A 222,901-nucleotide genomic window follows, 5' to 3' on the forward strand; every position below is an offset into this window, starting at 1 on the left:
CTACGGCGACTGGAAGTTGATCTTTCTGGAGCAGAAGGCCTGGGCCACCCTGCGCGCCTGGATGGAACCCTGGACCGAACTGCGGGTGCCGATCATCGTGAACCTGCGGCGCGATCCCTATGAGCGCGGATACCGGACCTCGAACACCTATTACGACTGGATGATCGACCGGGTGTATCTGCTGGTGCCGGCTCAGCAATATGTGGCGAATTTCCTGGCGACCTTCCGAGAGTTCCCGCCGCGGCAGGAAGCAGCTAGCTTCAGCTTGGACCAGGTGATCGAGACGATGCTGACGCCGACCAACAACTGATAAAGGTCGGTTCTACTCTCGAGGGTCGCCGGCCTGAGCGGCGACCCTCATTATTTTGCAATAAAGGGATATTTCGTGTTTCGACAGCTTGTTTCAGTCGCCCTTCTTGCGCTGCCGGCAGGGCTTGCGGCCGGCCCCTTGCTCAGTTGGACCGATAGCCCCAGCAAAGAGCGGATCATCGCCTTCGTCGATACGGTGACTACGCCGGGCACCAAGTAATACGTCATCCCCGCCGACCGTGTGGCCGTATTAGACAATGACGGTACGCTGTGGGCGGAACAGCCCGTCTATTTCCAGTTAATCTATGTCATGGATAAACTGGCTGAGAAGGCGCACGACGACCCGTCGATTCTGAGCACGCCGACGTTGGAAGCCGCCGCCAGGGGCGACGCCGAGACCGCATTGAGGGGCGGAGAGGACGCCCTGATCGAAGTCGTCACCGCCACGCTTTCGGGCCTTAGCGTCGAGGCGTTCCTGGCAGCCGTCGCCGAATGGTTCCAGACCGGGCGCCATCCCCAAACGGGGCTGGCTTATGACCAGATGACCTATCAGCCCATGGTCGAGCTGCTCGGATACCTGCGCGACGAAGGGTTCACGACCTATATCGTCTCGGGTGGCGGGGTACATTTCATGCGCGTCTTTACCCAGGATGCCTACGGGATACCCCCCAACCAGGTTCTGGGAACTTATGCCTAACGCGTTTACGAACTGGTGGATGGCGCGCCCACGATCATGAAGACGCCCGCGCTGGCGTTCATCGACGACAACGAGGGCAAGCCCATCAACACCGAGCGCACGATTGGCAAACGCCCCATCATGGCTGTCGGAAACTCGTAAGGTGATTTCGCAATGCTCGAATGGACCACCGCCGGCGACGGGCCGCGGATGGGGGTTCTGATCCACCACACCGACGCCGAACGGGAATGGGCATATGACCGCGACAGCCACATCGGGCGCCTTGTCGACGGTCTGGACAAAGGCCCGGAAATGGGCTGAGTTATCGTGGACATGGCCAAGGACTGGTCCCGGGTTTTCACCGGATCGAACTGAAGCGCGGAAGGGTTGCCCCCAATGTGGACATTCATCGCCTCGCTATCGGTCTTTGCCGTCTATTGCGTCGCGGTGTTTTTCTCGGTGCGGGCGGCGCAGACGGCGCGCACGCCGCAAGGGGCCGTCGGGTGGGCGGTGTTTCTGCTTTCGGCGCCCTTTCTGGCGGTTCCGCTGTACCTGTTTCTCGGCCATCACCGGTTTCGCGGTTATCACATCGCACGCAAGGAAAGCGAACGCGTGGTCGAAGGCATTCGCGCCTTTTCCGACGCCGCCAAACCCGACCCCACCGGCCTTTCGATCAACCCCAGGCCGTTCGAGGCCCTAGCCCACCTGCCCGTCTGCCGTGGCAACAGCATGGACCTGCTGGTAGATGGCCAGGCGACGTTTGAGGCGATCTTCGCCGCGATCGATCGGGCGCAAAAATACGTTCTGATCCAGTTCTATATCGTGCGCGACGATGCGCTTGGGATCGAACTTCAGGAAAAGCTGATCGACGCGGCCAGCCGTGGCGTGCATGTACGCTTCATGACCGACGCGGTCGGCAGCTATGGCCTGCCATCGGCCTATCTGGAAGAGCTGCGCCGGGCCGGTGTGGACGTAGCCGACCCACGGGACCAGCGCGGACCGAATTTCAGGTTCCAGCTGAATTACCGCAACCACCGCAAGACCGTGATCGTCGATGGCGAGATCGGATTCATCGGCGGCCACAATGTCGGCATCGAATACCTTGGCCAGGATCCCGAATTCGGCCGCTGGCGCGACACCCACATCCGGATGACTGGCCATATCGTGCGCCAGTTGCAGTTGATCTTCACCGAGGACTGGCACTGGGCCCGCGGCGAAGACCTGATCGATCTGCTGGACTGGGCCGGCAGCGAATCCGACCGGAACATGAACGCGCTGCTGGTGGCGACCGGTCCCGGCGACGACACGGAAACCGGGGCGATGATGTTCTTCGCCGCGATTGCCGCGGCGACCGACCGCGTCTGGATTGCCTCGCCCTATTTCGTGCCTGACATCGACATCATGTCCGCGCTGAAGAATGCCGCCCTGCGGGGCGTGGACGTGCGCATCCTGGTGCCCGACGCGATCGACCATCGTCTGCCCTGGCTGGCGGCCTTCGCCTATTTCGACGAGATACGCGACTGCGGCGTGCGCGTCCTGCGCTATACCGACGGGTTCATGCATCAAAAGGCCTTCGTGGTCGATGACACGCTGGCGGCCGTCGGTACCACAAATCTCGACAACCGCTCGTTCCGGCTGAACTTCGAGGCGATGGCCCTGTTCTTCGACAAACGCGCGGCCGAGGCCGTGGCCGACATGCTGCGCACCGATTTCGAGAACAGCTATGAGTTGACGCGCCGGCTGATCCAACAGCCGCCGCATATCCGCCATGGGGCGCCGCTAGCCCGCCTGTTCGCCCCTATCCTCTAGGGGTTCACGTGTTCTTCGAACATCCGGGTCATCAACGCGACCAGAAAGGCCGTGGACAGGCCAAAGGCCAGCAGCCCGGTCACGGATGCAAAAGCGCCGAAGATACGTAACCCCTCCCCCAGAACGATGTCGCCGTAGCCCAGCGTGGTGAAGGTCACCAACGAAAAATACAGCGCCGAGTTCCAGTCGGGCAACACGTCACCCAGAACCCAGACCACCGCCCAGATCCAGACCTGAACCGTGTGCGCCGCGACGATCACACCCAGGGAAAAGGCGATGGGTCCGGCGGTACGCAGGATGCGGCTGCGGCTCTGCCAGTTCTGGTCCAGCCGGCGCAGTACCAAAACGCACCAGGTCAGCAACCCGATCTCGATCAGGAAACACAGCCCCAGATAGAAGCTGCCCCAAAGGATCTGTTGCAGCAATGTCATGTCTCACTCCGGCAATTGTCCAACCCCGAACTCGAAGAATGACGGCATCAAGCGCCCGGCACAAGGGACGTCCACGTGCGGCGAAATGAACGCGTGGAGTTCGGGCACTGGACACCGGCGCCGCGTGCCGCACATTCTGGGGTGGAGTATGACAGGCCCTGACATGTTGCTGGAGTTTCACGATATCCACAAAACCTATCCCGGCGGGCGCCCGGTTCTGAACGGTGTTTCGCTGTCTCTGGATCAGGGGCAGACCCTCGCCCTGACCGGCGAAAGCGGCAGCGGCAAGAGCACGCTGCTGAACCTCGCGGCCACCCTAGACCGGTTCGACAGCGGAGAGATTCTTCTGGATGGCACCGCTCTGTCGCGGCTCGGCGACGCCGACCGCGCGGCGCTGCGCCGGACGCATGTGGCGCTGGTGTTCCAGCAGTTCAACCTGATCCCGTCACTGACCGTCTCGCAGAACCTGTCGTTCCATGCGCGGCTGGCAGCCCGGCACGATCCCGAGTGGGAGGCGCATCTGATCCGGCGGTTGGGGCTGTCCGATCTGACCGAGCGTTATCCTGAAGGCCTCTCGGGCGGACAGCAGCAACGGGTGGCCATCGGGCGCGCCCTGGCGGTTCGGCCTCGGCTGCTGCTGGCTGATGAGCCCACCGGCAACCTGGACGAAACCGCCAGCGCCGCGGTGCTGGATCTGATGCTGGCGCTGGTTGCGGAAACCGGCGCCGCGTTGCTGCTCGTCACGCATTCCCAGGCCATCGCGGCTCGCTTGGACAGGCAGGCACATCTGACCAATGGCCGGATCGCATGATCGGCACCGCCCTACAGGCGCTGTGGTCGCATTGGCGCTGGCACCGCGTGCAATTGGCCACCCTGCTGACCGGTATCGCCCTGGCGACCGGGTTGTGGTCGGCCGTTCAGGCCATCAATGCCGAGGCGCGCGCCAGCTATGACCGGGCCAATGCGCAACTGGGGCTGGGGCAACTGGACGAGTTGATCCATCCCTCGGGGCGCATCCCGTTGGAAACCTACGTCGCGCTGCGCCGTTCGGGCTGGCAGGTCGCCGCGGTTCTGGACGACCGGATCGACGCAGGCGGACGATCCGTGCGCCTGATGGGGGTCGACATGGTCACCTACCCGGCCCTGCCGGCGCTGACTGATCCGCAGGGGAACCCACCCGCCCCCGAAACCGTATTGACCGCACCCGGTCGGTTGTTTGCCACACCCGATCTGGCTGCGCAGCTTTCTGAGCGGCCGGATCTGCCTCCGATCCTGACCAGCACGGCGCTGCCGCCGGATCTGGTCCTGACGGATATCGGCACCGCCGAAACCCTTCTGGGTCGGTCGGGCATTCTGACGCGCCTGGTGGTGCTGCCCGACCAGCCCCGTGCGCGACCGCCGCTGGATCAGGTTGCGCCCGACCTGCGCCGCCGGGGCCCGGACAGCCGAGTCGACACGGCGCGCCTGACCGACAGTTTTCACCTGAACCTCTCGGCCTTCGGGCTGTTGTCCTTTGCAGTGGGGCTGTTCATCGTTCATGGCACGGTCGGGCTGGCCTTCGCGCAGCGGCGCGGCATGGTTCGGACCCTGCGCGCGCTTGGAGTGCCGCTGGCTACACTGTCGCGGCTGATGTTGGCCGAACTGGTCGTAATTGCCCTGATCGGCGGAACGCTGGGTCTGATTCTGGGGCATCTGCTGGCTGGCGCGTTGTTGCCCGACGTGGCCGCCACCCTGCGCGGTCTTTACGGCGCACCGGTCCAGGGGCAGTTGCACCTGCGGCCGGAATGGGCCGCCGCCGGGCTGGCGATGGCCGTGGGCGGCACGATTCTGGCCAGCGGACAGGCGTTGTGGCGGCTGGCCAAGCTGCCTCTGCTGGCCGCGCCCGGCGTACAGGCGTGGCGCGGCGGAACCGGCCACCGCGCCAGCGCCTTGACCGGGCTGATTGTCTGTGTGGCAGGAATTGCCGCGTATTCCCTGTTCGACGGGCTGGTGGCGGGCTTTGTCCTGTTGGGCGGCATCCTGACCGGCAGCGCGCTGCTGCTGCCGATACTTGTGTCGACCGCCCTGCGCGTCTTTGGCAGGCGCGCAAGAAAGCCGGTGGCGCAATGGGTCTGGGCGGACATGCAGACGCAGTTGCCGGGGCTGTCTCTGGCGTTGATGGCGTTGCTACTGGCGCTGGCGGCGAATATCGGCGTGGGCACGATGGTATCCAGCTTTCGGCTGACCTTTCTTGGCTGGCTCGATCAGCGGTTGGTGTCGGAACTGTACGTGACGGCCGAGGACTCGGATCAAGGCCGGCAGATCCAGGCCTGGCTTGAGCCGCGCGCCGAGGCGGTTCTGCCGATCCGCAACGTCGAGCTGTCCCATGAAACTGGGCCGTTGTTCCTGTATGGCATCGTCGATCACCCGACCTATCGCGAACACTGGCCGCTGGTCGCCGGCGACCCCGATGTCTGGGACACGCTGTTTCAAGGCGGGGGTATTCTGATCAACGAACAACTGGCCCGCCGCGCCGATCTGTGGCCCGGCAACCGCTTGCCCCTTGCGCCCGGCAAGACATTGACGATTACGGGGGTCTATTCCGACTATGGCAATCCGACTGGGCAGGCCATTGTGGCCATGGACCTGTTCGATCAGATCGCGCCCGAGGCCGAGAACCGCCGGTTCGGCGTACGGATCGACCCGACTCAGGCTGCCCCTCTGGCCGATGCCTTGCGCGCGCGGTTCGACCTGGGCCCGGGTGCCGTGGTGCCGCAAGCGACCGTCAAGGCGCAGTCGCGTGCGATCTTCGAAAAGACGTTCGTCGTGACCTCGGCGTTGAACGTGCTGACGCTGGGCGTCGCCGGATTCGCCATATTCACCAGCCTGCTGACACTGTGGACACAGCGTTTGCCGCAGATCGCTCCGGTCTGGGCGCTTGGGCTGACCCGGCCTCGGCTGGCGGCATTGGAACTGTTGCGCAGCGTGCTGCTGGCCGCCCTGACCGCCTGCCTTGCCTTGCCCTTGGGGCTGGTGCTTGCCTGGATCCTGCTGTCGGTCATCAACGTTCAGGCGTTTGGCTGGCGTCTGCCCATGTTCCTGTTTCCCTGGGCCTGGGTGCAGCTTTTCGTACTGACGGCCATCGCCGCCCTGCTGGCCGCCGCCCTACCCGCGTGGCGATTGCGCCGCGTTCCACCCGCCGACCTGCTGAGGGTTTTTGCCAATGAACGTTAAGGCGCTTGTCTTTCTGCTGCTGGCCCCTTTTGCGGCATCTGCCCAAGGCTTTGCCGGTCTGGGCAGCAGCGCCGAAGGCTTTGAAATCCCGCAGCCGGGCTATCGCTTCGACTTCCCGGCCGATCACGGCCCGCACCCGACCTTCCGCATCGAATGGTGGTACCTGACCGCCAACCTGACCGGCGCGGACGGGCAGGAGTATGGCATCCAGTGGACCCTGTTCCGCTCGGCGCTGTGGCCATTCGAGGAGAGCGGCTGGCAGAGTCCACAGCTGTGGATGGGTCATGCCGGCCTGACGACACCGGACACCCACTTCTTTGCCGAACGCCTGGCGCGTGGCGGCATCGGGCAGGCCGGGGTCACAGCCAACCCGTTCGAGGCCTGGATCGACGAATGGCACATGCGCGGCGACACCATCGACGCGCTGACACTGCGCGCCAACGGGGCCGATTTCGGCTATGACCTGACCCTAGCGGCGGAAGGCCCCCTGGTGTTCCATGGCGACGGTGGGTATTCGGTCAAATCCGGTGAGGGGCAAGCCAGCTATTACTATTCGCAACCCAGATACGCGGTTTCAGGGATACTGCACCTGCCCGACCGCGATGTGCAAGTCACCGGCGAAGGCTGGCTGGATCGCGAGTGGTCCTCGCAACCGCTGGCTGCTGATCAGTCCGGGTGGGACTGGTTCTCGCTGACATTCGACACGGGCGACAAGATGATGGCCTTTCGGCTGCGCGGCGGGCGGGGCGATTTCACGGCCGCGACCTGGATCGATGCCGAAGGCACCAGCCAGTCCCTGCCCGATGGTCAGATCCGATTCACGCCCGTGCAGACCAGTTTGGTGGACGGGCGCGACATCCCGACCGAATGGGCGATAGCGCTGCCGGCCAAGGGGGTCGATATTCGCGTCAATGCCCTGAACTCCGGCGCCTGGATGGGCACCCGATTTGCCTATTGGGAGGGGCCGGTCACCGTGTCAGGCAGCCACGTCGGGCGCGGCTACCTTGAAATGACGGGGTATGGATCGCCGCCCTAGCGGACGACGTAGACCGAAACATTCGAATGCCGCACGACCCGCGCGGCGTTCGGCCCCAGCAGGTAGTCCTTGAAATCCGGCTTGTGCGCACCGATCACGATCAGATCGCTGCCGGCGCTTTCGGCGGTTTTCAGAATCTCTTGATAGGCCGTGCCGGTGGCCACCACATGCCGGATCGAGGCATTGCGCTCGGCGCCCAGCACATCCTCGCACAGGGCGACCAACTGGTCATGGGCCTCTTGCGTGGCTTTTTCGTGGAAATCCGGCTTGAAGAATCCTGACACCCAGCTTTCACCGAAATCCGGTAATACGGTCACCACGTCCAGTTGCGCTCCGTCCAGATCGGCAAGTTTGACCGCTTCTTTCAGGACCGGGGCGTCGATCTTGCCGTTGCTGATGTCTACGGCGCACAGAACCGATTTGCTCATGCGGGTACCTCTTGTCTGGCGGCACGGCCGCGTTGCAGGAAGGCGATCAACCCCAGCAGCAACATGGCCGGGATGTAGATCAGCTGTTTCGGCGGCTGGCTGACCGGCAGATCGGCGGATGCGATGCGCACCGGCTCGTCGCCGTAATAGTCGAAATTGGCCAGACTGTCGGCGATGGGCGCGCCGAACATCGGTTCGTCCATCTTAACCAGTCCGTCCTCTTCGATCAGCAGAAAGCCCATGGCCTCGACCCGCGCCGCGCCATCGGCTTCGGACCCGACGGTGACGACGACGGTGGTCTCGGTCATGTTGCCGGTGTCGAAATCCGGCCCGCTGACCACCACCCGCACCTCGGTGCCGGGCTCCGCCTCGCCCACGGCCTGCACGAACCCGGCCGGCTCGACCTCAAGATGCGAGGGCGAGATTCGATCCATGAAGAAATCCGGGCGGAACAGCGCGAAGGCGATCGCGATCAGGGCGACGCTTTCATAAATGCGATTGTGGGTCAGGAAATATCCCATCGTGCCGGCTGTGAACACGAGGATGGCAATCGTGGCGAATACGGCCACTATGATCCCTTCGACCCAGGTGACGTCGATCAGCAGCAGGTCGGTGTTGAAGATGAACACGAAAGGCAGCGCAACGGTGCGCAGGCTGTAAAAGAAGGCGATGAACCCGGTCCTGATCGCGTCGCCCCCCGACACGGCTGCCGCGGCAAAGCTGGCCAAGCCCACGGGCGGCGTTACGTCGGCCATGATACCGAAGTAGAACACGAACAGATGCACGGCGATCAACGGCACGATTAGGCCGCTTTGCGCGCCCAGTTCCACCACAACGCCCGCCATCAGCGAGCTGACGACGATATAGTTCGCGGTGGTCGGCAGCCCCATGCCCAAGATCAGGCTCAGCAGCCCGACCATGACCAACATCAGGATCAGGTTGCCGCCGGACAGGAACTCGACCAGATCGGCCATCACCTGCCCCACGCCAGTCAGGGTCACGGTGCCGACGATCACGCCCGCGGTGGCCGTGGCCAGCGCGATACCGATCATGTTGCGCGCACCGTCGATCAGGCCCTGCCACAGATCGGCGACCCCATCGACAAAGGCATTCGCCAGATCGCTTTGCCCGCGGAAAATCGCCTTTAGCGGTTTCTGTGTCAGCAGGATCACGAACAGCAGCGCCGTCGCCCAGAAGGCCGACAGACCCGGCGATTTCTGTTCGATCATCAGGAAATACACCAGAACGACGATCGGCAGGAGGTAATGCAGGCCGGCCTTGTAGATCTCGGAGATCACCGGCAGCTTCACTTCGGTCGCGTTCGGGTCGTCGGGCTCAAGGTCAGGCACCTGCGCGGCCAGATAGACCAAGGCCACATAGATCGCGCATACGATCAGGCTGAGGATCAGCCCCGCGCTGGACGGCGCCCAAGCGGTGACCGCTTCGACCGGGTATTGCGAGCCATAACACAGCCCCGCAAACACTAGGAAGAACATCAGCATCCCCACGACCGTGCGCGCCAGATGTACGTCGCGGTCGCCCAGGGTGGGCATGTTTCGCTTCACGGCCTCGAGATGCACGATATAGACCAGCGCGATGTAAGAAATCGCCGCCGGCAGGAAGGCGTGAGTGATCACCTCGACATACGAGATGCCCACGTATTCCACCATCAGAAAGGCGGCCGCCCCCATGACGGGCGGCATAATCTGGCCGTTGACCGAACTGGCAACCTCGACCGAGCCGGCCTGTTCGCTGGAAAAGCCCACGCGTTTCATCAGCGGGATGGTAAAAGTGCCGGTGGTGACGACGTTGGCGATGGACGAGCCTGAAATCAGGCCGGTTGCAGCCGAGCCGACGACGGCGGCTTTGGCCGGCCCTCCGCGCAGGTGGCCCAACGCGCCAAACGCCATCTTGATGAAGTAGTTCCCCGCCCCGGCTTTGTCCAGCAGCGCGCCGAACAGAACGAACAGGAACACGAATTTGGTCGAAACACCCAAGGCGATGCCGAACACGCCTTCGGACGTGATCCACATGTGGCTCATGGCTTTTTTCAGGCTGGCACCTTTCCAGCGGATCACTTCGGGAACCCATTCGGACGAGCCGAAGAACACATAGGCCAAGAATATCGTCGCGATGATCGCCATTGCCGGGCCGAGCGCACGTCGCGCGGCCTCGAACAGCAGCAGCAGACCACCCAGGGCGACCCATTTGTCCACGTCGTCAGCCAAGCCGCCGGCATTCACGATCTTGTCGTAGAAGAAATATCCATAAAGCGCCACGCCAGCGCCCAGAACGCCCATAATCCAGTCCTGGATCGGAATGTAGTTGCGCGGGCTGGATTTCAGCGCCGGATAGGCCGCAAAGGCCAGAAACAACGCGAAAGCCAGGTGGAACTGACGCGCGTTATTGACGATGCTGCCGGGCAGGATGACGTTCGACAGTGGCGAGGCCAGAATGACCTGGAAAATCGACCAGATCGCCGCGACGATGGCCAAGAACAGCCCGACGTTGCCCGCTGGATCACGCGCACCCGCATCCGAGGATGCGACCAGTTCCTGCAGTTCTTCTTCGGATAGCGGACGATTGCCCTGAGGGTCAGCGCTCATTAAAAATCTCCCGTCCCGCGGCCGGTTCTTGGCCTGCTTTGTTTTTTGTCCGGCCTCCCGCCGGCGGAAACGAGGCGCCGTTGGGCGCCTCGCGGTCTTGGGTCAAAGCCGGATTACTGGATCCAGCCCTTTTCGCGATAGTATTTCTCGGCACCCGGGTGCAGCGGAGCGGACAGGCCGTCCTTGATCATTTCCTCAGGCTTGAGGTTGGCGAAGGCCGGGTGCAGCTTTTTGAAGTCTTCGAAGTTCTCGAAGACCGAGCTGACAACGGCATAGACCGCATCTTCCGACACATCGGCCGAGGTCACGAAGGTTGCGCCCACACCAAAGGTCTGCACGTCCTCGTCGGTGCCGCGATACATGCCGCCGGGGATGGAGGCCTTGCGGTAGAACGAGTTGTCCTCGACCAGCTTGTCGACCGCCGGGCCGGTCACGTTGACCAGAACGGAGTCACATGCGGTGGTCGCTTCCTGGATCGAACCCGAGGGGTGGCCGACGGTATAGACCATCGCGTCGATCTGGTTGTCGCACAGGGCGGCCGACTGCTCGGCGGCTTTCAGCTCGGTGGCCAGTTCGAAATCATCCGTCGTCCAGCCCACCGCTTCCATCAGCACTTCCATGGTGCCGCGCTGACCGGAACCGGGGTTGCCGATGTTGACGCGCTTACCCTTCAGGTCTTCGAAGTTCTTGATGCCGGAATCGGCGCGGGCCACTACTGTGAACGGTTCAGGGTGCACCGAGAACACGGCGCGCAGGCCCTCGAACGGGCCGGCTTCTTCGAATTTCGAAGTGCCGTTATAGGCATGGTACTGCCAGTCCGACTGGGCCACACCGAACTCCAGCTCGCCTTCGCGGATGGTGTTGATGTTGTAGACCGACCCACCCGTCGATTCGACCGAGCAGCGCACGCCATGTTCCTTGCGGCCCTTGTTCACCAGACGGCAGATCGCGCCACCGGTCGGGTAGTACACGCCGGTCACGCCGCCGGTGCCGATGGTGATGAATTCTTCGGCATAGGCCGCGGGGGCCATCAGCGCGGCAGTGACGACCGCACCCAGGCTCAGCTTGCTTTTCTTGATCATTTGAGGACTCCCAAGATTTTTTGCTTTCTGACGGAAGACGGGTCAAGAACCCGGTCCGGGGATCGAGCGGATAGGGCAATCCGACGCGTCATGCAACGGATGCAACCATCTGTATTCCCAATTTCTCCCAACAGGTTCGAGGTTTGTGTCACCTTGACGCTTTGTCAAGCCTTCTGACCTTGGGGCACCCTACCCGCCGCAGATGTGACGATGGGCCGGAATAATTCCCCCCTGCCACACGACTCGGCACGCCGGCCTTTCGCGGCAAGTGGGCGCAGCAACCGCCCGTTGACCCTGCCGACCCGGCGCACCGCTATGTCACGGCCGTTCGTACCATGCCCGTCGCCACAACTATCGTTGCAAGGAACGGCGGGCCAAACGCCGCTCTGGTCAACGCATTTTCGTGTTTTCGTGAAAATTCAGCGTGGTGCCCAAGGTGAGACTCGAACTCACACGGTATTGCTACCGGGGGATTTTGAATCCCCTGCGTCTACCATTCCGCCACTTGGGCCACGCGAATTGAATTACCGCCCAAGCGTGCGAAGGTCCAGAGGCAAAAATCACCAAAGACAAGGAAGCGCGATAACGCAAGAGGTTGACGCTGGGGCGTGCACATGATTTGCCTCGTCAGACTTGAACAGTGGAATTTGGTGCAAATGCTGCGATCGCTGTATGACTGGACCATCCGTCTGGCCGATCACCCGCATGCCCTGTGGGCGCTGGCCGTCGTGGCATTCATCGAAAGCTCGTTCTTTCCGATCCCGCCCGATGTTCTGATGATCCCGATGATTCTTGCGCGCCCGTCGCGCGCCTGGCTGATCGCCACCGTGGCCCTGGTTGCCTCGGTGCTGGGTGGGATGCTCGGCTATGCCATCGGGGCCTTCTTCTACGAAAGCGTGGGCCAGCCTATCCTCGAGGCCATGGGCAAGGCCCACGCCATGGAAGAATTCAACCAGCGGTTCAACGATTTCGGGTTCTGGGCAGTTCTGACCGCCGGCGTCACGCCCTTCCCCTACAAGGTCATCACGATCATGTCCGGCTGGACGGGCATGCCGCTGGGCACCTTCATCGCGACATCCATTCTGGCGCGTGCGCTGCGGTTCTTCATGGTTGCCGGGCTGCTTTGGGGCTTTGGGGAACCGATCCGCGATTTCATCGAAAAACGTCTGGGTTTAATGTTCACCCTTTTCATCTTTCTGCTGATCGGCGGATTTCTGGTGGTGAAATACGTATGACGCGCAAACGCACACTCATTCTTCTGGCCGCCACCGGATCCCTGGGATTGCTGCTGGGGGCCTGGGCCTTTCAATACATCGGCGGAATGGCACCTTGCAAAATGTGCTTCTGGCAACGCTATCCACATGGCGCGGCGATCGCGATCGGCGCCTTGGCCTTCGCCCTGCCGGGCGTACGCCTCCTGCCGCTTCTCGGCGCGGCAGCCGCCGCTACCACCTCGGGCATCGGCATCTATCACGCCGGGGTCGAGCGCGCGCTATGGGAAGGCCCGTCCAGCTGCACCTCGGGCAGCATCAGCGGCCTGTCGACGGAAGAATTGATGGAACAGATCATGGCCGCCCCACTGGTGCGCTGCGACGAAATCCCGTGGGAGATGTTCGGCCTGTCCATGGCCGGATGGAACGCGCTGCTGTCCGCAGGTCTGGTTCTGGTCTGGCTGGCCGCCTGGCGCGCGCGCTGACCCTACTGGGCGTCCAGTTCCGCATCCCAGTACAGAAAGTCGATCCAGCTTTCGTGCAGGTGGTTGGGCGGAAACTTTCGCCCGATGTTCTGCAGCATCTCGGCGTCTGGCTGGCGCGGCGGCTTGCGCAGGCTCATCCCGGCCTGACGTAGCGATTTCGAGCCCTTGCGCAGATTGCACGGGCTGCACGCGGCGACCACGTTCTGCCAACTTGTGACACCTCCGGCCGCGCGCGGCACGACGTGGTCAAAGGTCAGCTCGCCCCGGCTGCCGCAGTACTGACAGCGGAATTCGTCCCTCAGAAACAAATTAAAGCGCGTGAAGGCCACGCGCTTTCTGGGTTTCACATAGTCTTTCAGGACAACCACCGACGGTATTCGGATCACCGTGCTGGGGCTGCGGACCACCTCGTCATATTCGGCTATGATATCGACCCGATCCAGCCAGGCGGCCTTGATCGCCTCCTGCCAGGGCCACAGCGACAGCGGATAGTAGGACAGCGGGCGATAATCGGCATTCAAAACCAAGGCCGGATGGTGCTTGAGGGCACCTGGCTCCCTGACAAATTCGGTCCTGAAATCTCCGTCCATCGCAGAATCGCTCCTCGCTCTCGGCTGCCTGTATGGGACACCAGAGCGGGGAGCACCCGCCCCGGTCTTGATTCAACTATATATCGTGGCAAAGCTCTGGCAAGCCCTGAGTTTCCACAATATCTCGAGAGCATGATAGGCAGCGGCCGTAACAAGCGCGTGACAGTTATCCACAGCTTGCGCAGGCCAACGACTGAGAGTAAGGCGGAGCCCATGTCTTGGTTCATCCGTTTCAACAAGCCGTTCGACGTGCTGCCGCAATTCACCGATCGGCAAAACGCCGAGTCTCCGCGCAGTACCTTGTCGGATTTCATCGACCTGCCGGGGGTCTATCCGGCCGGGCGACTGGACCGCGACAGCGAGGGGCTGATGCTGCTGACCGACAACGGGCGGCTGCAATCCCATATCTCGGACCCCAAGCACAAGATGCCCAAAACCTATTGGGTCCAGGTCGAGGGCATCCCGGATGCGGCGGCCATCCGGGCCCTGCGCGACGGGGTCGAGTTGAATGACGGCATGACCCGCCCAGCCAAGGCGCGGCTGATCGACGAACCCGAGGGCCTGTGGCCGCGCACCCCACCGATCCGCGAACGCAAGTCGGTGCCGGATTGCTGGCTGGAACTGACGTTGCGCGAGGGGCGCAACCGCCAGGTGCGCCGCATGACGGCCGCCGTCGGCCACCCTACCCTGCGCCTGATCCGCGCCCGGATCGGCGACTGGACCCTGGACGACCTCGCCCCCGGCAGCTGGGACAGCCTGCCGATACCCCTTCTGGAAACCGCCCCCAAACGCAAGCGGGACCGACGCCCGCGGCGGTGACTTTTTCGGCGATGTCCGCTATCATGTCGCCATGAAAGTGGCTGCCGAAATCCCGTCGCCTTCGGGCATTCTCGAGGCCGCGCTGTATGTCGATGATCTGGACGCCGCCGAACGGTTCTATGGCGAAGTTCTGGGCTTGGAACGCATTCAGCGCGTGGAGGGCCGGCACGTGTTCTTCCGGGTCGGCGCCTCGGTGTTGCTGTTGTTCAACCCGGACCAGACAGAACAGCCTGCGACCAATCCCGCCCTGCCGGTGCCGCCGCATGGCGCACGCGGTCCGGGGCATGTGTGTCTGATCCTGACGCGCGACCAGATCGCGTCGATGCGCAAGCATCTGCGGGACTGGAACGTCCCGGTCGAGGCCGAGTTTGACTGGCCCAACGGGGCCCGGTCGCTCTATGTGCGCGACCCGGCCGGAAATTCGGTGGAGTTTGCCGAGGGTCACCTGTGGAAGTGACCCTGCCGCGTTACAGGCTCAGCTTGTCGCGCATGAAGGCCAGCGCGACGCCCAGCCCGTCGGGTGCGATACCGTGGCCGGTGCCCTTCATGATGTGGGCATAGACCTCTTTGAAGCCTGCGCGCTGCAGGGCCTCGGCGGCCTCGGGCAGCGATTGCGGCGGCACCACGTCATCGGCATCGCCATGGACCAGCAGCACGGGCATCCGGCTGACCACCTCGTCGGCCAGCAGGTCAGGCTCCAGCAAGCGGCCCGAAAACGCGATCACGCCGGCCACCGGATCTTCGCGGCGCGGAGCCACGTGCAGGCTCATCATGCTGCCCTGGGAAAAGCCGAACAGCACCACCTGCTCGGGCAGCACGTCCTCGTCCACCATCAGGGCGTCGAGAAAGGCGTTGAAATCCTCGACCGCCATTTCCATGCCGCGCCGGGCCTCCTCCTCGGACGAACCGTCGATCCACGGGATCGGAAACCACTGGAAGCCGTTGGGCATGCCGGGGATCTGCTCGGGTGCGTCGGGGGCCACGAACAGCGTGTCGGGCAGGTGTTCGCCCAGAACATCCGCAAGCCCCAGCAGATCGGCCCCGTTGGCGCCATAGCCATGCACGAACACCACGACCGAGCGCGTGTCGCCCGAAACCGGCTCTTTGCGGAGCGCGTTCAAAACCCTTGTCATCTGATCCCTTCCCTATCCTTGGCCACGCGGTAATAGGCCCACAGAACCCGGGCTGCAACCGACCGCCACGGCGACCACGCCTCGGCCATCTGCCGCAGCGCCTTGTCGGTCGGCCGATCTGGCAGGTCGTACAGCATCCGTGCAGCCTCCTGCAGGGCCAGATCACCCGGCGCGATCACATCCGCCCGCCCCAGCGAGAACATGGCATAAATCTCGGCCGTCCAGACCCCGATGCCCGGCACTTGGGTCAGCGTCGCAATGACCACGTTATCGGGTACCTCGCGCAGGGCTTTGTAGTCGATCCGCGCCTCGGCCAGCGCCCGGGCATAGCGGATCTTCTGACGGCTCAGCCCGACTGCGCGCAGCTCATCGTCGGTGGCCCACTTGATCTTGCGCGGCCCGGTCAGGCCGGCCTGCTGCATCCGCCCCCAAATCGCGTTGGCCGAGGCCACGCTGACCTGCTGGCTGACGATGGCGCTGAGCAGTTGCGCGAAACCGTCGGGCCGGCGGCGCAGGGGCAACGGGCGGGTCAGTTCGATCGCGTGCGCCATGCGCGGACAGGTGTCAGACAGCCACTCGGCCCCTTCCGCAACGCATTCTGGTGTCTCGATAATTCGACCAACGGTCATGGCGGCTCCGGGTGGCGGTTCAGGGCGCAGGTTAGGCTGCTTTGTCGCATATGCAACCCGCTTGTATGTCCGCCGGTTCGCCGATACCCATTTGCGCATGTCGATGACCAGCACAGCCCCCGACGATACCCGCGCCAAGCGCAACGTTGCCGTTCTGGTGGCGGCGCAGGCGATTCTGGGCGCACAGATGCCGATGATCTTCATCGTTGGCGGATTGGCGGGCCAGTCGCTGGCCAGCAACGCCTGCCTGGCCACGCTGCCGATTTCGCTGATCGTTTTGGGCTCGATGCTGGCGGCAACGCCGGTCTCGGCCATCATGCAGCGCTGGGGCCGCCGCGCCGGATTTCTGGTCGGTGCCACCGCCGGAGCGGTGGGCGGCGGCGTAGGAGCCTATGGCCTGTACCTGGGGTCGTTCCCTGTCTTTCTTGTCGGCAGCCTGCTGACCGGCATCTACATGAGCGCACATGGCTTCTATCGCTTTGCCGCCGCTGATACTGCTTCAGACGCATTCCGGCCCAAGGCGATCTCTTATGTCATGGCCGGCGGTCTGGCTGCCGCCATCATCGGGCCGCAGATCGTCAAGCTGACCTCGCAGGCCTATGTCATTCCGTTCCTGGGCACCTATTTCGCAGTGATCGCAGTGAACGTCATAGGGTCGGTCCTATTCCTGTTTCTGGACATTCCGACCCCCGACCGTCCGTCACAGTATGCGCCCAAAGGCCGGTCGCGGCTGGAGTTGCTGAAAACCCCACGTATTGCCGTGGCCATCATCTGTGCCATGGTCTCGTACGCGCTGATGAACCTTGTGATGACCTCAACGCCGCTGGCCGTCGTCGGCTGTGGCTTCTCCGAAGGTGATGCGGCGGATGTGGTCACCAGCCACGTTCTGGCGATGTATGTTCCCAGTTTCTTCACCGGCCACCTGATCGCCCGGTTCGGGGCCGAGAAAATGGTCGCGATCGGTTTGGCGATTTTGGGCGGCGCGGGCGTTGTGGCCCTACAAGGCGTTGAGATCGGGAACTTCTTTCTGGCCCTCGTGCTGCTTGGCATTGGCTGGAACTTCGGTTTCATCGGCGCCACCAGCATGTTGGCGGCCCAGCACGATGTGCATGAACGCGGCCGAGTGCAGGGACTGAATGACCTGCTGGTGTTTGGAGGCGTGACGATTGCGTCGCTGGCCTCGGGCGGATTGATGAACTGTTCGGGCGGCTCCCCGGTCGAGGGATGGACGGCCGTCAACCTGGCGATGGTACCATTGCTGACCTTGGCGGGCGGCGCGCTGCTGTGGCTGGTGCTCAAACCCGATGCCACGGATACGGCCTGATCACCACCGACCTGTGGTCGCGGTCCAGATCAGGGATGCCCGCCGACGGAACTCGCTTTGTTTCAAAGCGCCCGTGCTGACCGCTGTCGGGTCAGCGACCACGCGGCGCAACACCCATTCGGCCTGCCACCCGGCAAAAAGCGCCGGGCGCGCCTGAGCGGAAACATCGGCGCGCCGTGCTCGGGCCGCGGCCATCCGGTCCAGCGCCCGCTCGGCCAATTGACGCACCCCGTCCGGCGTTCCGTCCAACAGGGGAATGCGCCCGCGGGCTTCAAGCTCGGGGATGGCGCGGAACCAGTTCGCCACACCGACCGCATAGCCAAAATCGCGCAGAACCGTTTCGTCAGCGGCACCCAGGGCTTGCGCCGAAGCGACCATCAGCGACGCGGCGCTGTGCGTCAGGTAGGCCTCGAAGTGTTCCTCATCCTCGAACGGATCGCGGTAGATATCCCAACGCCTTACGGCCACAAATTCATCCAGCATCGCCGCCAGATGCGGGGACAGGACACGCGACAGGGGCGTGACCACCTCGTGCCGCCGCACAGAGGGCCCTTCGGCGATCTCCTGCAGCGCGTCGCGCCACCATTGCAGGCGCATTTCCGCGATCATCGGCTCTTGGGTGACCCAAGGCGCGCGGGCGACCTCGATATTCATCGCATAGATCGGAAACAGAACGGCCCGCGCCTGGACCGGCGCCGCCATCGCGGCCATGAACCGATCAGGGTCGGCCCGGTGGACCAGCGCCGCGCAGGCCTTGACGTCGTCGTCGAAGGGCACGCTCACTCGGCCACCACCGATTGCGGGCTGCAATCGCGCACCAGCTTCCACTGGATCGCCTCCAGCAGCGCCTCGAACGAGGCGTCGACGATGTTCGCGCTGACCCCAACCGTGGACCAGCGCCGCCCCTGCCCGTCTTCGCTGTCGATGATGACGCGGGTCACGGCTTCGGTCCCGCCCTGGGTGATGCGCACCTTGAAGTCCACCAGGTGCATATCGTCCAGGATGGGCGAGTACTGCCCCAGATCCTTGGCCAAAGCTTTGGCCAGCGCGTTCACCGGGCCACGGTCGCTGCCGTTTTCGTCCATCGACTCGCTGACCGAAAGCTTCTTCTCACCATCCACCTTCACCACGACGACCGCTTCGGACAGGCTGACCATCTGGTTGTACTTGTTCTTGCGCCGCTCGACCGTGACCTTGTAGCGCTTGACCTCGAAGAACTGCGGCAGCTGGCCCAGTTCATCGCGGGCCAGCAGCTCGAAACTAGCCTGCGCGGTGTCATAGGAATAGCCTTCGGCTTCGCGTGCCTTGATCCGTTCCAGGATGCGCCCCAGCGCCGGGTCGCCCGGCTCGACCTGCAATCCGGCTTCGGTCAGGCGTTTGCGCAGGTTAGACTGGCCCGCCTGGTTCGACATCGGAATGATCCGCGCATTGCCCACGGTGGCCGGGTCGACATGTTCATAGGTCGAAGGGTCCTTGAGAATCGCGCTGGCATGCAGCCCTGCCTTGTGCGCAAAGGCCGAGGCGCCAACATAGGCCGCCTGTTTGCTGGGCACCCGGTTCAGGATGTCGTCCAGCATGCGGCTGATGCGGGTCAGACCGGTCAGCGCGTCGCGACTGACGCCGATCTCGAAGGCCGAGGCATAGGGCTCCTTCAACAGCAGCGTCGGGATCAGGGCGGTCAGGTTGGCGTTGCCGCAGCGCTCGCCCAGCCCGTTCAACGTTCCCTGGATCTGGCGCGCGCCGGCATCCACAGCGGCCAAGGAACAGGCCACGGCATTTTCGGTGTCGTTGTGGGTGTGAATGCCCAGCCGGTCGCCGGGGAAGCCCGCGGCGACCAGGGCGGACACGATCCGCCCCACTTCAGCCGGCAGCGCGCCGCCATTGGTGTCGCACAACACCACCCAGCGGGCACCGGCCTCCAGCGCCGCTTGGCAGACCTGCATGGCATAGGCGGGGTTGTCCTTGTAGCCGTCAAAGAAATGCTCGGCATCGAACAGCGCCTCGCGCCCCTGCGCCACGATATGCGCGACCGAGGCGCGGACGTTCTCGACATTTTCCTCCAGCGAGATCCCCAGCGCGTCGGTCACGTGATAGTCATGCGACTTGCCCACCAGACAGACCGCCCGCGTGCCGGCGTTCATGACGGCGGCCAACACGTCGTCATTCTCGGCCGAGCGCCCGGCCCGTTTGGTCATGCCAAAGGCGGTCAGGCAGGCGCGCGTCTTGGGCGCGGCGTCGAAAAATGCGCTGTCGGTGGGGTTCGCACCGGGCCAGCCGCCTTCGATATAGTCCACCCCCAAAGCATCCAGCGCCTGCGCGATCTGGACCTTTTCGGCGGTCGAGAACTGAACGCCCTGCGTCTGCTGGCCGTCGCGCAACGTGGTGTCATAGAGGTACAGGCGCTCTTTGCTCATTCCACGCCCTCCAGCCTGCTGGAATCAAAGCCCGCGCCTGGCACCAGTTCGACCCCGTCCTTACTCATCCGCACTTCCAGACCAGCCGCCAGATAGGCGGCCTTCAACCGATCCACTTCCGAGAAATCCTTGGTCTGCATCGCCTCGGCCCGAACACGGGCCAGCCGGTCGGCATGGGCCGACAGATCCACGCCGTCGGTCTCGGCCCAGCCCCCCATCTCGGGTTCCAACAGGCCCAGTACCTGCGCACTGGCCAGCAAAGTGGCGGCATCGCCGTCCGAGGCCAGACGATGCAGCTCGGCAAGGGCACCCGCCGTGTTGAGGTCATCGGAAAGCGCCTCGATCACCGCGGGCGCCGCGCTGGCTGCGGGTTCGATGCCCGCAGTCAGCGCCCGCCACTTCCGCAACGTGGCCTCGGCCTCGCGAGCCTTCTTTTCTGTCCAGTCCATCGGCTTGCGATAGTGGGTCTGCAGGAAGACGAACCGGATCACCTCACCCGGCACGCCCTGATCCAGCAGGTCATGCACGGTGAAGAAATTGCCCAGCGATTTGGACATCTTCTTGCCCTCGACCTGCAGCATCTCGTTATGCAGCCAATAGCGCGCGAATTCGCCGTGCGGATGGGCGCATTTGCTCTGGGCGATCTCGTTTTCGTGGTGCGGAAACATCAGGTCATTGCCGCCGCCATGGATGTCGAAACTTTCGCCCAGCAACTCATAGCTCATGGCCGAGCACTCGATATGCCAGCCCGGACGCCCCCGGCCCCAGGGCGACTCCCAACCGGGCAGTTCATCGTCCGAGGGCTTCCACAGCACGAAATCCATCGGGTTCTTTTTATAGGGCGCCACCTCGACCCGCGCGCCCGCGATCATGTCATCGACTGACCGACCCGAAAGCTTGCCATACTCGTCGCGCCAGCTGTCCACCGCAAACAGAACATGCCCCTCGGCCTCATAGGCGTGGCCCTTGGCGATCAAGTCCTCGATCATCGCGATCATCTGGTCGATATACCGCGTGGCCCGCGGCATCTGGTCGGGCTCCAGCGCCCCCAGCGCGCCCATGTCGTGCAGGTACCAGCCGATCGTCTCGTCCGACCGCTCCTGCACCAACTGCTCAAGCGTTCCTTCGGCCCCGGCCTGCTTGCGCGCCAGGGCCGTCGCGTTGATCTTGTCATCGACGTCGGTGAAGTTGCGCACATAGGTCACATGCTCGGGCCCGTAGACATGACGCAGCAGGCGGTACAGCACGTCAAACACCACCACGGGCCGCGCGTTGCCCAGATGCGCCCGGTCATACACGGTGGGTCCGCAGACATACATCCGCACGTTGTCGGGATCGATCGGAACGAACTCTTCCTTCGTCCGGGTCCGCGTGTTGTGCAGTTTGATCGTCGTCATGCGTCTGGCTCCTGGATACAGCAATAGCGTGCGCGTTGACGCGGGCTTAGCAACTTGTCTCAGGGAAGAAAACGAAAGAAACCGGCCCGCGTGAAAGTTCAGCAGGGAATGCAGCAGATAATGATGCAGGTCTTCCGGATCATGGCCCACCGCATAGCACGCCCGGTCCCGCGCGCCAAGACTTCTGTTGCCGGCGGGGGAAGCTGATTGACAAATCACCCCGGCTCTGACCCATTCGGCGGACTTGCCGCAACGGAGGCGCGCCATGAAACTTTCGCACCGCATCACGCATCTGACCGGAGGCGGTTCGGACGGGTGGGACGTGTTCTATCGCGCGCGCCGCATGATCGCCGAAGGCCAGGCCGTGACCGAGCTGACCATCGGCGAACATGACATCCGCACCCACCCCTCGATCCTGGCCGAGATGGACCGGTCGGCGCGCGCGGGCCATACCGGATACGCAATGGTGCCGGGCACGGATCTGCTGCGCGATACCGTGGCCGCGCGGGTGCAGACCCGCACGGGCGTTCCGACCACGCGCCACAACGTGCTGATCACCCCGGGCGGACAGGCCGCGCTGTTCGCCGCGCATATGGCAGCGTGCGACCCGGGCGATGTGGGCCTCTATCTCGATCCCTTCTACGCCACCTATCCCGGCACGATCCGTGGGGCGGGCGCTGTCGCGCGCGCGGTTCAGACCCGGGCCGAGGACGCCTTTCAGCCCGACGCAACCCTGATCGCGGAACAGGCCGAGGGTGCCGCATCATTGCTGATCAACACGCCGAACAACCCGACCGGGGTCGTCTATTCCCGCGAGACCCTGACCGAGATTGCCGATCTGTGCCGCGAGCGCGACATCTGGCTGATCTCGGACGAGGTTTATGACACGCAAGTCTGGGAAGGCGCGCACCTGTCGCCCCGCGCCCTGCCCGGTATGGCCGACCGCACCCTGGTCGTGGGCTCGATGTCGAAGTCCCACGCCATGACCGGGTCGCGCTGCGGTTGGATCGTTGGCCCCGAAGAGGCCATCGAACATCTGATCAACCTTGCCACGCACACCACATACGGGGTTCCGGGTTTCATCCAGGACGCCGCCAGCTATGCGCTGACCGCGGGGGACGAACTTGAAGAAGAGGTTGCGGCCCCTTTCCGCCGCCGCCGCGCCCTGGCGATGCAGGTTCTGGCCCGACAGAACACGGTGGGCCTGATCCCCGCACAAGGCGCAATGTACCTGATGCTGGACATCCGCGCGACAGGGCAAAGCGGCGAAGACTTCGCCAATGCACTGCTGGACACCCACGCCATCGCGGTCATGCCCGGAGAAAGCTTCGGCCAAGCCGCCGCAGGGCATGTGCGCGTGGCCATGACCATCGATGATGACCGGTTCGCCGCTGCCCTTCAGACCCTATGCGAATTCGCAGCCCGGCTTGCGGGTCAGACAGCGGCCGAGTGACCGAGACGGGTTTCGTTCAGAACCGGAACGTCGTGCGCAGGTTAAAGGTGTTGGTATCCAGATCGCCCCGCGACCGTGTGACATCGTTAAAATTCTGCCGCAACGCTTCGCCACTGATGATCAGCCGTTCGCCCAGAGGATAGGCTACGCCGATTCCGTAGACCGCTGCTGTGTCGCTGTCGCCCGAAGTATTCGCCCGCGCGGCACCTACCACGACGTAGCCCAAAGCGGGCCCGAACTCATATCCGCCGCGCAGTTTCACGCGGGACACGCTGTCCAAACTGCCCTCCGAGGCGCCCAGGTCCAGATTCAGCCGGTCATATTCCAGTTCACCCCCGACGACGAAGCTGCCAAGATCCAGATCGTATCCGATATTTGCGCCGATGCTGCCCGAATTGCTTCCACTGCCGCCGGGTCCGTCCGCGTCGTTATAACCGAAGGTGAACCCGGCGTAAGCGCCCGTCCAATCCTCGGCCAACGCCACCTGCGCCGCTGGAATCAGCAGGGCCGACAGCAAGGCGCGGATCAGTTTCATGCAAGCCTCCGGTTTTCGTTCAGCACCCTTTGCAATTGAAACAGATGCGGTGATGTGCACCTCTACTAAACATGTGCTTTGGTGCAGTCAGATCAATTCAAGTCACGCAAATCTTAACAATAAGTAATGGAAGCATAACATATTTCGCCATCTGCGTGAGGATTTCCTGCCGCGTTCATCAACGTTCCGAGTTTTTGAGGCCAAAAGCGACATCGGTCGCAAACGGGACAGATTACTTGCTCGGACCCTGACACCATTCGTCGCAGGAGTTGAGGGCCACATGCCAAACGATATCTGGAAGATTTGCCTGATTAGCCGCACCATTGGTGCCGATCGGGGGCGTGCGGCACGAGGACGGCCGTAACGGGTTGAAGCTGCCCCCCTTTGACCTGACTTTCAATTTGGAGTCCTCACCATGAACGACCAATCCCGCTCAACGTCCCGCAGTGGCGGCCGCGCCGCCCGTCGCGCCGCCCGTGCCGCAGCCCTGCCCGAACATCTTCGCCCCGTTCGTCCGGGGCTTGAGGGCGGCACGTACAAACCGCTCAGCCAGCAGGACATGGAGCGTATTCACGCCGCCGCGCTGGACGCGCTGGAAACCATCGGTTTGGCCGACGCGCCACCCAGCGGCATCGATTACCTTGTCAATGCCGGCTGTACGCTGGGCGATGACGGGCGTATCCGCTTTCCCCGCGCGCTGGTCGAGGATACGATCGCCCGTGCCAACCGCTCGGTGACGCTCTACAGCCGCGACGGCAAGACCGATCTCGAACTTTCGGGCAACCGCGTGCACTACGGCACCGCCGGGGCGGCGGTCAGCATGGTCGATGCCCAGGGCCGCAACTATCGCGATTCGACCGTGCAGGACCTGCACGACGCGGCCCGGATCTGCGAGCAGTTGGACAATATTCATTTCGTGCAGCGCCCCATGGTCTGCCGCGACATCGCCGACAACCGCGAAATGGACCTGAACACGATCTATGCCTGCTGTTCCGGCACCTACAAACATATCGGCACCTCGTTCACCGACCCAAGCTATGTGGCGCCGGCGATGGAGATGCTGCACATGATCGCCGGCGGCGAGGACAAATGGCGCGAGCGGCCCTTCGTGTCGAATTCGAACTGTTTCGTCGTGCCGCCGATGAAATTCGCCACCGAAAGCTGCCAGGTGATGGAGGAATGCATCAAGGCAGGTATGCCGGTGCTGCTGCTGTCAGCGGGCATGGCAGGCGCGACGGCGCCTTCGACCATCGCGGGCGCGATCGTCCAGGCCACCGCCGAATGCCTGGCCGGGTTGGTTTATGTCAATGCCGTAAGCCCGGGTGCTCCGGCGGTTTTTGGCACCTGGCCCTTTGGGCTGGACCTGCGCACGGGCGCGATGTCGGTCGGCTCGGGCGAGCAGGCGCTGCTGAGCGCGGGCTGCGCCCAGATGCACAAGTTCTACGACCTGCCGGGCGGCGCCGCGGCCGGTGCTTCGGATGCGAAACTGCCCGACATGCAGGCCGGGTGGGAGCAGATGTGCTCGAACGTCATGGCCGGGCTTTCGGGATTGAACATGGTCTACGAAGCCGCGGGAATGCACGCCTCGTTGCTGGGCTTCTGCTTCGAGAGCCTGATTCTGGGCGATGACTTGATCGGGCAGGCCCTGCGTTGCGTCCGCGGGATCGAGGTGAATGAAGACACCCTGGCCGTCGACCAGATTGCCGAGGTCTGTCTGGGCGGGCCGGGCCATTATTTGGGCACCGATGCCACGCTCAGCCGGATGCAGGCCGATTATGTATATCCCATCCTGGGGGATCGGACCTCGCCCAAGGAATGGGCCGAGCTGGGCAAGCCCGACCTGATTGCCAAGGCCACCGCTCGGAAGGAAGAGATTCTAGGCCAGCCGTCACCAGCCCGGTTCGATCCGGTGCTGGACGCCGAGATCCGCAGCAAGTTCAACATTCACTTACCCGCATAACCTATTGTAAAGCGGCCCGGGTTTCCCCGGGGCCGCGCTCCGCCGACAGGTGTCAGCCGTTGCTTGGGGGAAGCAACCCTGCCTCCTGCGCGACGGTGATTTCGGCCTGATCCAGCGCGCCGTCACCATTTGCATCCATCGCCGAGAACGTGTCTGCATACATGTCCGGCAGAACGGCCTGCACCTCTTCGATGGTCAGAACGCCGTCGCCGCTGGCATCGGCGCTGCATTGGGCCAGAACAACTGCCGGAACGCCCAGGGCCACGGTGGCCAGAAGAGCGAGATTGCGAGGTTTCATCGTCAAATCTCCAAATAAGGGGTGTGTGGTAGTTTGTCCGGACACCGGCACCAAACACCCCTGAGCGGCCCATCTCACCGCCGCCGAATCGCACAGCCCGATTCGCGCCGATCCCCGCCCCTTTTGCGAACCTGGCGCGCGATCTTTTGCCGTGCAAAATTCCGCCGGGACGTTGCGCCATGACTCCCCTCATGCGGGCGGCCCGATCCGGCAGAACGTCGCCCAAAAAGAAAGGGGGCCGAAGCCCCCTGTCAGTTTTGCCGTCCAGGCTCATTCTCATTGACCGCCCGGTGTTTTTTGCCTGCGGCCTGGACTGCACATGGGACGAGCGCACCCGCCCCGTGAAAGAGTGGGAAGGAGCAAATATTCCGCCCCACCCTGTTCGTGGCCGACACGGGCATGTCGGCCGGGCGGAGAAAGGCCAGATGGTAAGCCTTGCGACCTGTCTCCGTATTCGTCGGGACCGGCACCGTATTGGCAGCGTCCGGCCCCTGCGCCCCGGGTTGCCGGGGCGTTTAGCTCAGCTACACCCGCTGGTTGCGCCGCAGGTGTTGCATTTCATGCAGGTCCCGTTGCGCACCAGCGTGTAGTTCCCGCATTCCCCGCAGGGATCGCCCTCGTAGCCCTGCATCTTGGCCTTGGTTCGGGCATCCATCCCGGTGGCTGTCTCGGCAACGACGGTGGTCTCGCTTTTGGTCTCGAAGGTGACGGACGCCTCGGACATGCCGGTCGCGGCCGCCTGCCCTCCGTTGAACACCACCAGATCCTGCGGAAGACGCTTGCGCAGATAGCCGGTCGAGCTGATCTGTTTCAGCACCTCCAGCGATTTAGACGCCGCGCTGTCGCTGACCTCCGAGACGTTCGACACGCCCTCTTCCTCGCCGCGGCCCAGATCGTCGAAGGTTGCACCTTGCGGCTTCACATGCGCCAGGTCGGTACGATCCAGATACGACACCGCCAGCTCGCGGAAGATGTAGTCGAGGATCGACGTGGCGTTCTTGATCGAGTCGTTGCCCTGCACCATGCCCGCCGGTTCGAACTTGGTGAAGGTAAAGGCATCGACGAACTCTTCCAGCGGCACGCCGTATTGCAGGCCGACTGAGACCGCGATGGCAAAGTTGTTCATCATCGCGCGGAAGCCGGCGCCTTCCTTGTGCATGTCGATGAAGATCTCGCCCAGTTTGCCGTCCTCAAACTCGCCGGTACGCAGGTAGACCTTGTGCCCGCCCACGATCGCCTTCTGGGTATAGCCCTTGCGGCGATGCGGCAGCTTTTCGCGGTGGCTGCGGATGACCTCCTTGACCACGACCTTCTCGATGACCTTTTCGGCCAGTGTCACGGCCTTTTCCCGCGCCGATCCGCTTTCGAGAATTTCCGCCGCCTCATCGTCATCCTCGACCAGCGCCGCCGCCAGCGGCTGGCTGAGCTTGGAACCGTCGCGATACAGCGCGTTTGCCTTGACGCCCAGGCTCCAGGACAGCTCGTAGGCCTTCTGGCAATCCTCGATGGTGGCATCATTGGGCATGTTGATCGTCTTGCTGATCGCGCCCGAAATAAAGCTTTGCGCCGCCGCCATCATCTTGATGTGGCTGTCGACACCCAGGAACCGCTTGCCCTTCTTGCCGCACGGGTTGGCGCAGTCGAAGATCGCGTAATGCTCAGGCTTCAGATGCGGGGCCCCTTCCAGGGTCATGGTGCCGCAGACATGGTCGTTGGCCGCGTCGATATCCGCCTTGCTGAAGCCCAGATGGCGCAGCATGTCAAAGGTCGGATCGTTCAGCTTGCTGGCCGGGATGCCCAGAACACCGGTGCAGAAATCTTCGCCCAGCGTCCACTGGTTGAAGACGAACCGGATGTCGAACGCGCTTTCCAGCGCGGCGTCGATCTTGGCCAGCTCGTTCGGGCCGAACCCGTGACCGGTCAGCGAGGTGTGGTTGATCCCCGGCGCGTTGCCCAAGGTGCCGTGACCCACCGCGTAGGACACAATCTCTTCGATCTGGGCCGAGGAATAGCCCAGCTTCTCGAGCGCCGCGGGGACCGAGCGGTTGATGATCTTGAAGTAGCCGCCTCCGGCCAGCTTCTTGAACTTGACCAGCGCAAAGTCGGGCTCGATCCCGGTGGTGTCGCAGTCCATCACCAGACCGATCGTGCCGGTCGGTGCGATCACGGTGGCCTGCGCGTTGCGGTAGCCGTTCTTCTCACCCAGGCTCAGCGCCTCGTCCCAGGCGCTCATGGCCAGATCGATCAGGCGCTTGTCCGGACAATTGGCGTGATCCAGCGGCACCGGCTTGACCGAGAGTTTCTCGTACCCCTCGGTCACGCCCTGCGCAGCGCGGCGGTGGTTGCGGATGACCCGCAGCATATGCTCGGCGTTGCGCTTATAGCCGGCGAACGGCCCCAGCTCGCCGGCGATCTCGGCCGAGGTGGCATAGGCCACACCGGTCATGATCGCAGTCAGTGCGCCACAGATCGCGCGACCCTCGTCCGAGTCGTAGCCATAGCCCATATTCATCAGCAGGCCGCCGATGTTGGCATAGCCCAGACCCAGCGTACGGAAGTCATAAGACAACTGCGCGATCTCTTTCGACGGGAACTGCGCCATCGTCACCGAGATCTCGAGCGTCAGCGTCCAGAGACGGGCCGCGTGCATATAGTCGGCCGCCTGAAACTCGCCATCCTTCAGGAAGGTCAGCAGGTTCATCGACGCCAGGTTGCAGGCCGTGTCATCCAGGAACATGTACTCTGAGCACGGGTTCGAGCCGCGGATCTCGCCGTCTTCGGGGCAGGTGTGCCATTCGTTGACCGTGTCGTGGAATTGAATGCCCGGATCGGCGCAGGCCCAGGCCGCATGGCCGACCTTTTCCCACAGGTCGCGCGCCTTGACCACCTTGGCCACCTTGCCGTCGGTGCGGTTGATCAGTTCCCAGTCGGCATCCTTTTCAACCGCCTTGAGGAAGGCGTTGGTCACGCGGATCGAGTTGTTGGAGTTCTGACCCGAGACCGAATTGTAGGCTTCCGAATCCCAGTCGGTGTCGTAGGTCGGAAACTCGATGCTGTCGTGGCCCTGCTTGGCGTAATCCAGCACGCGCTTGATGTAAGTCTCGGGGATCGCGACCTTTTTCGCCTCGCGGATCGCTGTTTTCAGCGCGTCGTTCTTCTTGGGATCATAGGCATCATCCTGTGCGCCGTCCCACGTGCGGATGGCCTCGAAAATGCCGTTCAGCATCTTTTCGTGCATTTTCGATCCGGCAACGATCGAGGCCACCTTCTGCTCTTCGATCACCTTCCATTCGATGAATTGCTCGATGTCAGGGTGATCTGCATCGACGATCACCATCTTTGCTGCTCGACGGGTTGTCCCGCCTGATTTGATCGCGCCAGCGGCGCGGTCGCCGATCTTGAGAAAGCCCATCAGGCCCGAGGACTTGCCGCCACCCGACAGCGCTTCGCCTTCTGCGCGCAGATGGCTGAAGTTGGTCCCGGTACCCGAGCCGTATTTGAACAGGCGCGCCTCGCGCACCCAAAGATCCATGATCCCGCCTTCGTTCACCAGGTCGTCGTCGACGGACTGGATGAAGCACGCATGCGGCTGCGGGTGTTCATAGGCCGATTTCGACTTGGTCAGCTTGCCGGTTTTGTAGTCGACATAGTAGTGACCCTGCGCCGGGCCATCGATCCCGTAGGCCCAGTGCAGACCGGTGTTGAACCATTGCGGGCTGTTTGGTGCGGCGCGCTGGGTCGCCAGCATATAGCGCATCTCGTCGAAGTATGCGCGCGCGTCCTCCTCGGTCGAGAAATAGCCGCCCTTCCAGCCCCAATAGGCCCAGGCGCCCGCCAGACGGTCGAACACCTGCTTGGAAGAAGTTTCACCACCAAACTCGGCGTCCTCTGCCGGAACCGAGCGCCAGAGGAATTCGGGCACGTCTTTTTCGCGGACCTTCTTGAGCTTGTTGGGAACGCCAGCCTTGCGGAAATATTTCTGTGCGATCACGTCGCTGGCAACCTGACTCCAGGTCGAGGGCACCTCGATGCCTTCCAGCCGGAACACGATGGTGCCGTCGGGGTTGCGGATTTCCGAGGTGACGGACACGAAGTCCAGATCGGCATAAGCGTCCTGCCCAGGTTTCGTAAACTTTCTTTCAATCTTCATGTCCGCAGCCCCAGATCATCAAACAGTGCTATTCATGTCCTCGGCACCCAATTCACATTCGGCGGGGTGCCGCCCGCCGTGCCTGCAAGAAACCTCTGGACGTACTGGCCCGGCGCCGCCAAAGCGGCGTGAACCCGACTGAGCGGTACACGTCAGTTTGAGTTTGCTTCCGACCCTCGCCCGTTGCCCTCTGACTGGCTTTTTATACCAGATTTAGTGGCTATTGCTCCGGCCCATACAATCTGGCGTATCTACCCATCGTTGGTCAACGGCATTTTTTGCTCGAAACGCAGAACTTTTCAGTTGACCCCACCGTGTCCAGAAGGCGCCCGCGCACCGAAACCGATTCATCCACAGGGCGATCGATTTTTATCTGGCCCGATGCCCATTCGGTTTTTCCGCCTTTTTTCAGACCGGTTGCAGCATAATGGTCAAGCAAGCGCTTCTGCCCCATACTGAATCGGGAATCACGGATCCGGGCCCGATCGGGTTCACGAATCTCGCGCCCATGAGTTGACAGGAATCGTTGTGAAAAAAGCACTCATCGCTTTCGCCCTCGCACCGCCCTTTCTGTGGGGGTGTGCGTCGTCGCCCCCGGAACCGACCTCGCGCAGCGCCCAGTTCAGCGACTATCCTGGGCAATTGCTCGAAACATTCGAGATCAGCTGTGACGGCCCCGGCGAGCAATTCCGCAAAACAAAGTCGACACAGTTCGAATGCCTTTCGGCGCTACCACCCGACACCACCGCCTTTTTGATTCTGAATTATGACGGGTCGACCAAGGACTTGCCCAGGGGAATCCGGCGGATGTCCACCCAACGCAACCCGGCAGGCTATCGCGTAGATGCCGAATTGTTCTTCCTTGTCCCTAAGAAAGACGGCGCACCGGTCAAGGTCCCCATAGAAAGCGCGACCCTGGATCAGGAACTCACGACTCTGTACCGGTATTTCGGTGGAATGCCGCTGTGAGTGAAAAGTGGTCGGGGCGGCGAGATTCGAACTCACGACCCCCTGTACCCAAAACAGGTGCGCTACCAGACTGCGCCACGCCCCGGACCGTGCGTCTTCCTAACCGCGACTTATTGATTTGAAAACCCCTAACAGGGCCAGATCGCAGGGCCGTCCGCAAAAATTTCGTGACGCAGTTGCGTGCCCGGGCCAATCGCGTATCGAGCCGCCAGCCCAGCATTGATTTCAAGAACCGCAAAGACCGCATCACCCCCGTCGATCGGGGTCAGATCACCCGGTATGGCACCGCGATGCACACGGGTGACGACGCCCTTGCGGTCGACAAAGATCATGTCGAGCGGGATCAGGGTGTTCTTCATCCAGAACGCCACCGGCTGCGGGGGGTCGAAAACGAACAGCATCCCGGACTGACGCGGCAGCGACTCTCGGAACATCAACCCACGCGCGCGGTCCTGCGGCGTGACGGCCAGTTCGACATCGAACCGCACCTGCGCCACCGCATTGCGCAGAAAGACATGATCGGGGCGACAGCTGGCCATGGCAGCCTGCGCCCAGAAAAAGGTCAAAGCTGCCAGAACCAGAGCTCGTATCATTCCCTCATCAATTCTTCAGTGCGGATTCCCAGGCCAGGACCTGCACTGCCATCCGGCCGCGCTTGCCGTCAATGACCCGCATGGCCAGCGCCTCGCCGGGTTGCAGATCCGCAAACCCCGACCGGCGCAATACCTCGATGTGCAGGAAGACGTCCTCGTCCCGGCCAAACACATTGGCAAAGCCGAACCCCTTGGCCTTGTCGAACCATTTCACGCGCGCGGCTTCCATCGGCATCTGGGCGATCTGCGCGGGATCCATCTCGGCAAAATCGGCCAGCATCGTCGAGTCGCCCCGCTCGGGCGGGTCGATGCCAAGCACCTCGACCGCCTGAACGCCACGGTCGGTACGGTGGGTCATGATCTCGATCCCGGCCCCGTCCGCGATCGAACTCTGACCGAAATTCCGCAACACGTTCACATGCAGCAAGATATCGGGACCACCCTCGTCGGACACGACGAAGCCGTACCCCTTGGCGGGGTCGAACCATTTTACGTGACCGCGAACGCGGTACATTGTGTTCTGGTCGTCTGACACGGTGCTTCCATCACGAATTATTGCTGCTTGTCCGAGGCTCGTAGATCCCGCAAATCGTTAACTAGTTCAAGGTTAAAAACCGCTGTCTTTTCCGAGTGTTGTATTTCACGTCGCACGAATATCACGGATTCAACCTCTGGATTGTCCAATTCTGACCGGGACTCTCACGCCGCCACTGAAACCTGTCATGCAGCCGGAACGCTCCATCAGCCCAGAATTCGATTTCCACCGGGGTCAGCCGATACCCGCCCCAGAACTCGGGGCGCGGCGGATTGGACCCCAGCCTTGCTGTGACCTTGGCAACTTCGGCCATCAAGGCCGCGCGGCTGCTCAGCGGTTCCGACTGCCGCGAGGCCCAAGCGCCCAAACGGCTTTTCAGTGACCGTGACGCATAATATTCGTCGGCCTTCGCCCCATCTTCCTTGGTGATTGTACCACGAACCCGGATCTGACGCCGCAGTGATTTCCAGTGCATCACAAAGGCGGCTTTGCCTGCCGAGTCCAGCTCTTGGGCCTTGGCGCTGTGATAGTTGGTATAGAAAACGAAGGAGTCGGCCTCGATATCTTTCAGCAACACCATCCGCGCGTTCGGCATACCATTTGGGTCCACGGTCGCCAGGGCAATCGCGTTTGGATCGTTCGGTTCCGTCTTTTCGGCCTCGGCCAACCAACGGGCCGCGATCACGAACGGATCTTCACCGGCAAAGATGCCGTTTCGCTCACTCATGTCCATCCCCTGGAACAAATTGAACATGAGCCTAGGGCGAGAACCCGCCGCGGGCAAGGACAGATAGCCTTGATGCAGCGCAATCAATGGCCTAAACCAACGCAACGCAACGCGACGACAGGCGGAGAACCGAACATGTCAAATCAGTTGATGGCCGGCAAGCGCGGCCTCATCATGGGACTGGCCAATGACAAATCAATCGCATGGGGAATCGCCCGCGCCTTGTCCGAAGCCGGAGCCAAACTGGCTTTCTCTTATCAGGGGGATGCACTGAAAAAACGGGTCGACCCGTTGGCGGCCCAATTGGGTAGCGAGATTGTCCTGCCCTGTGACGTCAGCAACGAGGAATCGATTGACGAGCTGTTCGCGGCGCTGAAAGAGAAATGGGGCAAGCTGGATTTCGTCGTCCACGCCATTGGTTTCTCGGACAAGAACGAACTTCGCGGCCGCTACGTCGACACGTCGCGCGCAAATTTCAAGCTGACGATGGACGTGTCGGTCTACTCCTTTACGGCGGTGATGCAACGCGCCGAAAAGCTGATGACGGACGGCGGCAGCGCCATCACTCTGACTTATTATGGTGCTGAGCAGGTCATGCCGCATTACAATGTCATGGGTGTGGCCAAGGCCGCGCTCGAGGCGTCGGTGAAATACCTGGCCGAGGACCTGGGCAAGGACAACATCCGCATCAACGCGATCTCGGCCGGGCCGATCAAGACCCTGGCCGCCAGCGGCATCGGCGACTTCCGCTACATCATGAAGTGGAATGAGTACAATTCGCCCCTGCGTCGCAACGTGACCATCGACGACGTGGGCAAATCGGCGCTGTATCTGCTGTCGGATCTCAGCAGCGGCGTGACCGGTGAAAACCTGCACGTGGATTCTGGTTATCACATCGTCGGCATGAAAGCCGTCGACGCGCCGGATGTGGAAAAGGGATAAGACCATGAGCGCAAAGGACCGCCTGCCCCACGAGAAAGGCTTTCACATCAGCTGGGACCAGATCCACCGCGACTCGCGCGCGCTGGCCTGGCGGCTGGACGGTCAGGGCCCCGATGACGGTGCCTGGCGCGCCGTCGTCGCGATCACGCGCGGCGGCATGGCACCGGCGATGATCGTCAGCCGCGAGCTGGACATCCGCACCGTCGATACGATCAGCGTCAAATCCTATCACCATCAGGAACGCGGCGAGGCCGAGGTGCTCAAGGCCCCCGATGCCGATTTGATGGGGGATGGTGAAGGCGTGCTGATCATCGACGACTTGGTCGACAGCGGCAAGACGCTGGAACTGGTGCGCAAGATGTACCCCAAGGCCCATTTCGCCACGGTTTATGCCAAGCCCAAGGGTCGCCCGATGGTTGACACGTATATCACCGAGGTCAGCCAGGACACCTGGATCTTCTTCCCCTGGGATATGGCCCTGCAATATGTCGAGCCCTATCGCGGCACCGACTGATCCCACTTTTCCACCACAAATCAGCAAGACCGGACACCCGATGACATTAACCCGCACCGCCGCCACCTTCGCCCCTCCGGTGATGGAGGCGCGGCGCTGGCTCGAGGGGGTCACGTTCTCGGAAGATCGCCCACTGATCAATGTCAGCCAGGCGGCGCCGGTCGATCCACCGCCGCTGGCTCTGCGGCAGGCGATGGCCGATTTTGCGGTCAATCAAGACGCGGCGCATCTCTACGGCCCGGTTCTAGGTAACCCCGATCTGCGCTCAGAACTCGCGCGTGAGATTGGTGACCACTACGGCGCCGAGGTTGGGCCGGAACAGACAGCCATCACCTCGGGCTGCAATCAGGCTTTCGCCTCGGTCATCTCGGCGATCACAGACCAAGGGGATGAGGTCATCCTGCCAACACCGTGGTATTTCAATCACAAAATGTGGCTGGACATGGCCGGTGTTCGGGCGGTTGATCTGCCGACCGGGGCGGACCTGCTACCCGATCCCGAACAGGCGCGCGCGCTGATCACCGACCGCACGCGCGCCATCGCGTTGGTCACGCCCAATAATCCGGGTGGGGTCGAATACCCGACAGATTTGGTCCGTGCATTCTATGACCTTGCACACCAGCATGGCCTGCGCCTGCTGGTCGATGAAACCTATCGTGATTTCGACAGCCGCAGCGGCCCGCCGCACGCTTTGTTCCAGCAGCCCGACTGGGATCGGACGCTGGTGCATCTCTATTCCTTCTCGAAAGCCTACCGCCTGACCGGGCACCGCGTGGGCGCGATCGCCACCGGTGCGCCGCTGCTGGCCGAGGTCGAAAAATTCCTCGATACCGTCGCCATCTGCCCCGGCCAGATGGGTCAGTTCGCGGCGCTGTGGGGGATGCAGAACCTGTCTCAATGGCTGGCCGGGGAACGCGCCGAGATTCTGGATCGCCGCGCTGCAATCACCGAGAACATGCCCCGCCTGACCGACAAAGGCTGGCGGCTGTTGGGTCTGGGCGCCTATTTCGCCTATCTCGAACATCCGTTCGAGATGCCGTCGGACGAACTGGCGCGCAGATTGGTCTCCGAGGCCGGTATTCTGCTGCTGCCGGGTACGATGTTCATGCCCGATCACGACCCCGCCGGGAAACGCCAGGTGCGCATTGCTTTTGCCAATCTGGACCGTGCTGGAATCGGGCAATTGTTCGACCGCCTGCAGGCTCTGTCCTTCTGAGCTTGCCCCCCGGCATCCCGCATCGTATTCAGGGCCGCAACACAGACGGCAGAACCCTGCCGCAAGATCCAAGAGGGCACTATGGCCGCAGGCATGAAGAACCTTTCCAAAACCTTTGTTTGGATCCTGATGGGTCTGTTGATGTTGGGGCTTGCCGGGTTCGGCGCCGTCAACCTCAGTGGCACCGTGCGCACGGTCGCGCAGGTCGGGGACGAGGTCATCACCGTCGACGCCTATGCCCGCGAGCTTCAGCGCGAAATCCGCGCGGTCGAGGCGCAGACGGGCCAGCCGTTGCAGATGTCTCAGGCCCGCGATCTGGGACTGGACCAGCGCGCCCTGTCGCGGCTGGTCGCGCTGGCCGCGCTGGACAACGAGGTGGCGCAGCTGGGCATCTCGGTCGGCGATGAAAACCTGCAAAAGGAGATCCTGCGCATTCAGGCCTTCCAAGGCGCCGACGGATCGTTCGACCGCGAGGCCTATAGGTTCCAGTTGGAACAGATCGGCATGACCGAAGCGGAATTTGAGGAAGACCTGCGCAAGGAAACCGCCCGCACCCTGGTGCAAGGCGCCATCATGAACGGCATCGAAATGCCCGCAGTTCTGACCGACACGCTGGCCGAATATGTGCTGGCGCGCCGCAGCTTTACCGTGGCCACCCTGTCGGAAGACGCGCTGGACGTACCGGCGCCCGAGCCGACCGACGCGGACATCCAGGCCTTCTATGACGCCAACACAGACCGCTTTACCCTGCCCCGCACGAAAAAGATCACCTATGCCGTTCTGTCGCCCGCGATGCTGCAGGACACGGTCGAGGTGGACGAGGACGCCCTGCGCCGCCTCTACGAGCAGCGCAAGGACCAGTATCAGCAGCCTGAGCGGCGTCTGGTCGAACGGCTGGTCTACCCGTCAGAAGCCGAGGCGACCGAAGCCAAGGCGCAGCTTGAAGTTGGCGGGGTGGATTTCGAACAGTTGGTGCGCGCGCGCGAACTGGAGCTCAGCGACGTCGATCTGGGCGATGTCACCCGCGACGATCTGGGCGAAGCGGCGGATGCCGTCTTTGCCGCCGAGGTCGGCGATGTGATCGGCCCGCTGCCGTCGGCCTTCGGCCCGGCGCTGTTCCGCGTGAACGGCACGCTGGCCGAACACAATGTCAGCTTTGACGAGGCCGAACCCGAACTGCGCGAGGAACTGGCCGCCGAACGCGCCCGCCGCGTGATCGAGTCGCAGGCCGAAGAGTTCAACGACATGCTGGCCGGCGGCGCGACGCTCGAGGAACTGGTCGCCGAGACCGAGATGGAACTGGGCCAGATCGACTGGACGACCCAGAGCGACGAGGCCCTTGCCGCCTATGACGCGTTCCGCAGCGCGGCCCAAGCCGTCGGCGAGGGCGACTTCCCCGAGATCGGCTTTCTCGAGGATGGCTCGGTCTTTGCCCTGCGTCTGGACGAGGAATTGCCGCCGCGCCCCGAGCCGCTGGCACAAGCGCGCGAGCGTGTGATCGAGGCATGGAAACAGGAAGAAATCGGCAAGGCTCTGCTGGAAAAGGCCAATACGGTCGTGGCTGGTCTGGCCGTTGACGGGGATTTCACCGCCACGGGCCTGCCGTTCCGGGTGGAAAACGCCCTGACCCGCACCGCTTTCCTGGATGACGTTCCCGCCGATTTCATGAACCAGGTGTTCGAGATGGAGCCCGGCGAATTGCGGGTCATTCCCGGTCAGGGCGCGGTTTTCATCGTGCGTCTCGACGAGATTCTTCCCCCGGCGGAAACCGACGAGCAACGCCAGATGAAAGACGCGGTTGCGGCGCAGCTGAACCAGGCGCTGGCGCAGAACATCTTTGACGCCTATGTGCGCGACGCGCAGACCCGCGCCCGGCCTACGTTGGACCAACGCGCGCTGAACGCCGTTCAGGCCAATTTCTGACCGGATCGACAAATGGCTCTGACCCCCGATTTCGACAGCTTCGCCCGCGCCTATGACGCGGGTGAAAACCAAGTGGTCTATACCCGCCTGGCTGCAGATCTGGATACGCCGGTGTCGCTGATGCTCAAGCTGACCGGCGCGCAGAAAAACGCCTTTGTGCTGGAATCCGTGACCGGTGGCGAGGTGCGCGGGCGTTATTCGATCATCGGCATGAAGCCCGACCTGATCTGGCGCTGCCGGGGCGAGACATCCGAACTGAACCGCTCGGCCAGGTTCGACGAGGATGATTTTTCCGCTCAGGACGGCAACCCTATGGACAATCTGCGCGCGCTGCTGGCCGAGAGTCGCATCGCGCTGCCCGACGACTTGCCGCAGGCGGCGGCGGGGCTGTTCGGCTATCTGGGCTATGACATGGTGCGGCTGGTGGAATACCTGCCCGACGTCAACCCCGACCCGCTGGGCCTGCCTGACGCTATCCTGCTGCGGCCCTCGGTCGTGGCGGTTCTGGACGGTGTCAAGGGCGAGGTCACCATCGTCTCGCCCGCCTGGGTCACCGAGGGGCAATCGGCCAAGGCAGCCTATGCTCAGGCGGCGGAGCGGGTGATGGACGCGGTGCGCGATCTGGAACGCGCCATGCCCGCCGAGACCCGCGATCTGGGCGAGGCGCACGAGGTCGCGCCGCCGGTGTCGAATTTCACCAAGTCGGGCTATATGGAGGCGGTCGAAAAGGCCAAGGAATACATCCGTGCCGGCGACATCTTTCAGGTGGTGCCCGCTCAGCGCTGGACGCAGGATTTTCCGCTGCCGCCTTTTGCCCTGTACCGGTCGCTGCGGCGCACGAATCCGTCGCCATTCATGTTCTATTTCAATTTCGGCGGGTTTCAGGTGGTGGGCGCCAGCCCGGAAATCTTGGTGCGGGTCTTCGGCAACCAGGTGACGATACGCCCGATCGCCGGCACCCGGCCACGCGGCGCCACCCCCGAGGAGGACAAGGCCAACGAGGCGGAGCTGCTGGCCGACCAGAAGGAACTGGCCGAGCATCTTATGCTACTGGATCTGGGCCGCAACGATGCGGGGCGTGTGTCCAAAATTGGAACCGTGCGCCCGACCGAGGAATTCATCATCGAGCGCTACAGCCACGTGATGCACATCGTGTCGAACGTGGTCGGTGAACTGACCGAGGACAAGGACGCGCTTGACGCCTTCTTTGCCGGGATGCCCGCGGGTACGGTTTCAGGCGCGCCCAAGGTGCGTGCAATGGAGATCATCGACGAGTTGGAGCCCGAAAAGCGCGGCATCTATGGCGGCGGGGTCGGCTATTTCAGCGCCGGCGGTGACATGGACATGTGCATCGCGCTGCGCACGGCCATCGTGAAGGACAAGAAACTGTACATCCAGGCCGGCGGCGGCGTCGTCTATGACAGTGACCCCGAGGCCGAGTACATGGAGACGGTTCACAAATCCAACGCGATCAGGCGAGCTGCAGCGGATGCGGCTCGGTTCACCGGCTCGAATAACGGCTGAACGGAAAGCGGGTGGCCCCACGACCACCCATTTTTCATTCCGACAGCGCCAGCCTACTGGATCTGGCTTTTCATGACCGCCGAGATCGGCGCCAGCGCGACCCTGCTGCTGCGATCTTCGAGCCCCCACAACAGCAGGGCCGAGATCGTCTCGGGCCGCAGACGTCCCAGCATCACCACCGCTCCTTCCTGACCGGCGCGGAACGCGGCCTGGTCCAAGAACCTGCGCATCACGTCGGAGTCCTGCCGCGCCCCATCGATGTCGCGAAACACCACGCTAGAAGGAACCCCGTTGCGCGCGGCCAGTTTGAACGCCGTGTTCAACCCGTTGTCCTGCAACACCAGCCCGCGCCCGGTCCCGTCCGCAATCGCGGCCACTTGATCGGCCAGTTTGCGGTTGCCCTGGATGCCGGTCTGAACGCCTTCGAGGATCCCGACCGTTTCGGGCAACGCGTCCAGCCAGACCGACAGCGAAACCTCGGCATCCTGCGCGCTGGCCGCGGTGGGCAGGTCGGCGATGGCCAGAACCTCGAACCCCGCTTCACGATACCGCTTCATCTTGTCAGCGGCCTCGGGGTCGGACGGGCTGACCGCGAATGTCAGCGGGTAGGGAAAATCCTGCAAGGCCTCTGCGCCGAATGCTCCCGCGTCGTCGATCAGGATGATCGACATCAACGGCTTGCCTTCCGGGTTTTCGAACGGCGCGGCATAGGCGTCGATGGGATCGGCGGGTGCCTTTTCAGCGACTTGAACCACGTCTTCCGCCGGGTCGTCGCGTTCGGTCAGGGGGATCACCCGCCGCCCGATGGTCGGAGAAGCCGAGGCAATCTGTTGTCCGCCGATCTGAGGCAAGGTGGCGATCCGCGCGCGCTTGCGCGGCTGGGTGTTCTCTTCGCCCTCGACGGCGATCGGGTTCGGAGCGGCAGCCTCGGGTTCAGTGACCGCGGCCTGCTGTTCCGGCAGGTCTGCGTCCGGCTCGGCGGCATCAGCCTCGGCCTCCGGGGATGCCGCGGCCTGGTCAGAGTCCGCACGCGGCGACGGCTGCGGCTCGGCAAGCGCGGTGGCTTCGGGCGGCTGAGGCGCGGCTGGCGGTGTCGGATCTACCGAAACCGGCTCGGCGCCTTGATCCTGCGTCACCGGAGCGGTCAACGGTGCAGGGGGTGCGGCCGGTGCAACGCGCGCAATCTCTACCGTCGCCGCAGCACCGGTGGTCGGCTTTTCGACCTGTCCGATCTGCCGTTTGACATCGGGGCGCGCATCGGGCTCGGCCGCGATGCCGATTGGGGCCTCCGCCTGACCTGTCGCGTCGTCCAGAGCATTCAACCCCCGCGGCGCCAATTCGACCAGATCGGCATCAGGTCCGGGCTCGGACAGATCCGTTGCCACGGCCTGCGGTGCGACGCCCTTGGCCTCGGGGGCGGTGGTCAGTAGTTCGGGCTTGCTGCCCAAGGGTGTGTTCAGAGAAAACACGGCCCCCAAAACCACGACGACAACCGCGCCGGTCACGACCCCGCCGAAAAATCCGCCCATCTCTCTTGCCTCTCGCCCTGCAATCTGCCTCGGTGAAACCGGCGCCATCTGTGCGGCGCTTGCCCGCGACCCGTCATCGGCAGCTTGTCCCCTTGACGCTGCCCTGCAAGCCTGAGCATGTATGTGCCAACACTATACCGTGGCTCGCGGCTGGATCGCCAGTCCGAATTGCCCAAACACAAGACACGTGCAAAATGCTGCTGCTGATCGACAACTATGACTCGTTTACCTACAACCTCGTTCACTATCTGGGCGAGCTTGGCGCCGAAATGGTGGTGCGCCGCAACGACGCGCTGAACGTGCAGGAGGCCATGGCGATGAACCCCGCCGGCATCCTGCTCAGCCCCGGCCCCTGCGACCCGGACCAAGCCGGCATCTGCCTGGCGCTGACCCAGGCCGCGGCCGAGACCGGAACGCCGCTGATGGGCGTCTGCTTGGGCCACCAGACCATCGGGCAGGCCTTTGGCGGCAAGGTCGTGCGCTGCCACGAGATCGTGCACGGCAAGATGGGCACGATGCACCACACCGGCAAAGGGGTGTTCGCGGGCCTGCCTTCGCCTTTCGAGGCGACGCGCTATCACTCGCTGGTGGTTGACCGGGACAGCCTGCCCGATTGCCTTGAAATCACGGCCGAGCTTGAGGATGGAACGATCATGGGCCTGCAGCACAGGACGCTGCCCATCCACGGTGTGCAATTCCACCCGGAGTCGATCGCATCCGAGCATGGTCATGCCCTGCTCAAGAATTTCCTGAACGAGATGAAAGTCCCCGCATGAGCGACGCACTGAAACCGCTGATTGGGGCCGCGGCCGATCGCGCCCTGACCCGCGACGAGGCCGAACAAGCCTTTGAGATCCTGTTCGAGGGCGAAGCGACACCCAGCCAGATCGGCGGTCTGCTGATGGCCATGCGTACCCGCGGCGAAACGGTCGAGGAATACGCCGCGGCGGCGGCGGTGATGCGCGCAAAATGCAATACGGTCAAGGCCCCGGAAGGCGCCATGGATATCGTCGGCACTGGCGGCGACGGCAAGGGCACACTGAACATTTCCACCGCCACCGCCTTCGTCGTGGCAGGGGCCGGTGTGACCGTGGCCAAGCACGGCAACCGCAATCTGAGTTCAAAATCGGGTGCGGCGGATGCACTGGGGCAAATGGGCATCAACGTGATGGTTGGCCCGCAAGTGGTTGAAAAGGCTTTGCAACAGGTCGGAATTGGGTTCATGATGGCACCCATGCATCACCCAGCCATCGCCCATGTCATGCCCACACGCCAGGAACTGGGCACCCGCACCATCTTCAACATCCTCGGGCCGCTGACCAACCCGGCCGGGGTGAAACGCCAACTGACCGGCGCCTTCAGTCGCGACCTGATCCGCCCGATGGCCGAAACGCTTGGCCTGCTGGGATCGGATCGCGCCTGGCTGGTGCATGGCTCGGACGGCACCGACGAACTGACGATCACCGGCATCAGCTGGGTCGCCGCGCTGGAAGACGGGCGCGTCAAAGAGGTCGAACTGCACCCTGAAGATGCCGGGCTGCCCGTGCATCCGTTCGAAGAGATCGTTGGCGGCACGCCTGAAGACAATGCCGCGGCCTTCCGCGCCCTGCTCGAGGGCGCACCGTCGGCCTATCGCGACGCCGTGTTGCTGAACGCGGCCGCCGCGCTGGTCGTGGCGGACGCTGCGGATGACCTGCGGGACGGCGTCGCCATGGCCGCCGAAAGCATCGACAGCGGCAAGGCCAAGGAAAAAATCGCCGCTCTGGCACGACTGACACAGGAAGCTGCATGACCGAAACCGTTCTCGACAGGATCAAGGCCTACAAGCTAGAGGAAATCGCCGCCGACAAGGCGCGCAAGCCGCTGGAGGCCGTCGAACAAGACGCCCGCGAGGCGCCTGAAATCCGCGGTTTCGCCGAGGCGCTGCAACGGGCCAGCCGCCAAGGATACGGGCTCATCGCAGAAATCAAGAAGGCAAGCCCCTCCAAGGGCCTGATCCGCGCGGACTTCGACCCGCCCGCATTGGCACAAGCCTATGAAGAAGGCGGCGCGGCCTGCCTGTCGGTGCTGACCGACACACCCAGCTTTCAGGGCGCGAAGGAATACCTGACCGCCGCGCGCGCCGCCTGCAGCCTGCCAGCTCTGCGCAAGGATTTCATGTACGACCCCTATCAGGTGGTCGAGGCCAGGGCATTGGGGGCGGACTGCATCCTGATCATCATGGCCTCGGTCGAAGACGCGCAGGCGGCCGAACTGGAACAGACGGCCTTTGACTGGGGCATGGATGTTTTGATCGAGGTGCATGACGAGGCCGAACTGGAACGCGCGACCACGTTGAAAAGCCCGCTGATCGGCATAAACAATCGCAATCTCAAGACCTTCGAGACCTCGCTTGATACGACGCGCCGGCTGTCCAAACTGGTTCCGGCCGACCGTACGATCGTGTGCGAAAGCGGTCTGAACACCCCCGAGGACCTGGCCGATATCGCCCGCTATGGCGCGCGGTGTTTCCTGATCGGCGAAAGCCTGATGCGCCAGCAGGACGTGGCCGCCGCAACCCGCGGCCTGTTGGCGAGCCCGCTGGTGCCGGGGGTGATGTGATGCCACTGACCCATTTCGACAGCGACGGCCAGGCGCATATGGTCGATGTCTCGGACAAGCGCGTGACCAATCGCATCGCGGTGGCAGGCGGATACGTCAAGATGGCCCGCGAAACCTTTGATATCATTTCGGAAGGTCGCGCCAAAAAGGGCGATGTGCTGGGGGTGGCCCGGCTGGCCGGGATCATGGGCGCCAAGAAGACCGCGGAATTGATCCCGTTGTGCCATCCGCTGCCGATCACCAAGGTCTCGGTTGACCTGTCCTTGGACCCAAAGCTGCCCGGTGTTCGGATCGAGGCCACCGTCAAGACGACCGGCCAGACCGGTGTCGAAATGGAGGCGCTGACCGCGGTATCGACCGCGGCGTTGACCGTCTATGACATGGCCAAGGCCGTGGACAAGGCGATGGAGATCGGCGGAATCCGCGTAACCTTGAAAGATGGCGGAAAATCGGGACGTTACGAAGCGTCATGATCACGGTGGACGAGGCGCGTGCTCTGGTTCTGGACCTGGCGCCGGACATGGAGACCGAACAGGTTCCGCTGGCCGAGGCGGCGGGGCGCGTCCTGGCCGCCGATGTCACTGCGAATCGTGACCAACCTCCCTTTGCGGCGTCCTCGATGGATGGCTACGCGGTCAAGGCGACCGAGGTCGAACTGCATGCCATGTTCAAAGTCATCGGCGAAGCGACCGCAGGCCAGCGTTTTGACGGAACCGTCGGCCCCGGACAGGCGGTTCGGATCTTCACTGGCGCCCCGGTACCGGATGGCGCCGATTTCATCGTCATTCAGGAAGATACGAAGCGACGTGACGACCTTCTGACAATCACGAATGATCCGGGACCCAAAAGCAATATCCGCCCGGCGGGCGTGGATTTCCGGGTTGGGTCCGCGCTCAGCGCACCCCGGAGGCTGAACGCCAAGGATCTGGCCCTGCTGGCCGCGATGAACGTTCCTGCGGTCCCGGTGGCCCGCAAGCCCCAGATCGCACTGATCGCCACTGGGAACGAACTGGTGATGCCCGGCGACACCCCGGGGCCGGATCAGATCATCGCGTCGAACTCCTTTGGCCTCAAGGCTTTGCTGGAAGACGCGGGCGCGCATGTGCGGATGCTGCCGATCGCGCGCGACACGATCAAGTCACTCGAGACCGCGCTGAATCTGGCGCAAGGTGCGGACGTCATCGTGACGATCGGCGGCGCCTCGGTCGGCGACTATGATCTGGTCGGCGAAGCCTCGGACAAGTTGGGCCTGCGGCAATCGTTCTACAAGGTCCGCATGCGCCCCGGGAAACCGCTGATGGCCGGGCGGCTGGGAGACGCCGCGATGGTGGGGTTGCCGGGAAACCCGGTCAGCGCCATGGTCTGCGGTTACGTGTTTCTTGTACCGATGGTGCGCCGGATGCTGGGCCTGACCCCGGCCGAACCTGAGATGAAGCAGGCGCGACTGGCCAGACCCCTGCGCGCCAACGGCCCGCGCGAGCACTACATGCGTGCCTGGCTGGGCGATGAGGGGCTGAGCGCCTTCGACGATCAGGACAGTTCTCTGCTCAGCGTTCTGGCGCGATCCAACGCCTTGATCGTGCGCCCGCCCCACGACCCGGAACGCGCCAGCGGAGAATTCGTGCAATATCTGCCCATCTGACGTCAGCCACCGCCACCGTTGACACAAAAGGTGAACATGCGTAGAACAAAAGAAAACGCATGAGCGGCGAGGTTTGAGCGATGCTGACCAAGAAGCAGTTGGATTTGCTGGAATTCATCCACAAGCGGGTGCAGACGGATGGTGTTCCGCCCAGCTTCGACGAAATGAAGACTGCGCTGGACCTGCGATCCAAATCGGGCATTCACCGCCTGATCACCGCGCTCGAGGAACGGGGCTTCATACGTCGCCTTGCCCACCGTGCCCGCGCGATCGAAATCGTCAAACTGCCGGAAAGCCTGGGTGGCGAACCCACCGTCGGCTTCAAGCCCAAGGTGATTGAAGGCGACAAGCCCGACGGCCCCCGCCCCGCCAATTTCGAGCCCGTTTCCGTGGACGCGACCGAGCTTCCCGTCATGGGGCGGATCGCGGCCGGCGTGCCAATCGAAGCCATCAGCCATGTCTCGCATCATGTGGCCGTGCCCGGAACCATGGTGTCCGGTCGCGGCGAGCACTACGCGCTCGAGGTGCGCGGAGATTCGATGATTGATGCCGGGATCAACGACGGGGATGTCGTGGTGATCCGCGAAACCTCGACCGCCGACAATGGCGATATCGTCGTCGCCTTGGTCGAGGATCAGGAAGCCACTCTGAAGCGATTCTTTCGCAAGGGAAACGCCATCGCGCTGGAAGCGGCCAACCCGGCCTATGAAACCCGCGTGCTGCCCGAGGACAAGGTCAAGGTCCAAGGGCGTCTTGTCGGCCTGATCCGCACCTACTGAATTTTATCATCGCGCGGCACAACCGCAGACCACAGCCGGTTTCCGCCGATTTCGGCGCTGCTGACTAGCTGCCCGCCCTTCAGCGCAAGGCTGCCGCTGCGCCGCAGTTCCTTGGGTCCGAAAACCGCGCATCCACCGGTCAGTTGCAGCGGTACCGGGCTGACGACGATTTGGCCCTCGCTACAGCCGGTCAACGTTTTCGCCGCGCGTTTGCCGGTGACATGCACCAATTCGGTTTCTCCGACAACAATCCGACGTACCAGCCCGCCATCGTCGGGCCAACGCAGGGCAGCCTGTGCTTGGGCCGCGCCGTCCCCGTCATTCTCCAGCCAAACCGAGGCGATGAAGCCGCCGCCCTTTTCCTTGCTGAGCGCCCGCCCCTGATCGGTCATCACGCCGACCAGACCTCCGGTATCGGCAATCAGAACTTCGGGTCGGCTGGCCTGGTTCCACAGCAGGAACACCCCCAATGCCGGCACGGCACCCAGCCATCGCGCCGCGCCGCGCCACAACACGACCCACAGCGCCCCCAGGGCAAAGACCGGCAGCACATAGCCCGGAGGGCTGGGCACGAAACCGCGTGCCCCGTCCAGCCCCGCCACCCAATCCGAAACTGTCAGGATCCAACCGAGCCCCAGACCCATCACCTGAATCCCCACGGCCTCGAACCCCAGTGGCGCCAGGATCGCTGCCGCCACCGCAGCCGGCACGACGACCGTGCCCATGACGGGGACCGACAGGACATTCGCCAACAAGCCATAGTGCGAGACGCCGTTGAAATGCGCAGCCCCGATCGGTGCGGTGGCAAGACCCGCCACGGCGGACGACGCCACGAGTCCGCCGACCGCCTTCACCCATCGGGGCGCCTCTGTCAGGCGGAGCTCTCGAAAGGCTCCGAACACGGCGACCAGCGCTGTCGTTGCCGCGAAGGACATCTGAAAACCGGGGCTGAGCAGCGTTTCGGGCCGCAGCACCAATACGATCAGCGCGGCAACCGCAACTGCCCTCAGCGATATGGCGCGGCGGTCGATCAGCACCGCGCAGAACATCACGCCGACCATGACAAAGGCGCGCTCGGTCGCGACGTTGCCGCCGGACATCAACAGATAGAATGTGGCGGCCGCCAGTGCGCACACCGCCGCGACTTTGCGCACCGGAAGCCGCAGCCCAACTGGCGGGATCGCGGACAGTGCGATCCGGCAGGCCAGAAAGACGAACCCCGTCAGCAACCCCATGTGCAACCCGGAAATCGCCAGCAGATGCGCCAGGTTCGACGCCCGCAACCCTTCGAGCGTGGCACGCGACATGCCGCTTCGGTCGCCGGTCGTGACGGCGGCGGCAAAACCTCCGACATCGCCGGGCAGGATCGACTGGACATGCCGCGATATGGCCATACGCCAACCGGCGATGCGCACGCCCTCGGCACGCGGCGGCGCAACCGTCAGAACCGGCACACGCGAATAGCCGACCGCCCCGAGCCGCTGGAACCAGACATGGCGGCGAAAGTCGAACCCGCCAGGTTCGACCGCGCCTTGCGGCGGGCTCAGATGCGCGGTGGTCATGATCCGCTGGCCCGGAACCGGCGGCACATGATCCCCGTGCAGCGAAAGCCGGACGCGCCGCGGTGTCTGGTCCGGCGGTACGTCCCCGATCCGCACCTGGTCCAATGTCACCCGCAGCGCGCCCGACGCAGACCGGTCCAGCGCCACGACCCTCCCCTCGACCGGGCCATAGAAACGCCATTGCAGAACCGGCTCTGCGACCATGTGGGCGCGCGCACCGGCCAGGAGGAACCCGGCGGCGATCAACGCCCCCCCAATTGCCAACGGCGCCCAGGCTTCGCGCATCCGCCATCCCGCCCACATGGCGAGCAGAGCCAGGGCGGACAGACCGAGATACAGGCTCGGACCGGGTTCGAACCGCAGTCCGAAATACAGGCCGATGCCGATTGCCAGACAGACCGGAGACCACGCAAAAAGATGCCCACGCTGGTTCAGCAGCGCGTCTTCGACCCGTGCCAGAACACGCATGGTTGCCCCCGTCCTTGAGGCTCGTTAGACAGGCGCCAGATTACGCCCACCACGGTTACCAAAAGGTTAATCACGCCCATGTCCGAACAGGTCGTCACACGTTTCGCCCCCTCGCCCACCGGTTTCCTGCATATCGGCGGCGCCCGCACCGCGCTGTTCAACTGGCTGTATGCGCGCGGTCGCGGCGGCAAGTTCCTGCTGCGGATCGAGGACACCGACCGTGAACGCTCGACCCCCGAGGCGACCGAGGCCATCCTGAAGGGTATGGCTTGGCTGGGGCTGGACCATGACGGCGAGGTCATCAGCCAGTTCGCCCGCGCCGACCGGCACGCCGAGGTTGCGAACCAGTTGCTGGCCGAGGGCAAGGCGTACAAGTGTTTCTCGACCCAGGAAGAAATCGCGGCATTCCGCGAACAGGCCCGGGCTGAGGGGAAATCGACCCTGTTCCGCAGCCCCTGGCGCGAGGCCGATCCCAGTACCCATCCCGACCGGCCGTTCGTGGTGCGCATCAAGGCGCCGCAAGACGGCGTTGCGGTGATCCGCGACAAGGTGCAGGGGGACGTAACCATCCGCAACGACCAGTTGGACGACATGGTGCTGCTGCGCTCGGACGGGACACCGGTCTACATGCTGGCGGTGGTGGTCGATGACCATGACATGGGCGTCACCCATGTGATCCGCGGCGATGACCACCTGAACAACGCCGCGCGCCAGATGATGATCTATCAGGCTATGGACTGGGACGTTCCTGTCTGGGCCCATATCCCGCTGATTCACGGCCCCGACGGCAAGAAGCTCAGCAAGCGGCACGGCGCGCTGGGAGCGCAGGAATATCAGGCGATGGGATATCCCGCCGCCGGCATGCGCAACTATCTGGCGCGGCTGGGCTGGAGTCACGGGGACGATGAATTTTTCACCGACGAGCAGGCCCGCGAATGGTTCGATCTGGATGGAATCGGCAAAAGCCCGGCGCGTTTCGACCTGAAAAAGCTGGAAAACTTGTGCGGACAACACATTGCGATTTCGGACGATGCTGCGTTGCGGCAAGAAATTCAGGCCTATCTGGAGGCTGCGAATTTGCCGCAGCTGACGGAAGCACAGGTGGCTGACTTGGGGCGCGCGATGTATTGTCTCAAGGACCGTGCGCGCACTTTTCCGGAACTGCTTGAAAAAGCGCGGTTTGTTCTGGCCTCACGCCCGATCGACATGGATGAGAAGGCGCAAAAGGCGCTTGCTTCTGTATCCGATGGTATACTGGAGCAATTGACGCCGCACCTGCAAAGTGCTAGCTGGTCGCGTGATACGCTGGAGGAGGTTCTCAATTCGTTCGCCGAGGCGAACGGGCTGAAGTTCGGAAAGCTGGCCGGTCCGCTGCGTGCGGCCCTGGCCGGACGAGCGGTGACCCCTTCGGTTTTTGACATGATGCTCGTGCTGGGGCGGGAAGAGACCTTGGCGCGGATATCCGACGCAGCGAACCGATCCTGACTTCACGTTCGGGTAACGCTGCTCGGCTAGGACCAACGACGCAAGGGTTGTGCGCACCATCGGTGCGGGCTCCGCCATACCGCATGATTGAGGAAGGGATACCATGACAGAGAGCAACAAAACCGCCACGCTGACCGTCCACGGCGACACTTACGAACTGCCGGTGCTCTCGCCGACCGCCGGGCCGGACGTCATCGACATTCGCAAGCTGTACAGCCAGGCGGGCGTGTTCACCTATGACCCCGGCTTTACCTCGACCGCCAGCTGCGACAGCACCATCACCTATATCGACGGTGAAAAGGGTGAACTGTTGCACCGTGGCTATCCGATCGACCAACTGGCCGAGAAATCGCACTTCCTCGAGGTGTGCTTCCTGCTGCTGTATGGATATCTGCCCAAGGCCGACGAACTGGAACAGTTCGAAACGACCATCACCCACCACACGATGCTGCACGAGCAGATGCAGTATTTCTATCGCGGGTTCCGCCGCGACGCGCACCCGATGGCGATCATGGTGGGTGTCGTGGGCGCGATGTCGGCCTTCTATCATGACTCGACCGACATCTCGGATCCGCGCCAGCGCGAGATCGCGTCGCACCGCCTGATCGCCAAGATGCCCACCATCGCGGCCTGGGCCTTCAAGTACCATATCGGTCAGCCCTTCGTTTATCCGCGGAACGATCTGGACTATGCGTCGAACTTCCTCCGCATGTGCTTTGCTGTTCCGGCCGAGGATTACGAGGTCAACCCGATCCTCAGCCGCGCCATGGACCGCATCTTTACCCTGCACGCAGATCACGAGCAGAACGCCTCGACCTCGACCGTGCGTCTGGCGTCGTCCTCGGGCGCTAACCCGTTCGCCTGCATCGCTGCCGGCATCGCCTGTCTGTGGGGCCCGGCCCATGGCGGCGCCAACCAGGCCTGCCTGGAGATGCTGGAAGAGATCGGCAGCGTCGACCGTATCCCCGAATACATCGCCCGCGCCAAGGACAAGAATGACCCGTTCCGCCTGATGGGCTTTGGCCACCGCGTGTACAAGAACTTCGACCCGCGGGCCAAGGTGATGAAGCAATCGGCCGACGAGGTTCTGGACCTGCTGGGCATTGAGAACAACCCGAAACTGCAGGTTGCCAAGGCGCTTGAGAAACAGGCGCTGGAAGATCCGTATTTCGCCGAGAAGAAGCTGTTCCCGAACGTCGATTTCTACTCGGGCATCATCCTCGAGGCGATGGGCTTCCCGACCTCGATGTTCACCCCGATCTTTGCCCTGTCGCGGACCGTCGGCTGGGTCAGCCAGTGGAAAGAGATGATCGCCGATCCGCAGAACAAGATCGGCCGTCCGCGCCAGCTGTACCTGGGCGAGACCATGCGCGACTATGTCGACATCGAAAACCGCTGAAGAACCCGACCCCGCCACAGAGCGGGGTCTTTTCCTATTGGAACAGTGACAGCTGGTCGCCGGGCTGAGGCGGCCGCGCGAATAGGTCGCAACGCAGATCGGGCGTTCGCACTGCCAGGCCCAACCGGGTCACGGCTGCATTGAACCGCTTGGCGATCAGCTCGGCAAAGACGCCCTCGCCCCGCATCCGATGTCCCCAGCGCGGGTCATAGTCCTTGCCGCCATGCATCTCGCGCAGCCGCGCCATCACCTTTTCCGCGCGGCCCGGTTCGTGATCCGCCAGCCATTCCCGCCACAGGTCTGAAACCTCGCGCGGCAGGCGCAGCATGATCCAGCTGGCCGCATCCGCCCCCGCATCTCGGCCTGCCTCCAGCAGGGCCTCAAGCTCGTGGTCGGTCAGGCCGGGAATGACGGGCGAGGTCATCACCCGCACCGGGATCCCGGCCTCGGTCAGCGCCCGAATAGTCTGCAACCGCCGTTGCGGCGACGGCGCGCGCGGCTCCATCCGCCGCGACAGGCTGCCATCCAGCGTGGTCAGCGAAATGCCGACCCGCACCAGCCCCTTGGCCGCCATGGGGGAAAGCAAGTCCAAGTCCCGTTCGACCATCGTTCCCTTTGTCACGATGGCCACCGGGTGGTTGAAGTCATGCAATACCGCGAGACAACGTCTTGTTATCTCATGCGTCTTTTCGATCGGCTGGTACGGGTCTGTGTTGGTGCCCAATGCGATCGGCGCCACTTTGTAGCGGCGCGCCGAAAGCTCGGCCCGCAGGATCTCGGGCGCGTTCGGCCGGGCGATCAGGCGGGTTTCGAAATCCAGCCCCGGCGACAGGCCCAAATAGGCGTGGGTCGGCCGGGCAAAACAATAGACACACCCATGTTCACACCCCCGATACGGGTTGATCGACCGGTCGAACGGCAGGTCCGGCGACCTGTTGTAGGTGATGAGTGACCGCGCGGTTTCGTACCGGACATCCGTGCGTAAGGGCGGCAGAACCTCGGGGATATCCCAGCCATCATCGAAGTCTTCATACGCAAACTGCTCGTACCGGCCGGCTTGGTTGGACCGGGCGCCCCGCGCACGTTTTTCCTGCTGAACACGCATGTTTGTTCACCTATTGTTCTCATTGCACAGTGATAACGACGGGACGATCTCGGCGCAAGCCGAACCGCGTTCTTGCATACCTCGGTTCAACTCTGAGGATGGAATCCACGTGAAATTTCTACAGAATGATCATGTGAAATTTTCGTTCGTTGGACGCAAGATTTTCGCCTATAGGTCGGTCCCGGAACCGCCGAGGTCGCAATCGTCACAGTCCGACTGCGACGTTTTGGCCAAAACGGAAAAAACAGCCACCACGGGCCCATGGCCCCAACAGCTCAGGGATTTGCCCCATGTCCGATGAAGAAGACATCGTCCTGTCGGAACTGAATGACGACGAACTCGTCGAACAGATGTTTGATGACCTGTATGACGGCCTGAAGGAAGAGATCGAAGAAGGTGTAAACATTCTGCTGGAACGCGGCTGGGCCCCTTACGACATTCTGACAAAGGCTCTGGTCGGCGGCATGACCATCGTGGGGCATGACTTCCGCGACGGCATCCTGTTCGTACCCGAGGTTCTGCTGGCCGCCAACGCGATGAAGGGCGGCATGGCGATTCTCAAGCCTCTGCTGGCCGAAACCGGCGCGCCGCGGGTCGGCAAGATGGTGATTGGAACCGTCAAAGGCGACATCCACGACATCGGCAAGAACCTCGTATCCATGATGATGGAAGGCGCCGGGTTCGAGGTGGTGGACATCGGCATCAACAACCCCGTCGAGAACTATCTGGAAGCACTGGAGACCGAACAGCCGGACATTCTGGGCATGTCGGCCCTGCTGACCACGACCATGCCCTATATGAAGGTCGTCATCGACACGCTGGTCGAACAGGGCAAGCGCGACGACTATATCGTGCTGGTGGGCGGCGCCCCCCTGAACGAAGAATTCGGCAAGGCAATCGGTGCCGATGCCTATTGTCGCGACGCCGCGGTGGCAGTTGAAACGGCCAAGGAATTCGTGTCGCGCAAGCACAATCAGCTGGCCGGCTGAACGCAACGCCCGACCCGATCAACAAACCGCCTCTCTGGGGGCGGTTTTTTTTATTTCTTGACAACAGGTTGAGTGTTTTGATTTCCGGCTTAACCTTCCGGAAATCTTTGGCTAGTAGAGCACCGTTAACGAGCATACGAGGTTCCTGTGCCAACGACGTTCACGGCCATCTATCTCGGCAATCTAGCCGACATCGACACCTTCGAAGGAAACAACCGCGCCGAAAACGCACAAGCCCTTGTTGGGTCTCAATTCGGCGGACCGGGCAATGCTCTTCTCAACAACGCCGTCACCTGGAACCCCGCAGGCAATCCCGGCCAAGTGTACGAGATGAACAACGCCAACGGCGATCAGTTCTCGATCGACGGCGGCCCGCCCCAGACTTTCGATGGCACGTCGATCTACAACGCGACGATCACTTATATCGATGGGACGACGGCCAATATCACCGCAGTTGTCGCGCAGGATATCGACGGCAACACCTATTTTATGCCCGAGTTCTCTCCAAACCCCGATCAGACGGCCCTGTCGGCTGGGCCGATCCAGTCCATCCGTCTGGACAGTCTGGCGGGGCGCGACTTTCGCGGCCTGACTGCGGATCGTCAAACCTGGGACTTGATCACCTGTTTCACGCAGGGCACCCGAATCCGTACCGAAAGCGGTGATCGCCCTGTCGAGACTCTGAAACCCGGCGACATGGTGGCCACGGTCGATCACGGCCTGCAGCCGCTGCGCTGGATCGGGCGTTGCACGGTACCCGCGCATGCCGCTTTCGCTCCGGTCCTGTTTCGGCGCGGGGCAATCGGCAACGATCGTGACCTTTTGGTCTCGCAGCAGCATCGCATGTTGGTGCGCAACTGGCGGGTCGAGTTGAACACCGGTCACCCCGAAGCGCTGGCCCCCGCAAAACATCTGGTGAACGGCCACTCGATCGTGCTGCGCCCCGGCGGCAATGTCACCTATCTGCATTTGCTGTTCGACCGCCACGAACTTGTCTGGTCCGAGGGATGCATCAGCGAAAGCTTCCACCCCGGCGCCCTGGGGTGGACCAGTTTGGACGAGGCCTCCCGCACAGAAGTTCTGAGCCTCTTCCCCGAGCTTGCGCACCGCGGGCTGCAGGCCTTTGGCCCAACGGCACGCCCTGCCCTGCGCGCGTACGAGACCCAGGCGTCGGTCGCCTGACCGACCATGTCGGAACCGAGCTTGCATCGCCGGCCCGGACGGTATCTGCTGGGTATGGCACCAAAGGAAACCCGCACATGCACTGCAACGATCTTCCGGATGACGAAAGCCTGACGATCCGCGGATATACGGACGCGGGCGCGCGGCAGAACGTTCTTCTGATCGCTTGCGGCGCGTTGGCGCGCGAAATCCTCGATCTGAAACGGCGCAACGGATGGGACCATCTGGCCCTGACCTGCCTGCCGGCGATCCTGCATGTTCACCCTGAACGGATCACCCAGGCGGTCGAGGACGCCGTGGCCAGGCGCCGCAACGACTTCGACCGCATCTTCGTGGTCTATGCCGACTGCGGCACCGGTGGCCTCTTGGAGCAGGCCTGCGAACGGCTGGGCGTCGAGATGGTGAAGGGACCACACTGCTATTCGTTTTTCGAGGGCAACGACCGGTTTGCCCAACATGGCGACGAAGAGGCTACGGCCTTCTATCTGACCGATTTCCTGGCGCGTCAGTTCGATGCCTTCGTCTGGAAACCTCTGGGGCTCGACCGTCATCCGCAGCTGCGCGACATGTATTTCGGGAACTACACCAAGCTGGTCTATCAGGCACAGACCGACGACCCTGAGTTGACAAAGCGAGCCAAGGAATGCGCCGACCGTATGGGCTTGGCTTTCGAACGCCGCTTCACCGGGTATGGCGATCTGGAGCGAACTCTGTCGGACTGGGCCAGCCGCGCGCCCAGCAAGTGACGCCCCGGATCAGGCGTGTTCGCTGGCGACGCTTCGAATGCGCTGCACCATCGCCCGCAACCCGTTGGACCGCTGCGAAGACAGATGCTCGTTCAGCCCCAGCCGCGCCAGTTCGGCTGCCGCATCCACCTTGGGCACCTCGGAGACCGGCAGGCCGTTGTACAACGCCCGCAACACCGCAATCAGTCCGCGCACGATCAGGGCGTCGCTGTCTCCGTCGAACCGGAAAACTCCGTTTTCGACAATCGGGTGCAGCCAGACCTGGCTGGCGCAGCCGTCCACCTTAGTGGCCGGAACCTTCAGCGCGTCGTCCAGGGGCGGCATGGCCTTGCCCTGCTCAATCACATAGCGATAGCGATCTTCCCAGTCCTCCAGGAATTCGAAATCCTCTACGATGTCTTCGAACGCGGGGGTTGCCATGGGCACAGATCCTCTGGTTTCCATCTAAGGCCTGACCTAAGCCGCCAAACCGGGCCTGTCCACCCCAAGCGCGCCTTTTCAAACCACTGGAATTAGGCTAATCGGTATCGGGTAACTTTGTGCAAAGCGTTGGGTCCATGCAAAAAACTCTGTCCGTTCTCATGATCGCGTCCTTGACCCTTTCGGCTTGCAGTGGTTGGCGGGATTCGCGGGTGAACCCGTCGAACTGGTTCGGCCGCAGCACCCCCGCCGCCCCGGTCGAAACGCCTGCAGATGACGCCAACGCTTTGGTCCCCGATCAGGGTTCCGGGCGTGGATTCTTCGCCCGGCCCGAAGCCGAGGACATCAGCGTTCTGGTCACCACGATCGACGAGTTGCGGATCGACCGCAAGCCCTCGGGCGCGATCGTTCTGGCCAGCGGTACGGCCTTTCGTCAGGGCGCCTATGACGCCCAACTGCGTCCGGTGGAGTCGGAGGAAAACCGCAAGAACGGCGTGCTTGAACTCGAATTCCGCGTGAACTATCCGCCCTATGCCACTCCGCAGGGACCCGAGCGGACGCGCGAAGTAACCGACGCGATCGACATCAGCCAGGATGACCTGGACGGCATCCGCCTGATCCGCGTCAAGGGCCAACAGAATGCGCTGGAATCGCGGCGGCGCTGAGCTGCCCTACAGCGGCACGACTTTGACGTTCTGCCCCTTGGCGGCCAGTGCGATCTTTCCCTCGCACAGTTTCAGAGCGTCCTCGCCGAACACCTCGTAGCGCCAGCCCGACATGGCCGGCACGTCGCGCTGACCCGCCGCGATCTGGTCCAGCTCCGAGCTGTTGGCGATCAGCTTTGCGGCCACGCCGGCGCTTTCGGTCTTGGATTTGAGCAGCACCCGCAGCAGATCGGCCAGGGCCGGGTTGACCTTCAGCTTGTCACGGCTGTTGTCAACCTTGGGCATGTCCTCGGGCGGGCAGTTGACGCCCCGTTTGACCGCTTCGAGGATACCATCTGCGATCGCACCCTTGCGGGCCTCGCGCAGCAACAGGCGCGACCCGCCCAGATCCGCATGGGTGCGGGGCTTGGTCGAGGCCAGTTCGATCAGCGCGTCATCCTTAAACACCCGGTTTCTGGGAATGTTGTTCTCTTGCGCATAGGTTTCTCGGAACTTGGCCAATTCACGCACCACGGCCAGAAACTTGCCAGAATTGGTGCGGGTCTTGACCCGTCGCCAAGCCTCTTCGGGGCGGATGTCATAGGTGTCGGGATTGGTCAGAACCTGCAGTTCTTCCGCAACCCAGCGGCTGCGGCCGGTCTTTTCAAGTTCGGCCGCGAGGTGTTCGTAGATCTGGCGCAAATGGGTCACATCGGCCAGCGCATAGGTCTTTTGCGCTTCGCTCAGCGGACGGCGCGACCAGTCGGTAAAGCGCGAGGTCTTGTCCAGACCCTGCTTGCAGATCTTGCGCACCAGCGTTTCATAGCCCACCTGCTCGCCAAAGCCGCAGACCATTGCGGCGACCTGGGTATCGAACAGCGGCTTGGGAAAGACCCCGGCTTCGACCCAGAAGATCTCAAGATCCTGCCGCGCGGCGTGGAACACCTTGACGACATTTTCGTCCCGGAAAAGGTCATACAGCGGGTCGAGCGAGATCCCCGCGGACAGAGGATCGACCAGAACCGCACTGTCATCGTCGTCCGACGGCACAGCGAGCTGCACGAGGCAGAGTTTCGAGTAATAGGTCCGTTCGCGCAGAAACTCGGTATCGACGGTCACATAGGGAAACCTGGCCGCAGCCGTGCAGAAGTCGGCCAGGTCTTGCGTGGTCTTCAGGGTCTTCATGCGCGCGCTGTTCTTGCTCTTTCTGTGGTCAATGCCCGTTGGTCTTTCACCGCCACGAGCGCTTCGGCAGACCATAAGCCGATTGCGCGCCGCATGTAAATCTCCGGCGGGATATCAAGGCAACATGACCGGTGCCTTGTCGCCACGGGCAAATCGCTCCAAAACCGCCGGGTACAGTTTGTGTTCCCACGCCAGAACCTTCCGCGCCAAGGTCTCGGGCGTGTCATCCGGCGCGATCTTGACCCGAGCCTGACCCAGGATCGGGCCGTCATCCAACGCCGCTGTGACCTCGTGCACGGTGCAGCCATGTTCGGCATCTCCGGCGGCGATAGCCCGGGCGTGGGTGTTGAGCCCCTTGTATTTAGGCAGCAGCGAAGGGTGAATATTCAACATCCGCCTCTGAAACCGGGACACGAAATCGCCCGTTAGCACGCGCATGAACCCGGCCAGGCAGATGATGTCGGGCTTGGCCTCGAGCAACGGCTTGCATAGCTCGGCCTCAAACGCGGCACGGTCGCCGCCGAACGGCCGGTGATCGACCACGGCGGTGGCGATCCCGCGATCCGCCGCCTTGGCCAGTCCGCCCGCATCTGCATTGTTCGACAGAACCAGACAGGGGCGCGCTGGGTGGTGGCCGGTCATGCTGTCGACCAGCGACACCATGTTCGACCCGCCCCCGGAAATCAGGATGGCGACGCGCTTGTGGCTCACAGCAGCTTGCCTGCGTAGGAAACGCCCGCCCCTTCGGTGACCGATCCGATGCGCGCGACGGTCTCGCCGGCATCCGACAGCAGGGCGGCCAGGTCATCGGCGCGGTCGGCGGCGCAGACGACGATCATGCCGATCCCGCAGTTGAAGGTCTTGAGCATCTCCGCCTCGGCGATGCCTCCGGTTTCCGCCATCCAGCGGAACACCGGCGGCAGATCCCAAGCGTTCAGGTCGATCTGAGCCCCCAGATCGTCGGGCAGCACGCGCGGCAGGTTCTCGGTCAACCCACCGCCAGTGATGTGCGCCAGCGCATGTACACCACCCGCCCGGATCGCGGCGAGGGCGGGTTTGACGTAAAGCCGCGTGGGCGTCAGCAGCGCTTCTCCCAAAGGCCCGTCACAGAACGGCGAATCCGCATCCCAGCCCAGCCCCGAGATCTCGACCAGCTTGCGTACCAGCGAATAGCCGTTGGAATGCACCCCGTCCGAGGCTAGCCCCAGCAGAACATCCCCGGCCTGCACACCGGCGGGCAGATCGCTGCCGCGCTCCATCGCGCCGACGGCAAACCCGGCCAGATCGAAATCGCCATCGGGGTACATCCCCGGCATCTCGGCGGTCTCACCCCCGATCAAGGCACAGCCCGAGCGGACACACCCCTCGGCGATACCCTCGATGATTCGCGCGGCGGTGCTGGTGTCCAGCTTGCCCGTGGCGAAATAGTCCAGGAAGAACAGCGGTTCGGCGCCTTGGCAAATCAGATCGTTCACGCACATTGCCACCAGGTCGATGCCCACGCCGTCGACCACGCCCGTGTCGATCGCGATCCGTAGCTTGGTACCCACGCCGTCGGTTGCGCCCACCAGGATCGGGTCGGAATACCCCGCCCCTTTCAGATCGAACAACGCGCCAAACCCGCCAAGGCCGCTCATGACGCCGGGGCGGTTTGTCCGCTTGGCGGCGGGCTTGATCCGGTCGACCAGCGCGTTGCCCGCATCGATATCCACGCCCGCGTCTGCATAGGTGATGCCGTTCTTGCCCGCTGTCATGGCCGTTCCCTCATGAATGCTTTCAGCGCGGGTTAGTCGATTGTGCGCCGCGTTGCAACGGTCAGGCTTGACGCGGCCGTTCTGCGTGATACCCAAGCGGTCGGGCGGGCCTGTAGCTCAATTGGTTAGAGCAGAGCGCTCATAACGCTTTGGTTGGGGGTTCGAGTCCCTCCGGGCCTACCATTTCCCTGTTCATCGTCCGATGATGATATCGGCACACAATCCGCCCAGGCTTTCGCTTTTGCCCAGGCGCAGCACGCCGCCATGGGCGCGGGCCACATCGGCCACGATCGCCAGCCCGAGCCCGACGCCGCTGCCCCGATTCTGGTTGCGCGCCGGGTCAAGACGGCTGAACGGGCGCACCGCCTCGGTGCGCTGGTCCGGCGGAATGCCCGGCCCATCATCTTCGACCCGAATCCGCAGCGATTTGCCAGTCAGGGTGACGCTGACCACGGCCCGCGTCCCATAGCGGACGGCATTGCCGATCAGGTTCTCGACCGCGCGCCGGATGGCAACCGGGCGCAGCTTGACCGCGCCTTCGCCCTCGATGGTCCCAAGGGCGGCATTCTGGCCGGCCCTCTGGGCATCGTCGACGATCTGCCGCACCAGCGCGGCCGGATCGACATCGACGGGGTCGCCCTCGGACACACCCTGCGAGAACTGAAGGAACGCATCCACTAACGACTGCATCTCGGCCACGTCCTGCAAAAGAGGCGCGGCGTCTTCCTCGGGTAGCAGCGACAGGCCCAGCCTGAGCCGCGTCAGAGGCGTGCGCAGGTCATGGCTGACTCCGGACAGGATCAAGGTCCGCTGTTCGATCTGCCGTTCGATGCGAGCGCGCATGTCCAAAAACGCATTGCCCGCGGCGCGCACTTCGACCGCGCCGCCCGGCGAGAACGGCACGACTCGACCCCGCCCGAAGGCCTGCGCCGCCTCGGCCAGCCGGGTAATCGGCCGCAATTGGTTGCGCATGTACAGAAACGACACCGACGTCATGAGCACTGCGAAGAACACCATCGTCACGATCAACTGATGCGGCGCCACGGTCGAAAGACGCCGCCGGTCGAATCGCAATTCGAGCAACCCCAGATCGGTCTGTAGATACAGGGTGGCGGTCTGGCTGTTGGGCAATGAAACCGCCGATAGCTCAGGCAGTTCAACGCGCAGATCCGATTCGACCTGCGGCGCGATAAAATCATACCAGCGGCGCGCCTCGATCGTCGGAGACTCGCTTGGCCCCAGAAACCGGGCCTGCATAGCCAGCCCCTTCAGAAGCGGACGTACCTTGGCGAGGCCTTCGTTCTGTGTTTCCGAGCCCGCCATCGTTTCGAGGACCAGTTGCACCTCGCGCGACGCGGCATGGGTCATCTGTTGCGTCACGTCCTTGAGATGCTCGCGTACGAAGGCGATGGACACGACCAGCAGGACGACCACCACCGGCACCACCAGAATCAGCGCCGCGCGCGCGTACAAGCTGCGCGGCATATAAGGTTTGAGCCAGCGTGCGTTCATGCGCTAAACCTAGCGGGCCGTTCAGACATGCGAAAGAGGCGACGACGGATGACGGACCACGAATTCGACCCGCAGCCCGGACTTCCCGTCCAGCTGCAACCAGGCTTAAGGCGCATCCTGGCCCCGAATCCGTCGCCCATGACCCATCGCGGCACGAACACCTACCTTCTCGGCACCCGCGACGTCGCCGTGATCGACCCCGGCCCACTCGACGAGTCCCATCTTCTGGCCATTCTGGCCGCTTTGTCCCCGGTTCAGCGCATCAGCCACATCATCGTGACGCACAGCCATCTGGACCACTCCCCGCTTGCCGCGCCTCTGGCCAAGCGGACCGGCGCGCCTATTCTGGCCTTCGGCGGCCCCGAGGCCGGTCGCAGCCCGGTCATGGCCCGACTGGCCGCGCAGGGGATGGCCGGCGGCGGCGAAGGCATCGACGCCACGTTCCGCCCCGACATCGAACTGGCCGACGAAGACCGGGTCGAAGGGGACGGCTGGTCGCTGGAGGTGATCCACACGCCGGGCCATCTGGGCAATCACGTCGCCCTGGGATGGGGTGATGTCTGCTTCACCGCCGATCATGTGATGGGATGGGCCAGTTCGCTGGTGTCTCCACCCGACGGAGACCTGACCGACTTCATGGCCTCCTGCCACAAGTTACGAGCCCGGACCTGGTCGGTGTTCCATGCCGGTCACGGTGCGCCGATCACCGATCCCGCAGGCCGGCTGGATTGGCTGATCGGGCACCGGCAATCGCGCGAGGCACAGATACTTGACGCCCTGTCACAGGCACCGGGAACAGCGCGGGAGCTGGCGCGACGAATTTATTCCGACACGCCCCCTGCCCTGCTGCCCGCGGCCGAGCGCAACGTTTTCGCCCATCTGGTCGACCTGACCGGGAAACGGCGCGTTGCCCCGAACAGCGCGCTTGGCATTCAGGCTGAATTCGCCCGGGTCGCCTGACGTCGAAAAAATTCGCACCGACGGCTTTTCCCCTCTGGACCTCGAAAATTCGGGTTGCTATATCCGCCTCAGTTCCGGCGTAGCTCAGCGGTAGAGCAGTTGACTGTTAATCAATTGGTCGTAGGTTCGATCCCTACCGCCGGAGCCAAAATCTCCCCGAAAACGCTTCTAAAATCCGCGTCGTGGCGCGCTTTTGTCGGCGTTCGCGCAACCTGAAAATCGATCAAAAAAATCTTGCTTCGACCTCTGGACGCCGCCGGACCGGGTTGCTATATGGCGCGCACCGTTCCGGCGTAGCTCAGCGGTAGAGCAGTTGACTGTTAATCAATTGGTCGTAGGTTCGATCCCTACCGCCGGAGCCATTTCTCAAAGACCCGCACAAGTCACCCCTTCAGGGCGTCCTTGAACTCGTCCCGCAGTTTGCGTTTCAAAACCTTGCCAGTCGCATTCAGTGGCAGCGCATCGACGAAGACCACTTTGTCCGGCACCTGCCACTTGGCGATCTTGCCGTCGAAAAACTCCAGCAGCTCGGCCTCGGACGGGTCCTCGCCCTCGGCCTTGACGGCCACCAGCAGCGGGCGTTCGTCCCATTTGGGATGCGGCACGCCAATCACCGCCGCGGTGGCCAGTTTCGGGTGCGCTACGGCGATGTTTTCCAGCTCGACCGAGCTGATCCATTCACCGCCCGACTTGATGATGTCCTTGGAGCGGTCGCGGATGGTCATGTAGCCGTCCGGGTCCAGCGTCGCCACATCGCCCGTAGCGAACCAGCCATCCTGCAGAAGCTCTTGGTCCTGCAGCTGGAAATAGCTGTCCAGCACCCAGTGTCCGCGCACCATCAGGTCGCCCTGCGTGACCCCGTCATGCGGCAGGTCGTTGCCATCGTCATCGACGATCTTCAGCTCGACCCCAAAGGGCGGACGGCCCTGATTCTCGCGCAGTTTGTGCTGTTCCTCGATCGGCAGCTTTCGGTGCTTGGCCAGTGGGATGTTGGCGGTGCCGAGCGGGCTCATCTCGCTCATCCCCCAGGCGTGCACGGTGTCGACGCCGTATTTTTCCCGGAAGGTTTCGATCATCGATGGCGGGCAAGCCGCGCCGCCGATTACCGTACGTTCGAGGCTTTCCAGCTTTGTGCCGCATTTGGCGGCATGCGCCAGCAGGCCCTGCCAGATCGTGGGAACCCCCATCGCCAGCGTCACGCCATAGGTGTCGATCAGGTTTACCAGCGCCTCGCCATGCAGGTCCGGCCCGGGCAGCACCATCTGCGAACCGGACATGGCGCAGCCATAGGGTGAGCCCCAGGCGTTGACATGGAACATCGGCACCACCGGCATCACCACGTCCATCGCCGAATACCCAATCACGTCGCGGGTGTTCGACGCAAAGCTGTGCAGAACGGTCGAACGGTGCGAATACAGAACGCCCTTGGGGTGGCCGGTCGTGCCCGAGGTGTAGCACAGGCTCGAGGCTGTGTTTTCATCGAAGACGGGCCATTCGAAATCGGCGTCGCCGGTCTCGATTAACTCGTCATAGAACTCCAGGCCGGGGATCTGCTGCAGCGCGTCCTCGTTGCGCGGCCCCATCAGGACAAAATGCTTCACCTCGGTCAGTTGATCGCGGATCGCGGCAACCAGCGGGAGAAAGGTGGCGTCGAAGAACAGCACCCTGTCTTGCGCGTGGTTGATGATGTAAACCAGCTGTTCGGGGAACAGGCGCGGGTTGATCGTGTGGCAGACGAATCCTGCGCCCGAGGCCGCATAGTAGATCTCAAGATGCCGGCGGTTGTTCCAGGCCAGGGTGCCGATCCGATCCTGCGACTGCAGGCCCAGCTTGGTCAGCGCCGACCCCAAGCGCCGGGCATTGGCAGCGATCTCACCCCAGCTCGTCCGGGTGACGGTTCCATCGGTTTCGACCGACACGATCTCGGTCTGACCATGATAGCGCGCAGCATGATCGATCAGTGACGAAATCAACAGCGGCTGCGTCATCATCTGTCCCAGCATGGACATCCTCCCATTAATCGCGCCGGCTTGATGCGGCGTCTGTTGCGGCCCGGCGGCACGGCGGCGTGGCCGGCCCCGGGGCTTCTCCTCGGGGCCGATCCTGCCAATCATTCAATTGTCTGACAATAAGGAAATGCGACCTGCCGCTGCGGCAGGTCGTCAGATTTGCTGGGCTTCAGCCCCGGTGCCGCAGCGCATAAGCCACAAGTGCGGCGGTCGAGCCGTCCTTGCCCTCGGTGCCCGCATCGCCATCGACGATCGGCCCCAGCGAGGTGGCCAGTTCCTTGCCCAGCTCTACCCCCCACTGGTCGAACGAGTTGATGCCCAACAGCACGCCTTCGACGAAAACCCGGTGCTCATAGAGCGCAATGATCTGGCCCAGAACGAAGGGCGTCAGCTGCGGATAGATCAGCGTGGTCGAGGGCCGGTTGCCCGGAAACACGCGATGCCGGGCCTGACGCTCCAACTCGTCACCCTGCAGTCCCTTCTCGGCCATGCGCGCCCGCGCTTCCTCCAGCGACCGGCCGCGCATCAACGCCTCGGACTGGGCCAGGCAATTGGCCAGCAGCAGACGGTGATGATGGGCCAGCTCGGGCTCGTGCCCTTCGGCGGCCACCATGAATTCGCAAGGGATCACGTCGGTGCCCTGGTGGATCAACTGATAAAACGCGTGCTGCCCGTTTGTGCCAGGCTCACCCCAGACCACCGGTCCCGAAGGCACGCTCAGCGCCGAGCCGTCCATGGCAACCGATTTGCCATTCGATTCCATCTCGAGCTGCTGGAAATAGGCCGGCAACCGCAGCAACCGTTGGTCATAGGGCAACACCGCGCGGCTGACATGGCCCAGCACCTGACGGTGCCAGATGCCCACCAGCGCCAGCATCACCGGCATGTTCTCGACCCAGTCCGCGGCGCGGAAATGCACGTCCATCGCCTGTCCGCCGCGCAGGAACGCGTCAAAGGCGTTCGAGCCCACCGCGATCATCACCGGCAGCCCAACCGGCCCCCAGACCGAATAGCGCCCGCCGACCCAATCTGCAAAGCCGAACACGCGGTCAGACGGGATGCCGAAATCCGCTGTCTTGTCCACGGCGCTGGACACGGCCGCAAACTGCCGCGCCGGGTCGCCCCCGCCGTCCAGCATCCAGGCCCGCGCCGTCCGCGCGTTGGTCATGGTTTCGATGGTTGTAAAGGTCTTGGACGCCACGATCACCAGCGTCCGCGTCGGGTCCAGTTCTCGCAGAGTGTCGGCGATGTGCGCGCCATCCACGTTCGAGACGTAGAGCAGGCGCGGCCCATCGTGATAGGGCGCCAGCGCCAGCGTCGCCATCACCGGCCCAAGGTCCGAACCACCGATGCCGATATTTACCACGTCGGTAATGGTACCCCCTGCCCCCTGGGCCGTTCCGCCCCGGACCTCTTCGGCGAACACGCGCATGCGCTGCAGGGTGTCCAGAACTTCGGGCATGACGTCCTGGCCATCAACCTCGACCGGGCCGCCATCCAGATTGCGCAGCGCCGTATGCAGCACCGCGCGGCCCTCGGTTTCGTTGATCTTGTCGCCCCGGAACATCTCGTCGCGCCGCTCGGCCAGACCAGCCTGATCGCACAGGTCGATCAGCGCCGCGCGGATATCCGCGTCGATCAGGGTTTTCGAATAATCGAACAGCAAATCGCCGGTCGAGGCAGAGAATCTCTGCGCCCGGTCGGGATCCTGCGCGAACAGATCGAGGATTCGGGTGTCTTCCGCCTGCGCGGCAAGGGTTCTGAGTTTGTCGAGCTGCATGTCCTACTCCGCCCAATGTACCGTAATGCCGTCCAGCACCGCCGCAATCGGAGCTTCTTCGGGCGGCAGAGACATGGCCCGCTCCAACGCGTCGCGCTTTTTCGATCCGAAAATTACAAGATGCTTGGACAACGCCCCGTTCAGCACAGGCGCAGTCAGCGTGATGCGCGCCTCGGGCTGCGATTGCGGCCGGGCGACCGCCAGCGGGGGCGCATCCCCGTCCAACGCCGCGTCCAGCCCGGCCATCCCCGGGAACAGCGAGGCCGTGTGCATGTCGTCGCCCATGCCCAGCACCAGAACCGACAGCGGCAGAACCGGGACAATCAGCGCCTCGATCTCGGGCAGGATGTCTTCGGGTGCCTTGCCGGGAATGAACAGCGGCACGAACTCGGCCGCAGCGGCGCGGTTGGTCAACAGACGCTCGCGGATCAGCCGTTCGTTCGACCGGTCGCTGTCGGCCGGAACGCAGCGTTCGTCGGTGGGCAGAACCCGCACGCGGTCCCAGTCCAGGTCGGCCGCACACAGGTTGTCGAAGATCGGGCCGGGCGTGGTACCGCCGGGCACGGCAAAGGCCACGACGTCATTGTGCAGCAGTGCGGCCTCTAGCTCTCCGGCCAACGCATTGGCCACGTCAATGGCCAGCATGTCGCGGTCAGCGTATTCCTGAATGTTCATGGCTTGATCCCCTGCCATTGGCGACCGTCGCGTTTCATCAGCAGCTCGGCGTCGCCGGGGCCGGTGCTGCCGCTGTCATAAGGTTTGGGAACGTCGCCGCGCGCCTGCCATCCGGCGATGATCGGGTCGGTCCAAGCCCAGGCGGCCTCGACCTCGTCGCCGCGCATGAACAGGGTCTGGTTGCCGCGGATCACGTCCATCACCAAGCGCTCATAGGCGTCGGGGGCCTGATGGTTCTCAGGCCCCAGTGCCTCGGCAAAGCTCATGTCCAATGGGACGTCGATCAGGCGCATGCCACCCTGTCCCGGCTCTTTGATCGTGACCTTCAGCGTGATGCCTTCGTTCGGTTGCAGGCGGATCGACAGCGTGTTGGCATGCCGCCCGGCCGCAGCCCCGAAGATTGAGTGCGGGGCGTCCTTGAAGATCACGTTGATCACCGAGGACCGCGCCACCAGCCGCTTGCCGGTGCGCAAATAGAACGGTGTGCCCGCCCACCGCCAATTGCTGACATGCGCCCGCAGCGCCACATAGCTTTCGGTCGTCGAACGCGGATTGCCCACCGCCTCGCGATAGCCCGGCCCGTCGGGGCCACCGATATACTGCCCGCGAACGATGTGATGCGGCTGCACCGGGTCCAGCGCGCGGATCACCTTGAGCTTTTCGTCCCGCACAGCGTCCGAATCGAACTTGGCGGGCGGCTCCATCGCGATCAGGCACAGAAGCTGCATCAGGTGGTTCTGCACCATGTCGCGCATGGCGCCGGCACGCTCATAGTACTCCTCGCGCCCGTCCACGCCCACGGTTTCGGCGACGGTGATCTGGATGTGGTCGACATACTGGCTGTTCCACAGCGGTTCAAACAGCATGTTTCCGAACCGGACGGCCATCAGGTTCTGGACCGTCTCCTTTCCCAGGTAATGGTCGATCCGATAGATCTGATTCTCGTTGAAATAGGCAGCCAGCGTGGCGTTCAGCGCGCGTGCGCTGTCCAGATCGTGACCGAACGGCTTTTCCACCACGATGCGCGTCTGCGGGGTGGCCAGCCCATGCTGCCGGATCCGCTCGGCCAGCGGTCCGAACAGGCTGGGCCCGACAGAGAAATAAAAAGCCCGGATCCGATCGTCGGTCAGCTTGCGCGCCAGAACGTCCCAACCGGAATCGGCCCCGGCGTCCAGTTGCACATAGTCCAAGCGTTGCAGGAACCCGCTGCGCAGGTCGACCTGCCCTGCGTGTTCTGGCACGAATTCGGCCAGTGACCGCGCGACGATCGCACGAAAAGCGTCGGAATCATAATCCGACCGCGCCGCCGCGATAATGCGGACGCTTTCATGCCATTGCCCGGCACAGTAGCGGCGGAACAAGGCCGGCAGGATCTTGCGCTGTGCAAGGTCGCCGGTGCCGCCGAAGATGACCAGATCGAACGGATCGACAGGTATGACGCGTGAAACCATGAAGCGTCCTTAACCCGCCCACACGCACATGTCCAATGTTAGCGCAATCATTTCCCCGACCGTTCTGAAACGTCCGGATGAAAATCCGTGTTCAATCAAACTTCTGTCGGAATCGCAGTGTTGCAGAGGCGCGTGAAGCCAAAAAACGCTGAAATTGCAGGTTCCGCCAGAATTGAAATCGCCTTTTCCGAGCAGGCCAAGGAAAACAATCAATACCGCTACAAGCCGTCGAAACGTCAGGCAAGTCCCGGTCAGCCCCGTTTTATCTGGGGCCAGCCCCCAAGAGCGCCAAGGCACAGGCTCTTGCAGCTACCGCGCCTAGTTCAGCCGGTATTCACCTACGACATTCTGCCACTCGCCGGGGGCAATCATCTTGCGGTGGGTGAAGCGGACCGAATGCAGCGGCCCCTCGATCTCGCGCTGCCAGAATTCGATGAACTTGAACAGCTTGGGATGATCCGGCGCCAGGTCGTAGTCCTGCCAGATGAACGTGTTCAGGACATGGATATAGTCGGGCATGCGATAGAAGAATTCCGCCGTCGTCAGGCCGTACCCTTTCAGCATCAGTTCGGTTTCGGTTTGCTTCATTCAGACCTCCAATTTCTCAAAAGGTCTCTTCAGCCTAGCATGATTCTCATTCAAATTTCATTAAAACAACATGTTAAGAGATCCGAGCCCGAGATTCGCGCGGCATCTGCGCTGCTTGCTTGCACCTTATGTGCCGGGTCTGATAAGATGCATCCACAAGATATAGACCCAGCACAAAAAACGGGCAGTTTACGTGAGCGATACGCCAGAAATCCCCGAAAACATGGATGAAACCCCGCCCGAGCGCCCGGTTTACGACGGCCCGACGGTATCCATCGAATCCGAGATGCGTACGTCCTATCTGGACTATGCCATGTCGGTCATCGTGTCCCGTGCGATCCCCGATCTGCGCGACGGTTTGAAACCGGTGCATCGGCGCATCCTCTACGCGATGCACGAGACCGGGAACACCCATGACAAACCCTATCGCAAGTCGGCTCGTCCAGTGGGCGATGTGATGGGTAAGTACCACCCCCACGGTGACAGCGCGATCTATGACGCGTTGGTGCGGATGGCGCAGGATTTCTCAATGTCGCTGCCGCTGCTGGACGGCCAAGGCAACTTCGGCTCGATGGACGGCGACAACCCGGCGGCCATGCGCTACACCGAGGTCCGCATGGACAAGCCCGCCGCCGCCCTGCTGGCGGATATCGAGAAAGAGACGGTCGATTTCCAGGACAACTACGACGGCAAGGACAAGGAACCCACCGTCCTGCCCGCGCGGTTCCCGAACATGCTGGTCAACGGCGCCGGCGGTATCGCGGTGGGGATGGCGACGAACATCCCGCCGCACAACCTGGGCGAAGTGGTCGACGCGACGTTGGCGCTGATCGAAGACCCGGACCTGACCAGCGAACAGCTGATCGAATACATCCCCGGCCCTGATTTCCCAACCGGCGGCGTGATGCTGGGCCGGTCCGGCGCGCGCAAGGCGTATCTGGAGGGCCGCGGCAGCGTCATCATCCGCGCCAAGACCCGCGTCGAGGAGTTGCGCAAGGATCGCTATGCCATCATCGTGGACGAGATCCCCTATCAGGTGAACAAGGCCTCGATGATCGAGAAAATCGCCGAAGCCGTGCGCGAAAAGCGCATCGAAGGTGTCAGCCATGTTCAGGACGAATCCGACCGCAACGGCGTGCGGGTGGTGGTCGAGCTGAAACGCGACGCAACGCCCGAGGTGGTGCTGAATCAGCTGTACCGGTTCACGCCGATGCAGACCTCGTTCGGCTGCAACATGCTGGCACTGAACGGCGGCCGCCCCGAGCAGCTGACCCTGCGCCGTTTCCTGACCAGCTTCATCGACTTCCGCGAAGATGTCGTTGCCCGCCGCACCGCCTACGACCTGCGCAAGGCGCGGGAACGCAGCCATATCCTGTGCGGTCTGGCCGTGGCGGTCTCGAACGTGGACGAGGTCGTTGCCACGATCCGGTCCTCGGCCGATGCGGCCGAGGCGCGCGAAAAGCTGATGACCCGCCGCTGGCCCGCAGCCGAGATCGAGAGCTATCTGCGGCTGATCGACGATCCGCTGTCCAAGATGAACGACGACGGCACCTACAACCTGACCGAAGTTCAGGCCCGCGCCATCCTTGATCTACGCCTGCAACGCCTGACCCAGATCGGCGTCAAAGAGGTGACGGACGAGCTGGAAGACCTGGCCGCCAAGATCAAGGAATACCTGGATATCCTGTCCTCGCGCGAACGCATCATGGGCATCATCGCCGACGAATTGCGCGAAGTGAAAGAGAACTTTGCCGTTCCGCGCCGCACCGAGATCGTCGACTGGTCGGGCGACATGGAGGACGAAGACCTGATCGAACGCGAAGACATGGTCGTGACCGTGACTTCGGGTGGCTATATCAAGCGCACCCCGCTGGCCGATTTCCGCGCGCAAAAGCGCGGCGGCAAGGGGCTGTCGGGCATGCAGACGAAGGAAGAGGACGTGGTCACCACCCTCTTCGTGGCCAACACGCATACCCAGCTGTTGTTCTTCACCACCGACGGGATGGTCTACAAGCTCAAGACCTGGCGCCTGCCCCAGTCGGGGCGCACCGGCAAGGGTAAGGCGATCGTCAACATCCTGCCGATTCCCACTGGCGTTTCGATTGCGGCGATCATGCCGGTCGACGTGCCGGATGAAGAATGGGAAAACCTCCAGATCGTCTTCGCCACCAGCGCCGGCGACGTGCGCCGCAACGCGCTGAGCGACTTCACCAACGTCAAGCGCAACGGCAAGATCGCGATGGACCTGCCCGAAGGCGTGGAACTCGTCAACGCACGCATCTGCTCGGACGATGACGATGTTATGCTGGTCACCAATTCCGGCCGGGCGATCCGTTTCCCCACGACCGACGTGCGGGTGTTCAAGGGACGAAAATCGACCGGCGTGCGCGGCATCCGGCTGAACCCGGGCGACCGCGTGGTCTCGATGTCGGTTATCCGCCATTTCGAGGCCACCCCGGACGAGCGCGCCGCCTATCTGAAGATGCGTCGCCTGATGGCCGGCGTGACCGACGATACTGAGACCGACGAGGATGGCGGCAATGCTGACAGCATCCTGCCGCAGGAACGCTATGCCGAGATGTCGGCGGCCGAGAACCTGATCCTGACCATCACGGCCAAGGGATCGGGCAAGCTCAGCTCGTCGCATGACTATCCGGTGCGCGGCCGTGGCGGCATGGGCGTGACGGCGATGGACAAGGCGATGCGGGGCGGCCCGCTGGTGGCCTCGTTCCCGGTCGAAATCGACGACCAGATCATGCTGGCCACCTCCAAGGGGCAGTCGATCCGGGTCCCGGTCGACGGCATCTCGTTCCGGTCCCGCAGCGCCGGAGGGGTCAAGGTGTTCAACACCGGCAAGGGTGAAGAGGTCGTCAGTGTCGCCCGGATCGCCGATCAGGGTGATGACGAAGGCTCCGCAGAATGAACAACAAAGACCCGGCTCCAATCGGAGCCGGTTTTTTTGTTAACTAAGGTAGTTTTCGAAAAACACCAGCGTCCGCTTCCAGGCGAGGGTCGCAGACGCGTCGTCGTAGCGCGGCGTCGTGTCGTTGTGGAAGCCGTGGTTCACGTTCGGGTAGAAATGGACGCTGAACTTTTTCTGATTGGCTTTCAAGGCCTCGGAATAGGCGGGCCAGCCTGCGTTGATCCTGTCATCCAAACCGGCGTAGTGGATCATCAGCGGTGCTTGAATCGCCGGAACATCCTCGGCCGGTGGTTGGCGACCATAGAAGGGAACCGACGCCGCCAAATCGGGATACGCAACAGCCAAAGCGTTGCACACGCCGCCGCCATAGCAGAACCCAACCGCCCCGACCTTTCCGGTTGATCCCGGGTGATCCCGCAAAAATTCGAACGCCGCAAAAAAATCCGACATCAGCTTTCCCGCATCCATCGACTTTTGCATCTCCCGCCCTTGTTCATCCGTACCGGGATAACCGCCCAAAGGCCTCAGCCCGTCGGGCGCGAAGGCTAGGAACCCGGATTTCCCAAGGCGGCGCGCAACATCTTCGATATAAGGATTGAGCCCGCGGTTTTCATGCACGACCAGCACCGCTGGCAATGGACCTTCCGCGGCGGAGGGGCGCACCATGAGCCCGCCTGTTCCCTCATGTCCGTCAGGGCTTTCGAATTCGACAATTGCGGTTTCGATATCGGGATCGTCCGGCGCAACCTGCTGCGCCCAGGCATAGTTGGGCTGCAACTGCTCCAGGATCATCGCTCCCGTGACCCCGGCGGCCGTGTACCGCCCGGCTTTCGCGATGAATTCCCGTTTTGTCATCTTGCCGTGAACATAACCGTCGAAGATCTCTAGGATTCGAGGGTCAAAATCACTGGCTTTCTTTCGGGCAGTTCCTGTCATTGGCTGGTCCTCCGCAATGGCAACGCCAATACCAGCTTAACCGTTCACCCCGGATCAAGAAACTTACAAGTCGTAGAGTTCGCCAAATTTCTCTTCAAGATAGTCCAGCAGTGGCTCGGGGCTCGGCTCCTGACCGCTGGCCCGCTGGATCACCTCGCGGGGTGCGTACAGACCGCCATGCTGCTGAACATGCTCGCGCAGCCAGCCGGTCGCAGCAGTGGTATCGCCCTGCGCCAGTTGATCATCCAGACCTGGAACTGCCGCCCGCAGGGATTGGTACAGACAGCCTGCGTACACATTGCCCAGCGAATAGGTCGGGAAGTAGCCAAACAGGCCGACCGACCAATGCACGTCCTGCAAGCACCCGTTCGACGGCTTGTCGACCGCATAGCCGAAATCAGCGTGGAAGCGGTCGTTCCACGCGGCTTCGAGGTCCTGAACCTGCAGATCGCCCGACATCAAGGCGCGTTCCAGATCGAACCGCAGCATGACGTGCAAATTGTACTGAACTTCGTCCGCTTCAGTGCGGATGTATCCGTTGTGCACCCGGTTTACGGCGGCATAGAACGCATCTTCATCCGCGATGCCGAAATCACCGAAGGTGTCCGTCATCTGCCGGAACAACCAGCCAGTGAAGGCGCGCGAGCGGCCCAGCTGATTTTCATAGATGCGGCTTTGGCTTTCATGAACGCCCATCGACACGCCCTGGCCGAGCGGTGTCAGAGCGTAAGCCGGGTCGATGCCCTGCTCATAGCAGGCGTGCCCGACCTCGTGAATGGTCGAGTAGAAGCAGTTGAAAGGGTCGGTTTCGCTGGTACGGGTGGTGACGCGCACGTCGTCGCCGCTGCCCGAACAGAACGGGTGTACGGCCTTGTCCACCCGCCCCCGTTTCAGGTCGTACCCGAAAGTGACCGCCAGCTTTTGCGTCAGCTTCATCTGGGCCGCTTCGTCGAACGTTCCGGTCACGCCCGCAGGGGACGGCCGGTCCAGCACAGCCGCGCGCAACGCAACCAGACGCGGGCGCATGGCGTCGAAGATGTCGGCGATCTGGGCGGCTGTCGTGTACGGCTCATAGTCCTCGACCAGCGCGTCATAGACATCGCCGCCCTGGGCCAGAGCCGCGCCTTCTTCGCGTTTCAGCGCCACGACCTCCTCGAGAACCGGCAGAAACGCGGGCACGTCCTCGTCGGCGCGGGCCTGTGCCCACTTGCCCTGCGCGGCCGAGGTCACGCGGGCGATGGCCGTGGCCAGATCAGCAGGCACTTTGATCGTGCGCTCGTAAGTGCGGCGGATTTCGCGCAGCTGCGCCTGGCCGACCTCGGTGTCGGCATGGGCGTTCTCCAGCCACTCAGCCACACGCGGATCCGAACGGCGCGCGTGCAGGACGGCTTCGATCGCAGCCATTTCCTCGGCACGCTGGTTGACGGCGCCGCGCGGCATGACAGTCTCCTGATCCCAGCCCAGGCGGCCTGAAATCTGCGCCAGCGCCTCGGTCTCGCGCTGAAAGGCCATCAGGTCATTGAATGCACTCATTGGGTCAAGCTCCGCGCAGCGAGGTTGCGATGGGATAAGCGGTCAGGAACCGGGCGCGCAGGATCAGGGTCCAGACGACCACGGCCATGAACTGGTGGACGATGGCGATCTGCCAGGGCGCGCCGTAGACCACGGTGAGGATGCCCACGACCACTTGCAGCGACAGCGCCGCGAACATGGCGTTGAAGGCGAACCGGGTCTGCGGGTGGGCGCTGCTGCTGCCGCGCCGCCAGACGAAGATTCCGAAGGCGAACAATGCATAGCCCACGCAGCGGTGGATGAACTGCACCAGCCCCGGGCTTTCGAAGAAGTTGCGCCACAACGGGTCCAGCGCGGTGGCGTCCGGCGGCAGCAGTTGCCCGCCGATCAGCGGCCAGTCGGTATAGGACCGGCCGGCGTCGATGCCAGCCACCAATGCGCCGATCAGGATCTGCAGAAAGGCAAAGTGCAGCAGCCCGGTCGACAGGGAGGACAGCCGCGCCTCTTTCGCGCGGCGGGCTTGCATCAGGTCGCGTTCCTCGCGCCCTAGCATGAAGATGTACCAGGCCAGAAAGCCCAGGATCACGAACGCAAGGCCAAGATGGGTGGCCAGACGATAACTGGCAACCGCGGTCATCCCCTCGCCCTGCGTCACCCCCGAGGCCACCATCCACCAACCGACAGCGCCTTGAACGCCGCCCAGCAGTCCTGGGATCACAAGGCGCCCGGTCCAGCCTGCGGGGATCTTGCGCAGCACCAGAAAGCCAAAGAAGCCAAGCGCCCAGACAAGACCGATCACCCGGCCCAGCTGCCGGTGGCCCCATTCCCACCAGTAGATGGTCTTGAAGTCATCCAGCTCCATCCACTGGTTCATGATCCGCCACTGGTCGATCTGTTTGTACTTGTCGAACTCGGCCTGCCAGTCCGCCTCCGACATCGGCGGGATCGCCCCAGTGACCGGGCGCCATTCGGTGATCGACAGGCCGCTGTCGGTCAGGCGGGTCAGCCCGCCCACCGCGATCATCACGACGACAAGTGCGAACAGGATCATAAGCCAGGTACGGATGGCCTTGCGCGCGCCACCCCGGCCGCGGTCGATCATGCCGGGCTGGACCATTTCCTGCTTTTGTTCACCCGAGACTTCTTCGAAGATGCTGCGCTTGCCGCTCATGCCGTCCTCATGTCCTTGATTTTCCCGCAAGCTAGGGCCAGTGCCCGCGAAGGTCCAGCCTCAGCCCTTGTCCTTCCAGCGGACCATCTGACGCATGATCCCGTGCAGCATCTGCACATCGGCCCGCGTCATGCGCATGCGCGACCACAGGTTGCGCAGGTTCACCTTCATCCCTTCGGCCTTTTCCGGAGGGTAGAAGAACCCGGCCTCCTCCAGCCGCTGCTCGTAATGCTCGGCCAGTTTCTCGACCTCGATGCCGGTGGCCCAGTCGCCTTTGCCCAGATCGGTGGCCTCGTGCACCACCTCGCCGGTCTGGCGCATCCACTCATAGGCGGTCAGCAACACGCACTGCCCCAGGTTCAGCGAGGCGTATTCGGGGTTCACAGGCACCGAGATGATCGCATTGGCCTTGGCGATGTCTTCATTCTCCAAACCGGCCCGCTCAGGCCCGAACAGCACGGCCACCTTTTCGCCCGCCGCCACCTTTTGGGCCGCGATCTGCATGGCGCGCTCGGGGCTGTAGACGGGTTTGGTCAGGCCGCGCTGACGGGCGGTGGTGGCGAAAACGTATGTGCGGTCGCCCAACGCGCCGGCCAGATCGTCGAACAGCTGCGCCTCGTCCAGCAGCCGCCCGGCACCGCTTGACATGGCCACGGCCTTGGGGTTGGGCCAGCCGTCGCGCGGGGCGACGATGCGCATCCGGTCCAGACCGAAATTCCACATCGCCCTCGCGGCGGCACCGATGTTTTCGCCCATCTGCGGGCGGACGAGCACGAATGAGGGCTGGGGTCTGTCGCTGAGCATTCTGATCTCCGAAAGTTGCGCCTGCCATACTGCCGCCGCTGGCACAGGGCAAGCCCGGCCGCCCTGCCCGATTGCAAATCACGCGGTCTGCGGGCAATAAAGTTTGCTTCCCCGCCGCAATCGGCTAAACCGCGCCAAAGACCAACCGCGAAGGATCCGCCAATGGACACCCCCGAGCAGCCTCAGATCTATCTGATCACCCCGCCGACCATCGACCCGGCCACCTTCCCCGACCGGCTGGCCCGCGTTCTGGACGGGACCGAGATCGCCTGCATCCGGCTGGCGCTGGCCGGCAGCGACGAGGACGCCATCGCCCGCGCGGCCGACGCCTGCCGCGAGGTGGCCCATGCGCGCGACGTAGCGCTGGTGATCTCGAACCATGTCCTGCTGGCGCAACGGCTGGGGCTGGACGGGGTGCATCTGGACGATGCGGCCCGCTCGGTCCGGGCCGCGCGCAAGGAGTTGGGGGCGGATGCCATCGTAGGCAGCTTCTGCGGAACCTCGCGCCATGACGGGATGACCGCGGGCGAAGCCGGGGCCGACTATGTGGCCTTCGGACCCGTGGGAGATATGTCTCTGGGCAAAGGAGCCCGCGCGGAACGCGACCTGTTCCAATGGTGGTCCGAGATGATCGAGGTTCCGGTGGTCGCCGAAGGCGGCCTGACCCCCGAGTTGGTGGCCGACCTCGCGCCCTGCACCGATTTTTTCGGGGTCGGTGACGAGATCTGGGGCGACGACGACCCGCTGCGCGCGCTCGACACCCTGCTGGCGCCGATGCGCTAGAGCGGCAGGACCGGCAGCGCGACCCAGTAGAGACCCAGACCCGCCAGCATCAGCGATGCGACAGTCGAAATGCGTCCCCGCAACCGGGGTACATCGGGCAGCAACACGGTCACTGCGGCATATGCAAGTCCGGCGACACCCCCGATTCCCAGCAAGACCCCGCCCGAATAGCCCAGCAGGGCCGGCACGACGTGAAGGGGTGGAACCCCCAACCGGATCAGTTCGTGCGACAGGCCCAAGCCAAGTATCGCGCCGGTCACGAAGACGGCCCCCAACCGCAACGCTCCGGCCCGCGACCCGATCAGATTCCATGTCGCCAGAATGACGACGGCCCCGGCGACCGCCAGCCAATACGCCTCGTCCCCGAACCGAAGCAGGCGGGACAATCCCAGCGGCTGCGCCAACAGAACACCCAGCGCCAGGGCGGCGAATTGCGCCAGAAGGGGGCGCACCCGCAGGTTTAGAAAAACCAGCACCAAGGCCAATGCCAGAACTTGCCCCTTGTCTTGCCAAACCCGTGCTACGCCGTGCCGAAAGAAGGTCTCGGCGGTCTGTCGTGGCCCCATCCCTGCCCCGCCGCGCAAGGGAATGGCGGGGCTGGTCTCGCCCCCCTCCAGCAACCCGGTATAGGGTGCGTCGACGCCCGTCTGCCTGAGAACTACCGGGCCGAACCCGGCAGGCCAAGTCAGGCGCACCTCGGTCGCCCCGGGCGGCAATGTACCGACCAGCAACACCCGAGACAGCCTGGGTTTGTCGAAATCGCCCACCACAGGAATACGCGCACCCTCGTAGGACAGTTCGACCGGGCCGTTCACATCGATCGTCAGAGCGTTTTTCCACACCGCCACACGCGCGTGCAGCAAAGGTTCCAATTCCGAGGAAGGCAAGCGGCGCAACCGTGCATAGTCGGCGCTGCCGCCCCCCTGCGCCACGGTCTGCGGGTCAAGCCCGGCCAGCAACGCCTCGGCATTCAGGATGATTTCCACAAGCACCCGGTCGCCTTTGACCTGAAACTCCACGACGAACCGGCCTGCGCCTTGCGCCGCAACCGGCCCGGCCAGAACAAGAAAAGCACAAAGGTAACGGGTAGGCCGAAAATGGTGCCAAAGAACCGCCAGCAAGCGAATGATCAAAACCATCCCGAAGGATCCAGAAATAAATCTAAGCACTGGCCCCGAGTGTTTCCGGGATACAGGCGTTTGACAAGCCCGATTGGTCAGGGCGGCCCGTTTCCGCACCCTTCCGGCTTGCGCCCATGGCGACCCTGCGGCATGACGAGGTCATGACTCGGAATTCTGACATCCTGTGTATCGGGTCCGTCCTGTGGGACGTGATCGGGCGATCCGCCAGCCACATGCGGCAGGGTTCGGATGTGCCCGGCCGCATCACGCGCCTGCCCGGTGGCGTGGCGATGAACATCGCCATGACGCTTGTGCGCTTCGGCATGACACCGACCCTTTTGACCGCCATCGGCAGCGACCCCGAGGGCGACGAGCTGGTTCACGCCTGCAAGCGGCTGGGCATGGACACGACCCATGTCTACCGCTCGCAAGACCTGCCCACCGACCGTTACATGGCGGTCGAAGGCGCAAACGGCCTGATCGCCGCCATCGCCGACGCCCATTCTCTCGAGGCTGCCGGTGCCAAGATCCTGCGCCCGCTGATCCATGGCCCGCTGGGGTATGAAAACACCCCGTTCGAGGGCCAGATCGCGCTGGACGGCAACCTGACTCTGGACCTTCTGGAAGAAATCGCCGTCAGCCCGGCCTTCGCCCGTGCCGACCTGCGCGTGGCCCCGGCGTCGCCCGGCAAGGCCGAGCGGCTGCTGCCTTTCCTCAAGCACGGCCGGGCCACGCTGTATGTGAACCTCGAGGAAGCCGGGCTGCTGTGCCAGCGCGAGTTTGCCGATTCCGAAACCGCCGCCCGCGCGCTGCTGGACAGGGGCGCGCTGCGTGCGCTGGTGACCGACGGGGGCAACTCGGCCACCGTGGCCAGTGCCGAAGCGGTGATCACCCAGAAACCCCCGTCGGTTCTGGTCACGCGCGTGACCGGCGCAGGCGATACGTTCATGGCGGCCCATATCGCCGCCGAAGCCAATGGCGCGAGGATCGACGAGGCGCTGACCCGCGCCTTGCATGCCGCCGCAACCTATGTATCCGGAGAGACCCCCCTGTGATCGACATCCAGTATTCCGCCGAAGTGCGCGCGGCCAAGGACGACGAAACCCCCATCGTTGCCCTGGAAAGCACCATCATCACCCACGGCATGCCCTACCCGCAGAACATCGAGGTGGCGGCCCAGGTCGAGCAGGACATCCGCGACGCGGGTGCCGTTCCTGCCACGATCGCAGTGATTGACGGCCGGCTGCATGTGGGGCTGGAACCCGATCAGCTGAAGGATCTGGGACAGGCGCAGGGTGTGGCCAAGATCTCGCGCGCGGACATGGCGGCCTGCATCGCTTCGGGCGGCACCGGGGCCACCACCGTGGCCGCCACGATGATCGCCGCCCATTTTGCGGGGATCGAGGTCTTTGCCACCGGCGGCATCGGCGGGGTGCACCGTGGTGCGGAAACCAGCTTTGACATCTCGGCCGACCTGCACGAACTGGCGCAGACCCCGGTCACGGTCGTGGCCGCCGGGGCCAAGGCGATCCTTGATCTGGCTAAAACGCTCGAGGTACTGGAAACGCTGGGCGTGCCGGTCATCGCCCATGGGCAGGATGAATTCCCGGCTTTTTGGTCGGCCAAGTCGCCCTTTGCCGCGCCCCTGCGGATGGATACGGCCGAGCAGATCGCCAAGGCCCATGCGACGCGCCGCGCGCTGGGTCTGCCCGGCGGGCAACTGGTGGCTAACCCGATCCCGCAGGCCGATCAGATCCCATCCGAGGAACTGGACCCGATTATCGCCTCGGCGCAGCAGGACGCTGAAGCACACCGCATCACCGGCAAAGCCGTCACGCCCTATCTGCTGCAGCGCATCTACGAGCGGACCGAGGGCCGATCCCTGATCGCCAACATCGCCCTGGTGCGCAACAATGCGCGCCTTGCGGCTGGCATCGCCAAGGCTTTGAAGGCTCAGGCGGACTGAACGCCAATCGGACCTATTGTACCAAGGCGCCGGACTGATTAACTATCCGGCAAACCGCTCGGAACCGCGATGAACACACCGTTTGATGAAGAACCCCACCGCCGCCCCGGCCTGCTGTCGCGGCTACGCGCGTCGTTTCTGACGGGTATCGTCGTCATCGCACCAGTCTGGCTGACGCTGTGGTTGATCCTGTCGGTAGTCGGCTGGATCGACAGCGCGGTTCTGCCCCTGATCCCGCACCAGTTCCGCCCTGAACAATATGTGGGCATCAACCTGCGCGGCGTAGGCGTACTGTTCTTCCTGATCTTCACGGTTCTGGTCGGCTGGATCGCCAAAGGTATTTTAGGTCGGTCACTGATCCATTTTGCCGAAAGCCTGGTCAACCGGATGCCCGTCGTCCGGTCGATCTATTCCGGGATCAAACAGATCTCGGAAACCGTCTTTGCCCAAACCGAGCGGTCGTTCGAGAAGGCCTGCCTGGTGCAGTATCCCCGCCGGGGCATCTGGGCCATCGGCTTCGTCTCGACCGAGGCCAAGGGCGAGATCAACAAACGCGCCGAAACCGGCGGCGGCCTGCTGAGCGTGTTCATCCCGACCACGCCGAACCCGACTTCGGGTTTTCTGCTGTTCTTCCCCGAGGAAGACGTGATCCTGCTGGACATGACGATCGAGGATGCCGCCAAGCTGGTGATCTCGGCCGGGTTGGTCTATCCGAACCAGAAAGGCCCCACACAGCCGCCCGAGTGATCAGCCGAACATCGCGGGCAGATCGACGGTGCTGCGTGCACCCAGATCGGGTTTGTGATCGGCCAGAAACCGGTCGGCTGCGGCCCGTCCCGCCTGTTTCAGGCTGTGCAGAACCACCGGGTTTGGCACCGTCTTGGTCGCAACCGACAGGCTGTTCATCAGGGCGTCATCTGCAATCATGTGCACGAAGACACGGCTCATCTCGCCCGCTTTCAACTTGCCCTCGGCCAGCAGGCGCTGCACGAAGTTGATCGCCCGCAATTCGCGCAGAAGGGACGAGTTGAAGCTGATCTCGTTGATCCGGTTCTGGATCTGCTGCGGGGTCTTCGGAACCTCGTCGCGCTCCAGCGGGTTGATGTTCACGATCACCACATCCTTGGGCAGACCCGCGTTGAACAGAGGGAACAGCGCCGGGTTGCCGGTATAGCCGCCATCCCAATAGGCTTCGGTCCGGCCGCTTTCGGGGTCGTAAATTTCAACGGCCTGGAAAAGGTTCGGCAGGCAGGCCGAGGCGAGGATCGCTTCGGTCGTCACCTCATCGCCCGTGAACACCCGGATCTTGCCGCTGCGCACGCAGGTGGCGCAGACGAACAGACGCGGCCCCTGATCGGCGCAGACCTCGCCAAAATCAAAGGCCTCGACCACTGGGGCCAGCGGATTGCGGTAGAACGGCCCATAGGCATAGGGCGACACCATCCGCGACCAGGTATCGGCCACCGAGAACGGCACGGAATACTCCATCGCCTGCGCGATCTGGGCGGGCTCCATCCCGGCCAGCCAGTTGGCGATGCGCATGTCGCCCACCGCGCCCATCCGCTCCCATAGGGCGTTCAGGGTCTCGCGCGCGCCATCGCGACCGGCATGAACCATGCCGGCCTTGAAGGCAGCCCCGTTTAGCGCCCCGGCCGAGGTTCCGGTGATCGCCGCAACCTCGATGTCTTCGTCGTCCAGCAGACGGTCCAGCACGCCCCAAGTAAAGGCGCCATGCGCGCCGCCACCCTGCAGGGCGAGGTTGATGCGCTTTACCATATCCGCCGGCCCCGGCGCGCGCCGCGGATCACAGCGCGGTCCAGCCGCCGTCGACCGAGATCGTGGTGCCGGTGATCTGGGCCGCCGCGTCCGAGCACAGGAACACGGTGGTTCCACCAAGTTGTTCGACGGTCGCGAACTCTTTCGAGGGTTGCCGTTCGAGCATGACGTTCTTGATTACGTCCTCGCGGCTCATGCTGTATTCCTTCATCGTGTCGGGGATCTGCGCCTCGACCAGCGGCGTCAGCACATAGCCCGGACAGATGGCGTTGCAGGTGATCGGCTCCTGCGCGGTTTCAAGCGCAACGGTCTTGGTCATGCCCACGACCCCATGCTTGGCCGCCACATAAGCCGCCTTGTAGGGCGACGCCGTCAGCCCATGCGCCGAGGCGATGTTGACGATCCGCCCCCACCCGGCCTTGCGCATCATCGGCAGCGCCGCCGCCGTCGTGTGAAAGGCCGAGTTCATGTTGATGGCGATGATCGCGTCCCATTTCTCGACCGGAAACTGGTCGATCGGTGCCACGTGCTGAATGCCTGCGTTGTTGACCAGTATATCGCAGGCTCCGGCCTGTTCGACCAACGCCCGGCATTCCTCGCCCTTGGACATGTCGGCCTTAATGTAGCGCGCCGTGGTTCCGGTTTCCTTGCTGATCTCGGCGGCCAGTGCGTGATCTTCATCGCGGTCGGTGAACGAGTTCAGAACCACGTCGGCCCCCGCCTTGGCCAATTCGCGCGCGATGCCCAACCCGATGCCCGAATTCGATCCGGTAATGATTGCAGTTTTTCCCGACAGGTTCATTTGGCGTCTCCCACAGACTCATGATTTGGAGACACAGTGCCATGCTGCACCTGCAAAATAAACGGGGAAAGACCCGGTTGCGGATACGGTCAATTTATGGGCGGGAAACTCGGAGCTCGAGGCAGAAAAAAACGCCCGCACGAAGCGGGCGTTAAGTTATTGAGGCAGGTTTCATACAGGCAAGAAACCTATCGAGCAGTGGCACCTTTATAAGCAATTCCGCGCCGTCATCCAAGCTAAAAGTTTGAAAATAAGAAAAATCATCGGTACGGTGAATCCCAACAAAATAAGGCCAGAGCAGGATTGTTTCCAAAATGAGCCCCGATTTTCTTCGCCCGCTTCGCCCTGTGATCGCGGGAATCACCGCCGCGCTTTCCGTGACGTCAGCGCTCGCAGATTCGGCCCATGGCATAGCTATGTATGGCGACCCTGCCCTACCACCGGATTTTGTGTCTCTGCCCTATGCCAACCCGGATGCGCCCAAGGGCGGCAAGGTCGTGTTCGGCAACACCGGCGGCTTTAACAGTTTGAACCCGTTCGTGCAAAAAGGCACCGCCCCCTGGCAGCTGAGATTTTGGACGCACGAGGGGTTGATGGGCCGGTCCTGGGACGAACCATTCACACTTTACGGGCTTCTGGCCGAATCAATCGACACCGCGCCCGACCGATCTTGGGTCGAATTCACCCTGCGCGAGAATGCCCGATTCTCGGACGGATCCCCGGTCACGGTCGAGGACGTGATCTGGTCCTACGAGACGCTCGGCACCCAGGGGCACCTGCGCTATCGCGGTCTTTGGTCCAAGATCGACAGCATCGACCAGACCGGGCCGCGCTCGGTGCGGATCACCTTCAACGAACCCGACCGCGAACTGGCCCTCATCGCGGGCCTGCGTCCAATCCTGAAAAAGGCCCAGTGGGAGGGCAAGGATTTCGCCGAGGCGCCACTGCAGGACATTCCAATCGGCACCGGCCCTTACGTGATCGACGACTACGAAGCCGGGCGTTTCGTGAATTTCAAGCGCAACCCCGACTATTGGGGCAAGGATGTCCCCTTCCGGCGCGGCACGATGAATTTCGACGAGATGCGGATCGAATTCTACGGCGATCAGACCGTTCTGTTCGAGGCTTTCAAGGCCGGCAAGTTGTCGGCCATCCGCGAATTCAACGCCGACAAATGGACCACGCAGTACGATTTCCCTGCCGTCCAGCGGGGCGACATCGTCACAACCGAGATCCCGCACAAGAAACCGTCGGGGATGACCGGGCTGGTCATGAATACCCGACGCGCGCCGTTCGACGACTGGCGTGTGCGCGAGGCGCTGATCCTCGCCTTCAACTTCGAATACATCAACGGCACCTTCACCGGCGGGGCACAGCCGCGGATCACCTCGTATTTCTCGGGGTCCGACCTGGCCATGCAGCCCGGGCCGGCCAAAGGGCGCGTGGCCGAGTTGCTGCAGCCCTATGCCGATGATCTGCCCCCCGGTGCGCTGGAAGGGTACGATCTGCCCAAGGGCGACGCCTCGGTCCGCAACCGAAGGGACATCCGCAAGGCGGCCGACCTGCTGGAACAGGCCGGCTGGACCATCCAGGACGGGGTGCTCCGCAACGCCGAAGGCCAGCCGTTCAAGGTGAACCTGATCATCAGCCAAGGCGGCCTGAACGTGGTGCAGAACGTCGACGCCATCGCCGAGATCTATGCCCGAGCGCTGGAACGGCTGGGGATCGAGCTGACCGTCGACAAGGTGGATGACGCCCAATACACCCAACGCATTTCCGAGTTGGATTTCGACATGACCCCGTTTCGCCGCGCGCTGTCGCTGTCGCCGGGCAATGAACAGCGCCTGTACTGGGGCAGCGAAGGCGCCGACACGCCGGGCACGCGCAACCTGATGGGCGTGGCCTCGCCCGCCGTCGACGGGCTGATCGACGCGATGCTGGCCTCGGAAAGCCATGAGGATTTCGTGGCCGCCACCCGCGCGTTGGACAGGGTGCTGACGGCGGGGCGCTACGTCATACCGATCTGGAGCTTTGACGTGGGTCGCATCGCCCATGTCAAACAGATGCGGCACCCCGATACTCTGCCGATCTATGGCGACGGCCCTCAATTCATGCCCGACGTCTGGTGGTACGAAGACTGACTCGCGGCCCGCAGGGGCGGTTGACCCTGCGGGCGGCTTCGGACTTGAGCGCGCTAGCGGAAGATCGGCGAAAAACGGCACATCGCCCAACCACAAGATCATGACCGGGCCCGGGCACGTCCGGCCACATACCGGGCTGATTGGCAGATCAAGCGGCTGTTTTCAATGCACCCCCCAAATATTGGAGCGACTTGCGCGAGACCCACGGTAGTCGTCGCCGCTTCTCTTCGGAAAATGAACGACATGAAAAGAGTTTGCAGGCGACGACCGTCGGTTGAGACCGGTCGGGTCAGACGGGGTCAATGCCGCACCCATGCTCTGTAGCCCTGCCCATGCCCGGCCGTGCAGAGCGCAAAGCGCCCTGCGACATTTTGTCATGCCCGCGACACCATATCGCGCTACGTACGCTACAAGTGAGGAGAGCAGTCCTGAAACCCGAACCGCGGGAGGCTCGCAGATGTTGAACTGGACTGATTTGACACAAGACTGGAGCGCGACCTATGCCCGCGCCAAACGCCGTTTTCCGAACCTGCGCGACCAGGACATGGCACGCGTCAAAGCCGACAGGAAACGGTTCGAAGCCTATCTGGCCGAACGTCATCACCTGACGATGACCGAGGCCCATGAAGAAGTCGAAGACTTTCTGTTCACCGAAGGACTGAACCGCGAACTGGCGCACAGCTAGGCCAGTGACGTCACCCACAGGATTGTCGCGTCTTCCTCGCTGACCGAGATCACGTTGTGCCCCATGCTGCCGTCGTAATAGGCGCTGTCGCCCCGGCGCATTTCGACGGGCTCGTAAAACTCGGTATACAGGCGGATTACGCCGGTGAGCACATACAGGAACTCTTCGCCGTCGTGACGCACCCAGCCATCGAACTCGTCCATCGACCGCGCCCGCACGCGCGCACGATAGGGCAGCATCTGCTTTTTCGTCAGCGTCTCAGCCAGCAGCTCGTGTTCATAGGTCGTGGTGGCATGGGCGGTGCCCTGCCCGTTTCGCGTCACCGCCATGCGGCCGATGACCTGATCGCGCTCAGGCGGGGTGAACAGCTGCGGCACCGAAATCTCAAGTCCTGTCGCCAGCTTTTTCAGCGCATCATAGGTGGGCGACATCTGGCCGTTTTCGATCTTGGACAGGGTCGAGCGTGCCAGCCCGGCCTGATTGGCCGCCTGTTCCAGCGTCCAGTTGCGCGCCTTGCGCAGCTCACGCACGCGTGCGCCCAGATCGACCGGCTCGGGCTCGGTATGGGTGCCGTTGTCGCGGGCGATGCGTACGATGGATTTGTGGTCTTTGCTCGTCATGCGTCATTCTATAGGGCCAGCGCCGCGCGCTTGCAACGCGTGACAAAGGGCAATAGCCAAGGCGCATGTTGTCAATCTTCGATCAAGGGCCACCGCCGCCCTGCCCTACGCCATTCAACCTGGCCGCCCATGTGCTGCGGCGCGCCGATGCCACGCCGGACAAGGTGGCACTGTCAGTGCTGCGCGCCGACGGTTCGGACGATTGGTCCTATGCACAGCTGAAATCCGCAGTTCTGGGTACTGGAACCGGGCTGCTGCGTGCGGGCCTCGTGCCCGGCGACATCGTGCTGATGCGTCTAGGCAATACGGTCGATTTTCCCATCGCCTATCTGGGGGCAATCGCGGTCGGGCTGATCCCGGTGCCCACCTCCTCGCAACTGACCGAGCCCGAAACGGAACGGATGATCCGGGACCTGTCTCCAGCCGCCATTCTGCGCGATCCGTCCGTGGCCTGTGCCGCGCATCCCAACCAGATCGGCCTGACCGACCTTGCCGCCATGCGCAACCTGCCGCCCGCGTCCTTCGACATGGGCGACCCGGAACGCATGGCCTATGTCGTCTATACCTCGGGCACCTCGGGCAAACCACGCGCAGTGGCCCATGCGCATCGCGCGATCTGGGCGCGGCAGATGATGGTGGATGGCTGGTACGGCCTTCGCGAGGCCGATCGCCTGTGCCACGCGGGCGCGTTCAACTGGACCTACACGTTGGGCACCGGCCTGATGGACCCGTGGACCATCGGCGCCACCGCACTGATCCCAGAACCCGGAACCGACCCGGCAGACCTGCCTGGGTTGCTGCGCCGCCACCGCGCCTCGATCTTTGCGGCCGCCCCCGGCGTGTACCGCAAGATGCTGAACGCGGCAGACACGCTGCCCCTGCCCGATCTGCGCCACGGCCTGAGCGCCGGCGAGAAACTGTCGCGAGCCTTGCACGAACGCTGGGTTCAGGCCACCGGGACCGAGCTGTACGAGGCCTATGGCATGTCGGAATGCTCGACCTTCATCTCATCCAGCCCATCCCACCCTGCGCGCGGCGATGCGCTGGGCCAGCCGCAACCGGGGCGCCGCGTGGCGATCCTGGGGCCTGACGGGCCGGTTCCGCAGGGGCAGGAAGGCACCATCGCCGTTCACCGCTCGGACCCGGGGCTGATGCTGACCTACCTCAACGCCCCGGACGAGGTCCGCGCGCGCATGCAGGGCGACTGGTTCCTGACCGGCGATCAGGGGGCGATGGCCGTGGATGGGCAGATCACCTATCTGGGACGTGACGACGACATGATGAACGCCGGCGGCTACCGGGTGTCCCCGGTCGAGGTTGAAGCCGTCCTGTCGCGCTTTCCCGGAATCTCGCAGGTGGGCGCGGCGGCGGTCGAGGTCAAACCGGACACCTTCGTGATCGCCGCCTTTTATTCCGGCCCGGAAAAACTGGACGAAACCGCCCTGCGCGCTTATGTCGAGGCCAACCTGGCGCGCTACAAGCAACCCCGCGCCTTCATTCATCTTCCCGAACTGCCCACCGGGGGCAACGGAAAACTCCTGCGCCGCGCATTGCCGGCCTATTTCAAGGCACCCGAAGAATGACCCAGACCGTCAAGCTTGATATCCTGTCCGACCCGATCTGCCCGTGGTGCTATATCGGCAAGACCAACCTAGACAAGGCCCTGGCCTCGGTCCCGGACCATCCGTTCGTGATCGAATGGCATCCGTTCCAGCTGAACCCCGACATGCCCGAAGGCGGCATGGACCGGCGCGAATACCTGGAACGCAAGTTCGGTGGCAAGGAAGGTGCGGTCAAAGCTTATGCGCCGGTGGTGGAGCATGCCGAAAAGGCCGGCCTGAACATCAATTTCGAGGCCATGAAGCGCACCCCGAACACGCTGGACGCCCATCGCCTGATCCACTGGGCCGGGATCGAAGGCAAGCAGAACGAGGTGGTGGATGCGCTGTTCGACGCCTATTTCGTGCAGGGCCGCGACATCGGCGACCACGAGGTGTTGGCCGACATCGCCGACAGCGTGGGCATGGACGCCGCTGTGGTTCTGAAACTGTTGAAATCCGACGCCGACCGGGACGACATCCGCAAACGCGACGCCCATTCACGAGAGATGGGGGTGAACTCGGTGCCGACCTTCATCGTCGCCAACCAGCACGCAGTACCTGGCGCCCAGCCGCCCGAGCTATGGAAGCAGGTCATCGATGAAATCATGTCTCAGTTTGAGCCCTCCTCTGCAGAATAGCACAGAGTTCTGTGCGCGGTTGCACCTAGCCCACCTTGCCCTGTCGTGTTAGCGCGTTGGGGCAAGGAGTCCCCGCATGGCTGACCGTATTTCCAGGGCCGAATTCATCGCGCTGATCGCGATGATGTTTGCCACCATCGCATTTTCGATTGATTCAATGCTGCCTGCCCTGCCCGAGATCGGCGCGCAGCTCAGCCCTGATGACGTGAACCGGGCGCAGCTGATCCTGACCAGCTTTGTTCTGGGCATGGGGATCGGCACGTTCTTCACCGGTCCGATCTCGGATGCGGTCGGACGCCGGCCGGTGATCTTTGCCGGAGCGGCACTCTATATTCTGGCATCGGCCGTGGCCTGGGCCAGTTCATCGCTGGAGCTGGTTCTGGCTGCCCGGGTGGCTCAGGGGCTGGGGGCCGCCGGTCCGCGTGTCGTGGCCATGGCCATCATCCGTGATCTGTTCTCGGGCCGGGAAATGGCGCGGATCGTGTCGATCGCGATGATGATCTTTACACTGGTGCCTGCCATCGCGCCCATGGCCGGTGCCGCCGTGATCGCCTTCGCCGGTTGGCGCGGTGTGTTCATGTCGTTCATCCTGTTCGCGCTGGTGATCATTGTCTGGATGGGGTTCCGACTGCCGGAGTCCCTCGCCCCGGAAAACCGCCGCCCGTTCCGCCTGCCGCTGATGGTCGGTGCGGTGAAAGAGATGTTTGCCCACCCCACCGTTCGCCTGTCGATCTTTGTCCAGACCCTTTGCATGGGCATGTTGTTCACCATGCTGACCATGGTGCAGCCGGTCTATGATGTGATCCACCACCGCGCCGACAGCTTCCCCTTCTGGTTCGGGTTCGTGGCGCTGATGTCCGGCTCGGCCAGCCTGCTGAACGCGGCCGTCGTGGTGCGCGTGGGGATGCGCCGCATGGTGACCTGGGCACTGGCCGGACAGATCCTGATCACCTCGCTGGTGATTGCCCTCAATATGTCGAACCTGTCGCCGCAGGCCTCGTTTGCGCTGTTCGTGTTCTGGCAGACCACGGTCTTTTTCATGGCCGGCGTCACGATGGGCAACCTGAATGCCATCGCGATGGAGCCGATGGGCCATATCGCCGGCATGGCGGCCTCGGTCATCGGGTCGATCTCGACCGTGCTGGCCGCCGCGATCGCCGCACCGGTTGGGCTGCTGTTCGACGGCACGCTGGGGCCGTTGACCATCGGCATCCTGACCATGTGCGTGCTGGCCTTCGGGCTGATGGTCCACATGGGCCGGATCGAAGACCGCGTTCCCGCCTGACCTGTGCAGCGCACCTGAACTGCGCTAGGCTCGCCCCATTCAGGGGGGAATCCGGAATGAGCGACTATTACGATCTGGGCACGCATAGCTGCCCCGTCACCACGTCCTCGGATCAGGCGCAGCTGTGGTTCGACCGGGGCCTTGTCTGGACCTACGGCTACAATCACGAAGAGGCGGTCGTGTGTTTCCAGCGCGCGCTGGAGCATGACCCGGACTGCGCCATGGCCCATTGGGGCGTGGCCTATGCCGCCGGGCCGAACTACAACCTGCCCTGGGAGCTGCTGGACGATGCGGGCAAGGCCAAAGCGCTGGCCTGCGCCTATGACGCGACCCAGTGCGCACTGGCCCTGCTGGATCGCTGCACGCCTGTCGAACGCGAACTGATCCGCGCCCTGCCCGCCCGCTATCCCCAGCGTGACCCGGCGTCCGACATGCACCGCTGGGACCACGACTTCGCCGACGCCATGCGCGCCGCCTTCGCGGCCCAACCCGATCATCTGGACTTGCGCACCATCTATGTAGAGTCATTGCTGAACCTGACCCCCTGGCAGATGTGGGACCTGAGGACAGGCCAGCCCGCCGAGGGCGCCGCCACGCTTGAAGCGCAGGAGGCGTTGGAATGGGCCATGGCCAATGATCCGGCGGCGATGTCGCATCCGGGCCTGCTGCACCTCTACGTACACCTGATGGAGATGTCGCCCACGCCGGAAAAGGCACTGAAGGCCGGTGACGTGCTGCGCACGCTGGTGCCGGATGCCGGGCATCTGGTGCACATGCCAACCCATATCGACGTGCTGTGCGGCCACTATCAGAACGTCGTCCACTGGAACGAACAGGCGGTCACTGCCGATCTGAAATACTACCAGCGCGAAGGCGCTTTCAACATCTATACCGGCTATCGCCAGCACAATTACCACTTCGTCATCTATGGCGCGTTGTTCCTGGGTCAGATGGAGCCCGCCCTACGCGCCAACAAGGGCCTGTGGGACACCACGCCCGAGGAAATGCTGCGCATCGAAAGCCCGCCCATGGCGGATTACTTCGAAAGCTACATGGCCATGGGACCGCATATCCTGATCCGTTTCGGCCGGTGGGAGGAAGCCAAGGCTCTGCCCCTGCCCCCCGATCCCGACCTGTATCTGACGGTGACGGCCACCACGCATTATGCCCGCGCAGTCGCCCATGCCGCCACGGGCGACGTGGCCGAGGCCGAAGCCGCAGAACGGCTGTTCCTGGTCGCCAAGGAGCGGGTGCCCGAAACCCGCCTGTTGCACAACAACCGCGTGATCGACCTGCTGGAGATCGCGCGCGAGATGCTGCGGGGCGAGATCGAGTACCGCAAAGGCAACTTCGACACGGCCTTCGCCCATCTGCGCCGCTCGGTCGAGTTGGACGACAACCTGCCCTATGACGAGCCTTGGGGCTGGATGCAGCCCACCCGCCACGCGCTGGGGGCGCTGCTGTTCGAACAGGGCCATGTGGCTGAGGCCGAAGCCGTCTATCGCGAGGATCTAGGGCTGGGCGGCACCCTCGGCCGGGCCTCGATCCATCCCGACAATGTCTGGAGCCTCAAGGGCTTGCACGATTGCCTCAAGGCGCGCGGCGCGCGAGAGGAATTGCAGCTCATCCGACAACGACTTGACCTGGCCCTGGCGCGGGCCGACCACAGCGTCGGCGCCTCATGCTTCTGCGCCCAGGCCGCGATGAGAGCCGCTGAATGAAACTGTTGAACGCTGCGCTGGTCGCACTGTTCTGCGGCCCCGCCTGGGCCGACCGTCAGACCTTTCCGCCTGTGGACGAGGCCAGCAACGACCCGGCGCTTGAAGCCTTCCGTGCGGAGCTGCGCGCCAAGGTCGCTGCCCGCGACCTGGAGGGCGTCATGGCCGCCACCTGCCCCGAGATCTATACCAGCCACGGCGACCCGGACGGCCCCGAGACGTTCCGCGCCAACCTGACGGTCGATCCCGAGACCCTGCCCGAATCCGACCGCCGCCACGCCGCCACGATCCGCGAGGACTACTGGCGCGACCTCGAGACCACGCTGGCCCAGCCCGGTTATTTCGACGAGGATGGCGAGTTCTGGATGCCGCACCAGTGGCGCATCACCCTGCCGGCGGCGCTGGACCCGTTCACCGCCTATTTCGTGACCGGCCAGGATGTCACCCTGCGCCAGGCTCCCAACCGTGGCGCGCCCATTCTTGACCTGATCAGCCACGAGGTGGTGATCGTGCCGGAATATCTGGAAGAGGCCGAATATCAGGGCGTCATCCTGACCGACGGAACCCGCGGCTATATCTATTCAGACTTTCTGTGGTCGATGGTCGGCTATCGCGCGGCCTTCGTGAAATCGGACAGCGGCGAATGGCAACTTTGTACGTTCGTGGCCGGGGACTAGGCCGCGCCCTCAGGCGTTGGCCTTCTTCTTTTTCTCGGCCGCCACCTTCTCGGCCAGATCGCGGGCAATGGCAAAGGCGCCCTTGATCTTGTCGCTGTCCTTCTTCCAGTCGCGCCGCACCACGATCTTGTTGTCCTTGACCTTGGCCAGCCCGCGCTGGTTCTGGATGAACTCGACCAAACCTTGCGGTGAGGCGAACTTGTCATTGTGGAACTGGATCGTGGCCCCTTTGGGTCCGCCGTCCAGCTTGGCAATGCCCGCGCGTTTGCACATCGCCTTGATCCGCACCACCAGCAGCAGGGTGTTCACCTCTTTCGGCAGCGGGCCAAATCGGTCGATCAACTCGGCGGCAAAGCCCTCCAACTCGACCTTGGTCGACAGCGACGACAGACGGCGATAGAGGCCCAGCCGCACGTCCAGATCGGGCACATAGTCTTCGGGGATCAGCACCGGAACGCCCAGGTTGATCTGCGGCGCCCACTGGTCGTCGGCTTCGCTCAGCCCTTCCATCTCGCCGGCCTTGATCTTGGCAATCGCCTCTTCCAGCATCGATTGGTAGAGTTCATACCCCACGTCGCGCATCTGGCCCGACTGTTCCTCGCCCAGCAGGTTGCCCGCGCCGCGAATGTCCAGGTCCTGGCTCGCCAGCGTGAACCCGGCCCCCAGCGTATCGAGCGAGCCCAGAACCCGCAGCCGCTTTTCGGCGGCCGGCGTCAACCGCGCGCGCGGCTTGGTGGTTAGATAGGCGTAGGCGCGGGTCTTGGACCGCCCCACCCGGCCCCGGATCTGATAGAGCTGCGCCAGCCCGAACATGTCGGCCCGGTGCACCACCATCGTGTTTGCGGTGGGAATGTCCAGCCCGCTTTCCACGATCGTGGTGGCCAGCAGAATGTCATACTTGCCGTCGTAAAAGGCATTCATCCTGTCGTCCAGCTCACCCGCCGCCATCTGGCCATGGGCCACCACATAGGTCAGCTCCGGCAGCTGTTCTTTCAGAAACTCCTCGATCTCGGGCAGGTCCGAGATGCGCGGCACCACATAGAAACTTTGCCCGCCGCGATAGTGCTCGCGCAGCAGCGCCTCGCGGATGGTGACGGCATCGAATTCGCTGACATAGGTGCGGATCGCCAGGCGATCGACGGGCGGTGTGCCGATGATCGACAGGTCGCGCACCCCGGTCAGGCTCAGTTGCAGGGTGCGCGGGATCGGCGTCGCGGTCAGCGTCAGCACATGCACGTCCGAGCGCAGTTGCTTGAGCCTTTCCTTGTGGGCCACGCCGAAATGCTGCTCTTCGTCGATGATCAACAGCCCGAGGTTCTGGAACCGGATGCCCTTGGCCAGCAGCGCATGGGTGCCGATCACGATATCGACCGTCCCCTTGGCCAGCCCTTCGCGGGTCTGTTGCGCCTCTTTGGCCGAGACGAAACGTGACAATTGCCGGACTTCCAGCGGGAATCCCCGGAACCGGTCCTTGAAGCTGGCGGCGTGCTGGCGCGCCAGCAGCGTGGTGGGCGCGATCACCGCCACCTGCAGGCCGGACATGGCCGCAACGAAGGCCGCGCGCATGGCGACCTCGGTCTTGCCAAAGCCCACGTCGCCGCAGATCAGGCGATCCATCGGCGTGCCCGAGTGCAGGTCGTCCATCACGTCGGCGATGGCGCGCAGTTGATCCTCGGTCTCTTGATAAGGAAAGCGGGCACTGAACTCCTCCCACGCGTGGGGCGGCGGGTCCATGATCGGAGCCTTGCGCAGGGCGCGTTCGGCCGCGATGCGGATCAGCCGGTCGGCCATCTCGCGGATGCGTTCCTTGAGCTTGGCCTTCTTGGCCTGCCACGCACCACCGCCCAGCTTGTCGAGCAAGCCTTCCTCGTGCCCGTATTTCGACAGCAGCTCGATGTTTTCGACCGGAAGGTACAGCTTGGCGCCTTCAGCATATTCCAGCAGCAGGCATTCATGCGCGGCGCCCAGGGCGGTCACGACCTCCATGCCCATGTACCGGCCGATGCCGTGATCGACATGCACGACCAGATCGCCGGGGCTGAGCGATTGGGTCTCGGTCAGGAAATTCTCGGCCTTGCGGCGTTTCTTGGGCTGGCGGATCAGCCGGTCGCCCAGCACGTCCTGTTCCGAAATCACCGTCATGTCAGGCGTCTCGAAGCCGTGCTCCAACGCCCAGACCGCCAGGTGCAGGCCGCGCTTGCCGATGCGCGAGCCGTCGGTCACAAGAATTGCCTCGGCCAGGCCCTCATCCTCGATCAACCCGGTCAGGCGTTCGCGCGCGCCCTCGGAATAGGACGCGACCAGAACCGGCCCCTTCTCCAGCTTGTTCTTGATGTGGCTGGCCAGCGCGCCGAACAGGCTGATGCTTTCCTGCTGCCGCTCGGGGGCAAAGTTGCGCCCGATCCGACCGCCCGCGTCGATCACCCCGGGGCCACTGGCCTGCGGCAGAGGACTGAACTGCAGCACCCGCCGCTGCGTCACCGCCTGGGTCCAGGCGGCGTCGTCCAGATACAGCAGACCCGGCGGCGTGGGTTTATAGACCGAATCCATGCGCGAGCGGTTCTCGAGCGCCAGGCGCCGGGTTTCGTATTGATCGGCGATGCTGTCCCACCGGGCCAGACGCGCGGGCGTGACCTGATCGTCCAGCGTGATCGTCGCGCCCGGAAGGTAGTCGAACAACGTTTCCAGCTTTTCGTGGAACAGGGGCAGCCAGTGCTCCATGCCCTGATGCTTGCGTCCGGCGCTGACCGCTTCGTACAGCGGATCATCCGTACCGGCCGCACCGAATTCGATGCGATAGTTCTGACGGAACCGGGTGATGGCGGCTTCGTCCAGTATCACCTCGGAGACCGGGGCCAATTCGACCAGATCGAGCTTTTCTGTGGTGCGCTGGGTGGCCGGATCGAACCGGCGCGCGCCGTCCAGCACGTCACCGAACAGGTCCAGCCGCACTGGCCCTGCCTCGCCCGGCGGGAAGATGTCGATGATCCCGCCGCGCACGGCATAGTCGCCGGGTTCCATCACCGTGGGGCTTTGGCTGAACCCCATCCGCACCAGAAAGTCACGCAACGCGGCCTCGTCGATGCGTTGTCCGACCCGTGCGGTAAACGCCGCCTGCCGCAGCACGTCGCGCGCCGGCACGCGCTGGGTGGCAGCGTTCAGCGTGGTCAGCAGAACAAAGTGTTCGGGCATCTGGTGCACCAGCGCCGCCAGGGTCGCCACCCGCGCCGCCGCAATGTCGGGGTTGGGCGATACCCGGTCATAGGGCAGGCAATCCCAGCCGGGAAACAGGATCACGGGCATGTCGGGCGCAAAGAAACGCAGCGCGGCGCGCATCGCCTCGGCACGTTTGTCGTCGCGCGCCACATGCAGAACCGGCCCGCCCGAGCGGGCGACCTCGTTTAGCACCAACTGCGCGTCGAACCCCTCGGGGGCACCGCCGACTGTCACGTGGTTCGGAGCCTTCATCGCCTCGCCTTTCCGAATTTTCTATCCCAGAACGCCGATCGAAAAGTTCTGATACATGCCCCACATCGAAGTGACCAGTATCGCCAGCATACCTATGATCTGGGTTGCCAGCCGGCACCGGTGCAATGCCTTGGATACACCTTCAACCGTCAATTCCTGCCGCCGCAGGTTCCGGGCCACCCGCAGGCTGTTTGCGCCGACAAGAACCATCGGGAACAACAGCAGAAACACGGCCTGTGCGAACTCGACCTGATAGTAGAATCCCAGCGTGGCCAGCCCGGCGAACAGGAAGCAGCACAATGTCAGAAGAATGACGCCCGAAACTTCGGCCACATAGAGAATTCGGTTGGTGTTGATCCGCACGATGTCCAGCAGGTCAGCCTCGGCCTGGCCTCCGACGCGGCGGGCACGCACGACCAGATCATAGGGAACCCCCAGCACCCAATGGCTGGCCGTCGACCACAGGACCGCAAGCGCAATCCAGTACCACAGATTCGAAAAGCTGCGCATGTCGATGAGCTCGAAGATCGTGGAGTACCAGTCCAAACTCGGTCCTTTTTTCAAAATTCTCAGGCGGTTCTATCGCAACGGCGCGGCCATTGGTACCCTTGAGACCTGCGCGAATTCATGCCACCCAATGCGCGACTGTTCAAGGAGAACGCGCCATGAAACCGACAATCGCTCCCTACCCCCACGGCCGCTTTCGCCGCGCCCGCCAGTCCGAGGCGATCAGGGGCCTGGTGCGCGAAAACACCCTGACCGTTGATGACCTGATCTGGCCGGTCTTCGTGCGCGACGGCGAGGGCATTGAAGAGCCTGTGCCCTCGATGCCCGGCGTGGTACGCCGATCGGTCGACTTGATCGCCGGGGCCGCTGCCGAGGCACAAGCGATGGGCATCCCGGCGATCTGCCTGTTTCCCTACACCGATCCCAGCCTCAAGACACAGGATTGCGCCGAGGCGTGGAACCCCGACAACCTGTCGAACCGCGCCATCCGCGCGATCAAGCAGGCCGCGCCCGAAATCGCAGTGATGACCGACGTGGCGCTGGACCCTTACAACATCAACGGCCACGACGGATACGTGGTGGACGGCAAGATCGTGAATGACGAAACCGTCGAGGCGCTGGTCAAGATGACGCTGGCCCAGGCCGAGGCCGGAGCCGACATCATCGGCCCGTCTGACATGATGGACGGCCGGGTTGGCGCGATGCGTCAGGCGCTCGAGGCCGCCGGCCATCACGACGTCATGATCCTCAGCTATGCCGCGAAATATGCCAGCGCCTTCTACGGACCTTTCCGTGATGCGGTGGGGGCTTCGGGCGCGCTCACCGGCGACAAGAAGACGTATCAGATGGACCCGGCCAACTCGAACGAGGCGCTGCGCCTGATCCAGCGCGACCTGACCGAGGGCGCCGACATGGTGATGATCAAGCCAGGGATGCCCTATCTGGACATCTGCCGGAGGGTCAAGGACACGTTCGGCGCACCCACCTATGCCTATCAGGTGTCGGGTGAATACGCGATGATCCAGGCCGCAGCGCAGAACGGTTGGATCGACGGCGACAAGGTGATACTGGAAAGCCTGCTGGCCTTCAAACGCGCGGGTTGCGACGGCATCCTGACCTATTTCGCGCCGCAGGTCGCCAAGCTGCTGCAAGGCTAATCCCAAGGGAATCCGCGATTTTTCGCCGATCAGCCGGCCTTGGTCTGCCGGTTTTCCCGTGACACCCCACGCTGTTCGGCGTATTCTTGCACACAAGACCGGGACCACCCGGCTTTTCAGGCACATCGACAGAGAAAAAGAAACATGAGCAGTTCCAACACACCACGACTGAGCCGTCGCGGCTTTGCCTTCGGCATGGCCGGACTGACCCTGACCGCCGCTTGCGGCAACGGCGTCGGCAATTCGAACGCGGCCACGATCGACGCCCGCGTCGATGCCACGCTGAACGAGATGTTCGCCCGGTATCCCAACACGGTCGAAATCGCCAACAAAGCCAACGGTATGCTGGTCATGCCGCTGATCACCGAGGCCGGATTCGTCTTTGGCGGCGGCTATGGTCGCGGCGCGCTGCGCATCAACGGTGCCACGGTCGATTACTACTCGTCCGTCAAGGGAACGGCGGGGCTGCAGATCGGCGCCCAGCAATATGCGCACGTTCTGTTCTTCATGACCCAGGACGCACTGAACGAGTTCCGCCGCTCGAGCGGTTGGACCGCGGGCGCCGATATCGGCTATGTGATCAGCGACGAGGGCGACCAGCTGTCGGCCGATCTGACCACCCTGCGCAAACCGGTTCTCGCTGCCGTCTTCGGTCAGGCCGGGCTGCAGATCGGCGCCACCGTAGAAGGAGTCAAATACACGCGCATCATCCCGTGATCATCCGAACAGGACCGGGCCCCAACCCTGCCCTCCGCGCGGCGTGACGGCAGGGTTTTTCATTTCCAGCCGGTATTTTCCGGGGGCGGGCTCTTTTGGTCGGCGGCGGCATGATTTAACCTCCGCCGCGATTGGATGGGTTGATTTGGGGCGCTGCTGATGGGTCTAGTCTTTCGCTGGTTGTTGCGGATCGCCTCGGGGCTGGTTGTTCTGGCGGTGGCCGCGATCGGGCTTGTCTATTACCTAGCCAGCCAATCCCTGCCCGACTATGACCAGACGCTGGAGGTCAAGGGCCTGTCGGCACCGGTCGAGATCGTGCGCGACAACGCCAACGTGCCGCACATCCTGGGCCAGTCCGACCCCGACGTCTTTTTCGGCCTTGGCTACGCCCACGCGCAGGACCGGCTGTGGCAGATGACCGTTATGCGCCGCACCGTCCAGGGACGCCTGTCCGAACTGTTCGGCCCGCGCACCGTCCAGATCGACAAGCTGATGCGGCGGCTGGACCTTTACACGCTGGCGCATCGGTCCTTGGAGGTTCAGGACGACTATACCAAGGCTGCCCTGCGCGCCTATGCGGCCGGGGTGAACGCGCGCCTCAACGAGATCAACGACCGCGCCTTGGGTCGTGGCGCGCCCGAAATGTTCCTGTTCGACGCTCCCGTGGCCCCCTGGCAACCCGGCGACAGCATTGCCCTGATCAAGCTCATGGCGGTGCAATTGTCCGGCCACCTGGCCGACGAGGTGCTTCGCGCGCGCGTATCGCTGATGTTGAACGATCCCGCGCGTCTGGCCGATATCCTGCCCGACGTGCCCGGTGACGGTATCGCCGCGCTGCCGGAATATTCCGCGCTTTTTCCCGGCATGCCACGCTATGCCCAAGGGACAGACATGCCGGATTCACCACTGTCACCCTTTCCCGAACGCGGTTTGGCGGGGGCGTCGAATGCCTGGTCTGCTGCGCCGTCTCGCTCGGCCAGCGGCGGCACCCTGTTGGCCAACGATCCGCATCTGGGCCTGACCGCGCCGGGGATCTGGTATCTGGCGCGGCTGGAACTGGCCAAGGGCGGCGTCATCGGCGCAACCATCCCCGGCATTCCGGCGGTTATGTCCGGACGCAGCGACCGGTTGGGATGGGGGCTGACCTCGTCCTACCTCGACGATCAGGACGTGCATATCGAAAAGATCAACCCCGACAACCCCGAGGAATACCTGACGCCCGACGGCTACAAACGCTTCAAGACGCGCCCCTCGATCATCGAAATCAAGGGCGCGCCACCGATCACCCTGACTCTGCGCTGGACCGAGAACGGCCCCGTCTTGCCCGGCACGCATTACAACCTAGAAACCATCACGCCGCCGGGCCATGTGGCTTCGCTGTCCTGGACGGCGCTCAGCCCGCGCGACACCTCGATTAGCGCCTCGATGGCCCTAATGAACGCGGACAGCGTTGGCGAAGCCATCGACGCGGCCGAGAAGTACATCGCGCCGTCCCAGAACCTGTCGGTGGTCGACAAGACGACCGTCGGCATGAAACTCATCGGCGCAATGCCAAGCCGCGACCTTAACAACCAGAGCCGCGGGCGCATCCCGACCCCGGGCTGGATCGCGGCAAACCGCTGGCAGGGCCGTCTGCCCTATTCCGACAACCCCGAATTTGTGGCGCCGACCGGCGGCGTTCTGGGCAACACCAACAACAAGATCATCGACCGGCCCTTCCCCCTGCATGTGTCCTATGAATGGGGCGATACGCAGCGAGTCCACCGCTGGGAATACCTGATGCAATCGCGCGAGGTGCACACCCGCGACAGCTTCATCGAGGCGCAACTGGACACGGTCAGCTTTACCGCGCGGTCACTGTTGCCGTTGATCGGTGCCGACCTGTGGTTCACCGGCGAGGCCGCGCCTGAAGGCACCCCCGAACGCCAGCGCCAGATTGCCTTGACCCTGCTAGCCGAATGGAACGGTGAAATGAACGAGCACCTGCCCGAGCCGCTGATCTATGCGGCCTGGGTCCGCGCGCTGCAAAACCGCCTAATCGCCGATGACCTCGGGCCACTGGCCAAGGAATTCAAGCATGTCGAGCCCTTGTTCATCGAACGCGTCTTCCGCGACATCGACGGGGCCTCGGCCTGGTGCGACGTCCGGCAGAGCGCACCGGTGGAAACCTGCACCGACATGGCCCGGCTGGCCTTGGACGACGCGCTGGTCTGGATTTCAGAGCGCTATGGCAGCCAACTGGAATCCCTGCGCTGGGGCGATGCCCACCAAGCCACCCATGACCACCCGGTGCTGGGCGAGGTTCCGGTACTGCGCTATTTCGTTAACATCCGCCAATCGACCAGCGGCGGCGACAACACCTTGCTGCGCGGGCGCACCTCGGGCGAAGGGCCGGATCCGTTCCAGAACGTGCACGGTGCGGGCTATCGCGGTGTCTATGACTTTGCCGACCCCGACAACTCGGTCTTCATCACGGCCACAGGGCAATCGGGCCACTTCCTGTCGCGCTACTATGACGATCAAGCGCAACTGTGGCGCCGGGGTGAGTACATTCCCATGTCGCTGGACCTGGATCTGGCCCGCGCCGCCGCCGTCGGGACCACCCACCTGATGCCGCAATAGGCGAGGTTTCGGCGGACCCCCGCCCCTTTTTTGCCGCCCCGTGGACGTGGCCCCGTGGGTTGGCCTACCATTCCGGAGCGCCCAGACCGTAGCGCGAGGGGGAAAATAATGGCCAGTTTGCGCGATACCCTGAACAATCTTGCCCGCGACTATGCCATCGCCTGGAGCTCGGGTGACGCCGATGCCGTAGCCGAATTCTTTACGTCGGATGGGCAGATCACGATCAATCGCGGCGACCCCATCGTCGGGCGCGCGGCCATAGCGGACATGGCGCGCGGTTTTCATACCGACTTTCCCGATCTTGAGGTGCGCTGCGATATGCTGCGATGGGCCGGTTGCCACGCCATTTTCGTCTGGACCCTTGAAGGGCATCATGCCCAGACCGGCAATGCAGTCATCACACGCGGCTGGGAAGAATGGGAGCTGGATGCAGATTACAAAATCCAGTCGTCGTCGGACTGGTTCGATGCCGACGACCATCAGCGCCAGATCAACGGGGCCTGAGCGTCAGAGGCCCGCGAACTGGTTGGCCTGCTTGTCGGTCCACAGAACGGTGATCTCGAACCCGTTCTCAGTCTGTTTTTCGCCGCGCACCACGTCCTGCCGGAACAGCCAGGCACGCTTGTTGCCATCGGCAAACCCCAGTTTCAGAACCTCTTCCCGGCGCACGCCCTGCAGGATCGTGGCAATCTCGGTCAGCAGCGGATCGATCCCATCGCCGGTCACGGCCGAGATCGGGAACACCGCCGGATCGCGCCCGGCCCGCGCCTGCACGGCTTGCCGGTCTTCATCGGACAGCAGGTCGATCTTATTCCAGACTTCAAGCTGAGGGCGGGTATCGTCCACACCCAGCGAGGCCATGATCGTGCGCACATCCTCGGCCTGCTCCTCGGTCTCGGCATGACTGATGTCGCGCACATGCACGATCAGGTCGGCGGCCAGAACCTCCTCGAGCGTGGCGCGGAAGGCCGCGACCAGTTCGGTCGGCAGGTTCGAGATGAATCCCACCGTGTCCGACAAGATCACCTCGGGCCCGTCGGGCAGTTCGATCCGGCGCATGGTCGGGTCCAGCGTGGCAAACAGCATGTCCTTGGCCATGACTTCGGCCCCGGTCAGGCGGTTGAACAGCGTGGATTTGCCCGCGTTGGTGTAGCCGACCAGCGCCACGATCGGATAGGGAACCTTGGCCCGCGCGGCCCGGTGGAGCGTCCGTGTCTTCACGACCTTCTGCAACTGACGGCGCAAGCGCACCAATTGATCGTCGATCGCACGACGGTCGGCCTCGATCTGGGTTTCCCCCGGTCCACCGACAAAGCCCAGCCCACCGCGCTGACGTTCCAGGTGGGTCCAGGCCCGCACCAGTCGCGTGCGCTGATAGCTGAGCGCGGCCATCTCGACCTGCAACACGCCCTCACGCGTGCGGGCGCGGTCCGAGAAGATCTCAAGGATCAACCCCGTTCGGTCGAGAATCTTGACCTTCCAAGCCTTCTCCAGATTGCGCTGCTGAACCGGCGTGACCGGCCCGTCGATCAGGACCAGCTCGGTTTCGTTTTCAGCAAAACGCGCGCCCAGTTCCTCGATCTTGCCGCTGCCGAACAGCAGGCCGGGCTGCGCCCGCGGCAGGCGCACGATCTCGGACCCGATCACATCTAGATCGGGCAAAGCGGCAGCCAGTGCCACCGCCTCTTCCAGCGCCGGAACGGGATCACGGCGCTGGTCATCTGACTTGATATCGGGATGCAGCACCCAAGCCCGGGTGCGCCTCCGGTCATGTTCCATCAAGAGGCGTCTTCGCCCTCATACAGGTTGATCGGCTGTGAGGGCATTATGGTCGAGATCGCGTGCTTGTAGACAAGCTGCGACTGTCCGTCGCGGCGCAGCAGCACGCAGAAATTGTCGAACCAGGTGATGACACCCTGCAATTTCACGCCGTTGATCAGGAAAATCGTAACGGGAACCTTTGCTTTCCGTACATTGTTCAGGAAGGCATCCTGAAGATTCTGTCTGTCCGAAGCCATATTTTGTTATCTCGCCGTTGTTCTTGCTTACGCGCTGCGGACCAACGCGCTCCCTCCGCGCGAGTATGGAGTGACACGAACAGATATTCCAGATGAAAAATCAGGCAGTAACCCGAAGCGCTTCAATCGCGCCACAGGCTGGGCGTGATCAGCGCGATGATCGCCAGCGTTTCCAGCCGCCCGATCACCATCGCGGCACACAGTGACAGTTTGGCCCCCGCCGACAGATCGATCAGCCGCAACGGCACGTCCGTTGCCAGTTCGATCAGCGGGCCCGTCGTGCTCAGCGCGGCGACGCTCAGAACCATGGCCTGCTCGAAGCCCACCCCTTCGGCGGCCAGCAGAACGTCGAAGACCGCCAGCGCCAAGGCAAAGATCATCAGGAAGATCCACGCGATGTAAGCCCCCTGGCTTTGGATGCGGCGATTGCCCGCCCCCGCGCCGCTGACCGAAGACGGATGGATCAGGCGGTCCAACTCGCGCGCGCCGTTCAGATACAGCGCATAGACCCGCAACAGCTTGACCCCGCCCGCAGTCGTGGCCACGCCGCCACCGATCAGCGCCAGCCCCATAAGAACCAGCCCCGGCGTCCCCAGGCCCGACAACTGCTGTGCATCGTTCCAATAGGAACTTTCGAACCCGGCGGTCGTCAGGAAGGACAGCACCGTGAACAGCATGCCCCAGATCACGTTCAAAACCTGCAACCCGGTGGCCTGGCCTCCTATCTCAGCCATGCCGGCCAAGGCCCGGAACACCAGCAAGGCCGCGACCGCAACCACGATCAGCAGGCCAATGCGGAACTCGGGGTCCTTGTCGAGACGGCTATGACCGGAAACCGCCGTATCGGTCGAAAAGGTCAACCGCGACAGAGCGAAAAACAGAAACAGGAACAGGATGGCCTCGCCCGTGATCCCCGCGGTCGATCCTTCCAGGCCACCAACGGGTGAAATCCCCGACGTCGCCATGATTGACATCGCATGGCAAATCGCCGTCAGACCCTGTTCGTCCGCGATCAGCAGCAGGATCCAAATCACGGCCGTCAGCCCCGCATAAACCGGTGTCAGGGTCCGAGCCACGCGAAACAGCCGGCCGCGGGGATCGGCCAGTTCGCTCTGCGCCACGCCTGAGACCGGCCGCCCCGGTTCACCGCGTGCGGTGATCTCGAACCCGCCCAGGGACAGAGGTGCAAGGATGGCCGCCGCAGAGACCCACATCAGCAGCCCGCCCATCCAGCCGACCAGCGCACGCCACAGATGCACCGGGGCCGACAGGCGGCCGGGATCACTGAAAAGATCGGCTCCGGTGGTCGTCACGGCACTGACCATGTCGAAATAGGCATTCAGAAAGCGCGTGTTCCCCAGCGCGTCATGCATCGGCACCGCCAGAAAGACCGGCAGCACGGTCAGCGTGGCCAACAGCACCGCCAGTTGGCCCAACGTGCCCCTGCGCGGCCGCCGATTGGACAGGGCCAATCCGATGATCGACACCAGAAACACCCCGATCAGGCCGGAATAGAAAAAGGACTGCGACGTATGATGGTCGTTCAGTGCCAACGCATAGATCGCCGGAATCCACATCGCCAGCGACGCGACACCCCAGATCAGCAGGAACAGGGGCAAGCGTTGAAAAACGCCGATCCGTCCGGTGCGCGCGACGGCCATCAGAAGAAATCGATCGACACCTGCAACAGGCGTTCGACCTCGGGTACGTCACTGGCCATGGCGAAAATCGCAAGCACATCCTTTTCCTCGATCCGCAGAGCGCCGGACGGCCGCAGCACCTCGTCGCCGCGGCGCAATGCGCCGACCAGTACACCTTCGGGGAAAGCGATGTCGCGCAGTTTCTGCCCGGCAAGCGGCGAGGTCGACAGGACCTCGGCCTCAATCACCTCGGCCTCGGCGTCGCCGATCGAATAGACCTGCCGCACGCGGCCATGCCGGATGTGGCGCAGGATCGAACTGACCGTGGTTGCGCGCGGGTTGATATAGGCGTCGATCCCCAACGGGCCGGTCAAGGCCGCCATGCTGGGATCGTTGATCAGCGCAATCGCCAGCGGACAACCCTCGGCCTTGGCCCGCACCGCCGACAACATGTTGGTCCGGTCGTCATCGGTGACGGCCAGCATGGCGTCGGCCCGCTCGATCCCGGCCTCGCGCAGCAACGCGGCATCCAGACCGTCGCCATTCAGAACGATCGTGCGCTCCAACGCCTCGGCGGCCTTCTCGGCGCAGCGCCGATCGCGCTCGATCACCTTGGTCCGGATCCGACCCTCGCGCTCTTCCAGCGTGCGCGCAACCTCGAGCCCGACATTGCCGCCACCGACGATGACCACGCGGTCCTGCTTTTTCTGCGTTTTGCCGAAGACCTCCATCGTGCGGTCGACGTCCTTGACGTGGGTAAAGACGTAGCATTCGTCGCCCACGAACAGCTGATCTTCGGATTCCGGCGCAAACAGCGTGCCGTCGCGCCGCACCCCCACCACAATCGCGCTGAGAGTCGAGAACAGATCGGTCAACTGACGCAAAGGGGTGTTCACGATGGGGCAGTCTTCATCCAGCCGGATGCCCAGCAGTTGCGCCATGCCGTCCATGAACAGCTCGGTGTCGAAGGCTGCCGGCGCCGACAGGCGCCGCATGGCCGCGGCGGCCACTTCGCGCTCGGGGCTGATCACCACGTCGATGGGCAGATGGTCGCGCCGGTACAGATCGCGGTGAATCGCTTCGAGATAGGATTTCGCACGCAGCCGGGCAATCTTGCGCTGGATCGAGAACACCGAATGCGCCATCTGGCAGGTGACCATGTTCACCTCGTCCGAATGGGTGGCGGCGATGATCATGTCGGCGTCCCGCGCCCCGGCCTGCTCGAGTATGTCGGGATAGCTGGCGAAGCCCGAGACACCCTGCACGTCCAGCGTCTCGATCGCCCGGCGCACCAAATCCGGGTTGTTGTCCACGACGGTTACGTCGTTCAATTCGCCCGACAGGTGCCGCGCGATCTGCCAGCCGACCTGGCCGGCGCCGCAAATGATGACCTTCATTCCCTTGGCCCTTCTGCCTGAGCGTTTTGAATGACAGATGCCCCGAATACGGTCAATTGAATTGTCATGACCTTATCCGTGATGCAAGATCGAGGCATGAAGACCGTCTTGCTCAGCTGTCTGATCCTGCTTGCCGTGGCCGCCTGCGGTCCCCTGTCGATGTATTATCGCGAAGGCGCGAGCGTTACGCGTATGCAGGCCGATACCACCGAATGCCAGGTCGCGGCGCTGAACAAGGTGCCCGTGGCCAACCAGGTGCGTCAATCTCCGCCGGTCTACTGGCCGGGCCAGACCTATTGCGATGGCCGCGGACGTTGCTATCGCTCGGCCGGCTGGTGGGAGCCGGGGCGGGTCTACACCGTGGATGCAAACAAGGGCCTACGCGACACGGTCGAGGCGCAATGCATGGCGCGCAACGGATACCGGCCGGTCAGCCTGCCGCCCTGCAAGCAGAGCCAGAAACGCGGAGTTGCACCCCAGCGGACTACCACCCTGCCACCGCTGACCGGCAGCGCCTGCTATGTCAAATTCGACGACGGATCCTTCCAGATCATCACGCCCTGACAGGGACGACACCGGTTCGCGCATGCGCCGCAGGGGCATTCACCCCCGCAGGCATTCCGCCCGTCACTCGGCCGGTTCGGGTTCATCCACCCGTGCCACCCGGGCGCCGGATTTGCTTGAGGTGACCACACCCAGCGACTTCAGCTTGCGGTGCAGCGCGCTGCGCTCCATCCCCACAAAGCTGGCCGTACGGCTGATATTGCCGCCGAACCGGTTGATCTGGGTCAGCAGGTACTCACGTTCGAAGGCCTCGCGCGCCTCGCGCAGGGGCAAGGTTGCCAGCGCGCCCGACAGCACCACGCGGCCCGGCTCTTCGCTCTTGTCTTCGTCGCTGGGCAGTTCGCGCGCCTCGATGGGACCGCTGCCATCACCTAGGATCAACACTCGCTCGACCAGGTTTTTCAGCTGTCGCACGTTTCCGGGCCAGCTCATGGTCTGCAGCAGCGCCACCGCCTCGTCCGACAACTCGCGAACGGGCAGGCCCTGGGTCTCGTTGCAGATCTGGATGAAATGACGGGCCAGAACCGGGATATCCTCCCGCCGATCTTCCAGCGACGGCACCGCGATCGGAACCACGTTCAGACGGTGGTACAGCTCTTCGCGGAACCGCTCGGCCGCGATCTCGGCCTCGAGGTCGCGGTTGGTCGACGAGATCACCCGAAGATCGACCCGCACCTTGTCGCTGCCGCCGACGCGCTGGAACTGCTGATCCACCAGCACCCGCAGAATCTTGGACTGCGTGCCCAAAGGCATGTCGGCGACTTCGTCGAAATAGATCACACCGCCATGCGCCTGTTCGAGAAGACCGGATTCGATGCCGCGTTCCGGCGACTCGCGGCCGAACAGAACCTCTTCCACGCGCTCGGGTTCGATCCCGGCACAATTCACGGTCACGAAGGGGGCGTTGGCGCGATTGGAATGAGCGTGGATGTAGCGCGCGGCGATCTCCTTGCCCGACCCGGCCGGGCCGCGCAGCATCACCCGACCGTTCGACTTGGTCACCTTGTCCAACTGGGCCACCATGGCGCGGAACGCGGCCGAACTGCCGATCATCTCGGAACTGCTGACCTCATTGCGCTTGAGCGAGGCGTTCTCGCGGCGCAGGCGCGAGGTCTCCATGGCACGGCGGATAACCACCATCAACTGGTCGATGTTGAAGGGCTTTTCGATGAAGTCATAAGCGCCCTGCTTGATCGCGGCGACGGCGATTTCGATGTTGCCGTGCCCCGAGATGATAACCACCGGAATGTCGGGATTGTCGCGCCTGACCGCCTTCAGGATGTCGATGCCGTCCATCCGGCTGTCCTTGAGCCAGATATCCAGGATCAACAACCCCGGCGGCTCGGCGTTGATTGCGTTCATGCATTCGTCCGAGTTTGCGGCCAGCCGGGTGGTGTATCCTTCGTCCTCCAGAATGTCGGACACAAGTTCGCGAATATCGCGTTCGTCATCTACGATCAGAATGTCGCTCATCTTTGGCCTGCTTTCAGTGAGTTGGTTATTATTGCCTGTTTCTGCGGCGCTGCGCCTGGGACCGCGTCGGTCAACGGCAAGCGGATCACGGCCATCGCGCCAAAATGGTCCTGTCCGGCGAACACGGGGGCATCCTCGAGGGTCAGCGAACCGCCGTGTTCTTCAATGATCTTTTTGACGATGGGCAGGCCCAGACCCGTCCCCTCGTCGCGGGTGGTCACATAGGGTTCGAAAAGCTTGGCCCGATCCTCGGGCAGACCGATCCCGTTGTCCGCGATGGTGATCTGAACCCCGTCATCAACCGTTAGCACCACGACTCGGATCTGCGGCACCAAGTTCTCGGGGGCCCCTTTTTCTTTCAGTGTTTCAATCGCTTCGCCGGCATTCTTGATCAAGTTCGTCAAGGCCTGGCTCAGCATGGTCGCATCGACGTCGGCCAGCACCGGCTGATCCGGCAGATCGGCCGTGATCTCGACATCCGGCTGCCCAGCCTGTTGCAGCAAGACCGCCTCGCTGACCAGATTGACGACATCCTCCTGGCGCCGGTCCGGTTCGGGCATCCGCGCGAATTTCGAGAACTCGTCCACGATCCGGCGCAGGTCGTTGGTCTGGCGCACGATCACGTCGGTCATGGATTCCAGCGTGGCGCTGTCCTCGGGCTCCAGCTTGCGGGCAAACTTGCGTTTGATGCGCTCGGCACTCAGCTGGATTGGGGTCAGCGGGTTCTTGATCTCATGCGCGATCCGACGGGCCACGTCGCCCCAGGCCGCCATCCGCTGAGCGCTGACCAGGTCAGTCACGTCGTCAAACGCCACCACATACCCTTCAAGGCGGCCATCCTCGCCCCGACGCGTGGCCATGCGCACCAACAGGTTCTCCAACCGCCCCTTGCGGATCACCTTGACCTCGCCCTGAACGGCCTCCTGCGCGCCTTCCTTCAATTTCTCAAACAATGGCAGAAATTCAGGCACGGCAATGCCGATCTGCGGATGCTGGTCGCTGCCGGACCAGTCCAGCAGCCGTTCGGCCGACCGGTTCACGAATGTAACCCGCCCGTCAGAATCGACCCCGACGACACCCGACGTGACCGAGCTGAGTACCGAATCGAACAACCGCCGTCGGCTTTCGATCTGGCGGGTGTTTTCCAGCAACGTGTCGCGCTGCGCCTTCAACTGCCTGGTCATCTGGTTGAAATAGCGGCCCAGCATGGAAATCTCGTCATCGCTGGACTCTTCGATGACCTGCACGTCCAGATCACCGGCCCCGACCCGTTGCGCGGCGGTGGTCAGCCGCCCGACAGGCCGCGACAGACGTTCGGCAAACCACATGCCCAGCGACACCGCCGCCAGGATCAGGATCAACGCAAAGCCCAGATACAGCAAGCCAAACTCGAACAGAACCCGGCCCCGCTCGCGTTCGAGCTGTTGGTAGAACTGGGCGGTTTCCTTGGTGTCGTCCAGCAGCGTCAACAACCGTCCGTCCACCGCGCGGCTAACATACAGGTACCGGTCGGGGAAGGCCTCCAACGGGACCAGCGCGCGGAACTCGTTGTTGGGCCAGTCGGCGATGACCAGATGGCCCTGCGCGCGCGCCTGGTCGAACTGCTGCGGAGTCGGTCGTTCATAATTGAACAGATAGGACCGGTCGCCCCGAGCCCGGATCTCGCCGCTGCCGTCGATGACATAAGCTTCGCGTAGGCCGCGTTGGATCTGGGCCTGCCCCTGCGCCAATACCTCGCGCAGTTCGCCATCCGAGATGAAGAAATCCAGCGACCGCGCATTGTCCAGAAACCGGGCCAGCACAAGCGCATCCTGCGTCAGGCCCTGTCGGTGCTCCTGCTCATAGGCTTCGGCCGCCGCCAGCGACGAGCCCACCACCTGCCGCACCCGGTCCGAGAACCAGCCCTCGAGCCCGATATTCACCGTCAAGCCGGCAAAGATCGCCACGATCACCGTAGGCACGAGCGCAAGCAGCGTGAAGGCGCCGATCAGCCGCAGGTGCAGGCGGGACCCCGCCGATTTCGCACGCCGAGCGGCGACCAAGCGGCCCAACTGGCTGAGCACCAGGGCCGCCACGACAAGAACGTACACCAGATCTGCCAGAAGGATCAGCCGCAGCGACGGAGCGGTCGCGCCCAGATCGAACGGCCCGATCACCAGATAGGTCGCCAAGGCCAGGGCCGGCCCCAGAACCACCAAGCCCAACGTGCCGAAATTGCGAAACTTTCGGGACTTCCGCCACCGATCTAGGACAATCATCGGCCGGTTCTGTGCCCGGGTTGCCACCATCTGCCCTCATCCTGATGTGCCGCTTGCGCGACTTACCGCCATATGTCGTGGTCCTTGCCGGGCGCATGCCCGGATGCCACGGTTTGTGTGGCGATATTACATCAGTTTACGGCGACGTGTCACCTGAATATCGAGATCGGTGATTTTTTTGCGCAGCGTATTCCGGTTGATCCCCAAAAGATCGGCGCATTTCGCCTGGTTTCCGCCCGTTGCCTCCAGCGCGATTTCGATCAGCGGCGCCTCGACCTCGCGCAGGATGCGCTGGTACAGGCCCGGCGGCGGAAGCATGTTCCCGTGCAGGTCGAAATACCGCCGCAGATGGCGCGCGACCGACGACGACAGCTTTTCGCGCTCTCCCCCGCCCAACAGAGGCTCGGCCTCGGGCTGGCTGCCCAGAACCGCCTCAACCTCGGCCTTGGTGATCTCGTCAGACCGGCTGGTCAGGCTCAGCCGTCGGATGGCGTTTTCCAGCTGTCGCACGTTGCCCGGCCAGGAATAGCGGCGCACCAGTTCAACCGCCTCGGGCCCAAGCCAGCGTTTCACACCGGTGTCTCGCTCGTCCCGAGCCAGAAAATGCTCTGCCAGCAGCGGGATGTCGTCGACGCGCTCGCGCAGGGCGGGCACTTGGATCGTGGCCCCGCACAGGCGGTAATACAAGTCCTGCCGGATCTGGCCGCGTTCCATCGCCTCGGTCAGGTCGGTCTGGCTGGTGGCCATGAAACGCGGAACGTGATCGCCGGGCGTATCCATCATCCGCACGATACGGGCTTGGATCTCGTCGTCCAGATCGCCGATCTCGTCGAACAGAAGGGTCCCGCCGCGTACCCGCGCCATGACGCGCGCGGGGCCTTCAAGGTCGCTCAGATCCGCGGCGGCAGCCGTTACAAAGGGCAGCGTGCGCCGGTCCGAGAAATCGTGAATAGCCCGCGCGATCAACGATTTGCCGGTGCCGCTCTCGCCCGAGATCAGCACCGACAGATCCGTATTCATTACCCGCGCGACCAGACGGTACAGCGCCTGCATCGCCGGGGTACGACCGACCAGCGGCAGATCGTCGGGGCGCTCTTCGCTCGGCGTATCCGGCTCGGACCGTGCGCGCTGCTTGCGCTCGAGCGCGCGGGCGGTGCGCTTCATCAGGTCCGGCAGGTCGAACGGCTTGGGCAGATAGTCATAGGCATCCGCCTCGGCCGCCTGGATCGCCGTCATGATCGTGTTCTGAGCCGAGATCACGATCACCGGTAGGCCCGGCCGGTCCTGCGCGATCTTGGGCAGCATTTCCAGCCCGTTGCCATCAGGCATGACCACATCCGAGATCACCACGTCGCCCTTGCCCTCGCCGACCCAACGCATCAGCGTTGTCAGGGACGAGGTCGCATGCACCTTGCAGCCCGCCCGCGTCAGGGCCTGGGTCAGAACCGTCCGGATCGTTCTGTCATCATCTGCAACCAGTACCGTGCCATCCATCTGGTGTTCTCCTTGATTATTCTTTGTCCTGCCCTGCCTCGCGCGGCGCGCGGCGCAGCGACAGCCGGAAGACCGTCCGCCCCGGCACCGACTCGGCCGTGATCCAACCGTCGTGGTCGGACACGATCTTGCTGACCAGCGCCAAACCCAGCCCGGTCCCGTTTTCCTTGCCGGATACGAACGGGTCGAAAATGTCGCTGCGGATGTCCTCGGGCAGGCCCGGGCCATTATCGATGATCTCGATCTGCAGCGGCAGCGAGTGGCCCGACCCATCACTGCGCCGCAGACGGAAGGAATGTTCGAAATAAGTGTGCAGGCGGATCGTCCCGCCCTCGGGACCGGCCGCCTCGGACGCGTTCTTGAGCAGGTTCAGAACCACCTGCAGCAACTGATCCGGGTCACCATAAGCCAGTGGCAACGAGGGGTCGTAATCCTCGATGATGGTCATGTCGGCTCCAAAGCCCAGCAGCGCCGAGCGGCGCGCGCGGTCCAGAACATCGTGGATGTTGACCGGCTTGAAGTCGGGGCGCGATAGGTTTCCGAACTGCTCAACCTGTTCGAGCAGCTTCACGATCCGGCGGCTTTCGGCCACGATAAGATCTGTAAGTTCAAGGTCTTGTGGGCCGATATTCATGCTCAACAACTGCGCAGCACCGGTGATCCCGGCCAGCGGGTTCTTGATTTCGTGGGCCAGCATCTCGGCCATGCCGATCGCCGACTGTGCCGCCGATTTGACCGTGTTGCCGCGGGTCATGCGGCTGGCCAGTTCGCGCGGCGAGACGATCATGATCATGGACCCCGGATGCCCCAGCAACGGCGCGATCTGCAACGCGCATTGCAGCGGCGCGCGATTGCCCGAACCCACATCCACATCATTCACGAACAGCGGCGTGCCCTGCTGGCGGGCGCGCGTGAAAGCCTCTTCCAACGGCGCGTCCACGGCGATCTGGTCCCAGACCGGATGCCCGACCACCGATTTGCGTGAGGCGTTCAGGAACCCCTCACCCGAGGAATTGATATCGGCGATGCGATCCTCGGGGTCGATAATGAAGGCCGGAACCGGCAGAGAAGCCCAGATGACCTGATCCGAAATCATGCTGCCACCTCGGCGTTTTCCGTCAACGCGTCGCCGATCAGCCGCAGAACCTCGGCCGGATCGCGCGAGGTCAGGACCACGCGGCGCAGCGACGCCGGCGTTCTGGCCTCGTCCATGTACCAGCCCAGATGCTTGCGCGCGACGCGCAGCCCCAGATCGGCGCCATAGAACCCCAGCATCGCCTCGTAATGCGCCCGCACTATGTCGGCCAGATCGTCACCTTCGGGAACCTCTGGCGCCGGTGTCCCCCACAGCTCGTGCGCGATCTGCGCAAGCAGCCACGGTTTGCCCTGCGCTCCACGGCCGACCATGACGCCATCCGCACCCGACCGCTCCAGCGCTGTCTGCGCACGTCCGGGGCTGGTGATGTCGCCATTGGCCACAACCGGAATGCTGACAGACTCTTTGACCGCGCGGATCGCGGCCCAATCCGCCTCGCCCTTGTAGAACTGACAGCGCGTGCGCCCGTGGATCGTCACCATCTGAACGCCGGCCTCCTGCGCCCGCCGCGCCACGTCCGGCGCGTTCAGCAGAGTGTCGTCCCACCCCAGCCGGGTCTTGAGAGTCACCGGAACGTCCACCGCGCCCACGACCGCCTCGATAAGGGTCAGGGCGTGGTCGGGCGTCTTCAGCAGCGCCGAGCCGGAATAGCCGTTCGTCACCTTCTTGGCCGGGCAGCCCATGTTGATGTCGATCACCCGCGCGCCCCGATCGGCGACCTGCCGCGCGGCCTCGGCCATCCAATAGGCGTCGCGCCCGGCCAGCTGTACGGCAGTGTTTTCCACATCAGCCGATAGCTCGGCCCGTTCGCGCACGCCCGGCTTGGCCTGCACCATCTCCTGGCTGGCGACCATCTCGCTGACCACCATCCCGGCGCCGAACCGCATAACGAGGTCGCGAAAGGGCCGGTCGGTGATTCCGGCCATCGGCGCCAGCAGAACCGGCGGGGTCACAATTTTCTCGGCAATGCGCAGCGTCAACGTGCCTAATCCTTAAGCATTTGCGGTTTTCATATCGAATCCGGCCCGTATGAACAACAAAACCACGGCCCGCAAGCCCGCAAAATCATCATGTGCCCAATTATTAATCAGATTACCGCGAGTGATTGCCTCTGCTTTCACCGCCGCCTAAACACGGGAGCTAAGCGAAGTTCGGAAACACAAACATGACAACCGCCGCCATCATCGTCGCCGCCGGGCGCGGCCTTCGCGCCGGAGGAGGCCAGCCCAAGCAGTGGCGCCCTTTGGCCGGGCGGCGTGTGGCCGACTGGACGATCGAACGGATCAAGGCGCAGGTGCCGCTGGTCGTGTTGGTCCTGTCTCCCGACGACCCCGCGGCCTGGACGGAATTCGCCGACAGCGGCCTGATCCTTGCGCCCGGCGGCGCCGACCGGGCCGAATCCGTGCGCAACGGCTTGCAAGCACTGGCTGATCGCAGCGTCAGCAAGGTTCTCATCCATGACGTGGCCCGGCCCTGTGTCAGCGCGCGGGTCATTGGTGACGTGCTAGCGGCCCTCGACACCCACGCCGCCGCGGCACCTGGGCTGCCGGTGACCGATGCGCTGTGGACCGGGGCCGACGACCAAGTGACGGGCACCCGAGATCGTGCGGGCCTGTTTGCCGCGCAGACGCCGCAGGGGTTCCGCTATGACGCCATCGTGACCGCGCATGCAGCGCACTCCGGCGGGGCCGCCGATGATGTCGAGGTTGCCCGGGCCGCCGGGATCAACGTGGCCATCGTGCCAGGCGACGCGGACAATCTGAAAATCACACGGCCCGAGGATTTTGCCCGGGCTGAACGGATATTGAGGTCAGACATGGATGTAAGGCTGGGCAACGGATATGACGTGCACCGGTTCGGGCCGGGCGATCACGTTATCCTGTGCGGCGTCGAGGTCCCGCATGATCGGGGGCTGCAGGGCCATTCCGACGCGGATGTTGGCATGCACGCCGTCACCGACGCGATCTATGGCGCGCTGGCGCAGGGCGATATCGGCCAGCACTTCCCCCCGTCCGACCCGCAGTGGAAAGGCGCCGCCAGCGAGATCTTTCTGCGCCATGCGGTGGATCTGGCCACGCGCATGGGCTTTCGTATCTCGAACATCGACTGCACGCTGGTCTGCGAATACCCCAAGATCGGCCCGCACGCCGCGGCGATGCGGCAAAAAATGATTGAAATCATGGGGTTGGAGGCCGACTGCGTGTCGATCAAGGCCACCACGTCCGAGCGGCTGGGCTTTACCGGCCGCAAGGAAGGCATCGCCGCCCTCGCGACCGCCTGTCTGGTGAAACCATGACCTTGGCGCGCCTGATCGGAACCGTCGGCGGGGTCGGATATCTGCGCCCTGCCCCCGGCACCTGGGGCTCGCTGGCCGCACTGCCGCTGGCCTTGGCGCTGCACCTGCTGGGTGGCTTCCCGCTGCTGGCCGTCGCAACCGTCGCCGTCTTTGTGGCCGGCACCTGGGCCACCGGCGTCATGACCGCCGGGCAGGACGATCACGACCCCTCGGAGATCGTCGCCGACGAGGTCGCGGGCCAGTTCATCGCTATCTGGGCCGTGTCCTATCCGGCCTGGGCGCATGACATCGCGGTCACCGCCCTGTGGCCGGGCTGGATCGCCGCGTTTTTACTGTTCCGCCTGTTCGACATCACCAAACCCGGCCCCATCGGCTGGGCCGACCGGCGCGGCGACCCCTTGGGCGTGATGCTGGACGACGTGATCGCGGGCGCGTTCGCGGCCGTGGGCGTTCTGATCCTGGCCGGGATAGCACACGGAGTATTGGGCCTATGACCGTCGCCGAACTGCTCGACCGCGCCAAGGCGCTGAACGTCATGATCGCCACCGCCGAAAGCTGCACGGGCGGTATGGTCGCCGCCGCGCTGACCGACATTCCCGGAAGTTCGGCCGTGGTTGACCGTGGCTTCGTCACCTATTCCAACGCCGCCAAGCAGGACATGCTGGGCGTGCGCGCCGAGACCCTGGCGGCCCATGGAACCGTCTCTGAAGAGGTCGCCCGCGAGATGGTCGAGGGTGCGATGGCGCATTCTCAGGCGCAGCTTGCAGTCTCGATCACCGGCATCGCGGGACCCGGCGGGTCCGAGTTCAAGCCCGAAGGCCGGGTCTGTTTCGGCCTTGCCCTCACAGGCCGCCCTACCCTGACCGAAACCGTAGAGTTCGGCGCCGCAGGCCGCGCCAATGTCCGACGCTCGGCGCGGGATCATGCGCTGAAACTGCTGCAAAACGGCCTTTCCGAACTCGCTTAAATTTTTTGCACTCGTCCGGATAGGGCGCACTTTTTGTCACCACTTGGAAAAAGGACGCCAAAACAGGCACCTTTTTCGCACCCTGCCTCTTTTTTCCTCGGCGTCCGTTCGGTTGAACCCACGGCACGTCACTCACACCGCGCCCCTTGGCGCAGCTTCAGGAAAGAGGAGAACGGCCCAATGAACGGAGCCGATACCGCCTGGATCATCGTCGCGACGGCGCTGGTCCTGTTCATGACCTTGCCGGGCCTGGCCCTGTTCTATGGCGGGCTGGTGCGCGCCCGCAACGTGCTGAGCGTTTTCATGCACTGCTTCGCGATCGCCTGCCTGATGAGCATCCTGTGGCTGGTCGCGGGTTACTCGATCGCCTTCGGCGACGGCGGTTCGGGCCTTTGGGGCGGGCTGGGAAAGGCGTTTTTGAACGGCGTCGATGCCGACAGCCTGTCGGGCACCCTGCCCGAGGTGCTGTTCTTTGCCTTCCAGATGACCTTTGCCATCATAACCCCGGCCCTGATCGTCGGCGCCTATGTGGAGCGCGTGGGCTTTGGCTTCGTGCTAGTCTTCTCGGGCCTGTGGATGCTGCTGTGCTATGCGCCGGTGGTTCATTGGATCTGGGGCGGAGGAATCCTGACCGATGGCGGCATTCTAGGTGAAATCGGCGTGCGCGATTTCGCCGGTGGAATCGTGGTGCACGAAACCGCTGGTCTGGCCGCTCTGATCATCGCTTGGGTCCTGGGGCCGCGTAAGAACCGCACAACCCCGCCGCACAACCCCGGATTCGTCATGATCGGGGCCGCGATGCTGTGGGTCGGCTGGTTCGGCTTCAACGGCGGCTCGCAACTGGCCGCGGATGGCGGCGCGGCCATGGCGCTGACGGTCACCCATATCTCGGCCGCCACCGCATCGCTCAGCTGGGCGCTGTGGGAGCGGATCAAATATGGCAAGGCCTCGCTGGTCGGTCTGGTCACCGGGACCATCGCGGGTCTGGCCTCGATCACTCCGGCCTCGGGTTATGTCGATCCGGTTCAGGCGCTGATCATCGGCGCGGTCGCCGGCATCCTGTGCCAAGAGGCGGTGAACGTGGTCCGCAACGTGCTGAACATCGACGATACGCTGGACGTGTTCGCCGTGCATGGCGTGGGCGGCATTTTCGGCACCATCATGATCGCCGTCTTCGGCCTGGGCGCTTGGACCGCACAGCTAGGCGGGCTGGTGATCGTGGGTGCCTTTACGTCAGTTGTCACATTTGTGCTGATCAAGGTGGTTGCGCTTGTCACCCCGCTTCGCGTAGACGCCGAGACCGAGACGAACGGGCTCGACCTGTCGGTCCACGGCGAACGGGCCTATGACATGAGCAGCTAAGCCCACCTTGGCTGCCTCAACTGCCCATCCGGGCATCAAGCGGACCTCTTGCGAGGTCCGCTTTTCTTTTGCGCCAACCCCTCTCGACATCGGGCCGGTCCGCAGGCTATCAGCCCGCAACGTCATTTCAGCACCGAGGTCCCGCCATGATCCCCAGTTCCTTTCCCGACAGCACGGAAATCGCCCGCCTGACCGCGCGGATGCTGCTGGAGATCAAGGCGGTGCATTTCAACGCGCGTGAGCCGTTCACGCTGGCCAGTGGCCTGCCCAGCCCCACCTATATCGATTGCCGCAAGCTGATCTCGTACCCGCGCATCCGGTCGACCCTGATGGATTTCCTGACGGTCACAGTCATGCGGAATGCCGGGTTCGAAGCCTTCGACAACATCGCCGGCGGTGAAACCGCGGGCATCCCCTTCGCCGCGATGGTGGCCGAACGCATGGCTCTGCCGATGACCTATGTGCGCAAGAAGCCCAAGGGCTATGGCCGCAACGCCCGGATCGAAGGGGCCATGACCGAAGGCCAGCGCGTGCTGCTGGTCGAGGACCTGACCACGGATGGCGGCTCGAAACTGTCCTTCGTGGACGCGATCCGCGAAACCGGCGCCACCTGCGCACATACGGCGGTGATCTTCTACTATGGCATCTTCCCCGAAACCGAAAAGACGCTGGGCGATCATGGCGTGCAGCTGCACCACCTGTGCACTTGGTGGGACGTTCTGGCCGAGGCCAAGGCTCAGCAAGCCTTTGATGCCGAAACACTTGACGGGGTCGAAGCCTTCCTGAACGACCCGCGCGGCTGGCAGGAGGCCAACAAACAGCCTTAGGTCAGATGTGGATGAGATGGGGATAACTGTGAGGGAATCAGCCCAGTCACCGCGATATCTGGTGACTTTTTCACCGTTTCCTACATAATAGGCGACAATCAAGATAACATCCAAACGGTCTGGAAAGTTATCCCATGGCTTTACCCGCAGTTAGCCACAGGTATTTCCAGATAGCTTGAACAGCGGGTCTGCGTGTAGAACCTCGGGACAGGCAGCGGGGACGAAATGAACGAAATCAGCAGTATCGAGCAGGCAGCGGCGCAGATTCAGAACGCCGAGACCATGCCGCATTCCATCGAAGCCGAACAGCAGCTTCTTGGCGCGATCCTGACCAACAACGACCTGTATGACCGGGTCGCCTCGATCATCGGGCCCGAGCATTTCTATGACCCGGTCCATGCCCGTATTTATGAAGTCGCCGCCGCGCGCATCGCCAAGAACGCACTGGCCTCGCCGGTGACGCTGAAATCCTTTTTGGCCGAGGACGAAGGCCTTAAAGAACTGGGCGGTCCGGCCTATCTGGTCAAGCTGGCCGGCGCCTCGATCAGCGCCTTTGCCGTGCATGACTATGCCCAGATGATCTATGACCTGGCGATCCGGCGCGAGCTGATCCGGCTGGGTCGCGACATCTCGGACAAGGCGGCGCGGGTCGATGTGGCCAGCGAACCCAAGGAACAGATCGTCGAAGCCGAGCAGAAGCTGTACCAGCTGTCTGAGCAGGGCCAGACCGAACAAGGGTTCAAGTCCTTCCTCAAGGCCGTGACCGAGGCGGTGAACGTCACCAACGAAGCCTATCAGCGCGGCGGCGGCATGGCCGGGATTTCGACCGGGCTGATCGATCTGGACAAGCAGCTGGGCGGGTTGCATCCGTCCGACCTGATCATCCTTGCGGGGCGGCCGTCGATGGGAAAAACCTCGCTGGCGACCAACATCGCCTTCAACGTGGCCAAGGCCTACAAGCGCGGCATCCGTGCCGATGGCACCGAAGGGGCGGTCGATGGCGGCGTCGTCGGCTTCTTCTCGCTGGAAATGAGCGCCGAGCAGCTGGCGGGGCGGATCCTGGCCGAAGCGTCCGAGATTTCCAGCCACAAGATCCGCCAGGGCGACATGACCGAGGATGAGTTCCGCCGTTTCGTCGACGCCGCCAAGGCGCTGGAGGCCTGCCCGCTGTTCATCGACGACACGCCGGCTCTGCCGATCAGCCAGCTGGCGGCGCGCGCGCGTCGGCTCAAGCGAACGCATGGGCTGGACCTGCTGGTAATCGACTATCTGCAGCTGTGCCGCGGCATGTCCGACAATCGCGTGAACGAGATCGCCGAGATCTCGATGGGCATGAAGGCCATCGCCAAGGAACTGAACATCCCCGTCATCGCCCTGTCGCAGTTGTCGCGTCAGGTGGAAAACCGTGACGACAAGCGCCCGCAGTTGTCCGACCTGCGCGAATCCGGCTCGATCGAGCAGGACGCCGACGTGGTGATGTTCGTGTTCCGCGAAGAGTACTACAAAGAGCGCGAAAAGCCCGGCGATCACGAGCTGGAGAAGATGGAAGAATGGAAGCAGGCGATGGAGCGCCTGCACGGCAAGGCCGAGGTCATCGTCGGCAAACAGCGCCACGGCCCCATCGGCACGGTCGAGCTGTCCTTCGAGGCGCAGTTCACCCGGTTCGGCAACCTTGTCAAACCCTGGCAGCAGGGTGCCCAGATCGAGGGTTACTGACCCCCTCTACTCAGTCGACCATGTGAACGATTGGGGTCATTCGCTGGCTTTGACCCTGATGGGGGAACAATGCGGGTGGCCGTCGAACGCGCCCGCTTTTGCGCGCGGCCCGGCCACATGCTGCCCAAGTCGCGGAGATTCCGCTCATTTGTGGCGCATTCCCCCTTGACCTCGTGCGGCGCGATGTCATGAACGGATCATGAGTACCGCACGTTTGACGATCAACCTTCACGCGCTGGCCGGAAACTGGCGAGCGCTGGACGCCAAAACCGATGCCGAGACCGGCGCCGTGGTCAAGGCCGACGCCTACGGTCTGGGTGCCGGCCCCGTTGCCAGCACGCTGGCCGAGGAAGGCGTGCGCAAGTTTTTTGTTGCCGTGGCCGAGGAAGGCGCCGCCGTGCGCCGGGCGATCGGTCCCGGGCCTCTGATCTTCGTTTTTTCCGGCCACATGGAAGGCGATGCGGATCTGCTGCGCGATCACGACCTAGTGCCGCTGCTCAACTCGCCCGAACAATTCCAGCGCCACATCCAGGCGCTGCCGGTGCATCCGTTCGGCCTGCAACTGGACACGGGCATGAACCGCCTGGGGCTGGAGCCCGCCGACTGGTCCGCCCTGCGCAACCGGGCCGAGGCACTGAACCCGGTGCTGGTCATGTCGCACCTGGCCTGCGCAGACGAACCCGACCACCCGATGAACCGCCAGCAGCTCGAGGCATTCCGGGGCATGACCGAGGGCGTCTCGGCCCCCCGGTCGCTGGCCGCCACCGGTGGCATGCTGCTGGGCTCTGAATACCATTTCGACCTGTGCCGCCCGGGCATCGGCCTGTATGGCGGCCTGCCCTTCGCTGCGGCCAGGCCGGTCGTCACCGTCGATCTTCCGGTAATCCAGGTGCGCGATCTGGCCGTCGGAGAAACCGTCGGCTATGGCAATACCTGGAAGGCCCGCCGCCCGTCGCGCATCGCCACGGTGGCCGCGGGCTATGCCGACGGGCTCCACCGCGCCATCGGCGGCGGCATCGACACCTTCGCCGGTGACATGCCCTGCCCGGTCGTGGGACGCATCTCGATGGATCTGATCACCGTTGACGTGACCGACCTGCCGCACACGCCCGAACGTCTGCGCATTCTCAACGGCCACCAGACGGTGGACGATCTGGCCGAGGCCGCGGGCACCATCGGGTACGAGATCCTGACCTCACTCGGCAGCCGCTATTCGCGGGGCTACGTCGAATGAACCCGATCACATGGCTTGGCGAACTGGGCCGCGCGGTCCTGAACCTGCTGGCCGCCTTCGGCCGCGTGGCGCTGTTTGCTCTGGATGCGGTGTCGCACATCTTTCGCCCGCCCTTCTACCCGCGTGAATTCGGCGTGGCCCTGCTGAACATCGGCTGGCTGTCCTTGCCGGTTGTTGGGCTGACCACCATCTTCACCGGCGGGGCGCTGGCGCTGCAGATCTATGCCGGCGGCGCGCGTTTCAATGCCGAGGCCGTGGTGCCCCAGATCGTCGCCATCGGCATGGTGCGCGAGTTGGGCCCCGTCATGGTCGGCCTGATGATCGCAGCCCGCGTCACCTCGTCGATCGCGGCTGAAATCGCCACCATGAAGGTGACCGAGCAGATCGACGCGTTGGTCACCCTGTCGACCCACCCGATGAAATACCTCACCGCCCCGCGCGTTCTGGCGGCGCTGATCACCGTGCCCGTGCTGGTGGCGGTGGGTGACATCATCGGCATCGCGGGCGGCTATGCCGTGGCCACGCAGAACCTGGGCTTCAACCCGGCGGCCTATTTGAAGAACACCGTCGATTTCCTGGAACCGCTCGACATTCTGTCGTCTCTGGTCAAGGGCGCGGCCTTCGGGGTGATCGCCGCCATCATGGGCTGCTATTACGGCATGCACTCGGGCCGCGGCGCCCAGGGCGTGGGCCGCGCGACCAAAAGCTCGGTCGAGGCCGCGGCCGTGCTGATCCTGGCCGCAAACTTCGTTCTGACAGGGGTGTTCTTCTCGCTATGATCCGGTTGGAGAACGTACACAAGGCCTTTGGCGACAACCATGTTCTGCGGGGCGTGAACCTGGAGATTCCCACGGGCACCTCGATGGTCATCATCGGGGGGTCAGGCACCGGAAAATCGGTGGCGCTGAAATGCATCCTCGGCCTGATCAAGCCTGACAGCGGCAAGATCTATGTCGATGGTCAGGATGCCGAAACCGGCGACCGCGATGCCTTTCTGGCCCGGTTCGGCATGCTGTTCCAGGGCGGCGCTCTGTTCGATTCCCTGCCCGTCTGGCAGAACGTGGCCTTTCGTCTGCTGCGCGGCTCGCTCAAGCGCCCGGCACACGAGGCCCGCGAGATCGCCATCGACAAGCTGCGCCGCGTTGGCCTGCGCGCCAATGTGGCCGATCTGTACCCCTCCGAGCTGTCGGGCGGCATGCAGAAACGCGTGGGCCTGGCCCGCGCCATCGCCGCCGAGCCCGAGATCATCTTTTTCGACGAGCCCACCACGGGGCTGGACCCGATCATGTCGGGCGTCATTAACGATCTGATCCGCGAAATCGTGACCGAGATGGGCGCCACCGCAATGACCATCACCCACGACATGAGTTCCGTCCGCGCGATCGCCGACAACGTGGCGATGCTGCATGACGGGGTGATCCAGTGGACCGGTCCGGTCAGCCAGATGGATTCCTCGGGTGATCCCTATGTGGAGCAGTTCATCAGTGGGAGTGCGGAAGGGCCGATTGAGGCGGTGCGGTGATGGACCATGCAATACTCGTATTGCAGCAAGTTCTATTCTCCTACCCGGTGTCGGTAGCAATTGCGTGGTTTCTGATTCACTTCATCGGCGAAAAATCTGGCGTGCCACACTTCCTAAGAGCTGAGGTAGTCTTCCTCCCAGTAATCTTCTCTATGGCTGTGGGCATTTTGCCCGGAATGATAATTGGGGTTTTGCTGTCACAATTGTTTGGCATAACAGGTCCAATTTCTCTTTCGCCGATTTTGGCAGGATACGTCTTATCTGGGGCTGTTCTGCACTTCAAATTGCGATCTTCCGTATCATACAAATTGCAATCTGACCTCCTCATTGGAGCCATCTTCCTGCTCTATGCTGCTGGTATGGCGCTTTCTATCAAAGGCATGAGCACCTAATTCTAAAAAGATGACCCTCCGCCTCGCCACCCTCTCGCTGCTGATCCTCTACCCCATCGCGTGGTTCGCCCCGCTGATGCGCGCGGGCCTGCTGCCGATCTTCGGCCTCAGCGAGATCAGCGTCATCACCGGCCTTCAATCCCTCTGGAAATCAGACATCTTCCTCGCGCTGGTCGTTACCGTCTTTGCCCTGTTTGCCCCATACATCAAAACCATCGGTACCGTGCTGGTCCAATGGGGCCTGCTGGACCCGCGTGTCCAACCGGCGCTGAACATCATGGGCAAGCTGGCCATGGCCGATATCTTCCTAATTGCGCTCTACATCACCTTGGCCAAGGGCATCTCATACGCAACGATCGAAACGGCGTGGGGCCTGTACCTGTTCACCGGCTGCATCCTTGCCTCGATCGCGCTGGGATACGTTACCGAAGTGAAACTTGGTTCACGAAACCTCCGGACCTGATTGATTGAAAACGCATTTCTGGCTATGATGGCCAGTATTCGAGCAGCCAAGTCTTTTTTTGTTTCAGGGTCCGACGCGGACCGTCTTGCACGTTTGATGGATACTCCGCCCGGGCCCGGTATTACCGGTTTCCAAAGGAGTAGGACTGCCATGGCCGCCCTCCATTCGATTTCAATTCATTTCCAGAACGTATTCCTGCGACTGACGTTTTTCCTGGTCTGCGCCGCCGCCCTGTTTGCCGTGTCCGCGACCCTGCTTGCCACCGTGAAGGTCTGGCCCTGGCTGACGATGCAGGCTGGTTTGGGCGGGCAGGACATCCCGAACGCCGGCATCTACATCCAGACCGGACTGACCGCTCTGGTTCTGATGCTCGCCTTCTACCTGCCCTCCAGCGCGCGCATGATGGCGTTGGAAAACGCGCATCGGACGTTCTCGCTGCAGATGCAGGACATAATCGACGCCTACCAGATCGCCCATGCGGCCGACCGTAGCGGCGTGTTCGCGCTGGCCTCGGAATTCGACGCGGTCAAAGAGCGCATGGCGTTCCTCCGTGACCATCCCAACCTGCAATCGCTGGAACCCGAGATCCTGGAACTGGCCGCACAGATGAGCCAGGTCAGCCACGAACTGGCCGAGACCTATGGCGCGGCCAAGGTCGCCCGGGCGCGGGCGTTCCTGCAACAGCGGCAGGAAGAGGTCGAGCTGTTCCAGCAGCGGATCGAAGAGGCCCAGACGATCCAGCACGAGCTGCGCCAGTGGACGCGCGACATCGAGATCGAGGAATCGATAGCCAAGTCCCAGTTGACCCGCCTGCGAGACGAATTGTTCGAGCTCCTGCCCGAGCTGTCCGCCCAATTGCAGACCCCGCCCGACGACAGCGACCCGACTGCCACGAGTGTCATCGCCATGCCCCCGCGGGCTGCTGAATAGCACGCCCCCCAAGTGCACCAGCACCCGCCGTGAAGGATGGCCCGCCGGGCCTGACGCCGCGGCTCGCCCGTTCGGCTTTCGGGCCACGGGGGCTTGAAGAACCTTCCATCCTCGGGCACCAAAGGCTCCATGGCAAAGATGACGACTTTTACCTGCTCGGCCTGTGGCGCCTCGCATACCCGCTGGTCCGGGCGCTGCGACGGCTGTGGCGAGTGGAACACCATTGTCCAGGAAACCCCGCTGTCGGCTGGCCCAGCCAAAAAATCTCTGGGCGGCAAGCGCGGCCAAGCTGTAACCCTGACTGACCTCTCTACCGAGGAGGCCCCGCCCCCCCGCACAGTCTGCGGTGTCGAGGAACTGGACCGTGTCCTGGGCGGCGGGCTGGTCCCGGCCTCGGCCCTGCTGGTGGGCGGCGATCCGGGCATCGGCAAATCCACCCTGCTGCTGCAGGCCGCCGCGCGCTTTGCCCGGTCGGGGCTGAAAACCATTTATGTCTCGGGCGAGGAAGCCAGTGCGCAGGTCCGCATGCGCGCGCGCCGTCTGGGGCTTGAAGACGCGCCGGTGCAGCTGGCCGCCGAGACCAACCTGCGCAACATCCTGACCACGCTTGAGGCCGAGAAACCCGGCCTTGCCATAATCGATTCGATCCAGACCATGTGGGCGGACAATGTCGACAGCGCGCCGGGATCGGTCAGCCAGGTCCGCGCCGCCGCGCATGAACTGACCAGCTTTGCCAAGCGCCACGGCGTATCCATCATCATGGTCGGCCACGTCACCAAGGAAGGCCAGATCGCCGGCCCCCGCGTGGTCGAACACATGGTCGATACCGTCCTCTATTTCGAGGGCGAGCGCGGCCACCAGTTCCGTATCCTGCGCGCGGTCAAGAACCGATTTGGCCCCGCTGACGAGATCGGCGTGTTCGAGATGACTGGGAAAGGTCTGGCGCAGGTCACCAACCCTTCGGCCCTTTTCCTGTCGGAACGCGGCACGCCCAGCCCCGGCTCGGCCGTTTTCGCAGGCATCGAGGGCACCCGGCCGGTTCTGGTCGAACTGCAGGCGCTGGTCGCGCCCTCGCCCCATTCACAGCCCCGCCGCACCGTCGTCGGCTGGGACAGCGGACGGCTTGCGATGATCCTCGCCGTGCTCGAAGCGCGCTGCGGCATCCCCTTTGCGGGGCTCGACGTCTATCTGAACGTGGCCGGGGGCCTGAAGATCAGCGAGCCCGCAGCCGACCTCGCAGTGGCAGCCGCTCTGCTGAGCGCGCGCGAGGACACCGCCCTGCCCGCCGACACTGTGGTTTTCGGAGAAATCTCTCTATCCGGGGCACTTAGACCCGCACCGCAAACCGAAAACAGGTTGAAAGAAGCGCAAAAACTTGGTTTCACATCGGCAATTGCTCCGGCAGGTGGCAAAACCGGCACTGTGGCAGGTCTGACACTCACCCGACCCTCTGATCTGGCCGGGTTTGTTGGCGAAACCTTCGGAGCAGGTTAAGCTCGCGCCACGAGGGGCAGAAAAACGAACAGGCGAGGGCCATGGAAGGTTTTACAATCATTGACGGGGTCGTTGCCCTGATCGTCGTGCTGTCGGGCATCCTGGCCTATTCACGCGGTTTCATGCGCGAGGTGATGGCCATCGCCGGATGGGTTGCCGCGGCCGTACTGGCCTTCATCTTTGCGCCGCAGGCGGTGCCGCTGGTCAAGGAAATCCCGGTGGTCGGGGATTTCCTGCGCGACAGCTGCGAGTTGTCGGTCATCACCGGTTTCGCCGCCGTGTTCGCCGTGGCCCTGATCGTGGTCAGTATCTTTACCCCACTGTTTTCGTCGCTGGTGCAGCGGTCGGCGCTGGGAGGGCTGGATCAGGCGCTGGGGTTCTTCTTCGGCATCGCGCGCGGTATCCTACTGGTGGCCATTGCCTTTTTTGTCTATGACACCGTCATGACCGGTCAGTCCTACACGATCGTGGACGAAAGCCGCTCGGCCAAGGTGTTCGAACAGTTCAGCGACAAGATCGAAGAGCAGAACCCCGAGGCCGCTCTGGGCTGGGTCACCACGCAATACGAACAACTGGTGGCAACGTGCACCGCGGATTCGCAGGGTCAATAACGGCTACCCGGAATTGCAGACCAAGCCCGGCCCTGGCCGGGCTTTTTCTTTTTGCCGGTCAGACGAACCCTTCGCCACCACAAACCGAACAGCGCGACGTCTTCAGGCCGAAACAGCCATCGCAACGATTGAATTGCGGCCGACCGAGGTGATCGCGGCCTTTCAGAACCTCACCTTTGCCCATGCAGATCTGACAAGGCGCGCGTCCCATTCCGCGGCACCGATGACACCTTCGCTTGACGCGTTCTTCCTTCTTGGGTCCGGGTCGGCCTTGCCACATGCCCACCTCCATCTTGGCTTGGGACCGCAGGCCAGCACTGCTCGGAACACCTGCGGTGGCGATATTTCCGCCCATCATTGAACCCCAAAACCGCGCTGCGGCAAAACGATTTGTGATCCTTTGATGACATGCGCGGGTTTAGGCATTATGTGAGGGCCAACCCGCAACGGAATCGGAGCTGCCCGTCTTGCCAAGCCCGCAGATGCCCCCCGCCCACCCGTTCGATGACGACAAACTCCGCGAGGAATGCGGGATCTTCGGTGTCGTCGGCGTCCAGGATGCCGCAAGTTTCATCGCTTTGGGGCTGCACGCCCTGCAGCATCGCGGGCAAGAGGCCGGCGGGATCGTCACCCACGACCCGCAGCTTGGCTTCAACTCGGCCCGCCGGTTCGGCTATGTGCGCGACAATTTCACCTCGTCCGACATCATCGAAAGCCTGCCCGGTCCGATCGGCATCGGGCATGTGCGCTATTCCACGGCCGGGTCCAAGGGCCAGACCGCCATCCGCGACGTTCAACCGTTTTTCGGCGAGTTTGCCATGGGCGGCGCTGCGATTGCGCACAATGGCAACATCACCAACGCCAACGCCCTGCGGCGCGAGTTGATCGAGCGCGGCTCGATCTTCCAGAGCTCGTCCGACAGCGAATGCATCATCCACCTGATGGCGCGGTCGTTGCAGCGCAACATCCCAGAACGGATGGAGGACGCGCTGCGCCGGGTCGAGGGCGCCTTCTCGGTCGTGGCCATGACCCGCACCAAGCTGATCGGAGTACGCGACCCCCTGGGTGTACGCCCGCTGGTTTTGGGCAAAATCGGCGATGGCTGGTGCCTGGCTTCGGAAACCTGCGCGCTGGACATCATCGGCGCCGAATTCCTACGTGAGATTGAGCCCGGCGAAATGGTGGTGATCAATGCCCAGAACGGCGTTGAAAGCCACTTCCCGTTCCGCCGACAACCCAGCAAGTTCTGTATCTTCGAGCATGTCTACTTCTCGCGCCCAGACTCGATTCTGGGTGGACGCTCGGTCTATGAGACCCGCGAGGCCATCGGACGCGAGCTGGCCAAGGAAAGCCCGGTCGAGGCGGATCTGGTCTGCCCCGTGCCCGACAGCGGCACACCAGCGGCCATTGGGTACTCGCTGGAGTCGGGCATCCCCTATGCAATGGGTATCATCCGCAATCAATACATGGGCCGCACCTTCATCGAACCCACCGAGCAAATCCGCAACATGGGCGTGCGGCTCAAGCTGAACGTGAACCGCGCCCTGATCGAGGGCAAGCGGGTGATTCTGGTCGACGACTCGGTGGTGCGCGGCACAACCAGCCGCAAGATCAAGGAAATGATCCTGGATGCCGGTGCGAAAGAGGTGCATTTCCGCATCGCCTCGCCTCCCACGGCCTGGCCCTGTTTCTACGGTGTGGACACGCCACAGCGCGAAAAGCTGTTGGCCGCCACGATGACCGAGGAAGAGATGACCAAGCATTTGGCGGTCGACAGCCTCCGGTTCATCTCGCTGGACGGGTTGTACCGGGCGGTCGGCGAATCGCAGGGTCGCAGCAAAGAATGCCCACAATACTGCGATGCATGCTTCTCGGGCGAGTATCCCGTCACTCCGGCGGATATGGTTGAACAAGGGTTCAAGATGCAACCGGCGGCCGAATAAGGCCGGAATTCAGAGACTTCTCCAAGGGGCCGCAGGGCCCCTTTTTTCATGGCCCCGGTCCGCGTGGCAAAAGATGGCCGAAAGCTGCTGCACCGGCTTTTCCTTCCCCTTTGGCTCTGCTAGCCAGCCGGCTGCTCACTCACGCAATCACACGGAGGCCGGGCCACCGGGCCGGCCAGTTCACATGGCAAATCCCCGAGTTGACAGCGCGGCCACGCAGAAGGGCGCGCTCAGCAAGAATGGTACGACCGTCCTGGGCGTCTTTGGCCCGCAGAACGACATGCGCGCCCTGATGCGCTCATCGTCGGGACGGGTTAAAGAGGTCAAGACAGGCAGCCGCTTTGGTTCGGGCACGATCGTGGCCATCGACAAGGACGGCATCATACTGCGACAAAGCGGCCGGACCCAGCGCATCGCCATCCCCGGAAGCTGATCCGGGCTTGACGGGCTGCGCGCTTGGGTTCAAACCCCGCGCATGACCGATCAGACCAAAATTGCCCTTGTTACCGGCGCGTCGCGTGGGCTGGGAGCCGCCCTGGCCGAGGCGCTGGCACCCGAATACCACATCGTCGCCGTTGCCCGCACCACAGGCGGGCTGGAAGATCTGGATGACCGCATCAAGTCCCAAGGAGGCGCGGCCACCCTGGCGCCGATGGATATCGCCGACCCCAATGCCATGGCCACACTGTGCCGCGGCATCCATGACCGCTGGGGCAAGCTGGACCTGTGGCTGCACACGGCCATCCACACCGCACCGCTGACGCCTGCGAATTTCATCGACCCCAAGGATTGGCAGAAATCCGTGGACGTGAACGCCACCGCGACTTCGGTTCTGATTCCCTATGTCGCCCCCCTGCTGGGTGAGGCTGGACAGGCGGTGTTCTTTGACGACCCGCGTGCCGGCGAGAAGTTCTGCGCCACCTATGGCGCAACCAAGGCTGCGCAGATTGCCATGGCGCGCAGCTGGGCCGCCGAAACCGTGCGCACCGGGCCAAAGGTTCATGTTCTGCAGCCCAGGCCTATGGCAACAGCCCTGCGCGCGCGTTTCTTCCCGGGGGAGGATCGGTCGAAGCTGGCCAGCCCCTCGGACGAGGCCGCGCGCCTGCTATCCATGCTGGGCTGAGACCGTTCGGCCAGATCCCTTGCAAGTTGCAGCGGCGCCCCCATGACGGGCGCCGTTTTCATTCGATATGGACGCCCTGCCGGCCCGCCAGATCGACAAAGAACTGCCACGCCACCCGGCCCGAACGCGCGCCGCGCGTGGCCTGCCATTCGATCGCTTCGGCCCGCAGAGCGTCGGCATCGACGCTGACGCCATAAGCCGCGCAATACCGGTCGATCATCGCAAGGTATTCGTCCTGATCGCAGGGGTGAAACCCCAGCCACAAGCCGAACCGGTCGGACAGCGAAACCTTTTCCTCGACTGCCTCGGACGGGTTGATCGCGCTCGAGCGTTCGTTTTCGATCATGTCGCGCGGCATCAGGTGGCGGCGGTTCGACGTGGCATAGAACACCACGTTTTCGGGCCGACCCTCGATCCCGCCATCCAGTACGGCCTTCAGCGACTTGTAGTGCTGATCGTCATGGCTGAACGACAAGTCGTCGCAGAACAGGATGAACCGGAAAGGTGCAGCGCGCAGGTGGTTCAGCAACCGCGCGACCGAGCCCATGTCCTCGCGCTGAAGCTCAACCAGCTTCAGGTCGGGAAACTCGGGCTGAAGGGTGCCGTGCACCGCCTTGACAAGGCTGGACTTGCCCATACCGCGGGCACCCCACAACAGCGCGTTGTTTGCCTTGTACCCGGCCGCGAAGCGGCGCGTGTTGTCCAACAGCGTATCGCGCGACCGGTTGATGCCCACCAGCAGGTCAAGATCAACGCGGTTGACATGGTGCACCGGCTCCAGCCGGTCGGGCGCAATGTGCCAGACAAAAGCGGGGGCGGCCGAGAAATCAGGCGCAGCCAGCGGCGCCGGGGCCATGCGTTCCAATGCGTCGGCAATGCGGTTCAGGGCTTGGTCGTCCATGGGTCCTCCGAAGTCTTGCGGCCGATTTCAACCACGTTCATGGGCCGCCAACAAGACCCGGATGAAGAAAGGGCGCACCCGTCAAGGCGCGCCCTTCCCCATTCACTGCTCGGGTTTACTTGTCGTCTTCGGCCTCAAACTCTGCCATCAGCTCGTCATCGGCTGCTTCTTCATCGTCATAATAGCCGTCGGCCCGCAGCTGTTCTTCGCGCTTTTTCTCGACCCGGGCCACCAGGAAGATCGAAATCTCGTACAGGCCGTAGACCACAACGAACAGAATGATCTGGGTGATCACGTCCGGCGGGGTCACGATGGCGGCCAGAACCAGAATGCCCACCACGGCATATTTGCGCACCGCGCCCAAACCTTCGGCGCTGACCAGCCCGGCCTTGCCCATCAGGGTCAACAAAACCGGAAGCTGGAAGCACAGACCGAAGGCCACGATGAACTTGATCGTCAGGTTCAGATATTCCTGCGCCGAACCTTGGAACACCACGCTCAGCGGCGCGGATGCGCCTTCGGCGACAGCCTCACCCTCGGCCCCGAATTGCTGGAATCCAAGGAAGAAGTCATAGGCCAGCGGGGTGACCACGTAAAAGGCAAAGCTCGCGCCCAGCAGGAACATGAAGGGCGAGGCCAGCAGGAATGGCAGGAAGGCGTTCTTCTCGGACCGGTAGAGCCCCGGCGCCACGAACCGCCACATCTGCATGCCGATATACGGAAAGGCCAGAATGAACCCACCCAAGAGCGAGACCTTGATCGCCACGAAGAAGCCCTCCTGCGGCGAAATGAAGATCAGGTCGCAGTCCTGTCCGCGCTCGGACAGAACATCGCACAGGGGCTGGGTCAGAAAGTTGAAGATCGGCGTGGCAACCGTGAAACAGATGATCATACCGATCAAAAACGCCACGACGCTGTGGATCAGACGCGTGCGCAGCTCGGCCAGATGCTCGATCAGGGGGGCCGAGGTATCCTCGATCTCGTCGGTCTTGCTCATGTCTTGCCTTCGGTTTTCAGCGCGGCTTCGGCCTCTTCGGCCTTGGCCATGGCCTCGGCGGCTTCTTTCGCCTTGCGCTCGGCGGCGGCACGGGCGGTGGCAGCCTGGATCTTCTTGGCCTGCTCGGCGCGTTCAGCGGCCAGTTTGCCGGTTTCGCTGTCGGGGTCGAACTTGGTCGGATCCATGCTCTTGGCCATGTCCTGCGCGGCCTGCTTGACGCCATCCATCGCACTGCCCACCGGGTTGGTGGCCGCGTCCAGACCTTTCTTGATATCGTTCACGCCCGCCTGGTCGGCCGCCTCGTTCATGGCGCTTGAAAATTCGCGTGCCATGCCCCGGGCCTTGCCGATGAACCGTCCGACATTGCGGAACAGAACCGGCAGGTCCTTGGGCCCCACGACGATCAGGGCAACGATGCCGATGACCAGCAGCTCGGTCCAGCCCAGATCAAACATGGGCGATCAGACCTTGTCTTTGTCGGTCTCGGGCGTGACGTCCTTGGCCAGCTCAGACGCGTCCTGTTCGATCTCCTCGCCGCCTTCCTTTACGCCTTTCTTGAATGCGGTGATGCCTTTGCCCACCTCACCCATCAACGAGCTGATCTTGCCGCGGCCAAACAGCACCAGCACCACGACGGCGATCAGCAGCAGGCCGGGAAGGCCGATATTGTTGAGCATGTCTCTTCTCCTTCTACGTCGGCGCAACGCGCCGGGAATGTGATCTGACTTCGTGTCTACGCCCACCGGGCCATCGAAAAAAGTGACGCAAGTCAAATCCGCGTTCAAATCCGGGCCGCTCATGTGGTTTTTGCGGGCTGGCAATTTTCAACTGACAGGTTTATGTCAGTTGCAGACGACTAGGAACAGGGCATCGAAACCTGGTCAACGGAGACTCACATGACCCATGTTGCTGAAATCGTCACCTTCACCCTCGCTGATGGCACCACGCCGGAAGAGTTCGTCAGGCTCAGCCAGACGACCGAGGCCTTCGTGCGTGCGGCTCGCGGCTTTGCCCACCGACAGTTGAGCCAGGGCGAGGATGGCCGCTGGACCGATTATGTCATCTGGACCGACATGAAGGCCGCACAGGACGCCGCAGCGCAGTTCCCACAGCAGGATTTTGCCGCCGGTCTGATGGCGGCGATCGACCCCGCCAGCATCCAGATGCGCCATGAGAAAGTGCTATGGAACATGACCGCCTGATCGCGGTCCGGACGGCGTGTCATGCGCCGCACTGACCGCCTGTTCGACATCATCCAGATCCTGCGCGACGGCAAACTGCACCGCGCGCAGGACATCGCGGACCGGCTCGAGGTTTCGGTCCGCACCATCTATCGCGACATGGACACACTGGTGGCTTCGGGCGTTCCCGTCCAGGGCGAACGCGGTGTGGGTTACATGGTGCGCGAGCAGATCACCCTGCCCCCGCTGAACCTCAGCCCGGCCGAGCTTGAGGCCCTGAACCTCGGCATGGCGATCGTGGCCGAGGCCGCCGACCCCGACCTGAAGGCCGCCGCGGAGTCGCTGGCCGCCAAGATCGACGCAGTACTGCCCACCCAGGTGGTGGCCGAGGCGGATGCGTGGAAATTCGCCGTCTATCCCTTTGCCGATGCCGCGCGCGGGCTGGCGCATATGGCGCCGATCCGAGCGGCCATCAAATCGCGCCAGAAACTGCGGCTGACCTACCGGCGCATCGACGGAACCCTGACCGAACGCACAATCCGCCCCTTGCACATGGAATACTGGGGCAGGGTCTGGACCCTGACCGCCTGGTGCGAGCTGCGCGATGCCTTCCGCGTGTTCCGCATTGACCTAATCGAAAGCGTCACGCCCTTGCCCGAGATCTTTGCCGATGAGCCCGGAAAGCGGCTGGCCGATTACGACCCGACCGCCTGATGCCCGTCAGCCCCGAAAGATCGCGCCGAATTTTCAGCGCAGATAGGTTTCCGGATCCACCGACTCGAAGCCTTCGCGCACCTCGAAATGCACATAGGCGTTTTCGCCGCCGCGCAGCTTGGCAATGCTCTGGCCGCGGCTGACCCGGTCGCCTTTCTTAACCGAGATCCCCTCGACATTCGCATAGACCGTCAGCAGATCGTTGCTGTGCTTGACCACAATGATCGGGATCTGGTCTGCATCGGCCGTGATCGCGGCCACGGTGCCGGCCTCGGCGGCCTTGACCGGTGTGCCGGGGCTGCCGGCAATGTCGATCCCCTCGTTCTTGCCCTTGGCATAGGGCCGGATGATCTTGCCGGTGACCGGCATCGCCAGGGCCGAAGCGCTGGTCTGGGTCGGCGCCTCGGCGGTCACGTCCGGCGCGGGGGCCGGCGGTGCGATCTTTTCATCCGGCAGGGGCTGGGTGGCACTGGGCGGCGTGGGTGTCGGAGACCCCTGCCCCGGCTCGGTCACCGCCGTTGCCGCGGGCACGGCCGCTTGTCGCGGCGCGGCCTGGTCCTTGACTGGAATCAGCAGGTATTGCCCCTCGCGCACGGTGAAATCGGGGCCCAGGCCGTTCCATTCGGCCAGCGCATCTACCGGCACCTGGTACAGGCGGGAAATGGTATAGGCCGTCTCGCCGCGCTTGACCTTGTGGCGGATCGGCTCGTCCGTCGAGGTGACCGGCGCAGGTTTGACCGGTTCCAGCGTCGAGACACGCACGCCGCCGGTATCCGGCGCCTGATCGATGGCCGTCGTTGCGATCGAGGCGATATCGACATTGCCCGCCCCGGCCCCGACCGACCGGGGCAAGGCCAGAACCTCGCCCTCGCGCAGTTGGTCGCTGGGCAGCAATCCGTTGAACCGGGCCAGTTCGGCCTCGGGCAGGCCAACCCGCGCCGCGACCGTGCCGACCGTATCGCCCCGCCGGGCCACCGCCACCTGGTAGGTGGGATAGGTGATCACCCCGCGCGCATCGGGCGCCGGGCGGTCTGCTGTGGCCGACAAGGCGGCCGGGGTGGTCGAAAACCCGCCGACCTGACCCCGCAAATCGTAATCCAGCGGCCCCTCGCACCCGGCAAGCACCGCGACCGTGGCCAGCGCCGACGCGCCACGACCCAAGACTGACCTGGAAACTGCTCTCATGTCTCTGTCCTCAACACCTGCCCCTGTTTGCCGGGGTTCTGGCGCCCTTTTTGCTACGGCTTCTACGCTTCGTCCCTGCCAAGCCCCTCCAACAAGGGCACGAATCGGACGGGCAACAACTCGTCATAGTCGAAGCCGGACTCGGTTCTGGTGACCCGGATCAGGGTCTGCACCGCATCCGACTGCCCCACGGGCAACACCATGATACCGCCGATTTTCAACTGCGCCAAGAGCGGCCCGGGCGGGTCCTCGGCGGCGGCGGTCACGATGATCCGGTCAAAGGGGGCCTGTTCGGGCAATCCAAAGGATCCGTCTGAATGCATCGCGGTAATGTTGGTCAATCCCAACTCGCGAAACAGCTCTCCGGTTTCGCGCACCAGGCGCTTGTGGCGCTCGACCGTGTAGACCCGGCGTGCCAGCTTGGCCAAAACCGCCGCCTGATAGCCCGACCCGGTGCCCACCTCGAGCACCTTGTCCCGCGGCGTGACCTGCAGCGCCTGCGTCATCAGCCCAACGACCGAGGGCTGGCTGATCGTCTGACCGCAGGCAATCGGCAGCGGCGTGTCCTCATAGGCCCGTTCCGCGAACAGGCCGCGGACGAACCTGCCACGGTCGATCTGCTCCATCGCGTCCAGAACGCGCGCATCCGTCACCCCGCGCGAGCGCAGGGCAAACAGGAACTGCATCTTGGTTTCCGGGTCCGGTCCAGTCATTCGATCGTCTTCAAAGCGTCAAGCGCGTCATGCGCCGTCAGATCGGCCCGCATCGGCGTGACCGAGATGTAACCTTCCAGATTGGCCGCCGCGTCGGTGCCGGGCGCGGTGGGGTTGTGCTGATAGCCGCCCTTGATCCACAGGAACCGCCGCCCCGAAGGCGAGGTGTGCGGCTCGACCGAGAAATGCGTGTCGCGCCGAAAGCCCTGGCGCACGACGCGGGTGCCCAGCACCTCGTCGGCGGGAACGGGCGGGAAATTCACGTTGTAGAACAGCCGGTAGTCTTCCTGCTCGGGCGGCGTGGCCGCAAGGATGCGCCGCACCAGGTCGGCGCCGTGACGCGCGGCGGCCTGGAACGGATCCTCGAGCCCTAGATTGCGCGGCCCGAAATACTGCGACAGGGCAATCGCGGGTATGCCCTGCAAGGCGGCCTCCATCGCGCCGCCGATGGTGCCGGAATACAACGTGTTCTCGGCCGAATTGTTGCCCCGGTTCACCCCGGACAGGACCAGATCGGGCCGGGCGTCCTTCATCACCTCGTGCAGCCCGGCCAGAACACAGTCGGCGGGCGAGCCCTCGGCGGCGAACCGACGCTCGCCCAGCTTGGCGATCATCATCGGATGGGTATAGCTGATGCAATGGCCCACCCCCGACTGCTCGAAAGCAGGCGCCACGACCCAGACCTCGCCCCCGGGTCCGGCCAGATCTGCAGCGATCGCCTCCAGCGTCATCAGACCCGGCGCGTTGATCCCGTCATCGTTCGTCAGAAGTATGCGCATCTGCCTGCTGTGCCCCCGCGTTTGGCCCTTGATAGACGCAGCCACCGAACGCGGCAAGCGACGCCCCGGCCCTTTCTGCGGCATTCGCGCACCACTTGCGGGGAAATCGACGGCGAAGGGCGGTCAGGCCGGAAAAACGAAACACTTGTCGCGGCGGATGGTCAGCCACATCACCCGACCCGGATTGGGCACGAACACGTTGGGCACGGTGACCTTCAGGATCGAGCCGTCATAGTCCATGCGAAACTCGATCAGGCTTTCGTTGCCCAGGAACCGCGCCCGCTCGACCACGCCGCGGGCCGGAACGCCGTCGGTGGCGGTGGGCAGCGGCCCCTTGCCGTTGCGGTCGAAATCCAGCCGCACATGCTGCGGGCGGAACACGATCTCGACATTGGTGCCGTCGGGGATGCCCGGCGCCAGGAACTGTCCGAACGGCGTTTCCGCCAGCGCCCCATTCACCTGTGACCGCAACACGTTGACATCGCTGAAGAACGCCACCGCCGCCTTGTCGACCGGCCGGGTATACACGTTGTAGGGCGCGCCCTGCTGCACGATCCTGCCGCGCCGCATCAGTGCAATCTCGTCCGCCATGCGCATGGCCTCTTCGGGCTCGTGCGTGACCAGCAGCACGGCGGCGTCCTCTTCCTTGAGAATGGCCAGCGTCTCGTCGCGGATGCCATCGCGCAGACGGTTGTCGAGGCCCGAGAACGGCTCGTCCATCAGCATGATCCGGGGACGCGGCGCCAGCGCACGGGCCAGCGCGACCCGCTGTTGCTCGCCCCCCGACAACTGATGAGGAAACCCGTCGACATAGCGCAGCAGGTCCACCTTGCCCAACAACTCCTCGACGCGGGCGCGTTTCTCGTCCTTGCCGCCCTTCAGGCCGAAGGCCACGTTGTCGGCCACGCTCAGGTGCGGGAACAGGGCGAAGTCCTGGAACATCAGCCCGATCTCGCGCCGTTCGGGCGGCACGCGGAACACGGTGTCGCAGATCAGCTTGCCGTCGACATAGATCTCGCCGGACTCCTGCATCTCGACCCCGGCGATCGCCCGCAACGTGGTGGATTTGCCGCAGCCCGACGGGCCCAGCAGACAGGTCACCTGCCCCGCCTGAACGGTCAGAGAGACATCATCGACCACCGTGCGCCCGCCGAACCGGCAGACCAGATTGCGGATTTCCAATCGCGGAGGAGCTGTGTTGATTGCCACCGACGGACCCCAATTACCTTTTCCCGATCAATTTCATCGGGCTTGCGCCGGGATAACAACCCCGCCCATCGGGCGCAAGAGAGGCGCTAGGCCAGCAGCTCGAACGGCACGCCCGCGCGGACCTTGCCGTTGACCTGAATCTCAAGCCGATGCGGCCCCGGCACCAACCGAAACGTCGTGGCGTCGCCCTTGAGTTTGTGCCGCTTGCTCAGCCGCAGGCAGCCATCTGAAAGATTGGCTTGCCTGAGCTTGTGAACCTTGGGTGAGATTTTCCCTCCAGGCCGCTGAAAATGCACGATATAGTCAATCAAGACCGGTTGATCATCGGGCCCTGAAACCGAGACAGCGAACTCCAGAACCCCGCCGATGCGGGCCTCGCCAATCACCTCAGCATTCACTTCCAGCGGTGCGTCGGGATCATAACCCAGCAGCGTCATCGCCCCGCCGTGGCCGGACTTGACCAGCCCGCGCAGCGCATGTGCGGTGATCCACCGCATCTCGCCGGCCTCCTGCGCACCCGAGGCATGCCACGCCTTCAGGCGGTCCAGCGCCAGGTCGTGGTCTTTCTTGGTGATGTCGTTGAGATGGTTCGCCACCGACCGCGTGACATAGCGCGTCGGATCCGAGTGCAACCGATCCAGCAGCGGCAGCGGGTCCGACAGGTCCAGCCCGACCGCCTGCCCCCAGGGCAGCCGCGGGCGCGTGCCTTCGGAGACCAGCCGCCGGACGTGATAGCTGGAATGCCCGCACCAGTCCTGCATCCGGTCCAGCACCAGATCGGGATGGCTGTTCAAAAATGGCCGGATCGCCCATTCCATCGAAAATCGCTGAGTGATCTCTGCAAGCACATCCAGCGCCACGTCGGGATGGTCCGCGCCGACCTGCGCCACCCACTCGCCCAATGGGGCAAAGATGAAGTCACCGAAATCGTCATCGTTCAGGGACGGATCCAGAGGCGGTGGCAAGGCCCGAAGGATCACCGGGGCCACGTCGGGCAGCGCGCCGGGAAAGGCCGTCTGCAAACAATCGGCAATCCACGCGATCCGCTGCTTCAGCTCTAGCTCCGGCAGGCGCGACATGACCCGCGCTTGGAACGCCTCCCCGTCAAACCCGGGGTCGGCCTGCGTGAACAGGCCGGCCAGGTAACGGGCCTTTTCCGCGTTGAACAGCTGATCCTTCAGCGAAAACCCCTGCGCCACGGTCACATCGTCAGGTTGGTCGCGCCGCCATCCAGCAGGATGTTCTGCCCCACGATGAACCCGGCATGTTGCGAGCACAGAAACGCACAGGTCGCGCCGAATTCCTGCCGCGTACCATAGCGCCGCGCCGGGATCGTGGCCGCGCGCTCGGCCCGTGCCTCGTCCAGCGAGATTCCCTTTTGCGCCGAAACTCCGGCATCCAGCGAGTCCGCCCGGTCGGTGGCATGAATGCCGGGCAACAGGTTGTTGATGGTCACGCCATAGGGCGCCACCTGCCGCGCGGTTCCGGCCACATAGCCGGTCAGCCCGGTGCGTGCCGCGTTCGACAGGCCCAGCACCGCGATGGGGGCCCGCACGGATTGCGAGGTGATGTTCACCACCCGGCCCCACCCCTTGTCCATCATCGACGGCAACAGCGCCTTCATGAAGGCGATCGGCGTCAGCATGTTGGCATCCAGCGCCTTGATGAAATCCTCTCGGTCCCAGTCCGACCACAGGCCCGGCGGCGGGCCACCGGCGTTTGTCACAAGTATATCAACGCCCTGCGCGGCCTCGATCACCTGCGCCTGGCCTTCGGGGGTGGTCACATCGCAGGCCACGGTCTGCACCTCGACGCCATGTTCGGCGCGCAACCGGTCGGCCTGCGCCTTCAGCGCGTCATGTCCACGTGCGTTCATCACCAGATCAACGCCCTCGGCGGCCAGCGCCTCGGCGCAGCCCAGCCCCAAGCCCTTGCTGCTGGCACAGACCAGCGCGCGTTTTCCTTTGATTCCCAGATCCATCTGATCCCCCGTCGTTCTTCAGTTGGTTCCATCCGCGTCGGACGTCACTGTTAAACTTGCGCTGGGCGGACAAGCCGACCCACCAAGCCACTCCAGTTCGCACACCCAACTCCAGCTTTGGACAATAACACCAACTATTGCAGCAACTACTGCTAGCGCCCCAAAAAACCGTTCGAATTTGGCCAGCCTTTGAGTCTGCTGCGTAACTACTTTTTTTCCGCGCCAGTAAAGTTGCCCATGATAATCCACGCCGAGAGCATCCAATTCATCGATTGAAATGCTCTCGACTCCGAAGGGCCAATTCTCGCGGTTCGGTGTATTTTGGGTTTCTGACATCGGTATACCTTTTCGAACACAAAACTCCTAACATCGCACCGCCAAAATTAGCTAGTCAGCAAACCGCTGAAGTATATCAGTAGAAGAACTCTTCGCGTACGATCTTTCCATCCGCCACGTGATAGACGCCGACCTCTTTCATATCAAAGACTTCACCGGTTTCCTTCACCTTGCCCTGAACCTCGAAGATCACGGCGAAGCGGTCTTCGCCATGCAGGAACGGGCCGCTGACCGACGCGCCCGACACCTCGTGCGCGCCTTCCCACCAGTCGTGCTTGCCTCGGATGCCTTCAATGCCGTGGGTCTCGCGGCCCATGCCCTGCATGTCCATCGCTTCGACCGAAACGGCATCGGGCGCATACAGTTTTTCCAAATTCTCCTTGGCGCGGTCCTCGCGGCAGCCGGCCACCAGCTCCTGAGCGATTTCTTTCAAATTCATTGGTCCACTCCATTATTTGTTCACTATATGTTCTTCGTCGCACATCCGCCCGATTCGAACCACCCCCTTTGTCTTGCCTCGGCAGGATTCCCCGCCTATACGCGCGGTCATGCTTGATACCGCCTCGAACCAACCCACCCTGCCGCCCGAGATCGCCCGGCGCCGGACCTTTGCCATCATCTCGCACCCGGATGCGGGCAAGACGACCCTGACCGAAAAGTTTCTTCTGTATGGCGGCGCCATCCAAATGGCCGGACAGGTGCGCGCCAAGGGCGAGGCACGGCGCACGCGGTCGGACTTCATGCAGATGGAAAAGGACCGGGGCATTTCGGTCTCGGCCTCGGCCATGTCGTTTGACTATGGCCCCTATCGGTTCAACCTGGTCGATACGCCCGGCCACTCGGACTTCTCCGAAGACACCTATCGCACCCTGACCGCCGTTGACGCCGCGGTCATGGTGATCGACGGGGCCAAGGGTGTGGAAAGCCAGACGCAGAAGCTGTTCGAGGTCTGCCGCCTGCGCGATCTGCCCATCCTGACCTTCTGCAACAAGATGGACCGCGAAAGCCGCGATACGTTCGAGATCATCGACGAGATCCAGGAAATGCTGGCCATCGACGTGACCCCGGCCAGCTGGCCCATCGGCATGGGGCGCGATTTCATCGGCTGCTATGACATGCTGCGCGACCGACTGGAGCTGATGGACCGCGCCGACCGCAACAAGGTGGCCGAAAGCATCGAGATCAACGGGCTTGACGACCCCAAACTGGCCGAGCATGTGCCCGCGCATCTGCTGGACAAGCTGCTGGAAGAGGTCGAGATGGCGCGCGAATTGTTGCCCGCGCTGGACCCGCAGGCGGTTCTTGAAGGCCACATGACCCCGATCTGGTTCGGATCGGCCATCAACTCTTTCGGCGTCAAGGAACTGATGGAGGGTATCGGCCAATATGGCCCGCAGCCGCAGGTGCAATCGGCCGAACCGCGCCAGATTTCGCCAGACGAAAAGAAGGTGGCGGGCTTTGTCTTCAAGGTGCAGGCCAACATGGACCCCAAGCACCGCGACCGGGTGGCCTTTGTCCGCATGGCCAGCGGCCATTTCAAGCGCGGCATGAAGCTGACCCATGTGCGCACCAAGAAGCCCATGGCGGTGTCGAACCCGGTGCTGTTCCTCGCATCCGACCGGGAACTGGCCGAAGAGGCTTGGGCCGGCGACATCATCGGCATCCCCAACCACGGACAGTTGCGCATCGGCGACACTCTGACCGAGGGCGAGGCGATCCGCGTGACCGGCATCCCGTCCTTCGCGCCCGAACTGCTGCAGGGCGTGCGCGCCGGTGACCCGATGAAGGCCAAGCACCTGGAAAAGGCACTGATGCAGTTTGCCGAGGAAGGCGCGGCCAAGGTTTTCAAGCCGTCGATCGGCTCGGGCTTCATCGTCGGCGTGGTGGGGGCGTTGCAATTCGAAGTGCTGGCCAGCCGGATCGAGCTGGAATACGGCCTGCCCGTCCGGTTCGAGGCCTCGCAATTCACCAGTGCGCGCTGGGTGTCGGGCGACAAGGCCGAGATCGAGAGGTTCGTCAATGCCAACAAGCAGCACATCGCCCATGACCACGATGGCGACATCGTTTATCTGACCCGGCTTCAGTGGGACATCGACCGAGTGGTGCGCGACTATCCCAAACTGTCCTTGACCGCGACCAAGGAGATGATGACGTAATATCAACGGGTTTGTGATCCGGCCCGGACCGGATTGGGCGGTATACTGCCGTCGGACACAGCGCGGAGGATGCGGCATGAACAGGCTTCTGGGCACGGTTGGGCGCACACTGTCGCGGTTCATCGAAAAGCCGCTCAAAGGGTATCAGAGCTTTTCGACCACCACGCCCGAACGCCTGCGCCGCACCCTGCGGCCCTGCGACGTGCTGCTGGTCGAGGGCAACAGCCGGGTCGCCTCGGCGATCAAGTATCTCACCAACTCGACCTGGTCGCATGTGGCATTCTACGCCGGGGGCGACGACCCCGACACCCAGATGATCGAGGCCGACCTGCAAGAGGGCGTGCGCGCGGTTCCGGTTTCACATTTCGCCCATCTCAATACTCGTATCTGCCGCCCCATCGGCCTGACCCCGGAAGACGAGGCGCAGATCATCGCCTTCATGCGCGGCAGTATCGGCAAGACCTATGACCTGAAGAACATCTTCGACCTGCTGCGGTATCTGCTTCCGAACCCGCCGGTTCCGGCCCGTTTTCGCCGCAAGATGCTGGAACTGGGCTCGGGTGACCCGACCCGCGCCATCTGCTCGACCCTGATCGCCGAGGCGTTCCAGAGCGTACGCTATCCGATCCTGCCGGTCCTGACCGAAGACTGCGACGCCGGCCAGGCCCGCGAGATCCTCAGCATCCGGCACCATTCGCTGTTCGCCCCGCGCGACTTTGACCTGTCGCCCTATTTCCGCATCGTGAAACCGACGATCGAATACGGGTTCGACTATCGCACCCTGACCTGGTCGGACCGGCCGCCCGGGCTCGATGCCCTGCCATCCGAACCCAACCGCAGCGCCGCGACATGACGACTGCGCCCGACCGGGCCTCGCCGCCTCGGGGGATGCCGTCGATGGTCGCGGGTCCACTTCCGACATCCTCGTCCGTGTCGCCCTCATCTGAATGCGGGGCGTGCCACATCCACCTCGATGAGCACGCCCGTACGACCTTTCGCACTCTGCGCAGCTTTTTCGACGAACCCGGCCGTGCCGACCCGAAGGTGTGCGAGGCATGATCCTGCACAGGCCGCTGGAACTCTAGGCGAAACCGCTGAAAAACTTCCCCGGAAGTTGCTGAATTGTCGCGCCAAAAGCCCAATCACAGATGACGGCCACACATGAAGGCGACTTCATTTGACCCTGCCACACCTTTTTGTTATGTCCGCATCCAAGCCGAAACGCGCATGGTGCGCATGGCCATCCGGGCCCGGCATTTTTCATACGCGCGGGCCAGGTCAGTGTCCGCATGAACCGGACATACATGACGAAATTCACCGATCTGAACCTGAACCCGAAGGTCCTCAAAGCTATTGAGGAAGCCGGCTACGAAACCCCGACCCCGATCCAGGAAGGCGCCATTCCACCGGCGCTGGAAGGGCGAGACGTTCTGGGTATCGCCCAAACCGGCACAGGCAAGACCGCCAGCTTCACCCTGCCGATGATCACCCTGCTGGCGCGCGGCCGCGCCCGGGCGCGAATGCCGCGTTCGCTGGTGCTGTGCCCGACGCGGGAACTAGCGGCGCAGGTGGCGGAAAACTTCGACACCTACACCAAGCACCTGAAGCTGACCAAAGCGCTGCTGATCGGCGGCGTCAGCTTCAAGGAACAAGAGGCCCTGATCGACCGTGGCGTCGACGTTCTGATCGCCACGCCCGGCCGTCTGCTGGACCATTTCGAACGCGGCAAGCTGCTGCTGACCGGCGTGCAGATCATGGTCGTGGACGAGGCTGACCGGATGCTGGACATGGGGTTCATTCCCGATATCGAACGCATCTTCTCGCTGACGCCCTTTACCCGTCAGACGCTGTTCTTCTCGGCCACCATGGCGCCCGAGATCGAGCGGATCACAGACACTTTCCTGTCGGCCCCGGCCCGGATCGAAGTGGCTCGTCAGGCCACCGCGTCCGAGACCATCGAACAGGGTGTCGTGATGGTCAAAGGCGGCCGCCGTGACCGCGAGGGCAGCACCAAGCGCAAGGTCCTGCGCGCACTGATCGATGCCGAAGGTGACAAATGCACCAACGCCATCATCTTCTGCAACCGCAAGACCGATGTGGATATCACCGCGAAATCGCTCAAGAAATATGGTTACAACGCCGCGCCGATCCACGGCGATCTGGACCAGTCGCAGCGGATGAAAACGTTGGACGGGTTCCGAGAGGGCTCAGTACGTTTGCTGGTGGCGTCTGACGTGGCCGCGCGCGGGCTCGACATTCCGTCGGTCAGCCATGTGTTCAACTTCGACGTGCCCAGCCACCCCGAGGATTATGTGCACCGCATCGGCCGCACCGGCCGCGCCGGGCGCGAGGGCAAGGCGATCACCATCTGCTCGGCCCGCGATGAAAAGGCGCTGGATGCGATCGAGAAGCTGATCCAGAAAGAAATCCCGCGTCTCGACAACCCGGTTCAGGCCGAACCGGCCGAGGCCGAGGACAAAAAGCCCGAAAAGAAATCGCGCGCCTCGACCCGCAAGGATGAGGGCAAGAAAGACAAGCCCGCCAAGGACGCCGCCCCGAACGACAAACCTGCCAAGGAAAAACGTGGCAAAGGACGTGGGCGCCGCGATGATGGCGGAACGGCCGTCGTGGGCATGGGCGATCACCTGCCCAGCTTCATCGCTCTCAGCTTTGACGAACGCCGCGCGGGCTGACCGGCCTGCATGGCAAAAAGATCAGAAGGCGCACGGACCTCCGTGCGCCTTTTTACATCTCAGATCGCTGCGACCAGGATCAGGATCGAGAGGCCCAGCAGGACCATCCCCGCAATCTCGCGCCGTGTCACCGTCTCGCGGAAGACCAGGACTGAGGCCATGAGGCTGAAAATCAGCTCCACCTGCCCCAGCGCCTTGACGTAGGCCGCGTTCTGCAGGCTGAAAGCCCAGAACCAGCAGAACGACCCGCCCAGGCTGGTCAGCCCGACGAAGATGCCGGTGCGCCGCGTGTCCCACACCGCGCGCAGCTCGGCCCGGTCGCGCCAAACCAGCCACAGCGCCATCGACAGGAATTGGATCGAGACCACGACCGCCAGCGTCACCAGCGCCCGGAACCAGGCCTCGCCATTGCCCAGTTGCAGCGACGCGCCGCGATAGCTGACCGCAGAAAAGGCGAACAAGACGCCCGACCCCAACCCCAGTTGCGAGGCGCGGTTGGTCAGGTGACGCCACCACGCCCCACTGCCGCCCGGCGTTTTCGACAACAGCAGAACCGCCAGCAGCCCCAGCAGGATGGCCCCGAACGCACCGGACGAGACCCGGTCTCCCAGCACGATGAAACCGACGATGGCGGTCTGGATCACCTCGGTTTTCTTGAAGGTGATGCCGACGGCAAAGTTGCGCTGCTTGAACAGCGCCACGACGCAGATCGTAGCGAGGATCTGAGACACCCCACCGATGGCGGCATAGAGCCAGAACAGAGGCGGCAGCGCCGGCAGCGGCAGACCGCTGAGCCGCATCGCCCCCGCCAGCCCCAGCAGCACCAGAGGCATCGAATAGGCAAAGCGCGCAAAGGTCGCGCCGGTCGCCGACAACTTCACGCTGCTCAGCGATTTCTGCAGCATGAAGCGCACCGTCTGAAAAGTGGCGGCGGCCAAGGTCACGGGAATCCACAAGCTCATGGAGTCCCTTCTGTCGTCAAATCAGGGTTTTGGCCAGAGCGGATGCGCCACCGGATCCTTGGCGCGCCAGAAATACTGCCGGAAAACCTGCCCGTACGAGCGATAGACATAGGCCTCGTTGCAGGCCAGATAGCGCTCTTTCCCTCGGCGATAGAGCGCGGGCAGTCTATACCATGGCGCCGCCGGGTTCATGTGATGAACGACATGCAAGTTGTTGTTCAGAAACAGAAAGGCAAGCGGTCCGCGGTCTTCGACGATAACCGTGCGGGCACGCGATTTCTCGTGCGCTCGATGTTCCAGAAAGGTGCGGATCTTGACCAGCGCCAGCCCCAGATAGGCCGCCAGAACAAAGGCCCAGACAGGCATCGCTGATTGCGCCACGATCCACAGAACCGCCGCCGCACCCGGCAGATGCAGGGCCCAGGCCAGCCAGATGTCGCGGTCCCCGCTTACCGCGCCGCGCCAGTCGTCGCGCATAAAGGCCAACTGGCCGATGATCGGACCCAGCACCATGCGCCCCAACAGCGTGTTGTTCGCCTGATAGACCCACCGCTGCCATCGCGGCAGCCTGACCCAGACTGCCGGGTCCAGATAGTTGGTTTCCGGATCGTCATAGGGGTCGGTCAGGTTGGCATCCTGATGGTGCGCCAGATGCAGATCGCGGAAGCGGTTGTAGGGGATGAACAGGGTCAGCGGCAGCGCCATCAGCGCCTCGTTCAACCACTTTGCACGGAACGGGTGGCCGTGCAGCGCTTCATGCGTCAGCGAAGAATGCAGCGCCGCGACGACACCCATCATCGGCACCGCCAGCCACAGCGACCACGCCGCCACGCCGAAAATCGCAATAAGCCAAAGGGCATAGCAGGCTACGATCAGGGCAAAGGTCGGCCATTCGGGGGATTTGGGGGTGGTCGCCTCAGCCATGCCGCCCCCAGGAAATTCCGGCCCAGATGCGTTCGTATATCACGTAGAGCGTCAGCCCGATGGCCGTGTTCACCACCGCCAATACGCCTCCGACGGCGGCCGAGCCGGTGGCGATCAGCCCCACCACGGTCATGACCGCAAGGCCCATCGCATTCCAAATGATTGCTTTCACGACAGATCTTCGCCGCGTTTCCATTCCGGTCCCCAGTCTTTTTTGCTTTTCACCAAAGCGTTACCTGCCAGTGGCGCTGTCGAGAATTCCGAATATGATTAACAAATCTCAGCGTCCGTGATATTTATCATCAAATGCAGGAAAATTTCGACAAACGAGACCGCGCCGCGCAGTTCCGCCTGCGCCTGGCCCGAGCGATGGCGCAGCGGAACATGAGCCAAAGCGCGCTGGCGCGCACCATCGGGGTCGATCGCTCGACCGTTTCCCAGTTGCTGACCGACACTGGCGCACGCCTGCCCAACGCCCATGTGGTGGGCAGTTGCGCCACGGCTCTGGGGGTGTCGGCGGATTGGCTGCTCAGCCTCTCGGACCGCCCTGAAAGCGCGGCCGAGCTGCTGGCCAGCTCGCTCACCATGACCGAGGCACCCCGCGCGCTGGTCGATGAGCGCATCTTTGAATGGCACCAGCAGGCCGCGGGTTACAAGATCCGATATGTTCCGGCCACTCTGCCCGACATGCTGAAAACCCGCGCCGTGCTGGAATGGGAATACGCGCCGCATCTGGGCCGAACCGCCGACCAGGCCATCGGCGCCTCCGAGGACCGCCTGACCTGGATGCGCGGTGCCCAGTCCGATTATGAAATCGCTATGCCGCTGTATGAGATTCACAGCTTTGCCCATGGCACCGGCTATTATGATGGACTGCCCCTGCAGGCGCGGCTGGACCAGATCGATCACATGCTCGAGCTGTGCGAGCAGCTGTATCCGCGTATGCGCATCTACCTGTTCGATGCCAAGCGGCTCTATTCCGCGCCGGTTACCATCTTTGGTCCGCTGCTATGCGTGTTCTATGTCGGCAGCCATTACATGGCCTTTCGCGACCGGGACCGGATCGAGGTTTTTACGCGGCATTTCGATACCTTGGTCCGCGAAGCCGATCTGACCGCCCGGCATTTCCCGACCCACCTGCGCCAACTGCGCGCCGCCATTTCGGCGGGGTGACACCAGTCCACGGGTGCAATTTCCCACCCGATCCCCTATAGTGAGGTGCGCGAAAATCCGAACGATCCGACCCAAAGGAGGATATCAGGAATGGACGCTCTCAAAACCGCTCAATACGCGCGCGCCCTCTACTCGGCGCATGGCGACAAGGCCGAGGCCGAAGCCGCCCAGAAAGCCCGCGAATTCGAAGCCGCCGGAAACGTGGAAGAGGCACAGAACTGGCAGGCCGTTCGCGCCTCGATCCGCCAGATGCGCGGCCCCAACCAGGGCTAGAGCTTGGGGTCGGGGTTCACGGTGTGCCCATCGACGGCAATGACCTGGCCCGACACCAACCGTGCCGCATCCGAGGCCAGGAACACCGCCATGGCGGCAATGTCATGGGCTTCGACGAAGCGGCCCATCGAAGTGCCCGCCGCATAGCCCTGATAGACCTGATCGCGGGTCATGCCCTTGGCGGCCGCTTCGCGCTGCAGCACGCCCTCCATCCGCGGGCCATCCACCGCGCCGGGGCAGATCACGTTGCACCGTACGCCGTGCGGCCCCAGTTCCATCGCCAGGGTCTTGCCCAGTCCGATCACCGCCCATTTCGCCGCCGCATAGGGCGCACGGTTGGGATAGCCGTACTGCCCGGCGGTCGAGGATGTGATCAGCACCACGCCGCGTCCCTGCCGTTTGAGCATCGGCGCCGCGTATTTCGCGCACAGAAACGCCCCATCCAGATTGACGGAAATACATTTTTGCCAATCGCTTAGCGCAACATCCTCGACCAATGCGGTCGGCCCCGCGATACCCGCATTCGCGCACAGAACGTCCATACCGCCCCACTGCGCCGCGATCTCGCCGAACAGCGCTGCGACGGCGGCCTCATCCGACACATCGACCTGCGACCGCCCCCAGTGATCCGGGCAGGCCTGAAGCGCCTCGGAGTCCACATCCGCCACCCAGACCTGAGCGCCGGCGGCGTCGAACGCCTCAGCCATCACGCGCCCCACGCCCGAGGCACCGGCGGTGATCAGAACCCGCCCGGTCATACCGGTTTACGGATCGCCGCCCCTGCGCCCTCGGGATAGGGCAACCCGGCCTGCGCTTCGGCGATGCGGGCCATCGCGGCTTCGATCTGCGGAGACGGCGCACAGGGCCGACGGGTTTCCAGGCTGACATGCAGCAGAAAGCTCTCGCCCGTGGCCAGCAATTTGTCGCCCTCGTACATGCTGTGGAACAGGTGCAGCTTCTTGCCCTCGCCAAACAACATCTGCGTGCGCACCTCGATTTTCGCCCCGGCATGGGCCTCGTCCAGATACCGGATGTGATTTTCAGCGGTGAAATAGCTGCCGCCCGAGGCGATGTAGTCGGCATCGCAGCCGATGATTTCCATGAAGCGGTCGGTCGCGGCAGCAAAGGCCTCGAGATACCGCGCCTCGTTCATGTGACCGTTGTAGTCGGTCCAGTCCAGCGGCACCGCGCGGGCCAGCGTCAGAATCGGCTGGCTCAGGTCTGCCTGATCCAGCGTCGGCAGGGCACCCGGCTTCAGCAGCGCGTCATACTGGTTCAGTACTGCCCCCGCGCCCCAGTCGCGCGCCTTCAACGCCCGCATCATGCCCACCAGATTGTTGTCACGAATCCGCTCCAGCTCGCGGATCGAGTGCATCCCCGATTGCGCGTCCGACTGGTCGGCGATCATGTCGACCAACGCGTCGGTGAACTCGGGCACGTCCATCAGCTTGGTCCAGGGCCATTTCAGCGCTGGCCCGAACTGGGCCATGAAATGCCGCATCCCGGCCTCGCCCCCAGCCACACGATAGGTTTCGAACAGGCCCATCTGCGCCCAACGGATGCCAAAGCCCATGCGGATCGCCTCGTCCACCTCCTCGGTCGTGGCCACGCCGTCCTTGACCAGCCACAGCGCCTCGCGCCAGACGGCCTCGAGGAACCGGTCGGCGATATGCGCGTCGATCTCCTTGCGAACCTGCAGCGGGAAGAATCCGACCGAGCGCAACACGTCCTTGGCCTGCGCGACCAGTTCGGGCGAGTTGGCGGCCGAGGGCACCAGCTCGACCAGCGGCAGCAGATAGACCGGGTTGAACGGGTGTGTCACCACGATCTGTTCGGGCCGCAACGCGCCTTCCTGCAGCTCGGACGGCTTGAACCCGCTGGTCGAGGACCCGATGATCGCCCCCGGATCGCAGGCCTCCTGCAGCCCCTTGTAAACCTTCAGCTTCAGGTCCAGCCGCTCGGGCACGCTCTCCTGTATCCAAGTGGCCCCCTGCACCGCGTCGGCCATGTCGCCGTGAAAGCTCAGCGCGCCCATGGGCGGCAGCGGTACATCGCTCAGCCCGGGCAACGACCGCCGCGCGTTGTCTAGGACCTCGCCGATCTTGCGCTCGGCTTCGGGGTCCGGGTCGAACACCCGCACGTTCCAGCCATTCAGCAGAAACCGCGCGGCCCATCCGCCGCCGATCACGCCACCACCGATGATCGCTGCCGTCTTCATCTTCTCTCCTTCGCCCCAAGCGTCCACACGGCATCTGGGGCCATCGTTGTTTGACAGAATTTCCGAGGGTCGCCCCGCTCGTCAGGTTGCCACAGGCGCCCGTTTGACCAATCCCAACTTCTCGCGCACTTCAGCCGGGCCGATCACCCGCGCGCCCATGTTCTCGATGATTGTTCCGGCGCGTTCGACCAGTTGCCAGTTTTCAGCCAGCACCCCCTTGTCCAGCCACAGGTTATCCTCGAGCCCCACGCGCACGTTGCCGCCCGCCAAAACCGAGGCCGCCACGTAGGCCATCTGATGCCGCCCCAGCGAGAACGCGCTGAAGGTCCAGTCGTCGGGCACGTTGTTCACCATCGCCATGAAGGTGTTCAGGTCATCCGGCGCGCCCCACGGGACGCCCATGCACAGCTGCACCAGCGCATTCGGGGCCAGAACGCCCTCTTTCACCAGTTGCTTGGCAAACCACAGATGGCCAGTGTCAAAGGCCTCGATCTCGGGCTTCACGCCCAGATCGGTCATCATCTGCCCCATCGCCCGCAACGCGCCGGGCGTGTTGGTCATCACATAGTCGGCCTCAGCAAAGTTCATGGTGCCGCAATCCAGCGTGCAGATCTCGGGCAGACATTCGGCCACATGGGCCACGCGTTCCGACGCACCGATCATGTCGGTCCCCTCGGCCAGGGGAAACGGGGCTTCGACCCCGCCGAACACGATGTCGCCACCCATGCCGGCGGTCAGGTTCAGAACCACGTCCACCTCGGCATCGCGGATGCGGTCGGTCACCTCGCGATACAGGTCCAGACGGCGGCTGGGCGCGCCGGTTTCGGGGTCGCGCACATGGCAATGCACCACCGCCGCCCCGGCCTTGGCGGCCGCGATGGCGCTGTCGGCGATCTGCTTGGGTGAACGCGGCACATGTGGGCTGCGATCCTGCGTCCCGCCCGAGCCGGTCACGGCGCAGGTGATGAAAACTTCGCGGTTCATTTCCAAAGGCATGGTGTTATCCCCAGGTTATACCGGGCTTCGCCATGGGTTTTCCCCAGGCTTCTCCCCGGATTCCGATTTGCGTCTGGCCCCGACTCTGGCGCAGCCTTGAGCAGACAACTTGCCAGAATGCGAATCAGACTTGATGAAATCCGCAAAAAACATCCTCCAGCCCGAGCACCGCGCGCTGAAAACCGCCGTTCTGGTGCTGGACGAGTGCAACACGCTCAGCTTTGCCTCGGCGGTGGACCCGATGCGCGCCGCCAACCGGCTGGCCGACCGCCCAGCCTTCGACTGGGACTACGTGACCGCCACGCCCGAGCCGGCGATGCTGACCAGCGCATTGCAAGTGCCGGGCATCCCGCTCGCGCGTCTCGACCACTGCGACCTGATGATCGTGATCGCGGGGTTCAATCTGGTGCGCCACGCCACGCCCAGCCTTCTGGCCGGGCTGCGTCGCATCGCCAATACCGGTGCCACGATGGCGGGCATTGACGGAGGCCCATGGCTGCTGGCCGAAGCAGGGCTGCTTGACGGTCACGCCGCCACCACCCATTGGGAGGATCTCGAGACCTTCGCCACCCGTTTCCCCGAAGTCGACGTGCGCCCCGATCGGTTCACCGTGTCCGGCAACCGCCTGACCTCGGGCGGCGCGATCCCCGCGGTCGAGATGATGCTGCATGTCATCGCCGCCCGCCATGGCGCCGGCTTCGCGGCCCGGGTCTCGGGCCTGTTTCTTTACGAAGGTGCCCCCGAACCCGGCAGACCGCAGAGCCGCACTGGCGCACCGCACCGCCACAGCGCCCTGACCGCCCGCGCCAACGCGATCATGCAGGCCTCGCTGGACGACCCGCTGCCCCTGGCCGAGATCGCAAAGGCCCTGGGAACCAGCCCGCGCACCCTGCAGCAACAGTTCCGCCTGCGGCTGAATACCACGCCGCAGGACCACTACCTGCAACTGCGCCTGGCCGAGGCCCGCCGTCTGGTCACCGACACCGACATGCCGCTGATGGACGTGGCGCAAGCCACGGGGTTCACGTCACAATCCAGCTTTGCGCGCGCGTTCCGCACCGCGCACGGGCAGTCCGCCCGTGACCTCAGACAAGACCGCACCCAGCCCACTCATCACTGACGGGCGCAAACTTCATCTGGCAAAAAATATCCCGGGGGAGTCGCCAAGGGCGACGGGGGCAGCGCCCCCATCGCTTAATACGGCATCGGATGCGCGCGATGGGCCGCGTTGATCTCGGCCAAAATCTCATCCGACAGCACGACATCCCGCCCCTCCAGGATCCGCTCCAGCTGCACCTGCGTGGTCGCGCCGAAGATGACCGAGGTCATGAAAGGCCGCGCCTGGCACCAGGCCAGCGCCATGTGCACCGGGTCCAGCCCGTGTTTCGCGGCAATCGCCAGATAGGCTTCGACCGCGTCGAACACCCGGTCACCCTTGCGCCCGCCCATCTGCGGCACGATTGACATGCGCGATCCCTCGGGCACCGCCCCGCTCTGATACTTGCCAGTCAGAAACCCGGCAGCCAGCGGCGAAAATGCCAGCAGACCCACATCCTCATAGGCACTCAGCTCGGCCATGTCGGTGTCATACAGGCGGCACAGCAGGGAATACTCGTTCTGGACCGACGCCACCCGTGGTGCCCCCAACTCGTCGGACAGGCGCAGCCACTGGGCGGTTCCCCAGGCGCTTTCGTTCGACAGGCCGAAGGCGCGGATATTGCCCTTGTCCACCTGCGCCTGCAGCGCCTCGAGGCATTCGCGCATGTTGTCCAGAACCGCCTGCCGATCACCGCCTGACGGGTCGTAGTCCCAATTCTGTCGGAACATGTAGCTGCCGCGGTTGGGCCAGTGGAACTGATAAAGGTCGATGTAATCGGTCCGCAGACGCCGCAGAGACCCCTCGATGGCGCCCGGGATGGTCGCAGCCGAGATCGGCGCACCATCCCGCACGGCGGCCAGGCCCTCCCCCGAATGCTTGGTCGCCAGAACATACTCGGCCCTCCGCGCCGGATGGGCGGCGTTCCAATTGCCCAGAATCTCCTCAGTGCGGCCGATCGTGTCCTTCGACACCGGGTTCACCGGGTACATTTCGGCGGTATCGACGAAATTGATCCCCGCCGCCAGTGCCGTGTCCATCTGCCGATGCGCGTCGGCCTCGGCGGTTTGTGTGCCGAAAGTCATCGTGCCCAGGCACAGGTCCGACACCTCGATCCCCGTGCGGCCCAAAGGCTTCAACTTCATTGCAATCTCTCCTGTCCTCGCGGGCGGTCGCACCGCCCGTGGCCGCATCACCCGGATTCGGCCTTTTTCTCCCAACGGCCCGACTCCTCGGACCAGTACTGGGCGGCGCAGCCCGCCCCGGTCAACGTCTTCCACTGCCCCCGCGCATGATCCAGCGCCTGCGGATCGTTCCCGTCGAACAGGATGCAGACCCGCTCCAACGCAGTCACCTCGTCGGCGGTCACATCGGCCCCGTCCACCGCCATCAGACAGGCCGGGTGGTTGGCGGCCTCGGGTCCGGTGGTCAGCAGGATGGGCTGCATCGCATCGTGCGGCCCGCCCGCGCGACCATGCGGCAGAAACGATTCCTCGGGGCCCAGCCACAGCCTTTCGTCCAGCCAGTCCATCCGCGCGGGGTCTGTGCCCCGCACGGCAATCCGCCACCCGGCCTGCCGCGCCTTGTCCAGCAGCACCGGCAAGGTGTGCTCCAGCGGGTGACGGGTCAGGTGGTAGAAATAGACGGCGCCCATCGGCCTACTCGAAATTGTCCTGCACGAAGCGGTTCAGCGCCCGCACGCCCCATCCGGTCGCGCCTTTGGGCGCATAGTTGGTTTCCTTCGCCACCGAGGCCACACCGGCGATGTCCAGATGGATCCAGGGCGTGTCTTCTTTGACGAAACGCTGCAGGAACTGCGCCGCGGTGATCGACCCGGCGGGCCGGCCGCCCACGTTCTTGATGTCGGCGATGCGGGACTCCAGCTGCTTGTCATAGGCCTCGCCCAGCGGCATCCGCCACGCGCCTTCGTCCTCGGCCCGGGCCGCCTTCAGGAACGCGTCGCAGAAGGTGTCGTTGTTGGAAAACACGCCTGCGTTTTCATGCCCCAGCCCGATGATGATGGCGCCGGTCAGGGTTGCCAGATCTATCATGCCCACCGGTTTGAACCGCTCCTGTGCGTACCACATTACGTCGCACAGCACCAATCGGCCCTCGGCGTCGGTGTTGATGATCTCGACCGTGTCGCCCTTCATCGACTTGACCACGTCGCCCGGGCGAATGGCATTGCCCGAGGGCATGTTCTCGACCAGCCCGACCAGACCCACGACATTGGCCTTGGCGTTGCGCTTGGCCAGCGCGCGCATGGTGCCGGCCACGACCCCGGCTCCGCCCATATCCATGGTCATGTCTTCCATCCCAGCCGCAGGCTTTAGAGAAATCCCGCCGGTGTCGAACACGACCCCCTTGCCCACCAGCGCCAGCGGCGCGTCATCGGCGTCGCCGCCGTTCCACTGCATCACCACCACCTTGGATGGGCTGTGCGACCCCTGTCCGACGCTCAGCAAGGTGCGCATGCCCAGCTTGGTCAGATCGTCCTCGTCCAGCACCTCGACCTTAAGGCCCAGATCTTCCATCTCTTTCAGACGGTCGGCGAATTCGGTGGTGGTCAGCACATTGGCCGGTTCATTGGTCAGGTCACGGGTCATGCGCACGCCATCGGCCACCGCATACAAGGGCGCGAACGCGGCCTCGGCATCGTCGGCCTTGACATGGCAGATGGTCACGGCGCCCTGCGCGTCATCCGCGTCGGCCTTGGTTTTGTGCGCATCGAACGCATAGCTGCGCAAAGCGATGCCCATGGCCAGATCCTCGACCCGCGCTTGGTTGCCCGCCATCACCAGCAGTTCCTTGCCCGCGGCCAACTTGGCCAGCGCGGCGCCGCCTTTGCGCGCCTCGTCCGCGTCGGCGCGGCGCGGCAGGACCAGCACGTCCAGCGCCTCGGCCGCCATGCCGCAGGGCCAGGCCAACGAGATCACCTCGCCCGTCTTGGCCTTGCCGAACCGCGCACTTTCAATCAGCCGGGCAATGGCCCCGCGTGTCAGCCGGTTGGCCCGGCGGGCGACGGGGTTCAACTTGCGATCGGCGGGGATGATGATGGCTACACGCCCCTCGGCCTGCGCCATCAGGTCCAGATCTTGGGATTGGAAGCGGATCGGTACCAGACTGCTCATTTCTTGCTCCTGAAAGACTCTGCCCCCAGACCTAGCCCGCAGGCGCGGCATTGACCAGATAGCAGTTTTCCCCGCCAACCAATTGCATTAAGGTCGCCCGAAAATGAACGGCAGGTCCGGGGGGACAATTTGGCACCAAACGGCAGGCACAAGCCGTCGCAGAAACGGACAGGCACAGGCGAATCCGCCAAAGAGGCCTGGACGGAGGTGCGGACGTGATTCTCGACCGTTACTTCGCGCGGCGGTTTATACAGAGCTTTCTGGTCATCGGCGCCATCTTCCTGACCTTGATGATCCTGATTGACCTGATCGAACAGCTCCGGCGCTTTGGTGACGTCAATCTGTCCTTCGGCCAGTTGCTGCAACTGACGTTGCTGAACACGCCGGCGGCGATCTCGGAAATGCTGCCCCTGCTGATGATCCTGTCCACCATCGCGCTGTTCGTCGGACTGGCGCGCAGTTCCGAACTGGTAGTGACCCGCGCCATCGGTCGGTCGGGCATCCGTGCGCTGGCCGCACCGGCCACGGTGGCGCTGTTGGTCGGCTGTCTCGCCGTGGCCTTCCTGAATCCGATCGCGGCGGCCACGTCGGAAAAATACCGCAACATGTCAGACCTCTACAAGAACGGCGGCAGTTCGACCCTTTCGATCAGCCGCGACGGCCTGTGGCTGCGCCAGGGATCAGCTCAGGGACAATCGGTGATCAACGCGCGCAGCACCACAAGCGGCGAAACCCTCGAGTTGCGAGACGTGACGATCATCACATTCGGCCCCGAGGGTATTCCAAACCGCCAGATCGTCGCCCGCCGCGCCATGCTTGAGGACGGCAACTGGGTTCTACGCGACGCCAAAGACTGGTCGCTGGCCGACGGCGAAAATCCCGAAACCCAGGCGACCAAACACCAGACCCTCAGGCTGGCCACGACGCTGACCCGCGATCGCATCCTCGACACGTTGGGCCAGCGGGATTCCGTTTCGGTCTATGACCTGCCGCAACTGATCCGCGATCTGCGCGAGGCCGGCTTTTCGACCAAGCAATACGAGGTCTGGATGCATGTTCAGCTCGCGCGTCCGCTGTTTTTGGTTTCGATGGTCCTGATTGGGGCGGCGTTTACCATGCGCCATGTCCGGTTCGGGGGCACCGGCATCGCGGTTCTCAGCGCCGTTCTGCTGGGCTTCGCCATCTATTTCATCCGCAACTTCGCACAGATCCTCGGAGAAAACGGACAATTGCCGATCTACCTCGCGGCCTGGGCGCCGCCCTTTGCCGCCATCCTGTTGTCGCTTGGCCTGCTTTTGCATGTGGAGGATGGCTGATGCGCCGGCTCGCGACCTTGCTGCTGACGGCTGCGCTGGCCGCGGGCACCCCTTGGCTCGCCACCGCGCAGACCAGCCAACCCGACACCGCCACACGGCAACAGCAGGACCCGCCCGCCCTGCTGGTGGCCGACAAGGTATTCGTCACCGCCGATGGAAAGCTGGTCGCGGAAGGCAATGTCGAGGCCTTCCAAGGCGATGTCCGCCTGACCGCGCAGCGCATTACCTATGACCGCGAGACGGGCGGCCTGACGCTGGAGGGTCCGATCCGCATCGACCAAGGTGGACAGGCCACCGTTCTGGCCGATTCGGCCGAGTTGGATGACGGTCTGCGCAACGGGCTGCTGACCGGCGCCCGCATGGTCTTTGACCAGCAAGTCCAGATCGCCGCCGTTCAGGCGACCCGCGCCGCTGGACGCTACACGCAGTTCAGCAAGGTCTCAGCTACCTCGTGCTACGTTTGCGCCGATGGTCGTCCGCCGCTGTGGCAGATCCGCGCACGCAAAGTGATCCACGACCAGGTGGAACGGCAGCTTTATTTCGAAGGCGCACAGTTCCGCGTGATGGACGTGCCGGTATTCTATTTCCCCACCCTGCGCCTGCCCGACCCCACGCTGGACAGGGCAACCGGGTTCTTGGTGCCATCCATCAGAACGACGTCGCAGCTGGGAACCGGGGTTCAGGTCCCGTATTTCTTCAAGCTCGGCGACCATCGCGACCTGACCGTCACGCCCTATGTGTCTTCCAAGACCCGCACGCTGGGCCTGCGCTATCGGCAGGCGTTCAAACGCGGACGCATTTCGTTCGAGGGGGCCTATACCCGCGACGACATCCTGCCGGGAGAAGGCCGCGGATATCTGTTCGGGTCCGGATGGTTCAACCTCAGGAACGATTTCCGCCTGACCTTCGACATCCAGGCCGCGTCAGATGACGGCTATTTGGCCGATTACGGCCTGCCCGACTATGACCGACTGCGCAGCGAACTCGCGCTGGAACGGATCAAGCGCGACACCGCGTTCCGTACCAGCTTCATTCACTACAAGACCTTGCGCGACAGCGAGAATCAGGACGAAATCCCTTCGCGCGTGTTCGACCTGTTCTACGAAAAGCGCTATTTCCCGACCACTCTGGGCGGTGAAGTCCGGTTGGGTTTCGAAACCCACTCCCATACCCGCACCAGCGACGCCGACATCACCGGGCGCGACGTCGCCCGCGCGAGTTTCGACGCCGAATGGCTGCGCAGTTGGACCTTCGCAACCGGCCTGCGCGCCGATGTCGAGATGGGCGCATCGGTCGATACGTTCGACATCCGCAACGACAGCGCCTATCCAGATCAGCTCAGCCGCGCGACCCCGCGGGCGGCGCTGACCCTGCGCTATCCCATGACTCGGCGCGAATCCACGGGGGCGACGCAATTCCTGGAACCTATCGCCCAGATCGGCTGGACCCACGTGTCCGACACGAACGTGCCCAACGACGAAAGCACTTTTCAGGAGTTCGACCAGGGCAACCTGCTGTCGATGTCCCGGTTCCCGGCCCCCGATCGGCGAGAGGATTCGACAACCGCCGTGATCGGCGTCAACTGGGCCCGCTATGCGGCCGGCGGCTGGCAGGCCCTAGCCACGATCGGACAGGTTTTCCGCGCCGATGCTGATCCGAACTTCACCCTGACCTCGGGGCTGCAAGGCACGTCCTCGGACCTTCTTCTGGCCGGTCAGATCAAGACCGCCAACAACCTCTCGCTGGCGGGGCGCGCCCTGCTGGATGGGGATTTCAGCTTTACCAAGGCCGAATTGCGCGGTGACTGGAAGGGCAACAGCACCTCTTTATCGGGCAGCTACATCTGGCAAGAGCCCGACCCGGCCGAGAACCTCGATGACGAGATTTCCGAAATTCGGTTGACGGCGCTCCACCGTTTGAACGAAAACTGGCGGACGCGCGCGCTGGCCCGCTATGATCTGGCCGAATCCGAGCCGCTCAGATTTGGCTTGGGCCTGACCTATGAAAACGAATGCGTGCAGGTAAACATGTCCGTCAGCCGGCGATATACGTCGTCATCGACTATTGAGCCCACGACGGAATTCGGCTTTACCGTTGCACTGACAGGATACGCCGTCGAAGGCGGGGGCAAAAAGTACAAGAGACAATGCAGTTGATTTCAGCTATCTCCACCTTTCTTCGTTCCGGTTTTCTGAAATCGGCGGCGCCCCTGCTGGCAGCGGCCCTGATCTCGGCGCTGCCGCATCAGGCCCCGGGCCAAAGCCTGTTCGCCCCCGCTATCCGGGTCAACCAGGACATCATTACCTGGTACGAACTGGAACAGCGGCAGCGGTTCCTCGAGGTCCTGGGCATTCCCGGCAGTTCAGAGCCCGAGGTCCGCAAAGCCCTGATCGACGAGCGGCTGCGCAAGCAGGCCATGCGCGAAGCCGGCATTCAGCCCACCCCCGAGGATATCCAGCTTGCGATCGATGAATTCGCCGCTCGCGGCCAGTTGGCGCCCGACCAGTTCCTGCAGGCGCTGACCGACTCGGGCGTCGACCCCGAAACCGTGCGAGACTATGTCGGCAATCAATTGGCTTGGCGCGACTATGTCAGTTCGCGCTTCATTTCTCAGGCCCGGCCCACACCCGACGAGATCAACCGCGCCATGGGCCAGGCCGGTGGCGGCGGGCTTCAGGTCCTGCTGTCGGAAATCATCATTCCCGTCACCCCCCAGACCCTTGCCCAGGCCGAGGCGCTGGCCGACGAGATCGCTCAGGTCAAGACCATCGACGCTTTCTCGGCCGCGGCCACGCAATATTCGGCCGCCCCGACGCGCGAGAACGGCGGGCGCCTAGATTGGCTGAATATCTCCAATCTGCCGCCGGTCCTGCAGCCCGTGATACTGGGCCTCAAGACCGGTGAAGTGACCCCTCCGCTGACGCTGCCGAATGCCGTCGCCCTGTTCCAGTTGCGCGGCCTGCGCGAGGTCGCAACCGGAGCGCCGCGATACTCCAAGATCGACTACGCCGCCTATTATCTTCCCGGCGGCCTCAGCCCCGAAACCTTGAAACGCGCGGCCGAGCTCAAGGAAACCGTCGACACTTGCGACGACCTGTACGGCATCGCCAAGGGTCAACCGCCCGAAGTGCTCGACCGCGTCGAGGCCAGCCCGTCGGAGATTCCGCGCGATTTCGCGGTCGAACTCGCCAAGCTCGACCCGAACGAAGTGTCCTCCACGCTGACCCGCAACAATGGCCAGACGCTGGTGTTCCTCATGCTGTGCGGCCGCACCCGCGACCTGGGCGAAGACACCTCGCGCGAGGACGTGGCCAACGCGCTGACCCAACAGCGGCTGCAAGCCTTTGCCGACAGCCTTCTGGAACAACTGCGCGCCGACGCCACGATCATCGAGCAATGACCGCGCCCATCGCGCTCAGCTGCGGCGAGCCCTCGGGCATCGGTCCGGAAATCGCCGCCAAGGCCTGGGCCGCGTTGCGCGACAGCTGCCCGTTCTTCTACATCGGCGATCCCGACCACCTGCCGGACGATATCCCCACGACCAAAATCACAGACCCCGCCCAAGTGGCTGACATCTGCGCAGAGGCGCTGCCGGTGTTGCCGCTGGCTTTTCCCGCCCCCAACCTGCCCGGCTGCCCCGATCCGGCCAATGCGCCCTCGGTGATCGATGCTATCGAAACCGGCGTGTCGCTGGTGCAATCGGGCGCGGCCTCGGCCCTCTGCACGGCACCGATCCACAAGAAGGCCCTGATCGACGGCGCCGATTTCGCTTACCCAGGACATACCGAGTTTCTGGCGGCGCTCGCAGGCCGCTCCCGCGTAGTGATGATGCTGGCCAGCGACCAACTCCGCGTGGTGCCCGCCACGATCCACATCCCGCTGTCGCAGGTACCCTCGCGGCTCACGCCCGACCTGCTGCGCGACACGATCGCGATCACCGCCGATGGACTGCGTCGCCAATTCGGCATCCCACATCCTCGCATCGCGGTGGCCGGACTCAACCCCCATGCCGGCGAGGGTGGCAAGATGGGTCGCGAGGAACTGGACTGGATCGCGCCCCTGCTATCCGATCTTGCGCCCGACGGCTACACCGTAACCGGCCCGCACCCCGCCGACACGATGTTCCACGCCGCCGCACGCACCCGATACGATGCCGCAATCGCCATGTATCACGATCAGGCGCTGATCCCGATCAAGACGCTCGATTTCGACCGTGGCGTGAACGTGACCCTGGGCCTGCCCTTCATCCGCACCTCGCCCGACCATGGCACCGCGCTCGACATCGCCGGGAAAGGCGTCGCCAACCCCACCAGCTTGATCGAGGCGCTGAAACTCGCCCAACGCATGGCACAAAGCACTTGATCCTTCATCTGGCCCCCAATATCCCCGCCGGAGGCAATAAATGTCTGGCGCACCGCCTGCACCTCGCGCCACGGTAACCGGATCATGAGCGCAATCGACACCCTCCCCCCGCTGCGCGAGGTCATCGCCAAGCATCAGCTCTCGGCCCGCAAGTCGCTGGGCCAGAACTTCCTGCTCGATCTCAACCTGACCGCCAAGATCGCCCGGCAGGCCGGCGACCTGAGCCAATGCGACGTGCTGGAGATCGGCCCCGGCCCCGGAGGCCTGACCCGCGGTTTGCTGGCCGAAGGTGCGCGAAAGGTGGTGGCGGTGGAAAAAGACACCCGCTGCATCGCCGCGCTTCAGGAAATCGCTGCTGCTTATCCCGGGCGGCTTGACGTCATCAATGGTGACGCTCTCGAAATCGATCCAACTGAACACCTGACGCCGCCCATCCGCGTGGCGGCCAATCTGCCCTACAATGTCGGGACCGAACTGCTGGTGCGCTGGCTGACCCCGCCGGAATGGCCACCCTTCTGGCAAAGCCTGACCCTGATGTTCCAGCGCGAGGTGGCCGAACGCATCGTGGCGCAGCCCGGCACCAAGGCCTATGGCCGACTTGCGATCCTGGCCCAGTGGCGGGCTGAGGCGCGCATTGCCATGTCCCTGCCCCCCGGTGCGTTCACGCCGCCGCCCAAGGTCAGCAGCGCCGTGGTCCACTTGACCGCCCTTCCCGAACCACGCTTTCCGGCGGATGCCGACACCCTGTCACGCGTCGTGGCCGCTGCGTTCAATCAGCGCCGCAAGATGCTGCGCGCGGCGCTCAAGGGGCTGGCCCCCGATATCGAGGACCGCCTGACAGCCGCAGGCATCAAGCCGACTGATCGTGCCGAGCAAGTCTCGCTCGAAGCCTTCTGTGCGCTGGCACAGGAATTGCGGAAAACCTGACGGTCTGACCAAGAAAAAGCCCCGGCGCAGATGCCCGGGGCCTGTTCGTTGGCGCAAGTCCGACCGACTATTCAGCCGCTTCAGGCGCATCGCCTCCTTGCACAGGTGGCTCGGTTTCAGCCGGCGCCACCTTGGGTTTGCGACCGCGCGGACGGCGCGCGGGCTTTTCCTTCGGCTCAGACGCGTCGGCTGTACCGCCCTTGCTCTCTGGAGTTTCAACCAGCCCGGATTCAGGCGAATCCGCATCGCTATCCAAATCCAACACATCCGGCTGCGGCGCTTCGGCCGGATCCGCCCGGCGCGCAGCTTCCCGCTCCTGCCGCTCGGCCCGTTCACGGTCACGTTCGGCCTGCCGCTCGCGGTTCTGCCGCTCCTGCTCCTCGCGGCGTGCTTCCATCTCACGCTGCGCTTCGCTCAGCATACGCAGATAGTGCTCGGCATGTTGTTGAAAGTTTTCGGCAGCCACGCGGTCATTGGCCAGCTGTGCATCGCGCGCAAGCTGGTTGTACTTGTCAATGATCTGCTGCGGCGTGCCGCGCACCTTGCCCTCGGGTCCCGAGCTGTCGAAAACCCGGTTAACGACGTTGCCACCAGAGGGGCGATTGCGGTTGTTCTTTGCCCGCGAGCGGGATTTGGAGGATCTCATCTTACTGTACGTCAGCCTTGTCTTGCACTGTCGATCCGCCCGAAGTCTGCGCTGCTCTGTGGCTTGTGCCTTTGCGGGACTGTCGACGTTTTTGGGCTTGGCGTCAGGGGTGCGCCGAAAGGGCGTCAACCGCGCTGACTAACCCGAGTAAACATGTCCTGACGGCGCAGACAAGGGGTTAAAGTTCAAAATGCCGGGTTTTTTACCGCGACCGGCGTAAATCGGCCTCAGAATCCACGGCTAGCCCGGCATTTTGGCGCCAACAACCCGGTCGCGTCCATCCAGATCGGGGATCACGCGGATATCCACCAACCCCGCCGCGTCGAACAACGCGCTGACCGCCTGCGCCTGTGTCGGGCCGATTTCCACCAGAAGTCGTCCACCGGGCGTCAGGTGATCAGGGGCGCTCGCCGCAATCCGGCGAAAGGCGTCCAGCCCGTCCGCTTCATCCGTCAAGGCCAGACGCGGTTCGTGCTCGCGCACTTCGGGCGCCAAACCGTCCATCTCATCGAGCGCTATATAGGGCGGATTGGAAACGATCAGGTCGAAATACCCGCCAATGTTTTCAAACCAGTCCGAGCGCAGGATCTCTGCCCGATCCTGCACCCTATGGACCACCGCATTGGCGCTGGCCTGCAGACAGGCGGCCTCGCTCAGATCGACGCCCAGCCCGGTTGCGCTGGTGCGCTCCGCCAGCAGGGTGATCAGGATGCAGCCCGAGCCGACGCCCAGATCCAGCACGCGGTCAAACGGCTGGCTCAGGGCCGCTTCGATCAGCGCTTCGGTCTCGGGGCGCGGGTCCAGCACGTCGCGGCTGACGCGGAAACGTCGGCCGTAGAATTCGCGCTCGCCCAGTAGATGGGAAACCGGAACCCGGATCGCGCGCAGCGACACCAGTTGCTCATAGCGTTCGGCGATCTCGGGCGAGAGCTCTTCAGGTGCGATCAGGGTCACGCGGCTGGCCTCGATCCGGGCGGCATGGGCCAGCAGGACCCGGGCGTCCCGCGCTGGGTCGTCCACACCGGCCGCCCGCAGGCGCGCGGTGGCGGCCACCATGGCCTGTGCCGCTGTCAGCGCCGCGATCATTGCGCCATCTCCGCCAACAAGCGCGCCTGATCGTCGGCCGTCAGCGCGTCGATCACCTCGTCCAGATCACCCTGCATCACCTGGTCCAGCTTGTAGAGCGTCAGGTTGATCCGGTGATCGGTCATCCGGCCCTGCGGGAAATTATATGTACGGATGCGCTCGGAGCGGTCGCCCGACCCTACCTGGCTGGCCCGGTCGGCCGAGCGTTCACTGTCGATCCGCTGACGCTCGAGGTCATAGAGACGCGTCTTGAGCACCTGCATGGCGATCTCGCGGTTGCGGTGCTGCGATTTCTCGGAACTCGTAACCACGATCCCGGTCGGCAGGTGGGTGATCCGTACCGCCGAGTCGGTGGTGTTCACGTGCTGCCCACCCGCGCCCGAACTGCGCATCGTGTCGATGCGCAGGTCGTTCGGGTCGATCTGGATGTCCACGTCCTCGGCCTCGGGCAGAACCGCCACCGTCGCCGCCGAGGTGTGAATCCGACCGCCACTCTCGGTTTCGGGTACACGCTGTACGCGGTGCACGCCGGATTCGTATTTCAGCCGGGCAAAGACGTTGTCGCCCTTGATATGGGCCACCACTTCCTTGATGCCGCCCAGTTCGGTCTGCTGTTCTTCGATGATCTCGAACTGCCAGCCGCGCGCCTCGGCATAGCGCTGATACATCCGCAGCAAGTCGCCCGCAAACAGAGCCGCCTCGTCGCCGCCGGTGCCGGGGCGGATCTCCAGCATCGCCGGCCTCGCATCGGCCGCGTCCTTGGGCAGCAACGCCAGTTGCAGCGCGTGCTCGGCCTCGGGGATGCGCGCCTTGAGCTGCGGGATCTCCTCCTCGGCCAGCTCTTTCATGTCGGGGTCGTCCAGCATCGCCTCGGCCTCGGCGAGATCGGCCCTCAACTGGCGCCAAGCTGCGATCTGTTCGACCACCGGCTTGAGGTCGGAATATTCCTTGGCCAAAGCCGCGATATCCCCACCCGAGGCGCCATCGGACATGGCCGCTTCGAGGTACTGGAATCGCTGGGTGATCTGTTCAAGACGTTCTTCGGGGATCATTGGGGCGGTGTCTATCATCCGACGGCTTTGGTCAAGGCCCCGGCTTGTGCTAAGCTGTGCGCATGAAACGGATCATTGCCCTGCTGATCGTCTGCGCAACGCCCGGTCTGGCCGATGTCATCGGCCCCGGTGGCAAGGTGCAGGATTGCTATTGCACCGACACATCCGGTGCGCGGGTCGAACTGGGCGAGATGGTCTGCCTGCAGGTCGATGGCCGGATGTTCATGGCCCAGTGCCAGATGTCGCTGAACGTGCCGATGTGGCGCGAGGTGTCCGAGGGGTGCCTGTCTTCAGGACTGCAAAGCCGCCAGCCAACCGTCGACCCGGGTGCGATTGACGTCGAAATCCCGTCGGCCAAATCGTAACCGTCCATAGATGCGCAGCGTGTCGCCGTCCTGCTGGGCAGTGGTGAAGTCGGGAAAGCCGAACACCCGGCTGCGGGTCACATAGGTGATCAGGCCCTCATCCACCGATCCGGCCAGCACCGTCGTGCGCGGCGTCGCCCGCGCCACCCTGTCCAGCCGCGCGAGGCCGTCCGGTCCGGTCTGCAACACGCGGATCACGCCTCCAGGCAGGTCACGATCTGCCTCGGCCACGATCGGCACATGCCAGCGCGCGGGATCGGACGGTGCCAGCCGCACATAGAGGCCAAGCCCGACAACCGCAGCGACGACCAACCAAAAAACCATGCGTTTCATTCCATTCAGACCCTCCGGCAGAACCCTAACCGCCCGCCGGTACGGGGCAAGACCTGCCGGCCTCGCCTACCGTGACGTCACGCCGGGCAGGATACACAGCAGCTCGAACAGCAGGTTTGCCGCCGTCAGCGCGGTGTTGCCCGACGGATCATAGGGCGGAGAGACCTCGACCAGGTCGCAGCCCACCACGTTCATACCCCCCAGCGCGTGTATCAACTGCAGCGCCTGCGGCGTGGTCAGGCCGCCGATCTCGGGCGTGCCGGTGCCGGGGGCGTAGGCCGGATCCAGGCTGTCGATGTCGAACGAGATATAGACCGGGTGATCGCCCACCGTCTTGCGGATCTGCGCACCGATCTCGGTCAGATTCTGTTGCCACAGATCCCAGGCAGGAAACTGGCGGAAACCCCATTCGCGCGCCTCGGTGAAATCGCTGGCCGCGTAACCCGAGCCGCGGATACCGACCTGAAAGGTCTTGTCGGGCACGATCAGCCCCTCTTCATACGCGCGGCGGAATACCGTTCCGTGGGTCTCGCGCTCGCCGAACATCTCGTCATTGATGTCGGCATGGGCGTCCACATGCACCAGAGCAACGGGGCCGTGTTTGGCGGCAACGGCCCGCAGGATCGGCAGAGTGATCGAATGATCGCCCCCCATCGCCACCGGGGTCACCCCCTGCGCCAGGATCGCGTCATAGCTTGCCTTGATAATCCGCAGGCTGTCGGCCAGCGAGAATGTGTTGATCGCCAGATCTCCGATATCGGCGATCTGGAGGCTGTCGAAAGGCGCGGCCAGCGTGGCCATGTTGTAGGGCCGGATCATCGCGCTTTCGGCGCGGATCTGCTTGGGGCCGAACCGGGTGCCCGACCGCCACGAGGTTCCGATGTCCATCGGCACGCCCAGCACGGCCACGTCCAGCCCCGCCAGTCTATCGGCCGCGGGCAACCGCATGAAGGTGTTGGGCCCGGAAAACCGCGCCAGATCATTGCCGCTGATGGGTTGGTTGAATTGGCTCATGGCGTCTGCGCCCCCTGTCCCGTTGGTTCACCTGATACCGGCCATAGCAAAACCATGGCTAACCAATGGTTAAAGCCGCCCGTCTTTCGCCAGTTTGTTCCATCCCAGCAGGCACACGATCTGGGTCGCCACATGCGCCCCCGCGATCGCTGTGGCGCCGGACGTGTCAAACGGCGGAGACACCTCGACCACGTCGCCCCCCTTGATGTTGATCCCGGCGATGTCGCGCAGGATGATCTGCGCCTGGATCGAACTGAGCCCACCCCAGACCGGGGTGCCGGTGCCAGGGGCAAAGGCCGGGTCCAATCCGTCGATGTCAAAGCTCAGATAGACCGGGCTGTCGCCCAGGATACCCTTGATCTTCTGCGCCACGGCAGCAGGGCCGGATTCATAGACCTCGCGCGCGTCGATGATGTTGACGCCCAGCGTATCCTCGTTGGTGGTGCGGATCCCCACCTGGACCGAGCGTTTCGGGTCCACGATCCCTGACTTCACCGCCTTGTAGAACATGGTGCCGTGGTCCACCCGGCTCATGTCGTCATCGGCCCAGGTGTCGGTATGGGCGTCGAACTGCAACAGCGACATCGGACCGTATTTCTCGGCATAGGCCTTAAGGATCGGAAAACTGATATAGTGGTCGCCCCCCAGCGTGACCGAGGCCACATCCGCCGCCAGAATGGTGCGGATATGGTCGGTCAACGTGTTGGGAAAGGCGGGAATGTTGGCATAGTCATAGGCCATGTCGCCATAGTCGATGATCGCCAGCTCGCTGAGCGCATCGAAAGGCCAACCATAGGGCGCATCGGGCGATTGCAGGGCGCTGGCCTCGCGGATCGCGCGCGGGCCCAGACGGGTGCCGGGGCGGTTGGTCACCGCCTGATCGAACGGCACGCCGGTCACTGCGATATCGGCGCCGGTCAGATCCTTGGTGTACAGCCGCCGCAGAAAGGACGTGGCCCCGCCAAAGGTGTTTTCATAGCTCAACCCCTTCAGGTCGGGGTTGGTAAAGGCCTCATCGACCTGATTTTTCGCGTCTTCCAATGCCATTTTGGCCCGTATCCTCCCTGATATCGACCGGACCGTCAGGTCAACGGCTGCGCCTTTTCGACGATGCGCGCAAAAAACGAGGCACCCACCGGTGCGATCTCGTCGTTGAAATTGTACTTGGGGTGATGCAGCCCCGGCCCGTCGCCCTGGCCTAGGAACAGATAGGCGCCCGGGCGCTCCTGCAGCATGTACGAGAAATCCTCGGCCCCCATCTCGCGGCCCGAATTTGCGATCACCCGATCGGCGCCTGCCACTTCGCGCGCCACCTCGGCGGCGAAACCGGTCTTGTCCGCATCGTTGACCGTGGCCGGATAGCCCACAACGTAATCCAGCGTCGCCGTGACCCCGTAGGATGCCGCCTGCCCCTGCACGATTTCTTCAAGACGGGTCATCACCATCTTCTGCACTGCCGGATCGAAGGTCCGGACGGTGCCGTTCAGATAGGCGGTGTCGGGGATCACGTTGTTCACGGTCCCGGTGTGGATCTGGGTGACCGAGATCACCAGATCGTCCAGCGCATAGTGGTTGCGGCTGACGATGGTCTGGATTGCCTGCGCGATTCCGCAGGCGGCCATGACCGGGTCGCGCGTGTCGTGCGGCATGGCACCGTGGCCACCCACGCCCTGAATGTGGATGTCGAACGTATCGACCGCCGCCATGATCGGCCCGGGCGTGGTATAGAATGCGCCCTCGGCAAAGCCCGGCGCATTGTGCAGCGCATAGACCTCGGCGATGTCGAACCGGTCCATCACGCCCTCTTTGACCATGATATCGGCGCCGCCTCCCTCTTCTTCGGCGGGTTGGAACAGCAAAGCCACGCGGCCCCGGAAATTCCGCGTCTCGGCCAGGTACCGCGCCGCGCCCAGCAGCATTGTGGTGTGCCCGTCATGCCCGCAGGCATGCATCTTGCCGGGATTCTTCGAGGCATATGCCACCCCGGTCTGCTCCTCGATCGGCAGCGCATCCATGTCGGCGCGCAACCCGATCGTGGGGCCATCGCCCTGCCCGTTGATGATCGCCACGATCCCTGTCTGCGCGATCCCTTCGTGCAACTCGTCCACGCCGAACTCGCGCAGCCGCTCGGCCACGAAGGCGGCGGTCTGGTGGCAATCGAATTCCAGTTCCGGGATCGTGTGCAGGTGCTGGCGCCATTCGGCCATGTCGGCGGCGTAATCGGCAATGCGGTTGACGACGGGCATCGGGGGTGGACTCCTGATCCAAGCTGCGGGATGGATGCATCTGACACCGGAACAAGGGGCTTCGCAATGGTTGAAAATCCACTGATCCACGATACCGACGCCGGAATCGAGCGGCTGCTGGAGATCATGCGCCGCCTGCGCGACCCGGACACCGGCTGCCCGTGGGATATCGAGCAGGATTTCGCCACCATCGCCCCCTACACGATCGAAGAGGCCTATGAGGTCGCCGACGCCATCGAACGCCAGGCCTGGGACGAGCTCAGGGGCGAGCTGGGCGACCTGCTGTTCCAGTCGGTCTTTCACGCACAGATGGCCGAAGAGGCCGGGCATTTCACCTTTCAGGACGTGGTGCGTACCATGTCCGACAAGATGGTGGCCCGCCACCCGCATGTCTTCGGCGACGAATCCCGCGACAAGTCCGCCGAACAGCAGACCCGCGACTGGGAGGCGATCAAGGCCGCCGAGCGCGCCGGAAAGGAACAAAAGGGCGCGCTGGACGGCGTCGCCGCCAACCTGCCCGCCCTGCTGCGCGCCTACAAGCTGCAGAAACGCGCCGCGCGGGTGGGCTTCGACTGGCCCCATGCGGGCCATGTGCTGGACAAGATCGCCGAAGAGGCCGCCGAACTGGCAGAGGCGCGCGACCAGATGGACGCCGACGCGCTCGAGGACGAATTCGGCGACCTGCTCTTCGTGATCGTCAATCTCGGCCGCCATCTGGGCGTCGAGCCCGAGGCCGCCCTGCGCCGCACCAACGCCAAGTTCACCCGGCGCTTCAACAAGATCGAGGAACGCCTCGCCGAACGCGGCAAGACGCCCGAACAGAGCACGCTCGAGGAGATGGACGCCCTGTGGGACGAGGTGAAGGCCGAAGAGCACCGCGCGAACGGCAAACTCCCGCCGGTCAAGGCCGCAAGCGACGCCTGAAACCGCTGGACAAGCCCAGCCGCGCTTGCCAGTGTCCGCCCTCACCATCCCCCCGGAGACCCCATGACCGCCCGCAAAATCATCATCGACACCGACCCCGGACAGGACGACGCCGTCGCCATCCTGCTGGCCTTGGCCAGCCCTGAAGAGATCGAGGTTCTGGGCATTACCGCCGTCGCGGGCAACGTGCCGCTGGAGCTGACCGCTAGGAACGCCCGCATCGTCTGCGAACTGGCGGACCGAACCGACGTGCCGGTCTATGCGGGCTGCGACGCGCCTTTGAAACGCAAGCTGGTCACCGCCGAGCATGTGCACGGCAAGACCGGCCTCGACGGCCCCGACCTGCCCGACCCCAAGATGGAACTGGCCCAGGGCAACGCGGTCGATTTCATCATCCACACCCTGCGCCGCCACCCGCCCGGCACCGTCACCCTCTGCCCGCTGGGGCCGCTGACCAACATCGCCACGGCCTTTCAGAAAGCCCCCGACATCATCGAGCGGGTGCAGCAGATCGTGCTGATGGGTGGTGCCTATTTCGAGGTCGGCAACATCACCCCGGCCGCTGAATTCAACATTTATGTCGATCCCGAAGCCGCTGACATCGTGTTTAAATCCGGCGTCGATATCGTGGTCATGCCGCTGGATGTCACGCACAAGGCGCTGGTCACCAAACAGCGCAACGACGCCTTCCGCGCCCTTGGCACCAAGGTCGGCATCGCGGTGGCCGAGATGACTGATTTCTTCGAACGTTTCGACAAGGAGAAGTACGGAAGCGAGGGCGCGCCCCTGCACGATCCCTGCGTGACCGCCTATCTGATCCGCCCCGAGCTCTTCTCGGGCCGACACGTCAACGTCGAGATCGAAACCCAGTCGGACCTCACCCTTGGCATGACCGTCGCCGACTGGTGGGGCGTCACCGACCGAAAGCCCAACGCGCTGTTCATCGGCGATCTGGACGCCGACGGGTTCTTTGCCCTGCTCACCGAACGGCTGGCCCGGCTATGAGCGCCGCCCTGCGCCTTGCCCGCCCCGACGACCTTGATCGGCTGATGGGTCTGGTCGCCGCCTTTCACGCCGAGGCAGGGATCGAACAGGACCCCGACCAGCGCCGCGCGGCCCTTGCGCCGCTGCTCGAGGGCATCCCGCACGGCTGCATCTACCTGATCGGCCCCGCGCGCGCACCGCTGGGCTATGTCATCCTGACCTTCGGCTGGTCGGTCGAGTTCGGGGGCATGGACGGGTTCGTGGACGAAATCTACATCCGCCCCGCCATTCGCCGCCGCGGCATCGCTACCGAAGTTCTTCAAGCCCTGCCCAAGGCACTGGCCGGGGCCGGCCTGACGGCCCTGCACCTTGAGGTGGATCGAACCAACGAGGCCGCGCAGAAACTGTACCTTCGAACCGGCTTCAAACCGCGCGACCGCTACATGCTGATGAGCAAGACGCTCTAGCGCGACTCACCGCGGAAGATCAGGCTGGGGTTGTAGTACATCTCCTGCACCGGATCATTCTGCGACACCGGCTCGCCGGTGATCGGGTAGGTGCCAGGCCCCGCACAGGCCGCCAGAACACCGACGGAAAGCATCGAAATCACGAGAAGGATTCTTGAAGCAGACATCACGTTCTCCTTTCTGCTGTACCGTCAGATTACGCCCGCCGCTGCGGCGCGCGTAGGTAAAAGTTCACACATAAAGACATTTATGTTTGCTTTTATTTGCGATTTCGGCCGCTCGAAACTCAGGTCTTGGGCAATTCCACTGCAATTCCCTAGGCTTCGGCGGTATCGCCCCGCAGCGACATTTCAAAGAACAACAATTGCCCCCGTGCGATTTCGGGAATGTCGGAATAGGCATCGCGCAGCTTGAACCCTAGCGACAGATACAGCCGAGTCGCCGCCTGCAGCGGTTTTCCGGTGTCCATCCGGATCATCTCGAACCCGTCCTTGCGGCACTGGGCGATCAATTCCTGCATGATCGCACGGCCCGCGCCAGTGCCCCGGGCTTCCTCGGTCACGAACACGCGCTTGATTTCGGCAATACCCGGATCGATCGTCTGGAACATCCCGCAGCCGACCGCCTGCCCGTTTAGCATCGCCAGCCGGGTCCCGCCCTTGGGCGGCATATGCTCGGTCTCGATGGCCGCCAGAACGGCGGCATATTTGTCAGGCGGATAGAACGTGTTCACGACCTGCCGCGACCGGTCGTCCAGCGTCAACAGAAAGGCGTGATACTCCCAACACAAACGCCGGACAGCATCAAACTGCTCCGGCGTTCTTGGTTCGATGATGCTGAGCATGACGGACCCCCGGCCAATGTCGGGGGCAAGCCTAGCAGCTTGCGGCTTACTTGCGAAGGATCGAACGCCCCGCGTATTCCGCGACCTCGCCCAGCGTTTCCTCGATGCGGATCAGCTGGTTGTATTTCGCCAGCCGGTCCGACCGCGCCAGCGAGCCGGTCTTGATCTGACCGCAGTTGGTCGCCACGGCCAGATCGGCGATGGTGGCGTCCTCGGTCTCGCCCGAGCGGTGGCTCATCACGTTGGTGTAGCGGGCGCGGTGCGCCATATCCACGGCGCGCAGGGTTTCGGTCAACGAGCCGATCTGGTTCACCTTGACCAGCATCGAGTTGGCGCAGCCTTTCTCGATCCCTTCGGCAAGTCGCGCCGGGTTGGTCACGAACAGGTCGTCACCCACCAGCTGCACCTTGCCGCCCAGCTCGTCGGTCAGCGCCTTCCAGCCGTCCCAGTCATCCTCGGACATACCGTCCTCGATCGAGATGATCGGATAGTCGTTCACCAACGCTGCCAGATAGGCCACGTTCTCGTCACTGCTCAGAGTCTTGCCCTCGCCCGACAGGACGTATTTGCCATCTTTGTAATACTCGGTGGCCGCGCAATCGAGCGCCAGATAGATCTCGTCCCCCGGCTTGTAGCCCGCCTTCTCGATCGACTTGAGGATGAAATCCAGCGCTTCGCGGGTCGAAGCGATGTTGGGGGCAAACCCGCCCTCGTCGCCGACACCGGTGGCCAGCCCGGCGGCCGACAGTTCCTTTTTCAGAGTGTGGAACACTTCCGACCCCATGCGCACCGCCTCGCGGATGTTGCTGGCGGCCACGGGCATGATCATGAATTCCTGGATGTCGATCGGGTTGTCGGCATGTTCGCCGCCATTGATGATGTTCATCATCGGCACCGGCAGAACCCGGGCCGAGGTGCCCCCCACGTAGCGATAGAGCGGCTGGGTAGTGAAATCCGCCGCCGCCTTGGCCACCGCGAGCGACACGCCCAGAATGGCGTTCGCGCCCAGGCGGCCCTTGTTGGGGGTGCCGTCCAGCTCGATCATCGCGGCGTCGATCGCCACCTGCTCGGTCGCATCAAAGCCCACCAGCTCTTCGGCGATTTCGCCGTTCACGGCGGCCACGGCTTCGAGCACGCCCTTGCCCATGTAACGGGACTTGTCGCCATCGCGCTTTTCCACCGCCTCATAGGCGCCGGTCGATGCGCCCGAGGGCACGGCGGCCCGGCCCATGGTGCCGTCTTCCAGGATCACGTCCACCTCGACGGTGGGGTTGCCCCGGCTGTCCAGGATTTCGCGTGCGTGGATGTCGATGATGGTGCTCATGATACCGGTCCCTGAAAATGCGTTCGGTTGCATGCCTCATACCAGCACGCGGGGAAAAGTAAACCGGGTCCGTTATCGCTAACACGCATATTTTCCGGCCTTTAGCGCCAACAGCGGCGTGTTTGCGCCAACAGGTCAGCAGACAGCCGGAGCCATGGCCCGTGCAATGCGCCGTTCGCGGATGAACGTGTACATGCCCGACCCGATGATCAGCGACGCGCCGATCATGGTCATCAGGTCCGGCCGTTCGCCGAACATCCACATCCCGGCCAGGATCGAGAACAGCAGACGCGTATAGCGGAACGGGGTCAGGGCCGAGGCCTCGCCCACGCGCATCGCCGTGACGATGCCGAAATATCCCAGCACGCCAAAGCCCACCGCGCCGATATAGGGCCCGACCTGCCCGGCCTGAAGCGGCACCAATGGCTGGCCCGCCATCAGCATCAGAGCGCCGCCCGCCAGCGCCACCGCCGCATAGGCCTGCAGCGCCACCACGGCCGAGGCCACCCGCGCATCCAGCCGCCGGGTGATCAGGTCGCGCGCGGCGATGGCGACCACCGTCGCTACCACGAACAGAGCCTCGGGGCGGAACCCGTCCAGACCGGGGCGGATGACCATCAGCACCCCGGCGAATCCGACGCCGATCGCGCTCCACCGCCGCCAGCCAACGTGTTCGCCCAGAAACAGCGCCGCCCCCATGGTTACCGCCAGAGGCATGGCCTGGAACACGGCGGCGACCGTGGACAGATCGACCAGCGACAAGGCGGTGACGAAACTGAGCGCGCCGAAGGCCTCGGTACCCGCGCGGATCAGGGGCAAGGGCTGCCAGGCGGCCCGGTCAAAGATCCGCTTGCGCGTGACCACCGCCATCAGGGCAAAGGCCAGCCCGCAGAACAGGCCCAGAACCAGCATGACCTGCCCGGTCGGCACGGAAGTCGACAGGTGCTTGATAAACATGTCCTCAAGCGTGAAGGCGGCCATCGCCCCGATGATCAGCAGAATGCCCTGTACGTTGTTCATGCGCGCGTCTCCGTCCGGCGGGCCCGTCTTGCCCGACCGGCGCAGGAAATCCCGATTGCCTCGGTCTGGCAACCCGCAACCTGACCACGAATGATGAATTGATTTGAGCCGGCCGTTCGCGTTTCGTGATGGGTCGGTGCCGGATCAGTCCTTGTCCAGCGGCACGCCGTATAATTCCAGCCGGTGCCCTTTCAGACGGTAGCCCAACTTGGCGGCAATCTTTTCCTGCAGAGCTTCGATCTCGGGGTCCACGAACTCGATCACCTCGCCCGAGTTCATATCGATCAGGTGATCGTGGTGGTCGCGCTCGGCGTCCTCATAGCGCGCGCGCCCGTCGCCGAATTCCAGCCGCTCGAGAATTCCGGCCTCTTCGAACAGTTTGACGGTGCGATAGACGGTCGCGATCGAGATGCCCGCATCCAGCGCCGATGCGCGGGCGTAAAGCTCCTCGACATCCGGATGGTCGTCGCTTTGTTCCAGAACGGTCGCGATGGTCCGGCGCTGGCCGGTCATGCGCAGGCCTTTGGCTTCGCAACGCGCGATGATCGTGTCCGGCATGGCACCCCTCAGAATCCGTTCGGGTCTCTGTCTTAGTCTGTCCGCACGGGTTTCGCCACCGTGTTTTGCACCCTTGCCGACTCAACCGGCCAGGCGCAGATCGGCCCAGACCGGCAGGTGGTCCGAGGCGATATGCGCGGGCCGCTCCCCGTGCACACCGTGCGCCAGCGCCTCGAGCCCGCCGCCCAGCGCGATCCGGTCCAGCGCACCCAGAGGCTGCGCGGCGGGAAAGCTTGGCACAGGTGGCAGGAACCGCATGTCGGGAGCAAGACGGTCAAGGATCGGCTGGCGCGACCATTCGTTGAAATCCCCCGCCCAGACGGTGGGCATCCGGTCCAGCGCGCGGCCGTCCTGCCGCAAGTGAATGATCTGCTGGCGGCGCCACGCCGAGAACAGCCCCAGATGCATCCCCATCACCCGCAGGGGGCCGATATGCGTGTCGAACTCGACCCGGACCGCCCCGCGCGGTTCGAGCCCCGGCAGATCGTGATGCGCGGCGCGGCGCACCTGAATGTGGTCGCCCCGCCAGATCACGGCGTTGCCATGCCAGCCGAGGCTGCCCGCACCGCCCAGATCAACGATCTTCCACCCCGCCTCGTCCAACATGAAATGCGGCAGCGCCGCCGGGCGCGGCGGCAGGCGTTTGTCAGCCTCTTGCAGCACCACGATATCGGCGCTCAGCCGATCCAGCACCTGCAGGATACGCTGCGGCTGGCGTCGCAGGTCCAGTCCGACGCATTTCTGGATGTTGTAGCTGGCAAGGCGCAGCTTGGGCAAAGTGGTCATCGGTTTTCTACGGTTGTACCCCGTCAGGATTCGCAGGATCGCGCCCGGACGCAAGCCGATAGTTCAGCACAGATGCCGAAACCCGCTCAGGTGCCGCAAAAGGTGGCATGCACCACCTCGTCCTGCGTGGGCGGGTGCCTCAGGTCGGCGGCGTCAGGCTGGTCGTCATAGGGTTGGGCCAGCACAGCGTTCAGCCGGTGAAACAGGGCATAGTCGCCCTGAACGGCGGCCTCGATCATCTGCTCGACCCGGTGGTTGCGCGGGATGAAGGCAGGGTTCGCCGCGTGCATCACCGCGACCGGGTCAGTCTCGCGCGTCAGCCGCGCGCGCCACCCCTCGGCCCAGCTGTCAAAAGCCGCCGGATCGGTAAACTGGTCCCGTGCCGCATCGCTGCCCAGCGCGCGGAAGGTATTGGTGAAATCGGCCTGGTTCTGCGCCATCCGCGTCAGCAGGTCCGAGATCAGTGCAAGGTCGCCGTCCTCCTCGGTGGTTAGGCCGATCTTGGCTCGGAACCGCCTCAGCCAGTGCTGCTGCATCAATTCGGGCATGGCATGTACGATCTCGGTCGCCTCTTCCACGGCGGCCTGCTTGTCCTCGATCTGCTGGATCAGCGCCGTCGCCAGCTGTGCAAGGTTCCACACCGCGATCTCGGGCTGGTTGGAATAGGCATAGCGCCCCATCCGGTCGATCGAGCTGTAGACGGTGTTCGGATGATAGCTGTCCATGAAGGCGCAGGGGCCATAGTCGATGGTTTCGCCCGAGATGGCGCAGTTGTCGGTGTTCATCACCCCGTGGATGAAGCCCACCGCCATCCATTGCGCGATCAGCGCGGCCTGTGCGTCACGCACGGCGCGCAGCAGGCCCATCGGCCCGACGGCGTCCGGGTAGTGGCGCGCGACGGCATAGTCGGTCAGCCGCTGCAGGTCGGCGATCTGGCCGCGTGCGGCGAATACCTGGAACGTGCCCACCCGCAGATGGCTTTGCGCCACGCGGGTCAGCACCGCGCCGGGCATCGGGCCCTCGCGCAGCACGACCTCGCCGGTTTCCACCGCCGCCAAGGCACGCGTGGTGGGAATGCCCAGCGCGTGCATCGCCTCGGACACGACATATTCGCGCAGAACCGGCCCCAGCCAGGCCCGCCCGTCGCCCTGCCGCGAGAACGGCGTGCGGCCCGAGCCCTTGAGTTGAATGTCGCGGCGGATCCCGTCCGTGCCCACCACCTCGCCCAGCAGCACCGCGCGCCCGTCGCCCAGCTGTGGGTTGTAGTTGCCGAACTGGTGGCCGGAATACAGCTGCGCCAGCGGCTCGGCCCCGTCCGGCAGGGTATTGCCCGCAAACACCTGGGCCATGTCCTGCGCGTCACCGGGCGAGATGCCCAGCACCTGCGCCAGATCGTCATTGAAAGCCACCAGCCGCGGCGCGCGCACGGGCTCAGGCGACTGGCGCGCATAAAAGGCGCCGGGCAGCCGGGCATAGGAATTGTCGAAGGGGATCGTCAGGGTCATGGCGCAAACATATGATCTGTGCGCAGTATTGCCAGCACCAAATCCCATCTCCGTGAAAGGCCCGCCATGACCGCCGACCAGATCATCGACCACCTGCAGTTGCAGCCCCACCCCGAAGGCGGTTGGTATGCCGAGACCTGGCGCGCGGACAACACCGGCCGCCCGACCGCGACCTGCATCTATTTCCTGCTGAAACGGGGAGAGGCCAGCCACTGGCACCGGGTCGATGCGACCGAGATCTGGCTGTTTCACGCCGGCGCGCCGCTGATCCTGTCGATCAGCGAAAGCGACACCGGACCGGCAAACGATCACATGCTATCCCCTGACCTGAGCGAGGGTGCCCCGCAGGTCATCGTACCCGCCGGGCATTGGCAGGCCGCCCGCAGCACCAGGGACTACACGCTGGTCAGCTGTACCGTTTCACCGGGTTTCCAGTTCGACGGTTTCGAATTGGCGCCGCCGGAGTTCGACATTCCCAGGGGCTAAACCTCCGGCCCCTGCCGAACCACGCTTGAACTTGCCCTGCCCGATGCGGCAAGGTTCGCTTGTGAATGATTGGGCAAAGATGAGGGCGCGATGCGGCTGATCAAGACTTTGGTGACCGTGGCCGTGATCCTCGGCCTGGGCGTGTTTGGGCTGCGGTTGGCCTTTCCGCTGCCCGAAACCAATTTCTCGGAGCAGACATACAGCCAACCCGCGGATTGGACGGGTCCGCTGGGCCAAGCCATCGAGCCGGCGATTCAGCGCAATCCCGGACTGGATGGCGTCCGCCCCCTCGGTCAGGGGCACACCGCATTCGCCGCCCGCGCCATTCTCGCGCGTGAGGCGGTCTCGTCCATCGATGCCCAATACTATATCTGGCAGGATGACGTGACCGGCCTGATGCTGCTGGACGAATTGCGTGCGGCGGCGGAACGGGGCGTGCGCGTGCGCCTCCTGGTCGATGACAATGGCATCTCGGGGCTGGACACGCTTCTGGCGGAACTGGATGCCATGCCCACCGCCCATGTGCGCATCTTCAACCCGTTCACTCTGCGCAACCCCAAGCTGCTATCCTATGTGTTCGATTTCGGCCGGTTGAACCGCCGCATGCATAACAAATCCATGACAGTGGACGGCGTGGCCACGATTGTCGGGGGCCGAAACATCGGCGACATCTATTTCGACTATGGGGCCGGAACGCACTATCTGGATGTCGATACCATCGCGATCGGTCCTATCGTGGACGAGGTTGCAGCGTCGTTCGATGCCTACTGGAACAGCGGCTCGGCCTATGATGCCGCGTTGTTCCTGCCTGCAGCGACCGATCCAAGCCTGAAGGCATTGGCCGAGGCCGCGCGTCAGACCGCTGCCGGGGCCGGATACCAAAAGGCGATCCGCGACAATGAACTGGCCGACCGCATCGCCGACCGCGATCTGCCGTTCGAGTGGAGCGCTATCGAACTTTTTGTCGATGACCCGGCAAAGGGACTTGGACAGGTGGAGGACGAGAACCTCATGGTCGAGCGTCTGATAGCCTTTGCCGAAAGCTCCGAGACGTCGCTCGATCTGGTCTCGGCCTATTTCATTCCCGGTTCCCGCGGGGCCGAGTTGCTCGAACGGTTGGCGTCGTCTGGGGTCAAAGTCCGGGTCCTGACCAACTCAATGGATGCGACCGATGTGATGCCGGTTCATGCCGCTTACATGGCCTACCGCGACGACCTGCTGGCAAGCGGGGTTCAGTTGCTGGAGCTGCGCGCGTTGCGCGCCGAGCATAAGGCACGCAGCCTGCCCGAGATTCTTGCAGGCTCTGCCTCGGGCCTGCATGCAAAGGTGTTTGGCTCGGATGGCAAACGGATCTTTATCGGCTCATACAATCTGGATCCACGTTCGGCCCGGCTGAACACCGAGATGGGGCTGCTGATCGAGAGCCCCGCGGTCGCTGCAGATCTGGCCCGGCAACTGGACAAGCCGGAATTCGCCTATCGCGTCGAAATGGCCGGTGACGGCGGCCTGGTCTGGATTCAGCAGACCAACGACGGAACGACCACGACCTTTGAGACTGACCCGAACACCTCTCGGTTCCAGCGCGGCCTTGCCGCCGTCGTCAGGTGGCTGCCGGTCGAGTGGATGCTCTGACCACCGCCGGCGTCAGTTCAGGACCGCGATCGATAGATTCAGTATGGTGGCGAATGCCACCCATGCCAGATAGGGCACGAACGCCCAGGCCGAAACGCGATCCACCGGGCGGACGCGCGCGATGAACAGCACAATCACCACCAGAAGCGCAAGAATCACTAACAATGCCAGCCACGGCTGATGCAGCACGAAGAATGTGGGCGACCACAGAAAGTTCAGGCCCAACTGCGCCCACCACAGGCGCATCGCGGGCGAACTTCGGTCGCGTTCGAACTGCCGCCAACCTGCCATTGCGATCAACACGTAAAGAACCGTCCAGACCGGGCCGAATACCCAGCCCGGCGGGTTGAAGACCGGTTTGTTCAGGTTTGCATACCACTCACCCGGCCCCGTCAGAGTGCCGATCAGTATGCCGCCACCCAGTACCAGAACCAGAAATGCGATACGTGTCAGGGTCTTTGTCATGCCGGTTCCATCCGCAGGTGCACTGCCCCTCAGCAGGTCCCGACCGGTATAGCCGCGCGGGCCGCCGACGAAAAGACACCACGCTGCGGGTTCTTCGCGCCTTCCAGAGAGACCGTCGCACCCTGAATCTCGGCCCCCGACACGGTGATCTCGCGTCCGCCGCCGGTGTCATCCACGTCGATCGTAAAGGCGATTTCCGCACCGGGCGGCATGGACCGGATGTCCAGATCGACCATCGACTGCCCGTCCTGAACCTGAGGCAGCCCGTTCAGATACTCGGACCCCGAAACCATTTCAAACGGCTGAAACACTTCAACCCCTGCCCCCGCGCCGGTGACATCAAAGATCAGCCCGCCCTGCGACGAGGACAAATCCAGACGCACCGTTGCAGCAGACAGGCTGCAATCGCTGGCGTTGCGAAGAACGAAGCGGTCCTTTGGCGCTCCCTCGACGAACTCAACCTGCACGTCGGCCATGGCGGGCACTGCGAGCATGAACGCGACGGCACAACCGGCCGCATTTTTGACAAGGGAACCGATCATCTTCATCTCCGGCGTTTTTGTGGCTACTGCTACAATTACGCGCGAGCGCCTTGGCAGGATCATTTTTCGCCGCGTTTCAGCGCGGTGCGCCCTGCGACACCCGGCTGACCGTGCCCCCGCCGACCAACGCCTTGACCCCGGTGGTGCCGGGGCAAGAGGTGGGCATCCCCCGCGCCACACGCACCGCCAGATAGGCAAAAGCCTGCGCCTCGAGCATGTCGCCGTCCAGCCCTACGGCCTCGACCGGATCGACCGGGCAGTCCAGCGCCACGCGCAGCATCTCCATCAAAACCGGGTTCCTGCGCCCGCCGCCGGTGACCAGTACCCGCGCGGGCGGTTTGGGGCAATGCTCCATCCCCTGCACCACCGCCGCCGCACTCATGCCTGTCAGGGTGGCGACGGCGTCAGCGTCGCTCAATTCCCTCACCAGGCCGATCATCTCGGCAAAATCGTTGCGGTCCAGCGATTTGGGCGGCAGGCGGTTGAAATAGGGCTCGGCAAGGAACAGCTCCAACGCTCCGGTCTCGACCGTGCCCTGCCGGGCCAGCGCGCCGTCGCGGTCCATCGGCAGGCCCAGACGCGCCTGCACCAGGTCGTCGATCGGCGCGTTGGCCGGGCCGGTGTCAAAGGCCAGCAGCGCACCGGGCGCCTCGGGCCCGTCAAAGGACGGGTCCACATAGGTCAGGTTGCCGACACCACCCAGATTCAGAAAGCACACGGGCGCCGTGGCCCCGACGTATTTTGCGCAGGCAAAGTGGAAGAACGGCGCTAGCGGCGCGCCCTCGCCGCCCATGGCCACGTCATCGCTGCGGAAATCCCAGACCACTGGCACACCCAGCGCGACCGCCAGCCCCTCGCCATCGCCCACCTGCAACGTGCCCTTTCCGCGCGGCTCATGCGCAAGGGTCTGGCCGTGAAAGCCGATCAGCTCCACGTCCTCGAATTCCGACAGCAGCTCGGCATGGGCGCGGGTCACCAGATCTTCGGCGGCGTGCACCTCGGGGCCGCTCCATTTGCCCAACGCGGCACGCAGCAGCTTGCGCTCGTCCTCGGTATAGGGCCGGTAGGCACTGTCGCCGAACCGCAGGATCTGCCGCCCGTCGGTTTCCACCACCGCCGCGTCGACCCCATCGAGCGAGGTGCCCGACATGGCCCCCAGTGCCCGCACTGCCCCAACTTTGCCTCGGGCCTTATTCATGGCCTTTTCCTTCCCTCGTTCGCCGCCTATAACGTGCCCCGCAATTCAACCCCGAGGCAAGACATGACGTATCACCCCAAATCGGATTTCATCGCCACGATGATCGAGCGCGGCTTTCTCGCCGACTGCACCGATTATCAGGGCCTTGACGATGCTCTGACAAGCGGGGTGCAGACAGCCTATATCGGGTATGACGCCACCGCCCAGTCCCTGCATGTCGGGCATCTGATGAACATCATGGTTCTGCGCTGGTTCCAGAAGCTGGGGCACAAGCCGATCACCCTGATGGGTGGCGGCACCACCAAGGTGGGCGATCCGTCTTTCCGCTCGGACGAACGCCCCCTGCTGGGCCCCGAGCAGATCGACGCCAACATCGCCGGCATGCAGAAGGTGTTCGACAAGTACCTGTCCTATGACAACAGCGACACCGGCGCGCTGATGCTGAACAATGCCGAATGGCTGGACGACCTGAACTATCTCGATTTCCTGCGGGACATCGGGCGGCATTTCTCGGTCAACCGGATGCTGTCCTTTGAGTCGGTGAAATCGCGGCTGGACCGGGAACAATCCCTGTCGTTCCTCGAGTTCAACTACATGATCCTGCAGGCCTATGACTTTCTGGAGCTGAACCGTCGTTACAGCTGCATCCTGCAGATGGGTGGATCGGACCAGTGGGGCAACATCGTCAACGGCATCGACCTGACCCGACGCGTGCTGGATCATGAGATCTATGGCCTGACCACGCCCCTGCTGACCACCAGCGACGGGCGCAAGATGGGCAAAAGCCAGGGCGGCGCCATCTGGCTGAACGGCGACATGCTGTCGCCCTACGAGTTCTGGCAGTTCTGGCGCAACACCACCGACGCCGATGTGGGCCGCTTCCTGAAGATCTTCACCGAGCTTCCCGTAGACGAATGCGACCGCATGGGCGCGCTGCAAGGGTCCGAGATCAACGAGGCCAAGATCCGTCTGGCCAACGAAGTCACGACCCTGCTGCACGGTTCCGAGGCCGCGGCCAAGGCCGAGGCCACCGCGCGCGAAGTGTTCGAAAAGGGCGGCGTGGGCGGCGACCTGCCCACCCTGACCCTGACCGCCGAAGATCTGGGCGATGGCATCTCGGTTGTGCAGCTGATCGTGAAGTCTGGCCTGGCGAAATCGGGCAAGGAGGCCAAGCGCCTGATTTCCGAAAACGGCGCCCGTCTGGACGACGCACCGCTGACCGATGCGGGGCTGATGATCGACGCGGCGGCCCTGTCCTCGCCCATCAAACTGAGCGCCGGCAAGAAACGGCACGCGCTGGTGCAGTTGGGCTGAACCGCCTGACGCCGAACAAGACGGCCGCCTCAGGGCGGCCGTTTTTCTATCCGCGCTCGACCGAGCCCAGCGGCAGGTCCAGACCGGCGGGCGTCACGAACAGCTCGATCTGGTCGCGCGACAGCGCCCAGTGATCGGCCGCCAGCTGCCCCGCCGCCGCCTCGTCGCGCGCCTCGATCGCGGAGATGATGGCGTCATGCTGGTCGCAGGCCAGATCGAGGCTTTCACCCATCCCGGCCTGATCCGGGCGGTAGAAGGTCATGCCGATGCGCGCATGGTCGATCAGCAGCCGCTGAAACGACGGCAGCAGGTAGACATTCGCCGCCATCTCACCGGTGATCTCATGGAACTGGTTGTTGGCCAACGCGCGATCTTCGGCCGAGCCCGTCCGCAGGGTTGCCCGAAACGCCGCCTGCGACGCCTTCAACCGGTCGATCTGGTCTCCCGTGGCGTTCTGCGCCGCCAGCCGCAGCACCGCGCCATAGATCATCGGCGCCACCAGGAAGAAGTCGCGCAGCGTGGCATAAGACATCTGGGACACCCGCGCGCCCCGGTTTTCACGCAGTTCAAGATAGCCCAGCCCGGCCAGATGCCGGAACACTTCGCGCAGCGGTGTGCGCGACAGGCCGAACGCCTCGGACAGCTGCGCCTCGTCCAGGTCATCGCCGGGGCGCAGTTTCAGCGTCATCACCGCCGCCTTCAGATGCGCGGCCAGCGCCGCCTTGCGGCTTTTCGTGTCGTCTTTCATCCCCAACCTTCGCTTCGGTCGAATCGCGACACCCAGGATGTCGCCCCTGCTCTTGCCCGATAAAATGCAACTTGTACACAATCAGCCTGACCGCCCGTGATAGACTGAGCGCATGACCCGCCCGCAACACTTCTGTTTCATCCTCGTTCCCGAGTTCTCGCACCTGGCCTTCTCCTGCGCGGTCGAGCCGCTGCGCATCGCCAACTGGGTCAGCGGCGAGGAGCTGTACCGCTGGTCCTTCGCCTCGGAGGACGGCGCGCAGGCGGTGTGTTCGAACGGGTCCGTGACACTGGTGCATGGCGGGCTGGCGAACCTGCCGAAATGCGACCAGATCTTCGTTTTGTCGGGCATTCACATGCGCGATCACGTCAGCCGCTCATTGCTGGCCGCACTGCGCCGCGAACGGGCGCGCGGTACGGCCATCGGGGCGCTGTGTTCGGGCGCGTGGCTGCTCGCCGAGGCCGGGTTCCTGAACGGGATGCAGGCGGCGATCCATTGGGAATATCACGACGCCTTCATGGAGGCTTTCCCTGACGTGAACCTGGTGCGCAGCGTCTTCGTGGCCGATGAAAAGCACATGACCGCCTCGGGCGGCACCGCGACCGCCGACCTGATGCTGCACCTGATCGAGCGCGACCACGGGCAGGACCTGTCGATCGCGGTCGCCGACCAGATGGTCTATAACGCCGTGCGCAACGCGACCGCTGATCAGCGTGTGTCGCTGCAATCGCGCAACGGCATGCGCAACGCGCATCTGGCCAAGGCGATCCAGATCATGGCCGACCGCATCAACGACCCGATCTCGCCGGCGTTGATCGCCGAACAGATCGGCATCTCGACCCGCCAGCTGGAGCGTTTGTTCGGAAAATACCTCAACGCCTCGCCCAAGAAATACTTCATGGAGTTGCGGCTGGACCGCGCGCGAAACCTGCTGTTGCAGACCGAATCCTCGGTCACCGACGTGGCCTTTGCCTGCGGCTTTGAAAGCCCTGGCCATTTCTCGCGCGTGTACCGCGCCGCCTTCGGCGTCACCCCGATGCAACAGCGCAGCCGGCTGGATTAGGCTAAAACCACAGCCAGCCGGCCACGCTGAGAACCACGAACACCGGCACCGACAGCGCGGCAGCCAGCAGAAAGGCCGCGGCACGGGTCACGCGCGGCGATGGGATTATCTGTCCGAGAACCGTTTTCATGCTGTCATTAACCCCGCTTTAGGTTTCCACCGGGTTAATGCCCGCATGACGACCACGCACACCCCCGTGATGCAAAGCACCGAGATGCAGGCGACCCTGCGCGCCTGCGGGCAGGGTCCGCTGCGGCTGGCGGACGGTACGCTGGTCCTGCGCCGTCGGGTCTTTCCCGGCGTGACCGTGGCAATGCTGCCGCGCGCGCGGATCGACCCGGCCACCCTGCCCGGCCTGATCCGGCAGGCCGGGTTGAACCGCACGCCGCTGATCCTGTCGCCCGACCATCCAGCCCCCGACCTGACCACGTTGGGCGCGATGCCGCTGGTTACCCCGACCTGCGTTGCCGAGTTGGATCTGCGCAGCAACCTGCGGGCAGGGCTGCATCAGAAATGGCGCAATGCGCTTGTTCAGGCCGAGCGCAGCCCGCTGCGCATCACGCGCCGCATCCTGCGCGAAGGGTCGGACAAATGGCTGCTGACCGCCGATCAGGCGCAACAGCGGGCACGCGGCTATCGCAACTGGCCGGTACCGCTGACCCTGGCCTATGCCCGCGCCAATCCCGGCAAGGCCGTTGAATTCTTAGCCACCGACGGCGACACCGTGGCGGCTATGCTGTTCCTGTGCCATGGCTCGGTTGCCACCTATCACATCGGCTATTCAACCGCGCGTGGGCGGCGGCTGAATGCCCACCGGCTGATTCTGTGGCAGGCGATGCGCTGGCTGGCGAAACGGGGTTTTCAGCGGCTCGATCTTGGCCCGGTGTCGACCGAGGATGCGCCCGGTCTGGCCCGGTTCAAACTGGGAACCGGCGCCCGCGCCCGCTGGCTGGGCGGCACCTGGGGCTGGTGGCCACCGCTGGGGCGCAGCCTGCGCCCGCTGGCGGGCCTTGACCGCGGCGGGATGCGCTGGACAGATCCCCATACAGGCTGATATTTGAACACTTGTTCAGATCATTGAGGAGGAGCCCGCCATGCAATTGTCCACCACCGCCGCCGTCATCACCGGCGGCGCCTCGGGCCTCGGAGAGGCCACCGCCCGTTACTTTGCCGAGAACGGCGCGCAGGTGACCATCCTCGACCGCGATGCCGAGCGTGGCGCGCAGGTCGCGGCCGAAATCGGCGGGCATTTCGCACAGACCGACGTGACCGACGAGAACTCGGTGGCCGCGGCCATTGCGCTGGCGATGGAAAAGATGGGCAAGATCACTGCTTGCGTGAACTGTGCCGGCATCGCCTATGGCATCAAGACCGTCGGCAGGGACGGCCCCCACCCGCTGGACGCCTTCCAGCGCACCATCGACATCAACCTCGTGGGCACCTTCAACGTGTCGCGTCTGGCTGCCGTCGAAATGGCCAAGTACGCGCCCGAGTCAGATGGCGCGCGCGGCGTAATCATCAACACCGCCTCGATCGCGGCCTTCGACGGCCAAAAGGGCCAGGCGGCCTATTCCGCCTCCAAGGGCGGTGTCGTGGGCATGACCCTGCCGATGGCGCGCGATCTGGCCTCGACCGGGATCCGGGTGATGACCATCGCGCCCGGCATATTCATGACGCCGATGCTGGCCGGCCTGCCCCAAGAAGTGCAGCAGCAACTGGCCGCCGACGTGCCCAACCCCGCCCGTCTGGGCGACCCGCGCGAATACGGCCGGCTGGCCGGGTTCATCGTCGAGATGGGCTATCTGAACGGCGAGGTCATCCGCATCGACGGCGCCCTGCGCATGCGCTGACATGACCGCATGGCGTGGGCAGCGCCGATCTGCCCGCGCCTTGGGTCGAGCCTGGCTAGGCCCCGGCCTCAGCCTTTTCTTCCAGTTCCAGCCATTCCTCCTCGGCGGCGGCCAGCTTCTGCTGCCGCTCGACAAGAGCCTCGGTCGCCTTCTGGAACTTCACCGGCTCGCGGGTGAACAGCTCGGGGTCCGACATCAGCTCCTCCAGCTTGGCGATCTCGGCTTCCAGCCGCGCGATCTCGGCGGGCAGCTTCTCCAGCCGGTGCTTTTCGGAAAAGGACAGGCCGGTTTTCGGCTTGGCTTCCTGCTTGACTTTCGGCTTGTTCTCTTTTGTTTTCTCAGGCCTTTTCTCGGTCAGATCACCGCGCTGCGCGATATAGTCCGACCAACCGCCCGCATAGACCGTCGCGCGGCCGTTGCCCTCCATCGCGATGGTGGTGGTCGCCACACGATCCAGGAAATCCCGGTCGTGGCTGACCAGCAGCACGGTACCGTCATAGTCGTCCAGCAACTCCTGCAGCAGGTCCAGCGTCTCGACATCCAGGTCGTTGGTCGGTTCGTCCAGCACCAGCAGGTTCGACGGTTTCGCCATCAGCTTGGCCAGCAGCAACCGCGCTTTTTCGCCGCCTGACAGAGATTTGACGGCCGCTCTGGCCTGCCGCTCGTCGAACAGGAATTCCTTGAGATAGCCCACCACATGCTTGGGCTGGCCGCGCACCATCACCTGATCGGCCTTGCCCGAGACGCGCATCTCGGGGTCGCCGGTCAGGCTGTCCCACAGGGTCATCTCGGGGTCCAACTGCGCGCGGGTCTGGTCGAAGACCGCGATTTCCAGATTGGTGCCCAGAGTCACCGACCCTTCGTCCGGCGCGGCCTCGCCCAGCAGCAATTTCAGTAGCGTCGTCTTGCCAACTCCGTTCGGGCCGACAAAGGCCACGCGGTCGCCGCGCTGTACCAAAAGGTCCAGGTTGCGTACGATGGGCTTGCCGTCGAACGCCTTGCTGACACCGCGCGCCTCGATCACCTTGCGCCCGGATTTCGGACCGGCTTCCAAAGACATGGCCGCCGAGCCCTGACGCTTGATTTGCGCCGCGCGTTCCGCCCGCAACGCTTGCAGCGCCCGCACCCGGCCCTGATTGCGCTTGCGGCGCGCGCTGATCCCTTCAACCGCCCAGCGGGATTCGGACTTGATCAGCCGATCCAGCTTGTGGCGTTGCTGGTCTTCTTCCTCCCAGATCTTGTCGCGCCAGGCCTCAAAAGCCTCGAACCCCTGCTCCTGCCGGCGCACGACACCGCGATCGATCCACAGGGTTGCCCGCGTCAGTGCTCGCAGAAAGGCGCGGTCATGCGAGATCAGGACAAAAGCCGCCCGCGTTGCAACCAGTTCGCGCTCCAGCCAACCGATGGCCTCGATGTCCAGATGGTTGGTCGGCTCGTCCAGCAGCATCAGGTCGGGGGCCTCGGCCATCAGCTTGGCCAGCGCCGCACGGCGCCGCTCTCCGCCCGAGGCGGTTTGAACCGCACGCGAGGGGTCGAATTTTAGCCCCTCACCGGCCCGTTCCACCTTGTACAACTCGCCTGGTTCCAGCCCACTGGCGGCATAGTCGCCCAGCGTGGCAAAGCCTTCCATATGAGGGTCCTGCTCCATGTAGCCCACGGATTTGCCGGGCGGCACCACGATCTCACCCCGGTCCGGCTCGACAAGACCGGCCATGACCTTCATCAGGGTGGATTTGCCCGAGCCGTTCCGCCCGACCAGCGCAACGCGGTCGCCGGGCTGAACTACCAGGTCCAGGTCGGAAAACACCGGCTCGCCCCCGAAGGTCAGCGAGATACCGGACATCTGCAACAAAGGAATACGTGCCATACGCGCCAGCTAAACCGGCAGGCATTGGGCGTCAACGCCCCAGCCTCACCTTTTGACAGCGGCGCGGCTTCAGCCCGCGATCATCCGCAAGAGGCGTTTCCGCGCCGCGGGAATCGCACCGATCTCGACGCCGGTGAAGACATGCAGCGTGTTCAGCTGGCGGTCCACAACCGCATGATCGCTGACCCAGCCGCCCATCATAAGGTAGGTGCGCAGCAACGGCGGCATGCGCCGCATGGCCTTCTGCGCGTCGGGCCGGCGCCGCAGCCGCGCGGCAAAGCGGAACACGTCCGGCGCCTTGACCCGCGGCAACCAGCGTTTGGGCGCCAGGTGGCGATGTTTGAGCATTGCGAAAGCATCCAAGTAGGCCTCGGTGTCGGTCCCGGCAAATGACGAACAACCAAACAGCAACCGGATGTCGCACCGGTCCACGAACACGGTCATCGCGCCCCACGCCACCCGCAGGATATCCGGGTCGGTCCGGTCGGGATGCACCGCGAACCGGCCCATCTCGACCATCCGTCCCTGAAAGTTCTGCAAGCCCGACAGATCGTAGAACTGTGCCGAATAGCTGCGGCCGATCTCGTGCCCGCAATCCATGACCAGCATCCGGAAACAGCACACGAGTTGCCCGCCGGCCCGCTGATCCTCGACCAGCACATGGGTGCAGATCCGGTCGAACGCATCGCGGTCTGTCCGTGCGGTGCGAAAAGCCAGCGTACGCAGCGCTTGCGCGGCGGCGATGTCCTCGGGCGTGCGGGCCAGTCGCGCCCGATACCTCCCCTTGTTCAGCAAGACATCCGTGGCCATGGCCGCACCCTCCGCGGTATCTGACTTTCCCAGGTTCCGCCTGCCACTAACACCAAGTCTGTAACCGCCTCATGACAGACCGAGGGACCGGACGCGCGATCAGCTCTGGCCTGGGATGTTTGCCGGGTTGAAACTGCCGATATTGCCCAACAACTGACGTAGGAATCCCCTGTCCTGAACGCTCGAATCGGTCACGCGGCGGTCCAGGACGATGAAATAGCCATCCTCGAGCCCGAACCGTTCGATGTTGCGCACGACCCCGCGCTGGTCAAAGCTGACGGCGACCAGCTGCCGCTCGACCACTTCGGGGCGTTTGGGGCCATAATGGCGGACACGCGAGGCGACGTAATAGTACCCCGAATCCTTTAGAACCCCCGACGCGCCGGGCGCGCCGACCTTTTCGACCACGCTGTCGCGGGTATCGACACCCACCTTGATTTCGGCCAGTTCCTCGGGCGTGGGGACATAGCCGTGGTTCTTGTAGACCGGGCTGCATCCGGCCATCGCAAGCACCGACACGCAGGCAAGCGTTCCGAACGCCAGTTTCAGCTTGTTCGCGACCTTCGACATCTTCACCCTCTTGCCTTGCACCCTTGCGGCTTCTATCCGATTACAGAAACCCATGCCCCGGTTCAACACAGGAAAGGGTCACTATGGCCAAGGCAACATCTTTGCGCGTCGCGGACCTGCCGCAGAACAGCCCCGTCCCGTTCGATCTGCACCCGGCAGCGGATGAACTGGATGTCCTCCGGGCGGATCTGGGCCTGCAGGGGCTGCGCAAGCTGAGCTTTGTCGGAGAGATAAAGGCCCGCGGCAAACGCGATTGGGAACTGACCGGTCACCTTGGCGCAACCGTAATCCAGCCCTGCGTCGTCACGCTGAACCCTGTGACCACGCGTATCGAAACGCCCGTGCGGCGCCTGTTCCTGTCGGACTGGACCGAGCCGGACGAACCCGAATTCGAGATGCCCGAAGACGACGAAACCGAACCCCTGGGCCCCGAGATCGACCCCGGTGCCGTGATGCGCGAAGCGCTGGCGCTGGCGCTGCCGCAATACCCCCGCAAGGACGGCGCACATCTGGATGACGCAATTTTCACCGAGCCGGGCAAACAGGCCATGACGGATGACGATGCCAAGCCTTTTGCGGGGCTGGCCGGGTTGCGCGACGCGCTGAAAAAAGACAAGTGACAGCGCCATGATTTCCTGTCATAGCACTCGGTCAGAAAAACCCCTTGAACATGTCGAGAATCGCAGTATTTTCGCGCGCTCATCGGAATTTGGGTTGGACATCGCGGGGCTCGTCCCCTAAACGCGCGTCACACCACGAGAAAACGAAGAATGAAACCCGGGCTGGCAGCGAATCTGCAGCCCCCAGTCAGACAAAGGTTGAGACCATGGCCGTCCAACAGAACAAAGTTTCCAAGTCGCGTCGCAATAACCGCCGCGCACACGACGCTCTGGTTGCTGCAAACCCGAACGAATGCCCGAACTGCGGCGAACTGAAACGCCCGCACCACGTCTGTGCAGCCTGCGGCCACTATGACGACCGCGAAGTCGTGGCGCAGGCCGACGAAATCGACCTGGACGAAGACGCGGCCTGAGCCTGATTGACCGCAGGTTTTGGCATGACGGCGCAGCCCGAGCAGACCGGAAAGATCATCATCTCGGTTGACGCAATGGGCGGGGACTCCGGTCCCGCGGTCGTGGTTGCTGGAATCGCGAAATCAGCGCAGAAGAACCCCGATATCGGGTTTCTGCTGCACGGCCCCCAAGACGTCTTGCGCAAGCTTGTTGCGAAACGGCGCGTCCTGGAAGGGCGCGTCGTTTTTCGCGATTGTCCCGATGTCGTAACGATGCAGGACAAGCCCAGCCAGGTCGTGCGCAACGGCAAGAACACCTCGATGTGGTCGGCGCTGGATTCGGTGCGCAACGGAGAGGCGCACGGCGCCGTATCCTGCGGCAATACCGGCGCGCTGATGGCGCTGTCGATGATGCGGCTGCGCAAGCTGCCCGGCGTGAACCGCCCGGCGATCGCGATCCTGTGGCCCTCGCGCAATCCGCAGGGGTTCAACGTGATGCTGGACGTGGGCGCGGATGTGCGGGCCGATGCCCGGGATCTGCTGCAATACGCGCTGATGGGGGCCTCGTATGCCCGCAACGGCATGGCCCTGGCGCGTCCGCGCATCGGGTTGCTGAATGTCGGTACAGAAGAACACAAGGGCCGCGCCGAGTTGAAAGAGGCGCACGCGTTGATCACGGACTTCGCCGAGCAGGCGAATTTCGATTTCGTGGGCTTCGTGGAAGGCAGCGACATCCCCGGCGACAAGGCCGATGTCATTGTGACGGACGGGTTTACCGGCAATGTCGCGATCAAGACGGGCGAAGGCACCGCCAGCCTGATCGGCGACCTTCTGCGAGAGGCGTTCAGCTATTCTCCTCTGTCCCGGCTGGCCTCGGTGCTGGCGATCACGTCATTGCAGCGCCTGAAAAAGCGCATCGACCCGCGGCGCGTGAACGGGGGGGTGTTCTTGGGGCTGAACGGGACAGTGGTCAAATCGCACGGGGGCGCTGATGCCACGGGTGTGTCCGCGGCCATCAAGCTGGCTTTTACCCTGGCACGGTCGGGTTTTGCCGAAAAATTGGCCGCACGGGTTGCATCGACTGCCCAGCTTGAACAAGATGCTGCGCAATCTGCGCTGCAGACCGAAAAATAACAAAAAGGCAGGACCTCAGATGGCAGGCCGTTCAGTCGTTGTTGGTGTCGGGCATTATCTACCCAAACGCATCGTTCCCAATTCCGAGTTCGAAAAGACGTTGGACACGTCCGACGAATGGATCCGGACCCGCTCGGGCATCGAACGCCGCCATTTCGCGGCCGAAGACGAAACCACATCTGATATGGCGACCCATGCGGCCAAGGCCGCGCTGACCGATGCGGGGCTGACCGCCGACGACATCGACGCGATTGTTCTGGCCACCTCCACCGCAGACCTGACCTTTCCGTCCGCTGCGACCATGGTTCAGGCCAATCTGGGCATGACCCGCGGATTTGCCTTTGACGTGCAAGCGGTCTGCGCCGGCTTCGTCTTTGCGCTTGCCAACGCCAACGCGCTGATCCTGTCGGGTCAGGCCAAACGCATACTCGTGATCGGGGCCGAGACCTTCTCGCGCATCATGGACTGGTCGGACCGGAGCACCTGCGTTCTGTTCGGCGATGGCGCCGGCGCGCTGGTGCTCGAGGCGCAGGAAGGTGCCGGAACGCCTGAAGACCGGGGCATTCTATCCACCGACCTGCATTCGGACGGGCGGTTCAAGGATCTGCTCTATGTCGATGGCGGGGTCTCGAACCGGACCACCGGCTATCTGCGCATGCAGGGCAACCAGGTGTTCCGCCACGCGGTCGAGAAACTGGCTGCCACGGCCACCACCGCGCTGGATCGCGCGGGGCTAACAAGCGGCGACGTCGATTGGATCGTCCCGCATCAGGCCAATATCCGCATCATTCAGGGCACGGCCAAAAAGCTGCAGCTGCCCATGGATAACGTGGTGGTCACGGTTCAGGATCACGGCAACACCTCGGCCGCATCGATCCCGCTGGCGCTGTCGGTGGGCAAGGAACGCGGGCAGATCAAGCCCGGCGACTTGATAGTGACCGAGGCCATCGGCGGCGGACTGGCCTGGGGCGCGGTGGTGATGCGCTGGTAGGGCGGCGCAAACCTGCTTACACCACCACGCGCAATTCATTGATATTGACAGTGAATTTGCCCTGCCCCTATGGTCGTACATCATCAGGGGAATAATCATGGGCGAAAAAACACTGACGCGAATGGACCTGAGCGAAGCCGTGTTTCGCGAAGTGGGTCTGTCTCGCAACGAAAGCGCGCAGCTTGTCGAAAGCATTTTGAACCACATGTCCGATGCGCTGGTGCGCGGCGAGCAGGTCAAGATCTCGTCTTTCGGCACGTTCAGCGTCAGGGACAAGTCGGCCCGCGTCGGCCGCAACCCGAAAACCGGGGAAGAGGTTCCCATCGAGCCGCGCCGCGTTCTGACCTTCCGCCCTTCGCATCTGATGAAGGAACGGGTCGCGGTCGGAAACCGCAAGTAAATCCGGGGCAAGGCAGGCATGAGCAAGTCTCCCGATGCATTTCGCACCATCAGTGAAGTTGCGGATTGGCTGGGTGTTCAGGCGCATGTGCTGCGGTTCTGGGAAAGCCGGTTCAGCCAGATCAAACCGGTCAAACGGGCCGGAGGCCGTCGGTATTACCGCCCCAACGACATGCGCCTGCTGGGCGGCATCAAGAAACTGCTGCACGAGGATGGCGTGACCATCAAGGGCGTGCAACGCATCCTGCGTGAACAGGGCGTGGCCTATGTCGCGTCGCTGTCGCCGGGACTGGACGACGGCGCGGCTCCGGCCGCGACCATCGAAATACAGGCCGCCGAGAACGTCGTCCCCCTGCCGCAGCCTCCCGCCGCGGTTCAGGGTGCACTTGATCTTTCACCGGCCGAGGCCGAAGATTCGGGCGCACCGGCCGCGCCCGAAGCGCGAGATCACGCAGCGGCGCAGAATCCCACGGCCGAGACCGCGCCGCAGCAGACCGGAATCGCGGCCCGCGCATGGCAGAAAACCGAGTTCGATACCGACACGTTGCGCCGGATCGCGCCCATCGCAAAGGATTTGCGCGCCTGGCTGGACCGGGTCGAACGGCAATTGGCGGGTTGAGCAAAAAGGCAATGTTTTCCTCTTGCCCCTGCCGGGAAAATCATTATGAACACCTCAACGTCGGGCTATGGCGCAGCCTGGTAGCGCGTCCGTCTGGGGGACGGAAGGTCGCAGGTTCGAGTCCTGCTAGCCCGACCAAATCACACCGACGTTCAGAAGATACGGGCCGGAGCCTCCTTCGGCTGAGGGGAGGAACGGAATGACCGGCGTGTGCCCGAACCAGCAGATCGCAGCGATGATCGACAGCGGTGAAATCACCGCGACCCCGCCGATCACCCCGGCCCAGATCCAACCCGCCAGCCTTGATCTTCGTTTGGGAACAGTGGCTTACCGTGTGCGCGCCTCGTTTCTGGCCGGCGAAGGCCAGAGCGTGGCCGACCGGCTGGCTGAGTTCGAGATGCATCACATCGACATCTCGGAAGGTGCGGTACTGGAAAAAGGTTGCGTGTATCTGGTGCCGCTGATGGAATCGCTGGCCCTGCCCGGCGACGTGACCGCCGTGGCCAACGCCAAAAGCTCGACCGGGCGGCTCGACTTGCTGACCCGCACCATCACCGATGGCGGAACCGAGTTCGACCGCGTTCCCGCCGGGTATGCCGGCCCACTCTATGCCGAGATCTGTCCGCGTTCGTTCTCGGTTCTGGTCCGTCCGGGCATGCGCCTGAACCAGATCCGCTTCCGCCGCGGTCAGGCGGTGCTGTCCGACGCGGATCTGGCCGCGTTGCATGCGCAATCGCCGCTGGTGGACGGCCCGGCCGTCATTCAGGACGGGCTGGGGTTTTCGGTCGATCTGTGCCTTCCCAACACCGATCTGGTCGGGTACCGGGCCAAGCCACATACCGGCGTGATCGACCTGGATCGGATCGGTGAATACGACCCGCAGGACTACTGGGAAGAGGTGCGCACCCGCGACGGGCGCATCATTCTGGACCCGGGCGCGTTCTACATCCTGGTCAGCCGCGAGGCGGTCCACATTCCGCCGATGTATGCCGCCGAAATGGCGCCCTATCTGGCGATGGTGGGTGAATTCCGGGTTCACTACGCGGGATTCTTCGATCCCGGTTTCGGCCATGCCGAAGCCGGCGGCGCCGGATCACGCGGCGTGCTGGAAGTCCGTTGCCACGAGGCGCCCTTCGTGCTGGAACACGGACAGGTCGTCGGGCGGCTGGTCTACGAACGCATGGCCGAGATGCCGACTCAGTTGTACGGCGCGGGAATCGCTTCGAACTATCAGGGTCAGGGCCTGAAATTGTCGAAGCATTTCAAGTCGGTCCAGTAATCCCTAGAACCGCATGAACCGCCGCATCTGGCGGGTCAACTGTCTGGCCTGCTTCATGCTCTGGGCCTGGCGGCGCGCACTTTGCGCCATGTACCGGTCGGCCTTGGGGTCGCGCGGTCCGTCCGGCTGCCCGGACTTGCGTCCCATACGTTCGGCCAGGTCGAGGCCCTTGTCCACGCCGCGCGTGACCAGCCGGCGCACGACTTGCCGAACGATCATGTCGATGATGCGGTTTGCGTTCATTCCGGTCTCCGTTCCTCGGTGTCAAACCTGGCGAGGAATTCGCCGACAAAAGGGCGACGCGTTCAGTCTTCCTCGAACAATTCGGTCTGGTCTTCGTCGCCGGGTTCATCTTCATTGGCCTCGCCGATCGGCATGGTCCCCGGCGGCGGGCGGTTCTCCAACAGCCCCGCAGCACGCAATTCCTTAAGGCCCGGCAAGTCTCGGGCACTTTCCAGGCCGAAATGGTCCAGGAACTGGGGCGTCACCACGAAGGTCACCGGGCGCCCCGGCGTCATGCGGCGGCGGCCCAGCCGGATCCACTCCATTTCCAGCAGTTGGTCTATGGTTCCCCGCGACACGGACACACCGCGGATTTCCTCGATCTCGGCGCGGGTGCAGGGCTGATGATATGCCACGATCGCTAGGGTCTCGATGGCGGCGCGGCTCAGCTTGCGGGTCTCGACCGTTTCCTTCTGCATCAGGAACCCCAGATCGGGCGCCGTGCGGATGGCCCAGGCCTCGCCCACCCGAACCACGCGCACCCCGCGCCCCTCATAGCGTTTCTGCAGCAGTTCCAAGGCCTGCTTGGCGTCGCAGCCATGCGGCATCCGCGCCTCAAGATCGGCCACCGTCACCGGCTCGGCGCTGGCAAACAATACCGCCTCGACCATGCGTTCCTGCTCAGCCAGTGGGGGGGCTTCGAACAGGGTGCCGGTGCCGTCGTCTTCGGGGGCGTCAGTCACTGGGCTTCGTCCTTCTGCGCAGTTGGATCGGGGCAAAGGTCTCGCTTTGCTTGATCTCCATATGTCCTTCCTTGACCAGCTCCAGCGAGGCCGCAAACGTCGCCGCCGTTGCCGAGCGGCGCCGCATCGGGTCAACGTCCCAGCCTTCGGGCAGGTAGGTTTCCATGTCGGTCCAGGTTCCGGCAAATCCGATCAGCGGGCGCATTCGCTCCAGCGCCTGTTCCATCGTGAAGACCGAATCGCGGTCCATCACGAAGGGTCGGAATTCGTCACGGGTGCGGATGCGGGCATAGCCCTGCATCAGGTCCAGCAACGTGGCGGAATAGGTGACCGTGCGGATGCGGGTCACGTCTTCGCCCTGCCCGCGCTTGAAGAAATCGCGCCCCAACTGATCGCGCGCCATCAGGCGGGCGGCCGCATCGCGCATCGCCTGCAGGCGTTCCAACTGAAAGGCCAAGTGCGCGGCCAGTTCTTCGCCCGTCGGCCCCTCTTCATCGGGGTCGGGCGGCAACAGCAGGCGCGATTTCAGAAAGGCCAGCCATGCGGCCATCACCAAATAGTCGGCGGCCAGTTCGATCCGCAGGGCGCGGGCCCGTTCGACAAAGGCCAGATATTGCTGCGCCAGCGCCAGTACCGAGATTTTGCGAAGATCGACCTTTTGCGTCCGTGACAAGGTCAGCAGCACGTCCAACGGGCCTTCAAACCCGTCCACGTCCACGATCAGCGCCTCGGCGGCCAGCCGATCGGCGACCGAAACCGGGTCTTCGCTGAAAAGGTTATCCGTCATACACCTGCCCGCCCATCAGACGGGATAGTTCCGTCTCGGCGGTACGGATGTCAAGTTCCTCGGGGCTTTGCCGCCGGGCCAAGGCGCGGTCCGCGCGGGCTTGCGCCGCCTCGGACATTTCGCCCGCGGCCTCCATCACCTCGGCGCGTTCTTCGAACGTCCCGTTGCAGTGCAGAACCACGTCGCAGCCCGCCGACAGCGCCTGTTGCGACAGATCGGCTAGCGATCCGCTGAGCGCCTTCATCGAGATGTCATCGGTCATGACCAACCCGTCGAACCCGATGCGCTCGCGGATGATCCGCATCATCGCAGGCGAAATCGTGGCCGGTTTTCCGTCAACCTGATCATAGACCAGATGGGCTGTCATACCCATCGGCAAGTCGTTCAGGGCGCGGAAAGGCTCGAAATCGGTCTGCATCAGGTCGTCCAGCGGCGCATCCACGTGCGGCAGGTCGAAATGGCTGTCGAGCGTGGCGCGCCCGTGGCCGGGGATGTGCTTGACGACGGGTAGAACGCCGCCATCCAAGTGCCCCTGTGCGACCGCTCGGCCGAGGCGTGCGACCGTGGCCGCATCGCCGCCATAACATCGGTTGCGCAGGAAATCGTGCGTCTCAGGTCGGGCCAGATCGACCATCGGGGCGCAATTGCTGTCGATGCCCAGCGAAAACAGCTCGTGCGCAATCAGGCGATAGCGCAGGTACATGGCGCGTTCGGCCTGGCCCTCGGCTTGTTCGGCATGATCCATCGGGGGACGCCATTGACGGGCCAGCGGCGGGCGCAGGCGTTGCACCCGTCCGCCCTCCTGATCGATCGTAATCATGCAGTCGCGGCCCACGGCCTCGCGCATGTCGTCGCACAGTGCGCGCACCTGATCGGCCGTGTCGATGTTGCGCGCGAACAGGATGAAGCCGAACGGGTTCATCTGCCGAAACAACGTCTTCTCTTCGGGCGTCAGGCGCAGACCCGCCGCATCGGTGATCGTGGCGCCGTACCTCACCGCACGGCAACCGGGATGCAGTCGGCATCCTGCGCCACCAGCGCCGCGCAGAACTGACGCGAGTCGCTCAGATCGGCAAACCCATGCACGCGCAAGCGATAGAAGGTGCGACCGCCGCTCGAGGTTTTCTGGATAACTCGTTGTTTCCCCTGCATGTACTCGCCAAAGCGGCGGTACAGGCGATTCCATTCAGCGCGGGCCACATCGGGGCTCTCATAGGCGCCCAGCTGGGCCAGCCGTGTACCCTTGGCCAGCGAGTCGGGATCGACATCCAGACCCATTGCCGATTTCACGGCGGCATTCACCGCATCCGCGTCGATTGCGCCACCCACCGGAGCGGCGCGGCGCAACCCGGCGGGGCGCGTCAGCGGGCGCAAGGACCGCCGCACACCGGGCAAGGCGGCAAGCTCCGGGTCGGGCAATTGGGCGGCCAGATCGGCCGGGTCGATGGCGGGTTCGTCCTCGGGCATGGTCAGCGCGGCCAGTTGCACACCCGGTTCCAGCTCGGCAGAGGCCGGGACATCACCCGACAATTCCGAAGCCAGCGCCTCCACCGCGTCCTGCCGCAACTCGGCGGCCTCCTGATTTGTTATTGTCTCTTCAACCTTCAGAACCGCCGGGGTCGGTTTCAACGTACCCATCGGCGCGTCCTCGTCGCTCAGCGAGACCGGGCGCGGGGCAAGGATCAGCCGGTCGGCCGGCGGCGCGGCCGTGCCGACCGCCGCCACGGCGTTCACCGCCAGACCTTGATGATCGGCCGGCGTTCCACCGGGGTTTTCGGGCTGCACGCGCATCGGACCTTCGACCGCACGCACCACCGGCACGCCGGACACGTCCCGCATCACCAGCTTGTAGCCCCAGACTGCCACCCCGGCCACCAGCGCCAGGGACGCCGCGGCGCCAAGAATATTCACGATGCGGCCAAAGCCCGGGACACCGGCCGATGCCCCGTCGAAATCCGGCATGTCGCCGGGGTGCTCGTACCCGTCGTCAGCGGTGAATTGATTCGAGTAATGCCTATGCTCGGGGCCTGCCTGCCCCGAGAAATCGTAACGTGCCATATCCGCCTCACTGCCCGAAATGCGCCTGAAATCGCGGCGCGCGGGTCATTTCTTGCCTACCTCGTACCGGCGGTTCGGGCGGTGTTGGTTACCGCATCTCCTGCGCCGGCGTGACCCCAAGAATACCCAAGCCCGCTGAAATCACAACAGAAACGGCCCGGGCCAGCGCTATTTTTGACTGGCTTGTGGCCACATCACCATCCTGCAGGAACCGCAGCGTGGGCTCGTCGTTGCCACGGTTCCACAAGGCGTGGAAATCCCCTGCGAGTTCATACAGATAGAAGGCGATGCGGTGCGGCTCGTTGGTGCGGGCCGCGATCTCGACCAGGCGTGGCCATTCGGCCAGCTTCTTGGCCACGGTCAGTTCGGCCGGGTGATCCAGCGCCGCCAGGTCTGCCCCGCGCAGGGTTTCGTCGGTGGCGTCGATGCCCGCCTCGGCGGCGCGGCGCAGCACGCTCATCACCCGGGCATGGGCATATTGAACATAGAACACAGGGTTCTCGCGGCTCTGTTCCAGCACCTTGTCGAAATCGAAATCCAGCGGCGCGTCGTTCTTGCGGGTCAGCATCACGAAGCGCGTCACGTCGGGGCCGACCTGATCGACCACGTCGCGCAGGGTGACGAAGTTGCCGGCCCGTTTCGACATCTTGAACGGTTCGCCGTTCTTCCACAGCTTGACCAGCTGGGTCAGCTTGATGTCCAGCGGCACCTTGCCGTCCGACAATGCCGAAACGGCGGCCTTCATTCGCTTGACATAGCCGCCATGGTCCGCCCCGAACACGTCGATCAGCGCGTCGAACCCGCGGGTCACCTTGTCATAGTGATAGGCGATGTCGGGGGCGAAATAGGTCCAGCTGCCGTCGGATTTCTTGACCGGGCGGTCCACGTCATCGCCATGCGCGGTCGAGCGGAACAGGGTCTGCTCACGCGGCTCCCAGTCCTCGGGTTTCTTGCCCTTGGGCGGCTCGAGCACGCCCTCGTAGATCAGGCCCTTTTCGTTCAGCGCCTCCAGCGCGGCCTCGATCTTGCCGGTGCCATAGAGCGATTTTTCCGAGAAGAACACGTCCATCTCGACGCCCAGCGCCTTCAGATCGGCGCGGATCAGATCCATCATCGCATCGGTGGCGAATTCACGCACCTCGGCCAGCCACTCGCTTTCGGGCTTGTCCAACAGGCTGTCACCATATTTCTCCTTCAGCGCCTCGCCGATCGGGATCAGATAGTCGCCGGGATACAGGCCCTCGGCGATTTCCGGGCTCAGGCCGTTGGCCTCGCGGTACCGCTCGAACGCAGACCGGGCCAGAACATCGACCTGCGCGCCGCCATCGTTGATGTAATATTCGCGGGTCACGTCATGGCCGGAATACGCCAACAGGCTGGCCAGCGCGTCGCCGAACACCGCGCCGCGGGTATGACCCACATGCAGCGGCCCGGTGGGGTTGGCCGAGACGTATTCGACGTTCACCTTCAACCCCTGCCCCATGGTCGAGCGGCCATAGTCGGTGCCCTTTTCCAGCACCGCGCCCAGAACGCCCTGCCAGACCGACGGCGCCAGACGCAGGTTCAGAAAGCCGGGGCCGGCGACCTCGGCGCTGGTGATCCGCTCATCCTCGGCCAGCTTCGCGGCCAGCGTCTCGGCGATGTCGCGGGGCTTCATCTTCGCCGGTTTCGCCAGCACCATCGCCGCGTTCGTGGCCATGTCGCCATGCGCCGCGTCGCGCGGCGGCTCGACCGCCACGTTGTCAAAGCTCAGCCCCTCGGGCAGAGCGCCTTCGGTTTGCATCTGGGTCAACGCGTCCAGAACAAAGTCGCGGATATCAGAGAACAGGTTCATTTCGGATGTCCTTTTGCTTGCCCGGCGGTTTATCACGCAAGGCGGCAAGGTCAATGCGGGCGATGGCCAAGGACGCGGGCGCCTAACGCTCCAGCGGTGTTTTCCCAGTCAGGCGTGCGTGATCCTGCAGCGCGAACCGGTCGGTCATCCCCGAGATATAGTCCGAGACGATCCGGGCCAGTTCGGTTTCGTCCGCTGCGGCCTCGATATCGTCATGCCAGTGCCGGGGCATCTGCCGGGGATCGTTCAAGTAGATCGGGAACAGCTCCTCGACCACGCGACTGACCCGGGCGCGCACCTCCATGACGCTGGGCGCACGATACATGCGGGTGAACAGAAAAGCCCGAATCTCGCGCAACTGCGCCCATAGCCCCTCCGAGAACCGGATGACCGGTTGGCCTAGGTGGCGGATATCCTCGACCGATTGCGCCCCCGAAGCGGCCAGAATGGCGCGGGACGTGTCGATGACATCGGACACCATCACGCCGAACACGCGCCGCAAGGCCTCGTGCCGCCGGCGATAGGGATCAAGGCCGGGGTACTTGCGATCCACATCCGCGTAGCATTCACCGATGATGGGCAATTGCGTGATCTCGTCGTCGGTGAACAGCCCGGCGCGCAATCCGTCCAACAGGTCGTGGTTGTTATAGGCGATGTCATCGGACAACGCCGCCACCTGCGCCTCGGCGCTGGCATGGGTGTGCAGTTCCAGATCGAAGCCGTCATTGCATTCGGCCAGCGCCCAGGGCAGATCGCCGGTGACCGGACCATTGTGCTTGGCGATCCCCTCAAGGCATTCCCATGTCAGGTTGCAACCGTCGAATTCGGCATAGTGGCGCTCGAGCCTCGTCACGATCCGGATGGCCTGGGCGTTATGATCGAACCCGCCGTAAGGTGCCATCAGCGCGTGCAGCGCGTCCTCGCCGGTATGCCCAAACGGAGTGTGACCCAGATCATGCGCCAGCGCGACGGCCTCGGTCAGTTCTTGGTTCAGGCCCAAAGCGCCCGCGATTGTGCGGGCGACCTGCGCCACCTCGATGGAATGAGTCAGCCGGGTGCGGTAGTTGTCGCCCTCGTGCTCAACAAAGACCTGCGTCTTGTGCTTGAGCCGCCGAAAGGCGCTGGCGTGAATGATCCGGTCCCTGTCCCGCTGAAAGCAGGACCGAAAGCTGCTCTCCTCCTCTGGCACCAACCGCCCCCGTGCGCGGCTGGGGTCCGAGGCAAAACCTGCTCGCTCCAATCGTCTTGTCCTTGTCGCCCGTCGTCGGGTTTTCTATATTGTACGATGGTCAAGAAAGAAACCTTTGGAGTCCGGCATGAATCTGCCCCCCACGGTCACGGAACGCGCGTTTGAGCGGTTGGCTGAAATCGGCGCGGCCGACAATGGCAAGGCGCTGCGCATCGCTGTGGAAGGCGGTGGCTGCTCCGGCTTCCAATACGAAATCGCGCTGGACGAGCCCAAAGAGGACGACCTGGTGCTTGAGGGCAAAGGTCAGAAGGTCGTCGTGGACGCAATTTCCCTGCCCTTCCTTGAAAACGCCACCATCGACTTCACCGAAGAGTTGATCGGCGCGCGTTTCGTTATCGACAACCCCAACGCCACCTCATCCTGCGGCTGCGGCACGTCCTTCTCGATGTAATGCTTCGTGGGGGCTTTGCCCCCTCACCCCCAGGATATTTTTAGCCAGATGAAGGCGGAGGTCGGTCCTCCGATCCCAAAGCCGGAGGGCTTCACCTGGCGCGGTCATCGGCGTCCCCGCCTGTACCGCCCCTTCTTTCTCCGACAAACTGGTTAACACACCGTTACTTCATCTGGCCCCAAATATCCCGGAGCGCGAGGCAGAGCCTCGCATTCCCGGCTAACTGCTTGCCGTTGGGGTGGTTCTGCGCGATAGGTGGCCTTGGTTCAACCGGAGGGCTCGCATGAAAATTGCCTCGTTCAACATCAACGGCATCAAGGCCCGCGCCGACGCCCTGCTGCGCTGGCTCGACGACGGACAGCCCGACGTCGCCGTGTTGCAGGAAATAAAATCCGTCGACGAGAATTTTCCGCGAGAGATCTTCGAGGAGCGCGGCTACAACGTCGAAACCCACGGTCAAAAAAGCTTCAACGGGGTCGCGATCCTGTCAAAACTTCCGTTGGAGGAGGTCACCCGCGGATTGCCAGGCGATGATGGCGACGATCAGGCTCGCTGGATCGAAGCGACCGTCGTGGGCAAGAAAGCTCTGCGGGTCTGCGGGTTATACCTTCCTAACGGGAACCCCGCACCCGGGCCAAAGTTCGACTACAAATTGGCATGGATGGATCGGCTGCATCAACGTGCACTCGAATTGCTGAAGGCCGAGGAACCCGCCCTGATGGCAGGCGACTACAACGTCATTCCGCAGGCTGAAGACGCCAAGCGCCCGGATGCCTGGCGCGAGGACGCGCTGTTTCGTCCCGAAAGCCGCGCCGCCTTTCGAAAAATACTGAACCTCGGGTTCACGGACGCGTTCCGCGCCCGAACCCAAGGTCCCGGACACTATACGTTCTGGGACTATCAGGCCGGCGCCTGGAACCGGAATGACGGGATCCGTATCGACCATTTCCTGCTGACCCCGCAGGCCGCGGACCTGTTGCAGGATTGCCGGATCGACGCCGAGGTACGCGGGCACGAAAAGCCTTCGGATCACGTTCCGATCTGGGTCGATCTGGATCTCTGACCCGTCATGCCGTCGGATCGTAATCGTAGATCCAATCATATCGCCGCGTCAGCCTGCGACCGATCAGCGACAAAGCCATCTGCGCCGCGATACGCGTCGGACCTTTCAGGTGGAAGTTTCGTGCGTTACTTGCGGCGGCAGCGACCACCGCGCGGGCGCGGGGGCGGCGCCTGGCTTCATAGGCTGCGAGTGCGCGTTGGACACCTGACTGGTCATCGAATGCACGCCTGAGGACCCACGCGTCCTCGAGCGCGAGGCATGCGCCCTGGGCCATGAACGGCAAAGTCGGATGGGCCGCGTCACCTAACAGGGCCACGCGCCCGTTCTGCCATTTCTGTGCCACCGGACGCAGGAACAGCGCCCAGATGTTCACCTTGTCGATGCGGGCAAGGATTTCCCCCGTGACCCCGCCGAAATCGGCGAAGCGCGCATGCAGGTCGCCGACATCGCCTTCCAGCTTCCAGCCTTCCTCGGTCCAGTCCGAGCGTTCTTCGATCGCGACGATGTTCATCTGCGATTGATCCCGCAGCGGATAGGTCACCACGTGACGGCCCGGCCCCATGGTCAAAGTGGCCATGGGGGTCGCCGTGCGGTCGGCCCAGGGAATTGTCGCGCGCCACGCGACCTGATGCGTGAACCGGGGCGCCTCGCTTCCGTTCAGAATCGGGCGGACATGGCTGCGCCCACCGTCCGCCGCGATGACGCATTCGGCCCGGAGGCGTGTCCCGTCGCGCAACGAGATCTCGGCGTCGGAGGGGTGTTTGCGCACATGCGTGACCCGCGCGTTCAGACGCAGATCCACCCCTGTCCGCAAGGCCGCGTCGCGCAACAGGTCCAGCAGGTCTGCACGATGATAGTAATACGTCGCCCCGGCGGCCGGCGGCGGCACCCGGCTGATGACGCGCCCGCGCCGATAGTCGCGCAACACGGTTCCGTGCGAGATCTGCGCGGCCTCGGGCGGAGAGCCCGCCACACCCAGCGCGCGCAGCACCGCCATCCCGTTGGCACTGATCTGCAACCCGGCACCCACCTCGGCCAGCTCGGGCGCCTGTTCCAGCACAGTCACCTGTGCGCCGCGCTGTTGCAGCGCCACGGCGGCCGCAAGGCCACCGATCCCTCCCCCCACCACCACAAACTTCAAGCCGTCGATCTTCATGCAGCTGGCATAACGCAAAAACGCCGGAACCACAGGCCCCGGCGTTCGAATTCGTCAGAACGTTCCAGCGATCAATCGTCGCGGTGCACCTTCTCGCGACGCTCGTGCCGCTCTTGCGCCTCGAGCGTCATGGTCGCGATCGGACGGGCATCCAGCCGCTTGAGCGAAATCGGGTCGCCTGTGACCTCGCAATAGCCGTACTCGCCTTCGTCGATACGACGCAGCGCAGCATCGATCTTGGCCACCAGCTTGCGCTGACGGTCGCGGGTCCGCAATTCCAGCGCGCGGTCCGTCTCTTCGCTGGCGCGGTCGGCGACATCGGGAATGTTGCGGGTATTACCCTGCAGCCCCTCGATGGTGTCGCGGCTGCCCGCCAAAAGTTCGTGTTTCCAATTCAGCAGCTTGCGACGGAAATACTCAAGCTGTCGTTCATTCATGAAAGGCTCATCTTCGGCCGGACGGTAGTCTTCCGGCAGAAAAACTTCCTGCTTCATATCTGCTCCCTTGGCATGGCCGGAAACGTCTTTTGCGGTTGTATCGCCTGACATTCGGCACCCCCTTCTGCGCAGCGTTTATCCCACGCGGCCGGGAATGTCACTATGCAAACGCCAGCCCGGCACGCCACTGATGAAATTGGTACAAGCATGAGACTTAACGTATGAAAACGACTTTTTTCGTGAAACGGATCCGGCCATTTTGCGGCAGGTTCAACGCCGGATCGAACCGGGTGATCCGAATCAACCAGGGGCGGTTCGATTGGCCGGGCCCGAACCGCGACGCTGCGACCCGGGTTGTAAAAGATCACCCCTGCCGGTAACCCGGTGCCCGAGTTCTTTGCCGGCGCGCTGCGCGACAATCATCACGAGGGCCACATGACCACACGTTTCGAAGGCACCGCAGACTATGTTGCCACCGACGATCTGACCATCGCGGTGAACGCCGCCGTGACGCTGGAACGACCGCTTCTGGTCAAGGGTGAGCCCGGAACTGGCAAGACCGAACTGGCCAAGCAGGTAGCCTCGGCGCTGGGACTGACGATGATCGAGTGGAACATCAAATCCACCACCCGCGCGCAGCAGGGCCTGTACGAATACGATGCCGTCAGTCGCCTACGCGACAGCCAGTTGGGCGACGAGCGCGTGAACGACGTCCGCAACTACATCAAGAAGGGCAAGCTGTGGCAGGCCTTCGAGGCCGAAGAAAAGGTCGTGCTGCTGATCGACGAGATCGACAAGGCCGATATCGAGTTCCCCAACGACCTGCTGCAGGAGCTCGACAAGATGGAGTTTCATGTCTACGAGACCGGCGAAACCATCCGGGCCAAAAACCGCCCCATCGTGATCATCACCTCGAACAACGAAAAGGAACTGCCCGACGCCTTCTTGCGCCGCTGTTTCTTCCACTATATCCGCTTCCCCGACGAGGCCACGATGCGCCGCATCGTCGAGGTGCACCACCCGGGCATCAAAGAAGCGCTGCTGACCACCGCCCTGACCCAGTTCTACGAAATCCGCGAGACGCAGGGGCTGAAGAAAAAGCCCTCGACCTCCGAGGTGCTGGACTGGCTCAAGCTTTTGCTGGCCGAGGATCTGGACGCCGAGGACCTGAAGCGCGACGGGGTCAATGCCCTGCCCAAGCTGCACGGCGCCCTGCTGAAGAACGAACAGGACGTGCACCTGTTCGAACGGCTGGCCTTCATGGCGCGCGCCAAGCGCTGAAGCGCGCCGGTCGTTGACCATTCCGTGATCGCGGCTTGCCTTGGGGCGCACCTGATGCCAGCATCGGCGCGCGCCCTTCCGCGGCCACCAATCGAGCAACCAGACCGCAAAGGCCACCAATGTGACCCAGCCGTGCATTCGCCCTCTGACCGCCCAGGACCGGCCGGAATGGGCCGCTCTGTGGCGCGCCTATCTGGCCTTCTACGAAACCGAGCTGCCGCAAGCGGTCTATGACAGCACTTTCTCGCGCCTGCTGAGCGATGACCCCCGTGACTTTTCCTGCCTTGTGGCCGAGCGCGACGGGCAGTTGGTGGGGCTGACCCATTTCCTGTTTCATCGCCACGCCTGGAAGACCGAGGATGTCTGCTACCTGCAGGACCTCTACGCCGATCCGCAGGTGCGCGGCACCGGCGTCGGACGCGCCCTGATCGAGGCCGTCTATGCCGAGGCCGATCGCCGGGGCGCGCCCTCGGTCTATTGGTTGACGCAAGAGTTCAACCACGCTGCGCGCCGGTTGTATGACAGGGTCGGGCAACTGACCCCGTTCATCAAATATCAGCGTCCATGACAAGGCTGGCGGCCTTCGTTCTGGCTTTGATGCTGGCTGGCTGCAGTACGGTCGAAACGATCGAACTGCCCGCCGAGGTCAAATCGACCGAAAGCACCCTGCCCCCGGCCAGATCCTTCGGCGCGCCGCGCCCGGTTCCGCCCATGCGCTCGAACGCCAACATCGCCACCGATTTTCTCGACTTGTTCTTCTTTCTGGAAAGCGGCACCCCGTTGCCCGTGTTCACCCGGTTCGAAACTCCGATCACGCTGCGCCTGACGGGCACGCCGGCCCCGACCATGCAGGCCGATCTGAGCCGGGTGCTGACGCGCCTGCGCACCGAGGCCGGGATCGACATCCGGCAGGTCCAGGACGGGCCGGCCAACATCACCATCCAGGCCGTCCCCCAGCGCCAGATCCAGCGCGTTCTGCCGCAGGCGGCCTGTTTCGTCGTACCCAACGCCCAAAGCCTAGAGGAATACCGCCGCGACAGGCGCAAACCCAAAAGCAGCTGGTCGGCCCTGCGCAGCCGCGAGCGGCTGGGCATTTTCATCCCCAACGATGTCAGCCCGCAGGAAATCCGCGATTGCCTGAACGAAGAACTGGCGCAGGCGCTGGGTCCGTTGAACGACATGTACCGCCTGCCGGATTCGGTGTTCAATGACGACAATTTCCACACCACTCTGACCGGGTTCGACATGCTGATCCTGCGGGCCGCCTATGCGCCCGAGCTGCGCACCGGCATGACGCGGGATGAGGTCGCGCAAGTGATCCCCGGCGTGATCGCCCGCCTCAATCCGCGCGGCGCACGTCTTCCCGCCCAGGCGGTATCGGCCACGCCGCGCGCCTGGATCGACGCGGTGCAGATCGCGGTGGGCAACGGCGCGCCCTCGCCCCGGCGGCTGCGCGCGCTGGACCGGGCGATGCGGATCGGCCAGCAGCAAGGCTGGACCGACCACCGACGCGCCTATCCGCACTATCTCATGGGCCGGATGATCCAGTATGACAACCCCGAAGGCGCACAGCGCGAATATGCGATTGCCATGCAATTCCTGCGCAATACGCCCGGAACCGAAGTGCATCAGGCCCATGTCATCGCCCAGATTGCAGCCTATGCGCTCGGACGGGACCAGGGGCCGGACATGCTGCCGCAACTGGACACGGCCATAGAAACGGCGCGACGGGCCGAAAACGCCGCGTTGCTTGCAACCCTGCTGCTGCTGAAATCCGAAGCGCTGGATCAGGCCGCTCGCCCCGAGACGGCACGCGCCGTCAGGCTGGACAGTCTGGGGTGGGCGCGCTACGCCTTCGGTTCTGAATTGGTGGTGCGCGCGCTGGTGCAGAACATCGCGCTGCGCAACCCGTGACACAGCAAACGGATGGCAAGCGAATGGGACTGGTTTGGGGCATGGCGATCGTAGGAGCGATTCTGGGCGCGCTGACGGCACGCAGGCGCAAGGGCAGCGGGGCCGACATCGCCCAATACGCCGCCGGATACGGCATCGCCTTCGCCCTTTTGGGGCTGGTGGCGTCGTTGATCCTGGTTCGGATGGTGGGCTGACCGGATGTTCATTCCCTTTTTCGAAAACCTCAGAAAAGCCGGCATCCCCGTCTCGTTGCGGGAATACCTGACCTTTCTGGAGGGGATGAAAAAGGGGCTGGCCACCTACGACATCGAGGCGTTCTACTACCTCGCCCGTGTCTCGATGGTGAAGGACGAGCGTAACATCGACAAGTTCGACCGCGCCTTTGCCGCCAGCTTCGAGGGGCTCGAGGAAATCAGTTTCGAGCAGGTGCTCGAAGCCGTGGACATTCCCGCCGAATGGCTGGCCAAGATGGCCGAGAAACACCTCTCGGACGAGGAAAAGGCCGAGATCGAGGCGCTCGGCGGCTTTGACAAGCTGATGGAGACGCTGCGCGAGCGGCTCAAGGAACAGCAGGGCCGCCATCAGGGCGGCAACAAGTGGATCGGAACGGCGGGCACCTCGCCCTTCGGCGCCTATGGCTACAATCCCGAGGGCGTGCGCATTGGCCAGAAGGAAAGCCGCCACCAGCGCGCGGTCAAGGTCTGGGACAAGCGCGAGTTCCGCAATCTCGACGACACGGTTGAGCTGGGCACCCGCAACATCAAGGTCGCGCTGAAACGCCTGCGCCGCTGGGCCCGCGAGGGCGCCGCCGAAGAGCTGGACCTCGACGGCACCATCCGCGCCACGGCCGAGCATGGCTATCTCGACGTCAAGACCCGGCCCGAGCGACACAATGCGGTGAAAGTGCTGCTGTTCCTCGATGTGGGAGGCTCGATGGATCCGCATGTCAAGGTGGTCGAGGAATTGTTTTCGGCCGCGCGGGCCGAGTTCAAACACCTGGAATATTTCTATTTCCACAACTGCCTGTACGAAGGCGTCTGGCGCGACAATCGACGCCGGTGGGATGCGCAGACCCCCACGCATGAGGTGCTGCGGACGTATGGCCCCGACTACAAATGCATCTTCGTTGGTGACGCTTCGATGTCGCCCTACGAGATCGCCTATCCCGGCGGTGCCAACGAGCACTGGAACGCAGAGGCCGGTCAGGTCTGGCTGCAGCGCGCGCGCGAGCAGTGGACGTCGAACCTGTGGATCAATCCGGTGCCCGAGAAATACTGGGAGTACACCCATTCGATCGGCATGATCCGCGAGATCTTCGAAGACCGGATGGTGCCGATGACGCTGGCCGGGCTGGAACGCGGTATGCGCGAGCTGACGCGCTAGCGACAGCCCGGCTTTGGTCTTATCCGGCGATTGCCTGAATTCCCAGGAACAGCAGCCCCGACAGCAGGGCCGCTGCGGGCACGGTTATCACCCAGGCCGCGATGATCGTCAGGAAATGCGACCGGCGCACCAGCTTGCGGCGGCGGCGCTCTTCGGGGGCAAGCACCGGGCGCTCCGGCACGGCACCGCGCGCTTTGATCAGGCGCCGCTCGGCGTCCCATTCCCGGAAGAACCCGACGCCAAATACCGCGCCAACGGCGATGTGGGTCGAACTGACCGGCAGGCCAAGCCAACTGGCCACGATTACGGTGATCGCCGCCGACAGCGCCACGCAATAGGCCCGCATCGGGTTCAGCTTGGTGATCTGACTGCCGACAACCCGGATCAACTTGGGTCCGAACAGGAACAGGCCGAACGAGATGCCGAATGCGCCGATGATCATGACCCAGGGCGGAATGTTCACCGCATGGGTGAAATCACCCACCGCCGAGGCCTGAACGATCGCGGCCAGAGGCCCGACGGCGTTGGCCACGTCATTGGCCCCATGCGCAAAGCTGAGCAGCGCCGCCGAAATGATCAACGGAATACCGAACAGGATCTTGAGCGATTTGTTGCGGTTCTCCAGCCCCTCGGCCTGACGGCGAATGACCGGAATCGTCACCAACCAGATCAGCACGCCACTGACCAGGCCGATCACCAGGGCCGTCTGCAGGTTGATCTTGAACAGATGTTTGAGGCCTTTCAGCGCAAGGTACGAGGCAAACGCCCCGGCCATGATGCCGACCAGAACCGGAACCCATTTGCGCGCCGCGGCGATCTTGTCGTCCTGATAGATGACCCGGGTTTTGATGAACCACAGGAAAGCAGCAGCAATGACACCGCCCAGAACCGGCGAGATGACCCAGCTTGCAGCGATCTGGCTCATCTTGCCCCAGCTGACGGCACCGAACCCCGCCGCTGCGATCCCTGCCCCCATGACGCCCCCCACGACCGAATGCGTGGTCGAGACCGGAGCGCCTATCCAGGTGGCAAGGTTGATCCAAAGCGCGGCAGACAGCAGCGCGGCCATCATGGCCCAAATGAAGACAGTTGCCGTTCCCATGCTTTCGGTATTGATGATGCCCTTGGCGATGGTCGAGACCACGTCTCCACCCGCGATCAGGGCGCCGGCGCTTTCGAAAATTGCAGCAATCGCGATGGCGCCGCCCATGGTCAGGGTGTTCGCGCCCACCGCCGGAGCCATGTTGTTGGCCACATCGTTCGCCCCGATGTTCAGTGCCATGTAAGCTCCGAACATGGCCGCGATCACGACGATCATCGTGTTGCTGGCCTGTCCGAACAACAAAGCAGCCGTGATCCCGGCGATTACGATGAACACGAATGCGATGCCCGATCCGACAAACGGCCGCCCGACCTGCGCCGTTGCGACCTCGAGGCGGGAAAACCGCCGCAGGTCACGATCCAATGTTTCAAGGTGCCGGGCTTCTGAGTCTGTATTGGCCATTTGTCCCTCTTGCATAGCGCGCGCTGGCACGGCGCGCGCCTTGCCCTAGAAGGGTTTCGCCCTCGCTTCAACCTTTGAAATATGGAATTTGCAATCTGACGCCGGGCGATTTCCGTCTCACGGACTGCCCTAAGTCGCCCACATTGCCCGAAAGTGATGAGCAACGACTTGCCCCCGCATCCCGATCCGCCCATATCTGGGGTATGTTGCGTCTGACCCCAATTCTACTGGCGATTGCCTATGCCATTGTGATGTATCGGATTTCCGTCTGGCGCACCCATCGCGAGCTGGATGCGAAGTCGACCGAGCTGGCCGATCCCGAATTGAAACGCATGACCGACCGCTTGGCCGCCGCCTTGGATGTGGCGCGCGTGCCGGTCTATATCTACGAAATCGACCCGGTGAACGGACTGGCCGCACCGGACGGGCGCATCTTCATCACCCGTGGGTTTTATCGCAAGTTCCGCAACGGCGAGGTCTCGGCCGAGGAGATGGCCAGCGTCATCGCGCACGAACTGGGGCATGTGGCGCTGGGCCATGCCCGGCGGCGGATGATCGATTTTTCCGGTCAGAACGCAATGCGGGCGGCGCTGATGATGCTGCTCAACCGGTTCATTCCGTTCATCGGCGCGTGGATCGCCAATGCGCTGACCGCGCTGCTGGCCTCGCGCCTGTCGCGGGCGGACGAGTATGAGGCGGACGAATACGCAGCCGCCTTGCTGACCAAGGCCGGAATCGGGATCGGGCCACAGAAATCCCTGTTTCACAAGCTTGAGGATCTGACCCAGCAACGGGCGGGCGTGGTTCCGGCCTGGCTGATGAGCCACCCCAAAACGGACGAGCGAATTGCCGCGCTGGAGGCCCTTGAGCAACGTTGGGAGCGTGGCTGAGGGTCAGGAAGCGAGAGGCCAGCCTCTCGCGCTCTCCGGGATATTTCGGGCCAGATGAAGCGGTCAGGCCGCCAGAGCCTTGCCGAGGCGCGGCAGCCGGGCCTTTTTCATCAATGCGCGCAGGGTCCAGCTGTCGCCCGACAGGCGGTTGGCTTCGGTCAGAACCGATTGAGCCACCTGTTCGACGCCGATCGGATCATTCTGCCAGATTCCGTGAAGGAAGCTGTCGGGGTCGATGCGGGCAAGGCCCTCTTCGGCCAGGATATGTCTTGGAAAGTCCTTGGCATTGACGGTGATGATCGTGTCGGCCGAAGCGGCGACCGCGGTGGCCAGCACATGCGTGTCGGCCGGATCGGGAAGCCACAGGCGCCGTTCGAGGCCGGGCGCCTCGGGGCGTTCGGCCTGCGGCCAATGTGCCTGCACCAACGCGATTTCGGCCCGGGCCTGTGCCTCGCCCTCGGGGCCAAGTTTGCGGGCGGCGCGGGCCCATTCTTCGAGGATGCGAGCCGACCAGAGCGGGGTGAAATGGCCCCGCGCCGCCACGCCCAGCAGCATCTCGCGCATCACCGTCGGATAGATGACGCAGGTGTCGAGAACCGCCTTCACAGCCGGTAGAACACGGATTTCAGATAGCCACTCTCGGCCAGTTGCGGCAGTTGTGGATGGTCGGGTCCGGCAAAGCCGGTGTGGATCATCTGCGCCTGACGCCCGGCCCGGCCGATGCCACGGGCGCAGGCCTCGCGGAAGCGGGTCAGGTCTGCTGCGTGCGAGCAGGAACACAGGCCCAGATACCCCCCCGGTTTGACAAGCGGTGCGGCCAGGCGGGCGATCCGCTCATAGGCCCGCAGCCCGGCATCCAGCGCCTGTTTCGACGGCGCAAAGGCTGGCGGATCGCAGATGACCACGTCGAACTGCGCACCGTCCTCGCCCAGTTGGGTCAGGACGTCAAAGGCATCGCCCTGTCGGGTTTCAAAGCGGTCGCCAAAGCCCGAGGCGACGGCGCCCTGCTCGGCCAGAGTCAGCGCGGCGGCCGAGCCATCGACCGACAGCGCGTGTTCGGCGCCACCGGCCAGCATGGCCAGTCCAAACCCGCCCACGTGGCTGAACACGTCCAGCACATGCGCACCGGGGCCCGCCAAGCGGGCGGCAAAGGCGTGGTTGGGGCGCTGGTCGTAAAACAGGCCGGTTTTCTGGCCCCCGGTCAGGTCGGCCATGTAGATTGCGCCATTCATCGGAACGGGCAGTGGTGCATCGGGCGCGGTGCCGCGCAGCGTCTGGTTCACGTCATCCAGACCTTCCAGCCCACGGGTGCGGCCCGCGGCGTTCTTGAGCACGGTCGTCACCCCTGTCACCGCGACCAGCGCGTCGGTCAGCCGGTCCAGATGCGCCTCGGCCCACGCGGCGTTGGGCTGGATCACGCAGGCGTTGCCGAACCGGTCAATGATGACACCGGGAAAACCGTCGGCCTCGGCATGGACCAGCCGGTAGAACGGCGCATCAAACAGGCGTTCGCGCAGGTCGAGCGCCCGGCGCAGGCGGGTTTCGAACCACCCGGCATCCAGCTGCGCCGACAGGTCGCGATCCAACACCCGGCACATGATCTTGGAGTTCGGATTGACTGCCACCAGCGCGATCGGGGTACGCTTGTCATCCTCGAGCACGGCCAGCGCCCCGGGCGCGATCTTGCGGGTGCGCCGGTCGGTGACGACGTCATTGGCATAGACCCAGGGGAAGCCGTGGCGCAGGGCGCGGGCATTGGCCTTGGGTTTGAGGCGGATTCTGGGGCGGTCGGGCGTGGTGGATTGCGTCATGGCGCCCTCATAGTCGCGATTGCGCGGGCAGGAAAGCCCCGATTGGGTCACCGTGGCCGGGCACGCCAACCGCCGCGCCGGCGCGGGGCCTGCGCGGTATCCAGCCCTTCGCGCAAGACCTGTGTCATGGGATGATCGGCATCGCGCGCGGCATAGAAAGCGTGCAACTCGGTCAGCGCCTGCTTCTGGTCGCGCCCGTCCGGCAGGCTGAGCGCCCAGTCCAGAAAGATACTGCGGCATTCGGGCAAGGCGATGCCCTCGATGCGATAGGCCTCGCGGATCAGGCCCTTGGGGTCGTTGGGGTCGTCACTGCGCGGCATCGCGTCCCTCCTCGATCACCGCGCTTAGGATGGCGGCGGCGGCAGCATAGTTTTCCTGCAATGCGGCCTGCAACTGTTCGACCTGCTCGAACCCGGTGGCCCGGCACAGAAAGGCCGTGCCCCCCTGCCCGATCTTGTCGGCCTCGATCACCTTGCCCGACAGCAGCCGCGCGGCGCATTGCACCTGCCAGAATAGGTCATAGGCCTCGCACAAGACCTGCGCCTGAGCGACCTCAAGCAGCCCCGCAGCGACGGCGCCCTGCAGGCCCGAGGCCACATCGCGTTCCGCCGAGCCCGCCAGCAAGGCCCCGGCCTCGGCCATCAGTTCGATGTCCAGCAGGCGGCCGGGCCCATTCTTGACGTCCCAGATCCCGGCGGGAGACTTGGCTGCCGCCAAACGCGCACGCATTTCCGAGACTTCGCGCAGGACATGCCCCGCGTCCCGCGGGCGCGCGATGAAGTCGGAGCGGAAGGCCTCGATGTCGCGGGCCAGCCCGGGCTCGCCCGCGACCACGCGGGCGCGGGTCAGGGCCAGATGTTCCCACACCCAGGCTTCCTTCTGCTGGTAATGGGTGAAGCTGGCCCAGCTTGTCGCCACCGGACCCTGATTTCCCGAGGGGCGCAGGCGCATGTCGACCTCGTACAGACGTCCCTGCGACATGGGCGCGGACAGCGCGGTGATCAGCGCCTGGGTGAAACGCGCGTAGTAGGTACGCGTGGCCAGGGACCGCGGGCCATCCGACATCTCCTCGCCCTGCGGGTCATAGATCACGATCATGTCCAGATCGGATTGCGAGTTGATCCGGCCCGCCCCCAGCGACCCCATGCCCAGTACCGCCGCGCCCCTGCCCGGCGCCGGCCCGTGCTTTCGCGCGAACTGATGCTCGACACAAGGCAGGATCGCGGCGATCACGGCCTGGGCCAGCTCGGCATATTGCCGACCGGCCTCAAGCCCGTCGATCAGGCCGCGCAGGTGATGCACGCCGATGCGGAAATGCCATTCCTTGCACCAGCGTCGGGCCAGGTCCAGCTGGGATTCATAGTCGGTCTCGGCGGACAGGGCCGCAGCCAGTTCTTGCCGGAGCGCGGCCTGACCGGGCCACTCGGCAAAGAAGCTGCCGCCGATCACCGCGTCGAACACCTGCGCATTGCGCGACAGGTGCGACGCAAGCGCGTGCGAGGTGCCGACGATATCGACCAGAAGGTCGGTCAGATGCGGGTTGGCTTCGAACAGGGAAAACAGCTGAACACCGGCGGGCAAGCCGGCCAGAAACCCATCCAGCGCCAGCAGCGCCTCGTCGGGGCGGGCGGTCTTGGCCAGCCGTGCCAGCAGTTCGGGCTTGAGCCGCTCGAAAATGCGCGCGCCCCTTTGCGAGCGCAGCGCGGGATAGGTTGTCCACCGGGCCAGAACGCCGGCGTCGAACGCGACCGGGGGCGCTGCGGTCGGCGCGGGGCCGGCGCCGGGCGCGAAAAAGCCCTCGGTCAGCTCGTGCACCTCGCTCAGGCGGCGGGTCAGATCGGCCGTCAGCTCGGCGCTGGTGGTGCCCATCAGGCAGGCGATGCGCTCGATCCCGTCGGGCGATTGCGGCACCTTGTGGGTCTGCGCATCATGCACCATCTGGATGCGGTGTTCGACCTCGCGATGGGCGCGGTAGTGGTCGGTCAGCTTGTCGGCCGCGTCCTGCGGTACCCAGCCCTTTGCCGCCAGCGCCGCCAGTCCCGGAACCGTGCCGCACACCCGCAGATCGGGGTCACGGCCCCCGGCGATCAACTGCCGGGTCTGTGTAAAGAACTCGATTTCGCGAATGCCGCCCTGCCCCAGCTTCATGTCATGGCCGGGGATCGTCAGAGCCCCCCCGGTGCCCTTGTTCTCGCGGATGCGCAGGCGCATGTCGTGGGCGTCCTGGATGGCGGCGAAATCCAGATGGCGGCGCCAGACAAAGGGCCGCAGGGTTTCCAGAAACCGCTGCCCGGCGGCGATGTCACCGGCGCAAGGGCGGGCTTTGATATAGGCTGCACGCTCCCATGTACGGCCCAGGCTTTCGTAATAGCGCTCGGCCGCCTCGGTCGCCATGCAGACAGGGGTGACCGCGGGATCGGGGCGCAGGCGCAGATCGGTGCGGAACACGTAACCATCGGCCGTCTTGTCGCTGAGTGTGGCGCAGAAATTGCGCGTCGCCCGCACCATGCCCTGTCGCGCCTCATAGAAATCGTCGGGATCGTACCGGGTTTCGTCAAACAGCACGATCAGGTCGATATCCGAGCTGTAGTTCAACTCGTGCGCGCCCATCTTGCCCATCGCCAGGATCACCATCCCGGCGGCGGTCTCGACGTCGTCTTCGGTCATGCCGGGCAGTTTCTTGCGCCGGATCAGCGCCGCGATCTCGGCCTTGGCCGCGATGTCCACGGCAAGCGCCGCAAAGTCGGTCAACGCGCCGGTGACCTGTTCCAACGGCCATGCGCCCGACAGATCGGCCAGCGCGGTCAGCAACGCGACGCGGCGCTTGGCCAGCCGCAAACCGGGCTTCAACTGGTCGGGCGGCAGGGCACGGGCCTTTGACATGACGCGTTCCATCGCCTGCTGCGGGTCCCGCAAGGCCTGCGCCAGCCAGTCGCCTTCGCGCTGGATCAGACCGTTCAGATAGGGGCTGCTGCCAGCGGCGCCCAGGATCAACTCGGACTGTTCAGACGTCAGATCGGGCACGGCAGCAACGGCTTCGCGCCCCAGATCGGGGTCATAGGCGCGCGGAACACGGGTGATGGACAGGGCTTCGCTCATGCGCGCAAGGTGCACATTGCCGTCCGCCAAGGTCAATGGGGCAAAGCGGCCCTGCGGGGAAGATCCGCACGGACCCGCAAAAATGTAAATCTTTTTCACATTGATCCCTTGCAACCCGGCCGCACGCCCCCATCTACATCAATGTGAAAGCGTTTTACATCAACCCAGGAGAGCCCACATGACCGCATTGTCCGAATCCGCCGTCCCCCGCAACCCGGGATGGCTGCACCGCACCGAAACCTGGCTGGACGACAAAGGCAAAGGCGCCTGGATCGCCGCCATGGTCCTTGGTTTCATCTTCTTCTGGCCCGTCGGGCTGGCCCTTCTCGCCTACATGATCTGGAGCAAACGTATGTTCAGCAAATCCTGCAGCCGCCGCCATTCGTGGCACAGCCACATGAGCGCGATGAAGCCCTCGGGCAACAGCGCGTTCGATGCCTACAAGGCCGATACCCTGGCCCGGCTAGAGCGCGAGCAGCAGGACTTTGAAGCCTTCCTGCGCCGCCTGCGCGAGGCCAAGGACAAGGCCGAGTTCGACCAGTTCATGGACGAGCGCGCCCGCGCCAACGATGCGGACGACAAAGGCGAAACCGCCTGATGGACACTGGCCCTGCCCCGGTTTAGGGACAGGGCGCCCCAACGGATATTCGGAACCTGCAATGACCCACCTGCCTGATCCCGACCGCCAGCCAGAATTCTATCAATCGGTGGCGATCAAACGTTTCTTCGCCTGGCTGTTCGACATCGCCTTCATCTCGCTGCTATGCACGGTCGCCATTCTGCTGACCTTTGGCATGGGGCTTTTCGTGCTTGCGCTGATCTACGCAGTGGTCAGCTTTGTCTACCGGGTGGTCACCATCGCCAACGGCTCTGCCACGCTGGGCATGCGATTCATGGGAATCGAGCTGCGCGACGCCTTCGGCGAACGGATGGACACCGGCAAGGCCGTGGCCCACACTGCGGGGTATTTCGTCAGCATGGCCTTCCCGATCCTGCAGATCATCTCGGTCATCATGATGCTGACCAGCGCCCGCAACCAGGGCCTGACCGATGCCTTCTTGGGCACCGTCATGCTGAACCAGCGCGCCTGAACCCAACCGTTTCAGGGACTTGGCGACCCGGATTTGCGTTGCTATCATCATCCCCGAGGAAACACGGGGCCTTCATGCGACACACGCTGCCGATTGCGCCGCAGTTCTATGTGACTGCACCACAACCCTGCCCCTATCTCGAGGGCAGGGTTGAGCGCAAGCTGTTCACCGCGCTTCAGGGTGAAGGTGCCGATCATCTGAACAACGCCTTGTCGCAACAGGGATTCAGGCGCTCGCAGAACGTACTGTACCGGCCATCCTGCGCCGATTGCGCCGCCTGCCTTTCGGCGCGGATCGACGTGTCGGTGTTCCACCCGAGCAAAAGCCAGAAACGCGCGGCGCGACGCAACGCGCATCTCCAGCGGCGTGCAACCTCGCCCTGGGCCACCGATGACCAGTACGAACTGTTCCGGCGCTATCTCGATGCGCGTCACGCAGATGGCGGAATGGCCGATATGGACGTGTTCGAATTTGCTGCGATGATCGAGGAAACCCCGATCCGCAGCCGCGTGGTGGAATATGCCGACCCGGAAACCGGCAACCTGATCGCCGTCAGCCTGACCGACGTCCTGGATGACGGGCTGAGCATGGTCTACTCCTTCTACGACCCCGATCAGCCGCAGAACTCTCTGGGCACCTACATGATCCTCGACCATATCGATATCGCGCGCGAGGCCGGCCTGCCCTATGTCTATCTGGGCTATTGGGTGCCGGGCAGCCCCAAGATGGGGTACAAGGCCAAGTTCGCGGGCCTGGAAGTCTATTTGGGCAACAGGTGGCAATCGGTCAGCGACCCCTCGGCCTTCTCGAACAGCGAACACCATCCGCTGGCGGCCGCTCCGATTGCCGAACAAGTCGCAAGCATCCAGCTTCCCGACCGACACCCGACCAAGGGTTGAACATCCATGCAGCAAACCTTGCAAGCCGTCACCCTGGTGGTGCCGGACTATGAGGACGCGATCGCGTTCCACACCCGGACGCTGCGCTTTCGACTGACCCAGGATGTCGAACTGGGCGACGGCAAACGCTGGGTTCTCGTCACCCCGCCCGGCGGCGGCGCTGGGCTGGTGCTGGCCAAGGCCGATGGGGCCGATCGGCAGGCCGCCATCGGCAACCAGACCGGCGACCGGGTGGGCTTCTTCCTAGCCACCGATGATTTCGCCCGCGATCACGCGGACATGCGGGCCAAGGGCGTTCTGTTCGAGGAGGAGTCGCGCCACGAACCCTATGCATTGTTGCCGTTTGGCAGGGCCCGTTCGGAAACCGCTGTGACCTGATCCAGTTCACCTGACAACCGGCGTCAGCCGGTGCCAAAGCAAAGGGGGCCACGCGGCCCCCTTTTCAATTTGAGAACGCCAAGACCTGTCAGTTCGGGATCAGGTCCGGAACGATGGTCACGATCGACGGGAAGAACCACAGGATCGCGATGCCCACCACCTGGATCAGCACGAAGGGGATGATCCCGCGGTAGATATGGCCCGTCGTCACCTCTTTCGGCGCCACGCCGCGCAGATAGAACAGCGCGAACCCGAATGGCGGCGTCAGGAACGAGGTCTGCAGGTTCACCGCCACCATGATCGTCACCCATTTCGGATCGAACGACCCGCCATAGATCACCGGCCCCACGATCGGGATCACGATGTAGATGATCTCGAGGAAGTCCAGCACGAAGCCCAGGATGAACAGCACCAACATCACGATCAGGAAGACCGTGAATTCGTTGTCGAAGCTCTTCAGGAACTGCTGGATATAGTGCTCCCCGCCGAACGAGATCACCACGAGGTTCAGCAGCTGCGAGCCGATCAGGATGGTGAAGACCATCGAGGTCACCTTGGCGGTTTCCCGCACCACCGGTGTGAGCACGCCGCTTGTGAACAGAACCCAGCACGCGAACAGCAGGCCGAACAGCGCGTACAGATAGGCAGCATAGGCCAGGATGAAGGCGATCCAGCTCTCGACCGAGACGCCACCCTGATTGATGCGCAGGTCAAAGTTCACGCCCAGCAGCAGGCAGATGATGACTGCGAAGGTCGACCAGATGATCACCTTGCCCGACCGCCCCTGGTCCTGCAGCTTGCGATAGGCCGCCAGCATGATGGCCCCGCCCGCCCCCAGCGCCGCCGCCGGCGTCGGGTTGGTCACGCCGCCCAGGATCGAGCCCAGAACCGCGATGATCAGAACCAGCGGCGGGAACACCACGCGGATCAGATCATTGGTGGCACAGCGCGCAGCCGCGGCTTTGCAGCCATACATTGCCAGTGCGAACGGCAGCGCCAACAGCAGGAACGTGGCCCCCGACGAGGTGGTCGGCGCGATCAGCAGCACATCGACCAGCAGCATCAGGACAAGCCCGATTGCCCCCACGATCAGCGGCTGCGGCGATTGCGACGGTGCGATGCCCCGGCCCATCACCAGCGTCAGCCCCAGCAGCACGACAATCACGGCAACACCGGTGCCGATCGGCGCGGCGGCGGCGATCTTGGCTTCACGCGCGGCAGCCAGCTCTTCCTCACTCAGCCGCTGCGACTCGGACACGCCGCCGGCAGCGTCGATGGCTTCCTGCTCGGCCACGGCCTTGTCCCAGGCTTCCTGACCGTGCAGTTCGATCATCGAGGCCTTGCACTCTTCGGACACGTTGGTACGCAGCGTGGCTGCCTCACCGATATCCGAGAATCCCGAAACCGTGATATTCTGGCTGCCGATGACGCCCAGGTTGCCGAGCAGCACCGCGCCCACGATCAGAGCGACCGGAGCACCCAGCAGCCAGGTCAGCCCTTCCGAACGCGTGATCGGCTCGCCGCTGCCACCCGACAGTTCGACCGCAGGCGCCTTGTGCGGGTTCAACAACGCGTAGCCAAATGCGTAGAGCGCATAAAGCAGCGCCAGCATGATCCCCGGCAGCAACGCCGCCTGAAACAGCGTCCCCACCGAAACCACGGCCGGCTCGCCCAGATAGGTCAGCGCGTCGGTACAGCCCGCTTCGACTGCGCGGGTCTCCTGCGCCGTCGAATACAGGTCACCCGCCAGCGTGCCCAGCAGAACGATCACGATCGAGGGCGGAATGATCTGCCCCAGCGTGCCCGAGGCCGCGATCACACCCGTCGCCAGCTCTGGCGAGTAGTTGTTGCGCAGCATGGTCGGCAGGGCCAGCAGGCCCATCGTCACCACGGTCGCGCCGACAATCCCGGTCGAGGCCGCAAGGAATGCCCCCACAACCACGATCGACACCGCCAGACCACCCGGCAGCGGGCCAAAGACGCGCGCCATCGTGGTCAGCAGATCGTTGGCGATTTTCGAGCGTTCCAGCGTGATGCCCATCAGCACGAACATCAGCACCGCCAGCAGAGTCTCGATCGACTGACCGGCCAGAACTCGTTCGTTGATACGGTTCACGATGAAGGACACGTTGCGGTCCAACGCGGTTTCCCAACCCTGAACAAAGACCGGCTCGGCGATCCTTGGCAGGTCCGGGTATCGGAACACGGATATCACATCGGGTTTCACACCCGAATTCACGATGTCCCGATAGGCTTGCGAGCTTGTGTCGATCGCCTGGTGGATCAGCAATCCGGCGCTGTCCAGCGCGGCGATGATCCCGAAAGAGATGATGCCGGCCCCGCCGATGGCAAACGCCACCGGAAAGCCGCTGAGAATTCCGCCAAACAGGCAGAGGAATACGATAATGAGGCCTATCTCGACGCCATCAAGTCCGAATAGCATTGTCTTGGTCTCCGTCCTTAATGTGTGCCTTCGTAGGCTTCTTCACCCTCGCCAAGGCTGTCCTTGTCGAGGTATTTTCCAGCGCTTTCCGGGCCTTCGACATATTCGAGATAGGACCGGTAGAAGAACGCGATCGCGTGCAGGAACACCATCGCGGCAAAGGCCACAAGCAGGATCTTGAACAGGAAGTAGGCATTGAAGCCGTTGGGGCTGAAGCCGATGGTTTCGACGTTCCAGCGCAGCGCGCGGGATTTCATCACCAGCCGGTCCAGCGTGTCGCTGGCCGAGGGCTTCGGCACGATCAGGTGACGCCACATGAAGTACCAGCCATACATCCAGGTCAGCACGGCGATGGGCATCATGAACAGAATAGAGCCCAGCATGTCGACCACGCGCTTGGCCCGGTGCGAGATGCCGGCATATACGAGGTCCACGCGGACGTGGCCGCCCTGCACGAAGGTGTAGGTGCAGCACAGGCAGACGACGAGCGCGTTGTACAGCTTCAGTTCTTCGGCATACCAGCTGATATCCATCTGGAACGGGATACCCAGACCAAACGCCATGTCAGGCCGCGCGAATACACGCTGCATGAATACGATGACGATTTGCTGGATCACCATCAGCAGGCCCGCCCAGGCAAAGAAACGCCCCGTCGTGTTGGCGAACCCTTCCAAAACGCGCACCATGCCCCACATGAAATTCCGGTGATAGATGCCGATGGCCGTCATCACCAGAAAGCCTGTGAAGACCACGAAGAAGAACTCGACCGATCCGCCATAATAGACGAAGCGCATGATCGCTTCTTTGTTCGACCAGTCCAGCCACAGCTGCGGATGCGTGATCGCGTATCCGAAATTATAGAAGGCTTCGGCGATGTTTTGAACGAACCAGAGCAGTCCGTTCCACAGGGCGCCGAAGAACGAGATACCGTTTTCGTCCTGCATGATGTCCCCAGGTCCCGTCAGTTGCGATGCTGATTATACCGGAATTTGACCGATCCGCGCACCTGCAACAGAAATGGCTTCCCCGCGCGAGGCGGGGAAACCGAATGATTGCCAGTTGGCCAGTTAGCCCAGAACGCGGTCGCGCTGCGCGGTGTAGACGCCCGACGACATGTTCAGCCACGACGAAGAGGCCTTCATCGACGCCATTGCGCTGTCATGGACCTTCTTGAACAGCTCGTCGCCCATGTTCTCGGCCAGAACGTCCTGGCTGGCCTTGCCGAAGGCATCCCAAACGCTGTCGGGGAATTCCATGACCTTCACGCCACCGGCCTGCAGACGCTGCAGCGCCGCACCGTTGTTGGCCAGGAACTGCGCCAGGTTCCACTGGTGCGCTTCGGCGGCCGCGATCTCGATGATCTTCTGGTGCGCCGGCGACAGGCTTTCGAACACTTCGCGGTTGGTTGCCAGCGACAGGCCCGCGCCCGGCTCGTGGAAGCCAGCGGTGTAGTAGATCTTGGTGATCTCCTGGAAGCCGGCCTTTTCGTCGGCCCAGGGACCGATCCACTCGGTGCCGTCGATCGCGCCGGACGACAGCGCCTGGTACACTTCCGAACCCGGAATGTTCTGGACCGATGCGCCCAGCTTGCCCAGCGCCTTGCCGCCCAGGCCCGGCATACGGAACTTCAGACCGTTGAAGTCCTCGGGGCTGTTGATCTCTTTCGAGAACCAGCCGCCGGCCTGCGCGCCGGTGTTGCCGGCCAGGAACGACTTCAGGCCGAAGATCTGACCCAGCTCGTCATGCAGTTCCATGCCGCCATCGAAGTAATACCAGTTCACCAGTTCCTGCGCGGTCATGCCGAACGGAACCGCGGTGAAGAAGGCATAGGCCGGGTGCTGACCGACGAAGTAATAGTCGGCGGCGTGGTACATGTCGGCCTGGCCCGACGACACGGCGTCGAACACTTCGAACGCACCGACCAGTTCTCCCGCGGCCTTGATGTCGACGGTCAGGTTGCCGTCGGACATTGCGGTGATGCTGTCGGCGCAGCGCTGGGCGCTGTCGAACACGCCCGCCAGACCGCGGCCCCACGAGGTAACCATGGTCAGCGTGCGCTTGCCCTGCGCGTAGGCCGGTGCCGCCAGTGCGGTTGCCGCCGCGGCCGAGCCGCCCAGTGCCGATGTCTTCAGAAACTTGCGACGATCCATATCAGGTGATCCTCCCCTTCATTCATTCACGGCCCGGGCGCACCCGGACCAGTCGCTTCGAGTGTCGACACGTTAATCAAGGCCGCTTGAAAGTGAATACCTACTACTGCGTAGAGCCCGCGATTTTTTGATCCGGCATGATGGCAAAACCGGCTGTTACCGCTATCGTCCGCGTGACTTTCGGGCCCGGAACGGCGAAAGATGCCCAATCTCTTTGCATTTGCGCCGCGGCTTGCGTATCGATTCGTCCATGGGGAAACTTCGATCTCTGTTCTCGCTGACTTATGCGCAGAAACTGTCACTGGTCGCGGCCATCCCGCTGGTGCTGGCGGTGGCGGCAATCGCGCTGATGGTGGCCATCGAATCCCGCGCCACGGCCGAGCGTGAGATACAGGCGCTGGAGCGTCGCCTGATCGAGGCCAAGAAGCAGGAACTGCGCAATTATGTCACCCAGGCGCGCAACGGCTTTGCCTATATCTACGGCCGCGCCGCCCCCGATGACGAAGAGGCCAAGAAGACCGTCGCCCAGATCCTGTCGGCGATGATCTACGGCAAGGACGGGTTCTTTTTCGTCTATGACTATGACGGCAACAACCTGGTCAGCCCCCGCCAGACCGAGTTCATCAACCGCAACTGGGAAGGTCTGACCGACAGCAACGGCGTGCCCGTGGTGGACGAGTTCATCCGGCTGGCCCGGCAGGGCGCGGGCTGGCACAGCTTCATGTGGCAAAAGCCCTCGACCGGGGAAGAGGCGATGATGATCGCCTATGTGGTCGGCCTGCAGGACTGGCGCTGGGCCGTGGGCACCGGCGTGTTCATCGACGACATCGTTGCCACCGTCGCCAATGCCCGCGCCGAGGTCGAGGCGCGCGTGCAGCGCACCTTCCTTTATATCGGCGGCATCGTTCTGGCGGCG

At 63.7% G+C, this 222,901-nt stretch carries 219 protein-coding genes, 6 tRNA genes and 1 pseudogene (2 of these 226 only partly in view); 115 read left to right on the top strand and 111 right to left on the bottom strand.

Annotated features, from left to right (window positions below):
* From AC2FME_RS00275 to cls, 5 genes are all read left to right on the top strand, one after another.
* On the top strand, positions 1-310 hold the final stretch of the coding sequence (locus AC2FME_RS00275) for an arylsulfatase (RefSeq protein WP_496712020.1). It extends 1,301 nt beyond the left edge of the window; the window shows 310 of its 1,611 coding nt (coding positions 1,302-1,611); the start codon falls outside the window, past its left edge; its stop codon occupies positions 308-310.
* Positions 311-385: 75 nt separating this feature from the next.
* Positions 386-529: a hypothetical protein gene (locus tag AC2FME_RS00280; RefSeq protein ID WP_496678261.1), complete on the top strand. Its 144-nt coding sequence runs from the start codon at positions 386-388 to the stop codon at positions 527-529.
* A 21-nt stretch (positions 530-550) separates the two neighbouring features.
* Complete coding sequence (locus AC2FME_RS00285; RefSeq protein WP_496799294.1) at positions 551-1,006, top strand: haloacid dehalogenase-like hydrolase; 456 nt, start codon at positions 551-553, stop codon at positions 1,004-1,006.
* 153 nt (positions 1,007-1,159) lie between these two features.
* Positions 1,160-1,306 carry a hypothetical protein gene (locus AC2FME_RS00290; protein WP_496689024.1) on the top strand — a complete coding sequence of 49 codons (147 nt, stop codon included), beginning with the start codon at positions 1,160-1,162 and terminating at the stop codon, positions 1,304-1,306.
* A 75-nt stretch (positions 1,307-1,381) separates the two neighbouring features.
* On the top strand, positions 1,382-2,794 hold the full coding sequence (gene cls, locus AC2FME_RS00295; protein WP_496678259.1) for a cardiolipin synthase: 1,413 nt from the start codon (positions 1,382-1,384) through the stop codon (positions 2,792-2,794).
* Here cls and AC2FME_RS00300 read toward each other — a convergent pair.
* Positions 2,791-3,225, bottom strand: coding sequence for a potassium channel family protein (locus tag AC2FME_RS00300; RefSeq protein WP_496678258.1), 435 nt, complete (start codon positions 3,223-3,225; stop codon positions 2,791-2,793). The genes cls and AC2FME_RS00300 overlap by 4 nt on opposite strands.
* Positions 3,226-3,388: 163 nt before the next feature.
* On the opposite strand from AC2FME_RS00300, the gene AC2FME_RS00305 reads away from it, so the two are divergent.
* The 3 genes from AC2FME_RS00305 to AC2FME_RS00315 are packed head-to-tail and all read left to right on the top strand — an operon-like array spanning position 3,389 to position 7,474.
* Complete coding sequence (locus AC2FME_RS00305; RefSeq protein WP_496689142.1) at positions 3,389-4,036, top strand: ABC transporter ATP-binding protein; 648 nt, start codon at positions 3,389-3,391, stop codon at positions 4,034-4,036.
* On the top strand, positions 4,033-6,438 hold the full coding sequence (locus AC2FME_RS00310; protein ID WP_496799295.1) for an FtsX-like permease family protein: 2,406 nt from the start codon (positions 4,033-4,035) through the stop codon (positions 6,436-6,438). Before AC2FME_RS00305 ends, AC2FME_RS00310 begins: the two co-directional genes overlap by 4 nt.
* Complete coding sequence (locus AC2FME_RS00315; RefSeq protein WP_496799296.1) at positions 6,428-7,474, top strand: lipocalin-like domain-containing protein; 1,047 nt, start codon at positions 6,428-6,430, stop codon at positions 7,472-7,474. Before AC2FME_RS00310 ends, AC2FME_RS00315 begins: the two co-directional genes overlap by 11 nt.
* Here AC2FME_RS00315 and AC2FME_RS00320 read toward each other — a convergent pair.
* The 4 genes from AC2FME_RS00320 to AC2FME_RS00335 form a co-directional block, all read right to left on the bottom strand.
* Positions 7,471-7,902 carry a universal stress protein gene (locus tag AC2FME_RS00320; protein WP_496799297.1) on the bottom strand — a complete coding sequence of 144 codons (432 nt, stop codon included), beginning with the start codon at positions 7,900-7,902 and terminating at the stop codon, positions 7,471-7,473. The genes AC2FME_RS00315 and AC2FME_RS00320 overlap by 4 nt on opposite strands.
* Positions 7,899-10,508, bottom strand: coding sequence for a TRAP transporter permease (locus tag AC2FME_RS00325; protein WP_496678250.1), 2,610 nt, complete (start codon positions 10,506-10,508; stop codon positions 7,899-7,901). Before AC2FME_RS00325 ends, AC2FME_RS00320 begins: the two co-directional genes overlap by 4 nt.
* Before the next feature lie 113 nt (positions 10,509-10,621).
* Complete coding sequence (locus AC2FME_RS00330; protein WP_496678249.1) at positions 10,622-11,590, bottom strand: TAXI family TRAP transporter solute-binding subunit; 969 nt, start codon at positions 11,588-11,590, stop codon at positions 10,622-10,624.
* 425 nt (positions 11,591-12,015) lie between these two features.
* Positions 12,016-12,101: transfer RNA gene (locus AC2FME_RS00335), tRNA-Leu, on the bottom strand.
* Positions 12,102-12,246: 145 nt separating this feature from the next.
* Here AC2FME_RS00335 and AC2FME_RS00340 point away from each other — a divergent pair.
* Both AC2FME_RS00340 and AC2FME_RS00345 read left to right on the top strand, forming a co-directional pair.
* Positions 12,247-12,825 carry a YqaA family protein gene (locus AC2FME_RS00340; protein WP_496689143.1) on the top strand — a complete coding sequence of 193 codons (579 nt, stop codon included), beginning with the start codon at positions 12,247-12,249 and terminating at the stop codon, positions 12,823-12,825.
* Complete coding sequence (locus AC2FME_RS00345; RefSeq protein WP_496799298.1) at positions 12,822-13,286, top strand: disulfide bond formation protein B; 465 nt, start codon at positions 12,822-12,824, stop codon at positions 13,284-13,286. Before AC2FME_RS00340 ends, AC2FME_RS00345 begins: the two co-directional genes overlap by 4 nt.
* A gap of 2 nt (positions 13,287-13,288) precedes the next feature.
* Here AC2FME_RS00345 and AC2FME_RS00350 read toward each other — a convergent pair whose 3' ends face one another.
* Positions 13,289-13,876, bottom strand: a complete 588-nt coding sequence (locus AC2FME_RS00350) for an HNH endonuclease (RefSeq protein WP_496678242.1) — start codon at positions 13,874-13,876, stop codon at positions 13,289-13,291.
* A 213-nt stretch (positions 13,877-14,089) separates the two neighbouring features.
* On the opposite strand from AC2FME_RS00350, the gene AC2FME_RS00355 reads away from it, so the two are divergent.
* Together AC2FME_RS00355 and AC2FME_RS00360 are read left to right on the top strand one after the other, a co-directional pair.
* Positions 14,090-14,695, top strand: coding sequence for an rRNA large subunit pseudouridine synthase E (locus tag AC2FME_RS00355; RefSeq protein WP_496799299.1), 606 nt, complete (start codon positions 14,090-14,092; stop codon positions 14,693-14,695).
* A gap of 31 nt (positions 14,696-14,726) precedes the next feature.
* A complete protein-coding gene (locus AC2FME_RS00360; RefSeq protein WP_496799300.1) occupies positions 14,727-15,152 on the top strand; it encodes a VOC family protein in 426 nt (141 codons plus the stop codon).
* A 10-nt stretch (positions 15,153-15,162) separates the two neighbouring features.
* Here the strand turns inward: AC2FME_RS00360 and AC2FME_RS00365 are convergent, their stop codons facing one another.
* Together AC2FME_RS00365 and AC2FME_RS00370 are read right to left on the bottom strand one after the other, a co-directional pair.
* Entirely contained in the window at positions 15,163-15,828 is a 666-nt protein-coding gene (locus tag AC2FME_RS00365) for an alpha/beta hydrolase (protein ID WP_170368478.1), read from the bottom strand.
* The gene (locus AC2FME_RS00370) at positions 15,825-16,457 is read right to left on the bottom strand and encodes a DNA-3-methyladenine glycosylase family protein (RefSeq protein WP_496794842.1); all 633 of its coding nucleotides are present in this window, start codon (positions 16,455-16,457) and stop codon (positions 15,825-15,827) included. The genes AC2FME_RS00365 and AC2FME_RS00370 overlap by 4 nt, the downstream gene beginning before the upstream one ends.
* Positions 16,458-16,554: 97 nt before the next feature.
* On the opposite strand from AC2FME_RS00370, the gene AC2FME_RS00375 reads away from it, so the two are divergent.
* Positions 16,555-17,781 (top strand): MFS transporter, encoded by a 1,227-nt coding sequence (locus AC2FME_RS00375; protein WP_496711372.1) that lies wholly within the window; start codon positions 16,555-16,557, stop codon positions 17,779-17,781.
* On the opposite strand, the gene AC2FME_RS00380 is transcribed toward AC2FME_RS00375, so the two are convergent.
* From AC2FME_RS00380 to cysS, 3 genes are read right to left on the bottom strand one after another with little or no spacing between them, the layout of a single operon-like run.
* Positions 17,782-18,558 (bottom strand): squalene/phytoene synthase family protein, encoded by a 777-nt coding sequence (locus AC2FME_RS00380; protein WP_496799545.1) that lies wholly within the window; start codon positions 18,556-18,558, stop codon positions 17,782-17,784.
* Positions 18,559-18,560: 2 nt separating this feature from the next.
* Complete coding sequence (gene cimA, locus AC2FME_RS00385) at positions 18,561-20,195, bottom strand: citramalate synthase (protein WP_496794840.1); 1,635 nt, start codon at positions 20,193-20,195, stop codon at positions 18,561-18,563.
* Positions 20,192-21,592: a cysteine--tRNA ligase gene (cysS, locus tag AC2FME_RS00390; RefSeq protein WP_496799301.1), complete on the bottom strand. Its 1,401-nt coding sequence runs from the start codon at positions 21,590-21,592 to the stop codon at positions 20,192-20,194. The genes cimA and cysS overlap by 4 nt, the downstream gene beginning before the upstream one ends.
* A gap of 265 nt (positions 21,593-21,857) precedes the next feature.
* Between cysS and AC2FME_RS00395 the strand changes: the two genes are divergently transcribed.
* A complete protein-coding gene (locus tag AC2FME_RS00395; RefSeq protein ID WP_496799302.1) occupies positions 21,858-23,045 on the top strand; it encodes a pyridoxal phosphate-dependent aminotransferase in 1,188 nt (395 codons plus the stop codon).
* Between the two features lie 16 nt (positions 23,046-23,061).
* Here the strand turns inward: AC2FME_RS00395 and AC2FME_RS00400 are convergent, their stop codons facing one another.
* Positions 23,062-23,580, bottom strand: coding sequence for an outer membrane protein (locus AC2FME_RS00400; protein WP_496799303.1), 519 nt, complete (start codon positions 23,578-23,580; stop codon positions 23,062-23,064).
* Positions 23,581-23,995: 415 nt separating this feature from the next.
* On the opposite strand from AC2FME_RS00400, the gene AC2FME_RS00405 reads away from it, so the two are divergent.
* Positions 23,996-25,540, top strand: a complete 1,545-nt coding sequence (locus tag AC2FME_RS00405) for a trimethylamine methyltransferase family protein (protein WP_496678220.1) — start codon at positions 23,996-23,998, stop codon at positions 25,538-25,540.
* Between the two features lie 52 nt (positions 25,541-25,592).
* Here AC2FME_RS00405 and AC2FME_RS00410 read toward each other — a convergent pair whose 3' ends face one another.
* From AC2FME_RS00410 to AC2FME_RS00420, 3 genes are all read right to left on the bottom strand, one after another.
* Complete coding sequence (locus tag AC2FME_RS00410; RefSeq protein WP_496799304.1) at positions 25,593-25,838, bottom strand: EF-hand domain-containing protein; 246 nt, start codon at positions 25,836-25,838, stop codon at positions 25,593-25,595.
* Between the two features lie 520 nt (positions 25,839-26,358).
* Positions 26,359-29,988: a vitamin B12-dependent ribonucleotide reductase gene (locus tag AC2FME_RS00415; protein WP_496799305.1), complete on the bottom strand. Its 3,630-nt coding sequence runs from the start codon at positions 29,986-29,988 to the stop codon at positions 26,359-26,361.
* A 265-nt stretch (positions 29,989-30,253) separates the two neighbouring features.
* Positions 30,254-30,442, bottom strand: coding sequence for a hypothetical protein (locus AC2FME_RS00420; protein WP_496799306.1), 189 nt, complete (start codon positions 30,440-30,442; stop codon positions 30,254-30,256).
* A gap of 59 nt (positions 30,443-30,501) precedes the next feature.
* On the opposite strand from AC2FME_RS00420, the gene AC2FME_RS00425 reads away from it, so the two are divergent.
* Complete coding sequence (locus AC2FME_RS00425; protein WP_496799307.1) at positions 30,502-30,957, top strand: hypothetical protein; 456 nt, start codon at positions 30,502-30,504, stop codon at positions 30,955-30,957.
* Between the two features lie 8 nt (positions 30,958-30,965).
* On the opposite strand, the gene AC2FME_RS00430 is transcribed toward AC2FME_RS00425, so the two are convergent.
* From AC2FME_RS00430 to pdxH, 4 genes are all read right to left on the bottom strand, one after another.
* Positions 30,966-31,042: transfer RNA gene (locus tag AC2FME_RS00430), tRNA-Pro, on the bottom strand.
* Between the two features lie 43 nt (positions 31,043-31,085).
* The gene (locus AC2FME_RS00435; protein ID WP_496799308.1) at positions 31,086-31,550 is read right to left on the bottom strand and encodes a DUF192 domain-containing protein; all 465 of its coding nucleotides are present in this window, start codon (positions 31,548-31,550) and stop codon (positions 31,086-31,088) included.
* Between the two features lie 7 nt (positions 31,551-31,557).
* Positions 31,558-32,064, bottom strand: coding sequence for a cold-shock protein (locus tag AC2FME_RS00440; protein WP_496678206.1), 507 nt, complete (start codon positions 32,062-32,064; stop codon positions 31,558-31,560).
* 142 nt (positions 32,065-32,206) lie between these two features.
* Positions 32,207-32,812 carry a pyridoxamine 5'-phosphate oxidase gene (pdxH, locus tag AC2FME_RS00445; RefSeq protein ID WP_496799309.1) on the bottom strand — a complete coding sequence of 202 codons (606 nt, stop codon included), beginning with the start codon at positions 32,810-32,812 and terminating at the stop codon, positions 32,207-32,209.
* Between the two features lie 135 nt (positions 32,813-32,947).
* Between pdxH and fabI the strand changes: the two genes are divergently transcribed.
* The 5 genes from fabI (at position 32,948) to trpE (ending at position 38,931) form a co-directional block, all read left to right on the top strand.
* Complete coding sequence (fabI, locus tag AC2FME_RS00450) at positions 32,948-33,754, top strand: enoyl-ACP reductase FabI (RefSeq protein WP_170586821.1); 807 nt, start codon at positions 32,948-32,950, stop codon at positions 33,752-33,754.
* A 4-nt stretch (positions 33,755-33,758) separates the two neighbouring features.
* Positions 33,759-34,268, top strand: coding sequence for a xanthine phosphoribosyltransferase (gpt, locus tag AC2FME_RS00455; protein WP_093962173.1), 510 nt, complete (start codon positions 33,759-33,761; stop codon positions 34,266-34,268).
* Positions 34,269-34,308: 40 nt separating this feature from the next.
* The gene (locus AC2FME_RS00460) at positions 34,309-35,484 is read left to right on the top strand and encodes an aminotransferase (protein ID WP_496799310.1); all 1,176 of its coding nucleotides are present in this window, start codon (positions 34,309-34,311) and stop codon (positions 35,482-35,484) included.
* An 81-nt stretch (positions 35,485-35,565) separates the two neighbouring features.
* Complete coding sequence (locus AC2FME_RS00465) at positions 35,566-37,407, top strand: peptidyl-prolyl cis-trans isomerase (RefSeq protein WP_496799311.1); 1,842 nt, start codon at positions 35,566-35,568, stop codon at positions 37,405-37,407.
* A gap of 12 nt (positions 37,408-37,419) precedes the next feature.
* Entirely contained in the window at positions 37,420-38,931 is a 1,512-nt protein-coding gene (gene trpE, locus AC2FME_RS00470; RefSeq protein ID WP_496799312.1) for an anthranilate synthase component I, read from the top strand.
* Between the two features lie 53 nt (positions 38,932-38,984).
* On the opposite strand, the gene AC2FME_RS00475 is transcribed toward trpE, so the two are convergent.
* Entirely contained in the window at positions 38,985-40,460 is a 1,476-nt protein-coding gene (locus AC2FME_RS00475; protein WP_496678196.1) for a divergent polysaccharide deacetylase family protein, read from the bottom strand.
* A gap of 194 nt (positions 40,461-40,654) precedes the next feature.
* Between AC2FME_RS00475 and AC2FME_RS00480 the strand changes: the two genes are divergently transcribed.
* The 6 genes from AC2FME_RS00480 (at position 40,655) to lexA (ending at position 45,482) form a co-directional block, all read left to right on the top strand.
* Positions 40,655-41,236, top strand: coding sequence for an anthranilate synthase component II (locus tag AC2FME_RS00480; protein WP_496711385.1), 582 nt, complete (start codon positions 40,655-40,657; stop codon positions 41,234-41,236).
* Positions 41,233-42,252 carry an anthranilate phosphoribosyltransferase gene (gene trpD, locus AC2FME_RS00485; protein ID WP_496799313.1) on the top strand — a complete coding sequence of 340 codons (1,020 nt, stop codon included), beginning with the start codon at positions 41,233-41,235 and terminating at the stop codon, positions 42,250-42,252. Before AC2FME_RS00480 ends, trpD begins: the two co-directional genes overlap by 4 nt.
* The gene (gene trpC, locus AC2FME_RS00490; RefSeq protein ID WP_496678189.1) at positions 42,249-43,061 is read left to right on the top strand and encodes an indole-3-glycerol phosphate synthase TrpC; all 813 of its coding nucleotides are present in this window, start codon (positions 42,249-42,251) and stop codon (positions 43,059-43,061) included. Before trpD ends, trpC begins: the two co-directional genes overlap by 4 nt.
* Complete coding sequence (gene moaC, locus AC2FME_RS00495; RefSeq protein WP_496799314.1) at positions 43,061-43,534, top strand: cyclic pyranopterin monophosphate synthase MoaC; 474 nt, start codon at positions 43,061-43,063, stop codon at positions 43,532-43,534. Before trpC ends, moaC begins: the two co-directional genes overlap by 1 nt.
* Entirely contained in the window at positions 43,531-44,703 is a 1,173-nt protein-coding gene (locus AC2FME_RS00500; RefSeq protein WP_496799315.1) for a molybdopterin molybdotransferase MoeA, read from the top strand. Before moaC ends, AC2FME_RS00500 begins: the two co-directional genes overlap by 4 nt.
* Positions 44,704-44,783: 80 nt before the next feature.
* Positions 44,784-45,482, top strand: coding sequence for a transcriptional repressor LexA (gene lexA / locus AC2FME_RS00505; RefSeq protein WP_496799316.1), 699 nt, complete (start codon positions 44,784-44,786; stop codon positions 45,480-45,482).
* On the opposite strand, the gene AC2FME_RS00510 is transcribed toward lexA, so the two are convergent.
* A complete protein-coding gene (locus tag AC2FME_RS00510; RefSeq protein ID WP_496799317.1) occupies positions 45,476-47,512 on the bottom strand; it encodes a ComEC/Rec2 family competence protein in 2,037 nt (678 codons plus the stop codon). The genes lexA and AC2FME_RS00510 overlap by 7 nt on opposite strands.
* A gap of 78 nt (positions 47,513-47,590) precedes the next feature.
* Here AC2FME_RS00510 and gltX point away from each other — a divergent pair, with 78 nt between their 5' ends.
* Positions 47,591-48,997 carry a glutamate--tRNA ligase gene (gene gltX, locus AC2FME_RS00515; RefSeq protein WP_496799318.1) on the top strand — a complete coding sequence of 469 codons (1,407 nt, stop codon included), beginning with the start codon at positions 47,591-47,593 and terminating at the stop codon, positions 48,995-48,997.
* Between the two features lie 103 nt (positions 48,998-49,100).
* On the top strand, positions 49,101-50,396 hold the full coding sequence (gene gltA / locus AC2FME_RS00520; RefSeq protein WP_496799319.1) for a citrate synthase: 1,296 nt from the start codon (positions 49,101-49,103) through the stop codon (positions 50,394-50,396).
* Positions 50,397-50,430: 34 nt separating this feature from the next.
* On the opposite strand, the gene AC2FME_RS00525 is transcribed toward gltA, so the two are convergent.
* Entirely contained in the window at positions 50,431-51,501 is a 1,071-nt protein-coding gene (locus AC2FME_RS00525) for a PA0069 family radical SAM protein (protein WP_496799320.1), read from the bottom strand.
* Between the two features lie 290 nt (positions 51,502-51,791).
* Here AC2FME_RS00525 and AC2FME_RS00530 point away from each other — a divergent pair, with 290 nt between their 5' ends.
* The 3 genes from AC2FME_RS00530 to AC2FME_RS00540 all read left to right on the top strand — a co-directional run bounded on the left by AC2FME_RS00530 (position 51,792) and on the right by AC2FME_RS00540 (position 54,418).
* Complete coding sequence (locus AC2FME_RS00530; RefSeq protein ID WP_149774433.1) at positions 51,792-52,490, top strand: corrinoid protein; 699 nt, start codon at positions 51,792-51,794, stop codon at positions 52,488-52,490.
* A 147-nt stretch (positions 52,491-52,637) separates the two neighbouring features.
* Positions 52,638-53,672: a Hint domain-containing protein gene (locus AC2FME_RS00535; protein WP_496799321.1), complete on the top strand. Its 1,035-nt coding sequence runs from the start codon at positions 52,638-52,640 to the stop codon at positions 53,670-53,672.
* 77 nt (positions 53,673-53,749) lie between these two features.
* A complete protein-coding gene (locus tag AC2FME_RS00540) occupies positions 53,750-54,418 on the top strand; it encodes a DUF1638 domain-containing protein (protein ID WP_496799322.1) in 669 nt (222 codons plus the stop codon).
* A 9-nt stretch (positions 54,419-54,427) separates the two neighbouring features.
* Here AC2FME_RS00540 and AC2FME_RS00545 read toward each other — a convergent pair whose 3' ends face one another.
* Entirely contained in the window at positions 54,428-54,838 is a 411-nt protein-coding gene (locus tag AC2FME_RS00545; RefSeq protein WP_496799323.1) for a SufE family protein, read from the bottom strand.
* 137 nt (positions 54,839-54,975) lie between these two features.
* Here AC2FME_RS00545 and AC2FME_RS00550 point away from each other — a divergent pair, with 137 nt between their 5' ends.
* Positions 54,976-55,503: a hypothetical protein gene (locus tag AC2FME_RS00550; RefSeq protein WP_496799324.1), complete on the top strand. Its 528-nt coding sequence runs from the start codon at positions 54,976-54,978 to the stop codon at positions 55,501-55,503.
* A 6-nt stretch (positions 55,504-55,509) separates the two neighbouring features.
* Here AC2FME_RS00550 and rnd read toward each other — a convergent pair whose 3' ends face one another.
* The 3 genes from rnd to purM form a co-directional block, all read right to left on the bottom strand.
* On the bottom strand, positions 55,510-56,667 hold the full coding sequence (gene rnd, locus AC2FME_RS00555) for a ribonuclease D (RefSeq protein WP_496799325.1): 1,158 nt from the start codon (positions 56,665-56,667) through the stop codon (positions 55,510-55,512).
* 114 nt (positions 56,668-56,781) lie between these two features.
* Positions 56,782-57,378, bottom strand: coding sequence for a phosphoribosylglycinamide formyltransferase (purN, locus tag AC2FME_RS00560; RefSeq protein ID WP_496799326.1), 597 nt, complete (start codon positions 57,376-57,378; stop codon positions 56,782-56,784).
* A complete protein-coding gene (purM, locus tag AC2FME_RS00565; RefSeq protein WP_496689089.1) occupies positions 57,375-58,421 on the bottom strand; it encodes a phosphoribosylformylglycinamidine cyclo-ligase in 1,047 nt (348 codons plus the stop codon). Before purM ends, purN begins: the two co-directional genes overlap by 4 nt.
* 106 nt (positions 58,422-58,527) lie before the next feature.
* Between purM and AC2FME_RS00570 the strand changes: the two genes are divergently transcribed.
* Positions 58,528-58,604, top strand: a tRNA-Ile gene (locus AC2FME_RS00570).
* 9 nt (positions 58,605-58,613) lie between these two features.
* Here AC2FME_RS00570 and AC2FME_RS00575 read toward each other — a convergent pair.
* A complete protein-coding gene (locus AC2FME_RS00575) occupies positions 58,614-59,933 on the bottom strand; it encodes an ATP-binding protein (protein WP_496799327.1) in 1,320 nt (439 codons plus the stop codon).
* A gap of 48 nt (positions 59,934-59,981) precedes the next feature.
* On the opposite strand from AC2FME_RS00575, the gene AC2FME_RS00580 reads away from it, so the two are divergent.
* The 3 genes from AC2FME_RS00580 (at position 59,982) to AC2FME_RS00590 (ending at position 61,255) form a co-directional block, all read left to right on the top strand.
* Positions 59,982-60,893, top strand: coding sequence for an MBL fold metallo-hydrolase (locus AC2FME_RS00580; protein WP_496799328.1), 912 nt, complete (start codon positions 59,982-59,984; stop codon positions 60,891-60,893).
* Between the two features lie 73 nt (positions 60,894-60,966).
* Positions 60,967-61,041: transfer RNA gene (locus AC2FME_RS00585), tRNA-Asn, on the top strand.
* A gap of 139 nt (positions 61,042-61,180) precedes the next feature.
* Positions 61,181-61,255 (top strand) — tRNA-Asn (locus AC2FME_RS00590).
* Positions 61,256-61,276: 21 nt separating this feature from the next.
* On the opposite strand, the gene AC2FME_RS00595 is transcribed toward AC2FME_RS00590, so the two are convergent.
* The 5 genes from AC2FME_RS00595 to AC2FME_RS00615 all read right to left on the bottom strand — a co-directional run bounded on the left by AC2FME_RS00595 (position 61,277) and on the right by AC2FME_RS00615 (position 67,396).
* Positions 61,277-62,896 (bottom strand): long-chain-fatty-acid--CoA ligase, encoded by a 1,620-nt coding sequence (locus AC2FME_RS00595; protein WP_496799329.1) that lies wholly within the window; start codon positions 62,894-62,896, stop codon positions 61,277-61,279.
* 175 nt (positions 62,897-63,071) lie between these two features.
* Entirely contained in the window at positions 63,072-64,682 is a 1,611-nt protein-coding gene (pgi, locus tag AC2FME_RS00600; protein WP_496799330.1) for a glucose-6-phosphate isomerase, read from the bottom strand.
* 3 nt (positions 64,683-64,685) lie between these two features.
* Positions 64,686-65,357 carry a 6-phosphogluconolactonase gene (pgl, locus tag AC2FME_RS00605; RefSeq protein ID WP_496711400.1) on the bottom strand — a complete coding sequence of 224 codons (672 nt, stop codon included), beginning with the start codon at positions 65,355-65,357 and terminating at the stop codon, positions 64,686-64,688.
* Positions 65,354-66,808: a glucose-6-phosphate dehydrogenase gene (gene zwf / locus AC2FME_RS00610; RefSeq protein WP_496799331.1), complete on the bottom strand. Its 1,455-nt coding sequence runs from the start codon at positions 66,806-66,808 to the stop codon at positions 65,354-65,356. The genes pgl and zwf overlap by 4 nt, the downstream gene beginning before the upstream one ends.
* 318 nt (positions 66,809-67,126) lie before the next feature.
* Positions 67,127-67,396: an usg protein gene (locus tag AC2FME_RS00615; protein ID WP_149774447.1), complete on the bottom strand. Its 270-nt coding sequence runs from the start codon at positions 67,394-67,396 to the stop codon at positions 67,127-67,129.
* Between the two features lie 223 nt (positions 67,397-67,619).
* Here AC2FME_RS00615 and gyrA point away from each other — a divergent pair, with 223 nt between their 5' ends.
* Positions 67,620-70,319 carry a DNA gyrase subunit A gene (gene gyrA, locus AC2FME_RS00620; protein ID WP_496799546.1) on the top strand — a complete coding sequence of 900 codons (2,700 nt, stop codon included), beginning with the start codon at positions 67,620-67,622 and terminating at the stop codon, positions 70,317-70,319.
* A gap of 39 nt (positions 70,320-70,358) precedes the next feature.
* Here gyrA and yghX read toward each other — a convergent pair whose 3' ends face one another.
* From yghX to AC2FME_RS00640, 4 genes are all read right to left on the bottom strand, one after another.
* Positions 70,359-71,255, bottom strand: coding sequence for a YghX family hydrolase (yghX, locus tag AC2FME_RS00625; protein ID WP_496799332.1), 897 nt, complete (start codon positions 71,253-71,255; stop codon positions 70,359-70,361).
* A 63-nt stretch (positions 71,256-71,318) separates the two neighbouring features.
* Entirely contained in the window at positions 71,319-72,788 is a 1,470-nt protein-coding gene (locus tag AC2FME_RS00630) for a carboxypeptidase M32 (protein ID WP_496678150.1), read from the bottom strand.
* A gap of 4 nt (positions 72,789-72,792) precedes the next feature.
* Complete coding sequence (gene ctaA, locus AC2FME_RS00635; RefSeq protein WP_496799333.1) at positions 72,793-73,938, bottom strand: heme A synthase; 1,146 nt, start codon at positions 73,936-73,938, stop codon at positions 72,793-72,795.
* A gap of 60 nt (positions 73,939-73,998) precedes the next feature.
* Positions 73,999-74,742: an RNA methyltransferase gene (locus tag AC2FME_RS00640; protein WP_496799334.1), complete on the bottom strand. Its 744-nt coding sequence runs from the start codon at positions 74,740-74,742 to the stop codon at positions 73,999-74,001.
* 162 nt (positions 74,743-74,904) lie between these two features.
* On the opposite strand from AC2FME_RS00640, the gene AC2FME_RS00645 reads away from it, so the two are divergent.
* Positions 74,905-75,525: a thiamine phosphate synthase gene (locus AC2FME_RS00645; protein ID WP_496799335.1), complete on the top strand. Its 621-nt coding sequence runs from the start codon at positions 74,905-74,907 to the stop codon at positions 75,523-75,525.
* Here the strand turns inward: AC2FME_RS00645 and AC2FME_RS00650 are convergent.
* A complete protein-coding gene (locus tag AC2FME_RS00650; RefSeq protein WP_496799336.1) occupies positions 75,522-76,664 on the bottom strand; it encodes a HupE/UreJ family protein in 1,143 nt (380 codons plus the stop codon). The genes AC2FME_RS00645 and AC2FME_RS00650 overlap by 4 nt on opposite strands.
* 143 nt (positions 76,665-76,807) lie before the next feature.
* Between AC2FME_RS00650 and AC2FME_RS00655 the strand changes: the two genes are divergently transcribed.
* The 3 genes from AC2FME_RS00655 (at position 76,808) to AC2FME_RS00665 (ending at position 79,359) form a co-directional block, all read left to right on the top strand.
* The gene (locus tag AC2FME_RS00655; RefSeq protein WP_496689109.1) at positions 76,808-77,701 is read left to right on the top strand and encodes a PfkB family carbohydrate kinase; all 894 of its coding nucleotides are present in this window, start codon (positions 76,808-76,810) and stop codon (positions 77,699-77,701) included.
* Positions 77,698-78,612 (top strand): pseudouridine-5'-phosphate glycosidase, encoded by a 915-nt coding sequence (locus AC2FME_RS00660; protein WP_496689111.1) that lies wholly within the window; start codon positions 77,698-77,700, stop codon positions 78,610-78,612. Before AC2FME_RS00655 ends, AC2FME_RS00660 begins: the two co-directional genes overlap by 4 nt.
* Positions 78,613-78,681: 69 nt before the next feature.
* Positions 78,682-79,359, top strand: coding sequence for a DUF502 domain-containing protein (locus tag AC2FME_RS00665; protein WP_496799337.1), 678 nt, complete (start codon positions 78,682-78,684; stop codon positions 79,357-79,359).
* On the opposite strand, the gene AC2FME_RS00670 is transcribed toward AC2FME_RS00665, so the two are convergent.
* A complete protein-coding gene (locus tag AC2FME_RS00670; RefSeq protein WP_496689113.1) occupies positions 79,360-80,388 on the bottom strand; it encodes a patatin-like phospholipase family protein in 1,029 nt (342 codons plus the stop codon).
* Positions 80,389-80,416: 28 nt separating this feature from the next.
* Entirely contained in the window at positions 80,417-81,190 is a 774-nt protein-coding gene (locus AC2FME_RS00675; protein WP_496799338.1) for a 3-hydroxybutyrate dehydrogenase, read from the bottom strand.
* A gap of 314 nt (positions 81,191-81,504) precedes the next feature.
* Here AC2FME_RS00675 and AC2FME_RS00680 point away from each other — a divergent pair, with 314 nt between their 5' ends.
* Entirely contained in the window at positions 81,505-83,331 is a 1,827-nt protein-coding gene (locus tag AC2FME_RS00680) for an extracellular solute-binding protein (protein ID WP_496799339.1), read from the top strand.
* A gap of 457 nt (positions 83,332-83,788) precedes the next feature.
* Positions 83,789-84,016 carry a hypothetical protein gene (locus AC2FME_RS00685; protein WP_490360565.1) on the top strand — a complete coding sequence of 76 codons (228 nt, stop codon included), beginning with the start codon at positions 83,789-83,791 and terminating at the stop codon, positions 84,014-84,016.
* Here the strand turns inward: AC2FME_RS00685 and AC2FME_RS00690 are convergent.
* Complete coding sequence (locus AC2FME_RS00690; RefSeq protein WP_496799340.1) at positions 84,013-84,636, bottom strand: helix-turn-helix domain-containing protein; 624 nt, start codon at positions 84,634-84,636, stop codon at positions 84,013-84,015. The genes AC2FME_RS00685 and AC2FME_RS00690 overlap by 4 nt on opposite strands.
* 65 nt (positions 84,637-84,701) lie before the next feature.
* On the opposite strand from AC2FME_RS00690, the gene AC2FME_RS00695 reads away from it, so the two are divergent.
* The 5 genes from AC2FME_RS00695 (at position 84,702) to AC2FME_RS00715 (ending at position 90,555) form a co-directional block, all read left to right on the top strand.
* On the top strand, positions 84,702-86,219 hold the full coding sequence (locus tag AC2FME_RS00695) for a class I adenylate-forming enzyme family protein (RefSeq protein WP_496799341.1): 1,518 nt from the start codon (positions 84,702-84,704) through the stop codon (positions 86,217-86,219).
* Complete coding sequence (locus AC2FME_RS00700) at positions 86,216-86,875, top strand: DsbA family oxidoreductase (protein WP_496799342.1); 660 nt, start codon at positions 86,216-86,218, stop codon at positions 86,873-86,875. Before AC2FME_RS00695 ends, AC2FME_RS00700 begins: the two co-directional genes overlap by 4 nt.
* Positions 86,876-86,951: 76 nt before the next feature.
* Positions 86,952-88,160: a multidrug effflux MFS transporter gene (locus AC2FME_RS00705; protein ID WP_496678126.1), complete on the top strand. Its 1,209-nt coding sequence runs from the start codon at positions 86,952-86,954 to the stop codon at positions 88,158-88,160.
* 56 nt (positions 88,161-88,216) lie between these two features.
* Positions 88,217-89,881: a tetratricopeptide repeat protein gene (locus AC2FME_RS00710; protein WP_496799343.1), complete on the top strand. Its 1,665-nt coding sequence runs from the start codon at positions 88,217-88,219 to the stop codon at positions 89,879-89,881.
* Positions 89,878-90,555, top strand: a complete 678-nt coding sequence (locus AC2FME_RS00715) for an SH3 domain-containing protein (RefSeq protein WP_496799344.1) — start codon at positions 89,878-89,880, stop codon at positions 90,553-90,555. Before AC2FME_RS00710 ends, AC2FME_RS00715 begins: the two co-directional genes overlap by 4 nt.
* Positions 90,556-90,564: 9 nt before the next feature.
* On the opposite strand, the gene mfd is transcribed toward AC2FME_RS00715, so the two are convergent.
* Together mfd and AC2FME_RS00725 are read right to left on the bottom strand one after the other, a co-directional pair.
* Positions 90,565-94,023, bottom strand: a complete 3,459-nt coding sequence (gene mfd / locus AC2FME_RS00720) for a transcription-repair coupling factor (protein WP_496799345.1) — start codon at positions 94,021-94,023, stop codon at positions 90,565-90,567.
* A gap of 21 nt (positions 94,024-94,044) precedes the next feature.
* Positions 94,045-94,569 (bottom strand): component of SufBCD complex, encoded by a 525-nt coding sequence (locus AC2FME_RS00725; protein WP_496689132.1) that lies wholly within the window; start codon positions 94,567-94,569, stop codon positions 94,045-94,047.
* Between the two features lie 119 nt (positions 94,570-94,688).
* Here AC2FME_RS00725 and hemB point away from each other — a divergent pair, with 119 nt between their 5' ends.
* The 4 genes from hemB (at position 94,689) to AC2FME_RS00745 (ending at position 99,530) form a co-directional block, all read left to right on the top strand.
* Positions 94,689-95,687 (top strand): porphobilinogen synthase, encoded by a 999-nt coding sequence (gene hemB, locus AC2FME_RS00730; RefSeq protein WP_496799346.1) that lies wholly within the window; start codon positions 94,689-94,691, stop codon positions 95,685-95,687.
* Between the two features lie 144 nt (positions 95,688-95,831).
* The gene (locus AC2FME_RS00735; RefSeq protein ID WP_496678111.1) at positions 95,832-96,404 is read left to right on the top strand and encodes a lipid-binding SYLF domain-containing protein; all 573 of its coding nucleotides are present in this window, start codon (positions 95,832-95,834) and stop codon (positions 96,402-96,404) included.
* 159 nt (positions 96,405-96,563) lie between these two features.
* On the top strand, positions 96,564-99,026 hold the full coding sequence (locus AC2FME_RS00740; RefSeq protein ID WP_496799347.1) for a penicillin acylase family protein: 2,463 nt from the start codon (positions 96,564-96,566) through the stop codon (positions 99,024-99,026).
* A gap of 108 nt (positions 99,027-99,134) precedes the next feature.
* Positions 99,135-99,530: an SgcJ/EcaC family oxidoreductase gene (locus AC2FME_RS00745; RefSeq protein WP_496711418.1), complete on the top strand. Its 396-nt coding sequence runs from the start codon at positions 99,135-99,137 to the stop codon at positions 99,528-99,530.
* Between the two features lie 3 nt (positions 99,531-99,533).
* Here the strand turns inward: AC2FME_RS00745 and hflX are convergent, their stop codons facing one another.
* The 4 genes from hflX to trkA all read right to left on the bottom strand — a co-directional run bounded on the left by hflX (position 99,534) and on the right by trkA (position 104,081).
* Positions 99,534-100,805 carry a GTPase HflX gene (hflX, locus tag AC2FME_RS00750; RefSeq protein WP_496799348.1) on the bottom strand — a complete coding sequence of 424 codons (1,272 nt, stop codon included), beginning with the start codon at positions 100,803-100,805 and terminating at the stop codon, positions 99,534-99,536.
* Positions 100,805-101,044, bottom strand: coding sequence for an RNA chaperone Hfq (hfq, locus tag AC2FME_RS00755; RefSeq protein WP_005982826.1), 240 nt, complete (start codon positions 101,042-101,044; stop codon positions 100,805-100,807). The genes hflX and hfq overlap by 1 nt, the downstream gene beginning before the upstream one ends.
* Before the next feature lie 122 nt (positions 101,045-101,166).
* Complete coding sequence (locus AC2FME_RS00760; protein ID WP_496686224.1) at positions 101,167-102,705, bottom strand: TrkH family potassium uptake protein; 1,539 nt, start codon at positions 102,703-102,705, stop codon at positions 101,167-101,169.
* The gene (gene trkA / locus AC2FME_RS00765) at positions 102,705-104,081 is read right to left on the bottom strand and encodes a Trk system potassium transporter TrkA (protein ID WP_496799349.1); all 1,377 of its coding nucleotides are present in this window, start codon (positions 104,079-104,081) and stop codon (positions 102,705-102,707) included. The genes AC2FME_RS00760 and trkA overlap by 1 nt, the downstream gene beginning before the upstream one ends.
* A gap of 96 nt (positions 104,082-104,177) precedes the next feature.
* Here trkA and AC2FME_RS00770 point away from each other — a divergent pair, with 96 nt between their 5' ends.
* Positions 104,178-104,645: a hypothetical protein gene (locus AC2FME_RS00770; protein ID WP_496678100.1), complete on the top strand. Its 468-nt coding sequence runs from the start codon at positions 104,178-104,180 to the stop codon at positions 104,643-104,645.
* Between the two features lie 63 nt (positions 104,646-104,708).
* Here AC2FME_RS00770 and ntrX read toward each other — a convergent pair whose 3' ends face one another.
* The 5 genes from ntrX to dusB form a co-directional block, all read right to left on the bottom strand.
* Positions 104,709-106,118, bottom strand: a complete 1,410-nt coding sequence (gene ntrX, locus AC2FME_RS00775; RefSeq protein ID WP_496678099.1) for a nitrogen assimilation response regulator NtrX — start codon at positions 106,116-106,118, stop codon at positions 104,709-104,711.
* Complete coding sequence (locus AC2FME_RS00780) at positions 106,115-108,406, bottom strand: sensor histidine kinase NtrY-like (protein ID WP_496799350.1); 2,292 nt, start codon at positions 108,404-108,406, stop codon at positions 106,115-106,117. The genes ntrX and AC2FME_RS00780 overlap by 4 nt, the downstream gene beginning before the upstream one ends.
* 96 nt (positions 108,407-108,502) lie before the next feature.
* The gene (locus tag AC2FME_RS00785; RefSeq protein WP_496686227.1) at positions 108,503-109,870 is read right to left on the bottom strand and encodes a response regulator; all 1,368 of its coding nucleotides are present in this window, start codon (positions 109,868-109,870) and stop codon (positions 108,503-108,505) included.
* Between the two features lie 16 nt (positions 109,871-109,886).
* The gene (locus AC2FME_RS00790) at positions 109,887-110,966 is read right to left on the bottom strand and encodes a two-component system sensor histidine kinase NtrB (RefSeq protein WP_496678094.1); all 1,080 of its coding nucleotides are present in this window, start codon (positions 110,964-110,966) and stop codon (positions 109,887-109,889) included.
* Positions 110,963-111,946 carry a tRNA dihydrouridine synthase DusB gene (gene dusB, locus AC2FME_RS00795; protein WP_496799351.1) on the bottom strand — a complete coding sequence of 328 codons (984 nt, stop codon included), beginning with the start codon at positions 111,944-111,946 and terminating at the stop codon, positions 110,963-110,965. Before dusB ends, AC2FME_RS00790 begins: the two co-directional genes overlap by 4 nt.
* Before the next feature lie 185 nt (positions 111,947-112,131).
* On the opposite strand from dusB, the gene AC2FME_RS00800 reads away from it, so the two are divergent.
* The 17 genes from AC2FME_RS00800 (at position 112,132) to AC2FME_RS00880 (ending at position 127,846) form a co-directional block, all read left to right on the top strand.
* Positions 112,132-113,262 (top strand): bifunctional 2-C-methyl-D-erythritol 4-phosphate cytidylyltransferase/2-C-methyl-D-erythritol 2,4-cyclodiphosphate synthase, encoded by a 1,131-nt coding sequence (locus AC2FME_RS00800; RefSeq protein WP_496799352.1) that lies wholly within the window; start codon positions 112,132-112,134, stop codon positions 113,260-113,262.
* A complete protein-coding gene (locus AC2FME_RS00805) occupies positions 113,259-113,756 on the top strand; it encodes a phosphatidylglycerophosphatase A family protein (RefSeq protein WP_496796109.1) in 498 nt (165 codons plus the stop codon). The genes AC2FME_RS00800 and AC2FME_RS00805 overlap by 4 nt, the downstream gene beginning before the upstream one ends.
* On the top strand, positions 113,753-114,229 hold the full coding sequence (locus AC2FME_RS00810) for a CinA family protein (RefSeq protein WP_496799353.1): 477 nt from the start codon (positions 113,753-113,755) through the stop codon (positions 114,227-114,229). Before AC2FME_RS00805 ends, AC2FME_RS00810 begins: the two co-directional genes overlap by 4 nt.
* Positions 114,230-114,409: 180 nt before the next feature.
* Positions 114,410-115,591, top strand: coding sequence for an ammonium transporter (locus AC2FME_RS00815; RefSeq protein WP_496678084.1), 1,182 nt, complete (start codon positions 114,410-114,412; stop codon positions 115,589-115,591).
* Positions 115,592-115,737: 146 nt separating this feature from the next.
* Entirely contained in the window at positions 115,738-116,418 is a 681-nt protein-coding gene (locus AC2FME_RS00820; RefSeq protein ID WP_496799354.1) for an orotate phosphoribosyltransferase, read from the top strand.
* Positions 116,419-116,643: 225 nt separating this feature from the next.
* On the top strand, positions 116,644-118,134 hold the full coding sequence (locus AC2FME_RS00825; RefSeq protein ID WP_496678081.1) for a replicative DNA helicase: 1,491 nt from the start codon (positions 116,644-116,646) through the stop codon (positions 118,132-118,134).
* 199 nt (positions 118,135-118,333) lie between these two features.
* Positions 118,334-119,368 (top strand): alanine racemase, encoded by a 1,035-nt coding sequence (alr, locus tag AC2FME_RS00830; protein ID WP_496799355.1) that lies wholly within the window; start codon positions 118,334-118,336, stop codon positions 119,366-119,368.
* Positions 119,365-120,147 (top strand): MlaE family ABC transporter permease, encoded by a 783-nt coding sequence (locus AC2FME_RS00835; RefSeq protein WP_496799356.1) that lies wholly within the window; start codon positions 119,365-119,367, stop codon positions 120,145-120,147. The genes alr and AC2FME_RS00835 overlap by 4 nt, the downstream gene beginning before the upstream one ends.
* Positions 120,144-120,890: an ABC transporter ATP-binding protein gene (locus AC2FME_RS00840; protein ID WP_496799357.1), complete on the top strand. Its 747-nt coding sequence runs from the start codon at positions 120,144-120,146 to the stop codon at positions 120,888-120,890. Before AC2FME_RS00835 ends, AC2FME_RS00840 begins: the two co-directional genes overlap by 4 nt.
* Entirely contained in the window at positions 120,890-121,282 is a 393-nt protein-coding gene (locus AC2FME_RS00845) for a hypothetical protein (protein WP_496799358.1), read from the top strand. Before AC2FME_RS00840 ends, AC2FME_RS00845 begins: the two co-directional genes overlap by 1 nt.
* 10 nt (positions 121,283-121,292) lie before the next feature.
* Complete coding sequence (locus AC2FME_RS00850; RefSeq protein ID WP_496799359.1) at positions 121,293-121,745, top strand: paraquat-inducible protein A; 453 nt, start codon at positions 121,293-121,295, stop codon at positions 121,743-121,745.
* A gap of 150 nt (positions 121,746-121,895) precedes the next feature.
* Complete coding sequence (locus AC2FME_RS00855; protein ID WP_496799360.1) at positions 121,896-122,675, top strand: kinetochore Spc7 family protein; 780 nt, start codon at positions 121,896-121,898, stop codon at positions 122,673-122,675.
* A 129-nt stretch (positions 122,676-122,804) separates the two neighbouring features.
* Positions 122,805-124,169, top strand: coding sequence for a DNA repair protein RadA (gene radA / locus AC2FME_RS00860; RefSeq protein ID WP_496678069.1), 1,365 nt, complete (start codon positions 122,805-122,807; stop codon positions 124,167-124,169).
* A 41-nt stretch (positions 124,170-124,210) separates the two neighbouring features.
* On the top strand, positions 124,211-124,780 hold the full coding sequence (locus AC2FME_RS00865; RefSeq protein ID WP_496678068.1) for a CvpA family protein: 570 nt from the start codon (positions 124,211-124,213) through the stop codon (positions 124,778-124,780).
* 482 nt (positions 124,781-125,262) lie between these two features.
* Entirely contained in the window at positions 125,263-126,723 is a 1,461-nt protein-coding gene (gene purF / locus AC2FME_RS00870) for an amidophosphoribosyltransferase (protein ID WP_496678066.1), read from the top strand.
* A gap of 184 nt (positions 126,724-126,907) precedes the next feature.
* A complete protein-coding gene (locus AC2FME_RS00875; RefSeq protein ID WP_496678064.1) occupies positions 126,908-127,156 on the top strand; it encodes a hypothetical protein in 249 nt (82 codons plus the stop codon).
* A gap of 42 nt (positions 127,157-127,198) precedes the next feature.
* Positions 127,199-127,846: an SDR family NAD(P)-dependent oxidoreductase gene (locus AC2FME_RS00880; RefSeq protein ID WP_496799361.1), complete on the top strand. Its 648-nt coding sequence runs from the start codon at positions 127,199-127,201 to the stop codon at positions 127,844-127,846.
* A gap of 58 nt (positions 127,847-127,904) precedes the next feature.
* On the opposite strand, the gene AC2FME_RS00885 is transcribed toward AC2FME_RS00880, so the two are convergent.
* The 4 genes from AC2FME_RS00885 to AC2FME_RS00900 all read right to left on the bottom strand — a co-directional run bounded on the left by AC2FME_RS00885 (position 127,905) and on the right by AC2FME_RS00900 (position 130,421).
* Positions 127,905-128,747: an ATP-binding protein gene (locus AC2FME_RS00885; RefSeq protein ID WP_496686256.1), complete on the bottom strand. Its 843-nt coding sequence runs from the start codon at positions 128,745-128,747 to the stop codon at positions 127,905-127,907.
* A 115-nt stretch (positions 128,748-128,862) separates the two neighbouring features.
* Complete coding sequence (gene tatC / locus AC2FME_RS00890; protein ID WP_496686259.1) at positions 128,863-129,744, bottom strand: twin-arginine translocase subunit TatC; 882 nt, start codon at positions 129,742-129,744, stop codon at positions 128,863-128,865.
* Positions 129,741-130,199: a Sec-independent protein translocase protein TatB gene (tatB, locus tag AC2FME_RS00895; protein WP_496678057.1), complete on the bottom strand. Its 459-nt coding sequence runs from the start codon at positions 130,197-130,199 to the stop codon at positions 129,741-129,743. Before tatB ends, tatC begins: the two co-directional genes overlap by 4 nt.
* A gap of 6 nt (positions 130,200-130,205) precedes the next feature.
* Positions 130,206-130,421 carry a twin-arginine translocase TatA/TatE family subunit gene (locus AC2FME_RS00900; protein WP_496678054.1) on the bottom strand — a complete coding sequence of 72 codons (216 nt, stop codon included), beginning with the start codon at positions 130,419-130,421 and terminating at the stop codon, positions 130,206-130,208.
* A gap of 219 nt (positions 130,422-130,640) precedes the next feature.
* Here AC2FME_RS00900 and AC2FME_RS00905 point away from each other — a divergent pair, with 219 nt between their 5' ends.
* The gene (locus AC2FME_RS00905) at positions 130,641-130,946 is read left to right on the top strand and encodes a hypothetical protein (RefSeq protein ID WP_480753377.1); all 306 of its coding nucleotides are present in this window, start codon (positions 130,641-130,643) and stop codon (positions 130,944-130,946) included.
* Between the two features lie 21 nt (positions 130,947-130,967).
* On the top strand, positions 130,968-131,639 hold the full coding sequence (locus AC2FME_RS00910; protein WP_496686262.1) for a helix-turn-helix transcriptional regulator: 672 nt from the start codon (positions 130,968-130,970) through the stop codon (positions 131,637-131,639).
* Between the two features lie 33 nt (positions 131,640-131,672).
* On the opposite strand, the gene AC2FME_RS00915 is transcribed toward AC2FME_RS00910, so the two are convergent.
* The 8 genes from AC2FME_RS00915 to AC2FME_RS00950 form a co-directional block, all read right to left on the bottom strand.
* A complete protein-coding gene (locus AC2FME_RS00915; RefSeq protein WP_496678046.1) occupies positions 131,673-132,824 on the bottom strand; it encodes a peptidoglycan DD-metalloendopeptidase family protein in 1,152 nt (383 codons plus the stop codon).
* Between the two features lie 62 nt (positions 132,825-132,886).
* The gene (locus tag AC2FME_RS00920) at positions 132,887-133,537 is read right to left on the bottom strand and encodes a protein-L-isoaspartate(D-aspartate) O-methyltransferase (RefSeq protein ID WP_496678044.1); all 651 of its coding nucleotides are present in this window, start codon (positions 133,535-133,537) and stop codon (positions 132,887-132,889) included.
* Positions 133,534-134,316 carry a 5'/3'-nucleotidase SurE gene (gene surE, locus AC2FME_RS00925; protein WP_496678043.1) on the bottom strand — a complete coding sequence of 261 codons (783 nt, stop codon included), beginning with the start codon at positions 134,314-134,316 and terminating at the stop codon, positions 133,534-133,536. The genes AC2FME_RS00920 and surE overlap by 4 nt, the downstream gene beginning before the upstream one ends.
* 123 nt (positions 134,317-134,439) lie before the next feature.
* Positions 134,440-135,525 (bottom strand): ABC transporter ATP-binding protein, encoded by a 1,086-nt coding sequence (locus AC2FME_RS00930; protein ID WP_496678042.1) that lies wholly within the window; start codon positions 135,523-135,525, stop codon positions 134,440-134,442.
* Between the two features lie 86 nt (positions 135,526-135,611).
* A complete protein-coding gene (locus AC2FME_RS00935) occupies positions 135,612-136,724 on the bottom strand; it encodes a YhaZ family DNA alkylation repair protein (RefSeq protein WP_496799362.1) in 1,113 nt (370 codons plus the stop codon).
* A gap of 2 nt (positions 136,725-136,726) precedes the next feature.
* Positions 136,727-137,506 (bottom strand): SDR family oxidoreductase, encoded by a 780-nt coding sequence (locus AC2FME_RS00940; protein WP_496799363.1) that lies wholly within the window; start codon positions 137,504-137,506, stop codon positions 136,727-136,729.
* Between the two features lie 18 nt (positions 137,507-137,524).
* Positions 137,525-137,842, bottom strand: coding sequence for a hypothetical protein (locus AC2FME_RS00945; protein ID WP_496799364.1), 318 nt, complete (start codon positions 137,840-137,842; stop codon positions 137,525-137,527).
* Positions 137,843-137,918: 76 nt separating this feature from the next.
* A complete protein-coding gene (locus AC2FME_RS00950) occupies positions 137,919-138,281 on the bottom strand; it encodes a SnoaL-like domain-containing protein (protein ID WP_496799365.1) in 363 nt (120 codons plus the stop codon).
* A 109-nt stretch (positions 138,282-138,390) separates the two neighbouring features.
* On the opposite strand from AC2FME_RS00950, the gene AC2FME_RS00955 reads away from it, so the two are divergent.
* The 3 genes from AC2FME_RS00955 (at position 138,391) to AC2FME_RS00965 (ending at position 142,691) form a co-directional block, all read left to right on the top strand.
* Complete coding sequence (locus tag AC2FME_RS00955; RefSeq protein WP_496686271.1) at positions 138,391-139,998, top strand: peptide chain release factor 3; 1,608 nt, start codon at positions 138,391-138,393, stop codon at positions 139,996-139,998.
* A 76-nt stretch (positions 139,999-140,074) separates the two neighbouring features.
* Entirely contained in the window at positions 140,075-140,851 is a 777-nt protein-coding gene (locus tag AC2FME_RS00960; protein ID WP_496712840.1) for a YiiX/YebB-like N1pC/P60 family cysteine hydrolase, read from the top strand.
* A gap of 451 nt (positions 140,852-141,302) precedes the next feature.
* Entirely contained in the window at positions 141,303-142,691 is a 1,389-nt protein-coding gene (locus tag AC2FME_RS00965) for a DEAD/DEAH box helicase (protein ID WP_170459353.1), read from the top strand.
* Between the two features lie 59 nt (positions 142,692-142,750).
* On the opposite strand, the gene AC2FME_RS00970 is transcribed toward AC2FME_RS00965, so the two are convergent.
* The 3 genes from AC2FME_RS00970 to AC2FME_RS00980 are packed head-to-tail and all read right to left on the bottom strand — an operon-like array spanning position 142,751 to position 144,773.
* Positions 142,751-143,653, bottom strand: coding sequence for an EamA family transporter (locus AC2FME_RS00970; protein WP_496799366.1), 903 nt, complete (start codon positions 143,651-143,653; stop codon positions 142,751-142,753).
* A gap of 21 nt (positions 143,654-143,674) precedes the next feature.
* A complete protein-coding gene (locus AC2FME_RS00975) occupies positions 143,675-144,577 on the bottom strand; it encodes a fatty acid desaturase (protein WP_496799367.1) in 903 nt (300 codons plus the stop codon).
* Positions 144,570-144,773: a DUF2061 domain-containing protein gene (locus AC2FME_RS00980; RefSeq protein WP_149774534.1), complete on the bottom strand. Its 204-nt coding sequence runs from the start codon at positions 144,771-144,773 to the stop codon at positions 144,570-144,572. Before AC2FME_RS00980 ends, AC2FME_RS00975 begins: the two co-directional genes overlap by 8 nt.
* Positions 144,774-144,883: 110 nt before the next feature.
* On the opposite strand from AC2FME_RS00980, the gene AC2FME_RS00985 reads away from it, so the two are divergent.
* Entirely contained in the window at positions 144,884-145,750 is an 867-nt protein-coding gene (locus AC2FME_RS00985; protein WP_496686278.1) for a helix-turn-helix domain-containing protein, read from the top strand.
* A gap of 90 nt (positions 145,751-145,840) precedes the next feature.
* Positions 145,841-146,023, top strand: a complete 183-nt coding sequence (locus AC2FME_RS00990; protein ID WP_093962276.1) for a hypothetical protein — start codon at positions 145,841-145,843, stop codon at positions 146,021-146,023.
* Here the strand turns inward: AC2FME_RS00990 and AC2FME_RS00995 are convergent.
* The 3 genes from AC2FME_RS00995 to bcoG all read right to left on the bottom strand — a co-directional run bounded on the left by AC2FME_RS00995 (position 146,020) and on the right by bcoG (position 149,237).
* Positions 146,020-146,781, bottom strand: a complete 762-nt coding sequence (locus AC2FME_RS00995) for an SDR family oxidoreductase (RefSeq protein ID WP_496799368.1) — start codon at positions 146,779-146,781, stop codon at positions 146,020-146,022. The two genes, AC2FME_RS00990 and AC2FME_RS00995, sit on opposite strands and share 4 nt — an antisense overlap.
* On the bottom strand, positions 146,778-148,241 hold the full coding sequence (locus AC2FME_RS01000; RefSeq protein WP_496799369.1) for a carnitine 3-dehydrogenase: 1,464 nt from the start codon (positions 148,239-148,241) through the stop codon (positions 146,778-146,780). The genes AC2FME_RS00995 and AC2FME_RS01000 overlap by 4 nt, the downstream gene beginning before the upstream one ends.
* An 81-nt stretch (positions 148,242-148,322) precedes the next feature.
* Positions 148,323-149,237, bottom strand: coding sequence for a 3-dehydrocarnitine:acetyl-CoA trimethylamine transferase BcoG (gene bcoG, locus AC2FME_RS01005; RefSeq protein WP_496799370.1), 915 nt, complete (start codon positions 149,235-149,237; stop codon positions 148,323-148,325).
* A 133-nt stretch (positions 149,238-149,370) separates the two neighbouring features.
* On the opposite strand from bcoG, the gene AC2FME_RS01010 reads away from it, so the two are divergent.
* Entirely contained in the window at positions 149,371-150,357 is a 987-nt protein-coding gene (locus AC2FME_RS01010) for a GlxA family transcriptional regulator (RefSeq protein ID WP_496712829.1), read from the top strand.
* 74 nt (positions 150,358-150,431) lie between these two features.
* On the opposite strand, the gene AC2FME_RS01015 is transcribed toward AC2FME_RS01010, so the two are convergent.
* Genes AC2FME_RS01015 through AC2FME_RS01025 form a run of 3 tightly spaced genes read right to left on the bottom strand, consistent with a single transcriptional unit; the run spans position 150,432 to position 153,464 of the window.
* Entirely contained in the window at positions 150,432-151,478 is a 1,047-nt protein-coding gene (locus tag AC2FME_RS01015; RefSeq protein WP_496740666.1) for an aldo/keto reductase, read from the bottom strand.
* Between the two features lie 47 nt (positions 151,479-151,525).
* Entirely contained in the window at positions 151,526-151,987 is a 462-nt protein-coding gene (locus tag AC2FME_RS01020) for a DNA polymerase III subunit chi (RefSeq protein ID WP_496678018.1), read from the bottom strand.
* A gap of 4 nt (positions 151,988-151,991) precedes the next feature.
* Positions 151,992-153,464, bottom strand: a complete 1,473-nt coding sequence (locus tag AC2FME_RS01025) for a leucyl aminopeptidase (RefSeq protein ID WP_496799371.1) — start codon at positions 153,462-153,464, stop codon at positions 151,992-151,994.
* Between the two features lie 215 nt (positions 153,465-153,679).
* Here AC2FME_RS01025 and lptG point away from each other — a divergent pair, with 215 nt between their 5' ends.
* The 5 genes from lptG (at position 153,680) to rsmA (ending at position 160,069) form a co-directional block, all read left to right on the top strand.
* Complete coding sequence (gene lptG / locus AC2FME_RS01030; protein ID WP_496713306.1) at positions 153,680-154,780, top strand: LPS export ABC transporter permease LptG; 1,101 nt, start codon at positions 153,680-153,682, stop codon at positions 154,778-154,780.
* Entirely contained in the window at positions 154,780-156,936 is a 2,157-nt protein-coding gene (locus AC2FME_RS01035; RefSeq protein ID WP_496799372.1) for an LPS-assembly protein LptD, read from the top strand. Before lptG ends, AC2FME_RS01035 begins: the two co-directional genes overlap by 1 nt.
* Positions 156,927-158,180 (top strand): peptidylprolyl isomerase, encoded by a 1,254-nt coding sequence (locus AC2FME_RS01040; RefSeq protein WP_496799373.1) that lies wholly within the window; start codon positions 156,927-156,929, stop codon positions 158,178-158,180. The genes AC2FME_RS01035 and AC2FME_RS01040 overlap by 10 nt, the downstream gene beginning before the upstream one ends.
* Positions 158,177-159,142 (top strand): 4-hydroxythreonine-4-phosphate dehydrogenase PdxA, encoded by a 966-nt coding sequence (pdxA, locus tag AC2FME_RS01045; RefSeq protein WP_496799374.1) that lies wholly within the window; start codon positions 158,177-158,179, stop codon positions 159,140-159,142. Before AC2FME_RS01040 ends, pdxA begins: the two co-directional genes overlap by 4 nt.
* A gap of 84 nt (positions 159,143-159,226) precedes the next feature.
* Positions 159,227-160,069, top strand: a complete 843-nt coding sequence (rsmA, locus tag AC2FME_RS01050) for a 16S rRNA (adenine(1518)-N(6)/adenine(1519)-N(6))-dimethyltransferase RsmA (protein ID WP_496713304.1) — start codon at positions 159,227-159,229, stop codon at positions 160,067-160,069.
* A gap of 67 nt (positions 160,070-160,136) precedes the next feature.
* Here rsmA and AC2FME_RS01055 read toward each other — a convergent pair whose 3' ends face one another.
* The 3 genes from AC2FME_RS01055 to prfA form a co-directional block, all read right to left on the bottom strand.
* Complete coding sequence (locus AC2FME_RS01055; RefSeq protein ID WP_496686309.1) at positions 160,137-160,715, bottom strand: DUF4167 domain-containing protein; 579 nt, start codon at positions 160,713-160,715, stop codon at positions 160,137-160,139.
* A 240-nt stretch (positions 160,716-160,955) separates the two neighbouring features.
* Entirely contained in the window at positions 160,956-161,801 is an 846-nt protein-coding gene (gene prmC, locus AC2FME_RS01060; protein ID WP_496799375.1) for a peptide chain release factor N(5)-glutamine methyltransferase, read from the bottom strand.
* On the bottom strand, positions 161,798-162,853 hold the full coding sequence (gene prfA / locus AC2FME_RS01065; protein ID WP_496796089.1) for a peptide chain release factor 1: 1,056 nt from the start codon (positions 162,851-162,853) through the stop codon (positions 161,798-161,800). The genes prmC and prfA overlap by 4 nt, the downstream gene beginning before the upstream one ends.
* A 62-nt stretch (positions 162,854-162,915) precedes the next feature.
* Between prfA and AC2FME_RS01070 the strand changes: the two genes are divergently transcribed.
* Positions 162,916-163,218 (top strand): hypothetical protein, encoded by a 303-nt coding sequence (locus AC2FME_RS01070; protein WP_496799376.1) that lies wholly within the window; start codon positions 162,916-162,918, stop codon positions 163,216-163,218.
* On the opposite strand, the gene AC2FME_RS01075 is transcribed toward AC2FME_RS01070, so the two are convergent.
* The 4 genes from AC2FME_RS01075 to AC2FME_RS01090 form a co-directional block, all read right to left on the bottom strand.
* Complete coding sequence (locus AC2FME_RS01075) at positions 163,144-163,551, bottom strand: DUF1499 domain-containing protein (RefSeq protein ID WP_496799377.1); 408 nt, start codon at positions 163,549-163,551, stop codon at positions 163,144-163,146. The two genes, AC2FME_RS01070 and AC2FME_RS01075, sit on opposite strands and share 75 nt — an antisense overlap.
* 66 nt (positions 163,552-163,617) lie before the next feature.
* On the bottom strand, positions 163,618-164,565 hold the full coding sequence (gene speB / locus AC2FME_RS01080) for an agmatinase (protein WP_496799378.1): 948 nt from the start codon (positions 164,563-164,565) through the stop codon (positions 163,618-163,620).
* A gap of 69 nt (positions 164,566-164,634) precedes the next feature.
* Complete coding sequence (speB, locus tag AC2FME_RS01085; RefSeq protein ID WP_496682319.1) at positions 164,635-165,612, bottom strand: agmatinase; 978 nt, start codon at positions 165,610-165,612, stop codon at positions 164,635-164,637.
* A gap of 35 nt (positions 165,613-165,647) precedes the next feature.
* Complete coding sequence (locus tag AC2FME_RS01090) at positions 165,648-166,811, bottom strand: M20 aminoacylase family protein (protein ID WP_496682317.1); 1,164 nt, start codon at positions 166,809-166,811, stop codon at positions 165,648-165,650.
* 66 nt (positions 166,812-166,877) lie between these two features.
* Here AC2FME_RS01090 and mazG point away from each other — a divergent pair, with 66 nt between their 5' ends.
* From mazG to AC2FME_RS01105, 3 genes are all read left to right on the top strand, one after another.
* Positions 166,878-167,735 carry a nucleoside triphosphate pyrophosphohydrolase gene (gene mazG / locus AC2FME_RS01095; RefSeq protein ID WP_496799379.1) on the top strand — a complete coding sequence of 286 codons (858 nt, stop codon included), beginning with the start codon at positions 166,878-166,880 and terminating at the stop codon, positions 167,733-167,735.
* A gap of 63 nt (positions 167,736-167,798) precedes the next feature.
* The gene (locus AC2FME_RS01100; RefSeq protein ID WP_496799380.1) at positions 167,799-168,740 is read left to right on the top strand and encodes a nucleoside hydrolase; all 942 of its coding nucleotides are present in this window, start codon (positions 167,799-167,801) and stop codon (positions 168,738-168,740) included.
* Positions 168,737-169,186: a GNAT family N-acetyltransferase gene (locus AC2FME_RS01105; RefSeq protein WP_496799381.1), complete on the top strand. Its 450-nt coding sequence runs from the start codon at positions 168,737-168,739 to the stop codon at positions 169,184-169,186. The genes AC2FME_RS01100 and AC2FME_RS01105 overlap by 4 nt, the downstream gene beginning before the upstream one ends.
* Here the strand turns inward: AC2FME_RS01105 and AC2FME_RS01110 are convergent.
* From AC2FME_RS01110 to AC2FME_RS01140, 7 genes are all read right to left on the bottom strand, one after another.
* The gene (locus AC2FME_RS01110) at positions 169,183-169,353 is read right to left on the bottom strand and encodes a hypothetical protein (RefSeq protein ID WP_496799382.1); all 171 of its coding nucleotides are present in this window, start codon (positions 169,351-169,353) and stop codon (positions 169,183-169,185) included. The two genes, AC2FME_RS01105 and AC2FME_RS01110, sit on opposite strands and share 4 nt — an antisense overlap.
* Before the next feature lie 149 nt (positions 169,354-169,502).
* Entirely contained in the window at positions 169,503-170,030 is a 528-nt protein-coding gene (locus AC2FME_RS01115) for a GNAT family N-acetyltransferase (RefSeq protein WP_496799383.1), read from the bottom strand.
* 46 nt (positions 170,031-170,076) lie between these two features.
* Positions 170,077-171,354, bottom strand: coding sequence for a phosphopyruvate hydratase (eno, locus tag AC2FME_RS01120; RefSeq protein WP_496799384.1), 1,278 nt, complete (start codon positions 171,352-171,354; stop codon positions 170,077-170,079).
* Between the two features lie 135 nt (positions 171,355-171,489).
* Entirely contained in the window at positions 171,490-172,374 is an 885-nt protein-coding gene (locus AC2FME_RS01125) for a DMT family transporter (protein ID WP_496799385.1), read from the bottom strand.
* Positions 172,375-172,518: 144 nt separating this feature from the next.
* Positions 172,519-172,932, bottom strand: a complete 414-nt coding sequence (locus tag AC2FME_RS01130; RefSeq protein WP_005982689.1) for a Fur family transcriptional regulator — start codon at positions 172,930-172,932, stop codon at positions 172,519-172,521.
* An 81-nt stretch (positions 172,933-173,013) separates the two neighbouring features.
* Positions 173,014-173,718: an endonuclease/exonuclease/phosphatase family protein gene (locus tag AC2FME_RS01135; protein ID WP_496682305.1), complete on the bottom strand. Its 705-nt coding sequence runs from the start codon at positions 173,716-173,718 to the stop codon at positions 173,014-173,016.
* An 86-nt stretch (positions 173,719-173,804) separates the two neighbouring features.
* On the bottom strand, positions 173,805-175,223 hold the full coding sequence (locus tag AC2FME_RS01140) for a protein adenylyltransferase SelO (protein ID WP_496799386.1): 1,419 nt from the start codon (positions 175,221-175,223) through the stop codon (positions 173,805-173,807).
* 66 nt (positions 175,224-175,289) lie between these two features.
* Here AC2FME_RS01140 and AC2FME_RS01145 point away from each other — a divergent pair, with 66 nt between their 5' ends.
* Entirely contained in the window at positions 175,290-175,709 is a 420-nt protein-coding gene (locus AC2FME_RS01145; protein WP_496799387.1) for a cupin domain-containing protein, read from the top strand.
* Positions 175,710-175,799: 90 nt separating this feature from the next.
* On the top strand, positions 175,800-177,341 hold the full coding sequence (locus AC2FME_RS01150; RefSeq protein WP_496799388.1) for a phospholipase D family protein: 1,542 nt from the start codon (positions 175,800-175,802) through the stop codon (positions 177,339-177,341).
* Between the two features lie 12 nt (positions 177,342-177,353).
* On the opposite strand, the gene AC2FME_RS01155 is transcribed toward AC2FME_RS01150, so the two are convergent.
* The 3 genes from AC2FME_RS01155 to AC2FME_RS01165 all read right to left on the bottom strand — a co-directional run bounded on the left by AC2FME_RS01155 (position 177,354) and on the right by AC2FME_RS01165 (position 179,546).
* The gene (locus AC2FME_RS01155; protein WP_496799389.1) at positions 177,354-177,806 is read right to left on the bottom strand and encodes a TspO/MBR family protein; all 453 of its coding nucleotides are present in this window, start codon (positions 177,804-177,806) and stop codon (positions 177,354-177,356) included.
* A gap of 29 nt (positions 177,807-177,835) precedes the next feature.
* Positions 177,836-178,348, bottom strand: a complete 513-nt coding sequence (locus tag AC2FME_RS01160) for an aggregation factor core (RefSeq protein WP_496799390.1) — start codon at positions 178,346-178,348, stop codon at positions 177,836-177,838.
* 76 nt (positions 178,349-178,424) lie between these two features.
* Complete coding sequence (locus AC2FME_RS01165; protein WP_496799391.1) at positions 178,425-179,546, bottom strand: anhydro-N-acetylmuramic acid kinase; 1,122 nt, start codon at positions 179,544-179,546, stop codon at positions 178,425-178,427.
* A gap of 63 nt (positions 179,547-179,609) precedes the next feature.
* Here AC2FME_RS01165 and tyrS point away from each other — a divergent pair, with 63 nt between their 5' ends.
* The gene (gene tyrS, locus AC2FME_RS01170; protein ID WP_496799392.1) at positions 179,610-180,860 is read left to right on the top strand and encodes a tyrosine--tRNA ligase; all 1,251 of its coding nucleotides are present in this window, start codon (positions 179,610-179,612) and stop codon (positions 180,858-180,860) included.
* 46 nt (positions 180,861-180,906) lie between these two features.
* On the opposite strand, the gene AC2FME_RS01175 is transcribed toward tyrS, so the two are convergent.
* Positions 180,907-181,608, bottom strand: coding sequence for a GntR family transcriptional regulator (locus AC2FME_RS01175; RefSeq protein WP_496682288.1), 702 nt, complete (start codon positions 181,606-181,608; stop codon positions 180,907-180,909).
* Between the two features lie 112 nt (positions 181,609-181,720).
* On the opposite strand from AC2FME_RS01175, the gene AC2FME_RS01180 reads away from it, so the two are divergent.
* Entirely contained in the window at positions 181,721-182,671 is a 951-nt protein-coding gene (locus tag AC2FME_RS01180; RefSeq protein ID WP_496798648.1) for a GlxA family transcriptional regulator, read from the top strand.
* A 1-nt stretch (position 182,672) separates the two neighbouring features.
* Here AC2FME_RS01180 and AC2FME_RS01185 read toward each other — a convergent pair whose 3' ends face one another.
* On the bottom strand, positions 182,673-182,801 hold the full coding sequence (locus tag AC2FME_RS01185; RefSeq protein ID WP_496799393.1) for a hypothetical protein: 129 nt from the start codon (positions 182,799-182,801) through the stop codon (positions 182,673-182,675).
* A gap of 45 nt (positions 182,802-182,846) precedes the next feature.
* Between AC2FME_RS01185 and AC2FME_RS01190 the strand changes: the two genes are divergently transcribed.
* Positions 182,847-183,725, top strand: coding sequence for a GNAT family N-acetyltransferase (locus AC2FME_RS01190; protein ID WP_496799394.1), 879 nt, complete (start codon positions 182,847-182,849; stop codon positions 183,723-183,725).
* Positions 183,726-183,765: 40 nt separating this feature from the next.
* Positions 183,766-184,521, top strand: a complete 756-nt coding sequence (locus tag AC2FME_RS01195; RefSeq protein ID WP_496799395.1) for a 3-hydroxyacyl-CoA dehydrogenase — start codon at positions 183,766-183,768, stop codon at positions 184,519-184,521.
* Positions 184,522-184,576: 55 nt separating this feature from the next.
* Here the strand turns inward: AC2FME_RS01195 and AC2FME_RS01200 are convergent, their stop codons facing one another.
* The 3 genes from AC2FME_RS01200 to AC2FME_RS01210 all read right to left on the bottom strand — a co-directional run bounded on the left by AC2FME_RS01200 (position 184,577) and on the right by AC2FME_RS01210 (position 187,768).
* On the bottom strand, positions 184,577-186,388 hold the full coding sequence (locus tag AC2FME_RS01200; protein ID WP_496799396.1) for an ABC-F family ATP-binding cassette domain-containing protein: 1,812 nt from the start codon (positions 186,386-186,388) through the stop codon (positions 184,577-184,579).
* Positions 186,389-186,457: 69 nt separating this feature from the next.
* Positions 186,458-187,198, bottom strand: coding sequence for a GNAT family N-acetyltransferase (locus tag AC2FME_RS01205; RefSeq protein ID WP_496799397.1), 741 nt, complete (start codon positions 187,196-187,198; stop codon positions 186,458-186,460).
* 99 nt (positions 187,199-187,297) lie between these two features.
* Positions 187,298-187,768: an outer membrane protein assembly factor BamE gene (locus AC2FME_RS01210; protein WP_496799398.1), complete on the bottom strand. Its 471-nt coding sequence runs from the start codon at positions 187,766-187,768 to the stop codon at positions 187,298-187,300.
* Positions 187,769-187,851: 83 nt separating this feature from the next.
* Between AC2FME_RS01210 and AC2FME_RS01215 the strand changes: the two genes are divergently transcribed.
* From AC2FME_RS01215 to AC2FME_RS01250, 8 genes are all read left to right on the top strand, one after another.
* A complete protein-coding gene (locus AC2FME_RS01215; RefSeq protein WP_496799399.1) occupies positions 187,852-188,388 on the top strand; it encodes a YceD family protein in 537 nt (178 codons plus the stop codon).
* A gap of 206 nt (positions 188,389-188,594) precedes the next feature.
* Complete coding sequence (gene rpmF, locus AC2FME_RS01220; protein WP_068331762.1) at positions 188,595-188,801, top strand: 50S ribosomal protein L32; 207 nt, start codon at positions 188,595-188,597, stop codon at positions 188,799-188,801.
* 24 nt (positions 188,802-188,825) lie between these two features.
* Positions 188,826-189,914, top strand: coding sequence for a phosphate acyltransferase PlsX (plsX, locus tag AC2FME_RS01225; RefSeq protein WP_496711814.1), 1,089 nt, complete (start codon positions 188,826-188,828; stop codon positions 189,912-189,914).
* A 19-nt stretch (positions 189,915-189,933) separates the two neighbouring features.
* On the top strand, positions 189,934-190,905 hold the full coding sequence (locus AC2FME_RS01230) for a beta-ketoacyl-ACP synthase III (RefSeq protein ID WP_496682269.1): 972 nt from the start codon (positions 189,934-189,936) through the stop codon (positions 190,903-190,905).
* Between the two features lie 97 nt (positions 190,906-191,002).
* Positions 191,003-191,305: an integration host factor subunit alpha gene (gene ihfA / locus AC2FME_RS01235; RefSeq protein WP_149774932.1), complete on the top strand. Its 303-nt coding sequence runs from the start codon at positions 191,003-191,005 to the stop codon at positions 191,303-191,305.
* A gap of 18 nt (positions 191,306-191,323) precedes the next feature.
* A complete protein-coding gene (locus AC2FME_RS01240; RefSeq protein ID WP_496799400.1) occupies positions 191,324-191,923 on the top strand; it encodes a MerR family transcriptional regulator in 600 nt (199 codons plus the stop codon).
* Between the two features lie 61 nt (positions 191,924-191,984).
* Positions 191,985-192,061 (top strand) — tRNA-Pro (locus tag AC2FME_RS01245).
* A 61-nt stretch (positions 192,062-192,122) separates the two neighbouring features.
* Entirely contained in the window at positions 192,123-193,202 is a 1,080-nt protein-coding gene (locus tag AC2FME_RS01250; protein ID WP_496799401.1) for a 2'-deoxycytidine 5'-triphosphate deaminase, read from the top strand.
* Between the two features lie 3 nt (positions 193,203-193,205).
* Here AC2FME_RS01250 and AC2FME_RS01255 read toward each other — a convergent pair whose 3' ends face one another.
* From AC2FME_RS01255 to AC2FME_RS01285, 7 genes are all read right to left on the bottom strand, one after another.
* Positions 193,206-193,445 (bottom strand): hypothetical protein, encoded by a 240-nt coding sequence (locus AC2FME_RS01255; protein ID WP_496682261.1) that lies wholly within the window; start codon positions 193,443-193,445, stop codon positions 193,206-193,208.
* 62 nt (positions 193,446-193,507) lie between these two features.
* Complete coding sequence (scpB, locus tag AC2FME_RS01260; RefSeq protein ID WP_496682259.1) at positions 193,508-194,167, bottom strand: SMC-Scp complex subunit ScpB; 660 nt, start codon at positions 194,165-194,167, stop codon at positions 193,508-193,510.
* Positions 194,160-194,954 carry a segregation and condensation protein A gene (locus tag AC2FME_RS01265; RefSeq protein ID WP_496682257.1) on the bottom strand — a complete coding sequence of 265 codons (795 nt, stop codon included), beginning with the start codon at positions 194,952-194,954 and terminating at the stop codon, positions 194,160-194,162. The genes scpB and AC2FME_RS01265 overlap by 8 nt, the downstream gene beginning before the upstream one ends.
* Positions 194,944-195,951 carry a beta-N-acetylhexosaminidase gene (gene nagZ / locus AC2FME_RS01270; protein WP_496682254.1) on the bottom strand — a complete coding sequence of 336 codons (1,008 nt, stop codon included), beginning with the start codon at positions 195,949-195,951 and terminating at the stop codon, positions 194,944-194,946. Before nagZ ends, AC2FME_RS01265 begins: the two co-directional genes overlap by 11 nt.
* The gene (locus AC2FME_RS01275; RefSeq protein WP_496799402.1) at positions 195,948-197,012 is read right to left on the bottom strand and encodes an SPOR domain-containing protein; all 1,065 of its coding nucleotides are present in this window, start codon (positions 197,010-197,012) and stop codon (positions 195,948-195,950) included. Before AC2FME_RS01275 ends, nagZ begins: the two co-directional genes overlap by 4 nt.
* Before the next feature lie 88 nt (positions 197,013-197,100).
* A complete protein-coding gene (argS, locus tag AC2FME_RS01280) occupies positions 197,101-198,846 on the bottom strand; it encodes an arginine--tRNA ligase (protein WP_496799403.1) in 1,746 nt (581 codons plus the stop codon).
* Positions 198,847-198,928: 82 nt separating this feature from the next.
* Complete coding sequence (locus AC2FME_RS01285; protein ID WP_496686372.1) at positions 198,929-200,086, bottom strand: deoxyguanosinetriphosphate triphosphohydrolase; 1,158 nt, start codon at positions 200,084-200,086, stop codon at positions 198,929-198,931.
* 76 nt (positions 200,087-200,162) lie between these two features.
* Here AC2FME_RS01285 and AC2FME_RS01290 point away from each other — a divergent pair, with 76 nt between their 5' ends.
* Together AC2FME_RS01290 and xth are read left to right on the top strand one after the other, a co-directional pair.
* Positions 200,163-200,486, top strand: coding sequence for an iron-sulfur cluster assembly accessory protein (locus AC2FME_RS01290; protein ID WP_490360192.1), 324 nt, complete (start codon positions 200,163-200,165; stop codon positions 200,484-200,486).
* Between the two features lie 283 nt (positions 200,487-200,769).
* Entirely contained in the window at positions 200,770-201,549 is a 780-nt protein-coding gene (gene xth, locus AC2FME_RS01295; RefSeq protein WP_496799404.1) for an exodeoxyribonuclease III, read from the top strand.
* A gap of 4 nt (positions 201,550-201,553) precedes the next feature.
* Here xth and AC2FME_RS01300 read toward each other — a convergent pair whose 3' ends face one another.
* Together AC2FME_RS01300 and dksA are read right to left on the bottom strand one after the other, a co-directional pair.
* The gene (locus tag AC2FME_RS01300) at positions 201,554-202,705 is read right to left on the bottom strand and encodes an FAD-dependent oxidoreductase (protein ID WP_496799405.1); all 1,152 of its coding nucleotides are present in this window, start codon (positions 202,703-202,705) and stop codon (positions 201,554-201,556) included.
* A gap of 71 nt (positions 202,706-202,776) precedes the next feature.
* Positions 202,777-203,199: an RNA polymerase-binding protein DksA gene (gene dksA / locus AC2FME_RS01305; protein ID WP_496683923.1), complete on the bottom strand. Its 423-nt coding sequence runs from the start codon at positions 203,197-203,199 to the stop codon at positions 202,777-202,779.
* A 378-nt stretch (positions 203,200-203,577) separates the two neighbouring features.
* On the opposite strand from dksA, the gene AC2FME_RS01310 reads away from it, so the two are divergent.
* The 5 genes from AC2FME_RS01310 (at position 203,578) to AC2FME_RS01330 (ending at position 207,720) form a co-directional block, all read left to right on the top strand.
* Entirely contained in the window at positions 203,578-204,423 is an 846-nt protein-coding gene (locus tag AC2FME_RS01310) for an AAA family ATPase (protein WP_496683935.1), read from the top strand.
* Positions 204,424-204,544: 121 nt separating this feature from the next.
* Positions 204,545-204,991: a GNAT family N-acetyltransferase gene (locus tag AC2FME_RS01315; protein WP_496796066.1), complete on the top strand. Its 447-nt coding sequence runs from the start codon at positions 204,545-204,547 to the stop codon at positions 204,989-204,991.
* Entirely contained in the window at positions 204,988-206,337 is a 1,350-nt protein-coding gene (locus tag AC2FME_RS01320; protein WP_496799406.1) for a DUF2927 domain-containing protein, read from the top strand. Before AC2FME_RS01315 ends, AC2FME_RS01320 begins: the two co-directional genes overlap by 4 nt.
* A gap of 23 nt (positions 206,338-206,360) precedes the next feature.
* Positions 206,361-206,531 carry a hypothetical protein gene (locus AC2FME_RS01325; protein WP_496683914.1) on the top strand — a complete coding sequence of 57 codons (171 nt, stop codon included), beginning with the start codon at positions 206,361-206,363 and terminating at the stop codon, positions 206,529-206,531.
* A 4-nt stretch (positions 206,532-206,535) separates the two neighbouring features.
* Positions 206,536-207,720, top strand: coding sequence for a vWA domain-containing protein (locus AC2FME_RS01330; protein WP_496799407.1), 1,185 nt, complete (start codon positions 206,536-206,538; stop codon positions 207,718-207,720).
* Positions 207,721-207,739: 19 nt separating this feature from the next.
* Here the strand turns inward: AC2FME_RS01330 and AC2FME_RS01335 are convergent, their stop codons facing one another.
* Complete coding sequence (locus AC2FME_RS01335; protein WP_496711787.1) at positions 207,740-209,224, bottom strand: inorganic phosphate transporter; 1,485 nt, start codon at positions 209,222-209,224, stop codon at positions 207,740-207,742.
* A 203-nt stretch (positions 209,225-209,427) separates the two neighbouring features.
* On the opposite strand from AC2FME_RS01335, the gene AC2FME_RS01340 reads away from it, so the two are divergent.
* Positions 209,428-210,114: a M48 family metallopeptidase gene (locus AC2FME_RS01340; protein ID WP_093962334.1), complete on the top strand. Its 687-nt coding sequence runs from the start codon at positions 209,428-209,430 to the stop codon at positions 210,112-210,114.
* 63 nt (positions 210,115-210,177) lie between these two features.
* Here AC2FME_RS01340 and AC2FME_RS01345 read toward each other — a convergent pair whose 3' ends face one another.
* Genes AC2FME_RS01345 through glnE form a run of 4 tightly spaced genes read right to left on the bottom strand, consistent with a single transcriptional unit; the run spans position 210,178 to position 215,024 of the window.
* Entirely contained in the window at positions 210,178-210,720 is a 543-nt protein-coding gene (locus AC2FME_RS01345) for an RSP_2648 family PIN domain-containing protein (RefSeq protein WP_496799408.1), read from the bottom strand.
* Positions 210,717-211,925, bottom strand: a complete 1,209-nt coding sequence (locus tag AC2FME_RS01350) for an RSP_2647 family RNA methyltransferase (protein ID WP_496799409.1) — start codon at positions 211,923-211,925, stop codon at positions 210,717-210,719. The genes AC2FME_RS01345 and AC2FME_RS01350 overlap by 4 nt, the downstream gene beginning before the upstream one ends.
* 47 nt (positions 211,926-211,972) lie before the next feature.
* Positions 211,973-212,245 (bottom strand): hypothetical protein, encoded by a 273-nt coding sequence (locus AC2FME_RS01355; protein WP_496683899.1) that lies wholly within the window; start codon positions 212,243-212,245, stop codon positions 211,973-211,975.
* Positions 212,232-215,024, bottom strand: coding sequence for a bifunctional [glutamate--ammonia ligase]-adenylyl-L-tyrosine phosphorylase/[glutamate--ammonia-ligase] adenylyltransferase (gene glnE, locus AC2FME_RS01360; RefSeq protein WP_496799410.1), 2,793 nt, complete (start codon positions 215,022-215,024; stop codon positions 212,232-212,234). The genes AC2FME_RS01355 and glnE overlap by 14 nt, the downstream gene beginning before the upstream one ends.
* 178 nt (positions 215,025-215,202) lie before the next feature.
* On the opposite strand from glnE, the gene AC2FME_RS01365 reads away from it, so the two are divergent.
* The 4 genes and pseudogenes from AC2FME_RS01365 to AC2FME_RS01380 all read left to right on the top strand — a co-directional run bounded on the left by AC2FME_RS01365 (position 215,203) and on the right by AC2FME_RS01380 (position 217,406).
* Positions 215,203-215,622, top strand: coding sequence for a DUF2852 domain-containing protein (locus AC2FME_RS01365; protein WP_496683893.1), 420 nt, complete (start codon positions 215,203-215,205; stop codon positions 215,620-215,622).
* Positions 215,623-215,683: 61 nt separating this feature from the next.
* Complete coding sequence (locus AC2FME_RS01370) at positions 215,684-216,115, top strand: RDD family protein (protein WP_496683890.1); 432 nt, start codon at positions 215,684-215,686, stop codon at positions 216,113-216,115.
* Between the two features lie 74 nt (positions 216,116-216,189).
* Positions 216,190-217,014 (top strand): arginyltransferase, encoded by an 825-nt coding sequence (locus AC2FME_RS01375; protein WP_496799411.1) that lies wholly within the window; start codon positions 216,190-216,192, stop codon positions 217,012-217,014.
* Between the two features lie 6 nt (positions 217,015-217,020).
* Positions 217,021-217,406, top strand: a pseudogene (locus AC2FME_RS01380) (VOC family protein).
* A 74-nt stretch (positions 217,407-217,480) separates the two neighbouring features.
* Here AC2FME_RS01380 and AC2FME_RS01385 read toward each other — a convergent pair.
* The 3 genes from AC2FME_RS01385 to AC2FME_RS01395 form a co-directional block, all read right to left on the bottom strand.
* A complete protein-coding gene (locus tag AC2FME_RS01385) occupies positions 217,481-219,835 on the bottom strand; it encodes a TRAP transporter large permease subunit (RefSeq protein WP_496799412.1) in 2,355 nt (784 codons plus the stop codon).
* A 17-nt stretch (positions 219,836-219,852) separates the two neighbouring features.
* Positions 219,853-220,779, bottom strand: a complete 927-nt coding sequence (locus tag AC2FME_RS01390; RefSeq protein ID WP_496799413.1) for a TRAP transporter small permease subunit — start codon at positions 220,777-220,779, stop codon at positions 219,853-219,855.
* Positions 220,780-220,902: 123 nt separating this feature from the next.
* Positions 220,903-221,985 carry a TRAP transporter substrate-binding protein gene (locus AC2FME_RS01395; RefSeq protein WP_496711782.1) on the bottom strand — a complete coding sequence of 361 codons (1,083 nt, stop codon included), beginning with the start codon at positions 221,983-221,985 and terminating at the stop codon, positions 220,903-220,905.
* A 250-nt stretch (positions 221,986-222,235) separates the two neighbouring features.
* Between AC2FME_RS01395 and AC2FME_RS01400 the strand changes: the two genes are divergently transcribed.
* Positions 222,236-222,901, top strand: partial view of a cache domain-containing protein gene (locus AC2FME_RS01400; protein ID WP_496799414.1) — the start only. 768 nt of this gene lie beyond the right edge of the window; only the first 666 of its 1,434 coding nucleotides appear in the window; it begins with the start codon at positions 222,236-222,238; the stop codon falls past the right edge of the window.

The sequence above is a fragment of the Ruegeria sp. BHSC026 genome (genome assembly GCF_059613065.1).

Bases quoted from the DNA above. Each gene is read 5' to 3' on its own strand.
- AC2FME_RS00320 (WP_496799297.1), bottom strand. From the start codon at position 7,902: ATGAGCAAATCGGTTCTGTGCGCCGTAGACATCAGCAACGGCAAGATC.
- AC2FME_RS00290 (WP_496689024.1), top strand. From the start codon at position 1,160: ATGCTCGAATGGACCACCGCCGGCGACGGGCCGCGGATGGGGGTTCTG.
- AC2FME_RS00700 (WP_496799342.1), top strand. From the start codon at position 86,216: ATGACCCAGACCGTCAAGCTTGATATCCTGTCCGACCCGATCTGCCCG.
- AC2FME_RS00310 (WP_496799295.1), top strand. From the start codon at position 4,033: ATGATCGGCACCGCCCTACAGGCGCTGTGGTCGCATTGGCGCTGGCAC.
- AC2FME_RS00940 (WP_496799363.1), bottom strand. From the start codon at position 137,506: ATGGATCTGGGAATCAAAGGAAAACGCGCGCTGGTCTGTGCCAGCAGC.
- AC2FME_RS01125 (WP_496799385.1), bottom strand. From the start codon at position 172,374: ATGAACAACGTACAGGGCATTCTGCTGATCATCGGGGCGATGGCCGCC.
- AC2FME_RS00330 (WP_496678249.1), bottom strand. From the start codon at position 11,590: ATGATCAAGAAAAGCAAGCTGAGCCTGGGTGCGGTCGTCACTGCCGCG.
- AC2FME_RS01020 (WP_496678018.1), bottom strand. From the start codon at position 151,987: ATGGGCGCCGTCTATTTCTACCACCTGACCCGTCACCCGCTGGAGCAC.
- AC2FME_RS00695 (WP_496799341.1), top strand. From the start codon at position 84,702: ATGTTGTCAATCTTCGATCAAGGGCCACCGCCGCCCTGCCCTACGCCA.
- AC2FME_RS01025 (WP_496799371.1), bottom strand. From the start codon at position 153,464: ATGAGCAGTCTGGTACCGATCCGCTTCCAATCCCAAGATCTGGACCTG.
- AC2FME_RS00985 (WP_496686278.1), top strand. From the start codon at position 144,884: ATGCAGGAAAATTTCGACAAACGAGACCGCGCCGCGCAGTTCCGCCTG.
- rnd (WP_496799325.1), bottom strand. From the start codon at position 56,667: ATGAAGACCCTGAAGACCACGCAAGACCTGGCCGACTTCTGCACGGCT.
- AC2FME_RS01365 (WP_496683893.1), top strand. From the start codon at position 215,203: ATGACCGCATTGTCCGAATCCGCCGTCCCCCGCAACCCGGGATGGCTG.
- AC2FME_RS01165 (WP_496799391.1), bottom strand. From the start codon at position 179,546: ATGAATAAGGCCCGAGGCAAAGTTGGGGCAGTGCGGGCACTGGGGGCC.
- AC2FME_RS00475 (WP_496678196.1), bottom strand. From the start codon at position 40,460: ATGGGCGGATTTTTCGGCGGGGTCGTGACCGGCGCGGTTGTCGTCGTG.
- AC2FME_RS01135 (WP_496682305.1), bottom strand. From the start codon at position 173,718: ATGACCACTTTGCCCAAGCTGCGCCTTGCCAGCTACAACATCCAGAAA.
- speB (WP_496799378.1), bottom strand. From the start codon at position 164,565: ATGAGCCAATTCAACCAACCCATCAGCGGCAATGATCTGGCGCGGTTT.
- trkA (WP_496799349.1), bottom strand. From the start codon at position 104,081: ATGAAGGTCATCATTTGCGGCGCCGGCCAGGTCGGCTGGCAGATCGCG.
- AC2FME_RS00955 (WP_496686271.1), top strand. From the start codon at position 138,391: ATGCTTGATACCGCCTCGAACCAACCCACCCTGCCGCCCGAGATCGCC.
- surE (WP_496678043.1), bottom strand. From the start codon at position 134,316: ATGCGCATACTTCTGACGAACGATGACGGGATCAACGCGCCGGGTCTG.
- AC2FME_RS00735 (WP_496678111.1), top strand. From the start codon at position 95,832: ATGAGCAGTTCCAACACACCACGACTGAGCCGTCGCGGCTTTGCCTTC.
- AC2FME_RS00675 (WP_496799338.1), bottom strand. From the start codon at position 81,190: ATGAACCTGTCGGGAAAAACTGCAATCATTACCGGATCGAATTCGGGC.
- rpmF (WP_068331762.1), top strand. From the start codon at position 188,595: ATGGCCGTCCAACAGAACAAAGTTTCCAAGTCGCGTCGCAATAACCGC.
- AC2FME_RS00715 (WP_496799344.1), top strand. From the start codon at position 89,878: ATGAAACTGTTGAACGCTGCGCTGGTCGCACTGTTCTGCGGCCCCGCC.
- AC2FME_RS01190 (WP_496799394.1), top strand. From the start codon at position 182,847: ATGACGACCACGCACACCCCCGTGATGCAAAGCACCGAGATGCAGGCG.
- AC2FME_RS00480 (WP_496711385.1), top strand. From the start codon at position 40,655: ATGCTGCTGCTGATCGACAACTATGACTCGTTTACCTACAACCTCGTT.
- AC2FME_RS01330 (WP_496799407.1), top strand. From the start codon at position 206,536: ATGTTCATTCCCTTTTTCGAAAACCTCAGAAAAGCCGGCATCCCCGTC.
- AC2FME_RS00500 (WP_496799315.1), top strand. From the start codon at position 43,531: ATGATCACGGTGGACGAGGCGCGTGCTCTGGTTCTGGACCTGGCGCCG.
- AC2FME_RS00440 (WP_496678206.1), bottom strand. From the start codon at position 32,064: ATGTACCGCGTTCGCGGTCACGTAAAATGGTTCGACCCCGCCAAGGGG.
- AC2FME_RS00655 (WP_496689109.1), top strand. From the start codon at position 76,808: ATGACTCGGAATTCTGACATCCTGTGTATCGGGTCCGTCCTGTGGGAC.
- AC2FME_RS00640 (WP_496799334.1), bottom strand. From the start codon at position 74,742: ATGCTCAGCGACAGACCCCAGCCCTCATTCGTGCTCGTCCGCCCGCAG.
- AC2FME_RS01275 (WP_496799402.1), bottom strand. From the start codon at position 197,012: ATGGCACGTTACGATTTCTCGGGGCAGGCAGGCCCCGAGCATAGGCAT.
- AC2FME_RS00690 (WP_496799340.1), bottom strand. From the start codon at position 84,636: ATGACGAGCAAAGACCACAAATCCATCGTACGCATCGCCCGCGACAAC.
- AC2FME_RS00615 (WP_149774447.1), bottom strand. From the start codon at position 67,396: ATGAAGCAAACCGAAACCGAACTGATGCTGAAAGGGTACGGCCTGACG.
- fabI (WP_170586821.1), top strand. From the start codon at position 32,948: ATGTCAAATCAGTTGATGGCCGGCAAGCGCGGCCTCATCATGGGACTG.
- AC2FME_RS01255 (WP_496682261.1), bottom strand. From the start codon at position 193,445: ATGAACGCAAACCGCATCATCGACATGATCGTTCGGCAAGTCGTGCGC.
- gltA (WP_496799319.1), top strand. From the start codon at position 49,101: ATGACAGAGAGCAACAAAACCGCCACGCTGACCGTCCACGGCGACACT.
- AC2FME_RS01140 (WP_496799386.1), bottom strand. From the start codon at position 175,223: ATGACCCTGACGATCCCCTTCGACAATTCCTATGCCCGGCTGCCCGGC.
- AC2FME_RS01090 (WP_496682317.1), bottom strand. From the start codon at position 166,811: ATGCCCGTCGTCAACCGCATTGCCGATTACGCCGCCGACATGGCCGAA.
- trpE (WP_496799312.1), top strand. From the start codon at position 37,420: ATGGCTCTGACCCCCGATTTCGACAGCTTCGCCCGCGCCTATGACGCG.
- ntrX (WP_496678099.1), bottom strand. From the start codon at position 106,118: ATGAGCGACATTCTGATCGTAGATGACGAACGCGATATTCGCGAACTT.
- purF (WP_496678066.1), top strand. From the start codon at position 125,263: ATGCCCCCCGCCCACCCGTTCGATGACGACAAACTCCGCGAGGAATGC.
- AC2FME_RS00915 (WP_496678046.1), bottom strand. From the start codon at position 132,824: ATGAGAGCAGTTTCCAGGTCAGTCTTGGGTCGTGGCGCGTCGGCGCTG.
- AC2FME_RS00945 (WP_496799364.1), bottom strand. From the start codon at position 137,842: ATGTCAGAAACCCAAAATACACCGAACCGCGAGAATTGGCCCTTCGGA.
- AC2FME_RS00790 (WP_496678094.1), bottom strand. From the start codon at position 110,966: ATGATTTCGGATCAGGTCATCTGGGCTTCTCTGCCGGTTCCGGCCTTC.
- AC2FME_RS00975 (WP_496799367.1), bottom strand. From the start codon at position 144,577: ATGGCTGAGGCGACCACCCCCAAATCCCCCGAATGGCCGACCTTTGCC.
- AC2FME_RS00845 (WP_496799358.1), top strand. From the start codon at position 120,890: ATGGACCATGCAATACTCGTATTGCAGCAAGTTCTATTCTCCTACCCG.
- AC2FME_RS00820 (WP_496799354.1), top strand. From the start codon at position 115,738: ATGATCCCCAGTTCCTTTCCCGACAGCACGGAAATCGCCCGCCTGACC.
- rsmA (WP_496713304.1), top strand. From the start codon at position 159,227: ATGAGCGCAATCGACACCCTCCCCCCGCTGCGCGAGGTCATCGCCAAG.
- AC2FME_RS00420 (WP_496799306.1), bottom strand. From the start codon at position 30,442: ATGGGGCAGAAGCGCTTGCTTGACCATTATGCTGCAACCGGTCTGAAA.
- AC2FME_RS00525 (WP_496799320.1), bottom strand. From the start codon at position 51,501: ATGCGTGTTCAGCAGGAAAAACGTGCGCGGGGCGCCCGGTCCAACCAA.
- AC2FME_RS00305 (WP_496689142.1), top strand. From the start codon at position 3,389: ATGTTGCTGGAGTTTCACGATATCCACAAAACCTATCCCGGCGGGCGC.
- AC2FME_RS00400 (WP_496799303.1), bottom strand. From the start codon at position 23,580: ATGAAACTGATCCGCGCCTTGCTGTCGGCCCTGCTGATTCCAGCGGCG.
- AC2FME_RS00760 (WP_496686224.1), bottom strand. From the start codon at position 102,705: ATGGCCGTCGCGCGCACCGGACGGATCGGCGTTTTTCAACGCTTGCCC.
- AC2FME_RS00680 (WP_496799339.1), top strand. From the start codon at position 81,505: ATGAGCCCCGATTTTCTTCGCCCGCTTCGCCCTGTGATCGCGGGAATC.
- cysS (WP_496799301.1), bottom strand. From the start codon at position 21,592: ATGACGACGATCAAACTGCACAACACGCGGACCCGGACGAAGGAAGAG.
- AC2FME_RS00850 (WP_496799359.1), top strand. From the start codon at position 121,293: ATGACCCTCCGCCTCGCCACCCTCTCGCTGCTGATCCTCTACCCCATC.
- eno (WP_496799384.1), bottom strand. From the start codon at position 171,354: ATGAGCACCATCATCGACATCCACGCACGCGAAATCCTGGACAGCCGG.
- AC2FME_RS01070 (WP_496799376.1), top strand. From the start codon at position 162,916: ATGAAACGGATCATTGCCCTGCTGATCGTCTGCGCAACGCCCGGTCTG.
- AC2FME_RS01150 (WP_496799388.1), top strand. From the start codon at position 175,800: ATGCGGCTGATCAAGACTTTGGTGACCGTGGCCGTGATCCTCGGCCTG.
- AC2FME_RS01265 (WP_496682257.1), bottom strand. From the start codon at position 194,954: ATGACGGATAACCTTTTCAGCGAAGACCCGGTTTCGGTCGCCGATCGG.
- AC2FME_RS00800 (WP_496799352.1), top strand. From the start codon at position 112,132: ATGACAACCGCCGCCATCATCGTCGCCGCCGGGCGCGGCCTTCGCGCC.
- AC2FME_RS00575 (WP_496799327.1), bottom strand. From the start codon at position 59,933: ATGAACGCACGCTGGCTCAAACCTTATATGCCGCGCAGCTTGTACGCG.
- tyrS (WP_496799392.1), top strand. From the start codon at position 179,610: ATGACGTATCACCCCAAATCGGATTTCATCGCCACGATGATCGAGCGC.
- plsX (WP_496711814.1), top strand. From the start codon at position 188,826: ATGACGGCGCAGCCCGAGCAGACCGGAAAGATCATCATCTCGGTTGAC.
- AC2FME_RS00355 (WP_496799299.1), top strand. From the start codon at position 14,090: ATGTCTTGGTTCATCCGTTTCAACAAGCCGTTCGACGTGCTGCCGCAA.
- AC2FME_RS00360 (WP_496799300.1), top strand. From the start codon at position 14,727: ATGAAAGTGGCTGCCGAAATCCCGTCGCCTTCGGGCATTCTCGAGGCC.
- gyrA (WP_496799546.1), top strand. From the start codon at position 67,620: ATGGATGAAACCCCGCCCGAGCGCCCGGTTTACGACGGCCCGACGGTA.
- pdxA (WP_496799374.1), top strand. From the start codon at position 158,177: ATGACCGCGCCCATCGCGCTCAGCTGCGGCGAGCCCTCGGGCATCGGT.
- radA (WP_496678069.1), top strand. From the start codon at position 122,805: ATGGCAAAGATGACGACTTTTACCTGCTCGGCCTGTGGCGCCTCGCAT.
- xth (WP_496799404.1), top strand. From the start codon at position 200,770: ATGAAAATTGCCTCGTTCAACATCAACGGCATCAAGGCCCGCGCCGAC.
- AC2FME_RS01210 (WP_496799398.1), bottom strand. From the start codon at position 187,768: ATGTCGAAGGTCGCGAACAAGCTGAAACTGGCGTTCGGAACGCTTGCC.
- dksA (WP_496683923.1), bottom strand. From the start codon at position 203,199: ATGAAGCAGGAAGTTTTTCTGCCGGAAGACTACCGTCCGGCCGAAGAT.
- AC2FME_RS00995 (WP_496799368.1), bottom strand. From the start codon at position 146,781: ATGACCGGGCGGGTTCTGATCACCGCCGGTGCCTCGGGCGTGGGGCGC.
- tatB (WP_496678057.1), bottom strand. From the start codon at position 130,199: ATGTTTGATCTGGGCTGGACCGAGCTGCTGGTCATCGGCATCGTTGCC.
- AC2FME_RS00885 (WP_496686256.1), bottom strand. From the start codon at position 128,747: ATGGACGACCAAGCCCTGAACCGCATTGCCGACGCATTGGAACGCATG.
- ihfA (WP_149774932.1), top strand. From the start codon at position 191,003: ATGGGCGAAAAAACACTGACGCGAATGGACCTGAGCGAAGCCGTGTTT.
- AC2FME_RS01035 (WP_496799372.1), top strand. From the start codon at position 154,780: ATGCGCCGGCTCGCGACCTTGCTGCTGACGGCTGCGCTGGCCGCGGGC.
- AC2FME_RS00770 (WP_496678100.1), top strand. From the start codon at position 104,178: ATGAAGACCGTCTTGCTCAGCTGTCTGATCCTGCTTGCCGTGGCCGCC.
- AC2FME_RS00465 (WP_496799311.1), top strand. From the start codon at position 35,566: ATGGCCGCAGGCATGAAGAACCTTTCCAAAACCTTTGTTTGGATCCTG.
- AC2FME_RS00960 (WP_496712840.1), top strand. From the start codon at position 140,075: ATGAACAGGCTTCTGGGCACGGTTGGGCGCACACTGTCGCGGTTCATC.
- AC2FME_RS00805 (WP_496796109.1), top strand. From the start codon at position 113,259: ATGACCTTGGCGCGCCTGATCGGAACCGTCGGCGGGGTCGGATATCTG.
- AC2FME_RS00435 (WP_496799308.1), bottom strand. From the start codon at position 31,550: ATGATACGAGCTCTGGTTCTGGCAGCTTTGACCTTTTTCTGGGCGCAG.
- AC2FME_RS01390 (WP_496799413.1), bottom strand. From the start codon at position 220,779: ATGCAGGACGAAAACGGTATCTCGTTCTTCGGCGCCCTGTGGAACGGA.
- AC2FME_RS01300 (WP_496799405.1), bottom strand. From the start codon at position 202,705: ATGAAGATCGACGGCTTGAAGTTTGTGGTGGTGGGGGGAGGGATCGGT.
- AC2FME_RS00920 (WP_496678044.1), bottom strand. From the start codon at position 133,537: ATGACTGGACCGGACCCGGAAACCAAGATGCAGTTCCTGTTTGCCCTG.
- AC2FME_RS01250 (WP_496799401.1), top strand. From the start codon at position 192,123: ATGACCGGCGTGTGCCCGAACCAGCAGATCGCAGCGATGATCGACAGC.
- AC2FME_RS00970 (WP_496799366.1), bottom strand. From the start codon at position 143,653: ATGAGCTTGTGGATTCCCGTGACCTTGGCCGCCGCCACTTTTCAGACG.
- mfd (WP_496799345.1), bottom strand. From the start codon at position 94,023: ATGAAGGCTCCGAACCACGTGACAGTCGGCGGTGCCCCCGAGGGGTTC.
- prmC (WP_496799375.1), bottom strand. From the start codon at position 161,801: ATGATCGCGGCGCTGACAGCGGCACAGGCCATGGTGGCCGCCACCGCG.
- cls (WP_496678259.1), top strand. From the start codon at position 1,382: ATGTGGACATTCATCGCCTCGCTATCGGTCTTTGCCGTCTATTGCGTC.
- AC2FME_RS01185 (WP_496799393.1), bottom strand. From the start codon at position 182,801: ATGAAAACGGTTCTCGGACAGATAATCCCATCGCCGCGCGTGACCCGT.
- AC2FME_RS00370 (WP_496794842.1), bottom strand. From the start codon at position 16,457: ATGACCGTTGGTCGAATTATCGAGACACCAGAATGCGTTGCGGAAGGG.
- AC2FME_RS00550 (WP_496799324.1), top strand. From the start codon at position 54,976: ATGCAAAAAACTCTGTCCGTTCTCATGATCGCGTCCTTGACCCTTTCG.
- hfq (WP_005982826.1), bottom strand. From the start codon at position 101,044: ATGGCTTCGGACAGACAGAATCTTCAGGATGCCTTCCTGAACAATGTA.
- alr (WP_496799355.1), top strand. From the start codon at position 118,334: ATGAGTACCGCACGTTTGACGATCAACCTTCACGCGCTGGCCGGAAAC.
- trpD (WP_496799313.1), top strand. From the start codon at position 41,233: ATGAGCGACGCACTGAAACCGCTGATTGGGGCCGCGGCCGATCGCGCC.
- AC2FME_RS00650 (WP_496799336.1), bottom strand. From the start codon at position 76,664: ATGGTTTTGATCATTCGCTTGCTGGCGGTTCTTTGGCACCATTTTCGG.
- AC2FME_RS00665 (WP_496799337.1), top strand. From the start codon at position 78,682: ATGAACACACCGTTTGATGAAGAACCCCACCGCCGCCCCGGCCTGCTG.
- tatC (WP_496686259.1), bottom strand. From the start codon at position 129,744: ATGAGCAAGACCGACGAGATCGAGGATACCTCGGCCCCCCTGATCGAG.
- AC2FME_RS01320 (WP_496799406.1), top strand. From the start codon at position 204,988: ATGACAAGGCTGGCGGCCTTCGTTCTGGCTTTGATGCTGGCTGGCTGC.
- AC2FME_RS01180 (WP_496798648.1), top strand. From the start codon at position 181,721: ATGACCCGCCCGCAACACTTCTGTTTCATCCTCGTTCCCGAGTTCTCG.
- AC2FME_RS00990 (WP_093962276.1), top strand. From the start codon at position 145,841: ATGGACGCTCTCAAAACCGCTCAATACGCGCGCGCCCTCTACTCGGCG.
- yghX (WP_496799332.1), bottom strand. From the start codon at position 71,255: ATGACAGGAACTGCCCGAAAGAAAGCCAGTGATTTTGACCCTCGAATC.
- AC2FME_RS00875 (WP_496678064.1), top strand. From the start codon at position 126,908: ATGGCAAATCCCCGAGTTGACAGCGCGGCCACGCAGAAGGGCGCGCTC.
- AC2FME_RS01175 (WP_496682288.1), bottom strand. From the start codon at position 181,608: ATGAAAGACGACACGAAAAGCCGCAAGGCGGCGCTGGCCGCGCATCTG.
- pgi (WP_496799330.1), bottom strand. From the start codon at position 64,682: ATGCAGCTCGACAAACTCAGAACCCTTGCCGCGCAGGCGGAAGACACC.
- AC2FME_RS01100 (WP_496799380.1), top strand. From the start codon at position 167,799: ATGACCGCCCGCAAAATCATCATCGACACCGACCCCGGACAGGACGAC.
- AC2FME_RS00460 (WP_496799310.1), top strand. From the start codon at position 34,309: ATGACATTAACCCGCACCGCCGCCACCTTCGCCCCTCCGGTGATGGAG.
- AC2FME_RS00580 (WP_496799328.1), top strand. From the start codon at position 59,982: ATGACGGACCACGAATTCGACCCGCAGCCCGGACTTCCCGTCCAGCTG.
- AC2FME_RS01240 (WP_496799400.1), top strand. From the start codon at position 191,324: ATGAGCAAGTCTCCCGATGCATTTCGCACCATCAGTGAAGTTGCGGAT.
- AC2FME_RS00950 (WP_496799365.1), bottom strand. From the start codon at position 138,281: ATGAATTTGAAAGAAATCGCTCAGGAGCTGGTGGCCGGCTGCCGCGAG.
- AC2FME_RS01310 (WP_496683935.1), top strand. From the start codon at position 203,578: ATGACCACACGTTTCGAAGGCACCGCAGACTATGTTGCCACCGACGAT.
- AC2FME_RS01015 (WP_496740666.1), bottom strand. From the start codon at position 151,478: ATGAAGTTGAAGCCTTTGGGCCGCACGGGGATCGAGGTGTCGGACCTG.
- hflX (WP_496799348.1), bottom strand. From the start codon at position 100,805: ATGGAACATGACCGGAGGCGCACCCGGGCTTGGGTGCTGCATCCCGAT.
- AC2FME_RS01335 (WP_496711787.1), bottom strand. From the start codon at position 209,224: ATGGCCAATACAGACTCAGAAGCCCGGCACCTTGAAACATTGGATCGT.
- AC2FME_RS00350 (WP_496678242.1), bottom strand. From the start codon at position 13,876: ATGGACGGAGATTTCAGGACCGAATTTGTCAGGGAGCCAGGTGCCCTC.
- AC2FME_RS00300 (WP_496678258.1), bottom strand. From the start codon at position 3,225: ATGACATTGCTGCAACAGATCCTTTGGGGCAGCTTCTATCTGGGGCTG.
- bcoG (WP_496799370.1), bottom strand. From the start codon at position 149,237: ATGCCTTTGGAAATGAACCGCGAAGTTTTCATCACCTGCGCCGTGACC.
- argS (WP_496799403.1), bottom strand. From the start codon at position 198,846: ATGAACCTGTTCTCTGATATCCGCGACTTTGTTCTGGACGCGTTGACC.
- AC2FME_RS01160 (WP_496799390.1), bottom strand. From the start codon at position 178,348: ATGATCGGTTCCCTTGTCAAAAATGCGGCCGGTTGTGCCGTCGCGTTC.
- AC2FME_RS01075 (WP_496799377.1), bottom strand. From the start codon at position 163,551: ATGAAACGCATGGTTTTTTGGTTGGTCGTCGCTGCGGTTGTCGGGCTT.
- AC2FME_RS00825 (WP_496678081.1), top strand. From the start codon at position 116,644: ATGAACGAAATCAGCAGTATCGAGCAGGCAGCGGCGCAGATTCAGAAC.
- AC2FME_RS00710 (WP_496799343.1), top strand. From the start codon at position 88,217: ATGAGCGACTATTACGATCTGGGCACGCATAGCTGCCCCGTCACCACG.
- purM (WP_496689089.1), bottom strand. From the start codon at position 58,421: ATGACAGCGGGCAAGAACGGCATCACCTATGCAGACGCGGGCGTGGAT.
- AC2FME_RS01215 (WP_496799399.1), top strand. From the start codon at position 187,852: ATGGCCAAGGCAACATCTTTGCGCGTCGCGGACCTGCCGCAGAACAGC.
- AC2FME_RS00315 (WP_496799296.1), top strand. From the start codon at position 6,428: ATGAACGTTAAGGCGCTTGTCTTTCTGCTGCTGGCCCCTTTTGCGGCA.
- AC2FME_RS00670 (WP_496689113.1), bottom strand. From the start codon at position 80,388: ATGGTAAAGCGCATCAACCTCGCCCTGCAGGGTGGCGGCGCGCATGGC.
- AC2FME_RS00405 (WP_496678220.1), top strand. From the start codon at position 23,996: ATGAACGACCAATCCCGCTCAACGTCCCGCAGTGGCGGCCGCGCCGCC.
- AC2FME_RS00910 (WP_496686262.1), top strand. From the start codon at position 130,968: ATGCGCCGCACTGACCGCCTGTTCGACATCATCCAGATCCTGCGCGAC.
- prfA (WP_496796089.1), bottom strand. From the start codon at position 162,853: ATGATCCCCGAAGAACGTCTTGAACAGATCACCCAGCGATTCCAGTAC.
- AC2FME_RS00745 (WP_496711418.1), top strand. From the start codon at position 99,135: ATGGCCAGTTTGCGCGATACCCTGAACAATCTTGCCCGCGACTATGCC.
- AC2FME_RS00365 (WP_170368478.1), bottom strand. From the start codon at position 15,828: ATGACAAGGGTTTTGAACGCGCTCCGCAAAGAGCCGGTTTCGGGCGAC.
- AC2FME_RS01385 (WP_496799412.1), bottom strand. From the start codon at position 219,835: ATGCTATTCGGACTTGATGGCGTCGAGATAGGCCTCATTATCGTATTC.
- pgl (WP_496711400.1), bottom strand. From the start codon at position 65,357: ATGAACATTCAGGAATACGCTGACCGCGACATGCTGGCCATTGACGTG.
- AC2FME_RS00345 (WP_496799298.1), top strand. From the start codon at position 12,822: ATGACGCGCAAACGCACACTCATTCTTCTGGCCGCCACCGGATCCCTG.
- AC2FME_RS00375 (WP_496711372.1), top strand. From the start codon at position 16,555: ATGTCGATGACCAGCACAGCCCCCGACGATACCCGCGCCAAGCGCAAC.
- AC2FME_RS01010 (WP_496712829.1), top strand. From the start codon at position 149,371: ATGAAATCCGCAAAAAACATCCTCCAGCCCGAGCACCGCGCGCTGAAA.
- AC2FME_RS00415 (WP_496799305.1), bottom strand. From the start codon at position 29,988: ATGAAGATTGAAAGAAAGTTTACGAAACCTGGGCAGGACGCTTATGCC.
- AC2FME_RS00410 (WP_496799304.1), bottom strand. From the start codon at position 25,838: ATGAAACCTCGCAATCTCGCTCTTCTGGCCACCGTGGCCCTGGGCGTT.
- AC2FME_RS01000 (WP_496799369.1), bottom strand. From the start codon at position 148,241: ATGAAGACGGCAGCGATCATCGGTGGTGGCGTGATCGGCGGCGGATGG.
- AC2FME_RS00835 (WP_496799356.1), top strand. From the start codon at position 119,365: ATGAACCCGATCACATGGCTTGGCGAACTGGGCCGCGCGGTCCTGAAC.
- AC2FME_RS01195 (WP_496799395.1), top strand. From the start codon at position 183,766: ATGCAATTGTCCACCACCGCCGCCGTCATCACCGGCGGCGCCTCGGGC.
- AC2FME_RS00705 (WP_496678126.1), top strand. From the start codon at position 86,952: ATGGCTGACCGTATTTCCAGGGCCGAATTCATCGCGCTGATCGCGATG.
- pdxH (WP_496799309.1), bottom strand. From the start codon at position 32,812: ATGAGTGAGCGAAACGGCATCTTTGCCGGTGAAGATCCGTTCGTGATC.
- AC2FME_RS01155 (WP_496799389.1), bottom strand. From the start codon at position 177,806: ATGACAAAGACCCTGACACGTATCGCATTTCTGGTTCTGGTACTGGGT.
- AC2FME_RS00740 (WP_496799347.1), top strand. From the start codon at position 96,564: ATGGGTCTAGTCTTTCGCTGGTTGTTGCGGATCGCCTCGGGGCTGGTT.
- hemB (WP_496799346.1), top strand. From the start codon at position 94,689: ATGAAACCGACAATCGCTCCCTACCCCCACGGCCGCTTTCGCCGCGCC.
- AC2FME_RS00645 (WP_496799335.1), top strand. From the start codon at position 74,905: ATGGACACCCCCGAGCAGCCTCAGATCTATCTGATCACCCCGCCGACC.
- AC2FME_RS00880 (WP_496799361.1), top strand. From the start codon at position 127,199: ATGACCGATCAGACCAAAATTGCCCTTGTTACCGGCGCGTCGCGTGGG.
- AC2FME_RS00595 (WP_496799329.1), bottom strand. From the start codon at position 62,896: ATGCTGGGACAGATGATGACGCAGCCGCTGTTGATTTCGTCACTGATC.
- AC2FME_RS00840 (WP_496799357.1), top strand. From the start codon at position 120,144: ATGATCCGGTTGGAGAACGTACACAAGGCCTTTGGCGACAACCATGTT.
- AC2FME_RS01290 (WP_490360192.1), top strand. From the start codon at position 200,163: ATGAATCTGCCCCCCACGGTCACGGAACGCGCGTTTGAGCGGTTGGCT.
- zwf (WP_496799331.1), bottom strand. From the start codon at position 66,808: ATGGTTTCACGCGTCATACCTGTCGATCCGTTCGATCTGGTCATCTTC.
- AC2FME_RS00810 (WP_496799353.1), top strand. From the start codon at position 113,753: ATGACCGTCGCCGAACTGCTCGACCGCGCCAAGGCGCTGAACGTCATG.
- AC2FME_RS01230 (WP_496682269.1), top strand. From the start codon at position 189,934: ATGGCAGGCCGTTCAGTCGTTGTTGGTGTCGGGCATTATCTACCCAAA.
- AC2FME_RS01105 (WP_496799381.1), top strand. From the start codon at position 168,737: ATGAGCGCCGCCCTGCGCCTTGCCCGCCCCGACGACCTTGATCGGCTG.
- AC2FME_RS00780 (WP_496799350.1), bottom strand. From the start codon at position 108,406: ATGGTGGCAACCCGGGCACAGAACCGGCCGATGATTGTCCTAGATCGG.
- AC2FME_RS01350 (WP_496799409.1), bottom strand. From the start codon at position 211,925: ATGACGCAATCCACCACGCCCGACCGCCCCAGAATCCGCCTCAAACCC.
- AC2FME_RS01115 (WP_496799383.1), bottom strand. From the start codon at position 170,030: ATGCTCAGCATCATCGAACCAAGAACGCCGGAGCAGTTTGATGCTGTC.
- AC2FME_RS00395 (WP_496799302.1), top strand. From the start codon at position 21,858: ATGAAACTTTCGCACCGCATCACGCATCTGACCGGAGGCGGTTCGGAC.
- cimA (WP_496794840.1), bottom strand. From the start codon at position 20,195: ATGAGCAAAGAGCGCCTGTACCTCTATGACACCACGTTGCGCGACGGC.
- gltX (WP_496799318.1), top strand. From the start codon at position 47,591: ATGTCCGAACAGGTCGTCACACGTTTCGCCCCCTCGCCCACCGGTTTC.
- ctaA (WP_496799333.1), bottom strand. From the start codon at position 73,938: ATGAGCGGCAAGCGCAGCATCTTCGAAGAAGTCTCGGGTGAACAAAAG.
- glnE (WP_496799410.1), bottom strand. From the start codon at position 215,024: ATGAGCGAAGCCCTGTCCATCACCCGTGTTCCGCGCGCCTATGACCCC.
- AC2FME_RS01395 (WP_496711782.1), bottom strand. From the start codon at position 221,985: ATGGATCGTCGCAAGTTTCTGAAGACATCGGCACTGGGCGGCTCGGCC.
- AC2FME_RS00685 (WP_490360565.1), top strand. From the start codon at position 83,789: ATGTTGAACTGGACTGATTTGACACAAGACTGGAGCGCGACCTATGCC.
- gpt (WP_093962173.1), top strand. From the start codon at position 33,759: ATGAGCGCAAAGGACCGCCTGCCCCACGAGAAAGGCTTTCACATCAGC.
- AC2FME_RS00815 (WP_496678084.1), top strand. From the start codon at position 114,410: ATGAACGGAGCCGATACCGCCTGGATCATCGTCGCGACGGCGCTGGTC.
- AC2FME_RS00785 (WP_496686227.1), bottom strand. From the start codon at position 109,870: ATGGATGGCACGGTACTGGTTGCAGATGATGACAGAACGATCCGGACG.
- AC2FME_RS00905 (WP_480753377.1), top strand. From the start codon at position 130,641: ATGACCCATGTTGCTGAAATCGTCACCTTCACCCTCGCTGATGGCACC.
- AC2FME_RS00980 (WP_149774534.1), bottom strand. From the start codon at position 144,773: ATGGAAACGCGGCGAAGATCTGTCGTGAAAGCAATCATTTGGAATGCG.
- AC2FME_RS01355 (WP_496683899.1), bottom strand. From the start codon at position 212,245: ATGCCGCGCAGTGACGACCCCAACGACCCCAAGGGCCTGATCCGCGAG.
- AC2FME_RS01325 (WP_496683914.1), top strand. From the start codon at position 206,361: ATGGGACTGGTTTGGGGCATGGCGATCGTAGGAGCGATTCTGGGCGCG.
- AC2FME_RS01370 (WP_496683890.1), top strand. From the start codon at position 215,684: ATGACCCACCTGCCTGATCCCGACCGCCAGCCAGAATTCTATCAATCG.
- AC2FME_RS01145 (WP_496799387.1), top strand. From the start codon at position 175,290: ATGACCGCCGACCAGATCATCGACCACCTGCAGTTGCAGCCCCACCCC.
- AC2FME_RS01200 (WP_496799396.1), bottom strand. From the start codon at position 186,388: ATGGCACGTATTCCTTTGTTGCAGATGTCCGGTATCTCGCTGACCTTC.
- AC2FME_RS01110 (WP_496799382.1), bottom strand. From the start codon at position 169,353: ATGTCTGCTTCAAGAATCCTTCTCGTGATTTCGATGCTTTCCGTCGGT.
- AC2FME_RS00325 (WP_496678250.1), bottom strand. From the start codon at position 10,508: ATGAGCGCTGACCCTCAGGGCAATCGTCCGCTATCCGAAGAAGAACTG.
- speB (WP_496682319.1), bottom strand. From the start codon at position 165,612: ATGGCATTGGAAGACGCGAAAAATCAGGTCGATGAGGCCTTTACCAAC.
- AC2FME_RS01340 (WP_093962334.1), top strand. From the start codon at position 209,428: ATGTTGCGTCTGACCCCAATTCTACTGGCGATTGCCTATGCCATTGTG.
- AC2FME_RS01375 (WP_496799411.1), top strand. From the start codon at position 216,190: ATGCGACACACGCTGCCGATTGCGCCGCAGTTCTATGTGACTGCACCA.
- AC2FME_RS00530 (WP_149774433.1), top strand. From the start codon at position 51,792: ATGTCCGATGAAGAAGACATCGTCCTGTCGGAACTGAATGACGACGAA.
- AC2FME_RS01205 (WP_496799397.1), bottom strand. From the start codon at position 187,198: ATGGCCACGGATGTCTTGCTGAACAAGGGGAGGTATCGGGCGCGACTG.
- AC2FME_RS01055 (WP_496686309.1), bottom strand. From the start codon at position 160,715: ATGAGATCCTCCAAATCCCGCTCGCGGGCAAAGAACAACCGCAATCGC.
- AC2FME_RS00965 (WP_170459353.1), top strand. From the start codon at position 141,303: ATGACGAAATTCACCGATCTGAACCTGAACCCGAAGGTCCTCAAAGCT.
- AC2FME_RS01040 (WP_496799373.1), top strand. From the start codon at position 156,927: ATGCAGTTGATTTCAGCTATCTCCACCTTTCTTCGTTCCGGTTTTCTG.
- AC2FME_RS00545 (WP_496799323.1), bottom strand. From the start codon at position 54,838: ATGGCAACCCCCGCGTTCGAAGACATCGTAGAGGATTTCGAATTCCTG.
- AC2FME_RS00900 (WP_496678054.1), bottom strand. From the start codon at position 130,421: ATGCTCAACAATATCGGCCTTCCCGGCCTGCTGCTGATCGCCGTCGTG.
- AC2FME_RS00540 (WP_496799322.1), top strand. From the start codon at position 53,750: ATGCACTGCAACGATCTTCCGGATGACGAAAGCCTGACGATCCGCGGA.
- AC2FME_RS00340 (WP_496689143.1), top strand. From the start codon at position 12,247: ATGCTGCGATCGCTGTATGACTGGACCATCCGTCTGGCCGATCACCCG.
- AC2FME_RS00855 (WP_496799360.1), top strand. From the start codon at position 121,896: ATGGCCGCCCTCCATTCGATTTCAATTCATTTCCAGAACGTATTCCTG.
- moaC (WP_496799314.1), top strand. From the start codon at position 43,061: ATGCCACTGACCCATTTCGACAGCGACGGCCAGGCGCATATGGTCGAT.
- trpC (WP_496678189.1), top strand. From the start codon at position 42,249: ATGACCGAAACCGTTCTCGACAGGATCAAGGCCTACAAGCTAGAGGAA.
- AC2FME_RS00865 (WP_496678068.1), top strand. From the start codon at position 124,211: ATGGAAGGTTTTACAATCATTGACGGGGTCGTTGCCCTGATCGTCGTG.
- AC2FME_RS01130 (WP_005982689.1), bottom strand. From the start codon at position 172,932: ATGCCGGACACGATCATCGCGCGTTGCGAAGCCAAAGGCCTGCGCATG.
- mazG (WP_496799379.1), top strand. From the start codon at position 166,878: ATGGTTGAAAATCCACTGATCCACGATACCGACGCCGGAATCGAGCGG.
- AC2FME_RS00510 (WP_496799317.1), bottom strand. From the start codon at position 47,512: ATGCGTGTTCTGGCACGGGTCGAAGACGCGCTGCTGAACCAGCGTGGG.
- lexA (WP_496799316.1), top strand. From the start codon at position 44,784: ATGCTGACCAAGAAGCAGTTGGATTTGCTGGAATTCATCCACAAGCGG.
- AC2FME_RS00630 (WP_496678150.1), bottom strand. From the start codon at position 72,788: ATGAGTGCATTCAATGACCTGATGGCCTTTCAGCGCGAGACCGAGGCG.